Source organism: Gordonia sp. JH63 (assembly GCF_009856645.1).
Lineage (GTDB): Bacteria > Actinomycetota > Actinomycetes > Mycobacteriales > Mycobacteriaceae > Gordonia > Gordonia hongkongensis.
The window spans coordinates 4,429,927-4,660,612 of the sequence record NZ_CP047235.1; the positions used below are offsets into that span (position 1 = coordinate 4,429,927).

Below are 230,686 nucleotides of genomic sequence, written 5' to 3' on the forward strand. Positions count from 1 at the left end.
CTGACCGAGCTGTTCGCCGTCAAACGCTTTGCCGGCCTGTTCATCACCCACTCGGTCGCCGAGGCGGCGTTCCTGTCCACGCGTGTCCTGGTGATGTCGGGACGGCCGGGATCCATCGTCGACGAGATCGAGGTCCCCTTCGACTATCCCCGGTCGCCCGACCTGCGTTTCGAGCCGGAGTTCGGCGCGATCGCCGGCCGGATCTCCCGCGCACTCCGAGAGGCACATTCATGAGCGCCCCCGACACCGGCACCGAGACCGCCCCGGGCGTGCGAACCCCGAAAACCGGCAAGGCCGGTACACCCGACCCCGGCTCCACCACCGAACTCGCCGTGGCCGCACGCACGGGCCGACGCGGCCGCTCCCGATCGAAGATGGTCGGGATCGCCGCGCCGCTCGTCGTCCTGGGCCTGGTCATCGGCGCGTGGTACCTCGTCAGCTACGCGGTGCTCGATCCCGGCCGTCGATTCCTGATGCCGCCCCCGCACCAGGTCGTCACCGACGGACTGCTGGGCGACTCCGCCCAGGCGATGTGGGAGGCTCTGAGCCGCACGGCCACCGTCGCGTTGACCGGCCTGACGATCGCCGCGATCATCGGCATCACGTGGGCGGTGATCATGTCGCAGTCACGGCTGATGGAGAACGCCCTCTTCCCGTATGCCGTGGTGCTGCAGTGCGTCCCGATCCTGGCGCTCGTCCCCCTGGTCGGATTCTGGTTCGGATTCGGCTTCAGTGCACGGGTTTTCGTCTGTGTACTGATCTCACTGTTCCCGATCGTCTCCAACACCCTGTTCGGCCTTCGATCGGTCGACCGGCAGATGCGGGATCTCTTCGCCCTGCACCGTCCGAGCCGCGTCACCATCCTGCGCAAGCTGGAGTTCCCCGCCGCCATGCCGGCCATCTTCGCCGGTCTCCGCATCTCGGCGGGCCTGTCGGTGGTCGGCGCCATCGTGGGCGACTTCTTCTTCAAGCAGGGCAATCCCGGCATCGGCATCCTGATCGACAACTACCGGTCGCGACTGCAAGCCGAGGAACTGTTCGCCTCGATCGTGCTCGCCTCACTTCTCGGCGTGGCCGTCTTCTGGTTCTTCGGCTGGCTGGGCAACCGCATCGTCGGACGCTGGTACCAGCGCTGACCTGATCTTCTCTCGCCGGGTGGTTTCGACTCGGCTCCTCGCTTCGCTCGGTGCCGGCTCAACCAGCGGGGGTATCGGCTCCTCGCTTCGCTCGGTGCCGGCTCAACCAGCGGGGGTATCGGCTCCTCGCTGCGCTCGGTGCCGGCTCAACCAGCGAGTGGGTCTCCTGTCGTCGACACCCCTTGATCCTCCATTCAACTTCCGGAATCTCTCAGCCCGAAAAGGAACTCATCTCATGAACACACCCGTCTGGCGTCGCCTGTCCAAGACCACCGGTGTCGCCGTCGTCGCCGCCGCCCTCGCCTTCACCGCCGCGTGCAGTTCCGGGGAGAGCACCGAATCCTCCGGTTACACGGGGGCGGTCGGCCCTGTCGACCTGAGCGCCAACTGTCCCGACAAGGTCGTCATCCAGACCGACTGGAACCCTGAGGCCGAACACGGCCACCTCTACCAACTCCTCGGCCCCGACCCCACGATCAATGCCGGCAACAAGCGCGTCGTCGGTCCGCTCTTCGACCGCGGCGAATACACCGGCGTCGACATCGAGATCCGGGCCGGCGGACCCGCCATCGGCTTCCAGTCGGTGACCTCGCAGATGTACTCCGACCCGGAGATCCTCCTCGGCTACGTCGACACCGATCAGGCCATCCAGAACTCGAAGGACAACCCGACGACGGCGGTCATGGCACCGCTCGACATCAGTCCGCAGATGATCATGTGGGATCCCGCCACCTACCCGCAGGTCCAGGGGATCGCCGACCTCAAGGCGGCGAACGCACGCGTCCTGTACTTCGAGGGGGCCACCTACATGGACTACCTGACCGGGTCGGGCGTCCTCTCCCCCGCGCAGGTCGACGGCAGCTACGACGGGTCGCCGGCCAACTTCGTCTCCGACGGCGGCAAGACCGCCCAGCAGGGGTTCGCCAGCTCCGAGCCGCAGGTCTACCAGGAAGAGGTCGAGGGCTGGCAGAAGCCGGTGAAGTACCAGCTGATCCACGACGTCGGCTTCCCGTCCTACAAGTCGTCGGTGGCGGTTCGCTCGGACGCACTGGAGGACAACGCCGCCTGCCTCGAGCAGCTGGTGCCGGTGTTGCAGCGCGGTTCGGTCGATTATCTGGCGTCGCCACAGGCGGCCGACGCGGTCATCCTCGACGCCGTCGAGCAGTACGACACGGGGTGGGTGTACTCCCAGCGGAACGCCGACTACGCGCGGGAGACGATGGCCGACCTCAACCTGGTGAGCAACGGCACCGACACGACGATCGGCAACTTCGACACCGCGCGCGTCGCCCGGGTGATGGAGGTGACCGGGCCGATCTTCACCGAGCAGGGCACGCCCGCAGCCGACGGCCTGACGCCCGAGGCGATCGCGACCAACCGCTTCATCGACACCTCGGTGGGCCTGCCGTCATGACCGCTCCGGTGGTCGCGGTCGGTACCGACGAGGGACGCCCCGACTTCGGCCCCGAGGACGTCGATGCGCTGGCCGACGACCTGCTCGCGATCGTCGGCCCGCGTGGCATCAGCTCACTTCCCCGCGCGCTCGAACGCGCGGCCCGCGACGGCTCGGGGATGAGTCCGATCCTGTCGGCGCAGGATCTCGGCCGACCCGATCTCGTGTGCTACCCGCGCACGGCCGACGCGGTGCCCCACATCGTCCGCGCGGCGGTCGCCCGCGGCGTACCGATCACCACGCGCGGCAAGGGAACCGGGAACTACGGCCAGGTCATCCCGCGCTTCGGCGGACTCGTCCTCGACATGACGTCGCTGACCGCGATCGGGGACGTCACCGACCGTTCGGTCACCGCCCAGGCGGGCGCGCGGATGATCAACCTGGAACAGACCGCATGGTCGCACGGCAGCCAGCTGTGGATGTACCCGTCGACCGTCCAGTCGACGCTCGGCGGGTTCCTGGCGGGAGGTTCGGCTGGTACCGGCACGATCGTGCACGGCCGCAACCATCAGGGGTTCGTCGACGCACTGGATGTCGTCCATGCGACCGACGAGGCCGAGGTGGTCAATCTCGAGGGCGACGACGCAACCCCGTTCGTGCACACCTACGGGGTCGCCGGCATCATCGTCGGCGCCACCGTCCGGGTGGAACCGCTGCAGGAATGGCGCTGCGTGTACGCGAGTTTCGGCTCCACACGCGAGGCGTTCGACGCGGCGCTCCGACTGGCGGCGGTCGAACCGAAGCCGCGTCTGCTGTCCGCGGACGGCCCCGTCATCACGGGGGCGCTGCCCGACGACCCCGCGCTCGTCCGCGGTCGCGCCAGCGTGCGCGGGATCATCGACGCCCGGGCATTGGCGGAGACCACCGACCTGGTCGTCGCCGCCGGCGGCCGCGTCGAAGCGGTCCGCGAGGGCATCGCCGAGACGGTCAAGCTGTCGACGCTGTCCTACAACCACCCGACGTGGTGGTTACAGAAGTCGCAGCCGGACAGGTGGTTCCACATGGAGGTACGCGGGGACGCACTCGTCACCCGGCTCGAGGAGGTGGAGAAGGTGTACGAGGGCGGCATGCTGCATCTCGAGGTCGGCCACGAGATGATGTTCGGGATGCTCAACGGGATCTACCGCAGTCCGCAGCAGGTCATCGACGGCGTCGCCGCACTCGAGGATCTCGGGGTCGGCGTCCACTCCCCGCACCAGTGGTACGTCGATCTCGATGCCGAGCGCGTCCGCGCGCTGGCGCACCAGACCGACCCGAAGGGTCTGCTCAATCCCGGAAGGTGGATGTGAACACGGTGACCACCAGGACGACGCGCCCGGCCGCGCACCGGCGTTATGCCGAGCTGACCACCGAACAGATCGGCACCACCCTGTCGCGGGACTCGATTCTCGTACTACCCACGGGCGCAATCGAACCGCACGGCCCGCACCTGCCGTTGGCCACCGATCTCATCGTCGCGGAGTCGGTCGCCGAGGCCGTCGTGGACCGCGGTGCCGCCGCGGGGCACGATGTCTGGCTCCTGCCGGCGCTGGGTTACACCAAATCCGACGAGCACTCGCGGCTCCCGGGCACGATCTGGCTGCGGGCGAGCACCCTGTTCGAGACGATCGTCGACATCGGGGCGTCGCTCGCACAGACCCCGGCGCGTCGTGTGCTGTTCCTCAACGCGCACGGCGGCAACTCCGCACTGATCGAGGTCGCCGCGCGCGAACTCCGACGACGGTTCGACCTGCAGACCTTCTTCTCCTCCGGCCCGGGTCACCCCGGTCCCACCGAGCGCGGACTCGGTATCCACGCGGGCTGGGCGGAGACCTCGATGATGCTGCACCTCCGGCCGGATCTCGTGCACATGGACAAGGCGGTCGCGACGGTGGCGGACGCGGTCGCCGACGCCGGGCACGTCGGTTTCGCCGGCACCGTCCGATTCGGTTGGCTGTCCACCGATTTCGCCGAGTCTGGGGTGATCGGCGACCCCACTGGAGCCGACGCCTCGATCGGCGCGAAGCTTTTCGACGAGCGCGTCGAGGACCTCGTCGCCGCGCTGCCGGAGATCGCCACCTTCGACCCGGGCCGGGTGGGGCGTTGATCACCAGCGGTACCGGATTCGGAACCGATTGCGCGAGCGCGGATCAGCTCTCGGTCCACCCGATGACGCTGCTGCGGAACTGGCTTCCCCCGTCGGACGAGCCACGGCCGTTGATGGCACTGGCGACGTGCGGCCCCGACGGTTATCCCCGGGTCCGACACGTGCTGATCACCGAGGCCGACGACACCGCGGTCTACTTCCACACCGACAGCCGGTCGGCCAAGGTGGCCGAACTCGCCGACAACCCCCGGGCCTCGATCGCGATCGCCTGGCCCGCCGTCGGCCGGCAGGTCGTCGCGCACGGTGACGTCCGGCGAGCGTCGGACGACGAACTGTCCGAGGCCTACTCGCGCCGTTCCCGGTACCTGCAACTCCTGGCATGGTTGAACGACGACGACCTCGCCGCAATGCCACCCGAGGAGCGGCGTCGGCGATGGTCCGACTACGACTCGGCCCACCCGCGACTGACCGCACCGCCCACCTGGACCGGGTACGCCGTCGACTTGCGGGAGATTACCTTCTGGCGCGGCGACCCGGACGGGCCGTCGCAGCGAGTACGGTTCACCGACAACGGAAATCATTGGAATTCGGAGGTCCTACCGGGATGACCGGCACTTACCACAACGCCCTCGTACTGCCGGTCAGCGGCGATAGGCCCTGGTTCTGGGGATGGCTGTCGGTGGGCGAGGACGGCCGGATCTCCGGGATGGGCGAGGGCTCACCGCCGGCCGACGCACCGCTCCCCCGCCACGATCTCGACGGCGCCTTCCTCGCACCCGGTTTCGTCTCGGCACACAGTCACATCTACACCGGCGGGATGCGCGGGGTGGCGCCCAACAGCCCACTCTATGAATGGGTCACGCTGAACAGCACGATGCTGCTCGGCGCCGATGCGCAGGACCTGTACTGGATGACGCTGGCCGGCGGGCTCGATCACCTGTCCTCGGGAATCACCTCCGTGTACAACTTCACCCAGTCCCGCGTCCTGGCACTCTTCGACTACGAGGAGTCCGTCCTCAAGGCGGCTCGGGTGCATTCTCCGGAGTTCGTCACCGCCCAGGTGGACGGCTTGGCGGCCACCGGGATCCGATTCGTCACCAGTGTGCGACTCGACGACGAGCAACTCGGCGAGGACGCCGCGTTCGCCGGTTTCGACGAGGTGATGACCCACCTGACGACCGTCGACCGCGACCTCGATCTGGGTGGTTCGGTCTACGGCTCGGTGCAGTGGTCGTCGTCGCAGGCGACCGCCGAACGCGAACGGGCACTGATGGACCGGTACGGGATCACCAATCAGGCGCACTTCGTCGAGACTGCCGAGCAGATCGAGATCCAGCAGTCGAAATTCGACTGGTACGACGCCGCAGGCGTTCTGGGCCCCGGCTTCGCCTTCGGACACTTCGTGCACCCGACCGAGAACATGGTCGCGCGTGTGCGCGACACGGGGTCGGCGGTGGTGTGGCAGCCGATGTCGAACGGTCGGCTCGGTTCCGGCATCGCCGACATCCCCCGTCTGCTCCGGGATTCGGTGACCGTCGGCGTCGGTGTGGACGACCAGTCGTGCACCGACGTGTCGGACCCGTTCGAGAACATGCGCACCGGTATGTTCCTGCAGCGCGGAAAGCACAGCGACGCCGCGGTTCTCACCCCCGTCGACATGCTCACCCTGCACACGCTCGGGTCGGCATCGGCGATGGGCGTGGCCGACAAGGTCGGTTCGCTGGAGGTCGGGAAGTTCGCGGACCTGCTCGTCGTCGATCCCCGTTCCCCCCACCTCGGCCCGATCTGGGACCCCGTCGCCACCTACGTGCTCGGTTGCGGACTGCGCAACCTACGCGAGGTCGTGGTGGGTGGCCGCACGGTATGGGACCGCGACGTCGCCGATCCGCTGCGCGCACAGGCTGATTCCGAACTCACCGAGCGGATGATCGCGTCAGCGGCACGGTCGGGGATCCATGCGGTGCGCCCACCCGCCGCCGCGACACCATCATCACCGCCGTCGTGACCACCAGCGCCACGATCGTCGCGACCGCGACGCCGACGACCGCCGCCGTCTCGCCGAGGGCGGCGACGGTGATCCCGACGAACGCCCAGATCAGGGTCAGTGGGTATGCGACGAGCACCGACCCGACGGCGGCGGTCACGGCGAGGCCGAGCAGGGCGCATGCGAGCAGGATGGTCAGCTGCCATCCCAGGGACCGAGGGTCGGCGAGGTCGGCACCGATCGCCGCAGCCCAGTTCTGGAAGACCGCCGCGGTGGCCCAGGCCGCATAGACACCGACGAGGATGCGGGTCAGGACGATGAGCCACCGGGGCGCCGCGTCGTCGGCCGGTCTCGCGGCGATGCGGGCGGCGTCGAGCAGGACCACCGTCATGACCGTCAGCACGATCGGTGTCACCCACGTCCACTCCGCGGCCGACACCAGAATCCACAGCGCAGCGCCGGCGAACGCGACTTCGAGGTCGATGAGCAGACGCCGCGGGTCGTCGGTCCCGGTGGCACCTTTCCACACCACGGCAATGGCGAAGACGATCGACAGCAGGTAGATGAGACTCCAGATCGAGAACGTGTAGCCCGCCGGGGTGATCAACAGATCTGTGGTCGATTCGTTGGGCGAGGCGCCGAAGCCGGAGAACGGGACCACGGGCGCGACCACCTGCGCGACCGCCAGGAACACGGCAAGCCAGGTGATCGGACCGGAGACGCGTGTGGGTGTCATGTGATCCAAGGTAGGCACCAGTGTCCGGTTTGCGTCGCGAACTCTATTGAGGTTGCGAGCGAGACACCCCCGCCGCCTAGCGCCCGAAGCTTGCGGCGGGACGTCTCCCCGCTCCTGAGGAGCGCCCTGAGCTTGCGGAGGCCCGGGCCCACTGCTCCCATGGAGCGTCGGGTATACGCCATTGCTCGTTACAGCATCCCGTTGAGCAGAAGGAGGTTTCACACTGTGGAGTTGTCAAGGATCGTGTGGCGCCGGGGTCGACGCCGGAGGGTCTGTGGAGTGTTCGCGTGGACTGTCTAGACGAGGGCTTCGTCGAGTCGCATGGTGCGCCGGTTGTAGGCGGGTCGAGGTAGGCGTTTCGGGTCGATGTCGGCGGGCGGAATCAGCCAGGGGTGCCGGTCGGGACCCATCACCACCTGCCAGCCATGGTGATGGACCTGGGTGTGACAGCGCTGGCACAACAGGCACCCGTTGTCCAGATCGGTCGGACCGCCATCGGCCCAGTGGACGAGGTGGTGCACTTGGGTATGTGCTGCGGGGGCACCGCATTTCACGCAACACTGATCGCGCACGACGATCGCCTGCCGCAGATGGTGCGGGAACAGACGTTTCGTAGTGCCCATCCGCAACGGCACCCCTTCGTTGTCAAGGACGATCTCGGCCACCCCACCATCACACGACAGCCGCCGCGCCGTCGACTCTGACACCGCACCCATCCACGGCAGCCGAGCCGGACCAACCCCATCGGCAGGAATGGTCACCAGCAGTTGGGTGCGTGGTGCTCCGGCGGTGGTCATCGCCGCGCCGATCGCAGCTTGATCCAACAACAGTTCCAGTGCATCTGCACGGCGCTCGGCCACGCCTCGACGGTCGGCAGCGCCGTCGGGTTCGGGACGCGGACAGGACCGTTCGTCGATCATCGACACGAACTTCTCCCCGATCACCGCGGTCACATCTGCGGTGATCGCGACCCGACCCTCCTCGGTGATGTGGGTGTGCACGGTGTTCAGCGACGCATCATCGGCCGCCGGCAAGGCGGCGGGGTCGGTGTCGGCGACCCGAATGGCGATCCCGCGGGCGTGGTCGTCGATCTGGGCAGGGGTGGCACCGGAGAACGCCTGCGCGAGCAACTCGCTCTCGAACGTTGACCGGTCGTCGTCGGACAACGCTGACGCCGAACGCTTGTCCACCAGAGTGATCCCACGGATCACCGCGTCGACACACTCAGCAGACAGATAGCCCTCGGCAGCGCAGTCGGCAACCTTCGGCACCAACCCCAACCCGCCGGCGATACGCACATGACGGTGCGCGGCCGCGGGTGGCATGCCCATCTCGATCAACACGTTTCGCGTCGTCGACCCCGCCCGTACCGCGGCACCCGTGGCATCGAAAAGTGCTGTATGCACGGCGATCTGGTGATCGAGCACGTTGCGCAGCATCCGTAGTTCGTCGAGTCGTTCGTGCAGAGCACGGCCACTGCCGTCGTCGGGTGGTGACGGCAGTGAGATGAGGGTGTCGCGGAGTTCGATGATCGAGGGCATGACACGAAGCTACTCGCAATCACGTTCGACGACGAAGTTTCTCCACAGCCCTCATTGTCATCGAATCCTGTTGCACAGCAGTCGCTGTCACTCGTGCCCCAGCGGTGAACCGTGGTGGACTGTGGTGAACAGAAGCCCCATCAGTCCCACACGTTTGGTCAGAGCCGGTGCGCCCGAGTCACTCATGACCCGTTTCCCGAGGAGCGAGCTTGCGAGCGTCAATGCCTGCTCCCTGAGAAGCCGCCATCACACCTGCGGTACTGCGGACTTTCGGATCGGGGCGCGGAGAAGCTCGTCGAACGACCAGACCGATGGCGACGGCCGCGGCGTAGACGACGCCGGTGACGATGGCGCCACCGAGGGTCCCGACTGCCTGGCCGGCGACACCGTCGAGCACCACCATCACACCCGCACCGCTGTAGGCGAAGGCGGAGAACCGCGATGCCACACGGCCCTGCTCGACGGCGCCGAGACCGCGGGTGACAGCGGCGAGCGCCACTCGGTACCCCCCGGCCTGACCGATCCCGCCGACGACCGTACCCAGGACGATCACGTCGAGCCGGCCGAGGACGAGACCCACCACCGCCGTAGACCATCCGACGACCAGGAGCACCCCGACCGCCGGTAACGTCGTCACGAGCCGCACCCCCACGCCGGCGAGACTCGCGACCATCGAGACCAACAGACATGCGCCACCGACACATTGGGCCACGAGGAGCGAGTCGCTCGCTCCGGTGGTGAGGATCGCGGCGGGCATCGCGCCCACCGCGAGCGCACCGATCGCCCACGCCAGCGCGCCGATCAGATAGGCACCGGGATCTCGACGACGGGTGCCCGCAACGTCGAGGTCGCCTTCGTGGACGTCGAGGTCGCCGGTATGAGCGTGTGTCGACTGCGGCGCGAAGCCGTCGTCCATCGACGAATCATTGCCATACGCAAGCAAACCGGGAGCCAGACGCAGACCGACGAGCAAGACAATCAGGCATACGGCGGTCGCCGCGGCGTGGATCGCGTACACCGTGACCAGCTGCCAGGGCAGGAACACGGCTATCGCGATGGCCGCAACCAGCCCGCTTCCGGCGCCGATGAGCGAACCGGAGGCGATGAACGCACGACCCCGTTCGCCGCGGGCGGCCACCATGATCGCCGCGGCGGCGCCCGTGCTCAGGCCCACCGACGCCCCGGTGAGGAACCGTCCCGGGAACAGCAGCACGTCGACCGATGCGCCGACGATCTGCAGGAGGTCGCCGACGATCGCCGCGAGGAGAGCGAGCGGTAACACCGTGCGGCTGTGCCGGATGAGCGGGCCGCGAGCCGAGATCAACAGGATGATGATCAGGGCGATGAAGTAGGTGGCGAACAGCACCGACGCCGCGGCGGGCCCGAACTCATGGGTGTCCATGTATCCCGGAAGCAGTGGCGTCATCGCATTCGAGCCGCAGATGGCGAGAATGAACCCCACCCCGGAAGCGCCTGTGAGCACACGGATTCCACGGTCGGATCTCAGAGCGACTGCCATGGGGAGAACTCAAACCGACGTCTGTGACCATCGGGCAACCCCGTCGTGGCCGTCGTATTGCGCACCTCGTCGCCACGACGCCGAGGCGCTGACCTGCCACGTTCTGGCGGGTGACGACGATGGCGCCGGTCGCGCCGGAGACTCAGCCCACCGGGCGAAGGTCCGGAGTCGCCCCCGGGCGGGGTCCCCAGTACCTCTCGACCCAACTGCCCGACCCGGCCGGCTCATCGGTCTCGGTGATGTCCCAGTCCACGAACTCGTGTAGATCGCCCGCCATCTCGACGATGACGTCGCGCAGTTCGAGGGGCTCCAGCCAGCGCGGTGGGATGGCCTCGACCCCGTCGCGCGCACCCAGCAGGTTGCCTACGATCGCGCCGGTGGAGTCCGAGTCGCCGTCGTGATTGACCGCGATGATCACCGCGTCCTCGAGGTCGTCGGCCACCAGCGCGGAGTAGACGGCGATCGCGAGCGCCTCCTCTCCGACCCAGCCCTCGCCGAGGCGCGTGATCGCCGCCTCGTGGGACAGGCCCGAACCGGCAAGGCTTTCCGCGGCATCGAGGGCGGTGAGGGTCTCCTCGTGACCGGAACGATTCCGGAGGATGCCTTTCGCCGTCGCCAGCGCCTCCGGCAGGCCGGCCCCGACGATCAGCTCGCGAACCGCGACCGCGAGAACGCCGGCGGGAAGCGAACCGGAGGGATGGCCGTGGGTGAGCGCCGCGAGTGTGGTCGCGAGGTCGAAAGTGCCTGCGGCAGACCAGTCCGCGCGGGCCGCGAACAAACCGACCGGCGCCACCCGCATGACACCTCCGCAGCCCTTGCTGTCGTTGTCGGCCGGGACGCCCGGACGAGTGGTCACCCGGAGCGCCTCGAGACAGGTGGTGCCGGGTGCCCGTCGGCTGTGCAACTGCTGGTGCCCTGCCAGCCAGCTGGACCGTTCGGTCGTCGCCAGCACGCCGTGCCGCGGATGGCCGCCCTGCGTGATGAACCACCGCAGGTATGCGCGGGCCGTCGTGGCCGCGTAGCAGGAGATGCCTCCCGCGCAGTCGCGGGCCCAGGCGCGCAGCAGACCCTCCGCAGTGAACAGCGTCATCTGGGTGTCGTCGGTGATGGTGCCGAGGCCGCCGTACGCCTCGGAGTAGGAGGTGATGCCCGCGGGTCCGAACCTCTCCAGGATCGCGTCCCGAGTCGAGAACTCGACTGCCCCGCCCAGCGCGTCGCCGGCAGCACCGGCGAGCAGACATCCGGTGAACCGATCCATGTTCGCCCCCTGTGCTTTCCCCGGCGTTCATCCATGGTCACACGGTTGCGCCGACTCTGCTGGACAGCGGACCGCGAACGGGTACTTTCAGAGGACCTCGAGACGAAGGGGCTCCGATCGTGCTCTCCCTCATCCCCGGTTCACAGCGTCGCAGCCTGGACGAGATCGTCGAGCGCCTCGACTTCTCCGTCGGCGACCGCACCGCCAAACGCAGCGCCTTCTGGTTGATGCTCACGCTGTCCGGCATCATCGCGGTCTCGGGAGTCGTCGCCGACAGCACGGCGACCGTCATCGGGGCGATGATCGTCGCGCCGCTGTCGACACCGATCCTCGGCATCGGACTCGGGATCGCCACCGGCCGTGGTCGACTCGTGCTCGCGAGTGTCGGTTACGTGCTCGCCGGGGTCATCCTGGTGACGATCCTGGGCGTCGTGTTCGCCCAGTTGCTACCCAACCCGACGAACGTGCTCTCCAACTCACAGGTGCTGGGCCGGACGTCACCGACGCTCGTCGACCTCCTGGCCGCCCTCGCCACCGGCCTCGTCGGCGCGATCGCCATCACCCGTCGCGACGTCGGTGATGTGCTGCCCGGCGTGGCCATCGCCATCTCCCTGGTGCCGCCACTCGGGGTCGTCGGCGTCTGCCTCGGGTCGGGAGCCCCGTCGCTCGCACTGGGCGCCTTCGTGCTGTTCGCGTCGAACGTGGTCGCGATGATCATCACGAGCCTCGTCGTGTTGACGATCGCAGGCTATGGCCGAGAGGCCGCCGATCTCGCCGGTGCGGAACATCCGAGGGCCCCTCGACGCCGGGCCTACGCGGCACTGGCCGTAGCTCTCGTCGTCGTCACCGTCCCGATGGTCGCGAACTCGCTCTCGTCACTGTGGTCCCGGCAGATCGCGACCGCGGCGGAGTCGTGGCTCGGATCGGGCGGGAACGACTCGTCCGAGGTGACCGGCGTCAGCTGGACCGGCAGCACGGTCACCGTCGGTGTGCTGGCCCCGCAGGACCTGCCGCCGATCGACGAGCTCCAGACGACGGTCGACGAGTTGGTCCCCTGGGACCCCGAGGTCGTCGTCGTCCACACGGTCGGCGAGCGGTCGGGTGTCAACTGAGCGTGCCGAACCCCGGCGAGGCATCCGCGCTTCTGACAGAGTGGTACGTACGCATCGCTCACCGAGAACGTCACCGTACGCACTCAACCGAGAATCGACGAGGTCAAGCACATGGCTCTCTCGAGACGCATCCCCTGCTGTGGCACAGGCGAATTCGTCCGCCCACGATCACCTCCCGTTCCAGGACACCCGCGACCTGGACGCCGCCACGCGCGGACTCGTCGCCGAACTCGATCCCCCCGCCATCGCCGGCCAGGACGGGAAGCCGGTGTGGGATTGCGATGAATTCTCCTTCCTCGCCAAGGAGGCGCCTGCCACCGCCCATCCCAGCTTGTGGCGGCAGTCGGGTCTCGTTGCCCGACAAGGCCTCTTCGAGGTGACCGATCGGATCTACCAGATCCGCGGCCTGGACCTGTCGAACATGACCGTCGTCGAGGGCGACACCGGCGTCATCGTCATCGACCCACTGATCTCACAGGAAACCGCGGCCGCCGGCCTCCGCCTCTATCGGGAGCATCGTGGCGATCGTCCGGTCACCGCCGTCATCTACACGCACTCGCACATCGATCATTTCGGCGGCGTCAAAGGAGTCACCACCCAGGAGGCCGTCGACGCCGGCGAGTGCCAGATCATCGCGCCCGCAGGCATGGTCGAGCACGCGGTCGCCGAGAACGTCTACGCGGGAACGGCGATGGGCAGGCGCGCGGCGTACATGTACGGGGCCGCGCTGCCGAGGGGCCCGCGCGGTGCGATCGGCGCGGGCCTCGGCCAGTCCACGTCCACCGGCACGGCGACCCTGATCGCCCCGACCCTCGACATCACCACCACCGGACAGGTCGAGACCATCGACGGGGTCACCATCGAATTCCAGCTGACGCCCGGCACCGAGGCACCGGCCGAGATGAACTTCTACTTTCCGCAGATGCGCGCGCTCTGTATGGCCGAGAACGCCACCCACACCCTGCACAATCTGCTCACGTTGCGGGGTGCCCTGGTCCGTGATCCGCACGTGTGGTCGCGCTACCTGACCGAGGCGATCAACGATTTCGCGGCGCGCTCCGACGTGCTCTTCGCGTCGCATCACTGGCCGACATGGGGCACCGCGGAGCTCACGGAGTTCCTGTCCCTCCAGCGCGACCTCTACGGATACCTCCACGATCAGACCCTTCGGCAGCTCAACAAGGGCCGGACCGGTCTCGAGATCGCCGAGGACATCCGATTGCCCCCGGCACTCGAGAACGCCTGGCACACACATGGCTACTACGGCTCGGTGAGCCACAACGTCAAGGCCATCTACCAGCGTTACATGGGATGGTTCGACGGGAATCCGGCGCACCTCTGGGAACACCCGCCGGTGGAATCCGCGACGCGGCACGTCGAGTTCATGGGCGGCGCGGACGAGGTGGTACGGAAGGCCCGCCGGTCGTTCGAGGCGGGCGACTTCCGCTGGGTCGCACAGGTCCTGAACTACGTCGTCTTCGCCGACCCGGCGCACGAGGAGGCGCGGAGTCTCCAAGCGGACACGCTCGAACAGCTCGGCTATGGCTCGGAGAACGGCACGTGGCGCAACTTCTACCTCATGGGGGCGTACGAGTTGCGCCACGGACCCGTCGGGACGCCGACCACGACGGCGGCCACGGACATCGTCGCCGCCCTGTCGGTCGATCAGCTCTTCGACGCCGTCGCCCTGCGAGTCGACGGGCCGGCGGCCTGGGACGCCCACATCGTCCTCGACTGGCACATCACCGATGTCGACCGACGCCACCGATCGGAGCTGCGCAACGGCCTCCTGGTTCATTTCGACGTGGATCAGGCAAGCGCTGGCGACCCCGTCGCAGCCACGTTCACCCTGACGAAACAGACCCTGCTGACGCTGCTCCTCGGGCTCGTGGATCTCGGTACGGCCGTCGAAGCGGGCGACGTCGGCGTCGACGGTGATCCGAGTGCATTCGGCGAACTCGCCGGCTACCTGGACGACCCCGATCCCGATTTCGCGATCGTGACACCCTAGGAGCCTGCTGAATTAGGGTCCAGCCTGGGTTGAGGTTCCTGCTGCGGGGATGTGTCGGTTCCGGGGTGTGGTCGTGGTGATCGATCTAGGTGGGGCGGCGGTGCCGCGGTTCAGGCGGTGGCCAGTGTCCAGGTGCCGTTGGTGGTAGTCAGTCCGAGGGTGATCAGGCGGCGTAGGTTGATCGCGGCGGCGCGGTGGTGCAGCCAGTTGTTGTTGCGTTCGATTCCACGGTAGGGCACCCGCCGGTTACCGCGGGTGAGCCAGGCAATCGTCCGTTCGACCATGGGTCGATGCTGGCGGTAGGTGTCGGCAATAGTGTTGTCAGAGAAGTGTTGTCGGTGTTCGCGCTGGAGTTGGTGGTGTTCGCCGAAACTGATTTTGCGTCCACGAACCGCGGTGGTGCACCGTGCCCGAAGTGGGCAGTCTTGGCAGGCCGCACCGTAGGTGACGTGGCCTTTCGCGCTGACCGGTCGGGTCAGGTTGTTGGGGCAGGTCAATGTGTTCGAGTCGGCGTCGAAGGTGAAATCGTCGACGACGAAACCACCAGCAACCGCCGGCATGTGTGGCTTGGGTTTGATCACCGCGTTCCATCGTGTCCGCGCCAGCGTGGCCAGCATGTCACCGGAGGCATACGCTGAATCACCCAGCACCTCACGATCGTCGGCGTCGTCGGCGACGGTCGGATCGCTCAGCAACAACCGTGCCCCGACTGCTCCGTCGGAAGTGTCCGGACCAGCGGCTTTGGTCATCTCGATCGCGGTGACCAACCCGGTCTCCGGTTCATTGACGATGTGGCCCTTGAACCCGTCCTGCTGGCGTGCCCGGGTTTTGTGGGCGTGCCGGGTGTCGGTATCGACGGTGGAGATCACCCGGTCCGGGGCGGTCCGGGGCGCGATGCGCCAGCGTCCGTCGGTGCCATCAGAACCTGGTGCCGGTTCCACATCCTGGCCGGTCACCAATGCCAGCAATGCCACCGCCTGCGCCTGGGCCTGGTTACTCGGTTCCTTGTCGATGGCCTCGAGGTCCAGACCGTCGAGCACGGCCAACCCATCTTCGACAAGGGCGCTGATCAGGTCCTGTTGAGCACACTCATCATCCCAGGCGATCCGCGGCTTGCCGGGCCGGTCATAGCCGCCGCCGGTCAACGCGGCCAGACGAGTCGCGTGCTGCTCGACCACCACCGCACCACCGTCGACCTCTCGGGCGACCCGCCGGATCGCCGCGATCACCTGGGTGATGGCGTCCTGGCGGGCCACCGCGTCATCGAAGATCGTCGAATCCAGCGCTCGACGACTCTTACCCGCGAGCACCCCGGTGGTGGTGATGACCTCGCGTACCACCTCGAAAATGCGGTGCGGCCGATCGCTGGCTGCCAGTCGCCGACGCCAGTACGTCAGAGTCGACGGATGAAAACCTTTGTTACCCAACACGAATCCACACGCCGCTTTCCACCGCAGATCGAAAGTGACCGCATCAGCGGCTTCGCGATCGGACAAACCCTGCAGCGTTTGCAGCACGATCACCGACGCCATCGTGGCCGGCGGGATCGACGGACGGCCCCGGCCGCTGGGAAACAGGTCCGCGAACATCTCCGCAGGAAACAACTGCTCGCGATGAGCAGCCAAAAACGCGAACACACTGCCCTCGGCCAGCAAATGCCCGACGACCGAGTTCACATCCAGAAACTCACCCTGACGATCCGGCTCACCCTGCATACCCACCAGGATCCCAGCCCACCAGGCAAACCCGCTCACCCCACACCGAAACGACACCGACTATTTCAGCAGTCTCCTAGTTCCCGCCGGGCGGCCCGGCCGACCCGACCGAGGGTGACACCGCTCGAACACACGTGCGAAACTGACTGGGTGGGCATGAAGTGGATTGGCGGGGACAACGGCCAACCACACCGGCCCGCCTTCGTGCGGGTCGGCCACAAGGCGGTGCTCATCGACCTTGGCGCGCTGTACCCCAATGCGCCGCATTTCAGCGGCGAGTACCACCCCGACGGTTTGCAGATCCGGTCGGTGCACCTCGGCGTCCTCACCGAGTGGGGGCGCGACGAATGGGGTGCCTGGTACGGCAAGGTCACCTACACGATCACCTCGAAGGACCGACAGGAGAAGGTCACGCACTGGGTGCCGTCGTGGGCGTTGCGCCCGGCCGGTGACCGGCCGCCCGGGCGACGGTGACCGCCCCCGAGGAGCGAGCTTGCGAGCGTCACCCCCTGCTCCCTGAGGAGCGAGCTTGCGAGCGTCACCCCCTGCTCCCTGAGGAGCGAGCTTGCGAGCGTCACCCCCTGCTCCCTGAGGAGCGAGCTTGCGAGCGTCACGAAGGGTCCTGGTGAGGCGGGTTGCGAGACCCTTCGTGACGCGCCCTCCGCAAGCTCCGGGCGCTCCTCAGGGAGCAGAGGGGTGACCCTCCGCCGGGAGCAGAAGGTGGGCCCTGCGCAGGGAGCAGAGGGGTGGCCTCCGCAAGCTCTGGGCGCTCAGCGGATGAGCGGGTCGCGCGGCAAGCCGAGGATGCGTTCGGCGATCTGGTTGCGGGTGATCTCCGACGTCCCGCCGGCGATCGACATCCCGCGGGCCCCGAGGATCAGCAGGCCGGCCAGCTTGCCGGGACCGGACGAGAACGCGACGTCGGGTCCGAGCAATTCCGCGGCCAGATGCGCGCGGTCGCTGAGATGCTCGGCGAGAAGCAGTTTCGTCACATTTCCCTCGGGTCCGGGAGCGGCGCCGACGACCGATCGGGCGGCGCGACGCAGATTGAGGAGTCGCAGCGCATCTTCGACGGCGAGGAACTCACCGACCTTCGTCGCCGCCCCCTCGACCCGGTCCCCGTAGCCCTGGACGAGTGCCACCATCTGCTGGACCGCACCCTCGCTACCCGGCGCACCGCCGCCGATGCTGACCCGCTCGTTGCCGAGGGTCGCGCGGGCCACGGCCCAGCCGTCGTTCGGTGTGCCCACCACGTCTTCGTCAGGAACGAAGACGTCGGTGAAGAACACCTCGTTGAACTCGGACCCGCCGGTGATCTGCCGCAGCGGACGTACCTCGACACCGGGCGCCGACATGTCGATCAACACGGCGGTGATGCCCTTGTGTTTGGGGGCTTCCGGGTCGGTCCGCACCGTTGCCAGCCCTCGCCGGCACAGGTGGGCGCCGCTGGTCCAGACCTTCTGGCCGTTGATGCGCCAGCCGCCGTCGACGCGCGTGGCCCTCGTGCTGACCGCCGCCGCGTCCGACCCGGCGCCGGGCTCGGAGAACAGCTGACACCACACCTCGTCCCCGAGCAGCGCCGGCCGGACGAACCGGTCGATCTGGTCCTGCGTGCCCTGCTGGATGAGGGTGAGGATGACCCACCCGGTGATGCTGTACTCGGGCCGCTTCACACCCGCGGTCGCCATCTCCTCCTCGATGACGAGTTGTTCGACGGAATCCGCGGCGCGTCCCCACGGCCTGGGCCAATGCGGCATGACGTAACCGGTGTCGATGAGCTTCTCGCGCAGCGCGGACTCGTCGACGCCGGCGATCTCGGCGATGTCGGCTCGAACGCGCGCGCGCAGTTCCTCGGCCTCGGGTGGGAGGTCGAGGCTGTTGGCACGGGTGACGCCGCCTGCGGAGAACTCGTACACGTCACGAGCCGGCTGTTGTCCGCCGAACAGCGCCTGCAGCACGGTGGCGCGGCGCAGATGCAGGTGCGCGTCGTGTTCCCAGGTGAAGCCGATCCCACCGTGCACCTGGATGTTCAGCTCGGCGTTCGTCGTGTACGTGGGCAGTGCCAGCGCGGCCGCCGATGCCGCGACCAGCCCGAGCGCGTCGGCGTTCTCGTCGGCCGCTCGCGCCGCGTCCCACACCACCGCGGTGGCGGCCTCCGCGCCGACGAGCATGTTCGCGCAGTGGTGCTTGACGGCCTGGAACGCACCGATGGTCCGGCCGAACTGTTCGCGGACCTTCGCGTAGGCCACCGCGGCGTCCAGCGCGTCCCGCGCCCCGCCGACGGCTTCGGCCGCGACCAGCGTCCGGGTGAGCGCCAGCGCGGTGGCCGCCAGTCTCGGCAGACGGACGGCGGCAGCACTCGACAGCGACACCCTCGCCGACAATCGGGTCGGGTCCAGATCGGCGTGCGCGCCCACCTCAACACCGGAGTCCGACGACTCCACCACCAGCACATCGTCGTCGCCGATGAGTACCAGCAGATCCGCGAGCGGTGCGCCGAGTACCGCGTCGACCTGACCGGAGACCGCCCCACCGGCCTCGGTCAGTCCCGGCACCACCGCGACACCCGCGGTGACCGTGCCGTCGACGAGCGGCCGCAGCCAGCGGGCAGGCGTCTCGTCGTCGGCATGAGTCAGGATCGCCGAGGCGATCACGGTGGGCAGGAACGGACCCGGCGCCACCGCGCGGCCCAATTCCTCTGTCACGACGACCAACTCGGCGATCCCGAAACCGGAACCGCCGTACTCCTCGGCGACGTGCAGACCCAGCCAACCGAGTTCGGCGATCTCCGCCCAGAACGTGGGTCTGGCCTCCTCGGGCGCGTCGAGTCGGTCGCGCGCCTGCGCCCGCACCTTTCGGTCGACGGCGAATTCGCGCACCACCGAGGCGAGTTCGACGTGGTCATCGGTCAGGGCAATACTCATGGCGACTCCCGGGATCGTCGGTCACCCGATCACACCATCTACACCCGGCCCGGGGTGGACGCTTGAGACAAACTCATCGAATCCGTTCCCGACGCGCCCGGTGCACGACCGGGTCCGGGAACGGCACGGCATCGACGAGGTCCCTGGTGTACCGGTCCTCGGGCGGTGAGGACGGTGCGCGTTCCGGCCGATGTCCGTCGCGAGATCGACGACGCGGCGGAGGCCTCGGCGGACTGAAGCGTTCCGATCACCGTGAGCGTTTCCCTCGATCGCACCACCGTCGCGGTGGTCTGATGAATTCGATTGCCATCAAACGATATTCAGAAGAGGACGAGAGATGACCCTGGCGCACATCGAGGACCGGACCGAGCGCGAGCAGGCAGCTCAGTAGATCTACCGCGACGCGGGGATCACCGTCGACAAGCTCGGCGAGCACATCGGGGCACGCATCGGCCAGGTGCGGCTCGGCGGCGACCTCGCCCCGGAGCAGGTGGAGGCGATCCGCCTGGCGCTGGCGATCAACAAGACGATCGTCTTCGAGGGCCAGGACCAGCTCGACGACGACAGCCAGTACGCGTTCGCCGAACTCCTGGGCGATCCCACCGCACCTCATCCGACGGTGACCTCACGCGGCGAACAGCTGCTGACCATCGAAGGCGCCGCGAACAGCTGGCACTCCGATGTTACGTTCGTCGATCGCATCCCGAAGGCGTCCATCCTCCGGGCGGTGACGCTGCCGAGCTACGGCGGCGCGACGACCTAGGCGTCGACGGTGGCCGCCTACGAGCAGCTGCCGAAACCGCTGCGCGCGTTGACCGAAGAGCTGTGGGCCACCCACACCAATCTGTACGACTACGTCGGCCAGAAGGAGCCGTCCGGCGGTGTCGACGTCAGTCGCAAGGCCGAGCACTACAAGGAGTTCACCAGCTCCGAGTACCAGACGCTGCACCCCGTCGTCCGCGTCCATCCCGAGACCGGCGAACGCAGCCTGCTGCTCGGACACTTCGCCAAGGAGTTCCGCGGCCTCCTGAGTTCCGAGTTCGCCGACCTCTACCAGCTCCTCCAGGCGCGTATCACGAAGCTGGAGAACACCTTCCGGTGGAACTGGAAACTGGGCGACGTGGCGATCTGGGACAATCGCGCCACGCAGCACTACGGCATCGCCGACTTCGGCAACCAGCAGCGTGAACTGCACCGCATCACCCTCGCCGGCGATGTGCCCGTCGACGTCCACGGCCAGGCGAGCCAGGTTCTCCAGGGCGACGCGACGCACTACTCGGTCGTCGAAGAACCCGCGCGGCTGTCGGTGTTCGCGGCGTGACTTCTCAGGGCCGGTCGCCCTCGGCGACCGGCCGTTCCGGGTCCGACGACCACTGCGAGAACGAACCGGGGAACAGCGTGGCGTCGATCCCCGTGACGGCGAGCGCCGCGATCTGGTGCGCGGCATTGATCCCGGAACCGCAGTAGACGACGACATCGGAGCCGGCCCCGCCGTCGATACCGACATCTGCGAACCGGCGTCGTAGCTCCTCCGCCGGACGGAAGCGGCCGGAGGTGTCGACGTTGTCCGCCGTCGGGACACTGATCGCCCCGGGGATGTGGCCGGCGCGCGGATCGACCGGTTCGACGTCGCCGCGATAGCGTTCGGCGGCCCGGGCGTCGAGCAGGTGTGCCGGCCCGGCCGCGACGCTGTCCATGGTCGCGACCGGCAGGTGTCCGGGGCTCAGGGTCACGTTGCCCGCTCGCGGCCGACCGCCGTCGCCCGTCGTCGTGCGCAGGCCTTCGGCACGCCACGCCGCGAGGCCGCCGTCGAGAAGTCGCACGTCGGCGACACCCGCCCACCGCAGCAGCCACCAGGCGCGCGCGGCCGCGAGGTTGCCGGAGTCGTCGTAGACCACCACCGGGACGGCGTCGTCGATCCCCCATCGCCGGGCCGCCTCCTGGAGGTCGGCGACGTCGGGCAGCGGATGCCTGCCGCCGACCGGCCCGGAGGGCGGGGCCGCCAGTTCGGAGTCGAGGTCGACGTAGACCGCACCGGGGATGTGACCCTCGCGATAGGCGTGCCGACCATCGAAGTCGCCCAGCTGCCAGCGCACGTCCAGCAGGATCGGCGGAGTCGCCAGCAGCATCTCGGCCAGCTCGAGCGGGGTGATGAGGACCTCGGCCATGGCGGCGAGGGTACCAACGCGAACCGATGGCAGAATGGGGCAATCCGCCCATGACCGGGCACCTGGCCCTCCGTCGCCCTGCCGTCACCACCCTCAGGAGTCCATCCCGTGGCGTTGTTTCCTGCCGTCGTCTTCGGACTCATCACGTTCTGGCTGCATCGGCGCATCGTCCGCGCGACCGCGATGCCGCGCCCCTGGTCGATCATCGCCGACGTGGCGCTGGTCGTCCTGTGGGCGCTCGCCCTCATCGGCTTCGCCACCGGACGGGTGCTCGACCCGTCGTGGGCGCGGCCCATCGGCACGATCGGGCTGATCTGGCTCGCCGCCGTCTTCTACCTGTTCCTCGGCCTCGCGGTGGTGGGCCTCGTGTCGTTCGCCGCACACATCGTCCGCTGGATCCGGCGACGTCGATCCGGAGTGCAGGACAACCCCTCGCTCGCGGCCCGTCGGCTCAGCAAGCTCCGGGTCGCCACGGCCGCGGTCGTGGTGGTCGCGCTCGGGGTCACCGGCTACGGGGTGTGGGAAGCATCTCGCCCCCAGGTCGTCGACGTCGACGCCACGTTCGCGAGCCTGCCGCCGCAGTTCGACGGAACGCGCATCGCGGTGATCTCCGACCTGCACGTCGGCCCGGCCCGTGACGCGTCGTTCACCCAGCGCGTCGTCGACGACGTCAACGAGCAGGAGCCGGATCTCGTCGTCCTCGTCGGCGACCTCACCGACGGCACCATCCCGAACGTCCGCGACACCCTCGAACCCCTCGCGGATCTGGATGCGCCTCTCGGGGTCTTCGGTGTGAGCGGCAACCACGAGTACTACGCCGACGACGGTGGCCGGTGGCTCGACGTCTGGGAGGAATTCGGCGTGCGCACGCTGCGCAACGCACGAGCGCCCATCGAGGTCGACGGCGCGACCATCACACTCGCCGGCGTCCACGACGCCACCGCCCCCGAACCGTACGAGCCCGACCTCCCGGCGGCGTTGGCGGGAACGTCTCCCGACGACTTCACCCTGCTCCTCGCCCACCAGCCCAAGCAGGCCGTCGAGGCATCCGATCTGGGTGTCGACCTCCAGCTGTCCGGGCACACGCACGGCGGCCAGCTCTGGCCTATCCGCTACCTCGTCCGTGCCCAGCAGCCGACGATCACCGGGCTGGACCAGATCGGGAACACCACGATCTACACCACTCGCGGCGCCGGCGCCTGGGGCCCACCGGTCCGTGTCCTGACGCCGCCGGAGATCACGATGCTCACCCTGCGATCGGCGCCGCCCGCCTCCTGAGGCGCGAGGAGCGAAAGGAACACCCCCTGCCCCCTAATCCGAAGAGTTAGGTGAGGTGGCTGCTCAGGCCGCTCCGTGGGGTGTGATGGTGACGTCGTATCCGAGTTTGTGTAGGTCGTAAATGGCGCGGTTCTTGGTGCGTTCGGGGTGGCGTTGCTGGTGGTAGTCGGGGCCGGGTTCGTCGTAGACGACGTTGTCGGTGAGCATGATCCAGACCACGGTGAGCAGGGTGTGCTCGAGGGCGACGATCGCTTTGGGTTTGCCGCGAGAGCGGACCAGGCGCCGGTACTTGGCGTTGAGGAACGTGCCTTTGTGGCTGGCGATCGATAACGCTGTAGCCCCGAGAGCACCTTTGAGGTGACGGTTACCGGGGCGGGTTTTGACGTTTTTGACCCGTCCGGCGGATTGGTGCTGGCCGGGGCAGACTCCCGCCCACGAGGCCAAATGGCCTGGTGTGGGGAACTGGGCCATCTGGCCGCCGGTCTCGGCGATGATCACATCGGCGGTGGTGGTGGAGATACCCGGGATCGTGCAGATCAGGTCGCGTTTGGCTTGAAACGGCGCCATCACCTTCTCGATGCGCTCGGTCAACGCGTCGATCCGGGTGGTGTGTTCGGTGATGAAATCCAGATGCAACTCGACCAGGAACGCGTGGTGGTCGGTGAAGCGGCCCTGCAACGCCTGGGTCAACGCGGGGATTTTGCGGCGGAGTTGTTTCACCGACAACTCCGCCAACACGGCGGGATCGCGTTCACCCTTGACCAGCGCCTGCAACATGAATCGTGACGAGACCCCGTTGATATCGGAGACCACCACCGACAGTTTGATGCCGGCGTCTTCGAGGACTTTCTCCAACCGTTGAATCTCGCGGCCGCGTTCGCGGGTGATCGCGGTGCGGGTGCGGGTCAGATCGCGTAACCGTCGGATCGGTTCGGGCGGCACGAACGAGGCCCGCAACAGCCCGTGGGCGGCCAGCTGCGCCAGCCACGCCGCATCCGACACATCGGTTTTGCGGCCCGGGAGGTTCTTGGCGTCGTGGGCGTTGACCAGCATCACCTCGAACGGGGCGTCTTCGAGGAGGTAGTAGAACGGTTTCCAGTAGTCGCCGGTGGCTTCCATGACCACACACGTCACCTGCTCGGCGATCAGATAGTCCCGCAGCCGCAGAATGTCGCCGCTCATCGACGACCAGGTCGTGGTATCTTGCACGGTCTTTCGGCCCGGACTAGCCAGGCGGACACAGACTTTCACATCCTTTTTGGAGACATCCATCCCGGCGCATCGGGGATGCAGCACTTCCATCTCGGTTTCCTTTCGAGTCCTCGGAAGTGGGCTGCGGACGGGGCAAACAAATGCAGGAGTCTAATCCGCGTGCTCGTAGCAACAATCCACGATTCCCGTGGCAGGCCCCGCGCCTCACACTGAGGTACTGGCTCTTCGGCACAAGGGAGGAATTCAAGGTCACCGCATCCCACCCCTCCACTATCAACCCCCCACGCGCCGGTGACCAGCACGAACTCTTCGACCCCCACGACGGCCGCCAGGCCGCAGATACTGAGGTGCGAGGAGCGAAAGCAACACCCCCTGCCCCCTGAGGTGCGAGGAGCGAAAGCGACGAGCCTCGAAGGGCTGGTGAGTTGACTCGCCGGCCCTTCGAGGCTCGCTTCGCTCGCACCTCAGGGAGCAGGATGGGGCTCGCTCTCGAGGAGCAGCGGCTCAGCCGTTGATATCGGAAGGATGGGTCGCCAGTGGGGTGACCTTGATCCGCATGTACGGGAACAGCGGCAGACCTGACAGCAGGGTGTGCAGTTCGTCGTTCGACTCGACGTCGAAGATCGAGTAGTTGGAGTACTCCCCGACGATCCGCCAGATGTGCGGCCACTTGCCGGCGCGTTGTAGATCCTGCGAGTACGCCTTCTCCCGTGCGACCGTGTCGGCCCGCAGGTCGGGGTCGAGGTCGTCGGGAATGGAGACGTCCATCCGCACGTGGAACAGCATTACTTCGCCGGGTCCAGCACGAAGTCGTAGGAGACGGTGAAGCCGCCCTTGCCGTCGTCCTGCGGGTCGAGCACCAGTTCGGGTTTGACGGCGCTGGCGACGTCGTCGTCGTTGTGCGGGTCGCCCGGGAAGTACAGCTGTGCGGTGAGCTGCTCGTGGCCCGGCGCCGAGACCTTGAGGTGCAGGTGCGCGGGACGCCACGGATGCCAGCCCGCCGCGGAGATCATCTTCCCGCACGAGCCATCGGTCGGGATCATGTACGGCGCGGGCCGGATGGTGGTGATCTCGAAACGGCCCTCGTCATCGGCGGTGAAGGTGCCGCGCAGATTCCACTCCGGGATTCCCGGCGCGAACTGCGAGTAGAAGCCGTCGTCGTCGGCGTGCCAGAGTTCGACAGTGGCGCCGGCGAGGGCGGTGCCGTCGCACGACCGGACCTGACCGGTCCACACCAACGGATCGCCGGGCTCGTTGTCCCGCATGGGCAGAGTGCCCTTGGCGCCGAGTTCCGGAGCGTCCGGGACGTAGTACGGGCCTTCGATGCTGCCCTTGTTGCCCTGACGATGCGAGGTCGCGACGTCCTCGACGACGTGCTCCACCCAGACGTCGAGGAACAGCGGCCACTCGCCGTCCTCACCGACGTTGATGAGCCACGCCTTGAGCGCGTTGTACTCGTCGTAGGTCACCTTGTGCTTCCGGATCACCTCGTGCACGCCCGCGAGGACCTCGTTGATGAGGGTCGAGACACGTTCCGGCGCAGTGTCCTTCACTGCCTCCAACGGAGACTTGTCCGCGTGGAACCGCTCGGTGGCGGAGGCGCCGGACGCCGCGGCGGTGGCGACTTCCTGGGGATGCTCGGTGGTGGTCATGTTCTTCTCCTTGCTACTGGGTTCGCGGGGCTGCCACGAGACGTGTTGTGGGCGTGCGGGTCTAGTTGTCGGTGCGATAGCGGTCGAGCTTGACCGGATCGATCTCGAAACCGATGCCCGGCGCGGTCGAACGGTGCAGGTGGCCATCGCGGATTTGCAACGGCTCGGTCAGCAGGTCGTCGCTCATGTCCAGGAAGTTCGACAGCTCACCCGCGTAGCGCGAGGTCAGCTCGAAGGCGCTGCCGAAGGCGAGCGTGCACGCCGTCCCGATCTGTCCGTCGATCTGGTTGCCCATGACGACCGGGACGCCCAACCCCTCGGCGAGGTGATGCGTGCGGCGTGAGGTGGTGAAACCCGACCGCGCGGTCTTGATGCTGACGGCGGTCGCCGACCGGCCGAGGATCTCGCGGGTGACGTCGGCCGGCGTGGGCACCGATTCGTCGGCGATGAACGGCACCGGCAGCTGTTCGACCAGCCACCGGCGACCGAGCACATCGGCTGCGTCGCAGAGCTCTTCGGCGAACAGCAGATCGAGGTCGGCCATCTCCCGCATGGCTCGCGCCGACTCGGCTGCGGTCCAACCCCGATTGCCGTCGACGTAGAGTTCGACGTCGCCGCCGAACCGCTCGCGGAGCGCGCGGACGACCGCGGTGTCGAGGGATGCCGGGTGACGTCCGACCTTCACCTTGAAGGTGCGGATCCCGTAGGTGTCGACCATCTTCTCGGCTTCGGCGACCATCGCGGCCGGCTCGGCGAACCCGAGCATGTGACTGACGCGCATCCGGTCGGTGTAGCCGCCGAGCATGTCGCCGACCGGGAGTCCCAGCACCTTGCCCAACGCATCCCAGATCGCCATGTCCACAGCGGATTTCGCGGCCGGGTTGCCGACCGTGCGAGCCATCCGGGCGGCGACCACCTCACGCTCGAGCAAGGTCAGGCCGACGACCGCGGGCGCGAAGATGCCCTCGATCACGGCGATGATGCCGTCCTGGGTCTCGCCGTAGGTGAACGGGCGGGGCGGCGCCTCGGCGACGCCGACCACGCCGGCGTCGGTGTGCACCCGGACCAGCACGTGGGTCGCGGCGTGCACCTCGCCGGAGGCGAACCTCAGCGGCTTCACGTACGGGATGGCGAACGGAATCGCCTCCACAGCGGTGATTTTCACGGTTTCTCTCCAGATCGAGCACCCAGTCGGGTCCTCACGGAACGGTGGTCGGCAAGCTGGGTGTCGCGCGACTGTGCGGCGGCGGAATCGGCGATGACGTCGGCGACCGCGGTGACGACCGGGTCGTCGGAACCCGATCGCCAGGCGAGTGCCACCTCGACGGTGTCGGCATCGACGAGGTCGCGCACCACCAAACCGTCGAGCGGAAGTGACCGCACCGAGGCCGGGAGCAGGGCGACCCCCAGCCCGGCGGCGACCAGGGCCAGCAGCACCGCGGTACCCGGCGCCTGGTGCGCCCGGTGGGGAACGAAACCCGCTGCGCGACATGTCCGTATCGCGGCGTCGTTGACGGCCGAGTCCCGGCTGTCGTACAGCACGAACGGCTCGTGGCGGAGGTCGGCGACGGAGACCACGGGCTCGGCGGCCAGTCGGTGATCGACCGACACCGCGAGAACCATCGGCTCGACATCGATGACCGTCGTGTCGATGTGCTCCCCGATCGCCGGCGGGCGCAGGATCCCGAGGTCGAGGGTGCCGGCGCGCAGGGCGTCGCACTGGCCCGGCGTGAGCATGTCGGACTGGATACGAAGATCCACATCGGGCAACTCCCGCTTGACGACCCGCGCGATGCGCGGCAGATGGGAGAACGCGGCAATACCGGTGATACCGACCCGGACGAGGCCGCTGCGGCCGGCGGCGATCCGACGCACGCCGTCCACGGCTTCGTCCACGCCGGCGAGAATTCGCTCGGCCTGGGCCCTGAGGTACTGCCCGGCCGGGGTGAGCGACACCTGACGGGTGGTCCGCGTGAACAGGGTGACGTCGAGCTCGGCCTCGAGCTGGCGGATTGCGTACGACAGCGCGGGCTGTGCCACGTGCAACGACTCCGCTGCCTGCCCGAAATGACAGGTGTCGGCCACGGCGGCGAAGTACCGCAAGTGCCGTAGCTCCATGACCCGCCTCGTCTCGTACTGATCGACACCGCGGTTGTGACCGCGGACACGTCTCACGGTAGAGCGTCGATCCATACATGACAAAGACACAAATTGCGGCAATTGATTGACGCCATTGATCAATAGACTGCTTGGCCAGGACTGGCAATTACCCGGGTGTGATCGCCACCACGTGCTGCCACAGTGCAGAGAGCAGCCCACTTCCTGGAGGTTTACGACCATGACCGCGTCCGTATCGGAACACTTGAATCATGTGAACTCGGTCCTCGACGACGCGGTCGTCGACGACCGAGACGCCGGTGTCTACCGCGCCAACCGGCGGATCTTCACCGATGAGGACATCTTCGAGTTGGAGATGAAGCACATCTTCGAGGGCAACTGGATCTATCTCGCACACGAGAGCCAGGTCCCCGAACCTGGCGACTACTTCACCACCTACATCGGCCGGCAGCCCGTCGTCATCACCCGCGACAAGAACGGCGAGTTGCACTGCCTGATCAACGCCTGTGCGCACCGCGGCGCGATGATCTGCCGGCGCAAGACCGACAACCGGATGACCCTGACCTGCCCGTTCCACGGTTGGACGTTCCGCAACGACGGGACCCTTCTGAAGGTCAAGGATCCCGATGGGGCCGGTTACCCCGACACCTTCGACGTCGACGGCTCGCACAACCTGACCAAGGTCGCCCGCTTCGACAGTTACCGCGGCTTCCTGTTCGGCAGCCTCAACGAGGACGTCGCCTCGCTAGGGGAGCATCTCGGCGACACCCGACTGATCATCGACATGCTGGTCGACCAGTCGCCGGACGGCCTCGAGGTGCTCCGCGGCGCGTCGACCTACACCTACGACGGCAACTGGAAGGTGCAGGCGGAGAACGGCGCCGACGGTTACCACGTCACCGCCACCCACTGGAATTACGCGGCCACCACATCGCGACGCGGCACCGGCGAGTCGACGAACGACACCAAGGCGCTCGACGCCGGCGGGTGGGGCAAGTCCGGGGGCGGCTACTGGTCGTACCCGAACGGCCACCTGTGCCTGTGGACCTGGGCCGCCAACCCTCAGGACCGGCCGCTGTGGGACAAGATGGACGAGCTCAAGGAGATCCACGGCGACGCCAAGGGCGAGTTCATGGTGAAGGGGTCGCGCAACCTGTGTTTGTACCCGAATGTCTATCTGATGGACCAGTTCTCGACGCAGATCCGCCACTTCCGTCCGATCGCGCCGGACAAGACCGAGGTGACGATCTACTGCATCGCGCCCAAGGGTGAGAGCGACTCCGCGCGGGCTCACCGCATCCGCCAGTACGAGGACTTCTTCAATGCGTCCGGAATGGCGACTCCCGACGACCTCGAGGAGTTCCGGTCGTGCCAGCTCACGTTCCGGGCGCAAGCCGCGCCGTGGAACGACATGAGCCGCGGTGCCGAGCACTGGCTCACCGGTCCCGATCCCGTCGCCGAATCGCTGGGCATGACCGGGGTCATCTCGGCCGGCGTCAAGAACGAGGACGAGGGGCTCTACCCGGTCCAGCACGGTTACTGGCTCGAGCGGATGCGCGCAGCTGCCGCGAAGGAAGCGGCGGCTGCCAGACAAGCAGCGGCCCAACCCCAATAGACCGCCGCCCAGCCCACCGCCCTGAAGGAGAGCACCATGACTACCGCTGAGACCAATTCCGCCGCTGCCGATCCCGCCGGGTCGGGCATATCCACCGGCGGAAAGCTCATCACCCAGAACATGATCGAGCAGTTCCTGTACCGCGAGGCCCGCTACCTCGACGACCGCGAGTTCGAGAAGTGGCTCGACTGCTACGCCGACGACGTCGTGTATTGGATGCCGGCCTGGGACGACCGTGATCGTCTCACCGAGAACCCGCACCGCGAGATCTCGCTCATCTACTACGGCAACAAGGGCGGCCTCGAGGACCGGGTCTTCCGCATCCGCACCGAGCGGTCGTCGGCGACCTCACTGCCCGAACCCCGGACGAGCCACAACATCGGCAACGTCGAGGTCATCGAACGGCGCGGTGATCTCGTCGACGTCCGGTTCAACTGGCACACCATGTATTTCCGGTACAACACGGTCGACCCGTACTACAGGACCTCCTTCTGCACGATCGACTTCTCCGGCGAGCAGCCGCTGATCCGGCGCAAGACGATCGTGCTGAAGAACGACTACATCCACCACGTGGTGGACATCTACCACTTCTAGGACCCGTCCATGACTGTCACCACCGACAACGGCGTCGGCGCCGATCTGCGAGCCCCCGACGGCGAGGCCACCATCCATCAGGTGGCGCTGTCCTTCGAAGACGGTGTCACACGGTTCATCTCGTGCCGCGAGGATCAGACCGTCGCCGACGCCTCCTACCGTCAGCGGATCAACATCCCGCTGGACTGCCGCGACGGGGCCTGTGGAACGTGTAAGTCGTTCTGCGAGTCCGGCGATTTCGACGGAGGGGAATACATCGAGGACGCGCTCTCCGACGACGAGTCCGCCGCGGGCTATGCGCTCCCCTGTTGCATGAAGCCCAAGTCCGATCTCGTGCTGCAGATCCCGGCGACCTCCGATGTCGCCAAGACCCAGGCGTCCCGATTCACCGGCACAATCGTCGAACTCGATCGGCTCTCGGACTCGACCATGCGTCTCGAGGTTCGGATCGAGAACCGCGGGGAGCTGGCGTTCCTGCCCGGACAGTACGTCAACATCGAGATCCCCGGCAGCGACGACGGCGAGGGCACCCCGGTGACCCGGTCGTACTCGTTTGCCAACGGCCCGCACGAGGACCGTCTCATCTTCCTCATCAAGCTGAGTCCCGGCGGCGCGATGTCGACCTACCTGACCGACCGCGCCGCGCGCGGCGAGGAGATCGCGTTCACCGGTCCGCACGGATCGTTCTTCCTGCGCGAGGCCACCCGCCCCGTGCTGCTGCTCGCCGGCGGCACCGGCCTCGCGCCGATCTTGTCGATGTTGCGGAAGCTGCACGCCGACAACAGCCGTCGCAAGGTCCACCTCATCTACGGGGTGTCCACCGACATTGATCTGGTCGCCCTCGACGAGATCGAGTTCTTCGCCGAGCAGCTGCCCGGTCTGACGTGGGACCACTGTGTCTCGGACCCGGCCAGTTCCGCGGTCAACAAGGGCTACGTGATGAGCCTGATCGAGCCGGCCCACCTCTACGACGGGGATGTCGCGATCTACCTGTGCGGTCCGCCGCCGATGGTGGAGTCGGTCCGCAAGCACGTCGCCCAGGCCGGCATCGCGCCGACGGGCTTCTACTACGAGAAGTTCGCGCTCGCGGCGCGTCCGGAGGCCGGTGCCGAGACCGGCACGGTCCAGAAGACCGAGGCGCTCAGCGACGAAGCCGCCCCGGTGGCGACGCCGGAGGCGAGACCGGCGCCCGCGCCGGACGCCGACGACCCGATCATCGTGGCGTCCGACGCCCGGTCGATCGCCGGTCAGCAGACCCTCCCGGCCGCCGATCTCGCATCGTGGTCGGGCACCCGGCCGGTCGTAGCCGCCGACGACTCGCTGACCCGCATCGCGGGACAGCCGATGTGGCACAGCGAGTCCGATGACCGCGGACTGGACTCCGATGCGGGGTTGCTGCGACCGACGGCGTCGCATCCGGCGGGTCCGGCACGGTCGATCGCCGGGCAGGAGGTGTTCGCGCCGTCGAGCCTGGAACCGCTGCACGAAGCGGTTCCCGCGGTGGCGACCGAAACGCCCACCGTCGGGGACACCGTGGCGGGACCGGCAGTCGTCGGTTCGCAGGGCTACCAGATCGGCGAGGAGCATCCGGCGATCCACGAGTCGGACGCCCTGTTCGAGGCCCGGGCCGCCCTGGAACTGGGCGCCCTCGAGCTGACGTTCGGGCGCTTGTCCACGCAACAGCTGGCCGGTTACCGTCTGCTCGCCGACGCCACGGTGCCGTACGTGGACGGTGATCGCTTCGTCGATGCCGCGGAGTACACCGAGACCAACGCCGCGTTCCACGACTACCTCTTCGCCCAGACCGGTAACGATCACCTGCTCGAGGCCTACAAGGCGCTCGGCGTCAAGGGCCGCATGAGTGAGGTGCTACGGAACGCGACCTGGTGTCACCCGTTGTGCGCGCAGGACCACATCGATATCGTCTCGGCGTTCGAGGCCGGGGACCACGACGCGGCACGAGCACTGATCACCGCACATGCCGACCGGTCGAAGCAGACCATGCGCAGAGCGATGGCCGACGAATTGGTCTCGCGTCGACCGCGTTTCGTCACCCCGGGCCGGTTCGCCGGCAAGGTCGTCGTCATCACCGGTGCCGCGCAGGGGATCGGCGAGCAGACCGCCCGGCGAATCAGCGCCGAGGGCGGCAAGGTCGTCCTCGCCGACCGATCGGAACTGGTCGCCGAGGTGGCCCGCGATCTCGAAGCGAACGGTCCCGGCGCGGCAGCCGCCATCGCCGATCTGGAGGGTTTCGGCGGCGCCGAGTCGGTGATCCGGCAGGCGTTGTCCACGTACGGTCGGGTGGATGTGCTGATCAACAACGTGGGCGGCGCCATCAACTTCAAACCGTTCGTCGAGTTCACCGAGGAGCAGATCCGGGCCGAGATCGACCGGTCGCTGATGACGACGCTGTACGCGTGCCGGGCGGTTCTGCCGTCGATGACACGCGCCGGGGGCGGGGTGATCGTCAATGTCTCCTCGGCGGCGACGCGAGGCATTCACCGGATCCCGTACTCGGCGGCGAAGGGTGCGGTGAACGCGTTGACCGCGTCACTGGCGATGGAGTACGCCGACGACGGCATCCGAGTGGTCGCCACGGCGCCGGGAGGCACCGAGGCACCGCCGCGTCGGATCTCACGCGGTACACCGGAGCCGCGCAACGAGATCGAGTCACAGTGGTATCAGGCCCACATCGACCAGACGATCGCGTCGTCGTCGCTGCACCGGTACGGCACCCTCGACGAGCAGGCGGCCGCCATCTGCTTCCTCGCTTCCGACGAGGCGTCGTACATCACCGGGACCGTGCTGCCCGTCGCCGGCGGCGATCAGGGTTGAGCTGCTGACTAGTATGGACCGATGATGGTCACCGGCGGGTGCGTCGGCCGCGACCGCGAGATCGAATTGCTCTTCTCGCGGCTCGACGCCGTGTCGGAGTCGGGTTTTCTGGCCGTCACGGGAGATCCCGGAATCGGCAAGTCGACGCTGCTGAGGCACCTGGTCCGGCGGCGACTGTCCGCTCCGACAACCGGTTCCACGTTGTGGGCCGCGGTCTCACCGTGGCGAGCGCACACGCCCGGCGCACTCATCCGGCAGCTGGTACAGGACCGGCCCGACGCCACACCCGCGACCGCTGCCGACCCGACCCCGGACGACCTGCTCGACGCACTACTCGCAGCGGTCACCACTCCTGCAGAGTCATCGACCGAGGTGCCCGGCGACACCGCCGGACTCATCGCCGTCGACGACGCCGACCTCGCCGACGAGGAGTCACTGCAGGCGTTGGTCACTCTCACCCGCGAGCACCGGGATCGCCGAATCCTGGTCGTCGTCACCATGTCTCGGCCGGGCGCCCGGCTCGTCGGCAACGCACTCGACGAGCTACGACTCGACGAGCTACGACTCGACGGCCTGGACCCAACGGGTACTGCCGACCTCGCCGCGCAGCGCGGCATCGTGCTGCACCCGGCGATGCGGGAGGAACTGGCCCGGCACACCGGCGGGAATCCCCGCGACATCGTGGCCCTGCTCGACGAGGTCCCGCCAGGCACCTGGTCCCGCACCGGCGTGGGACTGCCTGCGCCGGCCCACGTCGTCGCGATGGTGCGGAAACGATTGCCGGACAACGGCACCTCGGCTCGCGCGCTCATCGAAGCGCTCGCGATCCTCGACCCCGCCGAGCCTCTCGCCACTGCAGTCGCACTCGCCGGGATCACCGACCCCCTGGCCGCGATCGACGACGCGCAGGCAACCGGTCTGGTGACGGACGACAGGGCGTTGACACCCGCGGAGGCGCAACCGCGTCTCGCCGGACCCCTGGTGCGGGCCGCCGTCCTCGAGGTCCTCGGCATGAAGACCGTGGGCGACGCCCACCGTCGGGCCGCGGACCTCGTCGACGACCCTGCCCGACAGCTCCATCACCGCGTCGCGGCCACCTCGACCGTCGACGCCGCCCTCGCCGACGCCCTCAACGATCTGGCACGCGCCCGCGGCGCCGACGGTGCGTGGGCCGAGGCCGCCGGGCTGTACCGGCAGGCGGGCCGCCTCACCCCCGATCCGTTGCAGCGCGACACACGGGTGACGCTCGCGGTCGATTCGCTTCTCGCCGCGGGCGACTGCACCGGTGCCGGCGCCCTCGTACCGACCGTGGAAAGCCTGCGCGAGACACCGCTGCGCAATGCGACCCTGGCGTACCTCGCCATCCTGCGGGGCCGGTCGGCGGAGGCACAGCTGCGTCTCGACCGGGCGTGGGCGATCGTCAACGTCGAGCGCGAGCCCGATGTCGCCGCCCTGATCGCGCAGCGTTTCGTCCTGCACAATCTGGTCCGATGCCAGGGCACCGAACTGGTCGACTGGGCCGATCGCGCGAACGCGATGGCCGACGCCGGGTCGGCTGCCCGGGTGGAGGCCGCCGTCATACGCGGGCTGGGACTGGCGTGGTCGGGACACCCGGATGCCGCACGCGCCGAGTACGAGACGGTGTCGGAACGGGTTCGATACGGCGCGCAGGCGCAACGCGCAATCATGGGCCGAGGTTGGCTCGAGCTCGGCCTCGACGAGATCGACGCTGCGCGTACCGATCTCGAGACCGCCGTGTCGATGGCGCAGCTCGGTGGCTCCACCCGGATCACGTTGTGGGCGCTGGCCTGGCTCGCCCGGGTCCAGTTCCTCACCGGCGACTGGGACGAAGCCCTGCGTGGCGTCGAGACCGGTCGCGCGCTCGCCCGCAACAGCGGCATCGCGCTCACCACGCCCCTGCTCAACTGGACTGCGAGCCAGATCTATTCGCTGCGCGGGAACTGGGAGGACGCGCATGGAAGTATCGCGCAGAGCAGCACCTCCATCGGCGACTACGAGATCATGCGGATACCCGACCTGCTGGCCCGGGCCCAGCTGGCGGAGGCCGCAGCCGACTACGGCAAGGTCCGGCGAATACTGACGCCGCTCGTCGCGATGGCCGAGTCCGTCCCGGCCCTGTCCGAGCCGGGCCTGTGGCCGTGGGTCGACGTCCTCGCCAACGCACTGGTCCTCGAGGGACGGCATGAGGCCGCCGACGATCTGCTGCGACGCTACGAGATCCGGTCCGCCGAACGGGGCCACCGGTCGTCGGCAGCCCGGATGAAGTACGCACGCGGCCGCCACCTCGGTGCGACCGGTGACATCCACGGAGCACGACGCACCTTCGAGGAGGGCATCGAACTCCTCGACGGTCTCGGCCTGCGCTACGACCAGGCGCGGGTGAACTTCGCCTACGGCCAGACGTTGCGACGTGCGGGCAAGCGCCGGGTCGCCGACGCCGTCATCGGGACTGCCCGCGACCTGTATCTGTCACTCGGCGCGACCACCTACGTCGAACGCTGTGAACGCGAACTGAAGGCGGGCGGTCTCGCGACGTCGCGTGGTGAGAACCACACCGCCACAAAGGGTACCGCCGAACTCACTCCGCAGGAGGAGGCAGTGACCGCCCTTGTCGCGCGCGGCCTGTCGAACCGGGAGGTGGCGGCCGAGCTCTACATCTCACCGAAGACGGTGCAGTACCACCTGACCCGGATCTACGCAAAGCTCGGTGTGCGGTCCCGCGCCGAACTCGCAGCCACCCGCCGGTGACGTCGACCGTGCGTCAGACTCCGTCGACCGTGCGTGTGTACCTGCAGGCGATCTATGCTCCGGCCGTCGCGTAGGCGGCGGTGCGGTCGGTGACCGGCGCACCGGTCCGGTCCTCGACCATCCCCAGGTCCACGCCCGGGGCGAACTCGACGACGTCGAATCCCGTTCCGGCGACGTCGAACACACCGAGGTCGGTGATCACGCGACTCACCACGCCGCGGCCGGTCAGCGGCAGCGCGCAGCCCTCGAGCAGCTTCGGGTCACCCTTCTTGGTGACGTGGTCCATCAGCACGATGACCCGGCCGGCGCCGTTGACGAGGTCCATGGCGCCACCGATGCCCTTGACGAGGGCACCCGGGACCATCCAGTTGGCCAGGTCGCCGTTCATCGCGACTTGCATGCCACCGAGGACCGCGACGTCGACGTGGCCGCCGCGGATCATCGCAAAGCTCGTGGCCGAATCGAAGTACGACGCCCCGGGCAGCACCGACACGGTCTGTTTGCCGGCGTTGATGAGGTCGGGGTCGACCTCGTCGTCGTAGGGAAACGGTCCGACGCCGAGGATGCCGTTCTCGGCGTGCAGGTGGACGCCGGAGTTGTCCGGCATGAGGTCGGGAATCATGGTGGGCAGACCGATTCCCAGGTTGACGTAGTCACCGGGGGCGAGTTCGCGGGCGGCGCGGGCGGCCATCTCGGTACGGGTCCAGGTCATGTCGACACTCCTAGGCTGACGGCGATGCGGTGGGACGTTCACGGACGGTGCGCTTCTCGATCCCCTTGCGCGCGACCTGCTCCGGGGCGAGTTCGACGATCCGCTGCACGAAGATGCCGGGCAGGTGGATCTCGTCGGGTCCGAGCTCGCCGACCTCGACCACCTTCTCCGCCTCGACGATGGTGATGCGCCCGGCCATCGCCGCCGGCGGATTGAAATTACGTGCGGCAGCGTGGAATCGGCAGTTGCCGTCAGTGTCGACGACCGCTGCCCGGATGAGTGCGTAGTCGGTGACGATCGACTCCTCGAGGACCATCTCCCGACCGTGGAAGGTCCGCACCTCCTTGGGCGGCGACGCCTCCGCGATGGTGCCGTCGGAATGGTAGCGCCAGGGCAGCCCGCCCTCGGCGACGAGCGTACCGACGCCGGTGGGGGTGAAGAACGCCCCGATCCCGCTTCCGCCGGCGCGCATGCGTTCGGCGAGGGTGCCCTGAGGCGTGAGTTCGACGGTGACCTCGCCGGACAGGAACTGGCGGCCGAACTCCTTGTTCTCGCCGATGTAGGACGCGACCACCCGGTCGATACGGCGGGCCTCCAGCAGCAGCCCCAGGCCGGCGCCGTCGGCCCCGCAGTTGTTGGAGACGATGGTCAGGTTCGCCGCGCCCTGCTCGAGGAGCGCGTCGATCAGGAAGCCCGGGATCCCGGCCAGCCCGAAGCCGCCGACCGCGATGCTCGCACCGTCGGGGATGTCGGCAACCGCATCGGCGGCCGACGCCGAGAGTTTGATCGGGCCGCCGGGCCGGTCGACGACCGTCTCCGTGGCGGCACTGTCGCGAGTGCTCATTGCTGCTCCAGATGTTCGATGAGTGCGGGAGTGATGGTGTCGGCTTGTTGCGCGTTGGCCAGGTGGGCCGAGTCCGGGACCACCAGCAGGCGGCCGTTCGGCACGGCATCGACGATGTCGCGCAACAGATCCGACGGGGTGGCCGGGTCGTCGGCACCGGCGATCGCCAGTGTGGGCGCGATGATCGACGACAGGTCGGATCGCTGATCCATGGCGGCGATCGCCTCGCAGCAGGCCGCGTATCCCTCCGCAGGAGTGGCGGCGACCATGGCCTCGAACTGTTGTCGGGCTTCGGTGTTCGCGGCGAGGTAGCCAGGAGTGAACCACCGCTGGACCACGGCCGCGGCGACCGCCGAGGTGCCGTCGGCGCGCACGAGTGCGGCACGGTCTGTCCAGCCCTGCGCCGGTGGCAGATACGCCGCCGTGCACAGCAGGGCCAGCCGATCCACTCGTTCGGGATTGCGTGCGGCGACGCGCATCATGGTCATCCCGCCGAGCGACAGCCCGACGAGGTGTGCTCGTTCGATGTCGAAGCGGTCCAGCAGCGCGATGACGTCGTCGGCCAGCTCATCGATCGAGTACGGCCCCGGCGGCACCGGCGAATCGCCGTGCCCCCGGGTGTCATAGCGCACCACGCGGAATCGCTCTTCGAGCGCGGCGACCTGCGAATCCCACATCCGATGCGTCGAACCCAGCGAGTTGGACAGTACGACCGCCGGTCCGTCGGGACGTCCGGTGACGACGGCGTGGACCTGCGCGCTCATCGGGTCGCCTCGAAGATCGCGGCGAGTCCCTGTCCGCCGCCGATGCACATCGTCTCCAGGACGAATCGCGCGTCGCGCCGGCGCGCCTCGTAGGCCGCGGTGGCGAGGATGCGGGCGCCGGTGGCTCCGATGGGATGACCCAGCGAGATCCCGGACCCGTTGGGGTTCAGTCGTTCATCGGTCGGGTCGACCTTCCACTCCGCCAGGCAGGCGAGCACCTGAGCGGCGAAGGCCTCGTTGAGTTCGATGAGGTCGATCTCGTCCAGAGTGAGCCCTGCGCGGTCCAGTGCGGCGGCGGTGGCACCGACGGGGCCGATTCCCATCACCTCGGGCTCGCAACCGGTGACGGCCCACGAACGCAGGGCGAGAAGGGGTTCGAGTCCGCGCCGCTCCGCCTCGGCGCGCGTGGTGACCACGGCCATGGCCGCACCGTCGTTCTGGCCCGAGGCGTTTCCGGCCGTGACCGTCGACTCGGCGTCGATCTTGAGCCTGATGGGACGCAGCGCTGCAAGCGATTCCGCAGTCGCGTCCGCTCGCGGGTGCTCATCGCGGTCGACGACGGTGTCCGTACGGCCGCGTCGGCCCGGGATGGTGACGGGCACCAACTCGCTGGTGAAGCGGCCGCTGTCGTGCGCCGCGATCGCCCGTTCGTGGGATCGGGCCGCGAACTCGTCCTGCTCGGTCCGCGAGATGCCGTACCGCGCACGAAGATTCTCGGCGGTCTCGATCATCCCGCCCGGAACCGGGTGTGACTCGCCGCCCGCGGTCAGACGCCCGCGGTCGAGGCGATCGCGGAGTTCCACGCCACCCTGCTTGATTCCCGACCGAAGACCCAGCGCGTAGTGCTCGACGGTCGACATCGACTCGGCGCCACCGGCGACGACGAGGCGCGCACCGCCGGTCGCGACCATCGACGCCCCGGTCAGGATCGCCTGTAACCCGGAACCGCAGCGACGGTCGATCTGCATTCCGGGTACGCCGACTCCGAGACCGGCGTCCAGAGCCGCGATGCGACCGAGCGCCGGCGACTCACCGTTGGTATAGCCCTGCCCGAGGATCACGTCGTCGACATCACCCTCCCCGAGTCCGGTGCGTCGGACGAGGTCGCGAAGGAGGTCGGTGGCCAGGCGGGTGACGGGCACGGTCGACAGCGCCCCGCCCATGCGCCCGACCGGGGTACGCAGGGGCGAACAGACGACGATGTCGGTACCCGCGTCCGTGATGAGAGAAGCCATGAGTCCACCCTAGGAACCCGCAGCGATATGCAGAAGTATCCGTATCTCGGCATTTGATATGGAGCAGATATCAACGCTCTAGACTGACTCCATGGAACTGCGACACCTGCGCTACTTTCGCGCCGTCGCCGAGGAGCTGCACTTCGGCCGGGCCGCCGAGCGGCTCCACATGGCCCAGCCACCGCTGTCTCAGCAGATCCGCCAGCTGGAGGACGAGCTCGGTGTCGCACTGCTGGTCCGGTCGACGCGTCGTGTCGAGCTGACCCCGGCAGGTGCGGATTACCTGCAGCGAGCCGTCGCGATCCTGGACTCGGTCGACGCCGCCGCCCGGCAGGCGCAACGGATCGCCGACGGGCGGCAGGGCAACCTCGCGATCGGGTGCGTGGGTTCGGCCACCTACTCGCTGTTGCCCGCGCTCGTGCGCGCACTGAGCGACGAACTGCCCGATGTGGACGTCCACGTTCGCGGCGAGATGCTGGCACCGGCCCAGATCGCCGCGCTCGAGTCCGGGGACATCGACCTTGCCCTACTGCGCATGCCCATCAACACCACCGGACTGCGGGTCGAGTCGATCCGCAGCGACCGCCTCATCGTGGCACTGCCCCACGATCATCCGCTCGCCCACGGCGCATCGGATACGCCCGTCGACCTCGCGCTGTTGGGCGGTGACGACTTCATCGTGCACGCGGGCAGCGGGAAGTCGGTCATGCACGGGGTCCTGTCGGCGGCCGCCGGACGCGCGGGATTCGTCCCGCGCATAAGGCACGAGGTCGAGGAGACGTCGACGCTGGTGACACTCGTCGCCGCGGGGGTGGGAGTCGCCCTGGTCCCCGAACCCACCTCGGCGCTCGGAATACCCGGCGTCATTTACCGCCCGCTCGACACCGACGACGAGGTCGAACTGGCCGTCGCGTTCCCCGACGGGCGCCAGTCCCCGCTCGTCGACCGGGTCCTGGCGGTGTTGCGCACCCTCTCCTGAACGCCGCAAACCCACCCCTTTTCGGTATATCCACCCACCACACAGGGGGTGGAAATGCCGAAAAACGGTGGGTTTGCGAATGTCTCGGATCAGCGGTGGGTGAAGTTCGGGTCCCGCTTCTCGACGAAGGCGGCCATGCCCTCGGTCTGGTCGTCGGTCGCGAACGTGGAGTAGAACAGCGCTCGCTCGGCGCGGACACCCTCGACGAGGCTCGACTCGAAGGCGCGATTGACCGCGTCCTTGGCGGCGGCGGAGGCGATCAGCGACTTGGAGGCGATGACCTCGGCGACCTCGATGGCGGCGGCGCGGCAGTCCTCCTTGGGAACGACGCGCGAGACGAGGCCGAGGCGTTCGGCCTCGTCGACCTTCATCTGGCGGCCGGTCAGCACCATGTCCATCGCCTTGGCCTTGCCCACGGCGCGGGTGAGACGCTGCGAGCCGCCGATCCCGGGGATGACGCCGAGGTTGATCTCGGGCTGACCGAAGACGGCGTTGTCACCGGCGATGATGGTGTCGCACAGCATCGCGAGCTCGCAGCCGCCGCCGAGGGCGTAACCGGTGACCGCCGCGATGATCGGCGTACGCGCCCGCGACAGCTCATCCCAGGCACCGAAGAACTGCTCGTTGACCACGTCCGCGTAGGACTTCGACGACATCTCTTTGATGTCGGCACCCGCGGCGAAAGCCTTCTCGGAGCCGGTGATCACGATGGCGCCGATACCCTGGTCGACGTCGAACTCCCGGACGGCACCGACCACTTCGTTCATCAGCTCGGTGTTGAGGGCGTTCAGCGCCTTGGGGCGGTTGAGGGTGATGATGCCCACCCGGCCGCTGGTCTCGACGATGATGGTCTGGTGTTCGGTCACGGTGAGTCCTCTTTCGGTTCGATGACGGGCGGGATGTTACGGGCTGACCCCCACCCGGGGAAGGTCTCGGTCAGGCGGTCGGAAACGTGAGGTCGTCGGGCAGCGGCGCGAAGAAGGCGTCGACGGCGTCCTCGGAGAACGTGGCCCACTTCGGATCGCGGTCCTTGTCGATGACCTGGGCGCGGATACCCTCGGCCATGTCGGGATGCAGCAGGCAACGCACCGACACGCGATACTCGCGCACCAGGGTGTCCTCCAGGGTCGCGTCGCCGGCTGCCTCGCGCAGCGAACGCAGGGTGACGGCCAGTGCAGTCGGGCTCTTCGCCTCGATCGCGTCGGCGGTCTTGTCCGCGAAGGGCGAGCCCACCGCGCGGCATCGTTCGATGATCTCCGAGACCGTATCGGCCGCAAACGCTTCCGCGATCCATCCGCGATGTTCGGCGAGTTCGGAGGCCGGCGCGTCGATGGCGTGCGCGGACAGTGCCGCCTCGATTCCCGACTCGCCGATGGCGGCGAGGAACGCCGGCAGCGACTCCGACGGGACGAAGTGATCGGCCAGACCCATCGCGATGGCGTCGGCCCCGCGCAGGTGACCGGCGGTGAGGCCGGCGTAGGTTCCGAGCCCGTCCGGAACGCGCGAAAGAAGATGCGTACCACCGACATCGGGCACGAAGCCGATACCCACCTCGGGCATCGCGAGTTTCGTACGGTCGGTGACGATGCGGATGTCGCCGTGCGCGGAGACCCCCACCCCGCCGCCCATCACGATGCCGTCCATGATCGCGACGTAGGGCTTGGGATAGCCCGAGATCAGCGCGTTCAGACGGTATTCGTCGAACCAGAACTTCGCCGACGGCGACTGCTCGACGTCACGATCGGTCGACTCGGGATCACCGCTCAACGCGGACGCGTCGCGATGGATGGCGACGATGTCGCCACCGGCGCAGAGGCCCCGCTCACCGGCGCCGGAGAGAACGACGGCCTCGACCGCGTCATCGGCGGCCCAGGCCGCGAGGTGCTCGGCCATCAAGCCGACCATCTCGTGATCGATCGCGTTGATGGACTTCGGACGGTTCAGGATCAGCGACCGCGCCGACCCGTTCTCCTCCGTCAAGACCGATGGTTCCGACACGGGCGAACTCCTCTCCACACCGACAGTTCTCCGATGGTTGCATATCCTAGTAACCGGGGTCCAGCCCGACTCAGGTTAGGGTTACCTCATGGGCTATTCCAGAGCACGCGTTGCCGACGTCGCCGACCTGACGCCCAATCTGCGTCGCATCGTCTTCGACGTGAACGATCTGCCAGGACTCGGCTTGCCCGGCGGAGCCGACGAAGCCGTGGGCATCTACTTCCCACACGACCCCGAGCGTGTCACACCGGACATGGAATGTCGCGACGGCACGTGGGCCTATTACGACACCGACCCGGCGCCCGACGGCCGGAACTACTCGATCCGGTCGGTCGACCACTCCGCCGGCACCATGGTCGTCGACTTCGTCATCCATGCCGCCGGCCCCGCGACACTGTGGGCCCAGCGCGCAGAAGCCGGGCACGACGTGGTGATGACACACGCGCGGTGCTGGTACGCACCACCCGCCGGCGTCGAACGCCTGATCCTCGCCGCCGATCTGGCCGGACTCCCCGCCCTGGCCCGAATCCTCGACGAACTGCCGTCGACCGACGGTGTCACCGCCGTGGTCGAGGTGCCCGCTCCGACCGAACTGGCCTATCTGCCCGAGCGCGACGTCGAGCTGATCACGCTCGTCGGCGGCAACTCCCGCACGCCGAGCCGTCTCGCGGACACGGTCTGCGGACTCACCCTGCCGACCTCGGGCGCGTACTGCTGGTTCGCCGGCGAGGCGGCGGAGTCGCGTGCGATCCGCAAGCACCTGCGCGGCAATCTTCGCTGGGACCGCCGGTCCTACGACGTCATCGGCTACTGGCGCGTCGACGCCGAGCGATGGACGCAGGCCTATGTGGAGCGGGGCGCGGAACTGTTCGCCGTCTACCGCCAGGCGCTCGACGACGGCAAGAGCGAGAAGCAGGCGTCGGAAGAGTTCGACGAGGCGCTCGAACGGGCCGGCCTCTAGTACTCGGCGACCATACCCTTGTCGGGGGCACGAAACATCGTCCACAGGAACCGGGGTATGACCCGCTTTGGCAGCGGCGACGGCCAGTCCCGTCCGCGCATCAAGGCGTCGGTTCCACCGTCGACGGTGACGACCGCGCCGGCCATGAAGTCCGCCGCCGGCGACAGCATCAGCATGACCCAGGCGGCGAGCTGGTCAGGAGTTCCGTACTCGCGCACCGGAACCGGAAACGACTTCACGTGCCCGGCCTGCGGACCGTCGAGTTGCGACTGCAACAGCGGCGTCATGACCGGCCCGGGAGCGAGGACGTTGACCCGGATGCCCTCACCGGCCCACTCGGTCTCCGTCCCGTGCAGGCGGCACCACTGCGTGACCGCGATCTTCGACGACGCATAAGCCACCGGGCCCGTGACGCCGCGCCGGCGTCGGATCACCCGGACGGCCCCCTCGGGGTCGCCACCCAGCAGGCGTCGGATGGCGGATTTCGGGACCAGCGGCGTGACCGTCGTCGAATTCGACCCGAACACAACCACTTTCGCCTTCTCCGCGGCGGCCAGGGCGGGCCGCCAAGCGGTCAGCAGCTCGGTCACCCCGAACACGTTGACCTCGACGATCATCCGCTCCCGCCCGGCCGCGGGGCCCATGCCCGCGGCCAGCACGGCCCCGTCGAGTTGCCCGCCGGATCGGGCGAGGACCTCGTCGGCCGCGCGGCGTCGGCCATCGGGTGTCGACAGATCGGCGACGACGTCGGCATCGCGCTGATCGACCCCGATCACGGTGTGACCGTCCGCGCGCAAGGCGGCGGCCACCGACGCACCCATCCCCGACGCCGAGCCCGTCACCACGTATGTGCCGGCCGAGGTCACGCCAATCCCCTTTTCCCGCGCTCGGATTCATCGGCCGCACCGTGCCGGTGCTGGGTCCGCTCGTAGGCGTCGTTGAAGGCACGCAGCTCGTGGAGCAGGGCCTGCGGCGAGCCCGGGGCCAGATCGGCGAAGACCTGCTCGAGCCGTTCGGCACGCAGCAGGCCGTCGCGCCGGAACGCCTCTCGCCCGGCCTCGGTCGGGCGGATCAACTTCGACAACGAGTCCTCGACCTCGAACCGCTCGACGTAGCCGTGTTTGATGGCGGCGTTGACCTGCCGGTTGACCGTCGACTGCTCGAGCTGGAGGTCGGCGGTCAGCTCCCGCAACGTCCGCGGCCGACCGTCGGAGAGAATCCAGAGGATCGCGAAGGCCGAGCGTTCCAGGCCGACCGCGGGGTGCACCAGGCTGCGACGCCGTGACATCCGCAGCAACTCCTGCGCCAGGTCACGATGCACCGGCGACTGCCAGGGCGCATGATCCTCCGACATCTCTCCTCCATCTGTCGACGTGGACAATCTACTGTCCGATTTGCATGTGTACATTACATATGTATGCTGCATACCTCGAAGGAGGTCTCCCCCATGAGCCAAGTACGAGGTTCCGCGCCCGAGCTGACCGACCACGCGTCCGACGCCGTCGAGAAGGCACCCGCCGGCGCGATCGGCAGCGTCGTGGTGCTGTGTTTCGGCGGCTTGGTCGCCTCGCTGATGCAGACGCTGATCATCCCGATCCAGCCCGACCTGCCCCGTCTTCTCGGGACATCGATCGGCAACGCATCGTGGATCATCACCGCGACCCTGCTCGCCGCCGCCGTGGCCATGCCGATCGCCGGACGCCTCGGCGACATGTTCGGCAAGCAGCGTGTCCTCTTGGTGAGCGCGGTGCTGCTCACCGTCGGTTCGCTGATCTGCGCGCTGGGCGATTCGCTCATCCCGCTGATCATCGGACGCGGCGTGCAGGGCCTGGCCATGGGATTCATCCCCGTCGGTATGAGCCTCATCCGAGAGATCACTCCGCCCCGGATCACCTCGATGGCCGTCGCTGCAATGAGTGCCACGCTCGGCGTCGGCGGTGCGATCGGCCTACCGCTGGCGGCCTGGATCGTGCAGACCTGGGATTGGCACGCCCTGTTCTACGTGGCAGCCGGTCTCGGCGTCCTCGTCACGGTCGCGGTCCTCGTCCTGGTCCCGCGCGTGAACGACGCCGCGGGCGGCCGCATCGACGTCCCCGGCGCGATCGGGTTGGCCGTGGGACTGTCCGCCTTCCTCATCGCCGTCTCGAAGGCGAACGACTGGGGTTGGACGTCCGGCGCCACACTCGGACTCGGTATCGGCGGAATCCTGGTGTTGATCGGATGGGGATTCTTCGAACTGCGACAGCGTGAGCCGCTCGTCGACCTGCGCACCACCGCACGGCCCGCCGTCCTGCTGACCAACATCGCCGCCGCGGCGATCGGCTTCGGCATGATGGCCCAGTCCATCGTGCTGCCGATGCTGCTGCGCCTCCCGGAGGCCACCGGTTATGGTCTAGGACAGTCGCTTCTGGCCGCGGGGCTGTGGATGGCGCCCGGCGGGCTGATGATGATGATCTTCGCGCCCATCTCGGGCATCCTCATCAACCGGATCGGCGCCAAGATCACCCTGGCCATCGGCGCGGCCATCCTGGGATGCGGTTACCTGCTCGCCTTCTTCCTCATGGACGCGGCCTGGAAGCTGATGCTGGCCTCGATCGTGTGTGCCATCGGTGTGGGTGTCGGCTACGCGGCGATGCCGACCCTGATCATGGGATCGGTGCCGGCCACCGAAGCCGGTGCCGCCGTGGGGCTCAACGGACTCATGCGTTCGCTGGGCACCACCGTCGCCTCCGCCGTGATGGCACTGATCCTGGCCAGTGCCACGATCTCGCTCGGCGGCACCGAGGTGCCCGACGAGTCGACGTTCACCTGGTGCTTCCTCGTCGCCGCGGCTGCCGCCTTCGTCGGCATGGCGATCACACTGACCATCCCCTCGCGTCGCGGATCGTCGAATGTGCCGGAGGAGCAACCGCTTCCGGCTCGGGGCTGACAGGGGTACCGCTTCGTTAGAGGGCGCGTGCCCACTGCTCCTCGAAGTGCGAGCGAAGCGAGCCACCAACTGCTCCCTGAGGTGCGAGCGAAGCGAGCCACCAACTGCTCCCTGAGGAGGCCGGAGCTTGCGCAGGCCGTCACGAAGGGTCCTGGTGAGATCCATCGCCAAGCCCTTCGTGGCTCGTCGCTTGCGCTCCTCGCACCTCAGGGAGCAATGGCTATGTCGTTCTTTCGGATAGGGAGCAGGGGGTCGCGCTCGCCAGGGAGCAGAGGGCGCCGGCTCACTCCGGCCGCGGGTCGGCGGTGCGACGGAGCGTCACCCGATACGTGTAGTGCTCGGGAAGGAAGTGGCTGACCGCGAGTTCGACTGCCCGGCCGCGTGAATCGGTGTACAACCGGTCCACCCGGAGCACCGTGTGCCCCACCGGGCATCCGAGCCGTGCGGCGGTCTCGGCATCGGCGATGGTGGCGGTGATCGACTGCGCACACTCCTCGATCGGGTGCAGGAGATGAGGTTCCAGCAGGCCGATCATCGTGTGATCACTCCGCGCTCCGGTCTCGACTTCCGGGGCGTCGATCACGAGGCGTGCGACCGACTCCGGCCACCACACGGTGGTCACCGCGAACGGGACACCGTCGTGGAATCGCTGGAAGACGATGCGGTACACCACGTCGGTGTCCAGTCTCAGGCGACCGGCCGCCTCGAGATCCACGCGGCGCGAGGGTGATTCGATCACCTGCATCTCGGTGTCCGTCGACAGGTTCATGAGGTCCTCGATCGAACCCAGCTGGCGCAGGTACTGACCCGCGGTCTCGGTCGCGAATGTTCCCCGGCCGGGCACGCGGTACACCGAGCCCTCGGTCACGAGTTCGAGGAACGCGCGGCGGACGGTCTGCCGGCTGAGCCCGTACTCCTGGGAGAGCTCGGATTCGGTCGGCAGCCGCGCACCGCCGGCGTATCTGCCCGCGACGATCCGCGCGCGCAGTTCCGCGGCCAGCGTCTTGTACGCAGGTGCGGACTGCTCGGACTCGCGCATGGAACCCACTCTCCCGCCGGGCGACGGCGTGCCGCTCAGATCCCGCCGCGCGACACGAGTTGCGCCGCAATGACATTGCGTTGGATCTCGTTGGTGCCCTCGCCGACGATCATCAGGGGCGCGTCCCGGAAGTATCGCTCGACGTCGAACTCGGTGGAGTACCCGTAACCACCGTGGATGCGGACGGCGTTCAGGGCGATTTCCATCGCCACCTCGGAGGCGTAGAGCTTGGCCATCCCCGCCTCCATGTCGCAGCGCTCACCCCGGTCGTACTGTTCGGCCGCGTGCCAGGTCAGCTGGCGCGCTGCGGTGAGCTTGGTCGCCATGTCGGCGAGATAGTTGCCGATCGACTGATGCTTCCAGATCGGCTGTCCGAAGGATTCCCGCTGCTGCGCGTAGGCGAGCGAGTCCTCGAGTGCCGCGGTCGCGACGCCCAGCGCTCGGCAGGCGACCTGGATTCGACCGGTCTCCAAGCCCTTCATCATCTGACCGAATCCCTTGCCGGGCACCTCGCCCAGGATCGCCGTCTGCGGGATGCGGTAACCGTCGAAGGACAGCTCGCAGCTCTCGACACCCTTGTAGCCGAGCTTGGGCAGGTCGCGTGACACGGTCAGCCCGGGTCCGTGTTCGACGAGCACGATCGAGATGCCCTTGTGGCGCGGCTGCGCGCCGGGATCGGTCTTGCACATCAGCGCGATCAGCCCGGAACGCCGGGCGTTGCTGATCCAGGTCTTCGCACCGTTGATGACCAGCTCGTCGCCATCGGTCTTCGCCACGGTCGACATCGCCTGCAGATCCGACCCGCCGCCCGGTTCGGTGAGCGCCATGGTGGCGCGCAGTTCACCGGTCGCCATCCGCGGCAGGTACTCGAGCTTCTGCTCGTCGGTGCCGAACAGCGTCAACAACTTCGCGACAACCGTGTGCCCACCCATCGCGCCGGCCAGACTCATCCAGCCGCGCGCGAGTTCCTGGGTGACCTGCGCATAGCACGGCATCGACACCGGCGAACCGCCGAACTCCTCGGGCACCGCCAGCCCGTAGATGCCGATCTGCTTCATCTGCTCGATCCACTTCTCGGGATATTCGTTGGCATGCTCGACCTCCTGGACCGACGGCTTCACCTCGCGGTCGACGAAGGACCGCACAGTGTCGACCAGGAATGCCTCTTCGGCGGAAAGTGAGCTCATGACGGTGCCCCTACGATCTACGGCGGATTTGTACGGCCATTTTGTCGATCCCCGTCGGACCTGTCAACACTTCCCAAAGCTCGGCGCGGTCTGATACAACCGGAACCGCATCACATATGGCCGCACATTTGATCTCGACCCCTGGAGCAACCGTGCAGAGAAGACGAGCCGTCCTGGTCGCGCCCGCCTCCGACGACCGCAAGGCCCGCAAGGCGCTGGCTTCGATCGCCGATGAGGTCGTGCTCGACCTCGAGGACGCGGTGACCCCGGCGAACAAGGACTCCGCACGCGCAGCGGCCGCCGACCTGGTCGCCGAGTTCGGCGCCGACCGCGCGATCTCGTTGCGCATCAACGCGATCGACACGCCTTGGGCCGGCGCCGATCTCGCCGCCTGCGCCCAGATGCCGAACCTGACGTCGGTGGTGCTGCCGAAGGCCGACTCGCCCGCCGACCTCCGGTCGGCCGACGAGCAGCTCGGCCGAGCGTCGGTCCGCCTGCAGGCGTTGCTCGAATCACCGCGCGGCATCCGTGACGCCGGCGCCATCTGCGCGGCCACAAACCGGCTCGATGCCGTCCTCATCGGTTACGCCGATCTCGCCGCATCATTGGGACGCAGCCCCGACCTGCCGATGCGGACGTGGCACGTCGTCCAGGACTCGGTGTTGCTCGCCGCGCGCGCGGCCGGCGTGGACGTCATCGACGGACCGCATCTGACGATCGCCGACGACGACACCTTCCGCGACGCCAAGCGCTGGGTCCGCGACCTCGGCTTCGACGGCACCTGGGTGATCCATCCGGCTCAACTGCAGTCCGCCATCGACATCTTCACCCCGGACGCCGCCGCCGTGGAGGACGCACGACGGGTGCTCGACGCACTCGAGCAGGCAGCCGCCGCGGGTGCCGGTGCGGCCGAGCTCGACGGCCGAATGCTCGACGAGGCGCTCGCCGTCTCCGCGCGGCGCGTCCTCGCCAAGGCTGCGTCCGAATGAGCGCGTCCGAGCCGGTCGCCGTGGGCGGCCCGTTCTTCGACGAACTGTCCCATGGACAGTTGTTCGACGACGCGCCGTCGCTCACGTTGACATCCGGTCTCGCCGCGACGCACCAAGCGATTCTCGGTGACCGCCTTCGACTCTCGCTCGACGCCCATCTCTCGGATCGCGTGGTGGGTGGCGTCCTCGCCCATCCCGGCCTGGTCACCGACGTCGCGATCGGTCAATCCACGCTGGCCACCCACCACGTGAAGGCGAACCTCTTCTACCGCGGCCTGCGGTTCCTGAGCCACCCCCGGATCGGCGACACGTTGACGACCGTCACCGAAGTGGTCGGGCTGCGCGAGAACACACCGAAGCCAGGACGTGCGCCGACCGGGCTCGCCGCGCTCCACATGGTCACCACCGATCAGACCGGCGTCACCGTCCTCGACTTCTACCGGTGCGCGATGCTGCCGTTGTCACCCGACGCCGATCCCGGGCGGACCGTGCACGCTGACGACCTGAGCACCATCGGACCGGGAGACGATGCGCAACCGTTCATCCCCGAATGGGACCTCGACACCTATCGCGAATCCGCACGCGGACAACATTTCTCATCCGAGTTTGCCGGACGCGCCTTCTCCTCCAGCGCCGACGTGGTGTCCAGCGCACCCGAACTCGCCCGGCTCTCGCTGAACATCGCAGCCACCCACCACGACGAGCGGGTGGCCGGTGCGGCCGCCGGCGGTCGGCTGGTCTACGGCGGGCACACCATCGGACTGGCCCTCGCGCAGGCGAACCGGGCGCTGCCGAACCTGGTGACGGTGACCGGCTGGGATTCGTGCGACCACACCGGACCGGTGCACGAGGGCGACACCCTCAGTTCGACGATCCTCGTCGAGGAGGCGACGCCGCTCGCCGCCGGCGGCGTCCTGCGCCTGCGCTCCACCGTCGTCGCACACGGCGACGACTCCGATCGCGAGGTCCTCGACTGGCGTTTCCGCGTCCTGATGGCCTGATCGTCTGCCGAATCCCCCATTCCACTCCAGGAGTTTCCGCGCATGAGCTCGCATCCCCGTCCGCTCGAAGGCCTCCGCGTCGTGGAGGTGTCGAGCTTCGTCGCCTCACCCCTGTGCGGCCTGACCCTGTCGCAGCTCGGCGCCGAGGTGATCCGGGTCGACCCAATCGGCGGGGCCGCCGACATCAACCGCTGGCCGGTCACCGATGACGGCAACTCGATCTACTGGACCGGGCTCAACCGCGGCAAGAAGTCCGTCACCGTCGACTTCCGTGACCCCCAGGGACAGCGAATGATCCAGGATCTTGTCATCGACAGCGGGCCGGGCGGCGGAATCCTGGTCACCAACGCGGGCGGACGGTCGTGGATGAGTCACGAGACGCTGTCGGCGCGGCGCTCCGACGTCATCACCCTGGAACTGCTCGGCCGGACCGACGGCACTCCCGGAGTCGACTACACAGTCAACGCGGCACTCGGATTCCCGTCGATCACCGGCCCCACCGACTACGCCGGCGTCGTCAATCACGTACTGCCGGCGTGGGATGTCGCGTGCGGCCTCTATGCCGCACTGGCGATCACGGCCGCCGTCCGGCGCCGCGACCAGAACGGGATGGGGGCGCAGATCACCCTGCCCCTGGAGGACACCGCTCTCGCCATCGCCGGGACGCTCGGCTATCTCACCGAACCGCAGCTGAGTGGCGACACCCGACCGGCCACCGGGAACGACGTATACGGCACCTACGGAACCGATTTCGTCACCGCGGATGACTCTCGCTTCATGCTCGTCGCCCTGACCCCGCGGCATTTCCGCGGGCTGGTCGAGATGACCGGGACCGGCGAGGCGGTCGCGGCCGTCGAACGGGCGCTGGGAGCGGACTTCGTCAGGGAGGACGACCGGTACATTCACCGCGGTGTCCTCACACCGCTGTTCGCGGCGTGGTTCGCGCGACACACGTCTGTCGAGGTCGAGGCCGCGCTGGCGCAGACCTCCGTGCTCTGGGAGCGTTACCGGACTTTTGACGAGGTCGTCGAATCAGGTGTTCTGCAGCGCAATCCGCTCTTCACCGAGCTGGAGCAGCCCGGCATCGGCACCTACCTGGCCGCCGGCCTGCCGGCCATTTTCGACGGTGAGCACTACTTCGCCGGGCCGGCCCCGGACCTGGGCTCGTCGACGGGGTTCTGAAGGTCGTTCACCTGTGACCCCTCCGCTCCCTGAGCTGAGGAGCGAGCTTGCGAGCGTCACGAAGGGTCTGGCGAGACACGTTACGGGACCCTTCGTGACGCGCCCTCCGCAAGCTCCGGGCGCTCCTCAGGGAGCAGGGGGCAGGTCGTTCTCTCGGGTTAAGGAGCAGGGCCGTGCCGCTCGCACCTCAGGGAGCAGGGGACGACGAACTCACCTGTGCGCCAGATGATCCGGGCGTGGCTCGGTCCCGCCGAACGGCGCCTGGAGGGCGTTCGATTTCGCGTTGAAGACGACGAACAGATTGCTGCGCGGGAAGGGCGTGATGTTCCTGCCGGACGCGTGCATGCAGTTCGAGTCGAAATACAGTGCGGACCCGGCGGGGCCGGTGATCGTGTCGATGCCCAGTTCGTCGGCGAGGCTCGCGACATCCTCCTCCTCCGGTGTCCCGAATGGCGGCCGATACGACGTCAGCGATTCCCGGTGGTAGTCATCAGGTGTCTCGCCCACGCAGCTGACGAACCGGCGGTGTGATCCCGGGATGATCATCAGCGGACCGTTGGTGGTGTGGTTCGGCGTCAAGGCCAGCGAGACGCTCAGCGCACGTGGGGCGGGCATGCCGTCCTCGGCGTGCCACGTCTCGAAGTCCGAGTGCCAGTAGAACGGACCGCCCGCGAACCCGGGTTTCAGGTTGATGCGGCTCTGGTGGATCGTGACGTCGTCGTCGAGGATCTGCCGGGCCACCCCGGCAATCGTTTCACGCGAACATATCTCGGCGATGACGTCACTGAGCTGATGCACCGCGAACAGCGATCGCACCTGCCCGCTCGATGATTCGCGGATCACCCGATCGTCGTCGCCGAGCCGCTCGGTGATGGACTCCACCTCGCGTAGGCAGTCGGCGATGTCGGCGTCCGAGAGAATGTTTGTCTCCGTGTGGTATCCGCGATCGGCATAGTGCCGGAGTTCGGGCGCGGACAGCGGGCCCGGGTTTCCCATGCTCCCCCACACGGTGTTGTGTGGGCGCGGTTCGATCTGGCTGCGCTGCGCGAGCCGGGTGCGGTAGACGTCGACGGGTGTGCTCGTCGACTGCGCGCCGGGCGAGACATCGGCGGCTTCTGGAGTTCTGGCTGCTGTGTGAGTTACCACGATCGCAACGATCCTTTCCCTCATCCGGCGGGCCGCTCGCGGAGCAGTTCTGCCCCGGCGGCAGGCAAGGTGATTGTGTTGTGCGCGACCGTCGCACGACGACGCGTCGCGAGGTACGGCGTCCGCGGCGCGGAGTTCTGCACGCCCTTCGGGAAACGGCCGTATATGTGCACCCTGCCAGGGACGACAAACCCCCGCAACCATGCTGGTATGCGCCGCGGAGAAAGTCCTCGACTCAACCGAGCCGGGCGAACTCCAGGATGATGTCGACGGCCCGCGCCGCGCTCTGACACGCGCCCTCCATCGTCGTGGTCCAGTCGGTGCGGGTCCAGTCACCGGCGAGGGCGAGGCCGTCGACCTCGGTGCGCTGGTCTGGGCGGAGGCCGGCGGTCCCGGGTCGTTGCGCGAAGGTCGATTTCGGCATCCGGACCACGTGGCTGTGGACCACCTGCGCGTTCGCCGCCTGCGGGAAGTAGCGGCGCAGCATGTCCATCTGGATCTCGGTGATCTCGGCGTTCGTCTTCGAGATCAGATCGTAGGACGCCGACACCGTCGTCGAGTAGAAGTAGTTGTCGCGTGGTTCGCGCCCGTGCATGCGCTGGCGGTCCCAGACCTGTTCGAGCACTCCCTCACCGCCGTAGAGGATCTCGCCCCAGTCGGTCATCCCGATCGAGCGGTCGAGATAGAGGTTCACACTGACGATGGGCACCGGGGTCAGGTTCTCGACGGCGCGATAGATCCGCTCGTGCCCGGGCACCTGGTCGAGCAGACCCTTCACGCTCCACACCGGTACCGCGCAGATGACGGCATCGGCTGCGATCTTCTCGCCGTCGGCCAGCGTCACCCCGCTCACCGTCCCGTCGGTGACGTCGATCGACGAGACCACCGCCCGGTGTCGGACCTCCACACCGGCGTCGGCGAAGCGCTTCTCGGCGCCGTCGATGAACAACGTGTCGAGATCGACGGTGGGATACCCGATCGAGATCGGCGTACGCGTCTCGCGCGCCCGGCGGGCTCCCGTGACGAGCAGATCGGCCGGGACCTTGGCCGAGGAGATGTCGGGCTTGTCGCCGGTGAGGCCGATGACGATGCCGTCCCACAACGCATCCCGGGCCGACTGCGGCAGTCCGATGCGACGGAACCACTCGTCGGCGGTGACCTCGTCGAGCCAGTCGGGTTGCCGAAATGCCTGCCGTATCAACCTCATCTGCGCACGCGCCGTGCGCAACCGGTCGAGGCCGGTCACCCCGGGCAGGTCGCCGAGCGCGGCCCGCAGTCCGGGCAGGCCGGTGAACGCCGATCGGCGCGTCGCCCCACCGGGCATTCGCACCGTCATGTGACCCGGGAAGGCCACGTGCTCCCGCGTACCGACGCTGTCCAGATAGCGCATAAGGTGCTCGTACCCGCTGGCGAAGACGTGCTGCCCGTTGTCGGGCACGTCGTCGACGGCGTGCAGCGGCATCGAGATGGTGCGTCCGCCGAGTGAACCCCGCCGTTCGAGCAGGGTGACGCGTTGCCCCGCCTCCGACAGCCAGACCGCCGACGCCAGTCCGGCCAGTCCCCCACCCACGACCACACAATGCATGGCGACAGATTAGCGGTCAGGGCTGACCGATACCGACTGTGCGACGAATTGTCCGGGTCCCGGCGCAGACCTCGTCAACCGGTCATCTTGACGTCCTTGGCGGCGCCGAGGACGGAGAGCGCCTGGGGCACCAGCACGAGACCGAGCACCGCCATGGCCAGAGTCCACGAGCCGGTGACGTCATGGATGGCGCCGATGATGATCGGGCCGGCCGCCGCCGCCAGGTAGCCGACGCACTGCGCCATCCCGGACACCTGGCCCGTCTGTTCGGATCCCGAGCTGCGCAGCACCATGAAGAGAAGGGCCAGACTGATCGACGAACCGGGCCCGACCATCACACAGGCCGCCCAGAATCCCGGCCAGACATCAGTGCTCAGCAGACCCACGAAGCCGACGGCGCAGACCGCGATCACCGACAGGGTCACCACCCGCTGACCGGCGAAGCGGCCGGCGACGATCGGCGCGACCAGCGACATGATCAGGGCGACCACCTGCGCCGACGCCAGGACCGCACCCGCCCGCAACGGCGACATGCCGGCGTCGACGAGGTACTGCGGCAGCCAGGCCACGAACGTGTAGAAGATCAGCGACTGCGTGCCCATGAAGACCGTGATCGCCCACGCGATCGGGTTCGTCAGCAACGACGATGTCGGCGCCGCCGAGGTCACCCGGTGAACCAGCGGCAGCTGCGGAATCCAGACGACCACGGCGACCAGCGCGAGCAGCGACCACGCGGCCAACGCCAGCCGCCAGTCCCCGCCGAGTGCGTCGTTGATCGGCACGCTCACCCCGGACGCGACCGCCGCCCCGCCGGAGAGAGTCATCGAATAGAGGCCGGTCATGAGCCCGGAGCGGTGCGCGAAGTCGCGTTTGATCAGCGCCGGGAGCACGACGTTGCAGGTGCCGATGGCGGCGCCGATGACCGCCGAACCCCCGAACAGGGCGGCCGGCGACGGGATGAGCCGGACGAGGATGCCGACGATCAAGACGAGCAGGGCCCCGAAGATGACCCGTTCGATGCCGAACCGGTTGGCCAGACGGGGAGCCACCGGCGCCGAGATCCCGAAGAACAGCACCGGCAGCGCGGTCAGCAGACCGGCGACGGCGCTGCTGAAGCCGGCGTCGTCGGAGATCACCCCGATGAGCGGTCCGACGGCCACCACGGCCGGTCGCAGGTTCGCGGCGACCAACATCACTCCGACCGCGGTGACGATGACCCCGACGGCGGACTTGTCGCGCGTGGACAGAGCCTGCGCACTCATCCCGACACCTCGGTGAAGTCGACGTAGGCATACACCGCCGCGCGCGCCGCGTCGGCGTCGCCGCGCTCGATCGCGTCGACGACATCTCGATGACCGCGCGGGTGCGACTGCTCGGCCAGCGGACGTCGCAAGACCGACGGATGAGTACGGGCGATCGCTTCGGCGATTCCGTCGTACATCGCGATGAGCAGCGCGTTGCGGGACGCGACGACGAGCTCGGCGTGGAATGCGATGTCCGCCTCGGTGTATCGATCCAGATCACCGTCGGCCATCGCGTCCTCGGTGCGCGCCAGCAACAGCCGGAGGCGTTCGACGTCGGCGGCGTCGCCCCGGGCGGCCGCACCGGCCGAGGCCTCGCTCTCCAGTGCACGTCGCACTTCGAGCAGATCGCGGAGCTCCGACGGCGCGGAGGTCCGCGCGATCGCACCGGCGAGTGGGCTCCGGCCGCGCACATACGTGCCGTCGCCCCGCCGGGGCTCGAGCATGCCCGCGTGTTCCAGTGCGCGCGCGGCCTCCCGGATCGTGTTGCGCCCGACGCCGAACTGCGCCACGAGCTCGGGCTCAGCAGGAATCCGCTCGCCCAGGGGCCAGGTACCGGCTGCGATCAACTCCTGCATGCGCTGCACCACGAGTTCGCTCGTTCGCTGGGGCGGGTTGATGGGTCCGGACACGCCAAACAACCTAACATCCCATGTTTGAGCGACCCGACCGGCAGCATGCCTTTCCCGGACGGGACGGCCCGTTCGATGCTTAGATGAGCCATGTCGTTCGGGGTGCGCACGAGTTGGCTGCGCGTGGGTGTCATCGGTGTGGTCGTCGGCGTGCTGCTCGGCGTGTTCGCGGGCACGCCCCCCGCCCAGGCCGCACCCGGGCCGGGCTCGCCACTGCCGTCGGCCGACCCGTTCTACCGTTACAACGCCTCACTGTCGGGCGTGGCTCCCGGAGCGGTGCTCCGCAGCCGTCCCATGCGGTTCCAGACACCCACGATGTCCACCCCGATCACTGGCTCGCAGGTGCTCTATCGCACCACCGACCAGTTCGGCGAGAGCGTGGTGACGGTCGCGACCGTGCTGCGACCGCTGATCCCGGGCCCGACGCGCCTGGTCTCGTACCACATGGCCTACGACGCGCTCGGGTCTCAGTGCGATCCGTCGTACACGCTCAGCGGGGGTTACACCAACGGCACCGCAACCGCCGAACAGGGCGTCATCGCAGGCTATCTCGCCGCCGGGTACACCGTCGTGGTGCCGGACTACGAGGGCGAGAAGCTGCAGTGGACCATCGGCCGGCAGTCGGGCTATGCCGCACTCGACGGCGTCCGCGCCGCACAGTCGTTCCTGGAGCTGCCGCGGTCGACCCCGGTCGGCCTCGTCGGATATTCCGGCGGGTCGATCCCCACGCAGTTCGGCGCCGAGGTCGCGCCGCGCTACGCGCCCGAACTGAACATCGTCGGCGCCGCCGCGGGCGGGCTGCCGGTGGATCTCGCGCACAACCTGCCCTACATCAACGGCAGTGCGAAGTGGGCGGGTGTCATCCCGGCGCTCGTGGTCGCCTACCAGCGGACCTACCGGCTCGACACCTCGACGTTCCTCTCGGCCCGCGGCCGGCAGGTCGCCCAGGACGTCAGCGACGAGTGCATCTCGGAGTTCGCGTCGAAGTATCCGGGACTCACCAGCGCGGACATGGTCAAGCCGCCGTACACCGGACTGCTCGACGTGCCGCAGGTCGTGCGGGCGATCAACGACAACATCATGGGACGGTCGGGCACCCCGTCGACGAAGATGCTTCTCGCGGTGGGCCACTACAACGCGATCGGGGACACCCTGATGATCACCGGTGACGTGATCGGCCTGGCGAACGAGTACTGCTCACGCGGGGTGGACATCACCTACCGGCAGCTCAACGGCCTGACCCATCAGGAGGCGTTCCTCCCGTTCGAACCGCTGGCACTGCAGTACCTCACCGAGCGGTTCGCGGGTGCCCCGACTCAGAGCAACTGCGGTTCGCTCCCGCGCGGGAACAGCCTGGCACCGCTTCCGGTGCCCTGACCCGACGGCCTACCCCGGCAGCGTCTCGCCACCGATCGGGGCCAGCACCTCGCCGGTGTAGTAGGACGAGAGCTGCTCGGCCGCGAAGAACACGTACGACGGCGCGATCTCGTCGGGCTGGGCCGCCCGTCCCATCGGCGCCTGGGTGCCGAAGTCCTTGACCGCCTCGGCCGGCATCGTCGCCGGGATCAGCGGCGTCCAGACCGGTCCCGGCGCCACGCAGTTCACGCGGATCTTCCGCTCCATCAGCGCCTGCGCCAAGGAGTAGGTCAGGGCCAGCACCGCGCCCTTGGTCGCCGAATAATCGATGAGGCTGTCGTTGCCGCGCAGACCGTTGATCGACGACGTGTTGATGATGACGCCGCCGCCGGTCAGGTGCGGCACCGCCGCTCGCGTGGTGTGGAAGAAGCTGTCGATGTTGACGTCGAAGGTGCGCCGCCACTGCTCCGGCGTCAGCTCCAGAAAGTCGTCCACGATCTCCTGGTAGGCGACGTTGTTCACCAGAATGTCCAATGCGCCGAGTTCGTCGACGGTCCGCTTCACGATGTCGGCGCAGTGCGCCGGGTCGGCGAGGTCGCCGCGGTACGCGCGGGCCTGCCGTCCTTCGGCCTCGATGAGCTCGACCGTGTGGCGGGCGTCGTTGTCTTCCTCCAGGTAGGCGATGGCGACATCGGCGCCCTCCTTGGCGAAGGCGACCGCGACCGCACGGCCGATACCCGAGTCGCCGCCCGTGATGAGGGCGGTCTTGCCGGCCAGCAGATCGCGGCCGCGATAGTCACGCATCTCGTCCCGGGGACGTTCGCCCATCTCGTCGGTCTCACCGGGGTAGGAGATCGTCTTCGGTTCGTGCTCGGGGTTCTGGTCGCTCATGATCGAGATGGTGCCCGCTGAGAAGCGTGCGGAAACATCGGCGCGGACCGAGGAGCGGACGTCGTCAGGGGTTCTGGTCGGGGATCTCCTGGTCGAGTTTCTCGTCGAGGGACTCCCCTTCCCGCTGTTCCCGGGCGGTCGTGCCGGTCCGATCACTGGCCGACCAGTCCTCGGGCGGGTCCATCCCCTCCTCGAGCGGGTCCTGACCGAGTCGGTCCTCGTCGAGATCCTCGAAACCGGCTGTCGACGTCAGATCGGGGTTGATGCCCTCAGATGCCGCTGTCGCACTGTCGCCCACGTTGTCGGTACTCATTCTCGTCCTCCTGGCCGTAGCCGAGATCGGTGTCGGTCGGGGTCGGGGTCTCACCGCCGGCCCGGGGTACCGCACATACCCGGCCGACACGCCACCGAAACGATCTCCGCGAGTCCGACTCCGGGGACACGCACCGGGTCGATTCCCGTCGGATGCGCCAGCCAGGTAAGCTCATCTTTCGCCCGAGACCGCTGGCATTCCTGTTGATTTGTGGTTTGTAGGGGTGAGGGTGACAGACGCCAACGATCACACCGCCGGCGAGTCCCGTATCAGTCACGTCGGCAGCTTCCGGTTCCTCTTCGACACCCAGGAATGGGAGTGGTCCGACGAGGTCGCCGAGATGCATGGTTACCGGCCCGGTGAGGTCACTCCGACGACCGAGCTGATCGCGGGGCACAAGCACCCGGACGACCGGCAGTCGTTCGAAGAGCTGCTCGCGACGATGCTCGACCGCCGGATCCCGTTCTCGAGCCGCCATCGCATCGTCGACACCAGAGGTGAGGTCCGCCACGTCGCGGTGGTGTCGCAGCAACTCACCGACGAATCCGGCGCCGTGATCGGCGCCGAGGGGTTCTATCTCGATCTGACGGCAATCGAGGAGAAGGCCGTCAAGGACCGCGTCGACGAGCACGTCGCGCGATTCCGCGAGCACCAGGGCGTCATCGAGCAGGCCAAGGGCATGATCTCGCTGGCCTACGGCGTGAGCGCCGATCGCGCGTTCGAGGTCATGCGCTGGCGTTCGCAGACGGCCAACGTCAAGGTGAACGAGCTCGCGCGGTCGATCGTCACCGGCGTCCACCGGTACGTGGTGCTACCGGACCCGGTCCGGCAGTCGTTCGACCATCTGCTGCTCAACGCACACCGCTCCGACAACGAGAACGCCTCGTCCTCGAAGTAGCACCGACGCACCACCGTTCATCGCCTCCACGGGCGGTTTCACCGCCGACGTTCCGGGGTATCCGCACCGGCACGAGATAGGTGCCGGAAACCGGCAGTCATCTGCGGCTCGCCGAAGCCGCGATCGTGCAGGCCCGGTTGAGAACACAGCCGTTGCGACCCTAGTGAACGGATGTGGCAGTGAGCAGTGCGCAGCCAGGCGGAACAGCAACCCTCGAGACAACGGGGTCGAACACGACACGAGGTCTGTCGACGATGTCGGCGGGCCTCGGTTCGCGGAGGGGCGGTGCGACCCGCGTGCGCGTCGCGTCGGTGCCGCACTCCCACGTGTACGTCCGCCACCTGTCGCCGCTGAACGGTACGGTCAGCGGGCTCGACACCGGCCCGGTCTCGGTCGTACGCCTGCCCGACCCGGTGCCGGCCGACGGCGCCAAGGTGCCGGGCGGCTGGTGGCCCCCGCTGATGCTCGATCCCGCGTGGATCGCCCGCAACCACAACGAGTTCGACGTCTTCCATCTCCACTTCGGGTTCGACGCCGTCGAGCCGGCCGTGATGTCGAAGGTGATCGATGAGCTGCGCACCCACGGCAAACCACTCGTGTACACGCTGCACGATCTGCGCAATCCGCATCACCCCGAACCGGGACGCCACGAGGAGGTCCTGGACATCCTCGTACCGGCGGCGGATGAGGTCATCACCCTGACCCCCGGCGTCTCCCGGGAGATCGCGCGCCGCTGGCAGCGCAAGGCGACCGTGCTGCCTCACCCGCATGTCGTGCCGCCCGGCCGATTCGGTCCGCGCGCGCCGCACGCCGACGACTTCGTGGTGGGGGTGCACGCCAAGAGCATTCGCGCCAACATGGATCCGCTGCCGGTGATCATGACCCTGCTCGAGGCGGCCGCGGACTACCCGGACATGACGGTTCAGATCAACCTCCACGACGAGGTGTTCGTCCCCGGGAAGCACGCGTACAACCCGGACTTCGGCACCACGGCGCTGGCACTCTCCCGGCATCCGTATGCGCGCGTACTCGTGCACGAGTACTTCTCCGACGATCAGCTGTGGGATTACTTGCGGAGCGTGGACGTGTCGGTACTGCCGTACCGATTCGGTACCCACTCCGGGTGGCTCGAGGCCTGCCACGATCTCGGAACCACCGTGATCGCGCCGAGCTGCGGCTTCTACCGCGAGCAGCAGGACTGCCTGTCCTTCGAGTTCACCGAGGACACCTTCGATCCGGACTCACTCGTTTCTGCTCTGGCACAGGCATATTCGGCTCGTCCCGCGGCGGCCTCGTGGCCCGACCGGCGCGCGCAGCGCGAGTCGCTCGCCGAGCAGCACGCCGCCCTCTACACCAGGGCTCTGGATGCGTGACACGTTGAGGATCGCCATCGTCGCGTCGAGCCGCTACCCGATCGCGCAGCCGTTCGCGGGCGGACTCGAGGCCCACGTCTGGCATCTCACTCGCGCCCTCACCCTCGCCGGTCACGAGGTCACGCTGTTCGCGGGCGCGGGCAGCGATCTACCGGTCGACTCGGATCGCCTGCGCGGCGAATTGTTCGAGCCCTCCGCGGCCGCACGCTCGGATGTGTCGATGCCCCAACTCGAAGCACTGCAGGATCATCACGCGTACCTGTCGCTCATGCTGTCGTTCACGAACAACCCCGGCGACTACGACGTGATCCACAATCACAGCCTGCACTACCTCCCGGTCGCCATGGGTCCGGCCGTCGAGACCCCGATGGTCACCACGCTGCACACCCCGCCGACGCCGTGGCTCGAGTCGGCCCTGACCCTTGCGCCCGATACGCGTTGTGTCGCCGTCAGTCGACACACGGCACAGTCCTGGTCGCATGTGCTCGGCGAGATCCCGGTGGTGCACAACGGGGTTCAGTTGGACCGCTGGCCCGCCGGCCCCGGCGGAGACGACCTGGTGTGGTTCGGCCGGTTCGTACCGGAGAAGGGCGCCCACCTCGCGATCGAGGCCGCCCAGCGCGCGGGCCGTCGACTCCGGTTGGCCGGACCCATCAGCGACACAAGGTATTTCGAGCAACAGATCGCCCCGTCGCTGGGCGGGCTCGTCCACTACGAGGGACACCTCCACCAGCACGACCTGGCGCGGCTGGTCGGCTCCTGCGGTGCCACCCTGGTGACCCCGGTGTGGGACGAGCCCTATGGTCTCGTCGTCGCCGAATCACTCGCCTGCGGCACCCCGGTGGCGTGCTTCGCCCGTGGCGGCATCCCCGAGATCGTCGGCGAGCACGCCGGAGTCCTCGTGCCGCCGGGCGACATCGACGCGCTGGCACTCGCGGTGGACGATGCGCTCACCCTCGACCGGGGCCTCGTGCGTCGGCGCGCGGAGGACCACTGCTCGGACATCGCGATGATCGATCGGTACCTCGACCTCTACGCCGATCTGGTCGCCGGGCGGCCGTTGGCCGACTCCTCGCTCCGCCCGGAGGTCGGGGTGTGATCGGTTACTACGTCCACCATCAGGGCCGCGGACACTGTTCCCGGGCCACCGCCGTCGCCGGCCACATCGGCACCGACGTCGTCGCGCTGACCAGCGCATCGCTGACCGCCCCGGTGTTCGGCGAGGTGATCACGCTCGAGCGCGACGACTCCGACCCGCAGCCGCGGGACGTCGACGCCGGCGGCCTGCTGCACTGGGCACCACGGCACGACGGCGGACTACGCACACGCATGGCGCAGCTGGCCGAGTTCGTCGAGACGCGCCGACCGGCCGCCGTCGTCGTCGACGTATCGGTGGAAGTCACCCTCTTTCTCCGGCTGATGGGCGTGCCGGTGATCGTGACGGCGCAGCCCGGCGTTCGCGACGATCTGCCGCATCAGCTCGCCTACCGGGCGGCCGATGCGATCATCGCGCCCTGGCCCGCCGAGCTGTATCAACCGGACTGGCTCCGGGAGCATCTGCCGAAAACAGTCTTCACCGGCGGTATCTCGCGGTTCGACGGACGACTCCCCGTGTCCCACCCCACCTTCGCCGCCGACATCCTCGTCGTCACCGGCGCGGGCGGGGTACCGGGTGCCCCGCATCCGGCGACCACACTCGGCGAGGAGCTCCCGGAGCACACCGTCGTCGGACTCGGACCCGCCTTCGGCACCTGGGTCGACGACCCGTGGCCCTTCCTGTGCAGTGCGCGGGTGACCGTCATCGGCGCGGGTCAGGGAAGCGTGGCCGACGCCGCCGCGGCCGGGCGCCCGGCGGTGGTCATCCCCGAGGACCGACCCTTCGCCGAACAACGGGCAACCGGCAACACCCTCGCACGCTCCGAACTCGCCCTCGTCACGTCGTCATGGCCGTCCACCGAACGCTGGCGCTCGATCCTCGACACCGCCGGGAGTTCGTCGCCGGAGTGGTCGCGGTGGCACACCGCCGGCGCCGCCGAACGTGCGGCGCGGGCGATCGAGGCGGTCGCGCACCGATGACCGGCGTCCCCGAGGTGGTCGCCGTCATCACGATCGTGTCGGGGCGGCACCGCCACCTTCGACGACAACTCGAGGCGTTCGCCCATTCGACCCGGCGGCCCGACCTGCATTTCGTGGTGGCCATGGACGACCCCGACATCACATCTGTCACCGACGGTCACCCGGTGGAGGTCATCCGGTTCGCCAACGACGACCCGGACACGCTGCAACTCGCCGATGCCCGGAACGCCGGCGCCACGGCCGCCATGACCGCGGGGGCCTCGCTCTTGGTGTTCCTCGACGTCGACTGCATCCCCGGCCCGGACATGCTCGAGCGCTACCTCCGCTCCTGCACGGCCACACCGGACCTCAAAGTCCTCTACTGCGGCCCGGTCACCTACCTCCCCTGCGACCAGCCGACCTTCGATGCGCGCGAGCTCGCCCGGTTCACCGATCCACACCCTGCGCGTCCGTCACCGGGAACCGGGCAGACACAACTCTCATCGGCGCTGATGCTCTTCTGGTCGCTGTCGTTCGCCGTCCGGGCCACCGACTGGCTCGCCCTCGGCGGCTTCCACCCCGGCTACCGCGGTTACGGCGGCGAGGACACGGACTTCGCGATGTCCGCGCGCGACAACGGGTTTCGCATCGCCTGGGTCGGCGGCGCGCACGCCTACCACCAGCACCATCCGGTCTCGAACCCGCCGGTCGAACACCTCGCGGACATCCTCCGCAACGCACGAGTGTTCCACCGGCGATGGGGCACCTGGCCCATGGAGGGGTGGCTGCGCGCGTTCGCCGACCGCGGCCTGGTCGCCTACGACACCGCAGGCGACGAGTGGCTCCGGGTCAGCGACGGAACTTCGAGAACCCGATGACGACGCCGCGGGAGGCGGCACCCGGGCGCGGTTCGTCGTAGGAGATCGTGTGGGTGTCGGTGACGGTCTGCACGATTCGCCATCCAAAGGTCGACTGCTTCAGGGTCACGTCCGGTACGAGTTCGCCCCGGATCTCGCCGATCACGCCCTGCGACGACATGTGCAGGGTGAGTTCGATCGACGAGTCGTCCGCGGCGGCGGAGATGATCTGCGAGCAGATCTCGTCCACGGCGACCTTGGCGTCGATGACGTCGTCGAGCGCCCAGTCGTCGATGTACAGCGCGGTCTCGACCAGAGCGCGCACCAGCGCGAGACGATCGGTGGCGGCCGGAACCCGCAGGACCGTCGGCGTACCGCCGTCGATCGATAGCTGGGACGTCGCGTCGGAATCGGTCATCAAATGAGTCTTCTTCGCCCGTTGATTGGTGGTGCCGATCTCGGCTGGTCTGGTCATGAGTGCCCCGTGATTCCGTGTTCCAAACCGCGGCCGGAGGACCTTGCCGCGCTGAACGTACCCCCCCGAGCACGTGTCGACACGTTAGCAGAGCGTTTACCCAGATCATGACTCGATGAGATTCACGTCTCCATCCGTCCCATGACCGACGCGGGCGCGGCGAGGCGACGTTTCATCGCCGGCCGCTCGCGGTAAACCCTCCGCACCGAGGCCGGTGTCGAGCACACCGGCCACCGAGCCACTACCAGACAGCGCAGGGAGTGAACCATGCCAGATCTGACACCCGAACGAGAAGTCGCGTCGCGTGAGGCCATCGCGCGGCGCCCGGCACGAAAGTCGCGAGGACTGAAGGCCGTCGGCCTGCTCGGCTTCGTCTGCCTCGGACTCATGTTGGTGCTCGCCGGACTCGCCATCGCCGCCGGTGCGAGTGACCGCGACGGCACGGTATGGCTGGCGGTGGGCGCCGTTGTCATGGGTCTGCTCGCGATCGGACTGCTGATCGGCAGCCGCGTCCTGTTGCGACGTCGCGCGGCCCGCGACGGTGATCGTGCCCATCAGGATCCGATCCAGCCCGAGACCACCGCCGAGGAAGCCGAACGCTACGAGGAGCGGTTCCACGACTTCCCGGTGGAACACGCCGGAAAGAGTGAACGAGGACGAGACGACCGCCTCGCGGAGATTCGCGAAGAACGTCGAGCCGACAACGGAAAGGCCTAGAGAATGCGTGCAGTGACCTGGCAGGGCAAGCGAAACGTCTCGGTCGAGACGGTGCCCGACCCGAAGATCATCGAACCGACCGACGCCATCATCAAGGTCACCTCGACCAACATCTGCGGGTCGGACCTCCACCTCTACGAGGTTCTCGGTCCGTTCATGCAGGCGGGCGACATCCTCGGGCACGAGCCGATGGGGATTGTCGAGGAGGTGGGCAGCGACACCGGCGACCTGCGGGTCGGCGACCGTGTGGTCATCCCCTTCCAGATCTCCTGCGGCTCTTGCCTTTTCTGCAACGAGGGCCTCATGACGCAGTGTGAGACGACCCGCGTCACCGAGCAAGGGATGGGCGCCGCGCTGTTCGGGTATTCCCAGCTCTACGGCTCCGTGCCCGGTGGGCAGGCCGAGTACCTCCGGGTGCCGCAGGCCCAGTTCACCCACATCAAGGTGCCGCTGGAGAAGCCCGACTCGCGGTACGTCTATCTCTCGGACGTGTTGCCGACGGCCTGGCAGGCCGTCGCCTACGCCGAGATCCCCCAGGGCGGAACCGTCACGGTGCTGGGCCTCGGCCCCATCGGCGACATGGCTGCCCGCATCGCCGCGCACCAGGGAGCGCGGGTCATCGGTGTCGACCGCGTGCCCGAGCGACTCGCCCGGGCGGAGGCCCGCGGCATCGAGACCGTGAACTTCGACGCGGTCGACAACGTCGGCGACGCCATCCGCGACCTGACCGGGGGACTGGGTACCGATTCGGTCATCGACGCTGTCGGGATGGAGGCCCACGGGTCGCCGGTCAACAAGGCGCTGCAGAGCGTCGTCGGCCTGCTGCCGGACGCCGTCGCCCGCAAGGCGATGTCGGAGGTGGGTACCGATCGGCTGGGCGCGCTCTACTCAGCGATCGACATCGTCAAACGCGGCGGCACGATCTCGCTCTCCGGGGTCTACGGCGGCGCGGCCGACCCGCTGCCGATGCTGACCATGTTCGACAAGCAGATCCGGCTGCACATGGGTCAGGCGAACGTGAAGCGCTGGGTCGACGACATCATGCCGCTGCTGACCGACGACGACCCCTTGGGCGTCGACACCTTCGCCACCCACGAACTACCGCTCAGCGAGGCACCGAAGGCCTACGAGACATTCCAGAAGAAGGACGACGGAATGGTCAAGGTGATTCTCAAGCCGTGAACCCGCGTGGAGTGCCGCGGCCCTTCGTCGCGGCACGCTCGCCGTCGGCCTGCGATCCAGCGCCGCCGTTCTCGTCCCCGGAGTCGTCCTCGTCGACGACGACCTCGGACCGCAGCGTCTCGAGGATCCGTGTGAGCAGGCGCGACACATGCATCTGGGAGATCCCGACCTGACGCGCGATCTCACTCTGCGACATCGATTTGAAGAACCGCAGGGTGAGGATCGTGCGTTCACGCTCGGTCAGCCGCTCGAGTGCCGGCTGCAGCGTGACGAACTCTTCGACGAGTTCCAGTCGCGAATCCTCGTCACCGAGAGTGTCGGCCAGCGTCCAACCGTCGGTCGAGGAACCGGCTTCGGCATCGATCGAGCTCGCGGTGTAGGCCGAGCGCGCGACCATGCCCTCGATCACCTCACTGACCGGTAGACCGAGGTGCTGCGCGATCTCACTCGGGCGCGGCGACCGTCCGAGGGTCTGCAGCAACTCCTCGCTGGCCTTCGCGATGCTGAGCGAGGCCTCCTGGGCTCGGCGTGGCACGCGGATGGACCAGGTGCTGTCACGGAAGTAGCGCTTCACCTCGCCCATCACGGTCGGAACTGCGAAGGCGAGGAAGTTGTTGCCGCGTTCGACGTCGAAACGGTCGACGGCATGCATGAGACCGATCCGCGCCACTTGACGCAGGTCGTCGATGGGTTCACCGCGCTCCGAGAAACGCCTGGCGACATGGTCTGCCAGGGGCAGGCACCTCGCGATGACGTCCTCCCGCAGCCTGGCACGACGATCGTCGTCCTTCTCCTCGTGCATCTCCCGAAGAGAAGGAAGGACGTCACTGTAATCGTCGTGATCGCCCCGGTCACCCGACGCCATTCTCACCACCAGACTTCGAAGACAGCTCGAGGATCGATGCGCAGACCTCGTGCCGCATCCAGAACAAGAAGCAGGACCGATGTGCGCACGGGTTCGACGCATATCCGAGTCCACCCAACCACGGTCGCCCGGCGGCGTCCAGCCACGGCGGCCCTCGGCTGGTCAGGGCGTCGCTTGGCAGGAACACACCGCATAGAAACCGCCGAAGTGGACACAACCTTGTAGGTCGCTCTTGTGCAACGTAGGGTAAGAGATGCGGTTCAGGTAGAAGCTGCGTTCTAGAGCGTTGGGCGCCCAGGGCCTTCTCGCTTTCCACCATCACGCTCAATCCCTCTGACCGGGTGATCGTGAACTTGGGGTACTGACGCCGATTCGGTGCAGCACCAAGGCTTCCGATCCAGAAGTGACGGTCGTGGCCAGACGCACTTGACTGAATTGAGAACATCATGGCTCTCACCTCTTCAACCATCTTTCGTTCGGCGTTCGATCCCACTGCGGAGTCCGCGCCGAAGGCCCATTCCCACCAGTTGGTCTCCCCGAAATCGTATTGCGTGCAAGGCTTCTCCGGCAGCGTCGACCGCGACTCGGCGGCCGACTTCGCCGCCGCTCTCGACCGCGTGATCAGCGGCCCCGTCGACGGCATCGTCCTCGACTTCTCGGGCCTGAACTTCTTCGGAACCGTCGGGTTGGTGCTACTGCGTTCGTTCATCGACGACGCCGGTCGCCGATTCGTCCCAGTGGTGGTCGTGGGTGGCCGCGCGGTGACCCGCCCCCTCGAACTCTGCGGAATGGCGCCGTATGTCAAGACTTTCGAGTCCATCGAGGACGCGGGACGCGCTCTGACCCAGGATCAGGTCGGGCCGAGCACGGTGGAGTTCACTGTCACCGAGTGAGCTCTGATCACCGTGCTGTCGTGATCTGCCGCGCGATGTCGACCAGCTTGGTGTTCGAGTCCTGCGACAGGCGCTTCAGCAGGTCGAAGGCGGCCACCGCGTCGATGTCGAACCGTTCCATCAGCATGCCCTTGGCCTGACCGATGACGTCCCGGTTGGCCAGGGCGCTGTGGAACTGCTTGTCCTTCTTCACCTTGTTCCACGCGAGGGCGGCATGCGTCGCGAAGACCACCCCGATGTCCTCGGCGTGAAGGTCGAAGGCGAACGGCTCGTCGGCGTAGAGGTTCAACGCCCCGATCGCCGTGGTGTCGGCGAAGAGCTGGAACGACAGGACGGAACGAATCGGCGTCTCGACGAGCGCGCGGCGGCGGTATTCGGGCCAGCGCTGCTCGTTCTCGAGGTCGTCGACTCGGACGATGCGATCGGCGAGCGCTGCCGAGATGCACGGTCCCTCACCGAGTTCCGCTTGAATACGGTCGTGTACGTCGGCAACGTCGTGCGTGGACCCGAACGACGCGATCGATTTTCGGTCGATTGCGACGGTGAGGCCGGCGTACGCGACTCCGGGGATGTCGACCAGCGCGTTCTCGACGATCGTCTTCGCAACCTGCTCGTCGGAGTCGTCGCCGTGGAGTTCACGCGCCAGATCCGCGATCTTGCGGTGAACGTCATCGTCAGCCGGATCGGTCATGGTCGAACCCCTTTCGACGCCCGACGTGAGCGAACGACCACGGACGCGCATTGTTCGGCGTGCTCGTCCAACGTAACCCACTGCGCCACGTTCCGTGGGCGCCGGTGGTTACCGCCAGGCGCCCGACTGCCTCAGCGAAACGCCGCCGACCCGGTGAGTGCGCGCCCGATCGTGAGCTGGTGGACCTCCGAGGTCCCCTCGTAGGTGAGCACCGACTCCAGGTTGTTGGCGTGCCGGATCACCGGATACTCCAGAGTGATGCCGTTCGCGCCCAGGATGGTTCGGCATTCGCGGGCGATCGCGATCGCCTCGCGGGTGCTGTTCAGCTTGCCGGTGCTGACCTGCTCGGGCGTGAGTTCGCCGCGGTCCTTCAGACGGCCGAGGTGGTAGGCCAGCAGGTGACCCTTGCCCACCTCGAGCGCCATGTCGGCGATCTTGGTCTGGGTGATCTGGTAGCCGGCCAGCGGCTTGTCGAACACCTGGCGGGACTGCGCGTACTCGATGGCCGCCTCGAGGCAGTCGCGGGCGGCACCCATCGCTCCGAAGATGATCCCGAAGCGGGCCTCGCCGAGAGCGGTCAGCGGTCCGCGCAGCCCCTCCGCCTTCGGCAGCATCGCCGAGGCGGGAAGGCGCACGTCGTCGAACACGAGCTCGGAGGTGACCGAGGCGCGCAGCGACATCTTCTTGGTGATTTCCGGCGCCGAGAACCCCGGTGTGTCGGTCGGGACGACGAACCCGCGGATGCCGCCGGGACTGTCGGCGAGGTCGGTCTGCGCCCACACCACCGCGACGTCGGCGATCGAACCGTTGGTGATCCACATCTTCGTCCCGTTGAGCACCCAGTCGTCGCCGTCCCGCTTGGCGTGGGTGCGCATCCCCGACGGGTTGGACCCGAAGTCGGGCTCGGTCAGACCGAAACAGCCGATCGCCTCGCCCGCCGCCATCCGCGGCAGCCACTCGTTCTTCTGCTCCTCCGAACCCCAGTGGTGGATGGAGAACATCGCCAGCGAGCCCTGCACCGAGACCAGGCTGCGGATGCCGGAGTCGACGGCCTCGAGTTCCAGGCACGTCAATCCGTAGGACATCGCGCTCATCCCGGGGCAGCCGTAGCCCTCGAGGTGCATGCCGAGCGCTCCGAGTCCGCCCAGCTCGCGGGCGATGTCGCGGGCCGGCAGCCGGGCTTCGTCGAACCAGTCGGCGATGTGCGGACGCAACTTCGAGGCCGCGAAGTCCCGCACGCTGTCACGGATCGCGATCTCGTCGGCGTCGAGCAACGAGTCCAGGGCGAAGAGCTGGGGCAACGTGCTGGTGCGGGACATGGCGGACCTCCGTCGAGAATGGGACTCGCGCGGACCGAGGGCCGTCGACGAGAACGTTTGCACGAACGTTTGCATCGCCTAAGGTAGGTGTTCGATGCCCATCGGGTCAATCAGGAAGAGAGAGGATCAGCGTGGTCAGTGGTCAGCGCGCCCCCACGCTGAAGGAGATCGCCCGGCGTGCCGGCGTACACGTGTCCACCGCCTCCCGGGTGCTGCGACAGTCCGAGCCCGCCGACGGGTGGTCGGCGTCGGCTCTGCGGGTGCGGGAGGTGGCCGACCAACTCGGTTACCAGCGCAATGTGTGGGCGGCCAGCCTGCGGACCCGCCGAACCACCACGATCGGGGTCGTGATGACCCGCCTCACCGACGGCGTCGTGGCCACGACCTACCAGGGCATCGAACAGGCCGCCACCCGGGCCGGGTACTCGGTCCTGCTGTCATCCCCGCCCGACGAGGAGGCCGCTCAGCGACGGGCCATCGAACTCCTCGTCGGCCGGCAGGTCGACGGTCTGCTGCTGAGCGGATTACACCTGCCGGGCCGGGACTTCGTGGAGTCCCTGCGGGTCGGCGACCTCCCGATGCTCACCCTCACCCGGCACGCCGAGGCCGGACTCCCCTTCGTCGGCGGCGACGACGTGCGCGGCGGACGCATCGCCGCCCGGCATCTCCTGGAGCGCGGTCACACCGACCTCGCCGTCATCGGCGGGCCCGGCCACGCCACGACGGCCACCGACCGGCTCCGCGGGTTCCGCGCCGAGCTGGCTGATGCCGGGATCACGCTGTCCGACGACCGCATCGTCGCTTCCGACTTCGAGGTTCACGGCGGGACGGCGGCCGGGCGTGCACTGCTCGATCGTCCGGACCGTCCCCGGGCGATCTTCGCGGTGTCGGACACCATCGCGATCGGAGTCCTCGGTGTCGCCCGCGACCTCGGACTCCGCATCCCCGATGACCTCGCCCTGATCGGCTACAACGACATCCCGGTGGCCGCCCAACTCCCCGTGCCGCTCACGACGGTCCGCTCCCCCGCTCGGGAGATCGGCGAGACCGCGGTGCGCGGCCTCCTCGACCTCGCCGCCGGGCGGGGCGTCGAATCCCGTCGCCTCCCGGTCGAACTGATGGTTCGCGGGAGCACATGACGCTCAGGGCGCAGCGGTACCCGAACGTTTTTGCGCCGCACGGAACATCGCGACGACCGCGGTGCGGACGTCGCCACGATCGCGGACCGGGCGATCCCAGGCGAGCCGCACCCCGACGACCCCCTCGGGAACCGTGGCGTCGAACGTCGCTGCCTCGTGGTCGAATCCGGTCATCCGCGTCGCGACCGCATCGGGCCGCCCGCCCAGCGCACGGCAGATCAGCAGCGAGTCGTCGGCATGATCGTCGTTCATGTGCGCGAGCACGGCTGCCACGACATCCGGGCTGAATTGGGCTGATTCCGAAGTGTTCTCGTCAGTCACGCCCGGCCTCCTCGGCCTCGGGACGCACGAACCCCGAGACCCAACCCCGGAAGTGGTCGACGTCGCCGCCGTGCTCCTCGAACCATCCCCACGCACCGCCGCGCGCACCGGTCACGTCCCCGACGACGAGTTCGATGGCCTCGCGCGGGGTGCGCAGGATCGGGGCGTCCAGCGTGGTGCCCGCCGGGATCCGCTTGCGGGACCGCAGACGCGCGAACACCCCGGCGATGCCGTCCTCGGTCCGGTGATAGTCGGTGACGACCGCTTCCTCGTCGACGCCCGCCAACAGCAGGGCGATCGCGATGATCACCCCGGTCCGGTCCTTGCCGGCAGCGCAGTGCACGAGCGTCGCGCCCTCGGAGTCGAACTCGTTCAGCGCGGCGGTGAGTCGATGCCCGCCCGTGCGCATCATCGCGGTGTAGATCTCGACGAGCGCGGTGTCGGCGAGGCGGTCGACGCGGGCACCCGAGGACACCGGACGGTGCACGACGCGAACGTTCGGCGGCCAGGTGACGGCCATCCGGCCCAGCTCGGTGGGGTCGCGCAGATCGACGACGGTCGCCGGCGGCCAGGGCAGGCCGACGGGGTCCTCGTCGTCGGGATACGGGGCATCGCTGCGGATCAGCACGTTGGCGGCGGTGACGCCGCCGCCGGCGACCCGCATACCGCCCAGGTCCCGGATGTTGGCGAAGGTCCGCAGGTCAGAGGCGGAGGAGAGGGTCACGGCGGTCCCGATCGTCAATGTGCGCGGTGGTCGGTCGCACCTCACCTTACGCAGGCGATGGAACGGGTGACGGCTGACGTACCGTGGCGATGGTGACGACCTACCACTCCTACGAGCCGTCGCAGGGCAACCGGCTCTCTCACGACCCGGTGAATGCCATCGTCGCGCCGCGGCCGATCGGCTGGATCTCGACGGTGTCCGACGACGGCGTCGGCAACCTGGCTCCCTACAGCTTCTTCAACCTCTTCAACTACACGCCGCCGATCGTCGGTTTCGCCAGCGTCGGATACAAGGACACCGCGGCGAACGCGATCGAATCCGGCGAATTCGTGTGGAACCTCGCCACCGACGATCTCGGCGAGCAGATGAACGCCACCTCGGCTGCGGTGCCCGCCGGCGAGGACGAGTTCGACGTCGCCGGCCTGACGCGCCTCGCCTCTGATCTCGTGGCCCCGCCACGGGTCGGCGAGAGTCCGGTGAGTTTCGAGTGCCGAACCACCCAGTCGTTCCAATTACGTACGGCCGCAGGCGACCTCGTCGACACCTGGATGGTGCTGGGCGAGGTGGTCAAGATCCACATCGCCACCCATCTGTTGCGCGACGACCAGACCTACGACACGGCCGGCGCCCGACCACTGCTGCGTGCGGGCGGGCAGGGCGACTACTTCCTGCCCAGCGACGACCACCACCGGTTCATGAAACGGCCGAAACCGGCCACCCGCTAGCGGCTCCCTCCCGGCCGGTTCCGCTCACATCGCGCGGCGGATCTCGTCGTCGCTCGGCATCCCGGTCCGGGCGCCGACCGCGGCGACGGACAGCGACGCCGCCGCGACACCACGTCTCGCCGCCTCGACTACCGTCGACCCGGCGGCGAGCGCGGCCGCGAACACGCCGTTGAAGGTGTCACCCGCACCGGTCGTGTCGACGACCCGCGCGACCCGTCCGGCGGGGAGCGAGATCACCTCGGACGCGGGGTCGGCGATCAGTACGCCATCGGCACCGAGGGTCACGAGAACCGGTGCGCCCGTTCGGGATGCGACCGCCGTCGCCTGTTCGGCCGCCGATATCTCCGGCGCGGCCACACCCTCGGAGACGAGTCCGTACAGGTCCCGCAGTTCAGAGGAGTTGGGCGTCAGTACCGGCGCCGACGCCATCAGGTCGACGGTCGACGGCAACACCGGGGCGGGGTTGACGACGCAGCGGATACCCCGGGCGGCGGCCGTCGTGACCGCCGCGGCGACGGCGTCGGCCGGGATCTCGGTGCTGACGAGGACACAGCCGGCCCAGCCCGCCGCACGGTCGACCGCGGCACGGACCTCGTCGGTGCCGAGGACGGCATTCGCGCCTGCCCCGACGGCGATCTGGTTCTCCCCGTGCGGATCGACGACGATCAGCGCCATCCCGGTGGCGACGCCGTCGAGCACGTCCACGTCCGTCACGTCGACACCGGAGTCCCGCAGTTCGGCGAGTGCGCTCGCGCCCATGTCGTCGGAACCCACAGCGCCGCAATATCGCACCCCGGCACCCGCACGCGCCGCGGCGACGGCGGCGTTCGCACCCTTGCCGCCGCCGTGACGTGTCACGGACGGACCGACGACCGTCTCACCGGGCCCCGGCAGACGGTCGGTCGCCACCACGAGATCGACGTTGACAGCGCCGACGACGAGAAGCCGGCCGGCTCGATCGAGGGAAGTCATCGTGCCTTCGTATCCGTCAGCGCACCCGGCGTCCAGTCCGGCCAGTCGGGTACGCCGGCGACCAGACCGTCGACGTACCGCGCGACGATGCGCGTGGTCGGTTGCTCGTTGGCGTACACGGTTGCCAGGTCACTCCGCGCGATGGCCGTCCGGACGAGCGGCCACAGGCGTCGGAACCGCTCGCGGATCTTGACCTCGGGGACCGCGTGCCCGCCACTGTCCACGCGCAATCGGACGCGATGGACCGCGAGAGCCTCGGGGATCATCACGACGTGCAGCGCGACTCGGTATCCGGCGGTATGCGCACGTTCGATGAGCTCCAGTTTCGAGGGGTGCGAGAAGACCGTCTCGGCGATGAACGAGGTGCCGCGCTCGATGAGAGTGTCGCGGGTCGCCGCCGCCAACCGGGCGGCGTCGTAGGAATGGGCTTCCGCGGAGTCGGGCCACCGCTGCCGGGCGATCAGGTCGGCGTTGACGAAGGGCACATGCAGCAGGGGCTGCAGATGACGCTCGACCAGCGTCGACTTACCCGCGCCGTTGCATCCGACGACCAGATCGAGCCGCGGAGTCACTGCTCGAGGATGACGCTCGTCCCGTCGGGGCGGTGTTCGACGAGCCGTCCGGCGTCATCGACGACCACCGAGGACAACCCTGCCGAGGCACGACGAACCACGTGGTCGTCGGTCGCGAGCCGCGCTTCGAGATGGGCGTCGACCTCGGCGTCGTAGACGACGGCTTCCTCTGCGGTCAGCACCTCTCCCGACAGATCGCCCGCCAGCGCGGCCTCGACCCGCTGACGCGACGCGGTGGTGCGCTGCGAGACGCTGCGCCCGAGACGCGCCCAGTGTTCGAGTTGCTGCCGCGCCGACCGCTGCTCTCGCGCGCCCTCCCGGGCCGCATCGGTCACCAATGCGGCAGACAGCCGGGTCACCTTGTCCGTACCGGTGCTCATCGCACACCTCCCGCGCGTGTGTAGCAGAGTGCTACATCGCCCCAGCATACGCCGACGAACCCGTCGACGGTCGTTGTCGCATGACCGTCGACGGGCGTCGGCACTGTCTGCCGGCCTCGCGCGTCACCGCGTGGACGCCGCGTCCCGCTTCGGCAGCACCCATCCCGGGCGCGGGAAGTGGCAGGTGTACCCGTTCGGGAAATTGAGCAGGTAGTCCTGATGTTCGGGCTCGGCCTGCCAGAACGGACCCAGCTCCTCGATCGTCGTGACCGCCTTGCCGGGCCACAGCCCCGACGCATCGACGTCGGCGATGGTGTCGCGGGCGACCTTCTCCTGTTCCGGTGTCACCGGGAAGATCGCCGAGCGGTAGCTCGTGCCGACGTCGTTCCCCTGCCGGTTGCGCGTGGTCGGGTCGTGGATCTGGAAGAAGAACGCCAGGATGTCGCGATACGACGTCTGGGTCGGGTCGAACACGATCTCGACGGCCTCCGCGTGACCGGGGTGGTTGCGATAGGTGGCGTGGTCGTTCTGTCCGCCGGTGTAGCCGACCCGGGTGTCCAGGACACCGGGCTGCTTGCGGATCAGGTCTTCCATCCCCCAGAAGCATCCGCCCGCGAGGACCGCGGTCTCGGTGCCGGGACGGACGGTGATCTGGCCGGGGTCGGTCGTCATGCGTTCTCCTCCTGGGTGTCGGAATCGGCGGCATCGGTGCCGCTGAACAGGTGTGCGTACTCGCCGTACCCCTCCGCCTCGAGCTCGCCTGCCGGGATGAACCGCAGCGACGCCGAGTTCATGCAGTAGCGCTGCCCGCCCGCGTCGCGCGGACCGTCGTCGAAGAGGTGCCCGAGGTGACTGTCGGCGCCGGACGACCGCACCTCGGTGCGTCGCATCCACAGCGTCCGGTCGGACTTGGTGGCCACCGCGTCGGGCTCGACGGGCCGGGTGAAGCTCGGCCAGCCGGTGCCGCTGTCGTACTTGTCGGTCGACGAGAACAACGGCTGCCCGGACACGACGTCGACGTAGAGACCGGGTTCGTGGTTGTCCCAGTACTCGTTGTCGAAGGCACGCTCGGTTCCGTCACCCTGGGTGACGCGGTACTGGATGTCGGTGAGGCGGTTCAACGCCTCGGGGGTCTTGCGGTAGGTGTTGGTCACGTTTCCTCCTGCTGACGCTCCCCCGCTCCGTCGATCGACGGCGCTCGGAAGGCGTCACCGTGCACAACACCACGATGCCCCGATTTGGTCCCGACACGCCAAGGGCCGCCGCCCACCGGGGGTGGGCGACGGCCCGAAGGGTCGTCAGCGCGCAGATCAGCCCACGATGTCGCGACCGAAAATCTGCCGTGCGAGTACCCAACGCTGCACCTCGCTGGCGCCCTCGTAGATCTCCCCGATCTTGCTGTCCCGGTACAACGCCTCGACCGGACCCGACGAGTCGTCGCCGAGTTCCTGGGTGAATCCGAATCCGCCGAACGCCTGTACCGCGTCGCGCGCCATCTGGACCGCGATCTCGGTCGCGCGGTCGGCCATGAGGAACTGCCAGTGCTGCCGGACCGCGAGCGGTGCGCCGAACGCCACCCGTGTGCTCAGGTGTGCCGCCGTGCGGTCGAAGGCGGCCTGCGCCATCCCGACGCCCGCAGCCGCGATCCCGATGCGCCCGTATGTCAGCGTCTGCAGGGCGACCTTCAGCCCGCCGCCCTCGGTCCCGAGCAGGGCCTCCGGTCCCAGCTCCACGTCGTCGAGGTGCACGTCCGCGGTGATCTGCCACTTGTTCCCGAGTTTGCGGTCGGGCGTGCCCACCCGGACGCCCGGGGTGTCGGTCGGGACGATGAACGTCGAGAGCCGGTCACCGGTGCGCGCGAGCACCACGACGAACGCGGCGACAACGGAGTTGGTGATCCAGCGCTTGCGTCCGTTCAGCACCCAGCCGTCGCCGCGGCGGTGCGCCACGGGCCGGACCGCCTCGGGTGAGAGATCACTCGACGCGGCCGGCTCGCTGGTGGCGAACGCGCCCACGATCTCGCCGGCGACGACCGGTGCCAGCCACCGGCGGCGCTGCTCCGGCGTGCCCCGGTTGACGGCGTTGCCCGCGAGGATGCAATGGACGTCGAAGATCGCGGCGACGCTGTTGGAGAAGTACGCCAGTTCTTCGACGGCGGTGGCCGTCGCGGTCGCCGGGTGGGCCAGTCCGTCGCCGCCGACGTCGGCCGCGAAAGGGATGCGGTAGATCCCCGCCGCGGCCAGCCGATCGAACACGTCGCGCGGGAAGCCGTCGAGCCGTTCGTCGCCCCGCGCGATCCGATCGGCCACCGGGGCGACGTCGCGGAGCGCGACTTCCCGAACCCGGCGGCGGACCACCGCGACCTCGCCGGGCGACACGAGGTCGTGGTACAGGGCGTCGGCGATCCGCGGTGGCTGGTCGGGCACGTTCGTCGGACGACGACACCGCGGCGATGTCGATGACAGTCAGGGAATCTCCCGATCAGACCGGTGCGTCGGCCACGGCACGCGACCTCTCGATCTCGTCGGGCACCAGTTCGACGACCGCCTCGACCTCCGGCGCGGGTGCACCCGGCCCGAAGTCGGCGAACGCCGTGATGTGCTCGTCGAGCGGAAGCGGATTGGGGGTGCCGTAGGTGAAGTAGGTCTCCCACGGCAGCTTCGCGCCGCCGACGGCCAGACCGGTGTCGATGTCGGACATCTGCCAGGTCTTCGTCTCGGCCGACGGATCGAGATGCAGATATCCGGACTCGCCGAACAACTCGATGCGGTTGCCACCCGGTTCGAACACGTAGAGGAACTGCCCCTGGGTGATCCCGTGCCGGTCCGGACCGGCTTCGATGCGGATGTCGTACTCGCGGAACATCTCCACGGCGTCGATGTTGTGCTGACCCGTGCCGTAGTAGAAGGCGAGGTGATGCAGTTTGCCGCGCCCGCCGGTCATGTCGCGCATGCAGGCGACCTCGTGGCCGAGGATGTTCGAGCTCATCCAGGCGCCGATCTCGACGTCACCGTCGACGACGCGCTCGGTGGTTCGGAACCCGAGGTGGCGTTCGAACTCGGTCTTGAGCGCGGTGACGTCCGAGGCCATCAGGTTGAGGTGGTCGATGCGCTTGACCGGAATCCCCTGCAACGGCTTCTTCGACGGCCGGGTGAGGATCTTGCTCTGCAGTTCCGGTGGCGCGACGTAGGTCTCGGCTTCCCACACCAGCGCGAAGTCGTGACCGTCGGCGGTCTTGTACGCGAGCGTCTTGCCGTAGCCGAACTCGTCCTCGTGCCACGAGGTCTCGATGTTCGCGCCCTGCAGCGAGGCGGCACGGCGTTCGAGCGCCTCGGGGGAGCTGGTCCGCATGCCGGCATGGCCCATCCCGGGTTCGGCGGACTCGGTGATCTTCAGACTCCACGGGTAGGGGTCCTCGTAGGCCCGGAGGTAGACGGACTGGCCTTCGCGCTGGGTGACATACATGCCCAGGAACCTGGTGAAGAAGTCGAGGGTCTCCTGGGGCTTGGGGCTCAACAGTTCGGCTCGCGCGAGGTGCGCGACATCGAAGCGTGCGGCGTTCTCGGTCATCGGTTCTCCTGTGGATCGTGCGACACCGGATCTCGGTGGCTGCTGGCTGATGGGCCTCAGCATGGCGACGAGTTGTGACTGCCGTCACCGCCATTCGGGATATCCGAACAACGGTGCCGCCGATGCGCTCCGCGTTCGGACTGCCCGTGCCTTGGCCCCGGAGACGGCAACCGCTCCTTAGGTTCGGTGTCGAGCACGCCGACGGCGACCGAGACCGAACGTGCGCACGAGCAGAGGAGACATGCGATGAGCCGGTTGACCGCCGCCATTGTGGGATCGGGCAACATCGGGACGGACCTGATGTACAAACTGCTGCGGTCCGAGTACGTAGAACCGGTCCACATGGTCGGGATCGATTCCGCCAGTGAGGGTTTGCGCCGGGCGCGCGAGGAAGGACTCGAGGCGTCGGCCGAGGGCGTGGACTGGTTGCTACGGCAGTCCTCGCCCCCCGACCTCGTCTTCGAGGCCACCTCCGCCAAGGTCCACGCCGCCGTCGCGCCCCGCTACGCCGACGCGGGGATCACCGCGATCGATCTGACGCCCGCCTCGGTCGGCCCTTACGTCGTCCCCGCGGTCAACCTCCGCGAACACGTGAACGCGCCCAACGTGAACATGGTGAGCTGCGCCGGGCAAGCCACCATCCCGATCCTCCACGCGATCAACCAGGCCGCCGACGCCGCCTACGGAGAGATCGTCGCGGCCATCGCGTCGGCGAGTGCGGGTCCGGGAACGCGGCAGAATCTGAGCGAGTTCAGCGAGAAGACGGGGCGCGCCCTGGCGCAGGTCGCGGGAGCGGACCGGGCCAAGGCGATCTCGGTGATCAACCCGGCCGAACCGCCGATGAACATGCGCGACACGGTGTATGCGAAAGTGCGCAACCCTGATCCCGTGGCCATCGAACGCGCCGTGGTCGACATGGTCGCCGAGGTCCAGCGCTACGTCCCCGGTTACACCCTCAAGCTCGTCGACACCGATGGCGATCTGGTGACCGTGATGCTCGAGGTCGTCGGCGCCGGCGACTTCTTACCCACGTACGCAGGCAATCTCGACATCATCACCGCGGCCGCCGTGCAGGTCGCCGAGGTGATGGCGCAGGAGAGGGCCGCGACAGCGACACTTCAGACAGGAGCACTGCGATGACCAGCCAGTCCCCGGCCCGCGGGCCACGATCGGTCACCCTCGTCGACACGACGCTGCGTGACGGGATGTCGAGTGTCTCGCACCGGTTCACCACACGCGACGTCGCCGCCATCGCGGCCGGCCTCGACCGGGCCGGCGTCCCGACAATCGAAGTGGCACACGGCATCGGTCTCGGTGCGTCGTCGGTCCAGTACGGCTTCGCCGCGGCCACCGACCCCGAGTACGTGCGCGCCGCCGTCGACGCGGTCGACAACGCCGACATCGCGGCCCTCTACGTACCGGGCATCGCGACGCTGAACGAACTGCAGGCGGCGGTGGACGCCGGCATCTCGACCGTCCGCGTCGCCGTCCACTGCACCGAAGCCGATTGCGGGCAGCAGCCTGTCGAATGGGCGAAGGAGAACGGTCTCACCGTGATGACCTTTCTCATGATGAGCCACAAACTCGAACCCGACGCACTCGCCGAGCAGGCGGCCAAGCTCGACTCCTACGGCGCCGACGTCGTGTACGTCGTCGACTCCGCAGGTGCGCTCGTCCCGCGGCAGGCCGGCGAGCGGGTCGCGGCACTGCGCGAGGCGATCTCCGCGGACATCGGTTTCCATGCCCACAACAACCTCGGTGTCGGGATCGCCAACGCGCTCACCGCCGCCGAGAACGGTGCCACCTACATCGACGGCTCGCTACGGGGGCTCGGCGCCAGTGCCGGCAATGCCCAGACCGAAGTCCTCGCCGCCGCATTCGAACGCGCGGGCTGGGACACCGGCGTCGAGCTGTTCCCGCTCATCGACACCGCCGAGAACGTCGTGGCCCCACTGATGACCGAGCCGCAGATCGTCGACGAGACCGCGCTCGTGCTCGGCTACGCGGGTGTGTATTCCACGTTCTTCCACCCCACCAAGCGCGCCGCGAAGAAGTTCGGCGTCCCCGCCCGGGACATCCTGCTCGAACTCGGCCGTCGCGGCGTCATCGGCGGCCAGGAAGACATGATCATCGATGTGGCCTCCGAATTGGCGGGCCGCACCCACGAGACGCCGGTCGCGGCGGAGGTGTGAGGAAATGACTCTTTCCAGCCATCTGAAAAACACCGATCAGAGCGGTACTGCCGAGGTTCGCCACCTCATCGGGAACGAGTGGCGGACGGCCTCGGACGGCGCGACGTTCGAGTCGCGCGACCCGCACGACGGCGCGCTGCTCGCCCGGGTGGCGCGCGGCACCGTCGACGACGGCGTCGCGGCGATCGACTCTGCCCGCACCGCTTTCGACGACGGGCCGTGGCCGCAGATGTCACCCAAGGAACGCGCGGCGATCCTGCATGCGGTCGCCGACGCCGTCGACGAGCACCGAGAGGAGCTGGCACAGCTCGAAACCCGTGACGGCGGCAAGACGATCACGCAGTCGCTGCACGCCGAGATCCCGCGGGTGGCCCACAACCTGCGCTTCTTCGCCGATTACGTCTCGATGGCCGCGAACGAGGCCTACCCGGACGGCGATCTGCTCTCCTACGTCCTCTACCCGCCCGCCGGGGTCGTGTCCGCGATCAGTCCGTGGAACGCGCCGCTGATGCTGGCGACATGGAAGATCGCGCCCGCACTTGCCTTCGGCAACACCGTGGTCCTCAAACCGGCACCGCAGACACCGTTGACCGCCAACCGTTTCGCGCAGATCGCGCTCGCGGCGGGTCTGCCGCCCGGGGTGCTCAACGTCGTCCACGGCTTCGGTGGTGAGGCCGTCGCCGGACCGCTGACCTCCGATCCGCGCGTCGACCGCATCACCTTCACCGGATCGAGTGCCACGGGCGTGAAGATCCTGCAGGCGGCCGCCGCGAACCACACGCCTGTCTCGGCCGAGATGGGTGGCAAGTCGGCCAACATCGTGTTCGCCGACGCCGATCTCGACGTCGCCGTACCCATGTCGCTGCGGGCCATCTTCGGCGGCAACGGACAGGTCTGCCTGTCGGGTTCGCGACTGCTGGTGCAGAACTCGATCCGGGAGGAATTCGTCGACCGCTTCGCCGAGGAAGCACAGAAGCTCGTGGTCGGCGACCCCAAGGACCCGACGACGTTCATGGGCCCGCTCATCGAGCAGCGACACCTCGACAAGGTGCACAGCTACGTCGAACTCGCGCAGGACGAAGGCGGCAAGATCATCACCGGCGGCGAACGCCTCACCGATCCGGATCGGGCAGGCGGCTTCTACTATCCGCCGACCGTCATCACCGGTCTGACCAACGACTCCCGCACGGCGCGAGAGGAGATCTTCGGTCCTGTCGAGACGGTTCTGGGTTTCGACACCGAAGAGGAGGCCCTGCGCATCACCAACGACTCCCCTTACGGCTTGGCGGGTATCCTCTTCACGCAGAATCTCGACCGGGCGCATCGGATGGCCGCGCGCTGGAAGGCCGGCACGGTCTGGATCAACACCTTCTTCGAACGCGATCTCCGGCTGCCCTTCGGCGGTGAGGGCATCAGCGGCCTGGGCCGTGAGGGTGGCCAGTACTCACGCGAGTTCTTCACCGAACCCCGTGCGGTGACCCTGCGCATCCGGAAGTAGGACCCGTGTCCACAACCGAGACATGTGTGGTCGTCGGCGCGACCGGCGCGATGGGGACCGTGTTCACACGACGCCTGGTGGCACGCGGGATGCGGGTTCTCGCGGTGGGGCGCCGTGCCGAGGAACTCGAACAGCTCGCGGCAACAGACGAGCTGATCATCCCGTGCGCGGCCGACATCGCCGAGGACTGGTCCGTGGACGCGATCCGATCCTGCCTCGACGGGCCCGTACGACTCGCGGTGTTCGCGGCCGGTCTCCCGGTGCGCGGCTCCGCGGACGCGATCGAGCCATCGCTGCTGGCCACCGCGGCCAACATCAAGGTGGCCGGCACCGTCCGGTTGCTGCGAGCAGTCCGCGACCATCTCGCCGACGGCTCGCGGTTCGTCGCGGTCGCGGGTTCACTCGGACTCGAACCGGGGCCCCTCGACGCGGGACCGGGTACCGCCAATGCCGCGTTGTTCAATCTGATGCGACAGATCTCGGCACTCTATGGACCCCGGGGTGTCACCGTGCACACCATCGCGCCCGGGCCCATCGACACCCCTCGGCTCCGCGCCTTCGTCGACACCGAATCGCGTGAGACCGGTGCCGCGCCGCAGGAGATCTGGGACAGGTACACGGCCAAGACCACGCTGGGTCGCCTGCCCACACTGGACGAGATCGCCTGGCTCGTCGAGATGTTGCTCGAGCCCCAGGCCGCCGTGCTGCACGGCAGCGTCCTCAACGCCGACGGCGGAACTCGCCACGGCATCCAGTAGCCCGGTCCGAAACGGACGCAGGCACTTCCCGAACGGAGCCAACATGCCGGTTGCACACTTCCACATCCCCGTCGGCAGCGCGTCCACCGAGCAGCGCGCCGCTCTGCTGACCGCCGCGAGTGCGGCCTACTCCCGCATCCTCGACTCACCGATCGAGCGGGTACGCGCCTTCGTCGTGCAGTACGACCCGACCGACCTCGCCGTCGGCGGACAGCTCGTCGCCGACGGCGGGTCGACAGCCCCCTATTTCACCGCCATCGTGCTCGCAGGCCGTCCGCCGCAGCAACGTTCGGAACTTCTGGCCGCGTTCACCGACCTCGTCGTCGAGCACCTGGACGTTGAACGCTCGGGCGTCCGTGGACAGATTGTCGAGGTGGCGCCGGAGAATTGGGGCATCGCCGGCGTGCCGGCGAGTGATGTCCGGGCGTCGGAGATCGCACTCCGCGCGGCTCGCTGAGCCCGACACATCTACACTGTGGAGTTGTCAAAGGTCGTGTGGCGCCGGAGTCGACGCCGGAGAGTCTGGGCGCGGTGGTTCTAGGGTTGGCGACTACACGAGGGCGTCGTCGAGTCGCATGGTGCGGCGGTTGTAGGCAGGCCGGGGTAACCGTCGGGGGTCGATGTCGGCCGGCGGGATCAGCCACGGATGCCGATCAGGACCCATCACCACCTCCCAGCCATGGTGATGGACCTGGGTATGGCAGCGCTGACACAGCAAGCACCCGTTGTCCAGATCAGTCGGACCACCATCAGCCCAATGGACGAGATGGTGGGCCTGCTTATGCGCGGCGGGGGCAACGCATTTCACACAGCACATATCGCGAACGATGATCGCTCGACGTGAGTGGTGTGGGAACAGCCGATTCGTGGTGCCCATCCGCAACGGCACGCCCTCGTGTCGAGCACGATCTCGGCCACCCCACCGTCGCAGGACAGTCGTCGTGCCGTCGACGCCGTGACCGCACCGACCCACGGCAACCGCGCCGGATCGGTGTTGTCGGCCGGGATGGTCACCAGCACCTGGGTGCGGGGCGCGCCAGCGGTGGTCATCGCCGCACCGACCGCCGCCTGATCCAGCAGCAACTCCAGGCCATCAGCACGGCGTTGCCCGGCGTCACGCCGATCCTGGGCACCGTCGGATTCCGGCCGCGGGCACGACCGTTCGTCGATCATCGACAGGAACTTCTCCCCGATCACCGCGGTCACATCCGCGGCGAACGCGACTCTGCCCTGCTCGGTCACCCGCGTGTGCACGGTGTTCAACGACGCGTCATCAGCCGCCGCAACCGTGTCGGAGTCGGCATCCGCGAGGCGGGCAGCGAGATCGCGGGCGTGAGAGTCGATCTCGGCCGGGGTGGCCCCGGAAAATGCCTGGGTGAGCAGTTCGGTCTCGAACACCTGCCGATCCTCATTCGACAGCGCAGCGGCAGAACCTTTCTCGGCCACACAGATTCCGCGCACCACCCCATCGACACACTCGGCAGACAGGTACCCCTCGGCCGCGCAGTCGGCGAGCTTCGGCAACGACGCCAGGCCGCCGGCGACCCGCACACCCGTACGCGACCGAAGGCGGCATCCCCATCTCGACCAGCGTGGCTCGCGTCGTCGAACCCGCCCGCGCAGCCGCGCCCGACGCGTCGAACAGTGCGATATGGACGGCGATCTGATGTTCCAGGACGTTGCGCAGCACACGCAGTTCGTCGAGTCGGTCGAACACCGCGCGGCCACTGCCGTCGTCGGGCGGTGACTGCAAGGCGATGAGAGTGTCGCGGAGCTCGGTGATCGAGGGCATGACACCAAGGTACTCGCCGACACGTTCGACGACGAGGTTCATCCACAAGCAATCTTCGATGAAGATACTTGTCGGGCAATGGATGTCACTCACACCCCAGCGGTGAACCGTGGTGGACTGTGGTGAACAAGAACCCCACCAGCCACACGGGTCAGCGTCTACAATCACCAATGAACGTCGTGGAGCTGGAACGAAGCACTTCCGCCAACCTGGCCAGTCGCTGCAACGCATCCAGGTCGCCAGACCCTTCGTGACGCGCCCTCCGCAAGCTCCGGGCGCTCCTCAGGGAGCAGGGCTGACGCGCCCTCCGCAAGCTCCGGCCGCTCCTCAGGGAGCGGAGCGGGACGCGCCCCTGCCCTCGCGGCTACGCGCCGCGTCACCAACAGACTTCAACTCGACTCCTAGACTTCGATCGAAGTCCATCGGTCGAGTTGAAGTCTGCCGGTCGCCGGCCGGACCGCAGGTGTAGCGGTCTTTTCGGATCAGGGAGCGGGGGTGTGGGCGCAAGATGGTCTCCCGCGCCTCACGATTCCGTGATCGCCGCCTGGCGTTCGGCGACGGTGATGTCACCCGCCGACCAGTGGGTGGTCGGGACCTCGCGGACGCACACTCGGATGTTCGCGATCGGCGCACCGATCGCACGGTGGGCGGCCGCCGTCAGTTCGCGCATCAGCGCGCGCACCTCGTCGGGTGAACGCCCCTGGGCGATGGTCACATCGATGAACGGCATCTCAACCTCCGGCGATCGTGATGGAGCCCAGCGTGGTGAAGTGCGCTGCGACCCGGCTGCCCGGTTCCACCGCGACGGCATCGGTCATCCCCCCGGTGAGGACGACCCAGCCCGCTTCCAGGGTGACGCCCCGCGCGCCGAAGGTGTTGGCGGCGAACGCCAATGCCTCGGCAGGATGACCGAGCACCGCTGAACCCGTCGCGGTGGCGACGATGTCACCGTCGACTTCCAACAGGCACGCCTCGAGCCCGAAGTCGACGTCCGCGATGTCGCGGATGACCGGGCCGGTCACGTAGACGCCGGAAGAGTTGTTGTCGGCGACCGCATCCTCGAGGGTGAACTTGAATCCGGAGTACCGGCTGTCGATGATCTCGATGGCGGCCATCGCATAGTCGACCGCGGCGAGTGCTGTGGCCGCGGTGACACCGGGACCGGTGAGGGGCCGCCCGAGCACAAAGGCGATCTCCGGCTCGGCGCGCGGATGGATGAGTCGCTCACGCGGAACCGGCAGACCGGCGGGCAGCATCATCGCGTCGGTGAGCCAGGCGACCGACGGTTCGTCGACGCCCATCTGTTTCTGCTTGGCCCGCGATGTCAGGCCCAGCTTGATCCCGGTCACGGTCTCTCCGCGCGAGCGCCGATCGGCGAGCGCGATGTCCTGAGCCGCATAGGCTACGTCGAGGGTCAGGCCCGGCCACTCGTGGTGGATCGAGGTCCGCGCCGTCCGCGAGCGTTCGGCGGCGAGCAGCGTGCCGGCGACGCGGGCCGCACTCCAATCGCCGATTGCGTTGTCTGTCACGTCTTCTCCTGATGGTCCGAGGACACGAGCACTCACGCGCCGGCCAGCACCGCGGTGACGCTGCCAAGTCCGGCGATGGTGGCGACCACGGTGTCCCCCGGTGCGACCGGCACGGCCGCGGTCATCGAACCGGGCAGGACCACGTGGCCTGGTTCGAGGGTGACACCCAGCGGCCCGACCGTGTTCGCCAGCCACACCAGCGCGTTGATCGGGGATCCCAGCACCGCACCACCGGCGCCGGTGTCGACGAGTTCGCCGTTCATATGCAGGTTGCAACCGGCCATCCGCAGGTCGACGTCGACGAGAGGCACCGGCCGTCCGCCCAGGATCACCCCGCCCGACGACGCATTGTCGGCGATGGTGTCGAAGATGCCGATCTGCCAGTCGCGGATGCGCGAGTCCACGATCTCCAGTGCGGGGAGCACGAAGTCGACGGCCGCGGCGGCCTCTGCGACCGTGACCCCCGGCCCGCGAAGCGGTTTGGCGAGGACGAAGGCGACCTCTGGCTCGATGCGCGGCTGGATGAAGGTGCCCGCCGGGATCGGGGCGTGCTCGAGATGGAACATGCTCGCGGTGAGGTGCCCGAAGTCCGGCTGGTCGACGCCCATCTGCCGTTGGATGGCGCGGGAGGCCAGTCCGACCTTGTGGCCCTTCACCGCATCGCCGTTCTTCTCCCAGTCCTGAACCTGCGCGAGCGCGATCTCGTACGCGGTCGACAGTGGGTGGCCTGCGAACCGCGAGGCCAGGGGTTCGATCGTGGTGTGGTGGCGGTAGGCGTCGAGGAGTGCCTCGGCGGCGGTGCGGACGAGGTCGGCGTCGTCGGCATGGTCGGTCATGAGCGGCATGGTCTTTCTGGGATGAGGGACAGCGACCGCGGGGTCATCCCGCCACCGCGTGCAGGACGGAGACCTCGCGCTCGGGCAGCCGGATGGGCGTGGACACGTCGCCGGACGAGGTGTTCAGCGCGCGTGACGCGTCGGCGGCGGCCGCGATCACCGCACGCCGGAGTTCGTGTTGGGCCGGGATGAATCTCGTCGCGGGCGCGGTGATCGACATCGCCGCCACGACCACCCCCATCTCGTCGCGGATCGGAGCCGCGACGCAATGCACGTCGGGAACGGCTTCGGCCAGGTCGAAGGCGCACCCCCGACGCAGCACACCCTTCAGTTCGGCCGCCAGTTCGTCCGGGTCCGTGACGGTCGACGACGTGTACCGCCGGAGCTGCTTGTCGGTCACGTTGCGGGCCAGCTGAGCCGGGTCGCAGTGCGCGAGGAGCACTTTGCCGACCGCGCTGCAGTGCGCGTCGAGCTGGGCGCCGATCCGGGCGCCGGACACGTTGATGACGTGATTGCCGAGCACCTTGTCGACGTAGATCACCCGGTAGCGTTCCATGACCGCGAGATGGGTTGTCTCGCCGAACTTCTCCGACAGCGCCTGCAAAGCCGGTGCGGCACAGGATTTGACGTCGACCGTGCCCTGCAACGCCTGGTTCAGCTCGACGACCCGCCAGCCGATGCGGTAGCGGCCGCGGGCGCGGCACTGGAGCAGGCCGATGTCGACCAGTGAGGCCAGCAGCGCGTGTGCGCTCGACCGGGGGACGCCGAGCTCACCCGCGACCTCCGACACACCCCACTCCGGACGTTCGACGGTGAACAGATCCAGGACCGGGCCGATCTTCTGGACGGTCTGCAACGCGGCCATCTCAGGGCCCCACCGTCGACTCGTCACTGAACAACATGGTGGCACCGCCGGTGGCGAAGTTCGCGACATCGCCGGCCGCGGTTTGCCCCTCGGGCGAGCCGAGTGCCTGCCCAAGAGACTCTTTCGAATCGAAGTACAGCTCGGCCACACTGTACGAGGCGGGTTCGGTGCCGTCGAGGGACTCGCATTTGCCTGCGGCGAACCGCCGCAGTCCGGGGATGCGGCGAACCAGCTCGGCATGCTCGTTCTCGTAGTGCCGGTCGAAGGCCGCCGGGTCGAGCGGATGTCCGTAGATCACGGTGAGTCGGTACATGGCTTGCCTTTCGGGTTCGAGCGGGATGTCACGACGCTGCAGTGGTCGCCACGGGTGCCGCCACGGTGAATTCCTCGCGGAAGATGAGACGGGGCGCCATCCGGCGACGTTTGAGCGCCCGGACTCCGGCCTCGATCATGGCCGGTGGGCCACACAGGTACGCGCTCAGCCCTTTACAGCTCCGGAAGTCCTCGACGACCGCGTCGGTGACCATCCCGGTCGACCCGTCCCATTGCTCCTCGCTCAGGACGGGCCGGTAGTGGAAGTTACCGCGCTCGGCCTCGAGGTCGCGGAAGAAGTCGACGTCGTAGAGGTCGTCGCGGCGTCGGCCACCGTGGTAGAGGTACAGCTCGGGGACCAGACCGTGATCGAGCACATGACGGGCGATCGACTTGAGCGGGGCGAGTCCGGTGCCCCCACCGATGAGGATGGCCGGTTCGCTCTGTTCGCGGACGAGGTGGAACTGGCCCAGCGGTCCACGGAGTTCCACCCGCTCCCCCACCGACAGCGCGCTGAAGATCCAACCGTCCGTTGCCCTTCCACCGACGGTGCGCTTGACGTGGAACTCCAGGCGCTTCGGTTCCGACGGCGGGTTGGCCATCGAATACTGACGTCCGAGACCGGTACCGGGGATCTGCAGTTCCGCGTACTGACCGGCGTTGAACGACATCGGTTCGTCCAGTTCGACGACGAGTCGCCGCGTGTCGGTGGCGATGTCGTCCAGGGCGACGACGGTGCCGTCGAAATCGCGCAGTGGATGCCGTGGTGCGCCATCGTCCGACGCGGTGCCCAGTGGTTCGACGACCAGGTCGGAGCACGGCGTGGCCAGACAGCCCAGCGCCAGGCCGGCACACCGTTCGGCCGGCGTCAGCGTGTACTCGGGCGAATCATTGTGCGCCACCTGGCCGTCGAGTACCCGCACCTTGCAGGTCCCGCAGGTTCCCTGCGTGCAGGAGTGCGGGAGCCACTCCCCGGCACGCAGGACCGCGTCGAGAACCGACTGGTCGTCGGCGACCTCGAACGGGGTGTCCGAGCCCTGGATACGGACCCGATGTGTGCTGGTCACGGCTCAGACCTCCCACTTCACGTGGAGCTCCTTGGGACCGCGGAAGCCCCAGCCCCAGAAGTTGACCTCGTGGTCGGTGTCTCGCTCGATGTTCGGGATCGTCTCCAGCAGTTCCTCGAGCGCGATCCGGATCACGTTGTTCGCGAAATAGGTTCCGGCACAGGCATGGACGCCGCCACCGAAGGTCATGTTCGGGATCACGGCCCGGTCGAGGTCGTAGGCGGTCGGGGCGTCGTAGGCGTTCTCGTCCTGATTCGCCGACCCGTAGGACAGCATCACCACGGAGTTCTGCGGGATCGTCACACCGCCGACGACGACCTCGTCGGTGGCGATCTTCGCGGCCGCCGACCAGATCGGCGCGACCCACCGCATACCCTCACCGACCGCCCTGGGGATGAGGCCGGGATCGTCGACGACCCGCTCCAGCTGTTCCGGCCGGCTGAACAGACCGGCGAGTGTGGTCGCCATCGCATGTCCCGGTTCCTGCATCGCCCCGAGAAGGAACACATACAGGTTGGGGTAGATGACGTCGCGGCTGCGCGTCTGGCCTTCCGGCATCCCGTCGTGGAGCCAGTGCGAGATCGCGCTGTGATCCGGGTTGACGATCCACTCGTCGATCTTGGGGTCGACGTGCGCGATGATCTCGGCCTTCGCCTCGTCCCCCGGGACGAAGCCGTCGGGATTGGCGAACTCGCCGTCGGGCGTCATCGCGGAGTTGGTGAACGAGCCGCTGAGCTTGTGGAACCACTCCCGCAGTTTGTCCGTGCTCACATCCCCGAGGCCCAGCAGGTCGCCGAGGGCACGGACACTGACCGGTTCGCAGTACTCGGCGACGATGTCGGCCGAACCGTTGTCCTCGATCCGCTCCAGCAGTTCGCGTGCGAACGGACGCACCAGATCGTCGATGTAGTCGTCGACAGCCGACGGTTGCAGATGCGGCTCGACCATGTCGCGCAGGTCGCGATGCTCGGGGCCGTTCGAGTTGAGCAGCGCACCGTGGCCGAACGTGCGTCCGCCGGCCGGGGAGATCACCGCAGGCCAGGTGTCCGAGTCCTTCGCGATCTGCATGCAGAGTTCGCGGGTCGAGACGATGTACATCCCGAGTGACGGCACGAACGCCACCGGCGCCTCCTTTCGGAGCCGCTCGTAGAAGGGGTACGGATCGGCCTCCAGCTCGGCCATCGTGATCTCTTCGACGAACTTCGGGGTGACCTCGTGGGAGGGCTGTACTGCGGTCATGTGACTCTCCGTTGTCGTTCCGGATATCTGTTGTCTGGGGCCGGCTCGTTCGGTCATGCCGCCGGCCACGTCGGCGATGTCTTGTGATCTGGAACACTATGGGTGGAGGTGGTGGGAGAGAATGACTGCGAACGCACCGATGGATGACTCCGCGCGCACCGCCGGATCCGTGGAACTGAGCACCCGCGAGCTTGCGAGTGCCGAGGGCCGGGTGCGGTGGGCCGAGGCCCTCGACGCCACCTTCTGCGAGATGGACATCGACTGGCCCCAGGACCGACGCCCGTTCACCGCACAGATCGTCGCCCGACCCGTCGGCGCCCTGTCGGTCAGCGTGGTCCGCGCCGATCCGCACACCGTCGTGCGCACGCCGGCGATGATCGAATCCGATCCGGCCGACGACTATCTGCTGTGCCTCATCACCCAGGGGGCCGCGACGATCTCACAGGGTGAGCGCACCGGATTGCTGGAACACGGCGCCTTCGGGATCATCGACGCCACTGCACCTTTCGTCGTCAGTGGCGCAACCGAGTTCGAGCAGATCGTCGTGCGCGCCCCGCGGGAACAGCTCATCGCGCGGGCAACCCACGACGTCGTCGACGACGCGACGGGCCGGGCCATCGCGGTCGACTCGGGCATCGGACGGCTGGTGTCGAACTTCCTGGTCGATGTCGCGGCCCAGGTCCAGGGCATCTCCGTGCCGTCGTCGAGCACGGTGGCGAGCGCGGTCCTCGACATGGTCGCCGGCGCGATGACCGAGCAGGTCTCACCTCGCACCGCGACCGACCGGATACACGCCGCCGACCTCCGCGCGGTCCAGAACGCGATGGCCGATCACCTCCACGATCCCGACCACACCATCGCACTGGTGGCCGCAGAGCTCGGGATGTCGGTGCGCTACGTCCACAAGCTGTTCAGCACGACCGGCACCACACCTCGGGCGTGGCTCTACGCCCGGCGGCTCGACCGGGCCCGTAACCTGCTCGTCCAGAGCGATCTGGGCGTCGCCGACATCTGCGCACAGGTCGGGTTCCGCGACCCGTCGCACTTCAGTCGTGCGTTCAGCCGGACCTTCGGGGTCAGCCCGTCCCGGTACCGGACCATCGCGCCCTGAGCGGCGCCCTCCCTAGGATGGTCGGTACGCGACCGCAGGAAGGGCCCATGACGACCAGCGACATCGACCGCAGTGCCCGATTCACCCACTCCGAGTCCATCGCCGTCGACGCCACGCCGCAGCAGGTCTGGGACGTGGTGACCGACATCGCTCGCACCGGCGAGTGGAGCCCGATCTGCAAGGCGTGCTGGTGGACGGAGCCCGCGACCGGACCGGAGGTGGGCGCGTGGTTCTTCGGCCGCAACGAGACACCCGAGCGGGTGTGGGAGACCCAGTCGCGGGTGGTCGCCGCACAGGAGCCCGTCGAGTTCGCCTGGATGGTCAACGGCGACGCCGTGCGGTGGTCGTACACGATCGAACCCGACGACGACGGGACGACGCTGACCGAATCGTGGGCCGTGCAGCCGGCCGGGTTCGAGCTGTTCGCGCAGCGGTTCGGGGACGACGCCGACGCCCAACTCGAGCAGCGCCGCGACGCCGCGTTGTCGGGGATCCCGGTCACCCTCGCGGCGATCAAGGAGATCGTCGAACGCGTCTCTGCTCCCTGATCCGGAAGAACGACCTGGCCCCGCTCCCTGAGGAGCGAGCTTGCGAGCGTCACGAAGGGTCCCGCAAGGCGTCTCACCAGGCCCTTCGAGGCTCGTCGCTTGCGCTCCTCGCACCTCAGGGAGCAGTAGTTGGGCTCGCTCCTAGCACAAACAGGCTCTTTCAGATCAAGGAGCGCAGGCTCTACGAGCTGGCCACCTGCGAGTCCTGCCGACCCCACGCCGGCGACTTCTCGATCGCGCCGATGATCTGGGGCCGGAGCTCGTCGGCCTGGATGACCGCGTCGACCGAACCGACCTCGACGGCGCGTCGGATGCTGTGCACCGCGTCGAACTCCGCGGCGATCTCGCTGATCTTCTCCGCTCGCACCGACTGACGCAGATCGGCCAGCTCGGCGTTGAGCCGTGAGCGGTCGGGGCCGGTGGCCTGTGCGGTCTCCGCCTCGAGTTCGCGCACCCGTGCGTCGGCACTGACCCGCTTGGCCACGTCGCCGGCGAAGACCACCGCCGCCGCGGGGGCACCGCCGAGCACCGACGCGAACGACCCGTCGATCGCGAGCACGGTCATGTTGGGGTTCAACGCCTTCGAGAACACCACGAATGCACCACCGTGGTAGCGCGAGATCACGCAGAACACGATGGGGCCCTCGAAGTTCACGATGGCCCGCCCGATCTCCGCGCCGTACTCCAGCTGGAGCTTGCGCAACGACTCCGGCGATCCGTCGAACCCGGACAGGTTGGCCAGCACCACGAGCGGTCGGTTTCCGCTGGCCACGTTGATCGCGCGCGCCGCCTTCTTCGACGACTGCGGGAACAGCGTGCCGGCCGTGTAGGTGTCGGGACCGTCCGTGGGGGTGTATCCCCGGCGCGGCACCTCCCTCGACTCGATACCCAACAGGCACACCGGGATTCCGCCCATGTGCAGATCGCACACCACCGCGGTCTCCGCGTCGGCCATCCCCGCCCAGCGCTCCAGCACCGGGTGGTCCTGGTCGGCGACGGCGCGGATCACCGTGCGGATGTCGAAGGGCTTCTTGCGGTCCGGGTTGGTGGCCGCCGAGAAGATCTGTCCGACCGTGGTGAAGTCGCTGCCCGCCAGGACGTGCGGGTAGTCGGAGATGTCGCGGTCCACCGGGTCGCTCGTGATCGCGCGACGCGGGGTCTGCTCGCCCGGCGCCACGTAGGTGTGTTCGTAGTGAGCCATCAGAAGATCGCGTGCCGCACCGAGATTCGGCGCCCAGTACTGCGCCTGGCCGTTGGGGCCCATGACGCGGTCGTAACCGCCGATGCCGAAGTTGTCCTCCGCCGACACACCGCCGGAGAAGTCCAGCGACTGCTTGCCGGTGAGCACCATGGCCGACTCCGGTGTCATCACGAGGATGCCCTTGGTGTGCATGAGCATCGTCGCCTCGGCGTTCCAGTACGGCTGCCCGCCCACGTTGATCCCGGCCACGACGATGTTGATCTCACCGCCGGCCTGCGTGAACTCGACGATGCGCTTCAGCGCCCGGGCGATCCAGTCCATGTTCTCCGTGCCTGAATCCATGGAGATCCGCGCGCCTGAGGAGAGTGCGTACCACTCGAGCGGGACCTGCATCTGCTCGGCGAGGTCGAGCGCCGCGACCAGCCGGCTGCACTCCGGTTCCGCCAGTGCGCCCAGCGATTTCGTCGGGTCGCCGAGCAGGACCACGCGGGTGACACCGCGCGGGTACTTCTCGGTCGGGGTGGTGACCACACCGGCGACGATCGCCGCGGAGTTGCGACCCTTGGCCCGGTCGACCGGCACCAGACGCTGCTCGGCGTCGAGGTCGTACTCGGTGAAATCGCCCAGGATGGCGGCCAATTCGTACGGATAGACGGTGTTGCGCTTCGCTGCCCGCAGCACCTTCTGGCGGTACTCGTCGACCGGTTCGATCGGCTCGTCGGTCGGGTCGACGACCCGGACGTCGAACCCGCCGGTCGGGTTGACCGAGAAATGGACCGAGACCTTGCTCAGCTCGCCGGTGTCGCGGTCGCGGCGACGCGCGATGAGCTGGACCTCTTCGAGCCCCACTCCCTGTGTCGTGCCGCGGATGTGGTCGGCGATCGCGTCGAGGACGTCGGCGTCGACGTCGATCGGCGGCCACACGTACATGATGATCCGGTTGGCGCTGGACAGGTTGGTGGAACCGCGCTGCGCGCGCCGGATCGAGTCGACGCACGACGCGAGCGCCGCCTCGGCGGTCGGCAGCGTCAGCAGGCGGCCGTCCTGGTCGCGCAGTGCGGTCAGGTCGCGGACCTGCGCGAAGGCGACGAGACGGCGATCCGACGCGTTCTCCCGTGCGACACAACGGAAGAGGTAGACCTCTTCGTCGTCCGACGACGGCAGTCGGGTGAGGTCGAACTTGCGGAGCCGTTCCATCTGCATGCGCTGCGCGATGTAGGGGTGCAGTCCGCGGATCAGGCGTTCCTCGGCCATACCGGTCGCCGACGGCCGGAAGGTCACGTGGTGATGCATCCGCGCATCGGCACTGCCGGCGACCGTGATGGTGACGCGGTGCACCTGCGGCGGAAGCGAACTGGTGGCGACGATGTCGTGCAGTGTCCCGGCGAGCACGTCGAAGTCGTCGGGTTGCTGCTCCCACGCCAGGTAGATGTCGGCATCGACCGCGGCGGTGTCGCGGGCGAGTTCGGCGAGTCCGCCGATCGTCGCCGGCAGGGCGTCGAAACCGACTGCGGCCGAAGCGATGTCACCGGCATCTCGCTGGGCGACCACGAACGTCGCCCCGCCGGCCTCCCGGATCCGGATGTCGGCGAGGCCGCGGTTGCCGTAGTAACGCCGGGTCAGCACCTCGAGCATCACCGTGTTGTCGGCGTGCCGCTCGATGCGCTGACCGAGAAGCCGGACGAGCGGTTCGGTGCTGCGCACCATGTCGTCGATGCGGCTCGTGCGGTCGGCGGCGTCGGGGTTCTCGTCGAGGTACTTGAGCTGCTTGCGCACATTGCTGTAGACACGGGCGCGGTCGCGCAGCAGCAGCGGCTGGCCGTACCAGGCGTAGATGACGCCGCGGGCGAGGTCGGCGACGGCCGGGAAGCGGACCTGGGTGGCGGCGACGAGGCGGTCGAGGGCGGTGCCCACCGCGTCACGCAGTTCGTCGCGCGGGGTCGGCTCGTCGAGCCATTCCAGGAGCAGCGAGCTGATCACCGCGGCCGAGTCGTTCGGGTTCTGCAGCGCGAGGAAGATCCGGAACACCGCGGCCTCGAGCTCCGGGGTGCGCTCGAGGTCGGTCACGCCGTAGTGGCTGAGCGCGCGGCTCAGCTGGTCGTGGAACGCCGCGGGCAGCCCGTCGCGTTCGACGTCGAGACTCTGCAGGTAAGTGTGGAAGTTCTCGCGTGCGCTGTGCACGTGCTCGACACCGACCTCGTGACTCGACGGCCGGTTCTGGCTCAGCTCGGCCAGGTCGGCGAACACCGTCACCAATTCGAGTTCGTCGGCCAGCGGACGACGGCCGCTGTCGAACGCGGCGCGCCGTACGGCGAGGTACTCGTCGAGCAGGCGCATCCGGTGGTTCGGGTCGACGTCGAAGCCGAGCAGCTGGCTGCGGAGGTCTTCCTGACTCCGGGTGGTGCGTTCGGTGGGATCGACCTCGAGCTCGGCAGGCAGCTCCAGGTCGACGGCGTCAGCGGCCACCTCCTCGACGGCGTCGTCCTCGTCGTCGGCGAGCGGTTCGAGGCGCATCAGGGTCGCGCCCGTCTCCACCTGGGTGCCGACCGACACCGCGCACTCCTTGACACGTGAGCGCACCGGCGCGCGCAGGACGGTCTCCATCTTCATGCTCTCCAGCACGAGGATGGGGGCGCCCGCGTCGACCTCGTCACCGGCCTGCAGCGGCGTCGCGACGACGAGCGCCGGCGCGGGCGAGCGCACCACACCGCCCTCGTCGCGGCTGACGCGGTGGGTGACGCCGTCCACGTCGACGAGGTGGATCGGTCCGTGGGTGTCGGTGAGCAGGCGGTAGCGCACCCGGTTGACCACGAGCTGCGCGGCGTGCTCGTCGAAGCGTTCGAGGTCGACATCGGCGGTCCGGATCTCGCCCGGCGCCTCGATGGTCACGCGGAAGCGATGCGCGCCGATGGCCCCGACCCGGACGCGATACGCGACGCCGCGCAGCTTCAGGTCGAGCGGACGTCCGCTGTCGTGCTGCACCTGCGGACGACCGCCGGAAGCCGTCGACATCAGCCGCTGCCGCTCGACGAGTTCCTCTTCCTCGTACGCGTCGATGGCGGCGGCGATCAGCGCGATCGCCGAGTGCCGGTTGGCGACGAGGCCGCCCTCGGCACGCACGCGGTCGATCCAGCCGGTGTCCGCGCTGCCGTCGATGACCTGCGGCTGCGCGAGCAGCTCCAGCACGAAGCTCTTGTTGGTCGCGCCGCCGGCGATGATCACGCGGGTCTCGCGCATGGCCCGGCGGAGGCGGCCGAGGGCCTCGTCGCGGTTCCGTCCGTAGGCGATGATCTTGGCGATCATCGAGTCGAAATCGGCGGGGATGGTGTCACCCTCGCTGACGCCGGTGTCGACGCGGATGCCGGGGCCGGCGGGCAGCTCGAGCAGGTCGATACGGCCGGGCGCGGGAGCGAAGTCGCGGTCGGGATCCTCGGCGTTGAGGCGGGCTTCGATGGCGTGCCCGCGTTCGACCGGGGGCTCACCCTCGAGGCGGCCGCCCGACGCCACGTGCAGCTGCGCACGGACCAGGTCGAAGCCGGTCGTCGCCTCGGTGATGGGGTGTTCCACCTGCAGGCGGGTGTTGACCTCGAGGAACGCGAGCAGGTTCTCGCCCGGGTGGTAGAGGAACTCGACGGTGGCCGCGCCGCGGTATCCCACGGCCACGGCGAGCCGCTCGGCCGACGCCTTGAGCTCGGCGACCCGGTCGGCGGGAAGTACCGGCGACGCGGATTCCTCGATGATCTTCTGGTTGCGTCGCTGAACCGAGCAGTCGCGGACGCCCAGCGCCCACGCGGTGCCCTGGCCGTCGGCGATGACCTGGACCTCGACGTGGCGCGCACCGGTGACGAGCCGTTCCAGGAACACCACGCCACTGCCGAAGGCGCGCTCGGCCTCCTCGCGGGTGCGGGTGTAGGCGTCACGGAGATCGGCATCGCTGGTGACCTTGCGGATGCCGCGGCCGCCACCGCCGGCGGTGGCCTTCAGCATCAGCGGGTAGCCGATCTGGGCGGCCGCGGCCACGGCCTCGTCGAGAGTGTCCACACCGCCGCGGCTCCACGCCGCCACCGGCACGCCCACTTCCTCGGCGATCAGTTTGGCGCCGATCTTGTCGCCCAGCTTGCGCATCGCCTCGGCCGACGGCCCGACGAAGGTGACGCCGATCCGGTCGCAGAGTTCGGCGAACAGCGGGTCCTCGGCCACAAAGCCCCAGCCGACCCATGCCGCGTCGGCACCGGTCTCCAGCAGGGCGTGCTCGAGCACCTTCATGTTCAGGTACGGACGCGACGCTGCGGGCCCGAGGTCGTAGGCGACGTCCGCCTCGCGTACGAACGTGGCATTGCGATCCACGTCGGTGTGCAGCGCGATGACCTCGATGGGTTGCCCGGTCTCCTCCGAGAGGCCCCGAACGGCGTGGATGAGCCGCATCGCGGCCTCACCTCGGTTCACGATGGCGATACGAGAAAACAACACCGGCTCCATTCACGTCGTCGTCGTGCGGTTGAAGGTCCGCAGGTACGGTACAGCGCAGCGGCCCAGCTCAGTGGCGATCCGGGACCTGCGGGGTGGTTCGACGCTGTGATTCTTACGAGTCAAATCGCTACGCGCGAGTACGGCGCGTCGCGAGGTGGGTGAAACCACGCGATCCGGACTTCAGGCGGCCCTTTCACGCAGCCGTCGGGCTCCTCGGAGCACGGGCACCTCGGCGACAGTCGCCGGGAGAACGGCATCGAACCGAGTCGGGGTCGACCCGGGCTGCGGTGGCATTACAGAGCGCGTGCTCTGTTAGAGTTTCGTCATGCCTCGTCCTCGCACGCACGACCTCGAGCAGTTGATGGATGCGGCCGAGGGCTTGGCGGTCCGGGCCGGCCCTGCGGCGGTGACGGTTCGTGCGCTGTCGGAACTCACCTCGATGTCCAACGGCGCGATCTATCACGCGTTCGGGTCGCGTGCCGGGCTGGTCGGCAGGGTGTGGTTGCGCGCGGCCGAGCAGTTTCTCGCCGCACAGCGCGACGCGGTCGACGCAGTCCTCACCGGCGGCGACGGCAGTTATGACTCCGCAGTCGAAGCCGTCGTCGTCGCCGCGGATGCGCCCGCACGGTTCTTGCTCGAAAGGCCTGTGCGGGGTGGCTTCCTACTCACTGTCGATCGCCGAGAACTGCTTGGGTCCGATGACCTTCCCGACGACCTCGCGAGAAATCTCCGCGGTCTCGACGGGTCGTTGACGTCATTGTTCATCGAGTTGTCCCAGGCGGTCTGGCAGCGCGCAGACCGTGACGCCGTGTCCGTCATCAGAGACTGCGTGGTCGAACTTCCGACTGCATTGCTCCTGCGCGGCAGGAGAACCCCCGATGCCGCAACCCGCGAACGCATCGCGACGGCGGTCCGCGCCGTACTGTCCCTCACCCCGACCAAACCATCGCATCAGGCCACTGCTTCGCGAAAGGACCCGTCATGACAGCTTCACTGGACTACCACGACGACATCGCCGTCCTGACCATCGGCGACGACGAGAACCGATTCTCCCCCGATTGGCTCGACGCCGTCGGTTCGCTCCTCGACGACGCCGAGGCGAACGCCAGAGGTCTGATCACCGTGGGCGACGGCAAGTTCTACTCCAACGGTCTGGACCTGGACTGGCTCATAGCCAACGGCGATCGAACCGACTGGTACGTCGAGCAAGTGCAGGCCCTGTTCGCCCGGACGCTGACGTTTCCGCTTCCCACAGTCGCAGCGGTCAACGGCCACGCCTTCGGCGCCGGAGCAATGCTCGCCATCGCGCACGACTTCCGGATCATGCGCGCCGACCGCGGTTACTACTGCTTCCCGGAGGTGGACATCAACATCCCCTTCACACCTGGGATGGCCGCGCTCATCCAGGCCAAGCTCTCCCCCCGATCTGCGCTCACCGCGATGAGCACCGGCCACCGGTACGGCGCCGCCGAAGCTCTGGACGCCGGCTTGATCGACGGCACTGCGGCCGAGGGGGAGATCGTCGGGGCAGCCCTGGAGACGCTGTCTCCGATTGTCGGCAAGGACCGGGCGACCCTCGGGGCCATCAAGTCGACGATGTTCGAGTCGGTGACGACGGCATTGCGGCATGGCCGAGCTCGATCATGACAGAACGATCCAGGCTGCTGACGTGTCAGGCAACCCCGAAGACCCCGGCCACCGTCGGGTTCGACTGATCAGATCCCGAGATCCGGCGCCTGCCCGTACTCCTCGTCGGTGACCGGTTGCAGCCACTGCACGACATCGTGGTCGTCGTCGCCCTCGTTGATCGCGAGATGGACCATCAGGCGCGTGGGGGCGGCTCCGTGCCAGTGCTCCTCGTCGGCTTCGAAGAGGACGCGATCGCCGGGGCGGATGACCTCGATGGGGCCACCGCGCCGCTGGCACAGGCCGATCCCCTCGGTGACGAAGACCGTCTGGCTGAGCGGGTGCCGGTGCCAGTGCGTCCGCGCCCCCGGCATGAAATGGACGAGGCTTGCCGACACCCGGGACGGCGGTGGCGAGGCGGCCGCGGCGTCGATGTAGACGTCGCCGGTGAACCAGTCGCCGGGACCTTTGACGGTGTCGATGGAACTGCGAGTGATCTTCATGCTGAACGCCTTTCGTTTGCCGTGAGGGTACCGACCGAGGTCAGACGGTGAGCAGCACCTTGGTCGCGCGGCGCTCGTCCATGGCGCGGTATCCCTCGGCGGCGTCGTCGAGCGGGAGGGTGAGGTCGAAGACCTTGCCGGGGTCGATCTCCCGCTTCCAGATCAGGTCGATCAGGTCGGGCAGGAAGCGTCGCACCGGGGCCGGTCCGCCGTGCAGGTGGACGCCGGAGAAGAACAGCTCGAGACCGGGCAGCTCGACGTCGTGCGAGACGCCGACGTAACCCACATGGCCGCCGGGTCGCGTCGACCGGATGGCCTGCATCATCGACTCCTGCGTCCCAACAGCTTCGATGACCGAATGCGCGCCGAGTCCGTCGGTGAGCTCCTTGATCCGTGCCACGCCGTCGTCGCCCCGTTCGGACACGATGTCGGTCGCCCCGAACTCGCGCGCAAGCGCCTGCCGGTCCGCGTGCCTGCTCATCGCGATGATGCGTTCGGCGCCCAGGTGTTTCGCGGCCAGCACACCGAGCAGTCCGACCGCGCCGTCGCCGACGACGGCCACGGTCTTACCCGGACCCACCTCAGCCGCCACGGCACCGAACCAACCGGTTCCCAGGACGTCGGACGCGGCCAGCAGCGACGGGATGAGGTCGGCATCCGGCTGGCCGGGAGTCGCGACGAGCGTGCCGTCGGCGTGCGGAATCCGGGCGTATTCGGCCTGCGTACCGAGGGCGCCCATCGGCTCGGCGTGCACACACCGGGACTGGTAGCCGGCACGGCAGATCTCGCACGTGTTGTCCGAGGCGAAGAACGAACCCACCACGAAGTCGCCCACCCTGATCGACGACACCTGGTCGCCGACCTCGGTGACGGTGCCGACGTACTCGTGGCCCATCGGCGCGTGATCGACGTCTTCGATGCCGCGGTACGGCCACAGATCCGACCCGCAGACGCAGGTCGCGGCGACCTTGATGATCGCGTCGGTCGGTTCCTGGATGGTCGGGTTCTCGCGATCGTCCACCCGGATGGTGCCGGGGGCATCCATGATCACTCCGCGCATGTGTTCTCCTCGTCAGTCGGTTCCGCCACCTGCTCGCCTCACGAGGCGAGCACGACGGCAGATGCGGTCACCCATCAAGGCAACCGCATATATCGCATACGCGACAGTTCCTACCGGGAGGTGTACTGACAGGGCACCCCTGGAGGCCGCCGCCCGTCCTACGCTGGGCGTATGGACAACCGTGCCGAGGTTCGCGAGTTCCTCATGTCGCGCCGCGCGAAGATCACGCCCGAGACCGCAGGGCTCCCGGCCGGCGGTAATCGCCGCGTGCCCGGTCTCCGACGCAGCGAGGTCGCGACCCTCGCCGGGGTGAGCGTCGAGTATTACTCCCGCCTGGAACGGGGCACGATCGCCGGCGCGTCGTCGTCGGTCCTCGAATCGCTCGCCAGGGCATTGCAACTCGACGACACCGAGCGCGCCCACCTTCTCGACCTCGCCCGGGCCGCCGACGGGATACCCGCCTCCGGACGCACGAGGCGTCGTTCGGGGAAGGCCACGGCCTCGCGCCACAGCCTGACCTGGGCACTCGACGCCATCACCGACGCCGTCGCCTTCGTGCGCGACTCACATCAGGACCTGCTGGCCACCAACGCCCTCGGTCGCGCCTTCTACTCGCCGGTCATCGGCGACGGCGGGCGCACGCCGAATCTGGCCCGTTTCCAGTTCCTCGACCCGGCCAGTCGTGACTTCTACCCGGACTGGGACCTGTTCGCCGAGATGTGCGTCGCCATCATGCGGGCCGAGGCGGGACGCGATCCGCACGACAAGGCGCTCCAGGATCTTGTGGGTGAATTGTCCACGCGCAGCGACACTTTCCGCACCCTCTGGGCCGCGCACAACGTCCGGACACACGGCACCGGGACGAAACGCTTCCACCACCCGGTGGTCGGCGAACTGACCCTGGCCTACGAGGAACTCGCCGTCACCGCCGATCCCGGGACGATCCTGATGATCTACGCCGCCGAGCCCGGCTCCCCCAGCGCGGAACGCCTTCGATTGCTCGCTTCCTACGCGGCCAGCGAGGTCGCCGGCCTCTGAGTCACGTCAGCCTGATCTGTGCCGGTCCGGCCATTCCGCTGTGCGAGGGCCTACGTCGTGCTAGATGTGACAGAGATACAAGAAATGTTTCATTGCTACATCGCACGATTCCGACGAGGTGCAGCCCCCCGTGTTGAACCCAGAGGTATTGCAGGACAGCCTTTCCCTGGTCATTGACGACGAACAGAAGTTGATGCGCGACTTCTACGACCGATTGTTCGCCGAACATCCGGAGGTCCGGCTGATGTTCGGCGCCGACCTCCGACCACAGGCCACGATGCTGCAGCAGGCCATAGCCGCGGTCCTCGACCACCTCGACGACGCCGAGTGGCTCGGCCGCACACTCGGCGCGCTGGGACGCCGGCACAACGACCTCGGCGTGACGCCCGAGATGTACGACTGGGTGGCCGGTGCGCTCATCGCGACGATGGCCGAGCGCGGCGGCGCGGAGTGGACCGACGAGATGACCGCCGCCTGGACCGACGCTCTCGGTGCGGTCGCCGGCCTGATGCTCGACGCGTATCCGGCCGTCGCCGACTGAACCGGGGCGGCCGGTCGCCGCCACCGAATGTCTACTTTTGCGGACTTATCTCGCTGTGTCCTGAGTCATAGCTTCTGATGTGTACCTCCCACGTCACACAGGAGTTCCGATGACCAGACTGAAGTTCGGCACGTTCCTCGCCCCGATCCACGAACCGGGACAGAACCCGACGCTGCTGCTGCAGCGGGATCTCGAATTCGTCCAGTACCTCGAGCAATTGGGATACGACGAGGCGTGGTTCGGCGAGCATCATTCCGCGGGCGCCGAGATCTACGCGTCGCCCGAGATCATGATCGCGGCCGCAGGAGAACGCACCAGCCGCATCAAACTCGGCACGGGCGTCACCTCGGTCTCGTACCACAACCCGCTTTGGGCGGCCGAGCGCATGATCATGCTCGATCACCTGACCCGCGGCCGCGCCCTGTTCGGCCTCGGGCCCGGATCGCTCCCGACCGACGCCGCGATGCTCGGCCTCTCCCAGATCGACACCCGGGAGTTGCTCGCGGAGAACACCGACATCATCATGCGCCTCCTCCGCGGCGAGACGGTGACGGCCAAGACCCGCACCCACGAACTGTTCGACGCGAAGATCCAGATGGCCCCCTATTCGGATCCGCTGTTCGACGTCGTGGTCGCCGCGATCGCGTCGCCGACCGGTGCGCGACTCGCCGGCAAGTACGGCATCGGCCTGCTGTCGATCGCGGCCACGCTGACCGCCGACGGTTTCAGTGCACTGCAACATCATTGGGGCCTGCTCGAGGAGTTCGCCGCCCAGTCAGGACGCAGCGACGAGGTGGACCGATCGACCTGGCGTCTGGTCGGGCCCTTCCACATCGCGGAGACCAAGGAGCAGGCCTACCAGGACGTCGAGCACGGCATCGAGTACTGGTTCAACTACCTCCAGCACGTGGCGGCCTTCCCGCAGATGGACGTCCGCGGCACCAACAAGCACGAGATGATCGACTTCATCAACACCTCCGGCATCGGCGTCATCGGCACCGCCGACGAGGCACGTGCACAGGTCCAGCGCCTGATCGACCAGTCCGGCGGTTTCGGCACGCTGCTGATCCAGGGTCACGACTGGGCGAACCCGCAGGCCACCCGACGTTCCTACGAATTGTTCGCCCAGGACGTCATGCCGTATTTCCAGGGGCAGGCGCAACCGATGATCGACGCCGCGGCGCGCGCCCAGGCGGTCCGCGAAGGACAAGCGGCCGAACACGTCAAGGCCGTCGAGCACATGACCAAGAAGTACGAAGCCGAACTGGGACGGGTGTGACATGGCGAGCATCGAAGTGACCAAGGACTTCCCGCTGTCCGCCGGGGACGTGTGGTCGTGGATCGGTGACACCGGCGGTGTGGCGGCGTGGATTCCGGCCATCGACGCATCACGGATGGACGGCGACGTCCGTCACGTGGTCTTCACCGACGGCGCACCGGCGCGCGAGCGCATCGTCGCCTTCGACGAGGAGGCGCGCACGTACTCCTACGAGTACATCGACGGCCCGCTCCCGCTCGAGCACTACCGCTCGACCATCTCGGTCACGGCAGTCGGCGACGACACCTGCTCGGTTCACTGGTCAGCGAAGTTCGGCGCCGAATCCGCAACGGTGGAAACCGAACTCGCCACCGCGATCGAAGGTATCTACGCGGCCGCCCTCGACGAGTTGGCCACCAAGGCCGTCCCGGCCTGATCCCGGTTGCCCGGCGGGTGCGTGCGTCCTTGACCCCGCACCCGCCGCGGCCGCATCGGAAGGACTTCCATGAACACCAGTCACATCGCCGACGACGTCGCGTCCGTGCACGCCGATGACCACGCGTCGGTCCGCGACCGATTTCGTGAAGTGCTCGCGCACTTCGGTTCCGGCGTCGTGGTCATCACGTCGGCCGGCCCGGACGGTTCGCCCGTGGGCATGACCGTCGGCTCCTTCACCTCGATCTCGATGGAGCCGCCGCTGGTCGGCTTCTTCGCCGGCATCACCTCGACGACGCTGCCGTCGGTCGTGGCGAACGGCTCCTTCTGCGCCAACGTGCTGTCCGAGGATCAGCATGTCCTGGCGCGCACCTTCGCCCGGAGCGGCGCCGACAAGTTCGCGGGCGTGGAATGGACCCCGTCCGGCAACGGCTCCCCCCGGCTGGCGGGTGCGCATGCGTGGATCGAGTGCACCATCGACGAGCACCGCCCGATCGGCGATCACGAGCTCGTCGTGGGACGGGTCGACGCCCTCGGCGTTCCCGCCGCCAGCGAACCGTTGATCTTCCATCGCTCGCTGTTCCACGGGTTGCGGGCACACCGATGAGCCACGAGGACCGGGTGCCCACGGACAGCACCGCCGCCGTCGAACGGTGTCTCGACCAGCTCCGCCTCGGGCGTCCGGTCATCGTCGTCGACGACGCCGACCGCGAGAACGAGGCCGATCTCGTGATGCCGGCACAATTCGCCGACGTCGACGACATCGCCTTCTTCCTCGAGTGCACCTCAAGCTTCCTGTGCGTCGCGATGACCGCGGATCGTGTTGCCGCATTGGAACTGCCCCCGATGGTCGACGACCCGACCGACCCCCTCGGCACCGCGTTCACCGTCAGCGTCGATGCCGCGGTCGGTGTCACGACCGGGATCAGCGCGGCCGACCGGGCCCGGACCATCCGCGCCCTTGCCGACCGCGAGGTCGGTCCGGCAGACCTCACCCGGCCGGGCCACGTGATGCCACTGCGTGCCAGGCCGGGCGGGGTCCTGGAGCGTCGCGGACACACCGAGGCAGCCGTGGACCTCTGCGCCGCAGCCGGTCTCGAACCTGCCGGTCTCATCTGCGAACTCGTCAGCCCCGACCGGCGCGCGATGCTCGGCGGGGCAGACGTCCGGGATTTCGCCGCGCGTCACGGACTCGAGGTGGTCTCCATCGCCGATCTGGTGGCCCACCGCCGCGCAGGCCGCTCGGTGGAACGGGGCGCGACCTGCGCGCTGCCGACCGATCACGGCGTCTTCGAGGCCACCGTGTACCGATCATCGAGTGGCGCGGAACATCTCGCACTCGTGTACGGCGATCCCGCGCAGGGCGAACCGCTCGTCCGGGTCCACAGCGAATGCCTCACCGGAGACACGCTCGGCTCGCGCCGATGCGACTGTGGCGCGCAGCTGCGAGCCGCACTCCAGCACGTCGCGGACGCTGGAGCCGGGGTCGTGGTGTACGTCGGCGGACACGAGGGACGCGGGATCGGTCTGGCGGCCAAGATCGCCGCCTACCGACTCCAGGACCTCGACGGCGTCGACACCGTCGACGCGAACCTGCGTCTCGGTCAACCCGTCGACAACCGGGACTACCGGGACGCGGCGGTGGTGCTGGCAGATCTCGGCATCCGACGAGTCCGGTTGCTGACCAATAACCCGGCCAAGGTCGACGGGCTGGCCTCCCACGGCATCGAGGTCGTCGAGACCGTCGGACTCGAGATCGAGGCCACCGCGGACAACGCCGGATACCTCGCCTCCAAGCGTGATCGGCTCGGCCACCGGTTGACGCCGTCCGTGGCAGCGACATCGACGGCGGTGGTCTGAATGTCCGACGACAAGAGCACGGAGAGAGCCGGATTCGGCTCACTGTTCGAGCGGGTGACGGTGATGCACGCGACCGACCGGTGGGCCGGCGTCGCCGGTGACGTCGAAGCCGTGCTGGGAGCACCCAGGTTCTCCGACGGGTCCGCCTGGGCGGCCTGGGATGCGCTGAGCGTCTCCGACGAGACGGACGGGCCGGTCTGGTCACTCCTCGCGCGGACCGCCGATCTGGCAGCCACGATCGACGTCGCGCGGTCGCTGGGCTGGCATGTCGGCGAGAAGTCGGTGGGAGGTCACGAGACGCGCGTGCCCCTGCGTTCACCGAACGGGCTGACCGTCATCGCGTACACCCCGACGCCTGCGTCGTGACCGCTCCGGGCCTCACCGCAGCGCCGGGCCGCTCAGCGAGCCCGCCGGCGCGAACGCAGCACCGCGGTCGCGAGCTCGGCCCGGTTGCGCAACCCAGCGGCGTCGAAGATGCGGCTCACGTACTTCTTCACAGACAGCTCCGACAGCGACAGGCGCTGGGCGATCTCGGCGTTGCTCAGGCCGTCGCTGACGAGTTCGGCGACCTCGAGCTGTCGCGGCGTGAGTGCTGCCAGCGGATCGACGGGCTCGTGCGCCGCGGACACCGTCGTGGATCGAGCCCGCAGCTGCCGCGCGAGGATGCGCATCGCGAGCAGGTCCGATTCGTCCCACTTCCGGACGCGGTCGAACATGCCGACGAGGGCCTCACCGTCGGAGAGCGGCAGGTGCAGGGCCGACGCGGTCTCCATGTCATTGGGGTGCAGATAGTCCACGACATAGGAGCGCTGCGGGACCGGCAGGCGCGACAGTTCTTCGAGGGTCGCGAATCCCTCGGCCGTGAGGACCCGCCGAGCGCGCGGCAGCGCGAAGATGTCCTTGTCGCGCCATCGTTCGCGGTAGTCCCGCAACAGCGGGGCCGCGGCGCCGGTCAGCAGCGGTGCCGGGTCGTCGAAGATCTCGCTGTAGGTGCGGCCGTGGAAGAACGTCACGTCACGAACCCCGAAGTACGTGGAGATGGCCTCGACCAGGCCCTCTTTGAAGTCCTGACCGCCGGCCGCGTGTTCGCACTGCTCGAGCACCGCCAGGACCCCGAGCATCTGCCGACGCGACAGCAGGTCCTGCCATCCCCCGCGAGGCGACACCGGATCGGCGCCGGGCCTGCGTCGGGCGCCCGGCTCAGAACTACCGCGCATAGCTACGAACAGTACCCATCGACCCGTGACCAGCGGTCCGGGTCGCCCAATCCCACCGGATCGAGAGGCACCCGCCCATGACGACGACTCCTCCCCTCGGCAACGACCTGATCGGCCCGGCGCGGTCGCACTCGCTCGGCGACATCCCGCGCAGGTCGGCCGCTCGGACGCCCGACAAGCCGGCCGTCATCCACCGTGACACCCGCCTGACCTTCCGGGAGTTCGACGACGCGGTCGACCGGGTCGCCGCCGCGTTGCACGCCGCCGGCCTGCGGCAGGGGCAGACCCTCGGCATCCTGTCGCACAACTGCTGGCAATTTCCCGTGGTCATCTTCGCCGCCGCGCGAATCGGGGTCATCTCGGTCCCGATCAACTTCATGCTCACCGCGGCGGAGATCGCGTACATCCTCGACGATTGCGGCGCGTCCGGCCTGGTCGTCGAAGACGCGCTCGTGCCCACCGCCGACGAGGCGATTGCCGCATCGACCGCACCGGTGACCGTGCGTCGGTCGATCCCGCTCGGTCCCGACAGTTTCGGTTCCCGATGGCCGTCCGTCGACGACTGGGTACGCGAACCGGCCGGGCCGCTGCCCGCTGTCCGCGTCGCCGACGACGACGTCATCCGCATCATGTACACCTCCGGCACCGAATCCCGACCGAAGGGCGCGATGCACACGAGCCGGACGCTCATGTGGCAGTACATGAGTTGCGTTGTCGCGGGCGGGATGAGCGACGACGACATCGAGGTGCACTCGCTTCCGCTCTACCACTGCGCGCAACTGGACAACTTCCTCATCACCGACATCATGCTGGGCGCGACCAGCATCATCCTCGATCGCCCGGACACCGCGACGCTTCTCCGCACTGTGGCGCAGGAGGGTGCGACCAAACTCTTCTGCCCGCCGACGGTGTGGATCTCGTTGCTGAGTTCCCCCGACTTCGACCCGGATGCGCTGTCGTCGCTGCGGAAGGGCTACTACGGGGCCTCCGCGCTCCCCGTCGAGGTGCTGGGCGAACTGACCGCAGCCCTCCCCGGCCTTCGTCTCCGGAACTTCTACGGCCAGACCGAGATGGGCTCGCTCGCCACGGTTCTGGCGCCCGACGATCAGGCCACGCGCGGCGGGTCCGCCGGCCGCCCCGCACTGAACGTCGAGACCCGGATCGTCGACTCCGACGGCCGGACCGTCCCTGCGGGCACCGTCGGCGAGATCGTGCATCGCAGCCCGCAGGTGACCGTCGGCTACCTCAACCTGCCCGAGAAGACGGCCGAGTCGTTCCGCGGGGGCTGGTTCCACAGCGGCGATCTCGGCTACTTCGACGGCGACGGATACCTGTGGGTGGTCGATCGGCAGAAGGACATGATCAAGACCGGCGGCGAGAACGTGTCGAGCCGCGAGGTCGAGGAAGTGTTGTTCGAACACCCTGCCGTGCAGGAAGCGGCGGTCATCGGCGTTCCGCATCCCTACTGGGTGGAAGCCGTTGCGGCGGTGGTGGTACCGGCCCCCGGGTACACGATCGACACGGGGTCGATCACACAGCATTGCCGAGACCGGCTCGCGCCGTACAAGATCCCGAAGATCGTGATCGCGAGCGAGTCCCTGCCCAAGAACCCCAGCGGCAAGATCCTCAAGCGCGACCTCCGTGACCACTACGCCGACATCGCCTCGGGTGAGGGCTGAACCCGCTGGTTCTCAACCGGTTCAGCTCGCCTCGAGTCGTTCGACGATCCCGCGATCTCCATCGACCCGCACGCGGTCTCCCGTCCGCAACACCTGGGTGCCCACCAGGGTGTTCACGACGCACGGCAGTCCGTACTCGCGGGCGACCACCGCGCCGTGCGAGACCGAACTGCCGATGTCGGTGACCAGCGCACCGATGACGGTGAAGTACGGCGTCCAGCCGACGTCGGTGACGGGTGCCACGAGGATCTCGCCGCGCTGGACATCACGCGCCTCCACGATCGACTTCGCCACGCGCACCACGCCTTCCACGGTTCCCCGGCCCGCCGGTCGACCCACGATCCGGCCATCACCGACATTCCGCTCGGGAGCCACGACGCGCGGGGACGGGCGTCCGACCGACACATCGTCGAACTCGAGCCGATCCTGATACGACAACGCTTCTCGACGCTTCGTCGCGCTCTCGACGAGGTCGGTGATGTCGCCGGCGCCGACGACCCGGTGCAGCTCCGCACGGTCGAAGAAGAAGACGAGATCGGCGTCGGGAAGCCGTCCGGTCTCGGCCAGCACCTCGCCGAGGTGCCGGTACCCTCGCTTGAGCCGATGGGCCATCAGCGCCATCCGCGACTTCGTCTCCTCGCGTCCTCGCGCACCCCCCTGCGCCAGTCGGGCCAGGACTCGGATCGACCGAGCGGGGTGCAGGTCGGCGGGCGCAGGGTCGGGTCGCGCGACGGTCCGGGTCCCGACCGACCGCAGCATCACCTGCATCATCGCCCCCAGACCACCGGGGTCGTCGGCCCAGGACGGGTCGCGCATACACAGTTCGCGGTACCCGCGGTGACCGTGCCGCTCGAGGAATCTCCGCAGGGCCGAGCCGGCACTTCCGTCGGACGACTGCAACGTCGTGACCGCATCGTCGGGCGGTGCATCGAGGAACGCGTCGGCGACCGCGGGGTCGGCGGCGATCGTCCGTACGACGGCGTCGAGTTCGGCGAGCATCAGTGCGCTCTCCACCTCCGAGGCGCCGGCCATGAGCCGGGCGGCCTCGGCCTTGCCGTCGTCCTCGGTGCGGCCGTCCTTCTCCGCGCGCCGGACCAGCACGCTCTCGAGCACATTCGCCGCGACGGCAGCGCGTGAGGACGACCGCACATGGATGAGGGTGACGTCGCAGTACTGGGCGACCCCGGCTTCCAGCTCCTGCCATACGATCCGGGGGTCGCGGCTCGTCGGCACCGCGAACCCGGCGTTCTCACCGGGCAGTCGACGGATGGCGGGACCGACCGACAGCGCATGCGAGGTCAGCCGGACGGTGTTCCCGAGCTTGCGCCGGAACGGTTGTGGCGGCTTGGGTTCGAGCTCGTCGATGACCCGCCCGCAGATCGAGGTCGAGAACTGTTCCAGCGAGTTCCCGAGGATGCCGGAACTCAGTGCCGTGCCCTCGGTCAGGTTCAGGAACATGTGCCCGTAGAAGTAACCCACCTGCAGCCAGGGTTTCTCGTATCTCTCCTGTGCCCGGGCGACCACCTGCACCATCTGCATCGCGTAGTCGATCGCGAACCCGGAGACCGATGCGGTCAGCGGGCAGAACGCGCCCGGCATCATCTCGCCGATGTTGCATCGTGTGTACACATGGTCGGCGCCGGCCACCGGCGAGTCCATCTCGTTCAGGTCACCGGGCAGCGTGGTGATCGGCCGAGCCTGCAACCACCAGAGCTCGCCAGACCTGTCGATCGCCCATTCGAGATCCATCGGCCGGCCCCACTCCTGCTCGGCCCGGCGGGCGCCGGACTGGATCGCCGCGATCTCGACCGGCGACAGAACCGGCGCCGCAACAGTTTCGTTGACCACCGCGGTTCCGTCGGCATCGAGCACGACGTGATCGGGAGCAGCCGTGCCGTCGACGAGCGATTCGCCGAGTCCGGAAACAACGTCGATCACCGTCAGGTCCCGTCGACCTGAGACCGGGTCCGCGGTGAACACCACTCCCGCGGCGCGCGCATCGACCATCCGCTGGACCACCACATTCATGGTGGCCGAGGTATTCCCGCTGTACGACGACGCGCGGCGCGAGTGCACCGAGTCGGCGCAGGCCCGGACCGCGGCGACGAAGCGGTCGACGGTGTCGACCCCCAGTACGGTGTCGTACTGACCGGCGAAGGACTGGTCGTCCCCGTCCTCCCCCACGGCCGAAGACCGGACCGCGACCGGCGTCAGTCCGGCGGCGGCCATCTCGTCGAATCGTGCTGTCGCAGCGTCGGAAACCCCCGACACGCCGGCGATGACATACCCGGGCGGCACCGGGAGACCCAGGCGCCGCAGACGTGCGAGCCCGGCCGCCTTGCCGCCGTAACGGCCGTCAGTGATCTCCTCGAATTCGACTGTTTCCGTGCTCATCTCGCGTCACCGGTCAGGGAATCGACGATCTCGGCCAGCGGTTCCACACCGATGGGTCCCGGTTGATAGAGGCAGATGCGGTCCGACACACCGTCGACGCGGTCGCGGATGTGTGCGGCGATCTCGGCCGGAGTGCCGCAGGCGGCGATGGTGTGGAGGATCTCGTCGTCGATGAGTCCGGCCATCTCCTGCCACCGTCCCTGTTTGGACATCGTGTTGAGTTCCGGCTGCAGGTCGCCCCATCCGTGCGCATCGAGCACGGGCCGGTATGCGGGAGTGGAACCGTAGAACGCCAACAGCATTCGCGTCGAGGCGTGGTCGGCGTCGCGGTCTTTCGCGACCGTCACATTCGGCCCGCTCGCGCCGCTTCCGGCGACCGAGACGATGATCTCGGGCACCACCTCGAAGTCGTCCTCGCTCCGACCGGCCGCCGCGAGACCGTCGCGGACCGCGGGCAGGGTCGTGCCGTGCAGGAACCGCTTCGACCCGAACGGCATCACCAGCAGACCGTCGGCGACCTCGGCGGTGGCACGGGTGAGCCGAGGGCCCAACGCGCCCAGGTAGATCGGCGGCGGCCCGTACGGATTCGGGCCGGGTACGAAGGTCGGCGTCATCAGGGTGTGCCGGTGATACTCGCCCCGGAAGTCCAGATGTTCACCGTCGTTCCACGTCGCGAAGATGGCCCGCAGGGCGCCGACCATCTCCTTCATCCGATCGACGGGACGGTCGAACTCGGCGCCGTACCGCTTCTCGATCTGGGCGCGCACCTGGGTACCCAGTCCGAGAATGAACCGTCCCTCGCTGAGCAGCTGCAGGTCGTTCGCCTGATGAGCCAGTTGAATCGGGTTGCGCGGGAGCGCGATCGCCACATTCGACATGATGTCGAGCCCGTCGACTGCGGTCGCGAGCGCGAGCGGCGTGAACACGTCGTGCGGACCTTCGAAGGTGAACACCCCCGACGCGCCGGCCTCCTGCAACGCCCGCGCGCGATCGACCGCTCCGACCGGATCGAACAACGCCGTCATGATCTTCATGTCGATGTCCTAGCCGATCACATCTGTCCAGTCGGAGAATCCCGACGGGCGATGAGGACCGATGACGCCGTGCTCGAACAGACCGGCACCATGCCGGACGGTGCCGTCCGGTTCGGTACAGACGGCCGACCCGACGTGGTCGATCAGACTGAAGGGCGCCCGCGCCATCACCTCCGGGTCGGTGAGGTCGAAGCTGACGCGTTCGGCGAACGGTCCGTCTTTCCATGTGCCGTGTCCCCACGACGAGTCGCCGCCGTACCCCGATCCGAACGCAATGGGAGCGAACAGTTTCGACTCAACATCGAGGACCACCCGGTCACCGGCACGGGTCAGGAACTCGACGTGCGCGCCCCGGGGGATCCGTGTGCCCGGCGTGTAGTCGATGGCGACGCGCACACCGTCGAGTTGCTCGACGCGGCCGTCCCGCCAGCGCCGCGTGCAGTCGTAGAGACTGCGATGACCGTCGGGATCCTCTTGCAGGATCAGGAACAACTGGAAGTCGTCGAAGGCCAACGGCAGCTACAGCCACCACATACCGCGGAAGGCGGTGTCGGGCCGGCCCGCGGGTTCGGACTCACCGACGGGGCGGATGCCCCACGACCGGTCACGACTCGCCACGCTGGTGTCGTGCTCGACCGTCAACCGCTCCCCGTCGACATCGATCCATCCCTGCCAGCTGCCCACTTGCGCAAACCGGCACGCCTGCAGGGTGACCCGCCGTTCGGTGAGCATGTCGTGCGGCTTCTCCAGCGCCGCGGGGAAGAGACCGCGCCAGGTCAGATCGGCGGAGATCCCCTCGGTCTCGGCCAGCGTCAGATGTAGTTCCTGCAACGGCTCCAGCACATCCAGGCGGTAGCCGTTGACGTTCTGCCGCAGGCGGTCGTCGTCGATGGCGTCGCTCAGGTGCACCGCGGTCTGGGTGTCGCCGCGCCGGACGACGAAGTAGGCGTCCTTGACCCCGAGCCGCGGGTAGTAGCCGATGCCGGTCAGCGCCATGAACCGGCCCTCGCGGTCGAGGACGTTGAAGTACGAACGGTCGTAGAAGTTCCGGTCGGAGGTCGCCGGCCGGGTGATCGGCGCCGGGGCCTGATGGATCGGATATTCGTCGAGTGGACTGAGTTCCACGGACCCTCCCATAAATACGATGCACACCGTATTGCAACTATGCTGGGACTCATGACAGCAGATGGCCGAAGGGAACACAAGAGGTCGAACCCTGCGTCGCCCGGACGGCCCCGCGACGGGCGGATCGATTCCGCGATCATCGCGGCCACCCGCGAACTCATCCTCGAGACGGGCTACCCGGCGCTGTCCCTCTCGGCGATCGCGGCCCGCGCGGGCACCACCACCGCGGCCATCTACCGGCGCTGGTCCGGCAAGGCCCAACTCGTCCACGAAGCGGTGCTGGCAGCCGAAACCCTGGAACCGCCAACGGGTTCAGGTGACGCCCGACAGGACATCCGGGCACTCGTGGAGATCGTGCGCACCATGTTCAACCGCCCCGAGGTACGCGTCGCACTCCCCGGCCTGATCGCCGACACCGTCGCATCACCCGAGGTGCACAGTCAGATGATCGCTCGGCTCGCCGGCGACCTCACCGCCTTCGAATCCCGCTTCGGCCAGGAACGCCGTGACGACGACCGGCTGCCGATGCTCGCGGAGGTCGTCGCGGGCACCGCGATCTTCCGCATCCTCATCCGCAGCGACGCCGCGCTCGACGATGCCTGGGTCGAGGAGATGGTCGAGCTGATCACCGAGCGGTGGCCGGCGGGCTGACCGTCCCCCGCCCCAGGTCGACGATGGCCTGGAACACCCGGGTCGGGTCTTCGGCGATGCGGTTGAGCACGTACAACCACCATTCCGAGCCGAAGATGCAGTATTCGCGCGTGGCCACCCCGTTCGCCGCCAACCGATCGAGGAGGTCGGTTCCGAGACCCATCAGCATCTCGACCTCGAGGGCGTCGGCGGCGCCGACCGAGTCGAGGACGCGCGTCAGCAGCACCTCGTCGTGGGTCGCGAGTGTGAGGGAGCCGCCGCCGTCGACGATGCGCCGCGCAAGCCGTCCGTAGCGCTCCGCCAATTCCGGGTCCTCTCGCGACAGCGCGGTCGAATCCGATTCGTAGAACGCGCCTTTGACGAGCCGGATGCGGCCACCGATCGCGAGGAGGCGTTCGACGTCGCCCTCCGAGCGATGGAGCCGTGCTTGAAGTGTGATGCCCACATTGTCGAATCGCTGTGACAGCCAGTCGTAGACCTCGAGAACCTGGTCGGCCCGGTCCGATCCCTCGGCCGAGATCATGAAAACCGAGTCCACCGCGGCACACGCTTGCGCCAGGCGGGAAGCGTTGTCGCGCACCAGTTCCTCCGAGACGAGGAGGCCGATGTGCGACAGATCGCCGGAGACCGTCGACGGCAGCCCGGTCCGGCCGATGTGTTCGGCGACGGACACGAACACGTCCGTGGCCGCGGCCGCTTCGGCGGCATCGCGAACGCTCTCGCCCGTGTACTCGATGCTCACCCGGTGCCCGCGTTCCACGGCGCGCGCGCCGGCGCGGATCGCGGACTCGACATCTTCTCCCGCGGTGTAGCGGTCGGCGACTCGCCGCGCACAGTCGGCGAGCGCGGGGTCGGCCATGACCCGGGACTTCAGCTCTTCGTCGAGCGCCCATCGCCGGAGAGTGTCGGCCGCAGTTGTCGTCTCCAAGTCATCCCACCTCTGATCACGCCCGTACTGACCAGCACACACTACGCGTGTGGCCCTCGAAAGTCGTTGTACCGTAATCCCATGGACCGACACGCCGCGGATCTGATGGGCCTGACGACGACCCTGCACGACGACTTCACCGGCGACGGTTTCGACCCCCGGACGTGGATCGCCGCGTATCTGCCGCACTGGTCGACACCCGAGAACTCCGCCGCCCGGTGGAGCACATCGGAGGGACGCTCACGGCTGTGCATCGACGACGACCAGCCCGCCTGGCGGCCGTCCGAGTCGGGGATGCGGGTCTCGAGCCTGCAGACCGGGCATCGCGCCGGTCCGATCGGCAGCCCGGTCGGTCAGCACGCCCACCGCGACGGATTGACCGTCACCACCGATCGCGCCTCGGAGATCCGCTTCGCCCAAGCCCACGGCCGGTTCGAGGTGACCATGCGCGCGATCCGCGATCCGGCGTCGATGGTGGCGTTCTGGCTTCTCGGCACCGAGGAGCGACCCGACGAGTCCGGCGAGATCTGCGTCGCCGAGATCTTCGGCCCGCGGCCCGGCGAGCCCTGGACGGTCGGGGTGGGCGTCCATCCGCACCGTGACCCTCGGATTGTCGACGATTTCTCGGTCATCGAGATCCCGCACGATCTCGCCGACCTGCACGAGTACGCCGTCGACTGGGAACCGGGACGGCTCGTGTTCAGCGTCGACGGGCACCCGGTCAAGACGGTCGACCAGTCGATCGACTACCCGGTGCAGTTGATGCTGAGCGTCTTCGACTTCCCGGACCGCGCCGTCCCCGACTCGACGATCGGGTACCCGCGGATCTTCGACGTGGCCGCGGTGCAGGTCAGCAGACGAGACGGCGCCTGAGGCCTGCGGCCGGAACCTCAGAGCGAGTTCTCGGCCGCGGCGAGTATCTGTCGCCGAAGGGTCGACGAGGTGTTGGGCAACCACATCGCGCGGACGGGTGCGAACGGCGGATCGGTGAACTCGACGATCCGGATGCGGTTGACGTAGATCCAGCCGGGTTCATTGGTGACGAATGCGCACGCGTCGGGGTGTGCGATCACCGCCGTGTGCGGGGGCGTCCCCAGCAGCGTCGACAGGATGATCTTCGGTTCGAACCCGGCACGCCGACACATGCCGACGAGGATGTCGGTGTACTCGTACTCGTGCTCGGGACCCCAGACGACGATCTCGTAGCCGGCGAGGTCGGCCATGTCGACCCGGTCGTGCGCGGCCAGCGGGTGATCGGCACGCACCGCCAGACGCAGTTCGTGTTGTGTCGCGATCGTGGTGGCCATGTCCGGCGGGGCCGCCACGCCTCGTCCGAGAGCCATGTCGATGGCTCCCGACAGCAACTCGTCGCGAATGAGTTCGGCGAAGACCGGCCGTACCGTGATCGGCACCGACGAATCGGCGAGCACCACCGGCTCGATGATCCGGAAGACCTCGGAGGAGGCGAGGTCCGGGGCGTGACCGATCACGAACGGCGCAGGCGAGCCGGCGTCCACCCGTCGTACCTGCGTCGCGAGCTGCTCGCCGCCGGCCAGCAACGGCACCGCACCACGGTAGAGCGCCTCACCGGCGGGCGTCGGCGTGAGGCTTCGGCGCGACCGCGAGAAGAGCTCCACCCCCAGGTGTCGCTCGAGTTCGCGGATCGCCGAGGAGAGCGCTTGCTGGCTGATGAACAGGTCATCCGCGGCGACACGAAGGCTGGGCGCCTCCATCACGACGACGAACATCCGCAGTCGTCGGAGGTCGATATCACGTAGTCCGGGCTCCCCGGGACCATTCATCAACCATCTCCTGTCAGTTATCCCGATTGATGTGATTGTAGGTTGACCATCGAGCCAATATGCTGAATTCCGCGAGGCCAGGTTCGCGCCGGCCACATCGCATTCGGACTACCTGCTGGGGTCCCTCCCGCGGAGGGGACGGGAGGACCCCAGCAGGAGGCGGCTGATCGGGCCCGATCGGCACGACCGTCTCAGCGCGCATCAGATCGACGGCAATTCTGCCGATTCTTCCATCTTTCGCTCCGTTGGGTCATATCGCGGATTTCGAGAAGAAACGATCTTTAATCGTCCTCTAAACTCCGTAACGTGTGTTCGACGATTCGTCGTCGCGACATGCATGCGCGTCACGCGCATCACGAGTGAAAGAGGATGCGGCCATCGAGCACCGACAACGCGGAGACCAGGATGAACGGCCCGCCGCTCGTTTCCGGGCTCTTCGCCACGGACCGGCCACCGGTGAGATATCCGGCCATCATCACCTTTTCTACGACAACGCCGATCACGTCCTCAAACAGGTCCGGATGCGCGAATGGCATGTCCGCGTCACCATCGCCGTACTGGTCGCGGTGTGCGGGGCGCTCGGCACGATCGCCCTCTTCACGCCGAGTGGCACACAGGGATCCGTCCCGCGCTCGATCGCCCTCGGCATCGTCGTCGCCACCACGATCCCGATGGCTCTCGTGGTCAGCCGGGTCCACCTCGGCGTGATCTGGTGGACCAAACAGTCGTCGATCAGGGGGTTCAACACCCTGTTCGTCCTGTGGGCCGACGCTGTGCTGACCGTCGCGATCCTGGCGATCTCCGACATCATCCTGGCCCAGTTCTGCGCCGTGATCTTCGCCGTCATCGGGTCATATGTGGCGCATTTCGTCCGGTCCCCGGTCGCGTACGCCCACATGATCTACTCGAGCATCGCGGTCTGCGCGATGGGCCTCGTGTCATGGGCAGATGGCACTCCGGTGTTGAACGTCCTGTTCACCACACTCGCATTGTTGGTCGTCACCAATGGCACCACGGCCCTTCATCGCAGTTACACATCTGATTTCCAGCGATCGCTGAAACATCAGCTCATCATGGCGAATACCGATTCGCTCACCGGATTGCTGAATCGTCGCGGCTTCATCTACGCGACGACGACAATGCTCCGTCGCAGCCCCGCCCACCCGTTCGCCTTGGTCACCGCGGATGTCGACCGGTTCAAGGCCATCAACGACGAACACGGTCACGCGATGGGTGATGACGTCCTGGAGCGGGTCGCGGCGATTCTGCAAGGGGCCACGGACGAGAAGGCCATCGCCGCGCGACTCGGCGGTGACGAGTTCGCGATCGCGACGCTCGCCGACGAGACCTCGGTGCGCGCGCTCGCCGAACGCATCCGCGCGCGGCCCATCACGATCCCCGGTGGTGCGACCGCGACGATGAGCCTGGGCATCGCCGTGGGTGTCACACCGGGCGGCCACATGTCCGCCGACGACGCCGACGCCTTCGTCCGGCACGAGTTCGACGTCGCCGACGACGCGCTTTTCGCCGCCAAGGCCGCAGGCCGCAACACCTACGTGGTGGCGGGGCGCATCGCCGCCCCCCGGCCCACCGGAGGACGCCCGGCTACAACAGCACGCCCGGGTTCAGCAGACCGTCGGGGTCGAGAGCCTGCTTGATCCGAGCCGTCAGTTCCATGACGTCGGGCCCCACCTGGTCGGGCAGCCAGCCCTTCTTCAGCCGTCCCACCCCGTGCTCGCCGGTGATGGTGCCGCCCAACTCGATCGCGAGGTCCATGATCTGACCGAAGGCGACCTGGGCGCGTTTCGCCTCGTCCACGTCGGCGGGGTCGAAGACGATCAGCGGGTGCGTGTTGCCGTCGCCGGCGTGGGCGATCACCGAGATCATCACCCGGTTCCCGGCCGCGATCTCGGCGACACCGTCGATGAGGTCGGGCAACGAGGGCAGCGGTACGCCGACGTCCTCGAGCAGCAACGATCCGAGCTTCTCCACCGCCGGGATCGCCGCGCGGCGGGCCGCGGTGAACGCCTCGCCCTCGACGGGGTCGTCGGTCGCGAAGACCTCGCCGGCGCCGTTCGTCTCGAACGCCTTCCGGATGAACTCGACCTCGGCCGCGCCGGCCGCACCCGGGGCGTCGGACTGGGCGACGAGGAGCGCCCCGGCCTCCCGGTCGAGGCCCATCCGCAACAGGTCCTCGACGGCGTTGATCGCGACCGAGTCCATGAACTCGAGCATCGCGGGACGCATGTCCCCGGTGACCGCCAGCACCGCCCGGCTGGCGTCGTGCACCGAACCGAACACACCGACGACGGTGCTCGCGGGGCCCTGGGGTGGCAACAGCCGCAGGGTGACCTCGGTGATGATCCCGAGCAGCCCCTCGCTGCCCACGAACAGCTTGGTCAGCGGCAGGCCCGCGGAGTCCTTGAGCTGTTTGCCGCCGACGCGTACCGCCCGGCCGTCGGCGAGCACGACCTCGAGGCCCAGGACGTAGTCCGTGGTGACGCCGTACTTGACGCAGCACAGTCCACCCGCGTTGGTGGCGACATTCCCGCCGATCGAGCAGATCTCGAACGACGACGGGTCCGGCGGATACCACAGCCCCGACGCGGCGGCCGCGGCCTTCACCTCCGAGTTGAACAGTCCGGGTTGGACGACGGCGGTGCGCGTCGCCGGGTCGACGTCGATGTCCCGCATCTTCTCGGTGGACAGCATGATCGCGCCGTCGACCGCCGTCGACCCGCCCGACAGACTGGTACCTGCACCCCGCGTGATGACCGGGACACCGTTGGCGGCACACCAGCGAACGGTGTCCTGCACTTCGGCGGTGGTGGTCGGCCGAACCAGTGCGAGCGGGGTGCCGGCCGTCGGATCGGCGGCACGGTCCTGCCGGTAGCCGGCCAGGATGTCGGCGTCGGTGACCACCATGCCGTCGGGGAGGGAAGCGGCCAGCGAACTCGGGTCGACACTCATCTGTTCAGAGTATTCGCAGACCGAACGACCACGGTTTCAGATTGATACATGGCCGGAAACGCCGGGCACCGCGACAATGAGCGACGTGAACGATTTCAACGCGACCGTCATCAACGAGTTCCGCTCCAACAACGGGCATGTGGACACCGCCGGCTTCGGCAAGAACCTCGTGCTCCTGCACACGCTGGGCGCCAAGTCCGGCGAGCCGCGGATCAGTCCCCTGTTCGCCCTGCCCGACGCCGACAGCTGGCTGGTCATCGGCTCGTACGCCGGTTCGCCGAAGGCCCCGGCGTGGGTGCACAACCTACGGGCCCATCCCGAATCGGTCGCCGTGGAGGCGCCGGCGGAGAACGGCGTCGAACGGCTCGACACCGCGGTGACCGAAGTCGAGGGTGACGACTGGGAACCCGCGTGGCAGAAGTTCATCTCGGCATCCGAGCAGTTCCTGAAGTACACCGAGACCGCGCAGGGCCGGCGGTTCCCGATCTTCCGGCTGACACCGGCTCGCTGACCCGGCGGTTACCGCCGTCGGCCCTCGAACGCCACTACCCTGGCAGGGTGTTCGAGGTTGGCGAGAGCGTGGCCGGCTTCACCATCGACGACTTCCTCGGTGGCGGGGCGAGCGCAGATGTGTTCCGGGTCCATCGCGCCGGCGATGACGGGGGCCCGTCGTGCGATGAGCCGCTGGCCCTGAAGGTCCTGCACCCGAACGCGTCCGACCACGCGCGGGTCCGGGAGCGCTTCGAGCGGGAATTCGGGATCGCGTCGCTGCTCGATCATCCGCACATCGTGCGCATGATCGAGCACGGCGAGATCGCCTCACCGCGCGGGTCGCTCGGGCCGCGGCACCTGCCGTCGATGTGGCTGACCATGCAGTACATCGGCGGCCCCGCGGCGACCGCACTCGTCCCCGAGCGCGGCGACGAGCCGGACATGGACACCATCCTGCGGGTGGCGATGCAGATCGCCGATGCGCTGGATCATGCGCATTCGCAGGACATCCTGCATCGCGACGTCAAACCCGCGAACATCCTCCTCTCCCGCACCCCGCGATCTGTGGGTACACCCCTCGACGCCTACCTCTCGGACTTCGGGATCGCCCAGTTCCTCGACGACACCCGTCCACTCGCGCGCAACGGTCGTGTGCAGGGTTCCATCGGCTACGCCTCGCCCGAACTACTGCAGGCCCAGAAGCTCACCCCCGCAACCGATTTCTACGCATTCGCGTGCACGCTCGTCGAACTCATCACGGGCACACCACCGTATCCGCGGAACACCGCTTTCGCGATCACCTATGCCCACCTCAACGACGACCCGCCGAAACTCACCCGACGCCGCCCCTGGCTGCCATCGGCGATGAACTCGATCTTCGCCAAGGCGCTGGCGAAGTCACCGGAGGACCGGTATCCCTCGTGCACCGCCCTCGTCGAGATCCTGACCAGGCTCATGCGGGACGTGCCCGTGCCGGAGTCGCCGCAACGTTCGACGTGGTGGCCCCGCGGCCGGTGAGCGGTCAACCCGCCGCGTCATCGATCGCATAGACACGAACAGCGGTGTCGCGGAAGATCTTCCGCAGAGCCTCCGAACCCCACTGGGACACACAGTCGACGAGCGCGCCGACCAGCACGTCGACCGCGGCGTTGGGCCGATCGATCGGATAGTTGGACCCGAACATGATGCGGTCCGACCCGAAATGGGTGACGATGTGCTCGACGAAGGGACCGATCATCTCGGCGAGCGTGGCCTGACCGCCGATGTTGCCCCACCGTTCGTGACCGTAACCCAGTATCGGCATCGCCAGACCCGACAGTTTGACGACGACGTTGCGGTGGTTCGCCAGGGTCGTCATCCGTTCTCGCCACAATCGCCAGATGTCCGCGCGCGCTGCGGCTGTCGCGCCGGTGCGGACACCGACGGGACCGAAGACCCCTGCCGGGATGCCGAAGTGGTCGAGGACGATCGTCGTGTCGGGGTACTCCCGGGCCAGCAGGATCACGTCGTAGAGCTGATGGGAGTACACCGACGCCTCGAAGACCAGATCGCGGCTCGCGAGTTCGGCGAACCCCTCGAGGAACGCCGTCGAGGACAGCAGGTTGTCGGTGTCCCCGCCATCGCGGACGCGCGGATCGGGATGTCGGGACGCGACGATGCGGATGCCGCGGAACCGCGGCGAGGCCGCGAACTGTTCGTCGAGCATGGTCGCGAACGTGCGGGTCCGCGGATCGCCGTGCGAGATGACGGCGCCGAGGCGGGGGGTACCGGCCTGGCCGAACGGCAGGCTCTCGAGATATCGGGTCTCCTCGACGGCGGTGCTGTCCACCGGTGGCTCCGCGGCGTCGGCGACCTCGCGGCGCCAATGCGACTCGACGTGCACCACCGTGTCGATCGGTACCCCCACCACGGTCGGCACCAGCGCCGCATCGGTGGCGTACTGACGCGGCTCGTAGGCCCGGGCCACGGTGCGCGGGGTCAGGATGTACTCGCGGTCGGCGCGCGAGACCACGAGCGGAAACACCCGGTCGCCCAAGGTGGGGACGAACCCGTACAGCCGCGACGCCCGCGTGGCCGCCCACGGGGTACGCCGCGGGTTCCAGTGCTGCACATGGGCATCAACGATGCCCGTGAGGACCCCTTCGAGGGACGTCATCCCCGTACCTTGCCATACCTCATCACTGTCCGACATGGGATGCCGGATCCTGAATTGTGACGTGTTGAAGGACTAGTGTGGGTCTCTTGAACCGGGTGGGGAGACGAGCCGCGACGGAGGTGTGATCTTTTCGAGATGGCGACACATACGCGCCACGCGCTGCATCAGCTGCGGACGGCTGTCAATCGACAGCCCGACCGGTTCGTCACCAACGTCTACACCCGGATGTTTGCGATCGATCCCGACCTGCGTGACCTGTTCGGGGTGTCGATGGCGGCCCAGCGAGTGGCCTTCCATCGGGTCATCGACCATGTGCTGGAAGCGATCCCGGCCGAGTCGGGTCACGCCGAACTCGTGGAGTTCCTCGCGCAGCTCGGACGCGACCATCGCAAGTTCGGAGTCGAGCCCGAGCATTACCACGTGATGTACGCCGCCCTGATGGGCGAGTTCGGCAGCCTCATGGCCGGTTACTGGGACGCCGAGACCGAACAGACCGTCTCGCAGGCGATGATGCTGGTCACCGGGGTCATGCGGGGCGCGGCCGAGAGCGCGACCCATCCTGCGCGCTGGACCGCCGAGGTCGTCGAGAAGTACCGGATCACCCGGGACCTCGCGGTCGTCCGGCTTCTCGCCCACTCGCCGCTGACGTTCAACACGGGCCAATACCTCGAGGTGCACACCCCGCAATGGCCCAAGCAGTGGCGCAATCTCTCCCCCGCCATCCCGCCCAACCCGGCCGGTGAACTGGAGTTCCACGTGCGTGCGATCCCCCGTGGAACGGTCAGCACCGCGATCGTGAGCGAGACCAGCATCGGCGATGTGTGGACCCTCGCCCAGGGGCACGGGACGCTGCACGTCGACCGCGACAGCAAGGTCCTCATGGTGGCGGGCGGGACCGGGCTCGCACCGCTGCGGGCGTTGTTGATCGAGATGTCCATGCGCGCGGATTCGCCGGAGACGCACATCTTCTACGGCATGCGCTACCCGGGCGAGCTGTACGACCTGACCGTCCTGCGCCGCATCGCGTCGACCAATCCCTGGCTGCGGGTCACCGCCGTGTCCCAGGAGGAGAGCGATCCGTGGTGGATCAACGCGGTGGCGACACCCGCCGAGCTCGGCATCGACCACGAGATCGGCACCCTCGCCGACGTCGTGGCCCGGTCCGGTGACTGGCAGGACCGCCAGGTGCTCATCGCCGGCTCACCGCAGATGATCGAGAACACCCGACGCACGCTGATCATCGCGGGCGTCCGGGCCAGCCGCATCCAGCACGACCCGGTGTTCTGACCCGGTACCGGAGTTGGCTCCCCCGAACCGGTTGCGCCTCAGGGGACTTCGAGGCTCGGCTCGCCGCCGGCCGGAGCCGTGACCGTTTCGGTCTCGGTCACGGTGTACGTCTCGGGAGCCGACTCGGTCACCGTCTCCGTTCGAGTGACGGGACGCGGGGTGCTGGTGACCGTCGTCGTGCGGACGGAGGTCTCCGTCTCGGTCTCGGTGACCGTCGCCTCCTGGGTCGAGGTGACCGCTGCCGGTGTCTCGGTCACGGTGACGGGCGCGGGTTCGGCGACCGTCGACTCGGCGGTGAGGATCAGCGTCATCCCGACGGCGGCCAGGAACACGGCCGCGCCGATGGCGGCGCCGACGAACCACCAGCGACGTCCCGTGGACGTCCGCGGGGCGACGGGGGGTGCTGCCGCGGCGACCACCGCGGCATCGGCCGCACCGAGGGCCGAGGCCAGCGCCGGGTTGTCCGCGACGGTGACCGGGCGTTGCGCCGCGTACTCGAAGGCCGGCGCGATGCCGGGGAGTTGCGCGCCGGGGCCGACCACGATGACCGACGTGATGTCACGCCCGCGCGGCAGGCGGGTGACCGCCGTCGCGAGCCGGGTCGCCGCGTCGGGGTCGGTGACCGAGGCGATGTCGCCCGGCGCGAAGTCGGTCGTGCCGAGGACGGCGCCGGAGGACGTGTCGACGGTGGCGAGGGTCGTGCCGGCGGCCGGCGCGGCATCGCGATCCAGGTCGACGACGGCCACCACCCCACCGCGCGTCGCATGCGTGCACGCGATCTCGGCGAGTGCGGCGGCATAGCCGGTGACGACGACCTTCTCCGTCCACGACGGCCCGGTGCCGGCGCCCGGCGCGAAGGCCCGAGCCAGGTGGTCGCGGACGTCTGCGCGGGACGCCGAGATCCCGATGCGGTCGACCTCCACGGGGACGGAATCGACGAGTTCGAGGATCGCGGCCTCGGCACCGGCCGCCGACGCGTCCGGAAGGTCGACGAGATTGCTCGCCAGGACGTGGCCGTCGGCGTCGCGGACCACCGAGCTGATCTGGTCGTCGACGACGGAGATACCCAGGACCACGAACCCTGGCATCGGACCGTTTGCCGGTACCTCGGACATGGTTCACCTCCCGTCGCCGACCTTGCTGTGGCGTTCTGACCCGCAAGCCTAGCGGCTCGCCTGCGGTCCTCGTACACCCGGCTGTGCAGGTACACCGACTCAGATGGGCTCCGCGGGATGCTGCGTGTAGGCGGCGTCGCGCACCGCCTCGTCGGTTTCCAGGCCGGCGCCCAGGGCACCGCCGACGGTCGCGAGGGAGCACGTCAGCCAGGCGACCTCCAGATAGTCGGTGAAACCGGCCGGGTGGCCGAGCGTCGCACCGAAGACCTGCGGCACCACCAGGCACAGTGCGCCGAGGGCGGACAATACGAACAGCGCCGCGTAGAAGGCGCCGACGCCGAGGACCACCGTGATCACGGTGACGATGTTGAACAGCGCCACCTGTTCGCGCGTCTGACGGGAGGTGCCACGTTCCCACAGGTCGGCGCCGATGATCAGCGTCGCGGTGATCGCGATGATCGAGCCGAGCGCCACCCCGGTCAGGCGAATCCCACCGAAAGTGTCTGCGAGAAGCCAGATGTCGGCGGTGACGAGTGCGAAGACCCCGGCCGCGATCGCCCCGGTGAGGGCGCGGGTGAGGCCGAGTGCCAGCCGCCACGGGCGGTTGGCGCGCACCATGCCGGTGAGCAGACGCAGGTTCCCGGTCAGGACACGCGCGGTGAACGCGGTGCCCGCCTCGTCGACGTCGGTCCCGAGTTGGCGCACGCGATGGCGCAGCGCCGACCGCGCCGGCGACTTCTGGTGACCGCGGAGGTCGTCGGCGTCGGCACCGAGGAGTTGACCGACGAGTCCGGTGATGATGCCGCGGGCCCGCTGCCGCACTCCGGTGGCGCCGAGCGCCGGCACCGAGAGGACCGCGACGCCGTGCACTGCGTTGGCATGCGCGACGACCGGACGTTTGCCGACGTGTAGCGGCAGGTCGGTCAGGCAGAGCACCAGATCCCACTCGTGTTCGAGCAGAAGATCTCTTGTGGCGTCGACGATCTCGGCGTCGCCGGCCGGCGGCTGTACGACGCCGGCCTCGAGGAGATCCAGCTGCCAGCGCGCGCCAGGGAAGGTCGTCTGGATGTGGTCGGTGAGGTCGGCTTCGATGAGCTTGCGGGCGAGGTCGATCGCCTGGCCCGGCGCGGCGACGATGCCGAGGACGACGACGGGTTCATCCGAGGTGCCGGGCTCGGGGAACGACTCGGGGGAAGAGGAGTCCATCAAGGGTAACGGTCCGGCTCAGGCGAACCGGGCCGCGAGGGCCCGCAGGGTGCCCTCGATCCCCTTGCCGTTCTTCTTGTCGTAGCCGATGAGTTCCATGATCTTCGGTACCCGGAGCGTCGAGTAGTCGAAGGTCTCGGTGACCGCGGTCGTGGTCGGTGACGTCGACTCGAGTTCCCACCGCCAGCGGTGCCCCATCGGGTGCTGCCATTCGACGACCCGACCGGGTTCGAAGTCGGTGACGGTCGAGGTGATCTTGTACGGCACGCCGTACTGCTTCATCCCGACGCTGAAACGCGCCCCACGGGTCAGCGTCTCGGGCCCGTCCACAGGGGTGTCGCGGACCGTGCCGGAACCGTCGAGCTCCGGATGCCGATGCGGATTCGACACGAGCGCGAACACATCGGCGGCCGGGGCGTTCACGACGACCCGGCGCGAGACCTTGTGCGGGCCGGAGTCGACGGTGGTGACGGGTTCAGAAGCCATACGCTCAACGTTACGCACGTCCGTGGGCTCGCGTCGAAACCAGGTCAGTCGGTGGTGCGTTTGCGTCGCGGCTGCCAGACGACCAGGGCGTTGGTGCGCGGCACCGGGACGAGTTCGCCGCCGCGGCGGGTCCGCGACGCTTGCACCTCGTCGGTCAGCTCGCGCACGCGGTGCTGGAGTGCCTCGACCTGATTGCTCAGGTCGATGATGCGTTTGATGCCCGCGAGGTTGACGCCTTCCTCCTGCGAGAGACGCTGGATCTCGCGCAGGAGTTCGACGTCGCGGGACGAGTAGCGGCGACCACCGCCACTCGTCCGTTGCGGGGTGACCAGGCCCAGGCGGTCATACGTCCGCAGGGTCTGGGCGTGCATGCCGGCGAGTTCGGCGGCCACCGAGATCAGGAAGGTCGCGCCGTCGCCGTCGAAGTTGCTCGCACCGGCCATGACTCATCGCCCCCAGTCCGCCCGCGGGTCGAAACCGCTTGCCCGCTCGGCCTGGTCGTAGGCGCGCATCGCCTCGACCGCGGCCTCGTCGAGCTTGTTCGGAACCGCGACCTTCACGGTGACGAGCAGGTCGCCCGCCCCGCCGGAGCGCTTGGGCACTCCACGACCGCGCACGCGCAGCGTGCGGCCGTCGGTGGTGTTCGGCGGGATCTTCACCCCGACCGAACCCTCCAGGGTCGGAACCGAGACCGTCGCTCCGAGAACGAGTTCGGAGATCCGCACCGGCAGCTGCACCCGAAGGTCGTTGCCGCTGCGGGTGAACTGCTTGTGCGGGGTCACGTGCACGACGACGTAGAGGTCACCCGACGGGGCGCCACGACGACCGGCCTCGCCCTGCCCGGCGAGCCGGATGCGTTGACCGTCCTCGACGCCGGCGGGGATCCGGACGTTGATGGTGCGCGCGCGGACCTTCACGCCGCTGCCGTCGCAATCGGTGCACGGGTCGTCGATCCGCGACCCGGTGCCCTGGCAGTCCTGGCAGGGCTCGCTGAATCCGAACGCGCCCTGGTTGCGGCTCACGAACCCGGAACCGTTGCAGTTCGCGCACACCCGCGGACTGGTCCCGGGCTTGGCGCCCGAGCCGTGGCAGGTGGTGCAGGGTGACGGACTCGTCACCCGCAGGGGGACGGTCGTGCCGAGCGCGGCGTCAGAGAACGAGAGCGTCGTCTCGGTCTCGAGGTCCTTGCCACGACGCGGCCGGCTCGCCGTCGAAGTACGTTGCGTTCCGCCGCCGCGGTTGAACAGGCCGTCGAAGATGTCGCCGAAACCGCCACCGCCGCCCCCGGTCTGCGCCCCGCCGAACAGATCGCCGAGGTCGAAGTCGCCACCGCCGCCGGTGGTGTAGGTGGTTCCGCCGCCGGGGAAGCCACCCGGGAAGCCGTTGCCGCCGCCGCGGAATCGTCCGCCGGCGAACATGGCGCGTGTCTCGTCGTATTCCTTGCGCTTTTCGGCATCGCCGAGGACGCTGTGGGCTTCGGACACCCGCTTGAAGCGCTCTTCGGCCGCGCTGTCACCCGGATTCGCATCAGGATGCAGCTCGCGCGCGAGCTTGCGGTAGGCCTTCTTGATCTCTTCAGCCGAAGCGTCAGAAGCAACGCCCAGGTCCTTGTAGAAGTCGTGTTCTAACCACTCACGTTGTGGTGCCACCAGACGTCACCTCCTTGAGTTCTGTTGTCTGGATTGAAGTTTCAGTTGGGGCCACCTGCTCCCTGAGGTGCGAGCAGACCACCTGCTCCCTGAGGTGCGAGCGAAGCGAGCCACGAAGGGTTCGTCGCCCTTCGTGGCTCGTCGCTTGCGCTCCTCGCACCTCAGGGATCAGTGGTGAGTTCGCCCACCCAGGATCGAGCGACGGTCGTTCTATTGTGCACCGGGCGCGTCGCCCGCGGGAGCGGGATCGGTGACCGTCACCATCGCGGTGCGGATCACCTTCTCGCCCAGGCGGTAGCCGCATCGGTACACCGATCCGATCACCGGATGTGCCCCGGTACCGTCGTGCTGCACGGCTTCGTGGAGTTCGGGATCGAACTCGTCACCCGCCGCACCGAAGGCCACGAGACCTTCGGCGGCCAGCACACCGGTCAGCTTGTCGGCGACCGCACGCAGCGGACCGCTGTCGAGGTCGCCGTGCTCGCGTGCACGGTCGAGGTCGTCGATGATCGGCAGCAGCTTGTCGATCAGGATCTGCTTGCCGTAGGCGACCGACCCCTGCTTCTCCTCGGCGGCACGCCGCCGGAAGTTGGCGAACTGGGCGCGTTCGCGCTGCAGGTCGGCCGTCAGCTCGGCGACGCGGGCATCCGGCTCGTCGGCTGCGGTGTCGGCCTGCGACTCGTCCGTCTGGGACTCGTCGACAACCGGTCCGGCGTCGGCCGGGCCGGGGCCGGCGGCCGGCTCGTCGCGCACCTCACCCGTCTCCGGGTCGATACGACGACGGTCGGTCACCGTCACCGGCTCCTCGCCGGACCCATTCGACGAATGGGCTCCTGCGGTCACTTGTTCTCCTTCGAGTCGGCATCGTCGACGACCTCGGCGTCGACGACGTCGGGATCGCTGTCGGCCGCGGCGGACTCACCGTTGGGGGCCTCGGCAGCGGCGTTGGCGTAGATCGCCTGGCCGAGGGCCTGCGACTCCTCCGACAGCTTCTCGATCGCGGACTTGATCGCCGCGGTGTCGTTGCCCTTGAGCGCTTCCTGCGCCCCGGCGACAGCCGCCTCGACCTTCTCCTTCAGCTCCGCCGGGACCTTGTCCTCGTTCTCCTTGAGGAACTTCTCGGTCTGGTGGACCAGCGACTCCGCCTGGTTGCGGGTCTCGGCCTCCTCGCGACGCTTGCGGTCCTCGTCGGCGTGCGCCTCGGCGTCCTTGATCATGCGGTCGATCTCGTCCTTGCTCAGGCCGGAACCGTCCTGGATGCGGATCGAGTTCTCCTTGCCGGTGCCCTTGTCCTTCGCGGTGACGTGCACGATGCCGTTGGCGTCGATGTCGAAGGTCACCTCGATCTGCGGGACACCCTGCGGCGCCGGGGCGATGCCGCCGAGCTCGAAGCTGCCGAGCAGCTTGTTGTGCGAGGCGATCTCGCGCTCACCCTGATAGACCTGGATCTGCACCGACGGCTGGTTGTCCTCGGCGGTCGTGTAGGTCTCCGACCGCTTGGTCGGGATGGTGGTGTTGCGCTCGATCAGCTTGTGCATCACACCGCCCTTGGTCTCGATACCGAGGGAGAGCGGGGTGACGTCGAGCAGCAGCACGTCCTTGACCTCACCGCGGAGCACACCGGCCTGCAGTGCGGCGCCGACGGCGACGACCTCGTCCGGGTTGACGCCCTTGTTGGGCTCGCGGCCACCGGTCAGTTCCTTCACCAGGTCGGTGACGGCCGGCATACGGGTCGAACCACCGACGAGCACGACGTGGTCGATGTCGCCGACAGAGATGCCCGCATCCTTGATGACGGCCTGGAACGGTGCGCGGGTGCGCTCCAGGAGATCAGAGGTGATCTTCTGGAACTCGCTGCGTGAGAGCTGCTCGTCGAGGAACAGCGGGTTCTTGTCGGCGTCGACGGTGATGTAGGGCAGGTTGATCGAGGTGCTCTGGGAGCTCGAGAGTTCGATCTTGGCCTTCTCGGCAGCCTCGCGGAGACGCTGCAGGGCCATCTTGTCCTTGGTCAGGTCGATGCCGTTCTGGCTCTTGAACTTCTCGACGAGCCAGTCGACGACGCGCTGATCCCAGTCGTCACCACCGAGGTGGTTGTCGCCGGAGGTCGCACGGACCTCGACCACGCCGTCGCCGATCTCGAGCAGCGAGACGTCGAAGGTGCCGCCACCGAGGTCGAAGACCAGGATGGTCTGTTCCTTCTCACCCTTGTCGAGTCCGTAGGCCAGGGCGGCCGCGGTCGGCTCGTTGACGATGCGGAGCACGTTGAGGCCGGCGATCTGGCCGGCTTCCTTGGTGGCCTGACGCTGCGCGTCGTTGAAGTAGGCCGGGACGGTGATGACCGCGTCGGTCACGTCCTCACCCAGGTACGACTCGGCGTCGCGCTTGAGCTTCATGAGCGTGCGCGCGCTGATCTCCTGCGGGGTGTACTTCTTGTCGTCGATCTCGACGGTCCAGTCGCCTTCGCCCATGTGGCGCTTGACGGAGCGGATGGTGCGGTCGACGTTGGTGACCGCCTGGTTCTTGGCGGGCTGACCGACCAGCACCTCGCCGTTACGCGCGAACGCGACCACCGACGGGGTGGTCCGTGCGCCTTCGGCGTTGGCGATGACGGCGGCTTCGCCGCCTTCGAGCACGGCCACCACCGAGTTGGTGGTACCGAGGTCGATTCCAACAGCACGAGACATGTTTGGCTTCCTCCTAGTTTGCGGGTGTGCACCCGAGTCCTTGTCCCGGGGTCTCGCGACCGCGGGGATGTCGTGGCGAAACTCTGCGGGACCGGACTTCAGTGCGTCCGACTCATGTCCTACTGAAAAAGTAGATCCGAGTCAAACCGACTTGAGTCTTCGTCGCTCAGGTTTCTCGAAGTGTGTAACGGGGGTGGCCGACGGATTGTTCCCGGATCGTCGAAGAAAGTTGAGCGGATGTCGCTCAATGTCCGCCGGGCCGAAAACGCGTATGACGTTGCGCCCGGTTTCCGGGCACAACGTCATACGAATCGCGAGGCCGTCGGCGGGGCTCAGCGTCGTCGGGTGAGCACCAGCCGAGCACCCGCATCGAGGAGGAAGCCGAGGATGCCGATCACCACGATCAGGGCGGCCACCTGGTCGTACGCCAGCTGATCGCGGGCGTTGAGAATCTGGTAGCCGAGACCGGAGCGCACGCCGAGCATCTCGGCAGGCACCAGGACCACCCAGGCGATGCCGAGCGCGACACGGATACCGGTCTGCACGTTCCCGCGGATCGCCGGGATCACCACAGACACGAGGACTTCGGTCCGGGTGGCGTGGAACGATCGCGCGACCTCGACGAAGCCGGGGTCGATCGACTTCACGCCGGCGGCCGTGTTGATGACGATCGGCCAGATCGCCGCGATCGCGATCAGGAAGATGACCGGTTCGTCGCCGATGCCGAACACCATCACCGCGACCGGAGCCCACGACAACGGGGAGATCATCCGCAGGAAGGCGACGATGGGATTCGCCGCGCGTTCCGCGGTGAGACTCAGGCCGATCAGCAGGCCCAGCGGGAACCCGAGCACGACGGCGATCAGAAGACCGATCAGCAACCGCCACAGACTCAGTCCGATGTCGGGCAGCAGCACGCCGCGATCGAGGAGTTCCAGCATCGCCGGGAACACCTGCTGCGGAGCGAACTGGCGGGCGAGGGAGTCCGCCGCGGGGACGACGGTGGTCGTCGCCCACCAGATCGCGACGAGCACCGCGATCGCGATCAGCGGCGGGACGATGGCGGAACCGGATCGCCGGCGCGGGTCCGTCGTGGTCTCGTCCTGGGTCAGCAGCGTCATGGCGTCACCTGTTCGGTTCTCGTGAGATCGGCGGGTAGTCCGAGAGCGGCTGCACCGCCGCGCATTCCGATGGCAGTACGGATGAATCGGTCGTCGACGAGGTCGGCATGGACGGTCGCCGGGTCCAGACGGCCGAGGAAGCGGCGATCACCGTCGACGAGGGTGTTGTCCATCTCGGTGACGAGCCGCTCGGTGAAACTCGCGAACGGGAAGGGTTGGTCTCCGAGTCGTTGCGGCTGCCAGTCGACGTTGCTCACGGCGAAGTCGGCCGGGTCGTAGGTGAGCGCCTTGGCGATGGCCGGTTTCGGTTGCGGGAGATAACCGCCGGCGAGTTCCGCGGCGGCTCGGGGACGATCGAGATCGATGTGGTGCTGAGCCGCGACCACGGAGTCGGCGAGGGATTGGACCGCGGCGGGTCGTTCGTCGATGGCCGACTGATGGACGAGGAGCGCGCAGCAGGCGTGCTGTCGCCACACGTCGCCGAGAAAGGTGTGGATGCGGCCGATCTTGCGCACCTGGGCCATCGCGTTGAACGGATCGGCGACGACGTAACCGCCGATCGACCCGTTCGCCAGCGCCGGCACCATGTCCGAGGGGCTCATCACGATCAGCTCGACGGTCTTGTCACCCCGGGACGCCCCGGTACGGATGACCGGTCGCAGTCCGTGGGTCCGCAACATCCGCTGCAGGATGATGTTGTGGATCGACCACCATGCCGGGATGGCCACCTGAGAGCCGGCGAGTTGCTCGAGGTCGACGATGTCGGGCGCCACGGTCAGCGCCGATCCGTTGGTGTGATTCCAGCCCAACACCTGCACGGGGCTGTGCATCGCGTACCGCAATGCCACCGCCATCGGCATCAGCAGATGGACGACGTCGACCTTGCGCGTCACGAAGGCCTCCGCGAGCGAGGACCAGATCCGGAACAGCACGGGTTTCGTCGAACTCACGGCCGCGGGGTCGTAGAGTCCGGCGGCGTGTGCGACGAGAAGCGGCGCCGCATCCGTGATGGGGAGGTAGCCGACCCGCAGTGCATCGGACGCACCCGGTGGCGCTGCCGTGGCCGCCCGGCCCAGACCGACGACGCCGCCGATGCCGCCCGCGACGGTGAGGCCACCGACCCCGGCCAGGAGGAGTCGGCGTGAGATGGGCGCGCTCACACCTGCTGCCCCACCTGGTGACCGAAGTGCGTCAGGATCTCCGCGCGCCGGTCGGGATCGTCTCGGCCGAGACCGGATTCGAGCCGCCAATCCCCACCGATGCGACCGGTCTCGGACAAGAGGACGATCCGGTCGGCGAGTTCGAGCGCCTCGTCGACGTCGTGCGTGACGAGGACGACGGTGATCCGGAGTTCGGCGGCCAATTCGGCCAGCCAGCCGCGCAATTCGCCGCGCACCGCCGGATCGAGCGCGCTGAACGGTTCGTCGAGCAAGAGCAACCTCGGCCGGATCGCCGCCGCACGGATGATCGCCACGCGTTGCGCCTGACCGCCCGACAGCTGATCGGGGTAGCGGTCGGCGAGACCGTCGAGCCCGAAGCGGCGCAACAGGCCGAGTGCGTAGTCGTTCTCGAACGACGCACGGTGCGCGGCGAATCGCCGTCCGAACCGGATGTTCTCTTCCACGGTCAGCCACGGCATCAGCAGCGCGCGCTGGAAGACAACCCCCGTGTGCGGTCGCTCACCGCCGGACTCCCGCCACTCCAGGCTGCCGGCGTCGAGGGTCTCGAGGCCGGCGAGCACACGCAACAGCATGGTCTTTCCGCTTCCGCTACGCCCGAGGACGGCCACGAACTCCCCGTCGTCGACGGCGAGGTCGATTCCCGACAGTACAGTGTTGCCGCGAAAGGCTTTGCGGCCACCAGTTATTCGAACTGCGCGAGTTCCCACCGCAGTTGTCCTTCCGAGGGTGATTGGATGGGGATGAAGGCTGTTTCCCGGAACCGCCGGTTGGTGGCGCTGGCGGTCGCATAACCCGCACCGCCGCGGACGGTCGCCTCGAGCCGGGAGGCCGCGACCGCGGTTCGCGCGGCGTCGAGGCGCAGCCGGATCAATTCGGCCGGCGACGGAGTCGTCGGGTCGGCGGCGAACGTCGCGAGCCGCGCACGGATCGACTCGAATTCGGCCGTCCGGTCGTCGAACTCGGGACGGAACACCTCGTTGACCCCCGCCAAGGACTCGACGGCACCGTCGAGTGCGGCACCGATGGCACCGCTGCAGAACGCGGACTGCAGCAGCAGGAACACCGGACGTATACCCCGGACGAACCCGGTGAGGTCGTCGGAGATCACGTTCTCGTCCTCGATCACCACGTCGGTGAGCGCGAGGGACGTCGAGGCGGTGGATCCCAAACCGATGAGGTCAGGCGCGGAACGGATCTCGACGCCGGGCGCGTCCGCGTCGACGACCGCGACGAGGGTCGTGTCGCCGGTGCGCACCGGGAGGACGATCAGCGACTCGGCGTAGACGTTCGACGCCCAGCGGATCGGTCCGGTCGCCACGACCCCCGCCCGGCTGCGACGCCCCGTGATGGGTACGTCGCCGAGCCCGGCCACCTGTTTCAGGCCCGCCGCCATGGCCGTGACACCGATCCGCCCACCACCGAGGAGCGGCGCGAGATGTCTCTCCCGCAACGCTTCCGGCGATCGGGCGACGTACTCGATCGTCATCCGCTGCGCCCACAGCGAGAATCCGGCCGACAGACTCACTGCCGACACACGTTCGAGGACGTCGATCATCGACGTCAGCGAACCGTCGACCACTCCCCGGCCCAGGAGGCCGGCCGCACCGGCCGCGGCGATGTCGACCCGGGTGTCGGTGTGCCCGGCGTCGAGTTCGCGGGCGCGGTCGGCCACGGATGCGACGACTACGCCGAGTTCATCGGTCAGCGTCGGCGCCATACCGGTCAGCCCTGTAGCCGGTGGAGGCGGTCCACCGGGGTCGAGACGACCTCACGAGCGTGACGGACGGCCGCCTCGTCCGGGGCGTCGTAGAAGCACAGGCACTTGTCGGTGTCCTCGCGGACGTAGGTCCGCAGGAAGCTGACCTCGGGGACGTCGGCGTACTTCGGCGAGTTCGCCTTCTTGCGGGCCAGGTAGGTCTCCATGTCGATGGCGTCGGGGATGTCCCATTCGACGAGGTAGCCGGCGGTCGGGCGCGCCTTCTTCAGCTCGTCCAGATCTGCACCGACGAGCCGGACCTCGTCCGGGCCGGCCGCGACGAGCCCCCGGAAGTCCTCGACCTCGTCCAATCCGGCTGCCCGGCACCCCTCAAACTCGGCGATCACGAACAGTCGCGCGGCGCCTTCGGTCACCTGCGTCTCGATCAATTCGCCGCCGGCGGTCCGCAGATGTGCGTCGAGTCCTTTGATGAGTTCTTCGATTCTGCCCGCGTCACTGTCGGCAGGTTCGAGTTCGTAGAGGAAGAGCGCCATGGGTGAGCCTTTCTGCGTCGGTGTGCCCGCTGGTGACCGCACCGACCCTGGCATAGACAGACCGGTCTGTCTATGGCGTCTCGTGGTCTACCCTTGGCGCTGTGAGCAACCCCGCACAGGCGAGCACCAGCCGCGCGACATCTGCTGCCGGGCCCGGCAGCCCGGCCGATCGACTGCTCGCCACCGCCACCGAACTGTTTGCCGCACAGGGCATACGGTCGGTCGGCATCGACCTGATCCTGCGGGAGTCCGGGGTCGCCAAGGCGAGTCTGTACAACGCCTACGGCTCGAAGGACGGGTTGGTCGTGGCCTACCTCGAGCGTTTGGATCAGGCTGATCAAAACCGGTGGTTCGAGGCGACGAAGGCCGTCTCCGATCCGCGCGAGCGGATCCTGGCCTTCTTCGACCTCGCCATCGCCGGGGCCCCGACCCGCAACTTCCGCGGCTGCCAGTACGCCAACGCCGCGACCGAGTTCCCCGACACCGACCTGCCTCCCATCACTGCGCACCGCGCGTGGCTCCTCGACACCCTCGGCGACAACCTGCGCACCCTCGGCGCCCCGGAGCCCGATGTGACCGCGCGACAGATCCAGGTGGTCTACGACGGTGCGCTCTCGGGGTCGAAGATGGCTCGCTCGACCGCCCCCATCGAGACGGGCCGATTGTTGGTCGAGGCACTCCTCGACCGTCACCCGCTGGTTGAGTAGCGCCAGCCCCGCTGGTTGAGCAGGCGACGAGCGCAGCCGCCGGGCCGAGCAAGCGACGAAGGAGCGCGTCGAGGTCGAGGAGCCGTGTCGAAGCCACCTCGCAACACGCCGCGCTGTTGGTTACCCACTCGTCCCGGTCGCACCCGGCTACCGTCAGTTCATCCCCTCGACGCGGAGGTGGCGATGAACGAGACCACACCGAGCGATCCGCGATGGGTGCCGTGGCGGGTCGCGCCGGCGTCGGGCTTCGAGGTCGACGACCCGACCGGGCGTGGCGAGGTCGAGATCGCGCAGATCGACGAACGACAGTTTTTCGTGCGCAACGCCTTTCGTTTCTCCGATCCCGCGGTCGAGGAGTACCTCGTAACACAACTGGTCGAGCGAGGACAGACGGAAGCCGATGCGCGGGGCGCCGTCGACGCGGCCCGCACGTTTGTGCCCGGCGACGACAACCCCACCGACCTCGCCTCGATCCCCCGGTTCCTGCGCTGGTTCGAGAACCCCTACGGCAGACACTCACTCGCGGCGCTCATCCACGACGAGCTCATCACGGGCACCGTCAACTCCGGCGCGCTCGGGAGTGACACCCTGTCCGACCGGTTCTTCCGCGAGATGATGCGGGCGTCCGGCGTCCCCTGGCTCAAGCGGTGGATCATGTGGTCGGCCGTGGCACTTCGCACGCGATGGGTCGCCGGCGGATGGCGACGTCTCAGTGTGGTCGGGTGGCTGGTGCTGAGCATCGTCGGCATCTGCGCGGCGGTCGGTTCGAGCGGGGCGCTGCTGTTCGATTGGTCGTGGCCGACATCATCGCCGGCGGTCTCGCTCCTGCTCTCACTGCTGATGATCTTCGTCGCCGCGCCGCTGTGGGGGCGCCAGTGGGCGGCGAGTCTCGTTGCGGCCGTGGCCGCCTTGTGGGTCCTGCCCGCCGCGATCGTGGCCTATTTCGCCTATGCGCTGTATCTGTTGTCGGAGAGGATCGCTCGCACCGTCGGGCTCACGTAGTGGCTCGGAGCCGAGCATTCTTGTCGGTGGTCGGGTCTACCTTGGACGTATCAGTTGATCCGGTCAACCAGGCCGGGTGGCAACGACTTCGGGGGAGTCACTGTGGGGGCATGGACGGATCTGCCGGGCGAGTTCCTCGCCGGGGTCGATCCTGCTTGTCCGGCCGATGCCGACACCGCCACCCATATGCAGCGCCTGGGGTCGATCCGCGCGGGCGAGTCGTATCTGGCGTGGTGCCGCTACCAGACGATCCTGGTGTTGTGCGATCGGCTGTTGACCACTGTCGGCAACAGTTACGTCTCCGACGGTTTCGGTGACATCGTCGCCCGGGTCTCGCGCGAGGCCGGGATCACCCGCTACCGGGCGGGGATGCTGGTCGACGAGGCGCTGTGTCTTCGTGACCGATTGCCGCGGGTGTTGGAGACGTTGCGCGACGGCATCATCGGGCCGCACCAGATCCGCGAGATCATCGGACGCACGCACTTGGTGTCCGATGATCACCTTCTCGACCCCGACGACCCCGCCAGCCGCCGGATCATCGAGGTGCTCGACGAATCGATCGCCGACCTGCTGCGCTCCCGGTCCGGGTCGTGGTCGACGTCAGGTTTGCGCGACATGATCGACCGCCTGGTCTTCGGCCACGACGCCGACGCCGTCCGCGAACGGCGCCGCGAAGCGCTCGACAAACGCGGGGTGTGGACCGAGAACCACGGTGACGGGACCGGTGAGATCACCGCGGTCATGGCCGCCGAGAACATCCGGGCCTGCGACGCCTCGGTACGTGAGTTGGCCGCTTCCGTGTGCGACCGGGATGGCCGCACCCTCGGGGAACGCAAGTCCGATGCCATGTGCGCGTTGCTCACCCGAACAGCGTTCACGTGTGCGTGCGGTCAGTCCGACTGCACCGCAACACCGCCCGATTCTGCCGGCGCCACCGCGGGTACCGAGATCGTGATTCACGTGGTGACCGATGCCGGCACCCTGGCCGGCGGGTCCGGACCCGGCTGGGTCGACGGGCATGGGGTGATCTGCGATGACCATGTGCGTGACCTCGCCGCCCGGCCCGACGCGACCATCAGACCGGTCACCCCCATCCGCACACCACCCACGCAGGTCGTCGCCGGCGAGGGCGGATACGACGACGAGCGCACGCGGACGGCGAACATCGCCGCGCCACAGCAGGCTACAGATGACGCCGACACCAACACCAACACCGACGCCGGCGGCGCGGGTGACGCGTCGGCACCCCCGACTTCGGCCACACCGTCGACGGAGCCGCCGTCGTCGGAGGTCGTGGTGGTCTACCCGGCTGCCCTGCCTGGTGACCCGTATCGTCCGACAAGTGCGTGCGCGGAGTTCGTGCGGGTGCGCGACGGCTACTGCACCGAGCCGGGTTGCACGCGTTCGGCATTCACCGCCGATGTCGATCACGTCGCCGAATACGACCACGCCCGACCGGCCCGCGGGGGTGCGACCTCGAGTGAGAACCTCAACGCCAAATGCCGTCCCGGTCATCTGCACAAGACCCACGGCGACTGGACCGATGTGCAGTACCGCGACGACGAGGGCCGCCTGGTCACCGAATACGTCACGCCCGAGGGCTTTGTGATCCCCGGCGAGGCCGAAACCCTCGAAGACCTCTTCCCCAACCTGCGGCGCATCCGGTTCGAACAAGCCGCGAAAGCCCCACCGACACCGCGGATCATCGTGCCCGAACGGCAAGGCAGACAACAACAAGGCCGACCACCGCGCACGATCACCGAACGCACCGCCGCGAAACACGCGAAGCGGCGAGAAGAACGTGCCCGCAACAAGGCACAACGCGAAGCAGATCGACTTGCCCGAGCCGAGGCAGCCAGCCATCAACCCGACACGCCCGACGACCCGCCACCCTTCTGACAGACGCCAGCACCCCGGCGGAACGTGATCGTCCACGTACCACCGGGGTGTTGGGCTGGGCCTGGGCTACAGCGCGCGGGATCAGGCCGCGGTCACCTGCGCGTCGACGGCGACTTCCAGCGCCTGCGCGACGATCTCGGCGACATCGGTCATCGGCCGCACGTCGAGGGCGTCGAGCACCTCGGCCGGCACGTCGTCGAGGTCGGGCTCGTTGCGCTGCGGGATGAAGATGGTCTTCAGCCCGTTGCGTTGTGCGGCAAGCAGTTTCTGCTTGACCCCACCGATCGGCAGGACCCGCCCGTTGAGCGTGACCTCGCCGGTCATCCCGACATCGCTGCGCACCTGACGTCCCGTCGCCATCGACACCAGCGCGGTGACCATGGTGACGCCGGCGCTCGGACCGTCCTTCGGCACGGCCCCGGCCGGAACGTGCACGTGGATGGTCTTGTCGAGCGCTTTCGGATCGACGCCGAGCTGCTCGGCGTGCGCCCGCACGTACGACAGTGCGATCTGCGCCGACTCCTTCATCACGTCGCCGAGCTGGCCGGTCAATTTCAGACCCGGCTCACCCTCGGTGGCGTTCACCTCGATGAACAGGACGTCGCCGCCCATGCCCGTGACCGCGAGACCGGTTGCGACACCGGGGACCGCCGTCCGCTCCGCCGATTCCGGCGTGAAGCGCGGACGCCCCAGGTAGTCGCGCAGATCGGGCTCGTCGATGATGACGGGCGCCGTCGCGGTTCCCCCGTCTCCCGATTCGACCGCGAGGTTGGTCGCGGCCTTGCGAAGCGCCTTCGCCAGCAGCCGTTCGAACTGCCGCACACCGGGTTCGCGGGTGTAGTTGGCCGCGATCTCCCGCAGCGCCGCATCGGTGACGGTCACCTCGTCGGGTGTCAGCGCCGCCCGCTCCGCCTGCCGGGGCAGCAGGTAATCGCGGGCGATGGCGACCTTGTCGTCCTCGGTGTACCCGTCGAGCGTGACCAGCTCCATACGGTCGAGCAGGGCCGACGGGATGTTCTCGATGACGTTGGCGGTCGCGAGGAACAGCACATCGGACAGGTCGAGATCGAGATCGAGGTAGTGATCGCGGAAGGTGTGGTTCTGCGCGGGGTCGAGGACCTCGAGCAGCGCGGCGGCCGGGTCGCCCCGGTAGTCCGAGCCCACCTTGTCGATCTCGTCCAGCAGCACAACGGGATTCATCGATCCCGCCTCACCGATCGCCCGTACGATCCGGCCGGGCAGCGCGCCGACGTAGGTACGCCGGTGGCCGCGGATCTCCGACTCGTCGCGCACACCGCCGAGGGCGACGCGCACGAACTTGCGGCCCAGCGCCCGGGCGACGCTCTCACCGAGCGATGTCTTGCCGACCCCGGGAGGACCGGCGAGCACCATCACGGCGCCCGACCCGCGTCCGCCGACGACCTGCAGGCCGCGTTCGGCGCGACGGGCACGCACCGCGAGGTACTCGACGATGCGGTCCTTCACGTCGTCGAGGCCGTGGTGGTCGGCGTCGAGGATTTCGCGCGCGCCCTTGACGTCGGTCGAGTCCTCGGTCCGGGTGTTCCACGGCAGGTCGAGGACGGTGTCGAGCCAGGTGCGGATCCATCCGGTCTCCGGCGACTGGTCGCTGGCACGCTCGAGCTTGCCCACCTCGCGGAGCGCGGCCTCGCGCACCTTCTCGGGCAGGTCGGCTTCCTCGACGCGGCCGCGGTAGTCGTCGGCGCCCTCGGGTTCGTCCTCGCCGAGCTCCTTGCGGATGGCGGCGAGCTGCTGGCGAAGCAGGAATTCCTTCTGCTGCTTGTCCATGCCCGCGCGGACGTCCTCGGCGATCTTCTCGGTCACCTCGGACTCGGCCAGATGATCGCCGGTCCACTCGATGAGCAGCCGCAACCGCGCCGCGGTCACCGGCGTCTCGAGCAGCTCACGCTTCTGTTCGTCGGACAGCCACGACGCATAGCCCGAGGTGTCGGCGAGATCCGCCGGATCGGACATCTTGTTGACGGCGTCGATGAGCTGCCATGCCTCGCGGCGCTGCAGCATCGCCAGCACGAGCTTCTTGTACTCGCCGGCGAGTTCACGTTCTTCGTCGGTGGCGTCAACGGCGTCGACCTCGGTCACCTCGACCCACAGCGCCGCACCGTGACCGGGTGTCCCGGTCCCGATCTGCGCGCGCCGCTCACCCTTGACGACGGCTGCCATCCCGCCGCCCGGGATGCGGCCGACCTGCACGATCGACGCGATGACACCGTAGGTGGGATACCGGTCGTCCAGACGTGGGGCGACCAGCAGTTTCCCGGTCTCGCTCGCCCGGGCGGCGTCGACCGTGGCCTGTGCGGCATCGTCGAGCGGGATGGGCACGACCATGCCGGGCAGGACGACGACGTCGGGAACGAAGAGAACCGGCAGTGAATATGTCTGCGACATGAAACCTCCAGAGTTAAGTCTGACCGACTCAACCCAGGTGGCAGGAATCTTGTTCCCGAGCGGTTTATGCCAGGAGCGAACGGGGTGCGGCCTCCCAGGTGAAGCCGTCCGGATCGGTCAGCTCGCCGGCGTCGCCGCCGATCATCAGCCGGTGGGAACCCGAACCGTCCGGGTGGACACCCGCATCCTTGGCCGCGGCCTTGCGGCCGTAGAGTGCCAGCTTGATCGAGTCCGGGTCACTCTCGAACTCGACATACTTGCGGCCGAAGCTCTTGGCCACGGTGAATCCGCGGCTCACATAGAACCCCTTGGTCGCCGCGACGTCGTCGACGCCGAGCAGCAGGACCAGATCGTCGACCTCCCGCTCCGGCGCGCCGGTCGGCTTCTTCGACGAACTGGCGACCTTCCAGATCGCGCCGTCGGGCGCCTGGACCACGCCGCCGTACCCCCAGAAGGACTTCTTGGCGGGTTTGAGCACGGTGGCGCCGGCCTCGATCGCCGGTTGCAGGAAGGAATCGGCAACCGTCGGATCGGCGACCACGAGCGAGACCACGAAACCGCGGAAACCCGAGGTCGGCGAGTCTCCCGCGCGGAACCGCAGTCGGTCGCCGAGTCCGAAGGCCTTGTCGTAGAACGCTTGTGCTGTAGCCATGTCAGGAACGTCGAGTGTGAGTGCGTTGATGTTCGTCATGCTTCGACGCTAAGACGCCGACCCGGCCGGCCGCTTCTCGATTCCTGACCGGTTGCGAACCTCAGGTGAGGTCGACAGCCGCGCGGGTGGCGAGGACGACGATCTGGGCGATCACCAGAACCGCGACCGCGACGAAGAACGCCGCGGTGGTCACGACGACACCGGCAGCCCCGCGCAGCGCACTCGGCACAGCCTGCAGCCAGGACACGGAGAGTCGGTGTGCGGGTGCGACATCGGGGGTCATGGGCGGTCCTCTGCATACAACGAGCGACCACACCGTTGTGGTCGCAGTCACAACACTCAATCACAAGTAAGTACTTCTGTGCCACAAATAGTCATCAAGACTCATCCCGACCCGAACCCTCCGGCGCTGACCGTCCGAAACCCCGCCCGCCACGAAGTGCGGTAGAACCGAACCGACACCCACCCGAGGAGCCCACATGTCGATCGTCACGCCGACCACCACTCGTCAGCCGCTGGGCCGGGCCATCGCCCGGATCGCCCTGGGAGCGGTGCTGGTGATCGCCGGCGTCGGCCACCTCACCGCCCAGCGCGAGGAGTTCCAGGCACAGGTCCCCGACTGGGTGCCGTTCAGCAAGGACTTCGTGGTGCTGGCCTCCGGCGGCGTCGAGATCGCCCTGGGCGCCGCGTTGATCGCGCTGCCCCGCCACCGCAAGGTGGTGTCGTGGATCGTGGCCGCGTTCTTCGTGGTCATCTTCCCCGGCAACATCAACCAGTACGTCGAGCACATCGACGCCTTCGGACTCGACACCGACGAGAAGCGCCTGACGCGACTGTTCTTCCAGCCCGTCCTGGTGCTCTGGGCCATCGCGGCCGGCACGGGCGAACGCCGGGCCTAACCTGCCCGGGTAGCCGCATCCTGGCAGGCGGTGTCCACACCCGCACGGACCTGCGGCCGCACATCCGTGCTCGAGCGGATCGTGCACGCCGCCACCAGCCCGCCGACCGCGCAGCACGCCGCGCAGATGTACATGGCCGTCCGGAAGCCGGCGCCGAGCGGATCGCCGGGGCCCGCATCGATCCCCGCCACGGCGGGCAGCACCGCCACCGCGAGCAACCCCGCGAGCCGCGCCACCGCGTTGTTCACGCCCGACGCGGTACCGGCGAGCGCGTCGTCGACGGCGGCGAGCGCCGCTGAGGTGAGCGGCGCGACCGTCACCGTCATGCCGAGGCCGAACAGCAGCACCCCGGGCAGCACGGAGTCGACGTAGCCCGAGCCCGGCTCGACCCGGGACATCAGCGCGAAACCACCGGCCGCGATGAGCGGGCCGACCGTCATCGGCAGCCGTGGCCCGGTCCGCTGCGCCAGCTTGCCGACCAAGGGCGACCCGAACAGCATGATGAACGTGCTCGGGAACATCGCCGCGCCGGCCTCGAACGCCGAGTAACCGAGGCTCTGCTGCAACTGCAGGGCCAGCAGGAACAGCGCACCGCCCAGCGCCGCATAGACCAGCAGCGTCGTCAGATTGGCGCCGGTGAACTGCGACGACCGGAACAACCCCAGCGGCAGCAGCGGCGCCGACACCCGCGACTCGATCACCACGAAACCCGCGAGCGACACCACACCGACGATCCCGGCGGCGACCGTCTCGCCGCTCCACCCGTTCGACGGCCCCTCGATGAGTGCGTAGATCACGCCCGCGAGCCCGACGGTCATCGCCAGCGCACCCGCCACGTCCAGACGGGCGTTCGACGGCGCGCCTCGCGATTCGGGGACATGCCGGATCGCGATCCACAAAGCGCCCAGCGCGAGCGGCACACTGAGCAGGAATGTCCACCGCCACGACGCCGCGTCGACGAGCCAGCCACCGAGGAACGGGCCCAGAGCCGTGGTCGCGCCGGACATCCCGGCCCACAGACCGACCGCCGCACCGCGGTCCGACGGACGGATCTCGGCGTTGATCAACGCCAGACTGCCCGGCACCACCGCGGCCGCGGCGATCCCCTGCACGATCCGTGCGGCGACGAGGAGTTCGACGGTCGGCGCCAGCCCGCACGCGACCGTCGCCACCGCGAACACAGCGAGACCTCCGGCGAAGACAAGCCGACGCCCATACCGGTCGCCGGCGACACCACCGAGCAACAACAACGCGCTCAGCGTGAGCAGATACCCGTCGAGTACCCACTGCTGACCGCGTAGACCGGTATCGAGGTCGCGCGCGATGGCCGGCAGTGCGACGTTGACGACGGTGCCGTCGATGAAGGCGACACCCGAACCGAGGACCGCGGCGACGATCAGCCACCGCCCCGCCGCCGACGCGGCCGGCACTCCTCGGGCGTCGGCGTCGACCGCGCTGTTCTCGCTCATCGGTTCTCGGCGGTGTTGAGCTCGGCGGCGAGGACGTCGGCGAGCCCGTCGAACTGGTGACCGCCCACCGGATGACGATGCACCGGCGCCGACGGAAGGAACGCCGCGTTCAGGTCCAGATGCTCGACGGGCACCACGTCGTCGTCGACGCAGTGGTGGACCGAGGGGAGCAGAGAGCCGGTACCGGGGAACACATACTGCGGAATATCCCAACCATCCGGTCCCCAGTTCGGCATCGCAAGCAGCACAGCACTTCTCGGGGCGAGGCGGGCCTCGGCGAAGACATGCATCAGCACCGTCGCCCCGAACGAGTGCGCGACGACGTGATCGTCGGCGTCCAGCCCCTCGAGACGCTCCCGGATCGGACGGGCCCACGCCTCGATCGACATGTCGTCGTCGGAGAACCGCGGCATGTCCAGCGTCGCGTCGAGTGCCGCGGCCAGCGCCTCGGCGAGCGGGCCGTCGTCGGCATATCCGCCCGCGCCGTGGATGAAGAACAGCCGACGCTGCGTCATGCGTACTCACTCCCTACCGACGATGCACCGGAGCCGATCAGCAGCAGACCGACCATCGCCCTGGCGTCGGCGTCGGTGTACCCGGGTCCGATGATGCACAGGTTGCCGATCGCCCGTAGGAAGGTCAGCGCGCAGATGTCCCGGCTGACCTCTCCCGTGGCCTGCGCCGGTTCGAGTAGCGAGGCGAACGCCGGCACGAGGGTGTCGAAGATGAGCGCGTGCAGATCGACGAGGCTCGGGTCGTCCGAGCTGAGCGCGTCACTCAAGCCGTGTTTGGTGACGAGGAAGTCGGTGAACGCCGACGTCCACCGGCACAGCGCGGCACGCGGCGGGACCTGTTCGGCCAGAAGCTGTTCCGCCAGTGCCGCACATTCGTCGACCTGGTGCCGGTACACCGCGGTGACCAGTTCCGCCCGGGTCGGGAAATGCCGGTACACCGTGCCGACGCCGACACCGGCACGCGTGGCGATGTCCCGCACCGGGGCCTGCACGCCCGCATCGACGAAGGCCGCGGCCGCCGCCTCGAGAAGTGCCGTACGGCTCCGTTCGGCCTGCATCTGACGTGCTGTTTTTCCTGCGGACACCCTCCACCCCTTGCTCGCGGAACACTGTTCCGCTAGTTTGGCGGAACATCGTTCCGTCCAGGTTATCGCGCACCGGCCCCGTCCCGAAGGGAACTCCCATGTCCACGGAAGTGCTCGCTCGTCAGATCGTCTCCGTCAAGCCCATCGTCGTCCCCACCTCGGACCGTCCGTTCCCGTTGATGGTGAGGGTCACCGCACCGGCCACCGGGGATCGGCTCCCGGTCCTCGTGTTCTCCCACGGCAACGCCTGGTCGATGGACGGTTACGCACCACTCGTCGATCGTTGGGCTGCATCAGGTTTCGCCGTCATACAGCCGACGCATCTCGATTCCCGGCGCCACGGGATCGGATTCGACGACCCGCGATTCTCGTCCATCTGGCGCACGCGGGTGCAGGACGCGCACGCGGTGATCGACCATCTCGACGAGATCCTGATCGCGGCCGGCGGGGACCTGCGCCCACGCGTCGACCTCGAGCTGCTCGCCGCGGCCGGCCACTCATGGGGAGGTCAGACCGTCGGCACCCTCCTCGGCGCGCGTGTGATCGGGCCGGACGGTGTCGTCGGCCCGGATCTCGCACACCCCGCCGTGCGAGCGGGCGCACTGATCGCGACGGCCGGGACCGGCGACAGCCTGAGCGAGTACGCGCGCGAACACCTGCCGTTCATGCGGCCGGACTTCTCGACGATGTCCACCCCGGCGCTCGTCGTCGCCGGCGGCAAGGACGACTCGGCCCTGTCGACGCGTGGCCCGGAATGGCTGACCGACGCCTTCCACCTCTCCCCCGGCGCGACGGACTTGCTGTGGATTCCGGACGGCGAACACACTCTCGGCGGTATCGCCGGTGAGGCGGTCCGGGAGACCACCGATGAGAACCCGGCCCGGGTCGCGCTGGTGGCCGACGCAGTCGCGGCCTTTCTACTCGACGCGCTCGGCGTCAGTTCGGCCGCGTGGGAAGCTCTGCGGCAGTCGGACTCCGTCGACTTCACGGTGCACCGGAAGTGACGCCGGCCGGTTCGACCCGGTTCGACACTAGGCCGGGCCGGCCGTCTCCAGCAGCGATTTCAGTTGTGCGAGATCCTTTTCCACCATCTGGGTGTCGCGGTCGAACTCGTCGTCGGACATGGCCAGCTGCCGGATCGTGAAGACGACTTCGGCACCTTCTGGATGTGCCAGCACCCGAAGCGGATTGAGCACGGTGTCCCCGGCGGGAAGCACCACCTCGTGGTCGACGACGCCGAGTCCGTTCCGCGGGACGAACCGGACGGTCACGGTGCCCATCGGCGACTCCACGAGCAACTCGTCACCCCGCCGGACCACCTCCGACTTCGCCAGCCCTGCGGCCCACCGCGGCAGGTTGTCGGGTTCGGCCGCGAAGTCGTAGACCCTCGCGGGTTCGGCGTTGATGACCACACTCACGTGCCGGCTGCGCATGTGGCCAACGTAGTCGTGACAGCATGCTGCCGCCTACCGATCCCGACGCCGATCTGCCCGGTCAGGAGAGCGACCCTGCGTCCCCCTCGGTGGGCTCGGCCAGTTCCCTCTCGATGAGCTGTTCGGCGACCTTGGCCAGCGGCGTGTTGGTGTCCTGGGACAGGCGTCGGAGCAGAGCGAAGGCGGCGACCGCATCGATGCGGAAGCGGTACATGATCATGCCCTTGGCCTGACCGATGATGTCCCGGCTGGCCAACGCACTGCGGAAGTGTTGTTGCTGCCGCGCGGCACGCAATGCCAGGGCGGCGTGGGTCGCGAACAACAGGCCGACTTCCAGGGACTCGTCGCCGAAGGCGTCGGGCGTATCGGCGAACATGTTGAGCGCGCCGATGGTCCCCTTGTCGGTGAACAGCTTGAACGACAGGCTGGACCGCAGCGGACTCTCGTCGAGGATGCGAGCGGAGAAGGCGGGGAATCGCTCGTCGCGGGCGATGTCGTTCACGAGCACGGTGTGGTGATCCCAGGCCGCTTGCAGGCACGGACCCTCACCCGTTTCCTTCTGGATTCGGTCGGCCAGGTTCATCAGCGGGTCGGTGGGCGCCAGCGTGTCGAAGTTGTTCTTCTGATCGACCACGAGAACGCCGGCGTACTGCGCACCGGGGACGTACTCGACGGCACCGGCGGTGACCGAGGGCAGCACCTCGGCCGACGTGTCCTCCGTGGACTCGGGAACGGCATGCATCTGCCGCGCCAGCTCGGCGATCTTGAAATGGACGTCTGTTGCCACCGGCACTCAACCTCGATTCGATGCGCCGGATCAGCCCGGCGAACCCCGTGATTCTACAAACCTCTCATACGTTCAACCCGGTTGTTCGTGCCGAACCGACTCTCGGATGGCCCTGGATCGGCTCAATCTTTGGGACGATCAGGCCCTTATCCCCGCGCGAGATGATCTCTACCATTGGCCTGGTGATCAAACGGTTCAGTGTCTCCGTCCTCTGTGTCATCGCGGCGATCACGGGGGCGGTGGCCGTCGGCACGCCCACGGCGCAGGCCGCACCATCGTGCTCCGACGTCGAGGTCGTGTTCGCACGCGGAACCGTGGAGACCTCTCCGCCGCTGGGCCTCACCGGGATCTCCTTCGTCGAGGCCGTTCGCTCGCAGCTGCCGGGCAAGTCCGTCAGCGCCTACGGCGTCAAGTACCCGGCCAGCGACCAGTTCAACAACCGGCTGAAGTTCGCGCGCACGGTGGCCGACGGCGTCCGCACCACCCAGAACCGCATCAAGTACCTGGCCGCGAAGTGCCCGGACACCAAGGTCGTCCTCGGCGGCTACTCCCAGGGCGCCGTCGTCGCCGGCTACGCCGTCCACGCCGGGCTGGACCTGCCCGCCCGGTACGCCGCCTACGACCGGTTCGTGCCGCCGCCGCTGCCGGCGAACATGGCGCGCAACGTCGCCGCGATCGTGCTCTACGGCGCACCGTCGGATCGCTTCATCGACGACATCGGCGCTCCCCCGGTCAAGGTGGCCGCACCGTACCGCAGCCGCACCGTTCGCTACTGCATCCCCGGCGACACCATCTGCGACGGCGCGCCGGTCGGCGGGCCGAATGCCCTGCACGTGCTCTACTCGGTCAACGGCATGACGCTCGAGGGCGCCCGGTACGCGGCCCGGCGGGTCTGAGCTCGGTTCAGAAGTCCGGCGCAGGCACGACTTTCGCGAAGGTCCGGCTGGCGTCGGACTTCTCCGCTTCGTAGACGAGAGCCAGTTCGGCGCGCTCGAAGTTCTGGAACCACTCGTCCCAGGTGATGTGCTCGAGGTCGCCGTCGACCGCACCGTCGAAGTCGATGCGGAGCATTCCTGTTCCGCCGACGCTCCGGATGTCGCGAACGCGGGCGGGCACACCCCGGTGGGTGGTCGCCCACTCTCGGATCTCGTCGTGATCGCGCGTCGTCCTGCAGTGAGACCCCATCGGTCGTCTCCTATCGTGCCGCACCGAAACCCACCATTGGGCATCGCGGTCCGTGGACCGCCCTGTCCTTGTCTCGGCGTCCGGGCGTCCGACGTCAACCGCTGATCGGTGCGCTGTTCATACCCAGGACAGGCTCTCGTCAACCCTGCATGACCCGGGATGTCAGGGCGCGGCTCGGAGCGAGACGGTGAGATCGAAATGGTCGAAGGCGCGTGGCATCTCGACGTCGCCGCCGCGCACACGTGGCGCGAGCACGTTGTCGTCGAGTTCGTGATCCCGGCAGATCGCCGCCAGCACCGCCGTGCTGAACATCAGGACCACGTTGCGTCCCGGGCATTCGCCCGGGCCATCGCTGAAGGGGACGACACCGGCGAGTCTCTGCGCTCGACCGTCGGTCCAGGCCTCGGGGGTGAAACGCTGGGCGAAGTCCATCGCGTCGTCGTCGCGCTGGAAGAACTCCGCGATCACGATCGTGGTCGCACCCTCGGAGACCGCGCCGCCGTCCCACGGGACATCCCTGCTCGCCTGGCGCAGGATGGCGAGGGTCGTCGGCCACAAGCGAAGCGATTCCAAAACGGTCGCACGGAGTGTCGGCAGCAGGCGCGCCTCGCCGGGATCCCCGTCGGCGATCTCGCTCCGCGCCGCCGCAGCGGTCGCGGGGTGGGCGGCCAACAGCGCGAGCGATCGGTGGACGGCCACCGCGACCGCGTCGAATGCGAACAGCCAGTGCGGGATCTGGCCGGTCGGGTCCAGCGAGCCCGGACTGTCCAGTGCGTCCCTCGTGACCCCGGCGAGCGAGTCGTCGGGCGCGGAGGCCACCAGGTGGTCGAGACGCCGCCGGAAGTTGTTGTAGGTGGTGGACCGGTACGGGAAGACCGGGCCCCAGTTGGCATCCCGACGCAGCGCAGTCAGCAGGTCGGTCACCTTCTCGTCGTCGCGGGCCGCGTCACCGAAGACGAAACGGCGCACCATGCGCCAGTGCGCGACGGCGTATGCATCCCAGGTCAGACGGCCGTCGGTGAGGGTGGGGAGCAGCTCCGCGATCTCGGATTCAACGATCTGTCCGCATCGTCGGTGCAGGGAGTGCACGTCGGAGGAGGTCTGCAGCGCCAGTTCGTTCAGTTCACGACGGGCCCGGCGATGCCGGTTGTCCGAGATCAACACGCCCGTCGGCTGGAAGCGCGACAGCGCCGCGACCTTCTCCTTGGACGCCGGGGTGAACGGGTCGGGCGTGCCGTCGAGGGTCGCGGTCACCGCCGGAGGTCGCAACGCGAGCACCATCGAACGCGGGAAGGTGAGTGCCAGCGCGTCGGCGTCGTCGTATCTGGACCGCAGACCGTTCAGCACCCGCGCCGCCCGACCGTGGGTGTCCCATCGCCCACCGAGACGGACCATCGACTTGCGCCGCGCCACAACACCTTCGGCGATCACCGGGGCGAGCACACCGGCCAGGATGCGGCCGGTGTCGAGGAGTCCTGCTCGCGCCAGCCGCGGCGTCGTGGTCGCCTGGCCTGCGCTTTCCTGCACGTCATCATCGGGTCCCCGTGACATCTACGACGGCTCTCCTCACCACAGCGGATTCACGCCGGGCGGACCGCGGCGTCGGCTGCCCCCGGTCTACCCGTCGACCGTGCTGACCAAACCGTCGTCTGTGCGTCCCGGACTCTCAGGACGAGCCGCGGTCGCCGGCGGTGTCGAGCGAGGCGTCGAGGCGATGGAAGCCGTCCCGGAGGTAGACCGTCCCGTCCTCGACGGTCTCCACGTCGTCCCATGGGATGAGCACGGTGCCGCGGTGCAACCACGCGAAGAACCGGTTCAGCGCCCATGGCCGCACGACCCCCTGGCGTTCGTACCCGAGGAAGGACACGCGATTCCGGCGGTTGACGAGCAACCCGACCAGCCTCAGTGCGTCGTCCTCCACCTCGAAGCGCAGGTCGATCACGTGGCCGACGTGATCGCCGTCCGATCCTCGGACGGTGCAGCTCAACAGGTCGCTGGCAATCATCGCTTCCCGCTCCCGGGGATGCGCGCGACGATGTGATCCCGGCACCATCGTTCCGGCCACGCGAGTTCGAGTTCCTCCTGCGCGTCGTCGATCGCGACGCGCACATCGATGTCGCGCACGCGGTCGAAGGGGATGCGGTCGAGTTCGCTGATGTGCGGCCCGCCGCCGATGAGTCGGTAGAAGAGCGCGCGGCCGGTGAGCAGGGCGGAGACCCGCGGCGGACCATCCTCCGGCATCTCGATCTCGACGTCGTCGACGACGCCGAGCGGCACCCCATCCCGATCATGGATCTGCCTGTCCAGCAGATGGAGTCGGAGATCGATCGTGGCCCGGCGCGACAACCCGCGGTCGTCGTCCCGCGCACTCACCGCCCCGCCCCCGTCACGATCAGCAGTGGTATCGCAGCCACCGAGGCGACCACGATGATGCCCAGGTAGATGGTTCCGAAGAAGTTCATCACTCGCCCGTTCACTCTGTCTCCCATGTATTCTCGATCATTCGCCACCACGAGGATCGGTAGATAGGTCAACGGCAGGGCGACCGCGGAGAACACGACCGAATACTCGGTGACCATGATCGGATCGACGCCGGTCAGCAGGATCAGCACTCCCCCGAGGAGGAACACGATGATCACGAGGTGGAACCGTGCCGCTTGGAACGGCTTCTTGGCTGCGCCCCAGGGCCATCCGGCGTACTGGGCGATGGAGTAGCCGGTCGACAGCGCCGTCTCGAGGGCCGCGCCGGTCGTCGCCGCGACCAGCCCGATGATCGCGAAGGCGAGCGCAAGCTGTCCGCCGGCCTGCGCCACGGGTAAGACGACCTGCGACAGCGAGTCCACCGAGATGTCGGCGGGCATCAGGTAGAGCGCTGCGGCGCCGGCTATCGCGATCGAACCAAGGCCGCCGAGGGGGAATCCGACCAGCACATTCCATCGCTCTCGGGCGAGATCCTTACGCCGCCAACCCTCCTCGATACCGCCCGAGGAGAAGAAGAAGACCTCGTACGGTGTCATCGCCGCACCGAACAGCGCGATGGCGTAGTACCAGTAGGTGGGTACCGACTCCTGTGACGGGATCGAGGGCGCCGTCATCTGACTCCACACCTCGCCCCAGGGCGGTTGCAACAGGAAGAAGACCACGCCGAACACGGCCAGGCACAGGCCGAGCAGGCCGGTCACGTTCTCCATGATCTTGAAGTTGGCCCGCCACAGGATTATCCACACACCGAACGCGGCGACCGGCACCCACAGCAGCGGCGCGACCCCGCTGGCCAGTTGCAGCGCCAGTGCGATTCCGCCGATCTCGGCGGTGAGGGTGAGTCCGGTGACGAACAGCGAGGCGACGAGGTTGGCCGCACCCATCCGCGGGCCGAGTCGTTCCCGGATGATCTCGAAGGTACTGCGTCCGCTCACCGCGGCGACCCGCCCGGACATCTCGGCGAAAAGACAGATGCCGATGACGCCGACCACGACGACCCACACCAGGCTGAAGCCGAATCGCGAGCCGACCACCGCGTTGGTGACGATGTCGCCGATGTCGAGGAAGCCGCCGATGGCGGTCAGGATGCCGAGCGCGACGCCGAAGATCGTCTTCACCGGTTCATCCCCTCCCGCCGGCTGCGGAACGGGGGTCGTCGACGATCCGCTGCAGCCGCTCGCCGACCTTGGTCAACGCGTCGAGCGACTCGGCGACCCGCGGGTCCTCGCGGTCGAGCAGCGTCACCGAGCGGGCGGAGACGAGAACCCGGGTGGCCTCGCCCATGGCGTCCTCGACGCCCGCCCGCATCGGTTCATCGGCCACGTTGTCGATGTCGAGGTTGACGACCGCCCCGTAGGCGGACAGTGACTGCTCGATGAGGTCGTCGAAGAGGACGCGCACATACTGTCGCGGTGCGCGGTCCTCGGTCCACAGGCGCAGCCCCTCCTCGCCGGAGGCGACCGAGCTCACCACGTCGCCGGACGAATGCGACAGTTCGGCCGTCACGCCGCCGGGTTGCCGGGCGCACCCGACGAGGAGGAGCAGACACAGTCCGCACGCGAGAACCGCGCGCAGCGTGGTCGATCCGGCCGTCAGCCCGGTCGGCAGCAGCATCACCGTCCCCTTCTGTCGCGTCCTGGCGTCGAGGCGGTCCGCGTCCGCCACAGGCCGCCTCGTGGAATAGCCCGCGGGACAGCGAGCGAAACCGGCACCGGTCATGCGCAATCCACTGGTCGGCGATGCCCCCGAGCGCGGATTTGGCCCGTCGGGGCGGTTCCTCAGCCCGCGAGCAGCGCGACGATGGCCCTCGCCAGGCCACGTCGGGCCAACTGCTGATCCTGGAAGGTGCCGAGCTGCTTCTCCGACACCAGGCCCCGCATGGCCCCGGGCAGGAACGCCGCGACCTCACGTACCCGCTCCGGATCGACGTCGAGGTCGGCGAAAGCGCGCTGGCACGAATCGATCCACGACGGCCCCCACGACGCGAACTCGGCGGCGGTCTTGGGAAACATCCGACGCAACTCGTCCGGATCGCGCGGCAGGGCCGCCCGCAGGGTCTCGATCGCACGGGATTCGGGCGCGGTCAGTCCGTCGTACATGAGGTCGACGATGGCCGCGACCCGCTCCGCCAGCGGCGCATCGGGTTTCACACTCATCGGGAGGTCGCCGCGGTGCTCCGCGGTCCGATGCAGCACCGCCGCCCACAGACCGTCGATGTCGTCGAATTGATACTTGACCGCGCCCCACGTCGCGCCTATGTCTTTGGCGATCCGATTGCCCGACACGGAGGCGGGGTCGCCGGTGGCCAACGAGGCGAGCGCGGCGTCGAGCATCGCCTCGCGCGTCGCCTGGCCGCGCCTGTTCACCCGCCGGGTGACGCTGCCCGTACCGCCGTCGGGGGATCCGTCGTCCACGCGGACGTCGGAGGTGCGGGATTCGCCGGGAACCATGGCTGCCGATCGTAGCCGCTGGCGACCGCGGTCATGGCGTAGCGGCAATGCGCTGACCGGCGCGATGTTTGGCGATCGTTCGCTCGGCTACCCGTCCGTCGGGTCGATCGCGACGAAGTGCGGACGACCATCGTCCGACGAGGCAGCCGGCCCGTTCGGACACAACCCGACATTTGGCACAAACCGTTACCCGAAGCGGTAGATACAGACAGCAAGAGTTTGTATCATTGTGCAGCCGATGTGACACAAGTCACCGGTGGTCCGAGGGGGACGACATGAATGCAGCGACCGGCATCGGAGCCGCCCGCCACGCCCTGTCCGGCCTGCTGCCGGCCGAGGCGCGTCGCCGACTCCGCAACCGCGTCTACAAGGACACGCTGTTCAACAGCCGCGAACCCGAACGGACCTCATGGGCGGTGACCGACGACGGCGCGCGGCTGCGCGTCGTCCATCACGGACCCGCGGACGCTCCCGTACTCGTTCTCGTGCATGGTTGGTCGTGTTGTGTCGAGTACTGGAATCCGCAGATCAATGCGATGGCCGAGCGCTACCACGTCATCGCCTACGACCAGCGCGGCCACGGCGAGAGCACCTGGGGCCGTCGCGCGTTCGACACCGACGTCTTGGCCGATGACCTGTCCACCGTGGTCTCCCAGACGCTCCCGGAAGCAGCCACAGCCGTGTTCGTCGGGCACAGCATGGGCGGCATCACCCTGCAGGCCTGGGCTCACCGGCATCACGGTCAGGCCGAGTCACGAGCCACCGCAATGGTTCTCGCCAACACCACCTGGGGCGGGGTCGCCACCGAGAGCCGGGTCCTGCCGCTCGTCAACGGCCCGATCAAGGCGCCGCTGTGGCTGCTGCAGATGGCGCTGTCCATACCGGTTCCGTTCCCGGGAGATCGGTTCACGCGGAGCGTCATCCGGCATCGCATCCTGAACGGCCGATCGGCGACCGTCGATCACGCCGCGTTCGTCCTCGCGATGACCCGCTCGTGCTCGCCCAGCTCCCGCGCGAAGTCCGCCGTGGCCCTTCTCCAGTTGGCGATGGGACCCGCCGGCGCCGACGCCATCACCGTGCCGACCACGGTCATCGGCGGGCGGCACGACCTCCTTCTCCCGCACGCGATGACCCAGCGCATCGCGCATGCCCTGTCGGTTCGCGGCTACCTCGATCGCCTGGTCGTCCTCGACACCGGTCACGCGTCGAACATCGAGGCCGCCGAGGACTTCACGGCCGAGATCCATCGGGTCATGCATTCCGCGTCACCGAGTCCGGAGCTCGCCGAAACCGCCAGCTGACCAGGCACGCCCTTTTTCATAGAGCCCTCTTGCATTCTCGTCGCGCGGGACCTACGGTTGCCGCATGGCGAGAACGCCGCTGTCGATGACACCCACCGGTTGGTTCCAGGTCGCCTGGTGCTCGGAGATCCCGGTCGGGGCGGTCCACACGATGAAGTACTTCGGGCGCGAGATGGTCGCCTGGCGGTCGCGGTCGGGCCAGGTGTCCGTATTCGACGCCTACTGCGAGCACCTCGGCGCCCATCTCGGTCACGGCGGCCACGTCGAGGGCGAGAACCTGGTGTGTCCGTTCCACGGCTGGGAGTGGAACCGCGAGGGCCGCAACGTGTGCATCCCGTACGAGAAACACCCGAACCGGGGACGCCGCATCCGCAGCTACCCCGTCCTCGAACGCAACGAGGCCGTCTGGATCTGGCACGACACCGACGGTCGCCCTCCATATTTCGATGTTCCCGACATCTTCGGTGACTTCGGCGACGACAGCACCGCGGCCGACTACTATCCGCCGGTCCCCGCGGCCACCCTGTTCCGGCCGGGACTCGAGATCCATCCGCAGTACATCATGGAGAACGGCGTCGACTTCGCCCACTTCAAGTTCGTCCACAAGACCCCGTTCATGCCGGAGTTCACCCGGCACGACTTCGACGGCCCGGTGTCCCACGTCGACTTCACGATCGCCTTCGACGAGGGCGCGACGCTCGAGAACGCCACCAGCGGAGTCGAATCCATCAACGCCGGGCTGGGTTGTTCGGTCACCAAGAGCTGGGGCATGGTCGACAACCGCACGATGCCGGCGGTCACCCCGGTCGACGAGCACACCTCCGACGTCCGGTTCACCGTGTGGATCGGCCGCAAGCCGGGCGAGGAAACCGGCGAGATCACCCGCTACGGGACCGTGATGGCCGACCTCGTCATCGAGCAGTTCGCCGCCGACATCGACATCTGGGCACACCAGCGCTACTCCGATCCACCCGCACTGTCCCGCAGAGAGTTCGAGGGCTTCACCGCACTTCGCAAGTGGGCGCGGCAGTTCTACCCCGACGGCGGACCCGACGATGCCGATCCGTCGTCGTCGAGTGGAGCGGTGCTGCCACAAGGCGATGACTTCGTCCGCATCCGCCGTTCCGAGCTCGAGGCGCTACGCGCCGCCACGCAGTCCTGACATACGTTCAGCCCGAGAGGATCTGTCATGACCACCACCGAACGAATCCGGGTCTTCCAGGTCGCCACCGGCAATCTGGGCACCGAGATGATCGGGCGCATCCAGTCGCATCCCGACCTCGAACTGGTTGGGCTGCATTGTTATACGCCCGACAAGATCGGTCGCGACGCCGGTGAGATCGTCGGCCTCGACCCGGTCGGGGTGACGGCCACCGGCACGGTCGAGGAGATCATCGCCGCCCGTCCGGATGTCCTCACCTTCCACGGCGTCTTCCCCGACGAGGACCTCTACGTCCAGGTTCTCGAGGCCGGGATCAACGTCGTGACCACGGCGGACTGGATCACCGGATTCCATCGCGACATCAATCACCCGCACCACTCCGGACGCAAGGTCAGCGAGGTGATCGCCGAGGCCTGCGAGCGCGGCGGCGCGACCTTCTACGGCACCGGCATGAACCCCGGTCTCGCGCAGATCCTCGGCATCGTGCACACCGCCGATGTGGCCGACATCGAGAACGTGACGGTCATCGAGTCCGTCGACGTCTCCTGCCACCACTCCGTGGACACCTGGAAGGCGGTGGGTTACGGCCTGCCCGTGGACGATCCGAGCATCCCCGACTCGCTGTACAAGTACACCGCGGTGTTCGCGGACTCCGTCTACCTGATGGCCGACGCCTTCGACCTCGAACTCGACGAGGTGGCGTTCTCCTACGAGCTGGGCGCCTGCACCAAGGACGTCGACCTCGGCTGGTATCAGCTCCCGGAGGGTTCGCTGGGCGGCAGCTACATCAAGTACCAGGGCATGGTCGACGGCGTCGCGCGCGTCGAATCCCACCTCGAATGGCAGATGACACCGCACACCGATCCGTCGTGGAACATCCAGGCCTGCTACATCACCCAGGTCACCGGCGACCCGAACATCTACTCCAAGCACATGATCTTCCCGCGCAAGGGCTTCGACCTCAGCAAGCCGGAGAACTTCGCATCCATCGGCATGACCGTCACCGGACTCCCGGCCCTCAACTCGATCCGGTCCGTCGTGGCGGCACCTCCGGGCATCGTGACGAGTGCCGACCTCCCGCTGCGATCATTCGCCGGGCGGTTCGCGATCTGACGGAACGGGGTTGTGACCCTAATGGGGGTGGATCGGCGTCCTGCAGGGGATGCTGGTTTGTGTGAGCCTTCCCGGCCGGTGACCACTCCGAGACCCTGAAACGGTGTCGGATTTCTACACGAAGACCGTGGCCCGGCCGGGTAAGGATCACCCGCTAGAACGCTTCTGGGATGTCGTGCCCCCTGAACCATGTGGGGTGAGCACTGATCCATTAGGCCGCGTCAAGGGTGATCACCCCAAGGTTCACACCGACGATCGATCGAGACGACCGAAGACGAGGTGAACGACCGACATGATCTGTGTGGGCAACGACTGGGCGTCGGATCATCACGACGTGAACGTGATGGATGAACACGGCACCACCCTGGCCACCCGCCGACTACCCGAGAACGCGGCCGGCGTGACGGCGATGCATGACCTGCTCGCCCGGTTCGCCCACGACCCCTCTGAGGTGGTGGTGGGGATCGAAACCGATCACGGCATGTGGGTCGCCGCCCTGGTCGCCGCGGGCTATCAGGTGTATGCGATCAACCCGTTGTCGGTGTCGCGGTACCGCGACCGCCACCATGTCGGGGGCACCAAATCCGATAAGGCTGACGCGAAAACGCTGGCTGATCTGGTGCGGACCGACCGGCACAATCATCGATTGGTCGCCGCCGACACCGTCGAGGTCAAGGCGATCACGGTGATGGCCCGTACGCATCAGAATCTGGTGTGGGCGCGCTCAGCACAACAGAACGTGTTGCGCGCTCAACTGGGCGCCTACTATCCGGCCGCGGTCGATGCCTTCGGCGGCGACCTCGCCCACAAAGACTGCCTGGCGGTGTTGCGTCGCGCTCCCACCCCACGACAGGGAGCGGCACTGACGGTCGCGGCGATCCGATCAGCTCTGAAAAAGGTTGGCCGCCAACGCAATACCGATACCCGTGCCCGCGAGATCCAGCAGGCCCTGCGTGGGGGCGGTCATCTGAGCGCACCGGAGGCACTTACCGCAGCGTATGCGGCGACCGTGACCGTGACGGTTAACATGCTGACGACGCTCAACACCCAAATTGATCAACTGGAAACCAGTATGGCCCAGTCTTTTAGAGCGCATCCGGACGCCGAGATCTACCTGTCCATGCCCGGAGTCGGTGACATCACCGGCGCCCGGATGCTTGGCGAGTTCGGGGACGACCCCGAACGCTATGCCACCGCCAAGTCTCGCAGAAACTATGCCGGCACCTCACCACGGACCATCGCCTCAGGCAAAGGGCACGTCGTGCTGGCCCGCCATATCCGCAACACCCGCCTCAACGCCGCCGCCATGGCGATGGCGCAAAGCGCGCTGACCGGCAGTCCCGGCGCCCGCGTCTACTACGACAGCCTGCGAGATCAGAAGAAGTCCCACCCCCAAGCCTTGCGTGCGCTCGCCAACCGGCTCATCGGCATCCTCCACGGCTGCCTCAAACACCGCACCCTCTACAACGAACACACCGCCTGGAACCACCGCGCCAACCTCGCCGCTTGACACCTTGCACCCCTGGGATGTCTTCGTGGCTCGTCGCTGATATGTAGTGCTGCTCTGTCAAGTCCCATGGCGAAATTGCCTCCTTCTCAGGGGCTGTTGTGGGGTTGGCCACCCGCCGCGGTGTGTGGTGGTCGTTACTCGCGACGGTGTTGTCGGACTGATATACGCGGGTTGGTTACCGCTCAACGGTGTTCGACAGGAGATGAAAACGCTGGCCGACGGGTCTATGTAAACGTGCGTACCGTGCACCCAAAAGTGCTGGCGCACATAGCGACGCCGTGGATTCGTTCCCTGTTCACCACAGCGGGAGTCCCGCGACGGGTGGCCAAGATTGTGTGTCAGTGCTGGTTAGTCGTCGAGCACCGCCAGCGACCAGCACCAGCCGGCGAGCTCACGAGCGATCGCGGTGTTGGCCACGCAGGGATGTTTGCTGCGGCGGTCGAATTGTTGCCAGCGCTTGTGTAGCCGACGATTGCCGGCATGGCCACGGGCGCGGGCAGCCGGTGTAGCAGCCTCCCACCGGCGGCGCATGGTCTGTCCGGGTGTGGCGTAGGGGCGTCGGTGTTGCCAGGCCGCCTCGACCAATAGCCGCCGCACGTGGGCGTTACCGGCCTTGGTGATCGATCCCTGACTGCGGGTCCCGCCGGTCGAGTATTCCGAGGGCACCAACCCGGCGTAGGAGCCGATCGTGGCGCCACTAAACCGTGACCAGTCGCCGATCTCGACCGCCAAAGCGAACGCGGTCAGCGTCGACACGCCCCGCAGACACGACAGCCGGGTGACCACCGCCCGCCACGGATCGGTGGCCGCGGTCTGCTCGATCAGCTCATCGAGGCGGTCACGGCGGGCGGTCACGCTCAACACCGCGTCCAGGTCGTTGTCGAAGGCGGCTTGCAGCAGCGGCAGCTCGAAACGTTGACGCTGCAGCCACCGCTGATGAACACCGGTCCAGGGTTTCCCGCCGGAGTAGACGATCCCCTGTCGCAGAAGCAGTTTGGACAATCGATGCCGAGCGCGCATCAAGTCGCTGCGGGCGTCCTCGCGGGCGCGGACCAGATCCCGTGCGGCTTCGGTGCCCACCTCAGGAACACTGACCGCCACCACTTCGCCCAGGCGCAGCAACTTCGCCAAGTGTGCAGCGTCTCGGGCATCGGTCTTGACGCGGTCCCCGGCTGGCCGCTGCAGCTTCGAGGGCGCGGCAACCACACACTCCATCCCGGCCGCCGTGATCGCCCGCGCCAATCCAAAGCCGGTCGGACCGGCCTCATAGGCCACCCGCACCGGCGGGGCCAGGCCTTGTAGCCAGCTGACGATGGTCGCCGCATCAGGGACCAAGGTCTCCCGAATCACCTGCCCGGTGTCTTCATCGATGGCGTGAGCGACCACCGAGCGTGCGTGAACATCCAATCCGACACTTGTACCCTGAACAATCACCGGAGGCCTCCTGATCTGCAATGTGGTGCTACCGCCGAGTGTGAACTCAGCAGCAGCAACCCACGATGTGTTTGCAGCTTGAGGCCTTCGGCCCCAAGGCCCTCATACCGTCTAGCGCTCCTCGCACCTCAGGGAGCAAGGAATAATGGTCGCTTCGCTCCTCGCACCTCAGGGAGCAATGGGGGTCGGTTCAAGCTCTGACAAGAAGTCAACCGAGGTCGATGGTCACCCCGGTGAGCTCGGCACCGATGTCCCACAGCCGTGCGGCGACGTCGCGGTCCTTGGCCTTCACCGACGGCTCGACCAGTACGGGCGGACCAACGAGCCCGAGACTGCCGACCGGACCGTAGTAGTCGCCGCCCTGAGCCTTCGGATCGGTGGCGGCACGAAGAACCGGCAGGGCACCGTCGGGCGGGTCCATGATGAACCGGTCGGTGAGCCAGCGCAGCGATGGCGCGTGGTAGGCCCACTGGAGGAACCGGCTCTGCTCACGCATCACCCCGGTCCGGGTGCCTCCGGGGTGGGCCGCCAGCGAGATCGCAGACACCTCAGCACTTCTCATCCGGCGGTCGAGTTCCATTGCGAACAGCATCTGGGCGAGCTTCGCACGCGAATACGCTGCGGCGGTACTGAAACTGCGGTCCATCGGCAGATCGGCGAAGTCGATCGAGCCCGCCCGGTGGACATGGCTGCCCACGGTGACCACGCGTGCCGAGTCCGCGGCGAGCAGGCGATCGGTCAGGAGCCCGGTGAGTGCGTAGTGACCGAGATAATTCGTGCCGAAGTCCATCTCGAAACCATCGGGGGTCAGTTCGCGCCGCGCCCGCATGACCCCGGCGTTGTTGACCAGCAGATCGAGCCGAGGATGACGCCGCCGGATCTCGGCGGCGGCGTCATGGACGGAATTGAGACTCGCAAGGTCGAGATCGACGAGCTCCAACTCTGCCCCGGGGACCTTGCCCACGATGTCGTCGCGAGCCTCGGCCGACGTCTGCGGGTTACGGCACGCCAGCACCACGCGCGCGCCCAGAGTCGCCAGCCCGAGCGCGATCTCGCGCCCGATCCCCGAGTTCGCCCCGGTCACCACCGCGACCCGTCCGGTTTGCGGAGGCGCGTCGGCCAACGTCCACCCCGACTTCACATCTGCCCCCTCCGGCACCGGCTCGAACGACGATGTTGTTCGTATCACATGGCGCCGGAGGGAGCGAGAGTCAGGCGCTCACGGCCTCCGGGGCGGCGCTGCTGAATTGTCCGGCCGGCGCGAAGCGGGCGAGGACCTCGTCGTGCGGCTCTCCGGCCACCGCGGCGATGAAGCCCTCCACGTCCTCGCGGGTCCGCAGACCGAGCAGCGGATTCGGTTCGGAGAGGAGACCGAACAGGGCCGACGCGATGGCGGGACTGACGGCGGCAGCCGGAAACGACAACTCCAGGTGGGTCGCGTAGTCGGGGTCGCCCAGGTAGAGCCGGGTGACCTCGACCGCGGCCCGTCCGCGTCGCTCCCAGTGCTTCTCGAACTCCGCCGACAGCCACTCGGCGGTGAACTCACCCTCGTGGTCCCGTGCGGCCTTGACGAGTTCGGCGACCTGGAACAGCGTGTTGGCTGCCCCCTGGCCCGCGACCGGGTCGACGGCGATCGCGGTGTCACCGATCGCCGCGACCGGATGTCCACCCGCGGTGGTCGCGACAGCCTGCCGGACAGTCGGGGTGACCGCGCCCTTGAGCCACGAGACCGGATCGGACTCGATGACCTCGAGCTGGTCGATGACCGGTGCGTCCTCCGGGAAGTACTCCGCGAAGATGCCGGAGATCGTCTGCCGGGCGGACACCGCGTCGTGGACGTCGTCGAGCCGGGCCGCCCACGCTCCGTCGGGCTTGGCGAAGACGATGAACGACCACGTCGGCCCGGCATCTTTGTGCAGGAACGGTCCGACGAAGATCTCCCCGTTCTGGGCATCGAGGTTGAACAGCGAGTGCTCGCCGCCCGCGCTGCTGCGGTAGGCGAAGGACTCCGGGCCGTGGTCGACGCCGGTCAGGGTGACCTGCAGCAGACGACGCTGCGGTTCCCGGTAATGCGTGCGTGACTCGTCGACCGGGAACAGCGTCGACAGTCCGCCCTTGCCGGTGGCGACGAGGGTGATGTCGGCGTCGGCGGCGATCGCGTCGAGACGGTCGAGGCCGATCTGCCCCACCTCGAATCGTCCACCGCGGTCCAGGAACCGGGCCAGGCGGTCGTCGGCACGCAGGCGCAGGTCGACAGCCTGTGCGACGTAGCCGTAGTCCGGGTTGAACTCGAGAACCGCGGCGCGCTCGTCGCCGCTGCCGGAGTACAACCGGGCGCTGATGCCGGTGGTGTTGCTGACCTCGTACAGGTCCTCGATGATCTCGGCATCCCACTCGCGGGACTTGCCGAACAGGACACCGACACCGGTCGGCGGCACCTTGTCGCGCAACGACTCGCGGTCCCGGTCGCTGTATAGCGTGACGTCGAACCCGGCGTCGAGGAAGCCGAGGGCGGCGCTGGTCCCGGCCAGCCCGGCCCCGATGATCGCGACCGATCGTCGTGCTGTCATGAATGGATCTCCCCTGGTTGTCGGCGTGGAATGACTGCTCGACAGCGTGCCGGGGCGATCGGTGTGGCTGAAGGGTTAGACGCACCGAGAACGAATCGGCGCGTCGGCGCCGGCTCGGGTGGGGACGCTACGCGTCGTCGCGAACCCGGCGGTACCGCTCGTAGATCACCTGTCCGCCGTAGGTCCGGGTCTCGGCGAGCGACAGCCGGATCGTGTCGGCGACCGGCGGCAGCAACGGGGTACCGCCACCGACGATGACCGGGTAGCGGAAGATGCGGAACTCGTCGACGAATCCGAGTTCGATTGCCTGCCGGGCCAAGTCGGCGCCGCCGATCTCCACGTCACCGTCGGTCGAGTCCAGCACCGCGGTGAGCTCGTCGGCCAGCGATCCCTGCGCCAACCGCGCGTTGCCCTCGACCGACGTGAGGGTGCGGCTGAAGACCACCTTGGGCAGCGCCGACCAGATGTCGGCGAACGCGGCATCCGCGTCGTTCTCACGCATCCGCGGGTCGGTCTCCCAGACCAGCATCGTCTCGTAGAGCCGTCGCCCGCACACGAAGGCACCGAGTTCGCCGACCCGTTCGGTGTGGAAGGCGAACAGATCGTCAGAGGGGACCGACCAGTTGAAGTTGCCGTCGCGGTCGGAGATGAAGCCGTCCACCGAGACGCCCATCGACAAGAGCAGCATGCGGGGATGTTACGACGCCTCGCCGACACAGTCGCGGACTCCGACGCAGCAGGTGAATCCACGAGTCTGCTGTGAGGTCCGACGACACCCCGCTCGTGCCAGGCTTCCCTCAGGTGCGGGCAAGTACCATCGCCCTCTGTGCGTACGCCCCTGACCGATGCGACACCCGTCGCAACCCCGAACGAGGACGCCGCGACCGGCAACACGTCCGGGTACCGGCTGGACCTCGACGGGCTGCGCGGCATCGCGATCGCGCTGGTCGCGATCTTCCATGTCTGGTTCGGCCGGGTGTCCGGCGGCGTCGACGTCTTCCTGACCCTGTCCGGTTACTTCTTCGTCGCGTCTCTGCTCAAGCACGTCCTGGCGACCCAGCCCACGACGAGTTCCTGGGGCGCGGCGATCAATCCGTGGCCGCGATTCTCCCGGCTCCTGCGCCGGTTGCTGCCCGCTCTGCTGCTGGTCCTCGCGGTCACCGCCGGACTGATCGCGCTGATCATGCCGACGACGCGTTGGGGACCGCTCGGGGCCGAACTGCAGGCCAGTGCCCTGTACTACCAGAACTGGCACCTCGCGTTCGAGTCGCAGGACTACGCGGCCGCCGACTCCGCGAACAGCCCGATGCAGCATCTCTGGTCCATGTCGATGCAGGGCCAGTTCTTCGTCCTCACCCTCGTCTGCGCGCTGGCACTGGGCGCGGTGCTGCGTGCCCTCGGCCGGCGATCCGCATTCTTCGCCGACCCCAAGGTGGTCCGTGGAGTCGTCGGGATCGCGCTCGGCGTCGTCGCACTGGGCTCCTTCGCGTGGGCCAACTACCGCCACGGGATCAACCAGCCCTTCACCTACTACGACACCGTGGCCCGTCTGTGGGAACCGCTCGTGGGCGGACTCCTCGCGGTGTGGATGCCGCGGATCGCGCTGTCGCAGCGGGTGCGTGACCTACTGGGACTCGTGGCCCTGGGCCTTATCGTGACGTGTGGCTGGTGGATCGCCGGCGTCCAGGAATACCCCGCGGCGTGGGCGCTCGTCCCCGTGGGAGCGACGCTGATCCTCATCTGGGTCGGCTCGTCCCAGACCGCCCCCATCGATCAGGCCCCCGTCGATCAGAAGACGGCGTCCGGCCAGACCTCGATCCGATCCGGGGTGAGCCGCGGTCTCGCCCATCCCCGGCTGGTGTGGCTGGGCTCGATCGCCTACGCGCTGTATCTGTGGCACTGGCCGCTGCTCATCTTCTACCTGGCGTGGCGCTATCAGGACGATGTCTCGTGGTTCGAGGGCACCGCCATCCTGGCCGTGTCCGTGCTGCTCGCCTGGCTGACCACGAAGTACGTCGAGGCGCCGCTGCGTGCCGGGTCGGCGAAGCGGAAGCAGTCCCCGGTGCCGCCCGATGCCGATGGCGTGGTCGCGCGGCCGCCGTTCGAGAAGACCAGAGGCTACCGGCGCGCCCTCGTCGCGGTACTGGTCGTCATCAGCGTCGCAGCCGGCGCCGCCGCGGTGACCTGGCAGCGCGACGCCGCCAACGCCACCCTCGACACCCAGAACCTCGACCCACGGCTGTACCCGGGTGCGCGGGCATTCCTCGACGGCGCTCCGGTACCGAACGTGACCGCACAACCGAGTCCCCAAGTCGTCGACATGGACTGGCCGATCACCTCCTACGACTCGATCATCAGCGGCTGGAAGGACCCGTCCATCAAGGTCGGGTACTACGGCAACGTGAACGCCACCCGAACCATCGCGCTGGTCGGCGGTTCGCATGCGGAACAGTGGATCACCGCGCTCGACGCCATCGGCAAGCGCCACGACTTCCGCGTGACCACCTACCTCAAGGTCGGGTGCGCCCTCACGACCGAGCACGTGTTCACGTGGTTCGGCCAGAAGTACTACCAGTGCAACGACTGGTCGCGTCGCGTCATGGAGCGGCTCGCCGTCGACAAGCCGGATGTCGTGTTCACCAACAGCACCCGGCCCGTCGAGTCGGGCGACGGCGACTACGTCCCCAAGGACTACGAAGAGATCTTCGCCGAGTTCCGCGACCGCGGGCAGCGGGTCGTCGCGGTCCGCGACAACCCCTGGGCGACCGGACAACTCAAGCCGCCGGAGTGTCTCGCCAGCGGACGCAAACCCGAGGTGTGCGGCGTGCCCCGAGCACAGGCGATGGCGCCGGCCGACCCCGCCGCCGCGCTCGCCGGCGAGTTCCCCAACATGAGCTTCCTCGACTACACCGACGCCATGTGCGACGACGAGTACTGCCCCGCGGTCGTCGGGAACATCCTGGTGTGGCACGACTTCCACCACTTGTCGGCGACCTTCGTCCGCAGCCTCATCCCTGCCGTCGAAGCCGATCTACAGCGGTCGCTGGGTTGGTGGTGAGCGGACGGCACGCCACCTCAGTGCCGCTCGCGAAAGTGCACCGGCCGTCGTTGCCGGTACTCGACGACGGTGCCGGCCGGACGATGCCATCCCGGCTCGGCCCGAACGGTCAACTCGACCGCGGGGCAGCCGGATTCGACCGGAGGCACCGATACTCGGACGTCCACGTGGTCACCGCGAGGTCGTACCGCGAGCACCTCTGCGCAACCGACATTCGCGACGCCGGATACGATCTCCAGGTCCCCGGGCCGCAGCATCACCACTCCTGCCCCGTGGCCCGGCCGGCGAATGCGTAACCGTCCTGCCGCGCACGAGACCTCGCCGTCGTCGGCTTCGCCCGGCAGATCCGTCATCTCCCCGAACATGCGCGCGACCTCCGCGTCGACGGGCTCGAGGTAGATCTCCTCGGGTGTCCCGACCTGGCGCACGCAACCCGCCATCAACACCACGACGTGGTCGGCCATCGCCATCGCCTCCTCACGGTCGTGAGTGACCAACAGCCCACTCGAACCCTCCGCCAGGATCGTGGCCCGGACATGCTCGCGCAGCTGCGTCCTCAGCTGGGCATCAAGTGCCGAAAACGGTTCGTCCAGCCCGATGACAGCTGGTCGGGGTGCGAGCGCGCGGGCCAGTGCCACCCGTTGGCGCTGACCGCCGGACAGCGAATCGGGCCGTCGATCGCCGAACTCCTCCAGCCCGACCACGTCGAGCAACTCAGCAATCCGGGCCGCCCGGCCGGGCATACGTCTCCACCAGGGACCGAGTCCGAACCCGACGTTGCCCGCGACGGTCAGATTGTCGAACAGCGCCCCCTCTTGTGGCACCAACCCGAACCTCCGACGTTCGGGTCGAACCCCCACCGGGCGGGTTCGGGCAGAGCCGGCCGAGGCGACCTCGACACCGTCGATCTCGATGCGACCCGCTCGGATCGGCTCGAGACCCGCGATCGCGCGCAACAGGGTCGTCTTACCGCAGCCCGATGGACCGATGACCGCCGTGATCGACCCGGCGGGAACGTGAAAGGACACGCCGTCGAGAACGGTCGTGCTGCCGTACACGACCGAGACGTCGTCTACACGAACCGCGTTCCTCATGCGTGGCGTGCCCTTCCGAACAGTGCGGACAGCGCCGCGGTGGGTAGCGACGAGACGACGATCAGAACCAACCCGAGGACGGCTGCGCGACCGTAACTCAAGTCGTTGTTCAGACTCCACATATCCGTTGCGAGAGTTCGTGTTCCGATCGGGGCAAGCATCAAGGTGGCGGGTAGTTCCTTGGCAACCGACAAGAACGCGAGAGCGGAGCCGGCCATGATCGCCGGCATCACCAACGGGAGTTGCACACGCACCGCGGTCGTCAGCGGTCCCGCACCGAGAGTGCGCGAGACCTCGGACACCGCACACGGGATGGAGTCGACACCGGATCGGATCGGACCCAGACAGACCGGCAGGAACAGGACCGCATAGGTGGCGATGAGCATCGTGGCGGTGAGGTAGAGGTCCGGGACGACGCGGGTGCCCAAGAAGACCATCGAGAGCGCAACGGTCACACCCGGCAACGTATAACCGAGGTAGGACACGGCCTCGACAGTGTCCCCGGTCCTGCTACGCGGACGAGATATGAAGAATGCCAACGGCAATGCGAGAAGGGCGATGACGATGGCCGCCTGTACCGAGAGCAACGTCGTGGTCCGGGCGTACGGACCCACCCAGGCCAGCAGTTCGCCGACGCTGTCGAATCCGAGCCGGCGGGACTCGCTGATCTCGCGTAACAGCCCGACGATCGGAAGGCAGACGCCCACCGCGACGGTGGCTGTGACGAGACCCCAGGCCACCGGCCGGTTCTTCGAGACCCTCGACCGCGACGGGGTGGCACTTGGATCGACGTGGCGTCGTGCTCGCCGTTCGACGACGGCGAGCGCCACCGCGACGAGTGCGAGAACCACACCGTAGAGTGCGGCGACCGAACGGTCCAGGGTTCCGTTGTAGGCGTTGTAGATCCCCACGGTGAACGGCTCGAAGCGGACGATCGCGGGTCCACCGAAATCGCTGATCGCGTACAGCGCAACCAGCAGTCCACCCGCAACGACCCCCGTGCGAACACGCGGGAGAGTCACGCGCACAAAGGCTTCGAGCGGACCACAGCCCAGAGTGCGGGCGGCATCCTCATCAGTGCGGCCGGTACCGGAAAGCAGCGCCACCGTCGGCAGCATGACCAGGGGATAACAGGCCAGGGTCAAGACGAGTGCAGCCGCCCCCAGGCCCTCGAATCCCGGGAACAGACGGGTCCACACAAAGCCCGATACGTACGAGGGGATCGCGAGCGGCGCCGCGAGTAACGCGATGACGAATGCGCGCCCGCGCCCCACCCCGCGGGACACACACCACGCCAGCACGACCCCGATGATGATCGACGCGCACGTGACGATCGCTGCGAGCTGAACCGTGCGCCAGAGAAGTTGACCGGTGCGCGGGCGGAACAGAAGCGCGGTCGCCTGATCGATCCCGATGTCGGCGACCCGAACGACGAGATAGACCGCGGGCGTGATCAACAACAGGGCGATGCAGACGCTGATCGTGCACAACAGCATTCGCCCCGGCCGGAGATGACGGCCGGGACGAATCCTGGTGTTGACCAACAGGTCAGACAGCGCCGACCTCGCGCAGCAACTCATCTGTGCCGACGACATCGGCCAGTTCGTCGAGGGCGATCTGCGGCGGTGACAGCTGCTCCAGCGTCGGCAGTCCCTCGACCGGGAGCGGCTCGTTCCCGACCACCGGGTACTCGCCCACCTCGGTGGCGAAGTAGGTCTGGGTCTCCGGCGTCAGCAACTGTCGGACGAATTCGAAGGCCTGCTCCTTGTCGGACGCGGTCTTGAGGACACCGATCGCACCCACGTTCACGAGCGCGCCCGGATCGCCGTCGGAGAAGAAGTGCAGTCGCCCGGGAACGTTCTCGATTCCCTTCTCCTGCACCTCCTGGACCCAGTAGTAGTGGTTGGTGAGTCCCGCTGCGAGTTGTCCGGTGTTCACGCCCTCCACGATGGGCCCGTTGCCCTCGAACGACTTGGGGTCGTTGGCAAGGAAGGCGGTGAGCCAAGCGCGAGCGCCATCGTCGCCGCGAGTGAGTCGGAGCGCAGTCACGAAGGACTTGAACGAGGCATTCGTGGGGGCGTAACCGACCTTGCCACGCATCTCGGGCGCGAGAAGTCCGTCGATGCCCGCCGGGAGGGTGGCCGGATCCACCTGCGCCGGATCGAAGATCAACACACGAGAGCGCGCCGACGTGGACACCCAGGTGCCGGTCTCAGACCGGTAGGCCTCGGGGACGTTCTCGGCGATGTCTGCGGGGAGGGGTTCGAGGAGTCCGGCCTCGGCAAGAGCGCCGAGCTCGCCGGCATCTTGCGCGAAGAAGAGGTCGGCCGGGCTACCGTCGCCCTCCTCCAGGATCTGCGCGGCCTTCTTGTCGTACGCCGCCGTCACCGGAACCGTCGCGTGGATTCGTTCCACCAGCGGACCCACCAGAGACTCCGAACGTCCCGAGTAGAGCACGAGCGCCTCGTCGTCGTTCGACGAATCGCTTCCTGTGCAGGCCGCGAGCAACCCGGCGGCCATGATCGCCGCCCCAGCGGTGGCGACCACTCGTCGAACCCATCGTCTTGTGTGCACTTGCCGATACTCCTCTGTTCTCGGGACACCAATGAACCTTCACCCCCGACCAAGCCAGGTAAGCCTAACCGATACTGGCGCAAGGTCGGACAAAACGGTCGTAGTCCGGTGACCGCCTGGGCGGCCGGCTTGCCCTCAGCCCACCGCGGTCAGCAGAGCACGCGGCCCGGCGAAGACCGTCTCGCGAATGTGGTTGCGGACGAGAGTCCAAGCGGGGCAGTCACATCGAGCAGCGACACCGCGCGCGTCGACGCCCTGGTCCCGGCACAACGCGATGGCCCGGCGCAGGTGGAAACCCTGCGTCACGATGACCACCTCGTCGACGCCGAACACCTCCCGGGCGCGCCGGCAGCTCGCCGCGGTGTCGAGGCCGGCCGGGTCGTCGGCGATCACCCGCGGGTTGACACCGCGTTCCTCGAGATAGCGTCGCATCACCGCTGGTTCGTTCCCAGCCTCGTCGGAACCGTTGCCCGAGTTGATGATCCGGGCGACTCCCCCGGTCCGGTACAGCTCCCGCGCCGTGTCGAGCCGCCCTCGCACGTAGTCGCCGGGCGACCCGTCGTCGTGGACGAGGGAACCCAGCACCAGCAGCGTGGACGGGCGAGCGGGTGCCGTCGCGTCGTCGATCCTGCCCACCGACGAGAAGTACATCCACGTGGCGGCCAGGGTGATCCACAGTTCGACCAGCACCAGCAGCACCGGTACGACGAGACGAGCACCTGACCTCACCCCTACAACGTAGGGGACCGACCACCAACATGCCCGTTCGAGCCCGGACCCGGCGGTCGCCCCGTGATACTGAGAGGACCTCGGTCGCGCTCAGCCTGTGCGCGCATCCATTTCGTGGTGTGAAAGTGATGGTGCGATGCCGTACATGCCGGTCACCTCGTCGATGTTCCTCCTCGCCGAGACGCGGGAGCAGCCCATGCACGTGGGCGGACTCCAACTGTTCGTACCGCGCGAGGGCCAGTCGTCGAGCGAACTCGCCGAAGAGATCATCGAAGCGTTCTGCGGCTGCACCGAAGTCCATCCGACCTTCCGCAAACGGCCGGCAGTACCGGTGACCCTGCTGGGCAACGTGGCGTGGTCCTTCGACGACGAGATCGACTTCGACTACCACGTCCGGCGGACCGTGCTCCCCCGCCCCGGCCGCGTCCGCGAGCTGCTGCGATACGTCTCCCTCAACCACGGGGCCCTGATGGACCGGTTCCGACCGATGTGGGAGATCCACGTCATCGAGGGTCTCGACGACGGCCGGGTGGCGCTCTACAGCAAGATCCACCACTCCGTCGTCGACGGCGTCTCCGCGTTGCGCCTGCTCCAGCGGACCTTGTCCGACGACCCCGACGACCGGTCGGGTACCGCACCGTGGGACCCGGCGCTGGTCGAGCGTCGACCCCCGCGCCCCTCGCCGAGTCTGCGCAGCCGGGTGTCCAGCCTGGCGAACGTGGCCGGCCAGGTCGCAGGCCTCGGGCCCGCGGCCGCGAAGGTCGCGGTGGCCGGCCTCCGCGACCCGGAGTTCGTCGCCCCACTGGGACGGGCCCCGCGCACGATTCTCGACGTCGCGATCGGGAGCGCCCGCCGATTCGCCTCGCAGCAGTGGGAGATCGACCGTCTTCGGGCAGTGGCCGATGCCCGGAACATCACCCTCAACGACGTGATCGTCGCGATGTGTTCAGGAGCCCTGCGGTCGTACCTCATCGACCAGGACGCCCTGCCCGACGCCCCGCTCATCGCGGCGGTGCCGGTGTCGATGCACACCGACGGCGATGACGACGGCAACGCGGTGACCGCCATCCTGGTGAGTCTCGCGACCGATGAGCCGGATCCCGAACGCCGCCTGGACAAACTCGTCGAGTCGGCGCGCCATAGCAAGTCGGTGGTCCGGGGCCTTCGTCCGCTGCAGGCCCTCGCGCTGGGCGCGGCGAATTTCGCGCCGCTCGCCTTCGCGACCGTGCCCGGCTTCGTCCAGTACGTCCCCCCTCAGTTCAACATCATCATCAGCAACGTCCCCGGGCCGTCGAAGCACCTGTACTGGAACGGCGCCCGCCTCGACGGCGTGTACCCGGTCTCCATCCCGACGCAGGGCCTCGCGCTCAACATCACCGTGACCAGCACTGCCGAGCACATCAACTTCGGGCTGATCGGCGCCCGGGCCCAGCTCCCGAGCCTGCAACGCCTGCTCACGCACCTCGACACGGCGCTGGAAGAACTCGAGAAGGTCGCACGAACCCGGTGACGTCTCCGGCACCCGTGGCCCGGACGTGGCCTCGGACACCCTGACTCGACAGTAAGTTACTCGCGAGTATCATCTGATATGAGGTAGACCAGCGTAATTAGGCCAGCCTTGGCAGCGCGCCGGTGGCGCAACGAATTACGGTTACCTGTAGTACACCGCCCCGTGGTACCCAGCCTCGCGTTCCGCGACCGGGGGCGGACGACCTAGACGAAAGGCCGGTACGCGCCCGTGACTACCACGACGATTGCCATCGGCACGACAGCCGCGGTGATCAGCCTCCTCTGCTGGTACCTGTTCCTCGGTGGCGTGGTGCGGATCTTCCGCACCATCAAGCTCGGGCACAAGGTCGACAGCTCCCGCTTCTGGCCCATCCTCCCGCGCTTCCTGACGATGATGAAGGAATTCATCGTCCACACGCGCATGGTGAAGTTCCGCACCGTCGGCTGGGCGCACTGGCTCGTGATGGTCGGCTTCCTCGGCGGGTTCCTGCTGTGGTTCGAGGCCTACGGACAGTCCATCAACCCGGAGTTCCACTGGCCCGTCTTCGGTGACACCTTCGCGTGGCACCTCTGGGACGAGCTCCTCGGCATCGCCACCGTCGTCGGCATCATCGTGCTGATCGTGATCCGCCAGCTCAACCACCCGCGCGTCCCCGAGCGGTTGTCGCGCTTCGGCGGTTCGCGCTTCGGACCGGCCTACTTCGTCGAGGTCATCGTGTTGCTCGAGGGCCTGGGCATGATCCTGGTCAAGGCGTCGAAGATCGCAACCTACGGCCACGCCAACGCCTACTCCGACTTCTTCACCATGCAGGTCGCGAAGATCCTCCCGGCCTCGCCGACGCTGGTGTCGATCTTCGCCGTGATCAAGCTGATGAGCGGCATGGTCTGGCTGGCGATGGTCGGCATGAACATCAGCTGGGGCGTTGCCTGGCACCGTTTCTCGGCCTTCTTCAACATCTACTTCAAGCGCGAGCAGGACGGCGGCGTCGCCCTCGGTGCCGCGAAGCCGATGATGAGCCAGGGCAAGGTCCTCGACATGGAGACCGCCGATCCCGATGTCGATGCGTTCGGCGCCGGCAAGATCGAGGACTTCTCCTGGAAGGGCTGGCTCGACTTCACCACGTGTACCGAGTGTGGTCGCTGCCAGTCGCAGTGTCCCGCGTGGAACACCGGCAAGCCGCTGAGCCCGAAGCTGCTCATCATGTCGCTGCGCGACCACGGCAACGCCAAGGCCCCGTACCTGCTCGCCGGTGGCCGCAAGGACATGGGCGGCGACGAGGTAGGCCTCGTCGACGCCGACGGCAACGTCCTCGAGGGCAAGCTCAACGCGATCCCGGAATCGGCGCGTGCCGAGGCGGCCCGCAAGCTCGTCGGCGAGTCCAAGGGCGATCTCGGCGGCGGTCAGGTCGTCGAAGCCGTGGAGGGTGAGTTCGATCCCGAGGCGCTCGGTGCCGTCATCGACACCGAGACCCTGTGGAGCTGCACCACCTGCGGTGCCTGCGTCGAGCAGTGCCCGGTCGACATCGAGCACGTCGACCACATCCTCGACATGCGCCGCTACCAGGTCCTGATCGAGTCGGACTTCCCGACCGAGCTGGCCGGCATGTTCAAGAACCTCGAGAACAAGGGCAACCCGTGGGGCCAGAACGCCTCCGCGCGCACCGCCTGGATCGACGAGATGGACATCGAGATCCCGGTCTTCGGCAAGGACGTCGAGTCGTTCGAGGGCTTCGAGTATCTGTTCTGGGTCGGCTGTGCCGGTGCCTACGAGGACCGCGCGAAGAAGACCACCAAAGCCGTCGCCGAGCTCCTCGACATGGCCGCGGTGAACTTCATGGTCCTCGGCGAGGGCGAGACCTGTACCGGTGACTCCGCACGACGTGCCGGCAACGAGTTCCTCTTCCAGATGCTCGCGCAGCAGAACATCGAGATGCTCGGCGAGGTCTTCGCGACCGCGCCCGAGCAGCGCAAGAAGGTCGTCGTCACCTGTGCGCACTGCTTCAACGCACTGGGCAACGAGTACCCGCAGCTGGGCGCGAAGTACGAGGTCGTCCACCACACGCAGCTGCTGAATCGTCTCGTGCGCGAGAAGCGACTCGTTCCGGTCGCACCGCTCGGCGAGGGTGTCACCTACCACGACCCGTGCTACCTGGGCCGCCACAACAAGGTCTACGACGCCCCGCGTGAGTTGATGGGTGCGGCCGGTTCGACGCTCACCGAGATGCCGCGCCACGGCGAACGGTCCATGTGCTGTGGTGCCGGCGGTGCCCGCATGTGGATGGAAGAGCAGATCGGCAAGCGGATCAACATCGACCGGGTCGACGAGGCGCTGGACACCCTCGGCGACACCACCGGCGATCAGGTCAAGAAGGTCGCGACCGGCTGTCCGTTCTGCCGCGTCATGCTCACCGACGGTGTGACCGCCCGGACGAGCGGTACCGAGTCCGAGGGCAAGGTCGAGGTCGTCGACGTCGCGCAGTTGTTGCTCGAGTCGGTGAAGCGCGACCGGACCGAGGTCAAGCTCGGCGGCCGGTTCCTCGGACCGCGTCCCACCCTCGCCGAGCCGGAGCCGGAACCCGAGCCCGAGAAGGTGCCCGCGGCGGCGACTGCGTCGGCCGCGACCACCGAGGCCGCGCCGAAGCCGAAGGTCGGCCTGGGCATGAAGGGCGGCAAGAAGCCGGGCGCGGCGGCCAAGACCGCGGCACCGGAAGCACCCGCCGAGAAGGCACCCGCCGAGAAGAAGCCGGCATCGAAGGGCTTCGGCATGAAGGGCGGCAAGAAGCCCGGTGCCGCAGCGGCGTCGGCCGCCCCGGACCCGGCAGCCGCCGAGACCGCAGCCGAGGCACCCGCCGAGAAGAAGCCGGCAGCCAAGGGCTTCGGCATGAAGGGCGGCGCCAAGCGTCCCGGTGCCGCGAGCAAGCCCGCCGGTGGTACCGCCGAGCCGGTGCCGGCCGAGACCGAGTCCTCCGAGGCGGTCAAGGAGGAGGTCGCCGAGGCCACCACCGAGACGCCGCAGGCCGAGAAGAAGCCCGCATCCAAGGGCTTCGGCATGGGCAAGGCCAAGCGCCCGGGTCAGAAGACCACCAACGCGGCGGCCCCCGCCGCCGGGGTGACCGCGCCCGCCGAGAGCAAGGTCGACGAGAGCGAATCGGCCCCGGACGCCGCCCCGACCGTGGACACGGAATCGGCCTCGGCGACAGCGGGAACGACGACAGCGGAGTCGGCTACCGCGGGATCGGCGACGGAATCACCCGTTGCTGCGGCAACGGAAGAGAAGCCCGGCAAGGCCAAGGGCTTCGGGATGTCCGCGGGCAAGAAGCGGCCCGGCGGTATCGGCAAGGCCGCGGCCAAGCCGGCCGCGGCACCTGCCGAGGCTGCGGACGCCCCCGCCCCCGCTCCCGAGACGGACGTCGCACCTGCCGAGACCGCCGAGGCACCCGCTGCCGAGGCTCCGGCTGCTGAGACTCCAGCCGCCGAGGCGCCGCAGGGCGGCTCGGCCGCCGTGCTGACCGAGGAGAAGCCGGCCAAGGCCAAGGGCTTCGGCATGGCCGCGGGCAAGAAGCGACCGGGCGGCGCGAGCAAGGCCGCACCGGCAGCTGCTCCGACTCCGGAATCGGCTGAGCCAGAACCCGAGGCCCCGCAGGCCGAGGAGGCACCAGCCGAGGCCGCAGCGACCGAAGCGGCTGTGAACGAGGCCCCGGCCGCCGAGGCTCCGGTAACAGAGGCCGACGACGCGGAGACGGCCGAGGTCGAGAGCCCGGGCGACGCAGACGACGCCGACACAGAGGCGGCGCCTGCGGCGTCGAGCAACGGTTCGTCCGCTGCTCGCACGGTCGCCGAGACCGGGGCGTCGAAGGCCAAGGGCTTCGGCATCGCGGCCGGCAAGAAGCGGCCCGGCCACAAGTAGAACTCTCAGCAAGGCAGACAGATGTCGTCTTTCGTGGCGCCCATCGCCACGAAAGACGACATCTCTCGTTTCGGGTGACCTCAGCTTCGGCACGCGCCAGAAACGCATTTGCCACCGGCTGCGACAATGTACCCGTGAGTAGGCCCCATGTTTCGCACCTCAACCAGAACCTCAAGCCGCTCGAGCAGTCGCTCAAGCTGCAGAACGTGTGCTACGAGATCCGCGGTCCCGTCCACGCGCACGCGCAGCGGCTCGAGGCGGAGGGCCATCGAATCCTCAAGCTGAACATCGGCAACCCGGCGCTGTTCGGTTTCGAGGCCCCCGACGTGATCATGCGCGACATGATCCACGCCCTCCCCTACGCGCAGGGCTACTCCGAGTCGGCCGGTGTCCTGTCCGCGCGTCGTGCCGTGGTGACCCGCTACGAGCTCATCCCCGACTTCCCGTACTTCGACGTCGACGACGTCATCCTGGGCAACGGCGTCTCCGAGCTCATCACGATGACGATGCAGGCCCTCCTGAACGACGGCGACGAGGTCCTGATCCCGGCGCCCGACTACCCGCTGTGGACCGCGATGACCTCGCTGTCCGGCGGGCAGCCCGTGCACTACCGCTGCGACGAGGAGAACGGGTGGAACCCCGACGTTGCCGACATCGCCGCGAAGATCACCGACCGCACCAAGGCGATCGTCATCATCAACCCGAACAATCCGACCGGCGCGGTCTACTCACGGGAGGTCCTCGAGCAGCTCGTCGAACTCGCCCGTGAGCATTCGCTGCTGATCCTCGCCGACGAGATCTACGACAAGATCATCTACGACGACGCCGAGCACGTGAACGTGGCATCGCTGGCGCCGGATCTGTTGTGCCTCACCTTCAACGGTCTGTCGAAGGCGTACCGCGTCTGCGGCTACCGAGCCGGATGGGTCGTGATGACCGGGCCGAAGGACCACGCGCGCGGGTTCATCGAGGGCATGGGCATCCTGGCGTCGACGCGCCTGTGCGCCAACGTGCCGGGCCAGCACGCGATCCAGGTGGCCCTCGGCGGTTACCAGTCCATCGAGGCCCTCGTCTCCCCCGGTGGCCGGTTGTACGAACAGCGGAACGTGACCTGGGAGAAGCTGAACGAGATCCCCGGGGTCAGCTGCGTCAAGCCCAAGGGCGCGCTGTACGCCTTCCCCCGCCTCGATCCCGAGATCTACGAGATCCACAACGACGAACTGTTCGTCCAGGACCTGCTGCTGCAGGAGAAGATCCTGGTGGTGCAGGGCACCGGGTTCAACCTCGACGACCACAACCACTTCCGCATCGTCACGCTGCCGTGGTCGCGCGATCTGAAAGAGGCTGTCGAGCGTATCGGAAACTTCCTGTCGTCGTATCGACAGTGATCCCGCGGAGTTCCGCGAGAAGTCCCTGGTGAGGGCCCGGTCATCCGACCGGGCCCTCACTGCTTTTCCGGGGTCTGGACATTTGTGTAACCGTTGGTAACGTGTACCTCCATCGGCGGGGCACACACAACGAGGTGACAGATGGCTCAACAGGCGATTCGACGACCCGAGTGGCGTCCGGGGACCGTCAGCAACAACGGGATCCGGCTGGCCACCTACGAGCTGGGCGATCCGTCGAAACCGACGGTGCTGCTGGTGCACGGCTGGCCGGACACCCACCACCTGTGGACCCACATCGCGCCGCGGCTGGCGGAGCAGTATCACGTGGTCGCCTATGACTGCCGCGGCTTCGGCGAGAGCGACCGCCCCCGGCAGGTCGCCGCCTACCGCCTCGACGAGCTCGCCGACGACCTGTACGCGGTCGCGGAGTCGGTGAGTCCCGACGACGCCGTACACGTGGTGGCACACGACTGGGGATCGGTGCAGACATGGGAGGCCGTCAGCCGCCCGCGCGCCAACGCCCGCATCGCCTCATTCGTCTCGGTGTCCGGCCCCAACCTCGACCACCTCGGTCAGTTCGTCCGCGATCAGGTCGCCAGCCCCACCCCTCGACACCTGCGCAATGTGCTCGCGCAGTCGATGTCGTCGGCTTACACAGGGCTGTTCCAGCTTCCGGTGCTCCCCAACGTGTTGTTGCGCGCGATGGGCAATCCGGCGGTGTGGAAACAGTTCCTGCGCGCGGTCGAGGGCACGCCACCGGAGAACGTCGACGTCGCCGACTCGTTGCGCCGCGACATGGTGAGCGGCCTCGCCCTGTACCGCGCGAACATCCGCGCCAAACTCCTGCGCCCCGATCCGCGGACCACCACGGTGCCGGTGCTCCAGGTGGTCAACGAACGCGACATCGCGCTGCGGCCGGCCATCTACGACATCACGCCGACGTACGTCGCGAAACTCTGGCGCCGCGACACCCCGACCGGACATTGGCTGCCCTACACCAACCCCGACTATCTGACCGATCTCGTCCTGGATTTCCTTGCGGTGCAGACCAACAGTGGGGCCCCGGCCCCGGTCATCGAGCGGGCCCGGCTTTTCACCGAACCGAAACCTCTGGCGGGCAAACTCGTCGTGATCACCGGTGCGGGCAGCGGCATCGGACGCGAGACGGCCCTGGCACTGGCCGAACGCGGGTGCGAGCTCGTCCTGGCCGACCTCGACCTCGCGTCCGCCGACGAGACCGCCCGCGCCTGCAAGGCCGCGGGGTCGGCCGCGCACGCCTACCTCCTCGATGTCTCGGACACCGCCGAGTTCGCCACCTTCGCCGCTCGCGTCCGAGAGGCCCACGGCATCCCCGACATCGTGGTCAACAACGCCGGAATCGGTTTGGCCGGCGGGGTGTTGGCGGCCACCGACGAGCAGGTCGACCGGCTCCTCGACGTCAACCTGCGCGGCGTCGTCACCGGCAGCCGGGAGTTCGGCCGGCAGATGGTCGAGCGCGGGGTCGGCGGGCACATCGTCAACATCGCGTCGGCCGCGGCGTTCACGCCGTCACGCAGCCTCGGTCTGTACTCGGCGTCGAAGGCGGGCGTACTCCTCTTCTCCGAGTCGCTCCGCGCCGAGCTCGCCGAACACCGCATCGGCGTCAGCGCGATCTGTCCCGGACTCGTCGACACCAACATCGTCTCCTCGACGCCGATCGCCGGCCTCGACGCCGAGGCCGAACAGGCCCGCCGCGATCGGCTCGACCGGTTCTACCAGCGCCGGGGATTCACCCCGGACCGGGTCGCCGGTGAGATCGTCGCTGCCATCGAGCACAACAAGGCGGTGGTGCCGGTGACCGTGGAGGCGAAGGTGGGATACCGGATCTACCGCTTCGCGCCGTGGCTGTCGCGCATCGGCGCCCGTCAGAACGTCACGGGGTGAACCACATGACGCACACCGAGGATCACGCACACGACGACGCTTCGGCCGATCCCGGCCCCGTCGAACTGCACGCCCGGAACGTGGCATTCGACTGGGATGACGTCCCGCTGCATTGGATTCCCGGCCATCCGGTCGCGTCGAACTTCATCAGTGTGCTCAATCTCCTCCTGCCCGAGGGCGAACGATGGTTCGTGCAGACCTACAACGAGGCCCTGCCGCTGGTCGACGACGAGGAACTCGCCTCTCGCATGCGAGGATTCATCGGCCAGGAGGCGATGCACGCCGAGGCCCACGATCACGTCCTGTGGGAGTTCCTCGATCACCACGGCATCGACCCGCGGCCCTACCAGCTGCAGATGGAGTGGATCTTCCGCAAGGTGCTCGGCCCGCTGGAGGGTGGCACCCAGGCGGCCCGCGACAAACACCTCGTCGAACGCCTCTGGCTCATCGCGGCTTTGGAGCACTACACCGCCATCCTCGGCGACTTCGCGTTGAACAACACCTGGACCCGGGTCGGGGCGCACCCCACGATGACCGACCTGTTCATGTGGCATGGCGCCGAGGAGGTGGAGCACCGCGCGGTGGCACACGATGTCGCCGCGTACTTCGGCGACGGATATCTGCGTCGCGGCCGGGCGATGTTCGTGGTGCTGCCGATCCTGTTGATCCTCATCCAGCGGGGTTACCGATTCATCATGGGCCAGGACAGGTCGTTGTCGTACAACTACTTCCAGAAGACCTGGCATTACCACCGCGGGGTGCGGGCCGGCGTGCTCCCGAAGATGCGGACGATCGTCTTCGCCACCTTCAGCTACTTCCGGCCCGGGTTCCGGCCGGAGGACATCGGCAGCACCGCACAGGCGGTCGCCTATCTCGCGAGCTCGCCGGCCGCGCGCAACGCGGCGTGAGTGCGGACGGGAGAGCAGGGTCATGAACCAACGCGCGCATCCGCATTCGACAACGCTCACGCAACCACCGCCCCACCTGCACGGCCGATGGCGGCATGACCCGCTGCTCACGTTCGGCACCATGGTGTTCCGGGCGTGGTGGCCGGTCTGGCGGCCGCTGTCACCGCTGCGCCGAGGTGCGGTGCGCGACGGGACCACCCGGGTCCGAATCGTCGGACGCGAGGTGGTCGCGCGCGACGAGAACGTCATCGCGCTCACCCTCGCCGCCGCGGACGATGGCGCGCTACCGAACTGGCACGCCGGGGCGCACATCGATCTGCTGTTGCCGTCGGGACGCATGCGGGAGTACTCGCTGTGCGGCGACACCGCGGATCGGGAGCACTACCGGATCGCGGTGCGCCGGATTCCCGACGGCGGTGGCGGTTCGGTCGAGGTCCACGACTCGTTGCGTGTCGGCGATGTCTTCTCGATCAAGGGTCCCCGCAACGCCTTTCCGTTCGCGGTCCCCGGCCACGGATCACCTGCGCGCCGAATCCGCTTCGTCGCGGCCGGCATCGGCATCACCCCGATCCTGCCGATGCTCGCCACGGCGGAGCGCTTCGGGCTGGACTGGTCGATGATCTACACCGGCCGCACCGCCGAGTCGATCCCGTTTGTCGACGAGGTGGCCGCGTTCGGCGACCGCGTCACCATCCGGACCGACGACGTCCACGGACTGCCGAGCATGGCCGAACTGGTCGGTCCCGTCGACGCCCCCGCCGACCTCGCCGTCTACTGTTGCGGCCCGGTTCCCATGCTGGAGGGGCTTCGCCGCCATCTCGCGACACGCGCCGACATCGAGCTGCACTACGAGCGGTTCAGCCCGCCACCGGTGGAGAACGGCTCCGAGTTCACGGTGACGCTGGCCTCGACCGGTCAGGAGATCCCGGTCGCCGCCGACGAATCCGCGCTCGCCGCGATCCGCCGGGTGGAGCCGTCGGTACCGTACTCGTGCCGGCAGGGATTCTGCGGCACCTGCAAGGTCAGGACGCTGTCCGGCGAGGTCGACCACCGCGACAACATCCTGACCGAGCCCGAGCGCGCGGCCGGGACCATGCTGACCTGCGTATCACGCAGTCCCGGCGGGAATCTCACCCTCGACCTCTGAGGCTTCCGCCCCCTGAGCTGAGGTGTGAGGAGCGCTGGCGACAACCCGTCCGCTCCCTGAGGTGCGAGGAGCGTTAGCGACGAGCCACGAAGGGTTCCCGCTCCCCCGCAACAAGAATGCCGCCGCGACGCCCGCGACCGCCGTGACGGCGACCGCGGCCCAGACCGCGTCGTGCAACCCGACCATGAAGGCGTCCTGCACCGCGATCCGGACCGCATCACCGATCGCGCCCGGCGCCTGGTCGGCCACCCCGACCCCGGCCATCACCGATTGCTTCGCCGCGTCGACCGCCTCGGCCGGCAACCCGCTGCCCGACAGCCGGTCTCCGACCCCGGCGACATACGCCGATGTCAGGATCGACCCGAGGACCGCGACACCGAGCGTCCCGCCGATCTCGCGTGTCGTGTCGTTGACCGCACTGCCCGCACCGGCCTGTTCCGGACGCAGCGCGTCCATGATGAGCTGGGTGCACGGACCGGAGATGAAGGCGAGACCCGCCGCCATCAGCGACATCGCCCAGATGACGAGTTCCCAGTACCCGGAGTCCCGCGCGGAGAGCTCGACGAGCGCGAACCCGCCGGACATCAGGAAGGCCCCGGTCACCGAGACCACCCGGGGCCCGAAACGGTGCGACAGTGCCATCGCAACCGGCGACAGCGCTGCCATCACGATCGCGAACGGGAGGGTACGGACACCGGCCGCCAGCGGACCGTATCCCTTCACCGCCTGGAAGAACTGCGTGATCAGGAAGATGAAGCCGAAGAGCGCGAAGAACGCCACGCTGATCATCCCGGCGGCGGTGGCGAAGCGCCGGTTGGCGAAGAGCCGGACGTCGAGGATGGGGTGCGCGATCCGCAGCTGTGTGGCCACGAACACCGCCAGGATGGTCACTGCGACAACGACACCCACTACCGTGCGCGCCGTGGCCCAACCGACGTGGGGCGCCTCGATCAGGGTGAAGGTCAGCAGGCCCAGGCCGGCGATCGAGAGCACGACCCCGAGCGCGTCGAACCGGGGCACCGACACCGGTCGCGTGCCGGGTACGACCGCCAGGATCATCGCGAGGGCCACCACACCGAACGGGACGTTGACCCAGAACACCGATGTCCACGAGAAGTGTTCGAGGAGCCAGCCGCCGAGAACCGGTCCGATGGCCACTGCCACTCCGGAGACCGCCGCCCAGATCCCGACAGCCATCGCGCGTTCCCGGGCATCGACGAAGATGGTCGTGATGATCGCGAGCGTGGCGGGAAAGACCAGCGCCGCGAAGACCCCGAGCCCCGCACGGCCGGCGACGAGCTGCCCGAGGTTCTGGGATGACGCCGCCAGCACCGACACCAGCATGAAACCTCCGATGCCGGTGAGGAGCACCCGACGGTGCCCGAACCGGTCACCGAGGTAGCCGCCGGTCAACAGCAGGCCGGCGAAGACGAGCGTGTAGGCGTCGACGATCCATTGCAGGCCCGAGATCCCGGCGCCGAGGTCGCGGGCGAGCGTCGGGAGGGCCACGTTGACGATCGTGTTGTCGATCATCACGAGTAGTTCGGCGAAGCTGAGGGCGCCCAGCGCCCACCAGCGAGCATGCGTGCGTTCGGTTGGCATCGATCTTCTCCTGGTCGGGTGGCGCAAGCGGTTTCGTCGATCCGTTAGAACAACGTTCCAGTATTGTAGAACAGTGTTCTATTCAAGAAGAACACCGTTCCAGTAGGTTGTCAACATGTCTCCCGCGAAGCCGCGCACGCGTACAGCAGGCGCCGACGTCCGATCCGCGCTGCTCCGGGCAGGTCGCACGATCCTCGAGCGCGATGGCACGGCCGGTCTGACGGTTCGGGCCGTGGCCGGTGAGGCGAAGGTCGCCCCGATGGGCGTCTACAACCACTTCGACGGCCGGGACGGCCTGCTGGACGCCCTGGTCACCGACGGTTACGCCGAATTCGGACGGGCGATTGCGACGAGGGATGACGATCCGGCGACTCGTCTGCGCAACGCCGGTGTGGCGTACCGGAAGTTCGCACTCGCCAATCCGGTGCTCTACGGGCTGATGTTCTCAGCGCAGTGCACGCCCGAGATCGACGTGGCCGCAAACGCATTCGAGGTCCTCGTCGACACCATCCGGTACGGCCAGGTGGCCGGGGTCATCTTGTCCGCCGACCCCGTCGAACAAGCCATGCAGACCTGGTCCGCCGTTCACGGCGCCGTGAGTCTCGAACTCGCCCATGCCTATCACCCCGACGTCGATGCATCGGCGAACTATGAGAACGTCCTCGACTTCGTGGCGCGCGCACTGGCGCCCCGGCCCGACGACTGAGACCCGGCTCGGGGACGGTCATCGGGTTCGTGCGTCAGGGCAGGACGATCGGCGGCAGACCGGGAAGCGGGATCGTCACGCCGCCTGGCGGACGCGGAGTCCGCGACCGGGGACGAGGCCGGGGCGCAGGCTCCTCCGCGGAGGGCGTCGTCGTCTCCGGCGGAGGAGGAGTCGTGTACCGGCGCGCCGGTTGCCGGGCCTCGGCATAGATTGCGGGATCGGCGAACTCGGGTTCCGGAGTGGCGGTGGTGCGTTGGGGAAGCGGCGCGGCGACGGTCGGCGACGCCTCATCGTGTCCGACGGCCAACGCCGTGGCCACCGCGACGACGGCCACCGCGCACAGCAGCGCCACCGCGGCGAGAACGCGCTTGCCTCCGCGCCGCCGTCGGCTCGCGCCGGCCGAATGCGGCCCTGCTACTGACACGTCGGAGTGCGGTGGAGCCCCGATGGCCGACCCTGTGTCCGCCGAATACCCGGCCATCGGATCGACGTTCACCTCCCCATCGCCGGACCGGACCGGCGGCGTGGGCGTGTGCGCCGGCGTCCACCGAGGCGCAGACTCACCCGACGGCGGCGGCCCGGCAACCGGATTCCTCGGCGTGCGCAGATCGTGACCGACCGGAGAGAGCTCGGAGAACTGCTGGTCGTCCCGAAGCGGCTGGGCGCGAGGGACATCCGGGGCAGCAACATACGGAGCGAGCGCCCCGAACGCCGTGGCCACCACCGGTGGCGACTGAGTGACGGACTCGAAGATGGGGGTGTCGTGCGTGTCGTGCGTATGGTCGTCGCCACTCGGAGCCATCTCGGCCATCTCGGTGGCGGCCGGGAAACCGTCATCCGACCGGGTCGGGACCGCATCCTGTTCGGCGGGCGGGGTCGCCACTTCCACGTCTGGTTCGATCACATCGCCGGACCCCGCGATCGGGTGCGGTACCTCCGGTTCCGCCGCGTGTCCGCCGTGCACCGGGGGCCGAGTGATGCTTCCCGACGGAGCGACGTCGACGACCGGCACGGGTACCGCTCGCGCGATCGCGTCCCGGAGGCCGGGCCATGCGCTCACGCGATCGGTGACCACGACCGCGGGGGCGGAGGCTCCGGACACCGCCGCGCGAGCGAGGTCCTCGGCGCGTGCGGTCAGCGGGGCTCCGGCTTCGGCGACGTCGCGGCGCGCCATGCGGAACAGCCGGATGTGGTCGCGGCCCATCAGGAAGGTGCCGTCGGACTCGCGGAGCCGCTCGCGGCCGCGGGTGACGAGGTCGAGGACCTCCTCGTGCCATTCGCGCGAGGTCGGTGCCGCCACCCGCCCGACCCGAACGAGATGGTCGGCGATCACCTCATCCAGGACGGCGAGGGTGAGACCGGAATCGGAGTAGGAGTCCGCGACGGTCCCTCGAGCCGGGTCCAGGCGTCCCACCGAGACGCCCGCCCGCGGATCGAGATCGAACAGCACGACCTCGGCATTCTGCGCGATCCCCCGCTCAGCGAGTTCGGCGCGCACGGCGTCGACGACGGCAGCACTGACCGTGACCTCTGCCTGCGCAGACGTCGGTGTCACGGCCGGATCGGCCACCGTGTCGGTCATCTGGTTGATTCCTGCACCTCACGTGCACCTCGCCTCATGTCCCCCACCGGCGAGTAGGTGCCCCCTGGACAGTCGCGAGCTCAACCTAGCACGACTCAGCGGACGGTGGCCCCCGGCGCATATCCGTTCACCTGCTCGGACGGGTGGTTTCGCGGCGCAGGGCGGGTGGGAGCGGGGCCGCCCAGGGCGCGGTAGTCCCAACCCGCGTCGCGCCACATCTGCGGGTCGAGGCAGCGCCGGCCGTCGACGATGCGTTTGGCGCGGACGACGCCCTCGAGTTCTTCGGGCGCCATGTGCACGAACTCGGCCCACTCGGTGGCGATGACGACGACGTCGGCCCGGTCGCACGCGTCGCGCGCCGAGGTGGCGTAGCCGAGGCTCGGGTGGACGCGTCGTGAGTTGTCCATGGCCTTCGGGTCGAAGACGGTCACGGACGCCCCTTCGAGCGCCAGCCTGCTGGCCACCGTCAGCGCGGGTGAGTCACGGACGTCGTCGCTCTCCGGTTTGAAGGCGGCGCCCAGGACGGCGACGTTGCGCCCGAGGACCTCGCCGCCGAGGGCCTCGAAGACCAGTTCCACCGCCGCACCCCGGCGACGCATGTTGATGGCGTCGACCTCCCGCAGGAAGCCGACGGCCCGCGGGGCGCCCATGTCGTCGGCGCGCGCGGTCAGGGCGCGGATGTCCTTGGGCAGGCAACCGCCGCCGAAACCGAGACCGGCGTTGAGGAATCGGCGTCCGATCCGCGGGTCGTGCCCGATCGCGTCGGCGAGGGTGTTGATGTCGGCGCCGGCGATCTCGCACAGTTCACTGATCGCGTTGATGAACGATATCTTGGTGGCCAGAAAGGCGTTCGCCGAGACCTTCACGAGTTCCGCGGTGGCCCAGTCGGTCTCGATCAACGGCACGCCGGTCTCGAGGATCTCGCGGTAGATCTCGCGGGTGACCTCCCCGGCCGACGACCCGGCGTCGGGGTCGTCGGCGGCCGTGTTGAGGCCGCTCGGGTCGAGCGAACCGGTACCGAGGACGAGCCGATCCGGCCGGAGCGTGTCCTCGACGGCGAATCCCTCGCGCAGGAACTCCGGACTCCACGACAGTTCGACATCCGCCCCGGCGTGCGACAGTACCGAGATCCGTTGTGCGAGTTCGGCGCAGGTGCCGACCGGTACGGTCGACTTGCCGATGATGAGGTGGGCGCCCCGCAGCGTCGGCACGAGCGCGTCGATTGCCGAGTACACGTGCGAGAGGTCGGCCCGGTGCCCGCGGGGTTCCTGCGGGGTCCCGACGCCGAGGAAGTGCACCGAGGCGTGGTCGGCGGCCGCGAGATGGTCGGTCGTGAAGCGGAGTCGTCCGGCGTCGATGTTGCGGCGCAGGATGTCGGCGAGCCCCGGCTCGAAGAACGGGACCTCGCCGGCCTGCAGGCGTTCGATCTTGTACGGATCGACGTCGATGCCGACGACGTCGTGCCCGAGTTCGGCCATGCAGGCCGCGTGAGTGGCACCGAGGTAGCCGCATCCGATCACCGTGAGCTTCATGAGGGCAACGGTTACCCAGGCGGAACCACCGGTAACCATCCTCGTCGTGGCGGGTTGTCATCGGCTGGGTGAACTTCCGGAGCCGCGCCCACCCGGTCCGTCCACCCGCCGGTTGAGCCGAGTCGAACCCCTCAGTCGTGCTTCTGGAAGTTCAGGTACGCCTTCGACGGGGTGGGGCCACGTTGTCCCTGATACTTCGATCCGACCGACGCGCTGCCGTACGGCTCCTCGGCCGGGCTGCTGAGGCGGATGAGGCACAGCTGCCCGATCTTCATGCCGGGCCAGAGGGTGATCGGCAGATTCGCGACGTTCGACAGCTCGAGGGTGATGTGGCCGGAGAAGCCGGGGTCGATGAAGCCCGCCGTCGAATGCGTGAGGAGGCCGAGCCGGCCGAGTGACGACTTGCCTTCGAGCCGGCCGGCGAGGTCGTCGGGCAGCGAGCACACCTCGAGGGTGGACCCCAGCACGAATTCGCCCGGGTGCAGCACGAAGGGCTCGCCGTCGGCGGGTTCGACCAGCGAGGTGAGTTCGTCTTGGCGTTGTGCGGGGTCGATGTGGGTGTAGCGGGTGTTGTTGAACACCCGGAACAGGCCGTCGAGCCGGACGTCGACGCTGGAGGGCTGGACGAGGGCGGGATCGAACGGATCGATGGCGAGGCGCCCGTCAGCGATCTCGGCGCGGATGTCGCGGTCGGAGAGCAGCACGGTGTCGAGGTTATCGAATGGTCAGGGAGGATCTGCGCCGGTGTCGGTCGGCGCCGACCCTCCGCTCTCCGGCACCGCTGTTCTGCGCCGCCGCCGGACATCAGCGCGCATTCGGTCGAGGATCGCGTCGGTGCGATGGGCATGGTTGATCCGCGGCGTCGGCGACGGGTGCGCGCGGGGCGGGTGCCAGACGGCGCGGCCGGCGTCGACCCCTTCGGTGGCGATGGTGGTGGCCCACTGATCCACCCCGGTGCCGACCACTCGGTTGTGTGGTGGGCAGGCGGTCGCGAGGGTGTCGAGGTCGGTGGATCCGTGGTGGGCGTCCCACTCGACGACGTGGTGGATCTCGCAGTCGAACGACGGCCGCGTGCATCCCGGGAAGGTGCAGCCGCCGTCGCGGGCGACCGCGGCGATTCGTTGTGCGCGCGAGGCCAATCGCCGGGACCGCCCGAGGTAGAGCACCTCACTGGAGTGGTCCCGGAACACCGCGAGATGATGCTGCGCGGCGGCGGCGAGGTCGATGGCGTCCTTGATGGGTAGGAGGGTTCCCGTCGCGGTCCGTGCCGGGTCGCCGGCCGCGTCGCGCAGCGCCGATTCGGTGATGGAGACGACGAGGTGTGGCGGCAGCCCGTGGTGCGAACCCCCGAGCGCGCCGGCGTCGAGCACGAAGCGCAGCATGGCGCGCAACGCGTCGTGGTTCCGCTTCTCCGCGGAGCGCTCGTCGCGTCCGGCAGCGGCGGCCAGCGCGTCGGGGTCCGCGGCGGCGGGGTTCCCGGTGGGCGACTCGGGATCGGCGGGATTGTTCATCCCAGGAGCGGCCCACACCGACAAGACGACGTCGAACATCGAGCGCGTCACGGGGTCGAGCGTTGCGGTCAGCCGGGACATCAGTTGGGCGTCTTGCGGCCCGAGTTTGAGGCCGCGGTTGCGGGCGCGGTCGCGGTCGTCGGTGATGGTTCCGTCGGGGTCGAGGTGGGCCAGGATGCGGGCGCCGAGGTCACGGAGTGACGACGGGTCGTACTCGCGTGCGTAGTGCGCGAGCGTCGCCTCGGCAGCTTCCCGGACGGCGGGGTCCACGTCGGCGGGAATCTTGCGCATCACCTCGATGACGACGTCGACATGGCGTCCCGAGATCTCGCCGTCGGCAACACCTTTGGCGGTCTCGGGGAAGCGCGGTTCGAGCGGCACCCCCTGCATGTCCGGGAACCTGCCCAAGGCCCAGACGCGATTCATCAGGCGGGTCGCCTCGCCGCGCCGGTTCAGACCATGGCAGAGGAGTTGGAGACGGTCTGGCACCCCATCTTCCGGTACGCCGACCGCTCGTCGATGTCGACGATGTGATCGGTGAACAGCGACAGCATCCGTCGTTCGGCACGCTCGTGCTCGATCGCGACCTGTAAGAGGTCAGTGTCGGAGCAATCCGTGGACTGCGTCTCGGCGATCTCGTCCATAAGTGCATGCAGGCGCTTGTACTGGTCGAGAAGAAGTGGTGGTGCTGCAGATGGCCCTGTAGAAGCCATGATTTCATCCCCCGTCATCATGGCTTTACTCGAAACTACGTTCGAGACTACCGGCCGATCGCCCGGCGTGCAACCCCTTCCGGCGAGTTGTTCTGCGTCGCAACCGAATCGCGTCGCCCCGCCGCGACCCGGTCTCGCCCAGATGTCGCAGTTCGTTGCGCCTGACGCCACGTTCTGCGACATCTGCGCGTGCCGGCGACCGGACCGGCCACGGGTTTGCTAGGCTGTCGTTCGCGAGTCCGGCACTCGCACGCCGATGTAGTTCAATGGCAGAACATCAGCTTCCCAAGCTGAATACGCGGGTTCGATTCCCGTCATCGGCTCCACCATCACCGCGGTCCGCAGGCCCTCCCCTGGTCCACTGTCGACTACCCGAAGAGGGCCACCGCGGTGCCGGAGATCAACGGAACGCTGAGCAGGACCAGGACGACTCCGTTGATCCATCGGTGGTCACGCAGAACCGCCAAGAACTCACGGACCTGGGCGTTGGGGACGAAGTATCGCGCGGTGTGGGCGCCGGTCGAGAATCCGTCGATCCCGGCAGACCGCATGAGCATCGCTCCGCGGAAGGCGTGATAGCCGCTCGTCACCACCGCGACCGGTTCGGTCACTCCACGCTCGTCGAGCACATGCCTCGAGTACCGGAGGTTCTCCGCGGTGTCGGTGGATCGGTCCTCGAGTGCGATGGCATCACGATCGACGCCCTTCGAGACGAGGTACTCGGCCATCGCCGCGGCCTCCGACAGCCGCTCGTCGCCACCTCTGCCTCCGGAGCAGATGATCAGCGGGTCCAGGCCGGAAGCCCGGGCCAGATCATAGATCTCGCGACCGCGGTCGAGTCGTGACGCCAGCAGTGGACCGACGCGGGACCCGTCGAGCAGACCGGCACCAAGGACGATGATCGCGCCGACCTTCACCCGTCGCGCCCGCCATCTGCTCCACCTGCCGTACAGCCACGACCAGAGCAGCAGCGAGGCGAAGACGAATCCCAAGTAGCCGGCCGGGATCCCCACCGCCAGGAGGAAGTTGAGCAGAGCGTTGCTCGTCGACACGTCGAACCATCCGACGATGATCCCGAGCAGGACAGCGAGCGCGTAACCGGACAGGAGTGCACCCAGGAGCGCCGACAGCAGGTTCGCGGGGCGGCGTCCCTCTCGGCGCAGAAGCGTCACGCCGTTGGCGATCAACGACACACCGAGGATGAGGATGGCAAGCAGCGCAACGAGTCCGAGGGCCACGATGGCCACCGCCGGCGCGAGAACCGAGCCGTCGTCGTCGATGCCCCTGTCCACGGCCGCGATCACCGCGGCGAACATCACGCCCGACAAGGCCGCGGTCAGCAGAATGCCGGGGCTCAGACGACGTGGTCCTGCATTGCAAGCACCGCGCTCGCGATGAGCAGCACTGCAGCAACTATCAGTACGCCCATCACGAGCCCGATGGTGCCACAGGTGTCGCGCAGGTCGGGAAATGAAGAACGAACCCCGTGGCTCTAACTCGATCTCGGCGCACACGACACGGTTCTCTCTACCCATTCCCAGACGCGACCGAAACCGCGCGGCCGGCGTGCAATCATCGAACGAGTTGGACCGACGCCACAGTCGGTCCTCGTCATCCCAGGACGCACACAATGCATCTGCCCGCGATGAGAACTCCGATTCTGGTGCTGAGCATCGGCCTGCTCCTGAGCTGGCTGCTGCCGCCGCCGCCCGCGCATGCGGCGCCCAACCGGGTCGATGCCACTCCGGCTGGGTTGACCCTTGATGGACGCCAGTGGTGGCCATCCGGATTCGACGCCTACCAATTGGCCACCGATTGGTCGGTGAATGCCGGTTGCGGAGCGATGGTTGATCTCGACGACTATTTCGCCGCCTTACCTCCGCATTCGCTCACTCGCTTCAATCTGTTCGCTCAACTGGCCGTGAACAAGTACACCCAGCAATTGGATTTCGGGCCGATGGATGCCGTCTTCGACGCCGCCGCGCGGCACGGTCAGATGGTCTTGCCTGTCCTCGCGGCCGCCGATGGCGCGTGCGAGAGCGGAGTTTTCAAGGAACGAGACTGGTACCGATCCGGCTGGCGAACCCTCGCCGGCGCGGGTGGACTCACGTTCGAGCAGTGGGTCAGGACTGCAGTGGGACGCTGGAAGAGCAGGTCGGCCCTGGCGGGATGGGAATTGGTGGGTGAACCCGAACCGTCAATCTGTGGCGATCAATCGTGTGGATGGCAGCAGCGGTCGTGCCCGGTCGACGCCTCGCGCGTACTGCGGTCGTTTTTCGGCAGCGCAGGTGCGATGGTCACCCGACTGCACGGCGGGGCGGTGATCTGGTCCGGCTTCACCGGCGGTGGCCAGTGCGGCACCGCCGGGCCCGACTACCAGTACGTCGCCGGCTCCCCGTACCTGGACGTCCTGGACTATCACGACTACGGTGCGGACGGCGTCGCGCTCCCCGGGGATCAGTGGAACGGACTGGCCGAACGTCTACGCCAGGCGCGCGCAGTCGGAAAGCCCCTCGCGGTGAACGAGATCGGCCAGCATGCCGGCTCATGCGGTTCGACGTCCGAGCGCGCCGACGACTTCCGGACCAAGGTCGCCGGTCAGCGGGCGGCCGGGACGGCAACCGCACTGTTCTGGGCATTCGTGCCGGACCCGAGGCACGACCAGTGCACCTACGACATCGGTCCCGGTGACCCGGTGCACGAACTGGTCTCCGAACTGACCAGCCTCGATTGAGGGTCAGCACTCGGGCAGCAGTGCAATACCCGGCCGACGGGCCGACCGGCCGTTAGACTCTGCCGATGTCCAGTCCCCTGGGGATCACCTCCGACGAGTCGCTGCGCAAGGGACTTCAGAGTCGTCATATCAGCATGCTCGCGCTCGGCGGTGCCATCGGCACCGGCTTGTTCGTCGCCTCGGGCGCCACCATCTCCGACGCGGGCCCGGGTGGCGCCATCCTGGCGTATCTGCTGATGGGCTGCATGGTCTTCTTCCTGATGCAGAGCCTCGGCGAGATGTCGGCATACATCCCGTGCAGCAACCCGTTCGAGGAGTACGGCAAACGCTTCGTGTCCAAGTCCTTCGGCTTCGCAGCCGGGTGGAACTACTGGCTCAACTGGTCGGTCACCCTGGCCGCCGAGTTGGTGGCCGCCGGGCTGATCATGAAGTACTGGGCACCCGACGTGCCGTCGTGGATCTGGTCGGTCGTGTTCCTGGCGGGTCTGCTGGCGCTGAACCTGTTCGCGGTCAAGGCGTTCGGCGAGGCCGAGTTCTGGTTCGCGGCGATCAAGGTCATCGCGGTGGTCGTGCTTCCTCATCGTCGGCGTGCTGCTGATTCTCGGTGTCGTCGGCGACCGTCCGTCGCCGGGCTTCAGCAACTGGACGATCGACGACGCCCCGTTCGTGGACTTCCCGCTCGGCATGCTGTCGGTCTTCCTCATCGCCGGTTTCGCATTCCAGGGCACCGAGATGATCGCGGTCGCCGCCGGCGAGGCGGTCGAACCGAAGACGGCGATTCCGCGCGCCGTGCGCACCGTCTTCGTGCGCATCCTGTTGTTCTACATCGGCACCCTCACCGTCATCGCGTTCCTGATCCCGTACACCGACCCCAATCTGCTGAATGCGTCCGAGGAGAACATCGCAATCGCCCCGTTCACCCTCGTGTTCTCCGACGCGGGGATCGCGGTGGCGGCATCGATGATGAACGCCGTGATCCTGATCGCGATCCTGTCGGCGGGCAATGCGAGCCTGTTCGCGGCAACCCGCGCGTTGTACGGCCTGTCGGTGCAGGGCAACGCCCCACGTGTGTTCGCCTGGGTCACGCGATCAGGAGTGCCACTCCTCGCCGTGGCCGCGACGACGGCCATCGGCGCCCTCTGCTTCCTGGCGAGTCGGGTGGGCGACGGTCGCGCGTATGTCTGGCTGGTCACCGCCTCGTCGGTGGCGGGCTTCATCACGTGGATGGGTATCGCGTGGGCCCACTATCGTTTTCGTCGGGCGTGGCAGGCGCAGGGTCTGGACCTCGACAGACTCCCCTACAAGGCCTGGCTCTACCCGGCCGGCCCGATCATCGCGTTGCTCATGTGTGTTGCCGTCATCGCGGGGCAGAATCTCCCGGCGATCCGCGACGGATCCGCGGGGAATCTCGAACTCTGGCTCACCGCCTACGGCGCACTGTTCGTGTTCCTCGCTCTGTGGTGGGGCCACAAGGTGATCACGCGCAGCCCGACCGTCGACCTGCTCACCGCCGATCTGTCACCCACATCAGCTGCGTCGGCGCATCGCGATCCGGATCCGGATCCGGACCTCGTCGGCTGACGATCAGCCGACAAGTTCGGCGATGTGGTTCAACGAGTTACGCAGATGGTCGTCGGCGAACGGCGGGAACTCGATGTACTCGCGGATGTGGGCGGGCACGGCCGACCAGTCGTAGGTCAGGGTGAGCTCGGTGGACGACTCCCCCACCGGCACCAGGTCGTACCGCCATGTCCAGCCGCCGAATTCGAGGTCCCCGGAGTCGTTGCGCTGCCCTGGTTGCCACGCTATCGCCGACCGCGGTTCGATCACCTCGACCCGGTTCTCCATCAGGTAGTCACCGTCCGGATGGTTCGAGTGGTACATGTTCATCCGGAAGACCTGGCCCACCTCCCGCAGCGGTGTCGTGTCGACTGCGTCCCGAACCCAGCCGGTGCCGTCGATGGCCTGGTGTGTGCGGGGGTCGGCGAGCGCCGCGAACACCTCGTCGGGCGTGGCGGAGATCGTGCGGCTGACGGCAACGTTCTCGTGCGTCATGGTGCTGGCCCTTTCGGGTCGGGTCCCCCGGATCGGGGATCGGACACAGAGGTGGACCCGAACCGGCGCCCGTACTCATCGGTGACCTTGTTTCCCACGAGTGCATGTCATCCTCGTGAGATGGACCTGCGCCTGAGTCGGGAACGTTTCGCCGCCGCGCGGTCGGTCACACTCGCCACCGTGTCACCCTCCACCAAGCCGCACCTGGTCCCCGTCGTGTGCGCACTCGACGACGACGTCATCTACACGTGCGTGGATCACAAGCCGAAACGAACCACCGCACTCCGTCGTCTCGCCAACATCGCGGACAACCCCGCGGTGTCGCTCCTGGCTGACATGTATTCCGACAACTGGGATGAACTGTGGTGGGTGCGAGTCGACGGCCGGGCACATGTCGTCGACGCCGGTGAATCCGTCGGCAGTCACGGCATCGACACGCTGGCCGCGAAGTATCCGCAGTATCGACTCCGACGGCCCGATGGACCGGTGATCGTCGTCGAGTCTCTGACGTGGCACAGCTGGTCGGCCACCTCATAGGCACGTCGGCGGGCGGCGGTTTCGGGCAATTTTGGCACGTTCCTCGATGAGCTGGCTGCCACGCAGGCATACCGAGGAGGTTCCCGATGGTGCAGCGCAGCGGCGAACGGCCACGCGACAACCGGTCCGGATCACCGGGCTCGGCCGGCCGAGGCTCCGGATCGCCTGACCCACAGCGGGACTTCGACGAGATCGACCACCAGTCGGCGGGTGAGCGCGCCGACGAGGTGGAACCGAAGATGCGACGTCGGCAGTGGATCGGACTCCTTGCCGGCGTGGCACTCGCGGCCCTGGTCTACGTGATCCTGCCCGCCGAAGTCGGGCAGGGAGCCCGGCTCACGGCGGCGACCGCAGTTCTCATGGGCCTCTGGTGGATGACCGAGGCGATACCCATCCCCGCAACCGCGTTGCTGCCGCTGGTGATCTTCCCCGTCTTCGGTTCAGACGAAGCGGGCGAGTCGATCTCGGTGAACGACGTCGGCGCGGCCTATGGAAACAACGTCATCTTCCTGTTCATGGGCGGCTTCATCATCGCCCTCGCGATGCAGCGGTGGAATCTGCACCGCCGCATAGCCCTGGTGACCGTCGCAGCGATGGGCACCAAGCCGCCGATGGTGATCGCGGGTTTCATGATCGCCACCGGATTCCTCTCGATGTGGGTGTCCAACACCGCAACCGCCGTGATGATGATTCCGATCGGCGTGTCGGTGCTGGCGCTGGTTCTCGACCTCGGTAAGGATTCGGGCACCGACGCGCCCGGGCCGAAGGCCACCGACACCGACGTACCGGTGGACGGTGAGACCCTCACCCAGGCCGTCATCAAGAGCAACTTCGGCACAGCACTGATGCTCGGCATCGCCTACGCCGCATCCATCGGATCGTTGGGCACGATCATCGGCACCCCGCCCAACACCCTCCTGGTCGGATACCTCGAGGGTGAAGGCATCGACATCGGGTTCCTGGAGTGGATGATCGCCGGCGTCCCGCTCGCCGTGATCTTCCTCGCCATCGCGTGGTTCCTGCTCACTCACGTCCTGTTCAAGCCGGAGATCGACGACATCCCCGGCGGCCGGCGCATCATCCGCGATCAGCTCGACGCCCTCGGCTCGATGTCGCAGGGCGAGATCCGGGTCGCCGTGATCTTCGGCCTCACCGCATTGGCGTGGATCGCGGTCCCGCTGATCTGGGACGAGAACCCGCCGATCTCCGACACCGGCATCGCGATGACCGCCGCCGTTCTCCTGTTCCTGTTGCCCAGCGGCTCCAAACCCGGTGTGCGCCTGCTCGACTGGGAGACCGCGATCAAACTGCCATGGGGCGTGCTGCTGCTGTTCGGCGGCGGCCTTGCCTTGTCCCAGCAGTTCGAGTCCAGCGGACTGACCGCCTGGATCGGCGACGTGGCCGCCGGGCTCGACACGATCCCGGTCATCGTGCTGGTGGTCATCGCGGCGACCGCGATCATCTTCCTCACCGAGATCACGAGCAACACCGCGACAGCGGCAACCTTTCTCCCGGTCGCCGGAGGCGTGGCCATGGGAATGGGTCTCGACCCTCTGGTGCTCACGATCCCCGTCGCCCTCGCCGCAACCTGCGCATTCATGCTCCCGGTGGCGACGCCACCGAACGCGGTGGCCTACGCCAGCGGGTACGTCACCATCGGTCAGATGATCCGCGGCGGGCTCTGGCTCAACCTCATCGGGATCGTGCTCATCACCCTCGCCGCCTACACCGTGTTCGCGTGGTCTCTCGGTATCGCGTACTGACCCCGCCGCGCCTGCCGACCGTCATCGAGGCGCTCGTCACGCATCCTTCGGCGCGGGAATGACGCGGCACATGCCCTCGTTGCGCGAATGGTCATCAACGTCCGACCAGAGGCAAGAGGTGCAGTTGTGAAGATCGGGATCATCGGAGCGGGATTCATCGGCGGGACGCTCACGCGTCGTCTGACATCGTTGGGACACGAGGTGCGGGTGGCGAACTCGCGCGACCCGGAGACGCTGGCCGAACTGGCCTCCGAGACCGGCGCCACCGCGGTATGGGCCGCCGACGCCGCGAAGGACGCCGACCTGGTGATCGTCAGCATCCCGCAGAAGAACACCCCCGACCTCGCGCCGGGCATCCTCGACGCCCGCAAGCCCGACGCCCCGGTGATCGAGACGAACAACTACTACCCCCAGCAGCGCGACGGCAAGATCGAGGCGATCGAAAACGGTACCCCCGAGAGCGTCTGGGTGTCGGACCTGCTCGGCGTCCCGGTGTACAAGGTGTTCAACGGGATCTACTGGAAGCACCTGCTGAACAAGGGCGTACCCGCGGGCACAGAGGGCCGTATCGCGCTGCCGATCGCCGGCGACGATACGGCGGGCAAGGAGATCGTGTTCCGCGTGGTCGACGAACTCGGGTTCGACCCGGTCGACGCCGGACCGCTCGCCGAGTCGTGGCGGCAACAGCCGGGAACGCCGGTGTACGGCAAGGATTTCGGCGTCGACGACACCCTCAAGGCGCTTGCCGATGCGTCGTCGGAACGCACTGCTGAGTGGCGCGCCTGACGCACTCACCGGAGGGGCGGCACGCCACCGCGGGAACTACCGGCGCTTCGAACGTCCGGGCCCGCGTCGCGCGCTCTTGCCGGGGATCTTCCCGGCCGCCTCGCGTGCCGCCCTCTTCGCCGCCGCCTTCTCCTTGGCCGACCGTTTGGGCGCCTCGTCGGTCCGCCCCCGCGACGATGTCGCCTTGCGGCCGCGCACGATGCCGATGAACTCATCGGCCAATTGAGTTGTGGGAGCAGGCCACAGGAGTCCGACGGACCCGGTCGGGGCGTCGGTGACCGGTCGATACACCAGATCCTTGCGGTGATGCAGGCGCGCCAGCGACTGCGGCACGAGCAGTACGCCGACGCCGGCCGCGACGAGTTCGACTGCGTCACCGGTGGTCTCGGGCCGATGATCCACCGCCGCACCCGGGCGTTCGGATACTGTCAACGGTTCGTCCAGCGGCCACAGCAACTGCTCGTCGGTCAGATCGGCCAGGGTCATCTCGTCGCCGGCGGTCAGGGCGTGGTCCTTCGGCACGACGACGACCGTCGTCTCCTCGTACAGGTCGATCGTGTGATGTTCCCGCGCATCGCCGGACCGCAGGGCATCGGGCAATCTGGTGATCGCCATGTCGACGCGCCGCTCCCCGACCGCCTCGGCACAGACCGCGACGTCGAGGGCGATGAGTTCCAGCGAGACGTCGGGACGCCGCTCGGCCCAGATCCTGACCCACTTGCTCGGCGTGACCCCCGGAACGTATGCCAGCCGGAAGACAGGGGCCTCGCCCGCTGCGTGAACGTCGGGTGTGGTCACGCCCAAAGGCTACCGCCCGATACCCTCGTCGAATGAGCTCGCAGTCGATGAAGCCGGCCACCGCCGCCAAAAAGCTGGACGTGTACCTGCCGGCCACTCCTGCGGAGTTCCAGCAGGGCCCGATCACCCGGGCCGAACTCGCCGCCCTCCAGACCGACCCGCCGGAATGGCTCCGCACGCTTCGCGCCGACGGCCCGCACCCGAAGAATCTGGTCGCGGCAAAACTCGGCATCTCGAACTCGGGCCTGGTTCGCGGCGGCATCACCGAGGCACTCACGACGGCGCAGATCGACGACCTCCTCGCCGAGATGCCGGATTGGCTGGCCGCCGAACGCGCCACCCAGATCGAGGTCCGTCGCGAGGAGCGGCGCGTCAGGTCGCTGCACGCCGACCGACGACGCGCCCGCGAAGAGGGTGACACGGACCCGGAGAGTTAGTCCTCCGACCGGTCCGCAGCCGCACAACAGTATCCACCCGACAGCGACTATCGCTTCACTGCAACGTCTCTCGGATCTCGACCGCCAGCCCTGTCAAATGCTCCCGGAGCACGCGCTGCGCGCGGGCCGGCGAATCCGTGTCGGCGAGGAGCAGGTGCATCGCCAGACCGTCGACGAGGGCGTGTACCGCGACCGCATGAGAGTCGAGATCGCGGCCGGCGCCGATCAGCCCGTGCTCGTCGAGGACGCCCAGCACCGTCCGACAGAGTAAGCGCAAACCGTCGTGGGCCTCGCGCGCAGCATCCGCGAGACCGGGATGTGCCACCGACTCGGTCACCATCGCGAGGTTGACGTGCATCTCGACGCGCCGCTCGTCGTCCAGCGGTAGGACCTCGGACAACACGGCTTCGGCCCAGCGGAGCGGATCGCGAATCCGGTCGTGCTCGCGGATGCGGAGCGCCACCCGTTCATAGATCAGGCGCATCGAGAACTCGAGCAGCTCTTCCTTGTCCGCGAACACGTGTCGAAGCGAGCCCACCGAGATGTTCGCCTCGGCCGCCACCTCGCGGACCGATACTCCGGATGCGCCTTCGCGCAACACGATCCGCCACAGGGCCTCGGCGATCTCGGCGCGTCGCCCGTCCCGGTCGATCAACTTGGGCATTGACCCATGCTAGTACACCCGTGCTATCTTGACTTCGAGTTTTGATAGCACGATTGTGTCAGCAAAAGAAGTGGCACAGAACGGAGACACGATGCCGACCCGACACGCGGCGCTGGACGTCCTGCGCGGCATCGCGATTCTGGGCACCCTCGCCACCAACATCTGGATCTTCACCAACCCGGAGGGGTTGATCGGCTACATCCAGGGCGCCTATCGGGCCACCGGCTCGTGGGCGGTGGCCGAGGACCTCCTGCAGCAGCTCGCCCAGGGCAAGTTCCTCGGTCTGCTCACGATCATGTTCGGAATCGGGCTGGCCATCCAGCAGCGGTCGGCTGTTCGACGGGGCCGGCCCTGGCCCGGTAGGTATTACTGGCGAGCCGCGCTGCTGTTCGTCGACGGCGTGATCAACTACTTCCTCTTCACCGAGTTCGACGTCCTCATGGGATACGCGGTCACCGGCCTCATCGTCGCGTATCTGCTGTCGATGCGACTTCGTCGCCAGTACGTCGCGATCGCGATCGCTGCGTCGACGCATCTGGCGCTGCTGGGCCTGGTGAGCTGGGCCCTTCTCGCCGCGCCCGCCGTATCGAGTCCGGGCGCCGCACTGTCCCCGAACCCCTACGCAGACGGCAGTTTCGTGGACCTCGTCGCTTTCCGCGCCGAGAACTTCCTGATGTTCCGCGCCGAGGTCCTCTTCATCCTGCCGATGTCGGTCGCGCTCTTCCTCATCGGCGCGGCCCTGCTGCGCGCCGGCGTCCTGGAACCGCGCGGCGCCCGGCTTCGGCGACGCCTGATGGCCGTCGGGCTGGGAGTCGCCCTACCTCTCGACTTTGCCGTCGGACTGGCCGGTGGCGATGCCGGACTCGTCGTGGGGCGGTACGGGTTCGCGCCGCTCGTCGCACTGGGGTTGCTCGCGTGGGTCGCCGGGTACTACGCCGACGGCCGCACACCCGGGCGGTGCGGCCGCGCGCTGACACCGGTCGGTCGAATGGCGTTGTCCTGCTATGTGTTACAGAACGCGATCGCGGGTGCCGTCTGTTACGGCTGGGGACTGGGGCTCGCGCAACATCTCGACGGCTCGACGCTGGTCCCCGCCACGGTGGCCCTGTACCTCGGCATCGCCGTGGTGCTTATGCTGTTCTCCCGCTTCTGGCTCAGCCGATTCGACCGGGGCCCTCTCGAATGGCTGTGGCACCGAAGCTACGACCGCATCACCGCTTCCGCCGACCGGCCGGCGTCGCCCCGACAGGTGGACGCGCCGCGGTGATTGCCGTTCGGCTGCAGCTCAGAGCACCATCCGGCGTGGGTTAGGCGTCCGCACCGCGGGGTACCCGACGCGCACCATCATCCGATCGAGGAGTGAGTCGTGGACACAGCCATCTGGATCATCATCGCCGTCGTCGTCGTGATCGTCATCCTTGCGCTCGTGTTGTTGCTGATGCGTCAGCGACAGGCACGCCGACGGGTTCAAGCGGAGGAGATCAGGCAGAACGCAGCGAAACAGGTCTCCACCGTCCGCCATCGCGAGGCCGTCGCCGAGGAGGCCGACGCCCGGGCACGAAAGGCGCAGGCCGAAGCCGATGCCAAGGCCGCGGAGGCCAAGCGGCTGCAGGAGCAGGCCCGCCACCACCAAGGTCACGCGGCGGAGTCCCGGCACGAGGTCGAAAGCGAGTTCGCCCGTGCGGACCGTCTCGACCCCGATATCCGACGGAACGCGGATGGACGGGACACCGAGGGACGGGGCGCCGACGGACGTGGTGCGGACGGGCGGAACGACCCGATCGATCCACGTCACCGCCCGGACGCCGATCCCCGCGGACACCAGACGCCGCCGAACGCCCGCTGACGCGACCCTCTCGCAAGGCGACGCAGGCCACATCGGTGCCGCGGTGTGACGGAGCAACCTGTGGAAAGTGGTACTCAGTCCCGAGTGTTAGTGGGTACCATTTCTCTCGTCAACTGCGCCGGGACCTTCGGGGGCCGGTCTTCCGCAGCACCAGAGGGGTCCACGCATGGCGTCGTTTCTGTTCAAGCTCGGAAGCTTCTGCTTTCGCCACAAATGGTCGGTGATCGCGGCCTGGCTGGCCGCGCTCATCGCAGTCGCCGGACTGGTCGGCGCACTCCAGCCCAAGTTCGCGCAGGACTTCAGCCTTCCCGGCACCGACTCGGGGGTTGCCACCGAACAGGTCGAGCAATACTTCCCACAGGTGATGGCCCAGCAGGAACAGGCGTCCACGAGCATCCTCGTCGCTGCCGAGGACGGGCTGCAGAACCACACCGCGCAGCTGAACGAACTCGCCGCGGCCCTCCGCGGACTCCCCGACGTGATCGAGCCGCAGACCGTCGTGAACCCGCTGACGGTTGCGGCCGCTGAACCAGCACTCGCTGCGCAGGTCGTCGGCGACAACGGTCGGGTCGGCCTCATCCAGGTTCGCCAGGACATCCCGATCCTCGACCTCACCGTCGAGAACAAGGAAGAACTCGTCTCGATCCTGGACGAATTCTCCGTCGACGGCCTGCAGGTGGAGGCAACCGGGTCGCTGATGCAGGTGATGGAAGCCGGCGGCACGGCCGAACTGCTCGGTTTCGCAGTCGCCTTCGTCGTGATGATCGTGGCGTTCGGAGCTCTCATCGCTGCCTTCATTCCTCTCGTCACCGCGATCGTCAGTGTCGGCATCACCATCCTGCTGCTCACGCTGTCGGCCGAGGCTCTGTCGATCAACGAGTCCGCCACCGCCATCGTCACGATGCTCGGCATCGCCGTCTCCATCGACTACGCGCTGTTCATCGTGTCCCGGTACCGCGCGGAACTACTCCGCGGCGGCGCGCCATCAGACGCCATCGGCCGAGCCGTCGGCACAGCCGGGTCGGCGGTGGTTTTCGCCGGCCTCACCGTGATCGTGGCGGTGGTGGCCCTCATGGTGATCGGCATCCCGATCATCACTCAGATGGGCGCGGGTGCCGGCGTCGCCGTGTTCATCGCGGTGCTGGCTGCTCTGACCCTCATCCCCGCCATTCTCGGCGCGTTCGGGCGATTCGCCTTCCTACCTCGAATCCCCTGGATCAAGCACGCCGTGGAATCCGAGGACGACACTATGGGCGTCAAGGTCGGGCGCACCGTCGTCAAGTGGCCCATCCCGTTCATCGTGATCGGCCTGCTGGCGCTCGCGGCCGCGGCCATCCCGGCAACCAAGCTGGAACTCGGTCTGTCGCTGTCCAGCGAAGCCGAAGCACCCGCGCAGGAACTGCTGAGCCGCGGTTTCGGTGAGGGCATCAACGGCCCATTGCTCGTCGTCGTACACGACGAGGACGGCGCGATCAACGCCCCGGCCGAGGAGACCGTGCGGCACATCGCAACCCTGAGTGATGTCGCCAACCCCGAGGGGCTCACCTGGACGGGCAACCGAGCAGGCGACACCGCGCTCATCATGGTCACCCCGGAGAGCGCGCCGTCGTCAGCCGCCACACACGACCTCATGGAGCAGATCCGCGCCTTTGCACCAACGGTCGAGAACCGTGGCGCGGAACTCCACGTCGGCGGTCAGACAGCCATCATGTCCGATCTCTCCCAGAAACTCGACGATGCACTCATCCCCTACCTGGTCGTGGTCGTCGGTCTCGCATTCCTGATCATGATCGGCGTCTTCCGGTCGCTCTGGGTCCCGCTCATCGGCACCCTCGGATTCGTCTTCTCGGTCCTGGCGACCTTCGGCGTCACCGTGGCGATCTTCCAGGAGGGCTGGCTGGGATTGATCACCCACACGCAGCCGATCATCTCCTTCCTGCCGATCTTCCTCATCGGCGTGGTGTTCGGGCTCGCGATGGACTACCAGGTGTTCCTGGTGACCCGAATGCGCGAGGAGTTCATGCACGGCTTGTCGGCCAAGGAGGCGATCGTCGCCGGTTACCGGCACGGAGCCCGGGTGGTCACGTCGGCGGCGATCATCATGATCAGCGTCTTCGCGGCGTTCATGCTCTCCCCGGAGACGACCGCCAAGATGATGGGTTTCGCGCTGGCCGCGGCAGTGTTCTTCGACGCCTTCGTGATCCGCATGCTGGTCGTACCCGCGGCGATCGCGTTGCTCGGCGACCGGGCCTGGGGCCTCCCGCGCTGGCTCGACCGCTTCGTGATCAACTTCGACATCGAGGGCGAAGCAGTCCGCCATCGTGGGCTCGAGGAACCGGACGACACCAGGTCCCCGGTCCCGGCGAGTTGATAAGCCGCACAATCCTTCTGACAAGAAGTGAGCACGTATGGGCAACTGCCTGACTGTGCACGCCGGCTCCGACGCCCCGGAACCCGCACCGGGGCGTCGGATGGGCCTGCGTGAACAGAACAAACTGCGCACCCGCAACGCCATCCGGCAGGCGGCGATCACCCTGATCGCCGAGCAGGGGTACGCCAAGACCACCGTCGAGCAGATCGCCGAGGCCGCCGGCGTCTCACACACGACGTTCTTCCGCTGCTTCCCGTCGAAGGAACAGGTGGTCGTCGGAGACGAGCACCTGCATGCCGAGGCGCACGCGATCGTCGAGTCCATGCCGCCCGGCCTCAGCCACTTCGATCTCATCCGGCGCCTGATGACCGAGCTGCACCGCCTGACGGTCGACGACCCCTGGGTCGGCAATCCGCTCCGCATGCAACTGATCCGCACCGAGCCGTTGCTGCAGAAGCCCTTTCAGGTCGAGTCCGAGCGCATGATCTCGGACATGACCCAGCTCATCGCCGACTACCTACGGATCGCGCCCGACGACTTCCGGCTCAAGGTGTTCCTCGACGCGGTGGCCGGGGTGACCTTCCATCTGGCCACCGAGTTCGACGACAACCGGGAGATGCCCCAGCTCGAGACGACCCTGCGCGCGATCGATCTGCTCGAGCAGGGGTTGCCGGTCGGATGAACAGTAGTTGTCCGGCCATTCGCCCCGCGAACATTCCCTCTAGGATTCAGAGCGTGATCTCGGACAACGCTGCCCGACCGCGACCGATGCCGGGCCTTCGACACGGCTCCTCGCTGCGCTCGTCGCCGGCTCAGGCAGCAGGGGGCACTGGCCGCTGGTCAGTGATTGCCATTGCGGTGGTCGCGGCCATCGCGGCCACCGTCTCGCTCGCGGCATCGGCCCAGGCCGCGCCGGCCAAGCCGACCCCGGCACCGTTCCCGGTGACCGACATCGCGCGGCTCTACGCCTCGGACGTCTCGTCGTATCCGGGCGGCGTGTACCTGCAACCGGTGGAGACGTTCACCGCCCTGCGCCGCGATCACCCCGAGGTGATGGCCCGCAATCTCGAGACGGCCGTCGCGATCAACCAGTCGGCGGCCGGCAACCCGGGACTGCAGCGCCGAGCGCTCGCCGACGCACACGACGATCCGCTCTGGACGATGTCCGATGCCTTCGGCGACCGGCTCGGACGGGATTTCCGGAACGCCCTCGCCGCCAATCGCCTCCCGAAGACCACGGCCCTCTTCAGCGACTACCTCGCCCGCGCCGGTGGGCTCGCGAACGCGACGCTCGTCGAGAAGTACGTGTTCGGGTACGAGCGGCCGTTCATCGTCGCACCCGAGCGGATCCGCAAGTACATGCGCGCCGGAGCCAGCGAGTACGACGCGCTGGGCAGCAACCCGTCGTTCCCGTCCGGCCACACCAGCCTGTTCTTCTGGCGGGGCACCCTGTTCGCGTCGATGCTCCCGGAACTCGCGCCGCAGTTCCTCGCCCGTGCCTCGGAGGGTGGATATCACCGCATCGTGCTGGGCGTGCACTACCCGCTCGACGTGATCGGTGGAGCGATCGTCGGGCAGGCCGCCGCCGCCGATCGCTGGAACGACCCGCAGTTCCGCCGGCTCCTCGCCGCGTCTGCCACCGAGATCCGCAAGGAACTCGAATGGCGTTGCGGCGCAGCCCTCTCGGTGTGCATCGCGCGTGACACGCCCTACGCCACCGATGCCGCGGCCCAGACGATCTACGCCCAGGGCATGACCTACGGATTCGGACGCGTCTCGTCGCCGACACATCCGATGGTGGTGCCCCGACAGGCCGTCGAACTGATCGCCGGGGCGTACCCGCGACTGACCGACGAGCAGCGGCGTCAGGTCCTGGAACAGACCGCGTCGCCCGCGGGATATCCGCTCGACGACCAGCGGCCCGGCCGCGCCTCCTGGCAGCGCCTGGACCTCGTCCGTGCTTACACCGCCGACGTCATGGTCGGCCGCGACGGTCGGGTGACCGTCCACTGAGGACCGCCCTGACCTGCTGGTAACTGAATCGTTTGTCCCACTGCCCGTTGCGAACTCGTTCGTGACGGGCAGTGTCGTGCCATGTGGTCCACTGTGTGTCCAGTTTCGCCGAACAGCTTGACACCGGCGTAAGGGTATGGCTACTTTTCGAGTGGCCCACATCACATCCGACGTGGACTCACCGCCGTGACCAGGGCGGACGGTGCCGGAATCGCGGACCCAGATACAGCGCTGGGTCGATGAACTCATTCCTGATGTCGGGCACGGTCACCGCCCTGGGCGATCCGATCGACCGCCGGATCGAACGCAACGCCCGACGCGGGGTCACTGTGGCAGCGACCGTCGGCTCTATGCCGCGCTCGAACCCCGGATCGCCGCACGCCCGGCGTCGACGAGGCCTGCGACCTCGCGATCACCGCGACCCTCGCCGTCCTCCGCGACGTGCGCCCGGAACAGCTGCGGGCGCTCGACGAGTCACTCGGCGGGCGCTGACGACCGGGTCGATCACCCCAGCCAGCGTCCCGCCCGGCGGCTGTGCGCCGCCTTCGTGCCCGACGGCAGCCGATCGTAGGCCCGCGCGAGGAAGTTGGAGCGCGCGTTGGCCTCGAAGACGTCCCGGTGGTCGCGCACGAACGTCCAGTAGAGCCCGTCCCAGTCCTCGGTCCAGTCCCCGGCCGGGATGTCCGACATCTTCTTCAGGTAGTTGCTACCCGAGACGTAGGGCTTGGTGGTGATCGCCTCGCCCGCCGCGAACTGACTCATCGCGTACACGTTCGGGACCATCACCCAGTCGTAGGCGTCGACGAACATCTCCATGAACCACTCGTAGATCTCCTCGGGATCGATACGGAGCAGGCACATCGCATTGCCGAGGACCATCAATCTCTCGATGTGATGGGCATACCCGTGTTCGAGGACCCGCCGGATCACGAGATCCACCGGTTCGAGGCCGGTCTCCGCGGTCCACCACCCGTCCGGCAGCCGGCGATCGTGACCGAGGTGGTTCCGGCTGCGGAGGCCACGTCCGCGGATCTCATACGAGGCCCGCATGTACTCCCGCCAGCCGATCAGCTGCCGCACGAAACCCTCGAGGCCGGCCAGCGGGACGCGGTTGCGAGCGCCGACCTCCAGCGCCCTGGTCAGCACCGTGCGCGGACTCAACAGCCCGATGTTGAGGCCGGGCGTCAGCAGCGAATGGAAGACGAAGGGGTGCTCGGCGCTGATCGCATCCTCGTACGGACCGAACTCCGCGAACCGGTCGGCGAGGAACTGTTCGAGCATCGCCCGCGCCTCGTCGTGAGCCGTCGGCCACCCGAAGGCGTCCGCGTCGCCCGGGTTGTCGGGGAACGCATCCGACACCCAGGCGATCGCGGCGTCGACCTCCGGATGTCGCGCAGGCGGTGTCGGTTGCGGAACCTCGTGGCCCCTCGGCAGCTTCTTCCGGTTCTCGGAGTCGTAGCTCCACCGGCCGCCCTCCGGCTTGCCGTCGTCGTCGACGAGGATGCCGAGCCGCCGGCGCTGCCAGGTGTAGAACTGCTGCATCCGCGGCCGGCTGCCGCCGAAGAACTCCCGGAGCTGGCGACGGGTGGTCAGGAAGTTCGGGCTCTCGGCGATGTCGTCGGCCGCGAGCGGGCACCCGGCATGGTCGAAGGCCGCCAGCAGATCCCCGGACAGCCAGTCGTCGACGACGTCATAGAGGTGGATGGACGACGGCTTCCGACGCGACAGGTGGGCGACGAGTTTGTCGTGACTGGACTGCTGGGCGTCGGTCTCCAGGATGTCGACGTCGAAGCCCCGGTCCCGCAACCGATCGGCGAACCTGCGCATACTCGCCCGGTGCAGGACGAGCTTCTGCACGTGGAACCGGTACTGCCGGAACATGAGATCGTGTTCGACGAGAACGAAGCGGGTGCCGGGCTCCGCGTCGAGGTGTGTTTCGAACAACTGATGCGGGAGCACCACCCGGACCACACCGCCGGACGGAACGGACATCGGCTCTCCTCTCTGCCTCCGCTGGTTGAGCGCCCCCCGCTGGTTGAGCGCCCCCCGCTGGTTGAGCTCGTCGAAACCACTCCGACGCACCCTCCACTCCCGACTTGGACGCGCCCCTCAAGGACCGGACAAGTCGACCCCAAGTTCGCACCAAGCGCCTGGCGACATCCTGTTGTCCATCACCCGATCACCACGATGAGCAGCCGAGACCGGGCACCCGCCCACTCCAGACGATAGGAACCACGATGTCGCGCAGCACCGCCAGCTATTCGCACCCCTCCGACGATCGGATTGCCGAGTCCGGCGGCGACGTGCCGTCCGTGGACAGGCCTCTCCGGCAGCTGGGCCGGCGTGCCACGGTCATCGCGGCCTGCGTGGGCTTCGCCGCCCTCGCGGCCTGCAGCGTCAGAGTCGGCACGCAGTCGATCGAAGAGGCCTCCGACATCGACGTGGGCGAGTGCCTGCAGATCGGCTCCGAAGCCGGCGAAGGCAAGGTCGAGGCGACCAAGGCCGAATGCGAAGGGACCGAGGGGCTCACCTTCTACGCGGCCGACAAGGTCAACACGTCGGCGGAGTGCGGCACCCCCAACACCTCCGCGCTCACCTTCGGCGAAGGCGACCAGAAGCTCTGCCTCACACCCAACTTCGCCGTCGACACCTGCTACCAGATCCCGATCGGCGGCGGCAAACTCGCCGACTACCGCGAGGTCGAGTGCAACGCCTCCCCCGCGGACAGCACCATCCTCGCCAAGACCGTCAGCCGCGGCGCAGATTCCCTCACCTGCACCGAGGACGAGACGAAATGGGCCTTCACACAGCCTCTGTCGGTCAGTTACTGCTTGACCGAGGACGTCGCGGCCGCGAGCCGCTTCGACGGCTGAGCGGCGGCCTGCGGGCCCGGCGCCGCGTCGACGAGGTCGTGGGTGACGCGGTAGTCCTCCCGCATCCGCGCCATGGCGACATCCCGTGCGCGGTAGGATTTCTCGACGCGTGCTCGTGCCCGCCGGGCGCCACCGACCCGCTGCGCCGAATCCGCCACCGCGAGAACCGGTCCGACCCGTCTCAGCAGATGTTTGAAGCGGCCGTCGGGGATTCCGAGCGCGTCGGCGTCGGCGTCACCGATGAACACCCGCTGCAGTCCGTGCATGGTCTTCGTGGCCAGCCGGCGTCGCAGGGCCTGCGGCCCCGGGAACACCGCGGCCAGTTCGGGCACCAGATAGTCGTCGGTCAACGCGACCACGAAATCCCGGTCGTCGGGACCCGGCCCCGGCGAGGTCAGCCGATAGAGCTCTTCGATCCGGACGTGGTCGGCCTCGCAGACCGGGTTGAGCTCAGGGCTCATCCCGACCACATGCCCCACGTACCGCCACAGGTGGTAGATGTCGTCGAGTTCGCGGTCGGTGAACCGCACCCCCAGCTTGTGCATGGCGTCGATCGCGATGTGCCCGAACTCGGCGATGGTGAAGGCCATGTACGGCTGCGGGATCGGCACGCCCCACGCGGTCTCATCCCAGTCTCCGCGCGCGAGCAGCATGGAACGGACATGCGCGTGGATCGTCCGGACCCGCACCGTGTACGCGAAACCGTCACCGCCGCGGCGCATCCCGCCGGGCGTCAGCACCTGCCCCAGCCATTCACCGACCTCCACCGACCGCACCGCCGGCTGGGACAAGTAACGCCCGGTGACCGCGAGTGGCTTGCCCGCGATCGTGTTTCCCGCCCCGCGGACCAGCGATGCCGCGCCGAGCACGATGCCCAGCGGTGCGGTGTTGACGACCAGCGCGTCGGCCGCGCGACTGATCCGATCATGATCGACCCAGTCGGGCTCGTCATCGAGGAACTCGAAGAGCGCGCGCAACGAGTCGGTCGCGTCGTCGACCGAGTCGATGCCGTTCTTCAGCGCCGCCCGCAGCACTGTCGTGGTCGGGCCACCGGGTTGCCGGTCGGCGGCCACGGCGTCGGCGAGCGGGTCGGCGATCCACATCTGATCGAGCCAGTCACGGCCGGCCGTCCCGAACCGTTGCACGGCCAGGTCGGTGTTCACGAGGTCGGCGGGTGCGCTCCGTTCCATGGATCCATGAGAACACGAGCAATCCTCACTTACTATTCACTTTTGATGGCATCGTCGACGACTCCCAAATCCACCGCATCGCAACGGCGCAAGGCACCCAAGCAGCAGCGCAGTCGTGAGATGAGGCAACGCCTCCTCACGTCGGCGCTCACACTCCTGGAGCGTCGTCCCGGCCGACGGCCCACCACCGCCGAACTCGCCGACCACGCGCACGTCAGCATCGGGACGGTGTACCGCTACTTCGCCGACATGGACGCGATCGTCGAAGAACTGCGCCTCGCCGCCGTTCACGACATCACCGCCACCCTCGCGAGCGGGATCGGCCGGGCGATGGATCAGCAACCGGACACCGCGATGGTCACGGTGGTCGAGACCCTCGTGTCGTCATTCGAGTCACATGCGCCGGTCCTGCGTGCCTCGCTCGAGATCGGGGAACACGGCTTCGGCGACGCCTGGGCCGAGGTCGAGGGACCGCTCCTCCCGCTGGCGCGGATCCTGCCGTCGCGGATGAGGCCCGACCTCGACGATCGGGCGATCGACGAACTGGTGTTCCTCACCATGGGTGCGACCGCGAGTCTGTGCCTGCGCGTCGCCCTGCAACGACCCCGCGACGCCGACCGGACATCGCTCATCGCGATGGCGGCACGAATGTTGTTGGCGGCGTTCGACTCACCGCCGTCGGGCAGTGCTGGTCGAGTAAGTGCCGGCTGAGTCGGCGACTCAGAGGCTGCGCTGTTCCGCGTACTCCGCCATCGCCGTTCGCTCCGCCTCGTGTCTGGGGTAGAAGAAGAACACCACCGCCGCACCCACCACCACGATGGCGGCCGCCGCGCCGTAGGCGTTCCTGTCGCCCTGTACGAACGCGTCGCGGGCCGCGGCGATGATCTGATCGGCGTACTGCGGATAGCGTTCGGCCAGGACCTCGGCACTCGAGAACGACTTCGTCAGCGCGGCTTCGGTCTGTTCGGTGACCTGATCGGCCTGCGGCGAACCGGAGATGGTGTCCTGCAACTGCTTCGCGTAACCCGCGGTGAGGATCGCGCCGAGGGTGGACTGCAGGATCGCGCCACCGAGGTCGCGTTGCAGATCGGACATGCTCGACGCCATGCCCGCGCGCTGCACCGGCACCGAACCGGTCAGCGACTGCGACGCCGGGGTACCGGCGAGACCGACGCCCACCCCGACGAGGACGTAGACGAGGCCGACATGCCAGAAGTGGGCGTCCTCATCCCAGGTGAGCATCGCGAGCACCAGGCCGACGACGATGAAGGCGTAACCGGACAGCAGCGTGAACCGCGAACCCATGCTCTGCACGAGTTTGGCCGAGCGCGGGGCCACGACGATCATGGCGGCCGCGGCCGGGAGGATCGTGGCGCCGGCCGCCAGCGTCGAGTAGCCGAGAACGTTCTGCATGTACTGCTGGCCGATGAACATCGCGCCCATGAGCGTGCCGAACACGATCAGCCCGCCCACCGCCGCGACCCAGAAGGTGCGTCGGGCCGCGATCCGCAGGTCGAAGAGCGGCACCCGCACACGCAGCTGCCGCCAGACGAAACCCGCCCCTGCCAGCAGCGCGATCGCGGCCAGGATGTAGACCTGCAGTCGATGATCGGAGTTCGGGGCGAAGTTGATCGCCAGCACCAGCGAGCCCACCATCACGATGGACACGACGCCACCCAGGTTGTCGACGACTGCCGCCTGGTCGCCGTTGTCGTCGGGCACCAACCGCCACGCCGCGACCAACGCGACAACGGCGAGCGGCAGGGTCACCAGGAACACCGAGTGCCAGGCCAGGATCTCGAGGAGCGCCCCGGACAGGACCGGTCCCAGCGCCGAGATCGCACCGCCGAACGCCGACCACGCGGCGATCGCCCGGACCCGTTTCGGCCCCGACCACAGGGCTGTGATCACCGCGAGGGTGGTCGGGAAGGCCAGGCCCGCGGCGATGCCGCCCACCAGACGAGCACCGAACAGGACCTCGACGTTGGGCGCGAATCCGGCGACGAGCGACGCGGGGATCGACAGGCACATGCCGATGACCAGCATCCGCTTGCGGCCGTGCCGATCTCCCAGCGCGCCGAAGTAGAGCACCGACGCCGCCAGGCCCAGCGAGTAACCGACCGCGACCAGGTTCAACTGCGTCGAACTCGCGTCGAGCGCCTTGCCGATGTCGGGTAGCGCGACATTCGCCACCGCGAGATTGATGTTGGCCACCCCGGCGACCAGGATCAGCGCGACCAGGATCGCCTTCGCCCGCTTCGGAGCCGTCCCCGCCTCGACCTCGGCCGTTGTCGACGTCATCGGGGAATCGTACGTGCGCGAGCGCCATCGGGCCGGGGATCGGGACGCTCCGGCACGAAATGGTCACGCCGGCGTCGACTTCTGGTGGGGTACGAGGAATCCGTATGACGTCGTGCCCGGTTTCCGGGCACAGCGTCATACAGCTCGGATCAGATCAGAGGCAGACGCTGATGGTCACCGGCCCGATGGGGATGCCGAAGCAGATCGCCACCGAACCGACGGCCTGTACCGGTTGCACCGGCTGCACCGGCGCCGGCGCGGCGGAAGCGGCCGGCGCGGTGGCCAGACCGATCGCGCAGGCGGCACCGACAGCGGCCACCCCGACAGACGTGCGACGCATGATCCCGGACATGTTCATGAGCAGCTCCCCTCGAGCTCGAGTCCCCCCGGACAACCCTGCGGATGGGGTCAACACGCAGGTGATGGTGACTGAGGATTCTACGCCCCGGCGTCGGCGTCGTCCCCATCCCGAAGGGTCGAATCCGCGACGGGGTGTCACAGGCTGATGCGGAGACCGTCCCACTCGTGATCGTGCATGAAACCCTTCGCGAGCCCGACCCGGTACTTGAGGCAGCTGCGCAGGATCCCGGCATAGGCGAACGGGAGCATCAGCGCGGGCATCTGGTCGCCCGGACTGCTGACGACATCGGACGCGCCGCGGAAGTCGCGGACGAAGTCGCGCAGGGTCCGGTCCTTGCGCGACGACGGACGCCACCCGTAGAGCAGCATGCCCAGCCCGATCATCTTGTCCACGCCCGACCCGGGCGTGATCGGTCCGTCGTCGGGATCCCAGGTCCCGAGGAACGCGCGATCGACGCCGTCCTCGGGCGTGAACATCATGATCCCGCTCGTGGCGCGCGGGTTGCACTCGATGCAGAACAGGTCGCCGCCACCGTTCCGGTCCTCGATGAAGTCGAACCCGATCTGGCCCGTGAAGTTCACCCGGCGAACGAAATCGCTGACCCACCCGGCGATCCGCGGATGGTCCACGGACCGGAAGTTGAGGCACGAACTGCCGTCGATGGCGTAGTCGACCGGATAGGTGGCGTGGGCGTAGACGCGCCCCTCGTGGCAGACCGAATACGTGCAGAAGTTGTTCCCCGACGCCCACTCCTGTGCGATCCACGGGTTCTGCTCATCGTGCTCGAGCCAGGTGAGCGGATCGCCGGGAGTCACCTTGTGAACCTTCTGCGAGCCCCGCGAATAGCAGTGTTTGAGCGCGAACGGCTTGGTGAAATCGAGCGATCCGACGTCCTCGGGTCCGGACACCCGCGCGAACTTGCGCGTCGGGATTCCGAGTTCGACGAGCAGTTCCTGGAAGTCGTACTTGTTGTGCAGGCGGTTCTCGGTGGTGAAATCGGAGAGGAACAGCCGACATTCAGGCGGGAACACCTCGGCGAGCATCGCGATGATGTCGGTCTCCTCATGCACCGGGATCACCATGTCGACGTCGTTGTCGGCCACGATCCGGGCGAGGGCGAGGCAATATGCGAGCGGCTCGAACTTCGGCGGGGGCACGCGGTGAAAGTCGCTCACCGCGTTGGAGAATCGGCCGATCCCGACCGGGATGGAGTCGACGATGCTCACCCGGTGACCCGCCGCGGCCATCAGCCGCGCGAGTTCCAGGGTGAGGAACGATCTACCGAATGTGATCAGTACATGGGTTTGTCCGGCGCTGTTCACCCGGGCGAGTGTAGTGCCGACGGGCCCTGAGCACGGAAGCCGGACGGCCTGCGAAAAATCCGGTCAGGTCGGGAATATTCAGTACCGTCCTGTCGGTTCACCCTGTTAGTTTTTTGCACGATCGGCCGGTCCGGGTGCTTCGCTTCCGGTTGCGGAACAGCAGTTGCGGAGCAGCGCTGGTGCGGCCCGGGCCGATCGCGTGCGTACGCAGTCGGGGTGGTCGTCGGTCCGAGCCTGTCGAGGCTCATCCGGGCCGAGTTGGAGGAGGCATGCAGCTGTTCGTCATCGGCGTCATCGCCGCGTGCCTCGCCGCAGTCGCCTATGGGATGTCCACGGTCCTGCGCGCGCTCGGCGCCCGCCGCGTGGCCGAAGCCGCTGCCGACGAGGGTGAGGGCATCACCACCGAGAACGGCGCACCGACCCTCTCGTCGACGATGTCGACACTGGTCGATCCGGCCTTCATCCTCGGCACGACGCTGGTCGTCCTCGGCTTCGCGGGTGGCGCCCTCGCTGCTCGGTTCCTACCGCTGTTCCTCTCGCAGACCATCGTGTCGGCCAACCTGGTCATCACCGCCCTGCTCGGCACGATCATCCTCAACATCGCCCTGCACACGCGAGAATGGGTCGCCACCTGGCTGGTCGTGATGTCGCTCTGCCTGCTCGGCGTGGCGTCGTCCCATCACACCGGCGGCGGAGAAGAGGTCGGATTCCACTGGGGCCTGTTCGTCGCGACGCTCGCCCTCTGCGCCCTCGCTCTGGTGGGCGTCTACAACCTCGGTCCGGCGGGCGCCATCGTCGGCGGCGCATCGGCGGGTCTGCTGTTCGGCATCATCGCCATCGCCGTGCGCATCCTCGACGGAATCCAGCCGTTCGATCCCGTGGCGCTGCTGACCGATCCGGCCGCCTGGACCATCGCCGCCGCGGGTGCGGTGGGCTTCTACGTCCAGACCGTCGCCCTGCAGCTCGGCGCGGTGAACGGGGTGACCGCGGTGCTCGTGGTCGGCGAGACGGCCGGTCCGAGCCTGGTCGGGGTCGTCTTCCTCGATGACACGGCCAAACCCGGACTCGGCTGGCTGGCCATCCTCGGTTTCGTCGGCGCGGTCGTCGGTGCCGTGCTGGTCGCCTGGTACGGCTCGGTCGACCCGGATCACCTCGGCGAGGCGCCGCCGATGAAGGGCGGGTGGCGCCGTGGCCGCGAGGAACCCGCGTCCGACGAGGAGCACGAAGCGCCCGCGGCAGACGCCGATCCCGACCTCGCGGATACCGATCTGTGGACGACCGACGACCCCGCCCTCGACACCCGGGACTCCCGGCGCACCTGACGCTCCCGCTCTCGTCGTCGCAGGTGGTTGACACCCGCCCCGCGGATGGAGAGGGTGGGTTGATGACATCGACCAGCACGGGCTCCGCTGCCCGGCTCGCCTACGAAACCCTCGAACCCTTCCACATCCTGGCCTACTTCAACCCGGGACTGAAAGGCGCGCAGGCAGACACCGGGCTCGATCCCTACGCCTTCTACGTCGGTGCGCGGGGCGCGCCGTTCGGTCCGTGCGCGGCCTCGGTCGTCGCCTCCGCCTTCTACAACTTCAACCACGAACTCATCGCGAAGGGCTGGGCGGCCGCCGTCGACGCCGGGCTCGACCGGGTCCACGAACGACGCAATCAGATGCTCGACGACTCGCTGCGAGAGATCCTGGGCGAGTCCATCGACGACACCGGCCTCGACGAACTCGCCTCCGCCTATTACGATCTGGCCGCCCGACTACCCCTCGGCGGCCGCCCGCTCGCTGCCGCGTGGTCGACGGCCCCGCGACCGGACACCGCGCGCCTACGTCTGTGGCACGCCATCGCGATTCTCCGAGAGTGGCGCGGCGACAACCACATCGCGGCGCTCGCGCTCAACGGCCTGAACGGCTTCGACGCGGCCGTCTTCCACGAGTCGCAGCTTCCCGACCCCACGGTTCGTCGTCGTACCCTGGGCAAGCGCATCGTGCTGATGACCCGCGGCTGGTCCGAACAGGAGTGGGAGGAAAGCGTAGGCCGTCTCGTCGATGCCGGACTGGCCGAGCGCGTTGAGGACGGGCACCGGCTCACGCCCGCCGGTGCGGCGACGTACGACGACATCGAGGCCACCACCGATGCTGTCGGAGAAGCCATCTGGGCCGGCACCGACGACCTCCTCACCCGGACGAGACCGGTCGTGAAAGCCGTCATCGATGCCGGAATCCTGCCGGGGACGAGGACGAAGTGAGCGCGCCCGCCGGCGGCTTCGAGGACCTGCGGGCGATCGAGAGCCTCAAGTATCGCTACCTGCGATCCCTCGACACCAAGGACTGGGCGACGTTCGAGTCGACGCTCACCGAGGACGTCACCGGTAACTACGGTGAGAGCCTGGCCTTCTCGAATCGGAACGAGCTGGTCGGATACATGCGCGAGAACGTCGGTCCCGCAGTCATCACCGAACATCGTGTCGCACACCCGGAGATCGAGATCGACGGGGACACCGCACGCGGACGCTGGTACCTGCAGGACCGGGTCATCGTCGCCGAGTTCTCCTTCATGCTCATCGGGGCGGCGTTCTACGACGACACCTACCGCCGCACCGCAGACGGCTGGCTGATCAGCAGCACCGGTTATGACCGCACGTACGAGGCCACAGTCGGGCTCGCCGACGTGCCGAGCTTTGCACTGAAGGTCGGTCCCGCAGTCCAGGTCTGAGCCTGCCCATGCGCGCCCACATCTTCGCCGACCGCCGCGAGGCGGGTCGGTTGCTGGGTGCGCGGGTCGTCGAAGTCCGGTACGGCGCCGGCATTCCGGAGGCCGGTACAACAGAACCTGTTGTCCTGGGACTCGCGCGCGGCGGGGTTCCGGTCGGCCGCGAGGTCGCCGACGCCATCGCGGCGACGACAGGCAGGTGCGCGATGGACGTGCTGGTGGTGCGCAAGATCGGGGCGCCCGGCCACGAGGAGTTCGCCATGGGCGCGCTCACCGCGCACCACCTGGTGGTCAACGACGACATACCGCGTCGACTCGGGGTGTCCCGCAGCGAGTTCGACGAGGCCGCCGATCGACAGCGGCGCATCCTCGACGACCGCGAACGACGTTACCGCGGCGGACGTCCCGGCACCGAGCTCGGCGGCCGGACGGTCATCCTGGTCGACGACGGTCTCGCCACCGGGTCGAGCATGGCCGTCGCGGTCGACTCCGTCCGGGCCGCCGGCGCCGCCCGGGTGGTGGTGGCGGTACCCACGGCACCGTCGGATTCGCTTCAGCGACTGCGGGATCGGGGCGCCGACGACGTGGTCGTCCTCGTGACGCCGACGCCGTTCCGGGCCGTCGGCCTGTCCTACGAGGACTTCACCCAGGTGGACGACGACGAGGTGATCGCGGCCCTCAGCCGGCCGGGTGACTGATCCGTCGAAGACCCACTGAGAACCACCCGTCCGAGCGGCACCGGCGAGCTGTCGTCGACTGTCCGTTTCCTGCGGGTGGTTTTCAGCCGGGCTTTCGCTGGTCTTTGAGGAGTAGCTCAGCAAGCTCGGCACGGTCACCCACATCCAGCTTGGTGTAGGCGCGGAACAGATGACCTTCGACGGTGCGGACCGAGACGGTGAGTCGCTGCGCGATGTCCTTGTTGGACAGGCCCGCCACAGCGAGGTTGGCGATCTCCCGCTCGCGCGAGGTCAACGGCAACGGTTGCGCGGCCGAGATCAGCGCCGGCGTCCGCAGGCCACCGCACTGCGACGCGAGTCGGTTCGCCACCGCGGCCGACGCCACGGTCGCGGACCGTCTGCCCGCCGCGTCGTGCAGGACACTGGCCTGCGCGGCCGCGTCCGCGGCGGACAGGCACACCCCGGAGTCCTCGAACGCCGTCGAGCACAGATCGAGTTCGACCGCATCGCCGTCGCGGAGCGCCGCGGCGTGGCGCGCGTACAGATCCGAGAGCGGACCGTCGACGCGCTCGGCCAGTTCGGTGAGCCGGTCGGCGACGCCGCCGTCCCCGAACCGGGCGGCGGTGTGCAGGGCCTCGGCCTCCACCGCGAACTGACCGGCGGCACGGGCGGATGCGGCCGCGGAGTGCGCGAGTTCGACGGCGGGCGTGACGGTTCCGGCGGCCGCCGACTGCCAGGCCGCCGCGATGGCGAGCATGGGCCCGAAGACGGCCACATGCTTGCCGGAACGTTTCCGCGCCTTGGCCAGCGCGGCCGCGGCACGATCGGCCTGTCCCAGCGCACTCAGGGCCTGCACCAGGAAGATGTGGGCCGGGAAGTTCCACGACTCGGAGAACCGGCCACTGTCGAGGATGGCGAGGGTCTGCTCCATCCGCCGGGTCACCGAGGCGCACGATCCGCGGGCGAGTTCGACTGCGGCGACGAGTATTCCGGACATCGCCCAGCCCAGGTACTGCGCGGTCTGCGCGGCGGACACGAAACGCCCCGCGGCACCGTCCGCGTCGTCGAGTCGGCCGGTGAGGGTCAGCGCGAGGGTCTCGCCGAAACCGGTGGGGAACCGGAGCAATCCGTCCACCTCGACCTCGCGCGAGTGTTCGGCCAGCGCCCCGACCTCCGCTCCCCGACCGGCGACCGCACGGGCGAGGCTGCCACCGAAGACCGCCCACTCCACCGCCCACGGCAGCGCCCTGGATTCGGCGAGGACGGTGTCGGACAGCGTGATCGCCTCGTCGATCCGGTTCTCGAAGAGGGCGCACGCCGAGGCGATTCCGGTGACGATCGGCGTGAGTGCCGGGTGGGTGACCCGCTCGGTCAGCAACCGCAGGATCTCGTCGGCCCGATCAGCGTCGCCCAGAGCCCAGAACGTGTTGCCGATGATCGAATTGCCCCACAGCACGAGTCGACCCTCGTCGAGATCGTCGGGCGAGAAGCGGGACAGGATGTCCCACGCCTCGTCCGGATGCCCCTGCCACATGACCGCCCGCGCGAGCAGTTCGGCCTCCTCGAGTCCACCGCCCTCGTCGAGCGCCGCCCGCGCGAATCGTTCGCCGAGCGGCGTCTGCGCGAGGTTCAGGGCATCGCGTGCGGCGGTCCGTACCAGCGCGAGGTCGATCTCCACGTCGCTCTCGATCGCGAGATCGGCGAGCCGAATCCGCTCGGCCGGGGTGTTCGTGGGCCGTGACTGCAACGCCTCGACGAGCCGGCCGCGCAGCCGCCGCGACGACACGAGACCCAGGCGGCGCCGGATCACCTCACCGAACAGCGGATGGTGGAAGGCGACGTCGAGACGCCGCCCGTCGCGGGTGATGCGCACCAGCCCGGCGATCTCCGCCTCTTCGACGGCTTCTTCGCCGGCGAGCTCGGCGAGGACGTCGATGTCGAGGGGTTCGCACAGACTGAGGTATTTGAGGGCCCCGAGAACCGGCGCGTCGAGTTGCTCTATCCGCCCCTCGAGCAGCGATGCCAGCTCCGAGGTGATGGCGGCGCGGCCGCGTAGCTGCCACACGCCGTTGACCTGCCGCAGCGTGTCGGCCTGCCGCGCACCGTCGACGAGATGCCGTAGGAACAGGGCGTTCCCACCGGAGGCCTCCCACATGAGATCGGCCGAATGCTCCTCGAGCTGCCCGCCGAGCACCGACTCGATGAGGTCGACGCTCTGCTCTTTGGTGAACAGCGACAACGTGATCCGCGTGAGGTGATTGTCCTTCCACAGCGAGGTCACCGCATCCGGGACGGTCTCGCCGCTGCGGACCGTCGCGACGATGTGCACCGCACGGTCGATCGCGAGCTGATGCAGCAGCGTCGCCGACAGTTCGTCGAGCAGGTGGGCGTCGTCGACCCCGGTCACGACATCGCCGTCGGCGAGGAGCGATTCACGGGCCGCCGCAAGGTAGGTGACCGGATCGCTCGACGTCGCCGGACCGACGAGATGCGCGAACACACCGAGCGGGATCGAGCGCGCGGACTCGGTGCCCGCCACCCAGCGCACCCCGGTCGGCAACTCGGCGGTGACGTGCCGGGCGAGGGTCGTCTTGCCCACGCCGGAGTCACCGGTCAGGACCACCCCACAGCCGGTCGTCTCACCCCTGAGGGCCGCCTGGATCGTGCGGAACTCCCGATCGCGCTCGACGAGCGGCCAATTCGTGGACATAACCGCGAATTTTAGTCTGCTGGGCCCTACAATGGGCCGCCCGGAAGCACCAATGTGGTCCGACCGGATGGCCCTGTCGACACGCGGCTAATCCCGGATTTGACATCGGCGGAAGAAAATCCGCGAACTACACATCCCGGGCATTGGTCACGGCCACTGCCGCCGCCAGCAACACGATCGTGAAGCCCGCGAAGTAGGCCAACGAACCGTAGGCGTTCCAGTGGAACGTGTCGCTCCCGCCGGCGAGGAAGTTCCACCCGTTCAGGAACGGCAGGAACGACACGATGTGCTCGCCCACCCGCGGGAGCACCGACACGATGCGCTCGAGGGCCAGCATCCAGACGAGCACGATCGCCACCGCACCGGCCGAATGCCGCACCAACGCACCCACCGCGAGGCCGATCAGCGCGCACAGCATCGCGAAAACCGGCGTCCCCCAGAGATGCCGGACGGTCTCGGGTCCGGTCAGCGAGACTCCGACGCCGGCGAGCACCTGCGCCGCCACGACCGCGACGACGGACACGATGGCCACCACCGCGAACGAGAGTCCGCCGAACACGACCGCTTTCGCGAGGAGTACCTGTGGCCGACGCGGAATCGCCGCGAACGTCGGTCGGATCGTGCCGAAGCGGTACTCGGTGGTCACGCCCAGGATCGACATGATCGCGAGCACCGCGACCCCGAACTGGTTGACGCCGAGCAGGAAGTCGTCGGTCAGGGTGTCGGTCTCACCGGGACTGCCGTAGGAACCGCCGGCGATGGCGCCGAGCAGCACCGCGAAGCCCAGGCCCAGCACCACGACGACGCCGAGGCACCAGTACGGCGACCGGGTGCTGGCGAGTTTGATCCGTTCGGCGTTGATCGCGGCGATCACCGGTTCACTCCCCCGTGGTTCCCGACGGCCCGGTTGTGGACGTCGGGGTCGTGGACGGCGCGGTTGTCGACAGCGGTGTAGTCGACGGCGTGCGCCGTCATCGACATGAAGACCTCTTCCAGTGACGCCGACTCGGCGGCGAGTTCGTGCAGGGTGATGCCCGCGGCGGCGGCGAGGTCGCCGACCCGATCGGTCGTGGTGTCCGGCACGCGTATCACCGGGCGCCCGTGGGCATCCGGGTCACCCGGCGCGGGATTCAGCCCCGCCGCCGCGAGCGCGGCGTGCAACTGTTCGAGCTGCGGGCCGCGCACCCGCACCGACTGCCGGGCCCGCCCGGTGAACTCCGCCACCGAACAGTCGGCGATCAGCCGGCCCCGCCCGATGACGACGAGATGGTCTGCGGTGAGCGACATCTCGGTGAGCAGATGGCTCGACACCAACACCGTCCGCCCCTCCGCGGCGAGCTTGCGCATGAACCCGCGGATCCACACGATGCCCTCCGGGTCGAGGCCGTTGACCGGCTCGTCGAACAGCAGTGTGTGCGGGTCGCCGATCAGGGCACCCGCCAGCCCGAGCCGCTGCGACATACCGAGCGAGAAGCCGCCGGCGCGCTTCTTGGCCACCGAGGTGAGCCCGACCGTCTCGAGCACCTCGTCGACTCGCGCGGCCGGGATCCGGTTGCTCGCCGCGAGCCACCGCAGGTGGGACCGCGCACTGCGATTGGGGTGCACCCACCGGGCGTCGAGCAGCGCACCGACCTGCCGCAGCGGATGCTCGAGGTCCCGGTAGCGCTGCCCGTTGATCGTCGCCGTGCCCGATGTCGGGCGGTCGAGTCCGAGCATCATCCGCATGGTCGTCGACTTGCCCGCACCGTTGGGCCCCAGGAAACCGGTGACCCGTCCCGGCCCCACCTCGAAGCTGAGGTCGTCGACCGCGCGTTGACCGCCGAAGTCCTTCGTCAGATTCGCTACCTGCAACACGCCTCGACCATAGCCGCCGAATCCGGAGCGGCCCGGTCTGTCGTTCGGATGGCCTGTCGCGGGTCCGCGCGTCAGTCCCGGTCGCGCCCGGGCGAGGACGCGTGCGCCCAGAAGCGCTTGGGGATCCGGCCGGCGCGCGCGGCCAGTCGGCCCCCGGCCACCGCGTGCCGCATCGCCGTCGCCATCAGTTCGGGGTTCTCCGCCCGGGTCACCGCCGTGGCCAGAAGCACGCCGTCGCAACCGAGTTCCATCGCCAGGGCCGCGTCGCTCGCCGTCCCGATGCCCGCGTCGAGAATCACCGGCAACGGGTCGTCGAAGCGGGTGTGGCAGTCGTCGACGATCATCTCGATGTTGTGCGGGTTGAGGATTCCGAGTCCGGTCCCGATGGGCGATCCGAGGGGCATCACCGCCGCCACCCCGAGATCGGCGAGTCGCGCGGCCAGGACCGGATCGTCGTTCGTGTAGGCCAGCACGACGAAACCGTCGGCCACCAGTGCGGCCGCGGCGTCGACGAGCTCGATGGCGTCGGGCATCAGGGTGCGTTCGTCGGCGACCACCTCGAGCTTGACCCAGTCGGTCTCGAACGCCTCGCGCGCCAGTTGGGCGGTCAGGACCGCCTCGGCGGTGGTGTGACAGCCCGCGGTGTTGGGCAGGACGGCGATGTCGAGCCGGCGCAGCAGATCGAAGACGCCGGTGCCCGAGGCCGCGTCGACGCGCCGAACCGCGACGGTGGTCAGCTCGGTCCCCGACGCGACCAGCGCGCGTTCCAGGGTCGCGAGACTCGACGCGCCGCCGGTACCGGTGATGAGTCGCGACGAGAAGTCGCGACCGGCGATGCGCAGATGGTCCGCATCCGGGATCATCTCGTCGCCGGACCTCTGCTCGGTCCGCGAGGCGTCGGGCTTCAGATCGGCGAGGTCAGCCACCCTGCACCGCCGTGACGATCTCGACGACGGCGCCTTCGGTCATCGTGTGCCGGTCCCAGCGGCCGCGCGGGACGACCGCACCGTCCACCGCGACCGCGATCCCCCGGTCCGGCAACCCCAGACCGGTGACGACGTCGCGCACCGACGTGTCGGCGCCGACGTCGACGCTCTTGCCGTTGACGGTGATGCTGGCGGTGATACTCATTCCTCTGCTCCTTCCAGAATCGACAACACGCGGGCGGCGGTGCCCGGGGCGAGGACGATCCCGTTGCGCCCGTGCCCGGTCGCCACGACCGTTCGTGTGTCCACACGGGTGACGATCGGCAATCCGTCCGCGGTGCACGGCCGCAGACCCGCCCCTGCTTCGGTCAGTTCGTAGGTCCGCAGCCCGGGGAAGACCTCGATCGCGTCGGCGAGCAGATCCGCGACCCCGCCGGCCTGCGGCGCGCGGTCGGCAATCCCCTCGGCCTCGTACTGGGTGGCGCCGACGACGACTCCGTCCTCGCGCGGCACCAGGTACACGGCCCGCCCGTGGAGGCGTGCCCGGACGACGTGGCCGGGCGGCGGCACCGACCAGCGCGTACGGCGAAGGCGGAGGATCTCCCCCTTCGCCGCATGCAGGTCCACACCCGGCCAGAGGGCCGCGGTGCCGAGTCCGGCGGCGAGCAGGATCTGGGTGTCGGAACCGAGGTCGTCGAGGTCGCCCAGGGATTCGACGCGCGCGGACACCAACTCGGCACCCGCCGACGTCGCGGCGGCGCGCAACGCCTCGAGCAACCGCCGGTTGTCGACAGACCACTCGCCGACCGCGCGGTAGCCACCGACCAGTCGAGAACTCAGCGACGGTTCCAGGGTCCGGATGTCGCGGCCGGTCACCGACTGCAGCGCGGCATCGGTGGCGGGCTGCCCGGCCCAGACGAAATCGGCGAGATGCCGCAGGTACTCGATGTCGGTCGCCGAGGCCGCGACGAACAGCGAGTCGGTGGCGGTGACGACGCCCGGGTCGTCGAGCCGCTTCACGAGCGCCGGCCACAGCCGGACCGATTCGACCGAGAGGGCCAGGGACGCGTCCTCGCCGGGATGACCCTCGCCGAGTGAACCGAGCATGCCGCCGGCGACCCAGGACGCGCGCTCGTCGGTGCCGGCGTCGAGGACGCGAACCCGCCATCCGGCGTCGGCCGCGGTGAGCGCACAGGTCAGCCCGATGACACCGCCCCCGACGATCGTCAGGGCGCGGTGGGCAGGGCGCTGCGGTGGGGAATCCACGCTGGGAATCACCTTCCTTCGCCGGAATGACCCGGATCAGGTTCGACGGTCAGCGGAATCTGTCCGCACTCTCAGCCCGGCCGATCCGGACTCCCGTGTGTTCGTGCGATCCACCCTACGCCGGGGCGTCGGGGGTCCGGTTAGCCTGGTCGGCGTGACGACCCCGAACCGCACCAGCTCCGCGTCGACGGACCCCGGCTCCGCGACGGACCGTCGCCGGCGGCTCTCCACGGCCCGCCTGTACCTGTGCACCGACGCCCGGCGCGAACGCGGTGACCTGCTCGACTTCGTCGACGCGGCGCTCGCGGGCGGCGTCGACATCGTGCAGCTGCGCGACAAGAACTCGCCGGGCGAGCGCGAATTCGGGACCCTGGAGGCGGGCGAGGAACTCGAGATCCTCGCGGGCATGCGGACGGTCGCCGACGCGCACGGTGCCCTGCTGGCGGTCAACGACCGCGCCGACATCGCGGCGCTTTCCGGGGCCGATGTCCTGCACGTCGGACAGGGCGACCTGTCGCCGTCGGCGGCCCGCCGGATCGTCGGACCGGACGTCGTCATCGGCGCCTCGACCCACGACCCCGAGCAGGCTGCCGCCGCGATCGCCGACGACGACGTCGACTACTTCTGCGTCGGTCCGTGCTGGACCACCCCCACCAAACCGGGCCGCGCCGCCGCCGGCCTCGACCTCGTGTCCTCAACGGCCGCAACACAATCAGCCAAGCCGTGGTTCGCCATCGGCGGAATCGACGCCGGCCGCGTCGGGGAGGTCACCGCGCTCGGGGCGCGGCGCATCGTCGTCGTGCGGGCCATCACCGCGGCCGCCGACCCGGCCGCCGCAGCCACCGACCTCGCCGGCATGCTCTAGCGGTTCCCCTGGCGGAAACACGTTTGCCCGGTCGGTGTCGCGGGTCTATGGTGGACCGATCATGTTGTGCATCACGAGCGTTCTCGTAACCCGCCGCAGCGGGGTCTGAATCTGACCGACCCCCCGCTGCGGGTCGGTTGCGCTCTCCAGTCGGTCATCCGTTCTTCGACCGAAATCGGTTTTCGAGATGCACCCTCTTCATCTACCTCGTCGATCCTGTTCGTGCACCGAGCGCGACGACCGGCACGACGGCGACCACTTCGCCGCACGTTTCGGCCGCCCGCTTCCCCCCGGGATGCACGAGGAGGCCGCCGGGATGACCTGGCAGGAATTCACCGACGAGTACTCCCGTGGCGGCACGATCCGGCTGGGCTCCTTCTCCGCCGTCCCGTGCTCGGGCGACCTGGTCGAGTGCCGCGCGACGCTCGCGATCGCCGACCGCATCATGTCTCGCAGCGCCGTCGCCGCCGGCCCCGTCGGTGCGATGACCTCGATCCTCTACGACGTCGGCGCCCCGGTTCAGATCGTCCGGCTGCACCAGCGGGTCGTCGACGGCATGGTCACGACGTTCCTGCTGTGCGAGCACGACGGCCGGCAGGCCTGGGCCGTCGGTGAGGGCGCGAGCAGCGACGAGGCGAACGTCCACGCGCTGGTCGCCGGGGCGAACCGACTGCTGGAGTCCGACCGCGCCGGGGTGTGAGGGCTCAGCTCTGGGGATCCAACATCGCGATCCGCTCGCGGAGAACGGGCCACGCGAGTCCGAACGCGGGATGCAGCGGGAGTTGATCGACGCGCTTCTCGTCGACCCATCGCAGTTCCGTGGATTCGAAGTTGGCGACCGTGCGGACCGGCGAGTCCGTCTCGGCGATGACCGTCGTGTAGGTCCATCCGCCGGGCGCCTCGAGGGTGACGACCGCTGCGACGACGCGCAGATCGTCGGCGGTGATCCCGGCTTCTTCCTCGGCCTCGCGGATCGCGGTGTCGATGGCACCCTCGTGCGAGTCGCGGGCCCCGCCGGGCAGCGCCCACGTGCCGCCCTGATGCGACCACGCGGCGCGGTGTTGGAGAAGCACCCCGGTCGATCCGTCCGGCAGCGGTGCCCGCAGCAGCAGACCTGCCGCACCGTGGATACCCCAATATCGAGAACCATCGGGATCGATCACCCAGCCGTCGCCGTCGCCGCGCACCACGCCTCCTCGCAACCCGGTCGCCCCGACCGGGTGCCTCCACCGTAAGTGAGATGCGCAACACCTGCCAGGGAGACCGCGAAGCCCTCTCATCGCGGCTCGGAACCACGAGGTGCCGTCGGCGAGCACCCGGCACGCGCGAACCGCCGAGGTCGGCGGCGCGGCGCCGGTCGACTCGGGAGGAACCCGGCACGATGACATAGGGTGAAACACGCACGACCCGGTGAACGATGACCCAGATGACACAACCCCTGACGTTGATCGCCCGGTCACGCGAATCCGGAACGGGGAACCGGTGACCGTAGGACCGCACCGGAGACGATCCAGCGTTCGAGAAGGGATCAGGTAGGTGACCGGCGACGCGTCCTCCGTGCGGACGGCGCTGACGCGTGGCGGTCGCACGATCCGTCCGGCACAGGCCTCACCCCCGATTCGCCAGGTGCTCGCCGACCGACGCGAACTCGTCGCCACCGCCCGGGAACGCGCCCAGTCCCCGTTCCAGACCCTGCGCCACTTCGCGGTCACGACCCCCGGCAAGCTGATCATCATCTGCGGAATCCTGGCGCTCGGCTGTCTGAGCACCGGCCTGTACGCCTCGACGGTCCTGGAAGACCGCACCCAGACCCTGCAGCGCCTCATCGATCGGACCGAACCGCTCGCCGAGGCCGCGCAGGTTCTCTACAGCTCGCTGTCGATCGCCGATGCGTCGGCGAACGCGGCGTTCATCTCCGGCGGACTGGAGACCCCCGATCTGCGGCAGCGCTACTCCGACGCGCTGGCGACGGCGTCGTCGTCGCTGATCCTGGCCACCGGCACCTCCAGCGAACCCGGTTCCGGCATGGTGTCGGACCGGGCCGAGCAGGCGGTCAGCGCCGATCTCGAGACCCTGTCCACCTCGATCCCGGTCTACAGCGGACTCATCGAGACGGCGCGGACGAACAACCGGCTCGGCAACCCGGTGGGGTCGGCGTATCTCGGCCAGGCGTCGTCGATGATGCAGGACCAGATCCTTCCGGCCGCCCAGCGCCTCTACGAACGGCGATCGATGGCCATCGCCGACCCCCAGCAAACCCTCACCCGTCCACCCTGGACCGTGTACGCGCCGCTGCTATTCCTGCTCGCCGCGCTTGTCCTGACGTCGCGCTACCTGGCGCGGCGGACCCGGCGGCGGTTCAACATCGGCATCGTGGCGGCCATCTTCGCCCTCAGCGTCGGGACCCTGTGGTTGCTCGCCTCCGGTCTGATGTCGGTGGCCGCCACCAGCGACGCCCGCACCGAGGGCGCCGACCCGCTCCGCGACCTGACCGCCGCCCGGATCCTCACCCAGCAGGCGCGGTCGGCCGAGACGCTCTCGCTCATCCGCCGCGGTGATCAGGGCGGTCTCGAGCGCAGCTTCTCCGCGGCGACCAGCGAGATCGGCAACATCGTCGACGACGTCCGCGAGGGCACCGAAGACGGCGACAGCGCGGTCACCGGCGAACAACTGGACACGGTCACGGCGGCGCTGACCGAGTGGCGCCGCACCGACGCCGCGGTCCGCCGCTACATCCAGACCGGCAACTTCGGTCTCGCGCGCCTGCACACCGTCGGCGACGGACCGGACAGTTCGGCGCGCGCCTACACCGCGGTCGACACCGCGCTGGTCGATGCGATCACGACTGCGCGGAACTCCTTCCGGGACGACATCAACACCGCGCAACGGGTCCTCGGGTTCACCGGCACCGGCATCCTGCTGCTCACCGTCTTCGCCGGCGTCGCGGTCGTGGGCGGTCTCATCCCGCGCATCCGGGAGTACCGATGACGACCGTTCCCTCGCCTCGCCGCCTGCTGACCGTCGTGGTCCTGCTCGCGCTCACCGGCCTCGTCGCCACCGGGTGCGTGCGTTTCCCCGCACCCGAATCACCCCCACCGACGGCGACCGCCGGGCAACCGATGCTGCCCGGCGTCCAGGTCGACGTGCCCGTCGAACCGCCGCCGAGTTCCGAGGCCTGCAACGCGACCCTGACCCTGCGGCCGCCCGCCCAGATGCCGCCCCCTGCTCAGATGCCGATCAATTCGACGATGGCCGGCATCCTCGAGCGGGGTCGGCTGATCGTCGGGCTCGACATCGGGTCCAACCTGTTCAGCTTCCGCGACCCGATCACCGGCGACATCCAGGGCTTCGACGTGGACATCGCGCACGAGATCGCCGGCGCCATCTTCGGAGACGACCGCCGCGTCGAGTTCCAGGTGCTGAGTTCCGCCCAGCGGATCGACGCCCTGCGGGACATGACGGTCGATCTGGTGATCAAGACGATGAGCATCACCTGCGACCGGTTGCGCGACATCAGTTTCTCGGCCCCCTATTACGTCGCGTCCCAGCGCATCCTGTCGTTCCGGAACTCCAACGTGACCGGTCCGGCGCAGCTCGCCGACAAGCGGGTCTGCGCCGCGCGCGGGACCACCTCGATCGGTCGTATCCAGGCCATCCAGCCCCGAGCCAAGATCGTCAGCACGACGACCTGGGCCGATTGCCTGGTCCTGATGCAGCAGGGTCAGATCGACGCGGCGACCACCGACGACGCGATCCTCGCCGGTCTCGCCGCACAGGATCCGTGGTTGCGGGTCGTCGGTCCCAGCCTCGGCGAGGAGTTCTACGGCGTCGGGATTCCCAAGGGCCAGGACGATATGATCCGGTTCGTCAACGGCGTGCTCGAGCGCATCCGGGTGACCGGCCGATGGCAGGAGATCCGGGACCGGTGGCTGTCCATCCTCGACAGTGGGTACGGCGCTCCCCAGCCGTATTACCGGGACTGATGCCCATGGACGACGCGGCCCGGAACGGGCACGACACAGACGACGTCACCCACGGCGACCGGGGCGACGACCTCGGCACCCAGCGGGTCTCGCTCGACGCCCTGCTCGGCGACGACGACGCCGACCTCGACGGTCCCGGCCCGGGCGGTGGCCGTCCCGGTGGTGAGGACGCCGAGACGACCGCGAAGGTGGTCGACGTCGGCACCCAGCGGGCCGACCTGGCGGCGCTGACCGAGGGCCCCGACGACATGGCCGACACCACCGACCCCCGGCCCGGCCGACGCACCGACCCGGATGTCGGAACCCAGGCCGTCGCACCGGTGTTCACCGTCGGGGTCGACCCCGACGACCGGACCGACCGCGTCGAACGGCAGCGTCCCGCCGTGCCCCACCCGGAACCCGACTCCGGTCCGCTCGGCCGGCGTCTGGTTCCGCGGCGTCGGCCGCCGGTGCACGAGCGACGGCTCGGCAGCGGCCTGGTCGAGATGCCGAAGATCACCGACATCGAACCCGAGGACGCCGTCATCGACGACCCGGTGATCGCCGACAGCAAGCGGTTCTGCTGGCGCTGCGGCAAACCCGTCGGTCGAGCCGAGGGCGAGGGCGCCGGTCCCCCGACCGGCGACTGCGGCAACTGCGGCGCCCGGTACTCCTTCGTCCCGGGACTGGCTCCCGGAACATTGGTCGCCGACCAGTACGAGATCGCCGGCGCCATCGCCCACGGCGGCCTCGGTTGGATCTACCTGGCCATCGACCGCAACGTGAGCGACCGGCCCGTCGTCCTCAAAGGCCTGCTGAATTCCTCGGATTCGGAGGCGCAGCGCGTCGCGGTCGCGGAACGGCAGTTCCTGGCCTCGGTCAACCATCCCGGGATCGTCAAGATCTACAACTTCGTCGAGCACGTCGACGACGATGACCGCTTCGGCTACATCGTGATGGAGTACATCGGCGGCCAGACGCTCAAACAGATCACCGCGGGCGATCCGGACAACTCCCTGCTGTCGGTGGAGCAGGGCCTGGCCTACATCCTGGAAGTGCTTCTCGCCGTGGGCTATCTGCACTCGGTCGGCCTGGTCTACAACGACGTCAAACCCGAGAACATCATGGTCGGCAGTGACGAGGTGAAGCTGATCGACCTCGGCGCCGTCTCGCCTATCAACGGCTACGGGCACCTGTACGGCACGCCCGGGTTCCAGGCACCGGAGATCGTCAAGACCGGACCGCAGATCGCGACCGACATCTACAGCATCGGGCGCACTCTAGCGGTCTTGACCGTGCCGATGGAGATGCGGAACGGACGCTACGTCGACGGCCTGCCCGCCGCGTCGAAGACGCCTGTCTTCCGGAACAATCCGTCGTACTACCGCCTCCTGCAACGCGCCACCGCCCCCGACCCCGCCGATCGGTTCGTCTCCGCGGAGGAGATGAGCACCCAGGTGCTGAACGTGTTACGCGAGACGGTCGCCGTGCACACGGGGGTCCCGCGGCCCGCGCTGTCCACGGTCTTCACGCCGCAGCGCTCGACGTTCGGCACCGACCTGATGCTCGCGCCGGTCGACGGCTTCTTCGACCCCGATCAGGCGGCGTTCTACGATCCGGTGGATATCGCCAACGCCCTGCCCGTTCCGCTGGTCAACCCACTCGACCCGGCGGCGAGTCTGCTCACCTCGGCGGCGCTGTCGGACCCGCGACAGACCCTGGATTCCATCAACACCGCCCGGGCAGAGGGTTTCGCCTCGCTCTTCGGCGGCCGGCCGGTCAAGAACGCCCACCCGTCGCGGGAGATCGATCTCGCCGAGGCCCGCGCGCATCTGCAGCTCGACGACGTCGACACCGCGCTCGCCCTTCTGCAGGAAGTCCGCGCCCACCACGGTGATTCGTGGCGGGTCGAGTGGTACATGGGCATCTGCGCGTTGATGAACGACGAACCCGAACTGGCCTACGAGCGCTTCGACGAGGTCCTCGGTGCGATGCCGGGCGAGGTCGCGCCCAAGCTCGCCGTCGCCGGCACCGCCGAACTCATCGGCCGTTGGCTGGCCGACGAGAAGGGCCCGGCGAAGTCTGCCGAGAAGATCGCCAAGCTGTATGACGTTGCGCAGCACCATTATCACGATCTGTGGCTGACCGATCACAGCATCGTGACCGCCGCGTTCGGTCTGGCCCGGCTCGCCGTGGCGGCCGGTGACATCGACGCCGCGATCCAGCCGCTCGATGAGGTCCCGGCCACCAGCCGCCACTTCAACACCGCGCGCGCGACGGCGATCATCGCGCTCGTGCACGGGCGCCCCACCTCGCAGGTGACCCGCGAGCAGATCATCGAGGCCGCAATGCGTCTCGAGCAGATCCCGGACACCGAACCGCGCAAGGCCCGGATGCTGCTCATCGTGCTGGGCACCGCGCTGGGCTGGATCCACGACAATCCCGACGACGCCAAGCAGGACAACGAACCCTCGACGCTGCTCGGCTTCCCGTTCACCGAGTACGGCATTCGCACCGGCACCGAACGTTCGCTGCGCCAACTGGCCC

The 230,686-nt window shown here is 68.1% G+C and carries 209 protein-coding genes, 1 tRNA gene, 6 pseudogenes and 1 riboswitch (2 of these 217 running past the window's edge); of the genes and pseudogenes, 98 read left to right on the top strand and 118 right to left on the bottom strand.

The window, feature by feature from the left end; genetic code table 11:
- The 7 genes from GR168_RS19605 to GR168_RS19635 form a co-directional block, all read left to right on the top strand.
- Positions 1 to 234 carry the final stretch of an ABC transporter ATP-binding protein gene (locus tag GR168_RS19605; RefSeq protein WP_058249775.1) on the top strand. The gene continues 537 nt to the left of window position 1, outside the view, so only the last 234 of its 771 coding nucleotides appear in the window; its start codon lies off the left edge, out of view; its stop codon occupies positions 232 to 234.
- Positions 231 to 1,136 carry an ABC transporter permease gene (locus tag GR168_RS19610; RefSeq protein WP_078112714.1) on the top strand — a complete coding sequence of 302 codons (906 nt, stop codon included), beginning with the start codon at positions 231 to 233 and terminating at the stop codon, positions 1,134 to 1,136. The genes GR168_RS19605 and GR168_RS19610 overlap by 4 nt, the downstream gene beginning before the upstream one ends.
- 235 nt (positions 1,137 to 1,371) lie before the next feature.
- A complete protein-coding gene (locus GR168_RS19615; protein ID WP_159371487.1) occupies positions 1,372 to 2,550 on the top strand; it encodes an ABC transporter substrate-binding protein in 1,179 nt (392 codons plus the stop codon).
- Entirely contained in the window at positions 2,547 to 3,878 is a 1,332-nt protein-coding gene (locus GR168_RS19620) for an FAD-binding oxidoreductase (RefSeq protein WP_159371488.1), read from the top strand. Before GR168_RS19615 ends, GR168_RS19620 begins: the two co-directional genes overlap by 4 nt.
- A gap of 5 nt (positions 3,879 to 3,883) precedes the next feature.
- Positions 3,884 to 4,675: a creatininase family protein gene (locus tag GR168_RS19625; RefSeq protein ID WP_226514084.1), complete on the top strand. Its 792-nt coding sequence runs from the start codon at positions 3,884 to 3,886 to the stop codon at positions 4,673 to 4,675.
- On the top strand, positions 4,672 to 5,283 hold the full coding sequence (locus tag GR168_RS19630; RefSeq protein WP_159371489.1) for a pyridoxamine 5'-phosphate oxidase family protein: 612 nt from the start codon (positions 4,672 to 4,674) through the stop codon (positions 5,281 to 5,283). Before GR168_RS19625 ends, GR168_RS19630 begins: the two co-directional genes overlap by 4 nt.
- Positions 5,280 to 6,680 carry an amidohydrolase family protein gene (locus GR168_RS19635; protein ID WP_159371490.1) on the top strand — a complete coding sequence of 467 codons (1,401 nt, stop codon included), beginning with the start codon at positions 5,280 to 5,282 and terminating at the stop codon, positions 6,678 to 6,680. Before GR168_RS19630 ends, GR168_RS19635 begins: the two co-directional genes overlap by 4 nt.
- Here the strand turns inward: GR168_RS19635 and GR168_RS19640 are convergent.
- The 4 genes from GR168_RS19640 to GR168_RS19655 form a co-directional block, all read right to left on the bottom strand.
- On the bottom strand, positions 6,589 to 7,395 hold the full coding sequence (locus tag GR168_RS19640) for a hypothetical protein (protein ID WP_058249768.1): 807 nt from the start codon (positions 7,393 to 7,395) through the stop codon (positions 6,589 to 6,591). The genes GR168_RS19635 and GR168_RS19640 overlap by 92 nt on opposite strands.
- Before the next feature lie 296 nt (positions 7,396 to 7,691).
- Entirely contained in the window at positions 7,692 to 8,936 is a 1,245-nt protein-coding gene (locus GR168_RS19645) for an HNH endonuclease signature motif containing protein (RefSeq protein WP_058249767.1), read from the bottom strand.
- A 178-nt stretch (positions 8,937 to 9,114) separates the two neighbouring features.
- Entirely contained in the window at positions 9,115 to 10,419 is a 1,305-nt protein-coding gene (locus GR168_RS19650) for an MFS transporter (protein WP_231742197.1), read from the bottom strand.
- A 178-nt stretch (positions 10,420 to 10,597) separates the two neighbouring features.
- Positions 10,598 to 11,713 (bottom strand): ADP-ribosylglycohydrolase family protein, encoded by a 1,116-nt coding sequence (locus GR168_RS19655; protein ID WP_058249766.1) that lies wholly within the window; start codon positions 11,711 to 11,713, stop codon positions 10,598 to 10,600.
- A 119-nt stretch (positions 11,714 to 11,832) separates the two neighbouring features.
- Between GR168_RS19655 and GR168_RS19660 the strand changes: the two genes are divergently transcribed.
- Entirely contained in the window at positions 11,833 to 12,825 is a 993-nt protein-coding gene (locus tag GR168_RS19660; RefSeq protein WP_078112726.1) for a TIGR00341 family protein, read from the top strand.
- 139 nt (positions 12,826 to 12,964) lie between these two features.
- On the top strand, positions 12,965 to 14,836 hold the full coding sequence (locus GR168_RS19665) for an alkyl sulfatase dimerization domain-containing protein (protein ID WP_058249765.1): 1,872 nt from the start codon (positions 12,965 to 12,967) through the stop codon (positions 14,834 to 14,836).
- A gap of 110 nt (positions 14,837 to 14,946) precedes the next feature.
- On the opposite strand, the gene GR168_RS19670 is transcribed toward GR168_RS19665, so the two are convergent.
- Positions 14,947 to 16,551 carry an IS1182 family transposase gene (locus GR168_RS19670; RefSeq protein ID WP_159371900.1) on the bottom strand — a complete coding sequence of 535 codons (1,605 nt, stop codon included), beginning with the start codon at positions 16,549 to 16,551 and terminating at the stop codon, positions 14,947 to 14,949.
- A 156-nt stretch (positions 16,552 to 16,707) separates the two neighbouring features.
- On the opposite strand from GR168_RS19670, the gene GR168_RS19675 reads away from it, so the two are divergent.
- A complete protein-coding gene (locus GR168_RS19675) occupies positions 16,708 to 17,025 on the top strand; it encodes a hypothetical protein (RefSeq protein WP_010842754.1) in 318 nt (105 codons plus the stop codon).
- A gap of 296 nt (positions 17,026 to 17,321) precedes the next feature.
- On the opposite strand, the gene GR168_RS19680 is transcribed toward GR168_RS19675, so the two are convergent.
- Entirely contained in the window at positions 17,322 to 19,475 is a 2,154-nt protein-coding gene (locus tag GR168_RS19680) for an acyl-CoA dehydrogenase (protein WP_159371491.1), read from the bottom strand.
- A gap of 391 nt (positions 19,476 to 19,866) precedes the next feature.
- Between GR168_RS19680 and GR168_RS19685 the strand changes: the two are divergent.
- Positions 19,867 to 20,796: pseudogene (locus GR168_RS19685) on the top strand (TauD/TfdA family dioxygenase).
- 4 nt (positions 20,797 to 20,800) lie between these two features.
- Here GR168_RS19685 and GR168_RS19690 read toward each other — a convergent pair.
- Positions 20,801 to 21,643: a sulfurtransferase gene (locus GR168_RS19690; RefSeq protein WP_058249763.1), complete on the bottom strand. Its 843-nt coding sequence runs from the start codon at positions 21,641 to 21,643 to the stop codon at positions 20,801 to 20,803.
- Positions 21,644 to 21,751: 108 nt separating this feature from the next.
- On the opposite strand from GR168_RS19690, the gene GR168_RS19695 reads away from it, so the two are divergent.
- Complete coding sequence (locus GR168_RS19695; RefSeq protein ID WP_159371492.1) at positions 21,752 to 22,921, top strand: metallophosphoesterase; 1,170 nt, start codon at positions 21,752 to 21,754, stop codon at positions 22,919 to 22,921.
- Between the two features lie 63 nt (positions 22,922 to 22,984).
- Here the strand turns inward: GR168_RS19695 and GR168_RS19700 are convergent, their stop codons facing one another.
- The 5 genes from GR168_RS19700 to GR168_RS19720 all read right to left on the bottom strand — a co-directional run bounded on the left by GR168_RS19700 (position 22,985) and on the right by GR168_RS19720 (position 27,903).
- Positions 22,985 to 24,223 (bottom strand): IS110 family transposase, encoded by a 1,239-nt coding sequence (locus GR168_RS19700; protein WP_137808541.1) that lies wholly within the window; start codon positions 24,221 to 24,223, stop codon positions 22,985 to 22,987.
- Between the two features lie 414 nt (positions 24,224 to 24,637).
- Entirely contained in the window at positions 24,638 to 24,919 is a 282-nt protein-coding gene (catC, locus tag GR168_RS19705) for a muconolactone Delta-isomerase (protein ID WP_058249761.1), read from the bottom strand.
- Positions 24,919 to 25,785: a catechol 1,2-dioxygenase gene (catA, locus tag GR168_RS19710; RefSeq protein WP_159371493.1), complete on the bottom strand. Its 867-nt coding sequence runs from the start codon at positions 25,783 to 25,785 to the stop codon at positions 24,919 to 24,921. Before catA ends, catC begins: the two co-directional genes overlap by 1 nt.
- A 61-nt stretch (positions 25,786 to 25,846) precedes the next feature.
- The gene (locus GR168_RS19715) at positions 25,847 to 26,950 is read right to left on the bottom strand and encodes an enolase C-terminal domain-like protein (RefSeq protein WP_159371494.1); all 1,104 of its coding nucleotides are present in this window, start codon (positions 26,948 to 26,950) and stop codon (positions 25,847 to 25,849) included.
- Entirely contained in the window at positions 26,947 to 27,903 is a 957-nt protein-coding gene (locus GR168_RS19720) for a LysR family transcriptional regulator (RefSeq protein ID WP_159371495.1), read from the bottom strand. Before GR168_RS19720 ends, GR168_RS19715 begins: the two co-directional genes overlap by 4 nt.
- A gap of 220 nt (positions 27,904 to 28,123) precedes the next feature.
- On the opposite strand from GR168_RS19720, the gene benA reads away from it, so the two are divergent.
- The 4 genes from benA to GR168_RS19740 are packed head-to-tail and all read left to right on the top strand — an operon-like array spanning position 28,124 to position 35,716.
- Positions 28,124 to 29,518 carry a benzoate 1,2-dioxygenase large subunit gene (gene benA / locus GR168_RS19725; RefSeq protein WP_159371496.1) on the top strand — a complete coding sequence of 465 codons (1,395 nt, stop codon included), beginning with the start codon at positions 28,124 to 28,126 and terminating at the stop codon, positions 29,516 to 29,518.
- Positions 29,519 to 29,554: 36 nt separating this feature from the next.
- A complete protein-coding gene (gene benB, locus GR168_RS19730) occupies positions 29,555 to 30,112 on the top strand; it encodes a benzoate 1,2-dioxygenase small subunit (protein ID WP_159371497.1) in 558 nt (185 codons plus the stop codon).
- Positions 30,113 to 30,121: 9 nt separating this feature from the next.
- Positions 30,122 to 32,947, top strand: coding sequence for a benzoate 1,2-dioxygenase electron transfer component BenC (benC, locus tag GR168_RS19735; protein WP_159371498.1), 2,826 nt, complete (start codon positions 30,122 to 30,124; stop codon positions 32,945 to 32,947).
- A 21-nt stretch (positions 32,948 to 32,968) separates the two neighbouring features.
- Positions 32,969 to 35,716: a LuxR family transcriptional regulator gene (locus tag GR168_RS19740; RefSeq protein WP_159371499.1), complete on the top strand. Its 2,748-nt coding sequence runs from the start codon at positions 32,969 to 32,971 to the stop codon at positions 35,714 to 35,716.
- A gap of 52 nt (positions 35,717 to 35,768) precedes the next feature.
- On the opposite strand, the gene GR168_RS19745 is transcribed toward GR168_RS19740, so the two are convergent.
- The 4 genes from GR168_RS19745 to GR168_RS19760 are packed head-to-tail and all read right to left on the bottom strand — an operon-like array spanning position 35,769 to position 39,271.
- Positions 35,769 to 36,428, bottom strand: a complete 660-nt coding sequence (locus tag GR168_RS19745; RefSeq protein ID WP_159371500.1) for a 3-oxoacid CoA-transferase subunit B — start codon at positions 36,426 to 36,428, stop codon at positions 35,769 to 35,771.
- Positions 36,429 to 36,438: 10 nt separating this feature from the next.
- Positions 36,439 to 37,272: a CoA transferase subunit A gene (locus GR168_RS19750; RefSeq protein ID WP_058249753.1), complete on the bottom strand. Its 834-nt coding sequence runs from the start codon at positions 37,270 to 37,272 to the stop codon at positions 36,439 to 36,441.
- Entirely contained in the window at positions 37,269 to 38,036 is a 768-nt protein-coding gene (pcaD, locus tag GR168_RS19755; protein WP_058249752.1) for a 3-oxoadipate enol-lactonase, read from the bottom strand. The genes GR168_RS19750 and pcaD overlap by 4 nt, the downstream gene beginning before the upstream one ends.
- On the bottom strand, positions 38,033 to 39,271 hold the full coding sequence (locus GR168_RS19760; RefSeq protein WP_159371501.1) for an acetyl-CoA C-acetyltransferase: 1,239 nt from the start codon (positions 39,269 to 39,271) through the stop codon (positions 38,033 to 38,035). The genes pcaD and GR168_RS19760 overlap by 4 nt, the downstream gene beginning before the upstream one ends.
- A 91-nt stretch (positions 39,272 to 39,362) precedes the next feature.
- Between GR168_RS19760 and GR168_RS19765 the strand changes: the two genes are divergently transcribed.
- Positions 39,363 to 40,250, top strand: a complete 888-nt coding sequence (locus GR168_RS19765) for a LysR substrate-binding domain-containing protein (RefSeq protein WP_159371502.1) — start codon at positions 39,363 to 39,365, stop codon at positions 40,248 to 40,250.
- Between the two features lie 89 nt (positions 40,251 to 40,339).
- Here the strand turns inward: GR168_RS19765 and GR168_RS19770 are convergent, their stop codons facing one another.
- A complete protein-coding gene (locus GR168_RS19770) occupies positions 40,340 to 41,116 on the bottom strand; it encodes an enoyl-CoA hydratase (RefSeq protein ID WP_058249749.1) in 777 nt (258 codons plus the stop codon).
- A 70-nt stretch (positions 41,117 to 41,186) separates the two neighbouring features.
- Positions 41,187 to 42,248 (bottom strand): enoyl-CoA hydratase/isomerase family protein, encoded by a 1,062-nt coding sequence (locus tag GR168_RS19775; protein WP_159371503.1) that lies wholly within the window; start codon positions 42,246 to 42,248, stop codon positions 41,187 to 41,189.
- Positions 42,249 to 42,336: 88 nt separating this feature from the next.
- On the opposite strand from GR168_RS19775, the gene GR168_RS19780 reads away from it, so the two are divergent.
- Positions 42,337 to 43,209 (top strand): siderophore-interacting protein, encoded by an 873-nt coding sequence (locus GR168_RS19780; RefSeq protein WP_058249747.1) that lies wholly within the window; start codon positions 42,337 to 42,339, stop codon positions 43,207 to 43,209.
- Here GR168_RS19780 and GR168_RS19785 read toward each other — a convergent pair.
- A complete protein-coding gene (locus GR168_RS19785) occupies positions 43,206 to 44,075 on the bottom strand; it encodes an SDR family oxidoreductase (protein WP_159371504.1) in 870 nt (289 codons plus the stop codon). The two genes, GR168_RS19780 and GR168_RS19785, sit on opposite strands and share 4 nt — an antisense overlap.
- On the bottom strand, positions 44,072 to 44,563 hold the full coding sequence (locus tag GR168_RS19790; protein ID WP_159371505.1) for a MarR family transcriptional regulator: 492 nt from the start codon (positions 44,561 to 44,563) through the stop codon (positions 44,072 to 44,074). The genes GR168_RS19785 and GR168_RS19790 overlap by 4 nt, the downstream gene beginning before the upstream one ends.
- A gap of 93 nt (positions 44,564 to 44,656) precedes the next feature.
- Between GR168_RS19790 and GR168_RS19795 the strand changes: the two genes are divergently transcribed.
- Positions 44,657 to 46,138, top strand: a complete 1,482-nt coding sequence (locus GR168_RS19795) for an MFS transporter (protein WP_159371506.1) — start codon at positions 44,657 to 44,659, stop codon at positions 46,136 to 46,138.
- A 283-nt stretch (positions 46,139 to 46,421) separates the two neighbouring features.
- Here GR168_RS19795 and GR168_RS19800 read toward each other — a convergent pair whose 3' ends face one another.
- Complete coding sequence (locus GR168_RS19800; RefSeq protein ID WP_159371507.1) at positions 46,422 to 47,177, bottom strand: GntR family transcriptional regulator; 756 nt, start codon at positions 47,175 to 47,177, stop codon at positions 46,422 to 46,424.
- A 35-nt stretch (positions 47,178 to 47,212) separates the two neighbouring features.
- Entirely contained in the window at positions 47,213 to 48,364 is a 1,152-nt protein-coding gene (locus tag GR168_RS19805) for an acyl-CoA dehydrogenase family protein (RefSeq protein ID WP_065632513.1), read from the bottom strand.
- A gap of 116 nt (positions 48,365 to 48,480) precedes the next feature.
- Here GR168_RS19805 and GR168_RS19810 point away from each other — a divergent pair, with 116 nt between their 5' ends.
- Genes GR168_RS19810 through GR168_RS19820 form a run of 3 tightly spaced genes read left to right on the top strand, consistent with a single transcriptional unit; the run spans position 48,481 to position 51,536 of the window.
- Positions 48,481 to 49,353: a CoA ester lyase gene (locus GR168_RS19810; protein ID WP_065632512.1), complete on the top strand. Its 873-nt coding sequence runs from the start codon at positions 48,481 to 48,483 to the stop codon at positions 49,351 to 49,353.
- A complete protein-coding gene (locus GR168_RS19815) occupies positions 49,350 to 50,354 on the top strand; it encodes a MaoC family dehydratase (protein WP_065632511.1) in 1,005 nt (334 codons plus the stop codon). The genes GR168_RS19810 and GR168_RS19815 overlap by 4 nt, the downstream gene beginning before the upstream one ends.
- Before the next feature lie 42 nt (positions 50,355 to 50,396).
- Complete coding sequence (locus GR168_RS19820) at positions 50,397 to 51,536, top strand: CoA transferase (protein ID WP_065632510.1); 1,140 nt, start codon at positions 50,397 to 50,399, stop codon at positions 51,534 to 51,536.
- Positions 51,537 to 51,746: 210 nt separating this feature from the next.
- Here GR168_RS19820 and thpD read toward each other — a convergent pair whose 3' ends face one another.
- The 4 genes from thpD to GR168_RS19840 form a co-directional block, all read right to left on the bottom strand.
- The gene (gene thpD, locus GR168_RS19825; protein WP_159371508.1) at positions 51,747 to 52,682 is read right to left on the bottom strand and encodes an ectoine hydroxylase; all 936 of its coding nucleotides are present in this window, start codon (positions 52,680 to 52,682) and stop codon (positions 51,747 to 51,749) included.
- 235 nt (positions 52,683 to 52,917) lie between these two features.
- The gene (gene hpnE, locus GR168_RS19830; protein ID WP_065632508.1) at positions 52,918 to 54,267 is read right to left on the bottom strand and encodes a hydroxysqualene dehydroxylase HpnE; all 1,350 of its coding nucleotides are present in this window, start codon (positions 54,265 to 54,267) and stop codon (positions 52,918 to 52,920) included.
- A gap of 74 nt (positions 54,268 to 54,341) precedes the next feature.
- A complete protein-coding gene (locus GR168_RS19835) occupies positions 54,342 to 55,529 on the bottom strand; it encodes an MFS transporter (RefSeq protein WP_159371509.1) in 1,188 nt (395 codons plus the stop codon).
- On the bottom strand, positions 55,526 to 56,200 hold the full coding sequence (locus GR168_RS19840) for an FCD domain-containing protein (RefSeq protein ID WP_159371510.1): 675 nt from the start codon (positions 56,198 to 56,200) through the stop codon (positions 55,526 to 55,528). Before GR168_RS19840 ends, GR168_RS19835 begins: the two co-directional genes overlap by 4 nt.
- A gap of 90 nt (positions 56,201 to 56,290) precedes the next feature.
- On the opposite strand from GR168_RS19840, the gene GR168_RS19845 reads away from it, so the two are divergent.
- A complete protein-coding gene (locus tag GR168_RS19845) occupies positions 56,291 to 57,577 on the top strand; it encodes a lipase family protein (protein WP_159371511.1) in 1,287 nt (428 codons plus the stop codon).
- Positions 57,578 to 57,586: 9 nt separating this feature from the next.
- On the opposite strand, the gene GR168_RS19850 is transcribed toward GR168_RS19845, so the two are convergent.
- Together GR168_RS19850 and GR168_RS19855 are read right to left on the bottom strand one after the other, a co-directional pair.
- Positions 57,587 to 58,447, bottom strand: coding sequence for an SDR family oxidoreductase (locus tag GR168_RS19850; RefSeq protein ID WP_137809460.1), 861 nt, complete (start codon positions 58,445 to 58,447; stop codon positions 57,587 to 57,589).
- Positions 58,448 to 58,511: 64 nt separating this feature from the next.
- Complete coding sequence (locus GR168_RS19855) at positions 58,512 to 58,760, bottom strand: hypothetical protein (protein WP_065632504.1); 249 nt, start codon at positions 58,758 to 58,760, stop codon at positions 58,512 to 58,514.
- Between the two features lie 229 nt (positions 58,761 to 58,989).
- Between GR168_RS19855 and GR168_RS19860 the strand changes: the two genes are divergently transcribed.
- From GR168_RS19860 to GR168_RS19880, 5 genes are all read left to right on the top strand, one after another.
- Positions 58,990 to 59,658, top strand: coding sequence for a PAS and ANTAR domain-containing protein (locus GR168_RS19860; RefSeq protein ID WP_159371512.1), 669 nt, complete (start codon positions 58,990 to 58,992; stop codon positions 59,656 to 59,658).
- Between the two features lie 254 nt (positions 59,659 to 59,912).
- Entirely contained in the window at positions 59,913 to 61,031 is a 1,119-nt protein-coding gene (locus GR168_RS19865) for a glycosyltransferase (RefSeq protein WP_068970833.1), read from the top strand.
- Positions 61,024 to 62,130 carry a glycosyltransferase family 4 protein gene (locus tag GR168_RS19870; protein WP_159371513.1) on the top strand — a complete coding sequence of 369 codons (1,107 nt, stop codon included), beginning with the start codon at positions 61,024 to 61,026 and terminating at the stop codon, positions 62,128 to 62,130. Before GR168_RS19865 ends, GR168_RS19870 begins: the two co-directional genes overlap by 8 nt.
- On the top strand, positions 62,127 to 63,107 hold the full coding sequence (locus GR168_RS19875) for a hypothetical protein (protein WP_065632500.1): 981 nt from the start codon (positions 62,127 to 62,129) through the stop codon (positions 63,105 to 63,107). Before GR168_RS19870 ends, GR168_RS19875 begins: the two co-directional genes overlap by 4 nt.
- Positions 63,104 to 63,964: a galactosyltransferase-related protein gene (locus GR168_RS19880; RefSeq protein WP_159371514.1), complete on the top strand. Its 861-nt coding sequence runs from the start codon at positions 63,104 to 63,106 to the stop codon at positions 63,962 to 63,964. Before GR168_RS19875 ends, GR168_RS19880 begins: the two co-directional genes overlap by 4 nt.
- Here the strand turns inward: GR168_RS19880 and GR168_RS19885 are convergent.
- Positions 63,936 to 64,361 (bottom strand): anti-sigma factor, encoded by a 426-nt coding sequence (locus tag GR168_RS19885; RefSeq protein ID WP_065632598.1) that lies wholly within the window; start codon positions 64,359 to 64,361, stop codon positions 63,936 to 63,938. The genes GR168_RS19880 and GR168_RS19885 overlap by 29 nt on opposite strands.
- Positions 64,362 to 64,685: 324 nt before the next feature.
- On the opposite strand from GR168_RS19885, the gene GR168_RS19890 reads away from it, so the two are divergent.
- Complete coding sequence (locus tag GR168_RS19890) at positions 64,686 to 65,135, top strand: hypothetical protein (RefSeq protein WP_065632499.1); 450 nt, start codon at positions 64,686 to 64,688, stop codon at positions 65,133 to 65,135.
- Positions 65,136 to 65,138: 3 nt separating this feature from the next.
- Positions 65,139 to 66,317, top strand: coding sequence for a zinc-dependent alcohol dehydrogenase (locus GR168_RS19895; protein WP_159371515.1), 1,179 nt, complete (start codon positions 65,139 to 65,141; stop codon positions 66,315 to 66,317).
- On the opposite strand, the gene GR168_RS19900 is transcribed toward GR168_RS19895, so the two are convergent.
- A complete protein-coding gene (locus GR168_RS19900) occupies positions 66,307 to 67,182 on the bottom strand; it encodes an RNA polymerase sigma factor SigF (protein WP_159371516.1) in 876 nt (291 codons plus the stop codon). The genes GR168_RS19895 and GR168_RS19900 overlap by 11 nt on opposite strands.
- A gap of 446 nt (positions 67,183 to 67,628) precedes the next feature.
- Between GR168_RS19900 and GR168_RS19905 the strand changes: the two genes are divergently transcribed.
- Positions 67,629 to 68,075, top strand: coding sequence for an STAS domain-containing protein (locus GR168_RS19905; protein WP_137809467.1), 447 nt, complete (start codon positions 67,629 to 67,631; stop codon positions 68,073 to 68,075).
- 7 nt (positions 68,076 to 68,082) lie between these two features.
- On the opposite strand, the gene GR168_RS19910 is transcribed toward GR168_RS19905, so the two are convergent.
- Together GR168_RS19910 and GR168_RS19915 are read right to left on the bottom strand one after the other, a co-directional pair.
- A complete protein-coding gene (locus tag GR168_RS19910; protein WP_159371517.1) occupies positions 68,083 to 68,766 on the bottom strand; it encodes a GAF and ANTAR domain-containing protein in 684 nt (227 codons plus the stop codon).
- A gap of 131 nt (positions 68,767 to 68,897) precedes the next feature.
- A complete protein-coding gene (locus tag GR168_RS19915; RefSeq protein ID WP_068970826.1) occupies positions 68,898 to 70,085 on the bottom strand; it encodes an acyl-CoA dehydrogenase family protein in 1,188 nt (395 codons plus the stop codon).
- A gap of 131 nt (positions 70,086 to 70,216) precedes the next feature.
- On the opposite strand from GR168_RS19915, the gene GR168_RS19920 reads away from it, so the two are divergent.
- Positions 70,217 to 71,224, top strand: a complete 1,008-nt coding sequence (locus tag GR168_RS19920; protein ID WP_159371518.1) for a LacI family DNA-binding transcriptional regulator — start codon at positions 70,217 to 70,219, stop codon at positions 71,222 to 71,224.
- A gap of 3 nt (positions 71,225 to 71,227) precedes the next feature.
- Here GR168_RS19920 and GR168_RS19925 read toward each other — a convergent pair whose 3' ends face one another.
- Together GR168_RS19925 and GR168_RS19930 are read right to left on the bottom strand one after the other, a co-directional pair.
- Complete coding sequence (locus GR168_RS19925) at positions 71,228 to 71,545, bottom strand: DUF2470 domain-containing protein (protein ID WP_159371519.1); 318 nt, start codon at positions 71,543 to 71,545, stop codon at positions 71,228 to 71,230.
- Complete coding sequence (locus GR168_RS19930) at positions 71,538 to 72,269, bottom strand: tyrosine-protein phosphatase (protein WP_159371520.1); 732 nt, start codon at positions 72,267 to 72,269, stop codon at positions 71,538 to 71,540. Before GR168_RS19930 ends, GR168_RS19925 begins: the two co-directional genes overlap by 8 nt.
- A gap of 92 nt (positions 72,270 to 72,361) precedes the next feature.
- Here GR168_RS19930 and GR168_RS19935 point away from each other — a divergent pair, with 92 nt between their 5' ends.
- On the top strand, positions 72,362 to 72,994 hold the full coding sequence (locus GR168_RS19935) for a flavin reductase family protein (protein ID WP_159371521.1): 633 nt from the start codon (positions 72,362 to 72,364) through the stop codon (positions 72,992 to 72,994).
- A gap of 24 nt (positions 72,995 to 73,018) precedes the next feature.
- On the opposite strand, the gene GR168_RS19940 is transcribed toward GR168_RS19935, so the two are convergent.
- The 7 genes from GR168_RS19940 to GR168_RS19970 form a co-directional block, all read right to left on the bottom strand.
- Positions 73,019 to 73,966, bottom strand: coding sequence for a PfkB family carbohydrate kinase (locus GR168_RS19940; protein ID WP_159371522.1), 948 nt, complete (start codon positions 73,964 to 73,966; stop codon positions 73,019 to 73,021).
- On the bottom strand, positions 73,963 to 74,538 hold the full coding sequence (locus GR168_RS19945; RefSeq protein WP_078113767.1) for a zeta toxin family protein: 576 nt from the start codon (positions 74,536 to 74,538) through the stop codon (positions 73,963 to 73,965). Before GR168_RS19945 ends, GR168_RS19940 begins: the two co-directional genes overlap by 4 nt.
- On the bottom strand, positions 74,535 to 74,918 hold the full coding sequence (locus tag GR168_RS19950; protein WP_078113766.1) for a hypothetical protein: 384 nt from the start codon (positions 74,916 to 74,918) through the stop codon (positions 74,535 to 74,537). The genes GR168_RS19945 and GR168_RS19950 overlap by 4 nt, the downstream gene beginning before the upstream one ends.
- Positions 74,919 to 75,041: 123 nt before the next feature.
- Positions 75,042 to 75,590: a peptide-methionine (S)-S-oxide reductase MsrA gene (gene msrA / locus GR168_RS19955; RefSeq protein WP_078113765.1), complete on the bottom strand. Its 549-nt coding sequence runs from the start codon at positions 75,588 to 75,590 to the stop codon at positions 75,042 to 75,044.
- A complete protein-coding gene (msrB, locus tag GR168_RS19960; protein ID WP_159371523.1) occupies positions 75,587 to 76,072 on the bottom strand; it encodes a peptide-methionine (R)-S-oxide reductase MsrB in 486 nt (161 codons plus the stop codon). Before msrB ends, msrA begins: the two co-directional genes overlap by 4 nt.
- A gap of 156 nt (positions 76,073 to 76,228) precedes the next feature.
- The gene (locus GR168_RS19965; protein WP_238994948.1) at positions 76,229 to 77,344 is read right to left on the bottom strand and encodes an acyl-CoA dehydrogenase family protein; all 1,116 of its coding nucleotides are present in this window, start codon (positions 77,342 to 77,344) and stop codon (positions 76,229 to 76,231) included.
- A gap of 55 nt (positions 77,345 to 77,399) precedes the next feature.
- The gene (locus tag GR168_RS19970; protein ID WP_078113762.1) at positions 77,400 to 78,488 is read right to left on the bottom strand and encodes a VOC family protein; all 1,089 of its coding nucleotides are present in this window, start codon (positions 78,486 to 78,488) and stop codon (positions 77,400 to 77,402) included.
- A 246-nt stretch (positions 78,489 to 78,734) separates the two neighbouring features.
- Here GR168_RS19970 and GR168_RS19975 point away from each other — a divergent pair, with 246 nt between their 5' ends.
- Genes GR168_RS19975 through GR168_RS19995 form a run of 5 tightly spaced genes read left to right on the top strand, consistent with a single transcriptional unit; the run spans position 78,735 to position 83,393 of the window.
- Positions 78,735 to 79,628 carry an acetaldehyde dehydrogenase (acetylating) gene (locus tag GR168_RS19975; RefSeq protein ID WP_078113761.1) on the top strand — a complete coding sequence of 298 codons (894 nt, stop codon included), beginning with the start codon at positions 78,735 to 78,737 and terminating at the stop codon, positions 79,626 to 79,628.
- Positions 79,625 to 80,680 (top strand): 4-hydroxy-2-oxovalerate aldolase, encoded by a 1,056-nt coding sequence (gene dmpG, locus GR168_RS19980; RefSeq protein ID WP_159371524.1) that lies wholly within the window; start codon positions 79,625 to 79,627, stop codon positions 80,678 to 80,680. The genes GR168_RS19975 and dmpG overlap by 4 nt, the downstream gene beginning before the upstream one ends.
- A gap of 4 nt (positions 80,681 to 80,684) precedes the next feature.
- A complete protein-coding gene (locus GR168_RS19985; RefSeq protein ID WP_078113760.1) occupies positions 80,685 to 82,178 on the top strand; it encodes an aldehyde dehydrogenase in 1,494 nt (497 codons plus the stop codon).
- A gap of 5 nt (positions 82,179 to 82,183) precedes the next feature.
- A complete protein-coding gene (locus GR168_RS19990) occupies positions 82,184 to 82,936 on the top strand; it encodes an SDR family oxidoreductase (protein WP_078113759.1) in 753 nt (250 codons plus the stop codon).
- Positions 82,937 to 82,979: 43 nt separating this feature from the next.
- Positions 82,980 to 83,393: a tautomerase family protein gene (locus tag GR168_RS19995; RefSeq protein WP_078113758.1), complete on the top strand. Its 414-nt coding sequence runs from the start codon at positions 82,980 to 82,982 to the stop codon at positions 83,391 to 83,393.
- Between the two features lie 93 nt (positions 83,394 to 83,486).
- Here the strand turns inward: GR168_RS19995 and GR168_RS24010 are convergent.
- The 8 genes and pseudogenes from GR168_RS24010 to GR168_RS20035 form a co-directional block, all read right to left on the bottom strand.
- Positions 83,487 to 84,728: pseudogene (locus GR168_RS24010) on the bottom strand (DUF222 domain-containing protein).
- Positions 84,729 to 85,251: 523 nt separating this feature from the next.
- Positions 85,252 to 85,458, bottom strand: a complete 207-nt coding sequence (locus GR168_RS20005; RefSeq protein ID WP_159371525.1) for a tautomerase family protein — start codon at positions 85,456 to 85,458, stop codon at positions 85,252 to 85,254.
- Position 85,459: 1 nt separating this feature from the next.
- Complete coding sequence (locus GR168_RS20010; RefSeq protein ID WP_159371526.1) at positions 85,460 to 86,257, bottom strand: fumarylacetoacetate hydrolase family protein; 798 nt, start codon at positions 86,255 to 86,257, stop codon at positions 85,460 to 85,462.
- 32 nt (positions 86,258 to 86,289) lie between these two features.
- On the bottom strand, positions 86,290 to 87,093 hold the full coding sequence (locus GR168_RS20015) for a fumarylacetoacetate hydrolase family protein (RefSeq protein WP_238994949.1): 804 nt from the start codon (positions 87,091 to 87,093) through the stop codon (positions 86,290 to 86,292).
- A gap of 43 nt (positions 87,094 to 87,136) precedes the next feature.
- The gene (locus tag GR168_RS20020) at positions 87,137 to 87,958 is read right to left on the bottom strand and encodes an IclR family transcriptional regulator (protein WP_065632481.1); all 822 of its coding nucleotides are present in this window, start codon (positions 87,956 to 87,958) and stop codon (positions 87,137 to 87,139) included.
- 1 nt (position 87,959) lies between these two features.
- Complete coding sequence (locus tag GR168_RS20025; RefSeq protein WP_078113755.1) at positions 87,960 to 88,271, bottom strand: EthD family reductase; 312 nt, start codon at positions 88,269 to 88,271, stop codon at positions 87,960 to 87,962.
- 28 nt (positions 88,272 to 88,299) lie between these two features.
- Positions 88,300 to 89,313: a 2Fe-2S iron-sulfur cluster-binding protein gene (locus tag GR168_RS20030; protein WP_159371982.1), complete on the bottom strand. Its 1,014-nt coding sequence runs from the start codon at positions 89,311 to 89,313 to the stop codon at positions 88,300 to 88,302.
- A 27-nt stretch (positions 89,314 to 89,340) separates the two neighbouring features.
- On the bottom strand, positions 89,341 to 90,576 hold the full coding sequence (locus GR168_RS20035) for a cytochrome P450 (RefSeq protein ID WP_065632478.1): 1,236 nt from the start codon (positions 90,574 to 90,576) through the stop codon (positions 89,341 to 89,343).
- A 121-nt stretch (positions 90,577 to 90,697) separates the two neighbouring features.
- Between GR168_RS20035 and GR168_RS20040 the strand changes: the two genes are divergently transcribed.
- Both GR168_RS20040 and GR168_RS20045 read left to right on the top strand, forming a co-directional pair.
- On the top strand, positions 90,698 to 91,687 hold the full coding sequence (locus tag GR168_RS20040) for an AraC family transcriptional regulator (RefSeq protein WP_159371528.1): 990 nt from the start codon (positions 90,698 to 90,700) through the stop codon (positions 91,685 to 91,687).
- 47 nt (positions 91,688 to 91,734) lie between these two features.
- Positions 91,735 to 92,235 (top strand): SRPBCC family protein, encoded by a 501-nt coding sequence (locus tag GR168_RS20045; RefSeq protein WP_159371529.1) that lies wholly within the window; start codon positions 91,735 to 91,737, stop codon positions 92,233 to 92,235.
- 181 nt (positions 92,236 to 92,416) lie between these two features.
- Here GR168_RS20045 and GR168_RS20050 read toward each other — a convergent pair whose 3' ends face one another.
- Positions 92,417 to 97,915 (bottom strand): carboxyl transferase domain-containing protein, encoded by a 5,499-nt coding sequence (locus GR168_RS20050; protein WP_159371530.1) that lies wholly within the window; start codon positions 97,913 to 97,915, stop codon positions 92,417 to 92,419.
- 316 nt (positions 97,916 to 98,231) lie between these two features.
- Here GR168_RS20050 and GR168_RS20055 point away from each other — a divergent pair, with 316 nt between their 5' ends.
- Together GR168_RS20055 and GR168_RS20060 are read left to right on the top strand one after the other, a co-directional pair.
- Complete coding sequence (locus GR168_RS20055; RefSeq protein WP_159371531.1) at positions 98,232 to 98,891, top strand: helix-turn-helix domain-containing protein; 660 nt, start codon at positions 98,232 to 98,234, stop codon at positions 98,889 to 98,891.
- Complete coding sequence (locus GR168_RS20060) at positions 98,888 to 99,553, top strand: enoyl-CoA hydratase/isomerase family protein (RefSeq protein ID WP_159371532.1); 666 nt, start codon at positions 98,888 to 98,890, stop codon at positions 99,551 to 99,553. Before GR168_RS20055 ends, GR168_RS20060 begins: the two co-directional genes overlap by 4 nt.
- Positions 99,554 to 99,621: 68 nt before the next feature.
- Here GR168_RS20060 and GR168_RS20065 read toward each other — a convergent pair whose 3' ends face one another.
- Together GR168_RS20065 and GR168_RS20070 are read right to left on the bottom strand one after the other, a co-directional pair.
- Complete coding sequence (locus tag GR168_RS20065; RefSeq protein ID WP_065632591.1) at positions 99,622 to 100,035, bottom strand: cupin domain-containing protein; 414 nt, start codon at positions 100,033 to 100,035, stop codon at positions 99,622 to 99,624.
- Positions 100,036 to 100,075: 40 nt separating this feature from the next.
- Positions 100,076 to 101,095: a zinc-dependent alcohol dehydrogenase family protein gene (locus GR168_RS20070; RefSeq protein WP_159371533.1), complete on the bottom strand. Its 1,020-nt coding sequence runs from the start codon at positions 101,093 to 101,095 to the stop codon at positions 100,076 to 100,078.
- 171 nt (positions 101,096 to 101,266) lie between these two features.
- Here GR168_RS20070 and GR168_RS20075 point away from each other — a divergent pair, with 171 nt between their 5' ends.
- The 7 genes from GR168_RS20075 (at position 101,267) to GR168_RS20105 (ending at position 106,593) form a co-directional block, all read left to right on the top strand.
- Positions 101,267 to 102,133: a helix-turn-helix transcriptional regulator gene (locus GR168_RS20075; protein ID WP_159371534.1), complete on the top strand. Its 867-nt coding sequence runs from the start codon at positions 101,267 to 101,269 to the stop codon at positions 102,131 to 102,133.
- Between the two features lie 133 nt (positions 102,134 to 102,266).
- Complete coding sequence (locus GR168_RS20080; protein WP_068970844.1) at positions 102,267 to 102,674, top strand: globin domain-containing protein; 408 nt, start codon at positions 102,267 to 102,269, stop codon at positions 102,672 to 102,674.
- A gap of 109 nt (positions 102,675 to 102,783) precedes the next feature.
- A complete protein-coding gene (locus GR168_RS20085; RefSeq protein WP_068970802.1) occupies positions 102,784 to 103,953 on the top strand; it encodes an LLM class flavin-dependent oxidoreductase in 1,170 nt (389 codons plus the stop codon).
- A gap of 1 nt (position 103,954) precedes the next feature.
- Entirely contained in the window at positions 103,955 to 104,368 is a 414-nt protein-coding gene (locus tag GR168_RS20090; protein WP_058249682.1) for an SRPBCC family protein, read from the top strand.
- A gap of 69 nt (positions 104,369 to 104,437) precedes the next feature.
- Positions 104,438 to 104,974 carry a flavin reductase family protein gene (locus GR168_RS20095; protein WP_083229367.1) on the top strand — a complete coding sequence of 179 codons (537 nt, stop codon included), beginning with the start codon at positions 104,438 to 104,440 and terminating at the stop codon, positions 104,972 to 104,974.
- Complete coding sequence (gene ribB / locus GR168_RS20100) at positions 104,971 to 106,227, top strand: 3,4-dihydroxy-2-butanone-4-phosphate synthase (RefSeq protein WP_068970801.1); 1,257 nt, start codon at positions 104,971 to 104,973, stop codon at positions 106,225 to 106,227. Before GR168_RS20095 ends, ribB begins: the two co-directional genes overlap by 4 nt.
- Complete coding sequence (locus tag GR168_RS20105; protein ID WP_068970800.1) at positions 106,228 to 106,593, top strand: hypothetical protein; 366 nt, start codon at positions 106,228 to 106,230, stop codon at positions 106,591 to 106,593.
- 32 nt (positions 106,594 to 106,625) lie between these two features.
- Here the strand turns inward: GR168_RS20105 and GR168_RS20110 are convergent, their stop codons facing one another.
- Positions 106,626 to 107,444, bottom strand: a complete 819-nt coding sequence (locus tag GR168_RS20110) for a LuxR C-terminal-related transcriptional regulator (RefSeq protein ID WP_223258898.1) — start codon at positions 107,442 to 107,444, stop codon at positions 106,626 to 106,628.
- 77 nt (positions 107,445 to 107,521) lie between these two features.
- Between GR168_RS20110 and GR168_RS20115 the strand changes: the two genes are divergently transcribed.
- Complete coding sequence (locus GR168_RS20115; protein WP_068970799.1) at positions 107,522 to 109,123, top strand: fatty acyl-CoA synthetase; 1,602 nt, start codon at positions 107,522 to 107,524, stop codon at positions 109,121 to 109,123.
- A gap of 21 nt (positions 109,124 to 109,144) precedes the next feature.
- Here GR168_RS20115 and GR168_RS20120 read toward each other — a convergent pair whose 3' ends face one another.
- The 3 genes and pseudogenes from GR168_RS20120 to GR168_RS20130 all read right to left on the bottom strand — a co-directional run bounded on the left by GR168_RS20120 (position 109,145) and on the right by GR168_RS20130 (position 113,688).
- Positions 109,145 to 111,517, bottom strand: a complete 2,373-nt coding sequence (locus GR168_RS20120) for a PEP/pyruvate-binding domain-containing protein (protein WP_068970798.1) — start codon at positions 111,515 to 111,517, stop codon at positions 109,145 to 109,147.
- Positions 111,514 to 112,551: a TIGR03617 family F420-dependent LLM class oxidoreductase gene (locus GR168_RS20125; protein WP_068970797.1), complete on the bottom strand. Its 1,038-nt coding sequence runs from the start codon at positions 112,549 to 112,551 to the stop codon at positions 111,514 to 111,516. Before GR168_RS20125 ends, GR168_RS20120 begins: the two co-directional genes overlap by 4 nt.
- Positions 112,552 to 112,560: 9 nt before the next feature.
- Positions 112,561 to 113,688, bottom strand: a pseudogene (locus GR168_RS20130) (hypothetical protein).
- A 39-nt stretch (positions 113,689 to 113,727) separates the two neighbouring features.
- On the opposite strand from GR168_RS20130, the gene GR168_RS20135 reads away from it, so the two are divergent.
- Entirely contained in the window at positions 113,728 to 114,327 is a 600-nt protein-coding gene (locus tag GR168_RS20135; protein WP_065632588.1) for a TetR-like C-terminal domain-containing protein, read from the top strand.
- On the opposite strand, the gene GR168_RS20140 is transcribed toward GR168_RS20135, so the two are convergent.
- The gene (locus GR168_RS20140; protein ID WP_083229366.1) at positions 114,302 to 115,255 is read right to left on the bottom strand and encodes a proline dehydrogenase family protein; all 954 of its coding nucleotides are present in this window, start codon (positions 115,253 to 115,255) and stop codon (positions 114,302 to 114,304) included. The two genes, GR168_RS20135 and GR168_RS20140, sit on opposite strands and share 26 nt — an antisense overlap.
- A gap of 81 nt (positions 115,256 to 115,336) precedes the next feature.
- On the opposite strand from GR168_RS20140, the gene GR168_RS20145 reads away from it, so the two are divergent.
- A complete protein-coding gene (locus GR168_RS20145) occupies positions 115,337 to 116,128 on the top strand; it encodes a glycoside hydrolase family 16 protein (protein WP_223258897.1) in 792 nt (263 codons plus the stop codon).
- Positions 116,129 to 116,145: 17 nt separating this feature from the next.
- Here the strand turns inward: GR168_RS20145 and GR168_RS20150 are convergent, their stop codons facing one another.
- Both GR168_RS20150 and GR168_RS24015 read right to left on the bottom strand, forming a co-directional pair.
- Complete coding sequence (locus GR168_RS20150) at positions 116,146 to 117,057, bottom strand: LysR family transcriptional regulator (RefSeq protein ID WP_065632460.1); 912 nt, start codon at positions 117,055 to 117,057, stop codon at positions 116,146 to 116,148.
- A 353-nt stretch (positions 117,058 to 117,410) separates the two neighbouring features.
- A complete protein-coding gene (locus tag GR168_RS24015) occupies positions 117,411 to 117,593 on the bottom strand; it encodes a hypothetical protein (protein WP_223258896.1) in 183 nt (60 codons plus the stop codon).
- On the opposite strand from GR168_RS24015, the gene GR168_RS20155 reads away from it, so the two are divergent.
- Positions 117,579 to 118,715 carry a GGDEF domain-containing protein gene (locus tag GR168_RS20155; RefSeq protein ID WP_223258895.1) on the top strand — a complete coding sequence of 379 codons (1,137 nt, stop codon included), beginning with the start codon at positions 117,579 to 117,581 and terminating at the stop codon, positions 118,713 to 118,715. The genes GR168_RS24015 and GR168_RS20155 overlap by 15 nt on opposite strands.
- Here the strand turns inward: GR168_RS20155 and GR168_RS20160 are convergent.
- Positions 118,663 to 120,027: an FAD-linked oxidase C-terminal domain-containing protein gene (locus tag GR168_RS20160; protein ID WP_068970794.1), complete on the bottom strand. Its 1,365-nt coding sequence runs from the start codon at positions 120,025 to 120,027 to the stop codon at positions 118,663 to 118,665. The two genes, GR168_RS20155 and GR168_RS20160, sit on opposite strands and share 53 nt — an antisense overlap.
- An 85-nt stretch (positions 120,028 to 120,112) precedes the next feature.
- Here GR168_RS20160 and GR168_RS20165 point away from each other — a divergent pair, with 85 nt between their 5' ends.
- Positions 120,113 to 120,538, top strand: coding sequence for a nitroreductase/quinone reductase family protein (locus tag GR168_RS20165; protein WP_068970840.1), 426 nt, complete (start codon positions 120,113 to 120,115; stop codon positions 120,536 to 120,538).
- Between the two features lie 47 nt (positions 120,539 to 120,585).
- Entirely contained in the window at positions 120,586 to 121,536 is a 951-nt protein-coding gene (locus tag GR168_RS20170) for a serine/threonine-protein kinase (protein WP_068970793.1), read from the top strand.
- A gap of 4 nt (positions 121,537 to 121,540) precedes the next feature.
- Here the strand turns inward: GR168_RS20170 and GR168_RS20175 are convergent, their stop codons facing one another.
- The gene (locus GR168_RS20175) at positions 121,541 to 122,674 is read right to left on the bottom strand and encodes an amidohydrolase family protein (protein ID WP_068970792.1); all 1,134 of its coding nucleotides are present in this window, start codon (positions 122,672 to 122,674) and stop codon (positions 121,541 to 121,543) included.
- Positions 122,675 to 122,797: 123 nt separating this feature from the next.
- Here GR168_RS20175 and GR168_RS20180 point away from each other — a divergent pair.
- Positions 122,798 to 123,961: pseudogene (locus tag GR168_RS20180) on the top strand (FAD-binding oxidoreductase); the annotation flags it as partial.
- Between the two features lie 38 nt (positions 123,962 to 123,999).
- On the opposite strand, the gene GR168_RS20185 reads toward GR168_RS20180, so the two are convergent.
- The 12 genes from GR168_RS20185 to GR168_RS20240 form a co-directional block, all read right to left on the bottom strand.
- Positions 124,000 to 125,076 (bottom strand): hypothetical protein, encoded by a 1,077-nt coding sequence (locus GR168_RS20185; protein WP_068970791.1) that lies wholly within the window; start codon positions 125,074 to 125,076, stop codon positions 124,000 to 124,002.
- 99 nt (positions 125,077 to 125,175) lie between these two features.
- On the bottom strand, positions 125,176 to 126,282 hold the full coding sequence (locus GR168_RS20190; RefSeq protein WP_159371535.1) for a hypothetical protein: 1,107 nt from the start codon (positions 126,280 to 126,282) through the stop codon (positions 125,176 to 125,178).
- 18 nt (positions 126,283 to 126,300) lie between these two features.
- Entirely contained in the window at positions 126,301 to 126,768 is a 468-nt protein-coding gene (locus tag GR168_RS20195; protein ID WP_058249667.1) for an SRPBCC family protein, read from the bottom strand.
- A gap of 44 nt (positions 126,769 to 126,812) precedes the next feature.
- Complete coding sequence (locus GR168_RS20200) at positions 126,813 to 127,211, bottom strand: helix-turn-helix transcriptional regulator (protein WP_058249934.1); 399 nt, start codon at positions 127,209 to 127,211, stop codon at positions 126,813 to 126,815.
- A gap of 3 nt (positions 127,212 to 127,214) precedes the next feature.
- Positions 127,215 to 128,417: a molecular chaperone DnaJ gene (dnaJ, locus tag GR168_RS20205; protein WP_058249666.1), complete on the bottom strand. Its 1,203-nt coding sequence runs from the start codon at positions 128,415 to 128,417 to the stop codon at positions 127,215 to 127,217.
- Positions 128,418 to 128,627: 210 nt separating this feature from the next.
- A complete protein-coding gene (gene grpE / locus GR168_RS20210; RefSeq protein WP_137809514.1) occupies positions 128,628 to 129,260 on the bottom strand; it encodes a nucleotide exchange factor GrpE in 633 nt (210 codons plus the stop codon).
- A complete protein-coding gene (gene dnaK / locus GR168_RS20215) occupies positions 129,257 to 131,101 on the bottom strand; it encodes a molecular chaperone DnaK (protein ID WP_137809515.1) in 1,845 nt (614 codons plus the stop codon). The genes grpE and dnaK overlap by 4 nt, the downstream gene beginning before the upstream one ends.
- A 332-nt stretch (positions 131,102 to 131,433) precedes the next feature.
- Positions 131,434 to 132,222 carry an ABC transporter permease gene (locus GR168_RS20220; protein WP_068970967.1) on the bottom strand — a complete coding sequence of 263 codons (789 nt, stop codon included), beginning with the start codon at positions 132,220 to 132,222 and terminating at the stop codon, positions 131,434 to 131,436.
- Positions 132,219 to 133,382 (bottom strand): ABC transporter substrate-binding protein, encoded by a 1,164-nt coding sequence (locus tag GR168_RS20225; protein WP_159371536.1) that lies wholly within the window; start codon positions 133,380 to 133,382, stop codon positions 132,219 to 132,221. The genes GR168_RS20220 and GR168_RS20225 overlap by 4 nt, the downstream gene beginning before the upstream one ends.
- The gene (locus GR168_RS20230; protein WP_223258913.1) at positions 133,379 to 134,089 is read right to left on the bottom strand and encodes an ABC transporter ATP-binding protein; all 711 of its coding nucleotides are present in this window, start codon (positions 134,087 to 134,089) and stop codon (positions 133,379 to 133,381) included. Before GR168_RS20230 ends, GR168_RS20225 begins: the two co-directional genes overlap by 4 nt.
- Entirely contained in the window at positions 134,086 to 135,120 is a 1,035-nt protein-coding gene (locus tag GR168_RS20235; protein ID WP_068970970.1) for an acyl-CoA dehydrogenase family protein, read from the bottom strand. The genes GR168_RS20230 and GR168_RS20235 overlap by 4 nt, the downstream gene beginning before the upstream one ends.
- A 5-nt stretch (positions 135,121 to 135,125) precedes the next feature.
- Positions 135,126 to 135,653, bottom strand: coding sequence for a DUF4242 domain-containing protein (locus tag GR168_RS20240; protein WP_068970971.1), 528 nt, complete (start codon positions 135,651 to 135,653; stop codon positions 135,126 to 135,128).
- Between the two features lie 101 nt (positions 135,654 to 135,754).
- Between GR168_RS20240 and GR168_RS20245 the strand changes: the two genes are divergently transcribed.
- From GR168_RS20245 to GR168_RS20255, 3 genes are all read left to right on the top strand, one after another.
- On the top strand, positions 135,755 to 136,360 hold the full coding sequence (locus GR168_RS20245) for a TetR/AcrR family transcriptional regulator (RefSeq protein WP_068970972.1): 606 nt from the start codon (positions 135,755 to 135,757) through the stop codon (positions 136,358 to 136,360).
- 183 nt (positions 136,361 to 136,543) lie between these two features.
- Positions 136,544 to 137,362, top strand: coding sequence for a DUF1353 domain-containing protein (locus tag GR168_RS20250; protein ID WP_068970973.1), 819 nt, complete (start codon positions 136,544 to 136,546; stop codon positions 137,360 to 137,362).
- A 102-nt stretch (positions 137,363 to 137,464) separates the two neighbouring features.
- The gene (locus GR168_RS20255; RefSeq protein WP_159371537.1) at positions 137,465 to 139,261 is read left to right on the top strand and encodes a DUF222 domain-containing protein; all 1,797 of its coding nucleotides are present in this window, start codon (positions 137,465 to 137,467) and stop codon (positions 139,259 to 139,261) included.
- Between the two features lie 81 nt (positions 139,262 to 139,342).
- Here GR168_RS20255 and lon read toward each other — a convergent pair whose 3' ends face one another.
- The 3 genes from lon to GR168_RS20270 all read right to left on the bottom strand — a co-directional run bounded on the left by lon (position 139,343) and on the right by GR168_RS20270 (position 142,620).
- Positions 139,343 to 141,685 carry an endopeptidase La gene (gene lon, locus GR168_RS20260; RefSeq protein WP_068971023.1) on the bottom strand — a complete coding sequence of 781 codons (2,343 nt, stop codon included), beginning with the start codon at positions 141,683 to 141,685 and terminating at the stop codon, positions 139,343 to 139,345.
- Between the two features lie 64 nt (positions 141,686 to 141,749).
- Entirely contained in the window at positions 141,750 to 142,376 is a 627-nt protein-coding gene (locus GR168_RS20265; protein WP_068971024.1) for a glyoxalase, read from the bottom strand.
- A 61-nt stretch (positions 142,377 to 142,437) separates the two neighbouring features.
- A complete protein-coding gene (locus GR168_RS20270) occupies positions 142,438 to 142,620 on the bottom strand; it encodes a hypothetical protein (protein WP_065632450.1) in 183 nt (60 codons plus the stop codon).
- A 196-nt stretch (positions 142,621 to 142,816) separates the two neighbouring features.
- Here GR168_RS20270 and GR168_RS20275 point away from each other — a divergent pair, with 196 nt between their 5' ends.
- The gene (locus GR168_RS20275) at positions 142,817 to 143,236 is read left to right on the top strand and encodes a MauE/DoxX family redox-associated membrane protein (protein ID WP_058249658.1); all 420 of its coding nucleotides are present in this window, start codon (positions 142,817 to 142,819) and stop codon (positions 143,234 to 143,236) included.
- On the opposite strand, the gene GR168_RS20280 is transcribed toward GR168_RS20275, so the two are convergent.
- The 3 genes from GR168_RS20280 to GR168_RS20290 are packed head-to-tail and all read right to left on the bottom strand — an operon-like array spanning position 143,233 to position 145,804.
- A complete protein-coding gene (locus GR168_RS20280; RefSeq protein WP_068971025.1) occupies positions 143,233 to 144,705 on the bottom strand; it encodes a DHA2 family efflux MFS transporter permease subunit in 1,473 nt (490 codons plus the stop codon). The two genes, GR168_RS20275 and GR168_RS20280, sit on opposite strands and share 4 nt — an antisense overlap.
- A complete protein-coding gene (locus GR168_RS20285) occupies positions 144,702 to 145,220 on the bottom strand; it encodes an alpha/beta hydrolase (protein ID WP_068971026.1) in 519 nt (172 codons plus the stop codon). The genes GR168_RS20280 and GR168_RS20285 overlap by 4 nt, the downstream gene beginning before the upstream one ends.
- Entirely contained in the window at positions 145,217 to 145,804 is a 588-nt protein-coding gene (locus GR168_RS20290) for a TetR/AcrR family transcriptional regulator (RefSeq protein ID WP_238994950.1), read from the bottom strand. The genes GR168_RS20285 and GR168_RS20290 overlap by 4 nt, the downstream gene beginning before the upstream one ends.
- A gap of 98 nt (positions 145,805 to 145,902) precedes the next feature.
- On the opposite strand from GR168_RS20290, the gene GR168_RS20295 reads away from it, so the two are divergent.
- Positions 145,903 to 146,808 carry a chlorophyllase gene (locus GR168_RS20295; protein ID WP_159371538.1) on the top strand — a complete coding sequence of 302 codons (906 nt, stop codon included), beginning with the start codon at positions 145,903 to 145,905 and terminating at the stop codon, positions 146,806 to 146,808.
- Between the two features lie 27 nt (positions 146,809 to 146,835).
- Here the strand turns inward: GR168_RS20295 and GR168_RS20300 are convergent, their stop codons facing one another.
- Entirely contained in the window at positions 146,836 to 147,237 is a 402-nt protein-coding gene (locus GR168_RS20300; RefSeq protein ID WP_159371539.1) for an SRPBCC family protein, read from the bottom strand.
- A 61-nt stretch (positions 147,238 to 147,298) separates the two neighbouring features.
- Positions 147,299 to 148,024: a GAF and ANTAR domain-containing protein gene (locus tag GR168_RS20305; RefSeq protein WP_159371540.1), complete on the bottom strand. Its 726-nt coding sequence runs from the start codon at positions 148,022 to 148,024 to the stop codon at positions 147,299 to 147,301.
- A 161-nt stretch (positions 148,025 to 148,185) separates the two neighbouring features.
- Between GR168_RS20305 and GR168_RS20310 the strand changes: the two genes are divergently transcribed.
- Complete coding sequence (locus GR168_RS20310) at positions 148,186 to 148,920, top strand: cutinase family protein (RefSeq protein ID WP_238994951.1); 735 nt, start codon at positions 148,186 to 148,188, stop codon at positions 148,918 to 148,920.
- 7 nt (positions 148,921 to 148,927) lie between these two features.
- Here GR168_RS20310 and GR168_RS20315 read toward each other — a convergent pair whose 3' ends face one another.
- From GR168_RS20315 to GR168_RS20345, 7 genes are all read right to left on the bottom strand, one after another.
- Positions 148,928 to 149,209, bottom strand: a complete 282-nt coding sequence (locus GR168_RS20315; protein WP_065632445.1) for a hypothetical protein — start codon at positions 149,207 to 149,209, stop codon at positions 148,928 to 148,930.
- Positions 149,210 to 149,371: 162 nt separating this feature from the next.
- The gene (locus tag GR168_RS20320; protein WP_159371541.1) at positions 149,372 to 150,760 is read right to left on the bottom strand and encodes a cytochrome P450; all 1,389 of its coding nucleotides are present in this window, start codon (positions 150,758 to 150,760) and stop codon (positions 149,372 to 149,374) included.
- 115 nt (positions 150,761 to 150,875) lie between these two features.
- Complete coding sequence (locus GR168_RS20325; RefSeq protein WP_065632444.1) at positions 150,876 to 151,214, bottom strand: PRC-barrel domain-containing protein; 339 nt, start codon at positions 151,212 to 151,214, stop codon at positions 150,876 to 150,878.
- Entirely contained in the window at positions 151,211 to 151,582 is a 372-nt protein-coding gene (locus GR168_RS20330) for a hypothetical protein (protein ID WP_065632443.1), read from the bottom strand. The genes GR168_RS20325 and GR168_RS20330 overlap by 4 nt, the downstream gene beginning before the upstream one ends.
- Positions 151,579 to 152,808: an Nramp family divalent metal transporter gene (locus GR168_RS20335; protein WP_137809530.1), complete on the bottom strand. Its 1,230-nt coding sequence runs from the start codon at positions 152,806 to 152,808 to the stop codon at positions 151,579 to 151,581. The genes GR168_RS20330 and GR168_RS20335 overlap by 4 nt, the downstream gene beginning before the upstream one ends.
- A gap of 4 nt (positions 152,809 to 152,812) precedes the next feature.
- Positions 152,813 to 153,355: a hypothetical protein gene (locus tag GR168_RS20340; RefSeq protein WP_159371542.1), complete on the bottom strand. Its 543-nt coding sequence runs from the start codon at positions 153,353 to 153,355 to the stop codon at positions 152,813 to 152,815.
- A gap of 113 nt (positions 153,356 to 153,468) precedes the next feature.
- Positions 153,469 to 154,023 (bottom strand): TetR/AcrR family transcriptional regulator, encoded by a 555-nt coding sequence (locus GR168_RS20345; RefSeq protein WP_223258919.1) that lies wholly within the window; start codon positions 154,021 to 154,023, stop codon positions 153,469 to 153,471.
- 392 nt (positions 154,024 to 154,415) lie between these two features.
- On the opposite strand from GR168_RS20345, the gene GR168_RS20350 reads away from it, so the two are divergent.
- From GR168_RS20350 to GR168_RS20365, 4 genes are all read left to right on the top strand, one after another.
- The gene (locus GR168_RS20350) at positions 154,416 to 155,441 is read left to right on the top strand and encodes an alpha/beta hydrolase (protein WP_068971029.1); all 1,026 of its coding nucleotides are present in this window, start codon (positions 154,416 to 154,418) and stop codon (positions 155,439 to 155,441) included.
- Positions 155,442 to 155,505: 64 nt separating this feature from the next.
- Entirely contained in the window at positions 155,506 to 156,603 is a 1,098-nt protein-coding gene (locus tag GR168_RS20355) for a Rieske 2Fe-2S domain-containing protein (protein ID WP_068971030.1), read from the top strand.
- A gap of 27 nt (positions 156,604 to 156,630) precedes the next feature.
- Complete coding sequence (locus tag GR168_RS20360) at positions 156,631 to 157,716, top strand: dihydrodipicolinate reductase (protein ID WP_068971031.1); 1,086 nt, start codon at positions 156,631 to 156,633, stop codon at positions 157,714 to 157,716.
- A gap of 292 nt (positions 157,717 to 158,008) precedes the next feature.
- Positions 158,009 to 159,226, top strand: a complete 1,218-nt coding sequence (locus GR168_RS20365; RefSeq protein ID WP_159371543.1) for an IS110 family transposase — start codon at positions 158,009 to 158,011, stop codon at positions 159,224 to 159,226.
- 348 nt (positions 159,227 to 159,574) lie between these two features.
- Here GR168_RS20365 and GR168_RS20370 read toward each other — a convergent pair whose 3' ends face one another.
- The 4 genes from GR168_RS20370 to GR168_RS20385 all read right to left on the bottom strand — a co-directional run bounded on the left by GR168_RS20370 (position 159,575) and on the right by GR168_RS20385 (position 163,918).
- On the bottom strand, positions 159,575 to 160,660 hold the full coding sequence (locus tag GR168_RS20370; protein ID WP_137808695.1) for an IS110 family transposase: 1,086 nt from the start codon (positions 160,658 to 160,660) through the stop codon (positions 159,575 to 159,577).
- A 208-nt stretch (positions 160,661 to 160,868) separates the two neighbouring features.
- Entirely contained in the window at positions 160,869 to 161,801 is a 933-nt protein-coding gene (locus tag GR168_RS20375; protein WP_065632436.1) for an oxidoreductase, read from the bottom strand.
- A 70-nt stretch (positions 161,802 to 161,871) separates the two neighbouring features.
- The gene (locus tag GR168_RS20380) at positions 161,872 to 163,230 is read right to left on the bottom strand and encodes a styrene monooxygenase/indole monooxygenase family protein (protein WP_159371544.1); all 1,359 of its coding nucleotides are present in this window, start codon (positions 163,228 to 163,230) and stop codon (positions 161,872 to 161,874) included.
- A gap of 127 nt (positions 163,231 to 163,357) precedes the next feature.
- Positions 163,358 to 163,918 carry a dihydrofolate reductase family protein gene (locus GR168_RS20385; RefSeq protein WP_078114005.1) on the bottom strand — a complete coding sequence of 187 codons (561 nt, stop codon included), beginning with the start codon at positions 163,916 to 163,918 and terminating at the stop codon, positions 163,358 to 163,360.
- A 138-nt stretch (positions 163,919 to 164,056) separates the two neighbouring features.
- Here GR168_RS20385 and GR168_RS20390 point away from each other — a divergent pair, with 138 nt between their 5' ends.
- Positions 164,057 to 166,288, top strand: a complete 2,232-nt coding sequence (locus tag GR168_RS20390) for an acyltransferase family protein (protein WP_159371545.1) — start codon at positions 164,057 to 164,059, stop codon at positions 166,286 to 166,288.
- Between the two features lie 17 nt (positions 166,289 to 166,305).
- On the opposite strand, the gene GR168_RS20395 is transcribed toward GR168_RS20390, so the two are convergent.
- The 4 genes from GR168_RS20395 to GR168_RS20410 all read right to left on the bottom strand — a co-directional run bounded on the left by GR168_RS20395 (position 166,306) and on the right by GR168_RS20410 (position 170,607).
- Entirely contained in the window at positions 166,306 to 167,382 is a 1,077-nt protein-coding gene (locus GR168_RS20395; protein ID WP_159371546.1) for an ABC transporter ATP-binding protein, read from the bottom strand.
- Positions 167,379 to 168,977, bottom strand: a complete 1,599-nt coding sequence (locus tag GR168_RS20400) for an iron ABC transporter permease (protein WP_226514175.1) — start codon at positions 168,975 to 168,977, stop codon at positions 167,379 to 167,381. The genes GR168_RS20395 and GR168_RS20400 overlap by 4 nt, the downstream gene beginning before the upstream one ends.
- Positions 168,931 to 169,902, bottom strand: coding sequence for an extracellular solute-binding protein (locus GR168_RS20405; protein ID WP_058249930.1), 972 nt, complete (start codon positions 169,900 to 169,902; stop codon positions 168,931 to 168,933). Before GR168_RS20405 ends, GR168_RS20400 begins: the two co-directional genes overlap by 47 nt.
- A gap of 189 nt (positions 169,903 to 170,091) precedes the next feature.
- A complete protein-coding gene (locus GR168_RS20410) occupies positions 170,092 to 170,607 on the bottom strand; it encodes a YdcF family protein (protein WP_058249929.1) in 516 nt (171 codons plus the stop codon).
- Positions 170,608 to 170,821: 214 nt separating this feature from the next.
- Between GR168_RS20410 and GR168_RS20415 the strand changes: the two genes are divergently transcribed.
- The 6 genes from GR168_RS20415 (at position 170,822) to GR168_RS20440 (ending at position 181,467) form a co-directional block, all read left to right on the top strand.
- Positions 170,822 to 172,195 (top strand): wax ester/triacylglycerol synthase family O-acyltransferase, encoded by a 1,374-nt coding sequence (locus tag GR168_RS20415; RefSeq protein ID WP_159371547.1) that lies wholly within the window; start codon positions 170,822 to 170,824, stop codon positions 172,193 to 172,195.
- A gap of 228 nt (positions 172,196 to 172,423) precedes the next feature.
- Positions 172,424 to 176,101, top strand: a complete 3,678-nt coding sequence (locus tag GR168_RS20420; RefSeq protein WP_159371548.1) for a (Fe-S)-binding protein — start codon at positions 172,424 to 172,426, stop codon at positions 176,099 to 176,101.
- Positions 176,102 to 176,235: 134 nt separating this feature from the next.
- On the top strand, positions 176,236 to 177,489 hold the full coding sequence (locus GR168_RS20425) for a pyridoxal phosphate-dependent aminotransferase (RefSeq protein ID WP_058249640.1): 1,254 nt from the start codon (positions 176,236 to 176,238) through the stop codon (positions 177,487 to 177,489).
- Between the two features lie 141 nt (positions 177,490 to 177,630).
- A complete protein-coding gene (locus GR168_RS20430; RefSeq protein WP_058249639.1) occupies positions 177,631 to 179,412 on the top strand; it encodes an SDR family oxidoreductase in 1,782 nt (593 codons plus the stop codon).
- A gap of 5 nt (positions 179,413 to 179,417) precedes the next feature.
- Positions 179,418 to 180,320 (top strand): metal-dependent hydrolase, encoded by a 903-nt coding sequence (locus GR168_RS20435; RefSeq protein WP_058249928.1) that lies wholly within the window; start codon positions 179,418 to 179,420, stop codon positions 180,318 to 180,320.
- Between the two features lie 22 nt (positions 180,321 to 180,342).
- Positions 180,343 to 181,467 (top strand): PDR/VanB family oxidoreductase, encoded by a 1,125-nt coding sequence (locus tag GR168_RS20440; protein ID WP_159371549.1) that lies wholly within the window; start codon positions 180,343 to 180,345, stop codon positions 181,465 to 181,467.
- On the opposite strand, the gene GR168_RS20445 is transcribed toward GR168_RS20440, so the two are convergent.
- Positions 181,429 to 183,069, bottom strand: a complete 1,641-nt coding sequence (locus tag GR168_RS20445) for a DHA2 family efflux MFS transporter permease subunit (protein ID WP_159371550.1) — start codon at positions 183,067 to 183,069, stop codon at positions 181,429 to 181,431. The genes GR168_RS20440 and GR168_RS20445 overlap by 39 nt on opposite strands.
- Before the next feature lie 115 nt (positions 183,070 to 183,184).
- On the opposite strand from GR168_RS20445, the gene GR168_RS20450 reads away from it, so the two are divergent.
- A complete protein-coding gene (locus GR168_RS20450; RefSeq protein WP_159371551.1) occupies positions 183,185 to 183,775 on the top strand; it encodes a TetR/AcrR family transcriptional regulator in 591 nt (196 codons plus the stop codon).
- 34 nt (positions 183,776 to 183,809) lie between these two features.
- Here GR168_RS20450 and GR168_RS20455 read toward each other — a convergent pair whose 3' ends face one another.
- From GR168_RS20455 to GR168_RS24020, 5 genes are all read right to left on the bottom strand, one after another.
- Complete coding sequence (locus GR168_RS20455; RefSeq protein WP_159371552.1) at positions 183,810 to 185,357, bottom strand: hypothetical protein; 1,548 nt, start codon at positions 185,355 to 185,357, stop codon at positions 183,810 to 183,812.
- 95 nt (positions 185,358 to 185,452) lie between these two features.
- Entirely contained in the window at positions 185,453 to 186,889 is a 1,437-nt protein-coding gene (locus GR168_RS20460) for a UDP-glucose/GDP-mannose dehydrogenase family protein (protein ID WP_065631630.1), read from the bottom strand.
- A 131-nt stretch (positions 186,890 to 187,020) separates the two neighbouring features.
- Positions 187,021 to 187,593, bottom strand: a complete 573-nt coding sequence (dcd, locus tag GR168_RS20465; protein WP_058249633.1) for a dCTP deaminase — start codon at positions 187,591 to 187,593, stop codon at positions 187,021 to 187,023.
- A 21-nt stretch (positions 187,594 to 187,614) separates the two neighbouring features.
- The gene (locus GR168_RS20470; RefSeq protein ID WP_238994952.1) at positions 187,615 to 188,790 is read right to left on the bottom strand and encodes an HNH endonuclease signature motif containing protein; all 1,176 of its coding nucleotides are present in this window, start codon (positions 188,788 to 188,790) and stop codon (positions 187,615 to 187,617) included.
- Between the two features lie 62 nt (positions 188,791 to 188,852).
- The gene (locus GR168_RS24020) at positions 188,853 to 189,113 is read right to left on the bottom strand and encodes a hypothetical protein (protein ID WP_238994953.1); all 261 of its coding nucleotides are present in this window, start codon (positions 189,111 to 189,113) and stop codon (positions 188,853 to 188,855) included.
- A gap of 252 nt (positions 189,114 to 189,365) precedes the next feature.
- On the opposite strand from GR168_RS24020, the gene GR168_RS20475 reads away from it, so the two are divergent.
- Positions 189,366 to 189,439 (top strand) — tRNA-Gly (locus GR168_RS20475).
- 42 nt (positions 189,440 to 189,481) lie between these two features.
- Here the strand turns inward: GR168_RS20475 and GR168_RS20480 are convergent.
- Positions 189,482 to 190,432 (bottom strand): YdcF family protein, encoded by a 951-nt coding sequence (locus GR168_RS20480; protein WP_238995106.1) that lies wholly within the window; start codon positions 190,430 to 190,432, stop codon positions 189,482 to 189,484.
- A gap of 311 nt (positions 190,433 to 190,743) precedes the next feature.
- On the opposite strand from GR168_RS20480, the gene GR168_RS20485 reads away from it, so the two are divergent.
- Both GR168_RS20485 and GR168_RS20490 read left to right on the top strand, forming a co-directional pair.
- Complete coding sequence (locus tag GR168_RS20485) at positions 190,744 to 191,847, top strand: beta-mannosidase (protein WP_159371554.1); 1,104 nt, start codon at positions 190,744 to 190,746, stop codon at positions 191,845 to 191,847.
- A 65-nt stretch (positions 191,848 to 191,912) separates the two neighbouring features.
- Positions 191,913 to 193,428: pseudogene (locus GR168_RS20490) on the top strand (amino acid permease).
- Between the two features lie 3 nt (positions 193,429 to 193,431).
- Here the strand turns inward: GR168_RS20490 and GR168_RS20495 are convergent.
- Positions 193,432 to 193,902 carry an SRPBCC domain-containing protein gene (locus tag GR168_RS20495; protein WP_159371555.1) on the bottom strand — a complete coding sequence of 157 codons (471 nt, stop codon included), beginning with the start codon at positions 193,900 to 193,902 and terminating at the stop codon, positions 193,432 to 193,434.
- A 120-nt stretch (positions 193,903 to 194,022) separates the two neighbouring features.
- Here GR168_RS20495 and GR168_RS20500 point away from each other — a divergent pair, with 120 nt between their 5' ends.
- From GR168_RS20500 to GR168_RS20510, 3 genes are all read left to right on the top strand, one after another.
- Positions 194,023 to 194,439, top strand: a complete 417-nt coding sequence (locus tag GR168_RS20500; RefSeq protein ID WP_078114144.1) for a TIGR03668 family PPOX class F420-dependent oxidoreductase — start codon at positions 194,023 to 194,025, stop codon at positions 194,437 to 194,439.
- 86 nt (positions 194,440 to 194,525) lie between these two features.
- Positions 194,526 to 196,202, top strand: a complete 1,677-nt coding sequence (locus tag GR168_RS20505) for a DASS family sodium-coupled anion symporter (RefSeq protein WP_159371556.1) — start codon at positions 194,526 to 194,528, stop codon at positions 196,200 to 196,202.
- An 87-nt stretch (positions 196,203 to 196,289) separates the two neighbouring features.
- Positions 196,290 to 196,988, top strand: a complete 699-nt coding sequence (locus GR168_RS20510; protein WP_159371557.1) for an NAD(P)-binding domain-containing protein — start codon at positions 196,290 to 196,292, stop codon at positions 196,986 to 196,988.
- A 36-nt stretch (positions 196,989 to 197,024) separates the two neighbouring features.
- Here the strand turns inward: GR168_RS20510 and GR168_RS20515 are convergent, their stop codons facing one another.
- A complete protein-coding gene (locus GR168_RS20515) occupies positions 197,025 to 197,786 on the bottom strand; it encodes a LysR family transcriptional regulator substrate-binding protein (protein WP_159371558.1) in 762 nt (253 codons plus the stop codon).
- A gap of 47 nt (positions 197,787 to 197,833) precedes the next feature.
- Between GR168_RS20515 and GR168_RS20520 the strand changes: the two genes are divergently transcribed.
- Complete coding sequence (locus GR168_RS20520) at positions 197,834 to 198,223, top strand: DUF5997 family protein (protein ID WP_137809700.1); 390 nt, start codon at positions 197,834 to 197,836, stop codon at positions 198,221 to 198,223.
- A gap of 55 nt (positions 198,224 to 198,278) precedes the next feature.
- Here GR168_RS20520 and GR168_RS20525 read toward each other — a convergent pair whose 3' ends face one another.
- The gene (locus GR168_RS20525) at positions 198,279 to 198,887 is read right to left on the bottom strand and encodes a TetR family transcriptional regulator C-terminal domain-containing protein (protein ID WP_159371559.1); all 609 of its coding nucleotides are present in this window, start codon (positions 198,885 to 198,887) and stop codon (positions 198,279 to 198,281) included.
- A 91-nt stretch (positions 198,888 to 198,978) separates the two neighbouring features.
- Here GR168_RS20525 and GR168_RS20530 point away from each other — a divergent pair, with 91 nt between their 5' ends.
- The 6 genes and pseudogenes from GR168_RS20530 to GR168_RS24025 form a co-directional block, all read left to right on the top strand.
- Positions 198,979 to 200,154, top strand: coding sequence for a DUF418 domain-containing protein (locus tag GR168_RS20530; RefSeq protein WP_159371560.1), 1,176 nt, complete (start codon positions 198,979 to 198,981; stop codon positions 200,152 to 200,154).
- 99 nt (positions 200,155 to 200,253) lie between these two features.
- The gene (locus GR168_RS20535; protein ID WP_159371561.1) at positions 200,254 to 200,733 is read left to right on the top strand and encodes a hypothetical protein; all 480 of its coding nucleotides are present in this window, start codon (positions 200,254 to 200,256) and stop codon (positions 200,731 to 200,733) included.
- Between the two features lie 166 nt (positions 200,734 to 200,899).
- Positions 200,900 to 203,104: an MMPL family transporter gene (locus tag GR168_RS20540; protein ID WP_159371562.1), complete on the top strand. Its 2,205-nt coding sequence runs from the start codon at positions 200,900 to 200,902 to the stop codon at positions 203,102 to 203,104.
- A 37-nt stretch (positions 203,105 to 203,141) separates the two neighbouring features.
- Positions 203,142 to 203,786: a TetR/AcrR family transcriptional regulator gene (locus GR168_RS20545; protein ID WP_159371563.1), complete on the top strand. Its 645-nt coding sequence runs from the start codon at positions 203,142 to 203,144 to the stop codon at positions 203,784 to 203,786.
- Positions 203,787 to 203,947: 161 nt separating this feature from the next.
- Positions 203,948 to 205,117, top strand: coding sequence for a phosphatase PAP2 family protein (locus tag GR168_RS20550; RefSeq protein WP_238994955.1), 1,170 nt, complete (start codon positions 203,948 to 203,950; stop codon positions 205,115 to 205,117).
- A gap of 331 nt (positions 205,118 to 205,448) precedes the next feature.
- Positions 205,449 to 205,609: pseudogene (locus GR168_RS24025) on the top strand (TetR/AcrR family transcriptional regulator); the annotation flags it as partial.
- Between the two features lie 12 nt (positions 205,610 to 205,621).
- Here GR168_RS24025 and GR168_RS20560 read toward each other — a convergent pair.
- Positions 205,622 to 207,109, bottom strand: coding sequence for a cryptochrome/photolyase family protein (locus GR168_RS20560; protein WP_159371564.1), 1,488 nt, complete (start codon positions 207,107 to 207,109; stop codon positions 205,622 to 205,624).
- Positions 207,110 to 207,354: 245 nt separating this feature from the next.
- Here GR168_RS20560 and GR168_RS20565 point away from each other — a divergent pair, with 245 nt between their 5' ends.
- A complete protein-coding gene (locus GR168_RS20565; RefSeq protein WP_159371565.1) occupies positions 207,355 to 207,990 on the top strand; it encodes a pyridine nucleotide-disulfide oxidoreductase in 636 nt (211 codons plus the stop codon).
- On the opposite strand, the gene GR168_RS20570 is transcribed toward GR168_RS20565, so the two are convergent.
- Positions 207,942 to 209,180 (bottom strand): oxygenase MpaB family protein, encoded by a 1,239-nt coding sequence (locus tag GR168_RS20570; RefSeq protein ID WP_159371566.1) that lies wholly within the window; start codon positions 209,178 to 209,180, stop codon positions 207,942 to 207,944. The two genes, GR168_RS20565 and GR168_RS20570, sit on opposite strands and share 49 nt — an antisense overlap.
- Positions 209,181 to 209,300: 120 nt before the next feature.
- On the opposite strand from GR168_RS20570, the gene GR168_RS20575 reads away from it, so the two are divergent.
- Positions 209,301 to 209,891: a TetR/AcrR family transcriptional regulator gene (locus GR168_RS20575; protein WP_159371985.1), complete on the top strand. Its 591-nt coding sequence runs from the start codon at positions 209,301 to 209,303 to the stop codon at positions 209,889 to 209,891.
- A gap of 9 nt (positions 209,892 to 209,900) precedes the next feature.
- On the opposite strand, the gene GR168_RS20580 is transcribed toward GR168_RS20575, so the two are convergent.
- The 3 genes from GR168_RS20580 to GR168_RS20590 form a co-directional block, all read right to left on the bottom strand.
- The gene (locus tag GR168_RS20580; RefSeq protein ID WP_159371567.1) at positions 209,901 to 211,481 is read right to left on the bottom strand and encodes an MFS transporter; all 1,581 of its coding nucleotides are present in this window, start codon (positions 211,479 to 211,481) and stop codon (positions 209,901 to 209,903) included.
- 154 nt (positions 211,482 to 211,635) lie between these two features.
- Positions 211,636 to 211,839 (bottom strand): hypothetical protein, encoded by a 204-nt coding sequence (locus tag GR168_RS20585; protein ID WP_065630380.1) that lies wholly within the window; start codon positions 211,837 to 211,839, stop codon positions 211,636 to 211,638.
- Positions 211,840 to 211,976: 137 nt separating this feature from the next.
- On the bottom strand, positions 211,977 to 213,164 hold the full coding sequence (locus tag GR168_RS20590; RefSeq protein ID WP_159371568.1) for a carboxylate--amine ligase: 1,188 nt from the start codon (positions 213,162 to 213,164) through the stop codon (positions 211,977 to 211,979).
- 269 nt (positions 213,165 to 213,433) lie between these two features.
- On the opposite strand from GR168_RS20590, the gene GR168_RS20595 reads away from it, so the two are divergent.
- The 4 genes from GR168_RS20595 (at position 213,434) to GR168_RS20610 (ending at position 216,577) form a co-directional block, all read left to right on the top strand.
- Complete coding sequence (locus GR168_RS20595; protein ID WP_159371569.1) at positions 213,434 to 214,486, top strand: EamA/RhaT family transporter; 1,053 nt, start codon at positions 213,434 to 213,436, stop codon at positions 214,484 to 214,486.
- 62 nt (positions 214,487 to 214,548) lie between these two features.
- The gene (locus tag GR168_RS20600; protein ID WP_159371570.1) at positions 214,549 to 215,415 is read left to right on the top strand and encodes a hypothetical protein; all 867 of its coding nucleotides are present in this window, start codon (positions 214,549 to 214,551) and stop codon (positions 215,413 to 215,415) included.
- Complete coding sequence (locus GR168_RS20605) at positions 215,412 to 215,882, top strand: nuclear transport factor 2 family protein (RefSeq protein WP_159371571.1); 471 nt, start codon at positions 215,412 to 215,414, stop codon at positions 215,880 to 215,882. The genes GR168_RS20600 and GR168_RS20605 overlap by 4 nt, the downstream gene beginning before the upstream one ends.
- An 8-nt stretch (positions 215,883 to 215,890) precedes the next feature.
- Complete coding sequence (locus GR168_RS20610) at positions 215,891 to 216,577, top strand: phosphoribosyltransferase family protein (RefSeq protein ID WP_159371572.1); 687 nt, start codon at positions 215,891 to 215,893, stop codon at positions 216,575 to 216,577.
- A gap of 82 nt (positions 216,578 to 216,659) precedes the next feature.
- Here GR168_RS20610 and GR168_RS20615 read toward each other — a convergent pair whose 3' ends face one another.
- From GR168_RS20615 to thiO, 6 genes are all read right to left on the bottom strand, one after another.
- Positions 216,660 to 219,266, bottom strand: coding sequence for a LuxR family transcriptional regulator (locus tag GR168_RS20615; RefSeq protein ID WP_159371573.1), 2,607 nt, complete (start codon positions 219,264 to 219,266; stop codon positions 216,660 to 216,662).
- A 127-nt stretch (positions 219,267 to 219,393) separates the two neighbouring features.
- Positions 219,394 to 220,140, bottom strand: a complete 747-nt coding sequence (locus tag GR168_RS20620) for an ABC transporter permease (RefSeq protein WP_159371574.1) — start codon at positions 220,138 to 220,140, stop codon at positions 219,394 to 219,396.
- Positions 220,137 to 221,120, bottom strand: coding sequence for an ABC transporter ATP-binding protein (locus GR168_RS20625; RefSeq protein ID WP_238994956.1), 984 nt, complete (start codon positions 221,118 to 221,120; stop codon positions 220,137 to 220,139). Before GR168_RS20625 ends, GR168_RS20620 begins: the two co-directional genes overlap by 4 nt.
- Before the next feature lie 71 nt (positions 221,121 to 221,191).
- Positions 221,192 to 221,983, bottom strand: a complete 792-nt coding sequence (locus GR168_RS20630) for a thiazole synthase (protein ID WP_159371986.1) — start codon at positions 221,981 to 221,983, stop codon at positions 221,192 to 221,194.
- A gap of 55 nt (positions 221,984 to 222,038) precedes the next feature.
- Complete coding sequence (gene thiS, locus GR168_RS20635; protein ID WP_159371575.1) at positions 222,039 to 222,251, bottom strand: sulfur carrier protein ThiS; 213 nt, start codon at positions 222,249 to 222,251, stop codon at positions 222,039 to 222,041.
- Positions 222,248 to 223,312: a glycine oxidase ThiO gene (gene thiO / locus GR168_RS20640; RefSeq protein WP_159371576.1), complete on the bottom strand. Its 1,065-nt coding sequence runs from the start codon at positions 223,310 to 223,312 to the stop codon at positions 222,248 to 222,250. The genes thiS and thiO overlap by 4 nt, the downstream gene beginning before the upstream one ends.
- Positions 223,308 to 223,419, bottom strand: a riboswitch (TPP riboswitch). (Overlaps the previous gene by 5 nt.)
- Positions 223,420 to 223,466: 47 nt before the next feature.
- Here thiO and thiE point away from each other — a divergent pair.
- Positions 223,467 to 224,177, top strand: coding sequence for a thiamine phosphate synthase (gene thiE / locus GR168_RS20645; RefSeq protein WP_159371577.1), 711 nt, complete (start codon positions 223,467 to 223,469; stop codon positions 224,175 to 224,177).
- Between the two features lie 316 nt (positions 224,178 to 224,493).
- A complete protein-coding gene (locus GR168_RS20650; protein ID WP_065630456.1) occupies positions 224,494 to 224,877 on the top strand; it encodes a hypothetical protein in 384 nt (127 codons plus the stop codon).
- A gap of 4 nt (positions 224,878 to 224,881) precedes the next feature.
- On the opposite strand, the gene GR168_RS20655 is transcribed toward GR168_RS20650, so the two are convergent.
- On the bottom strand, positions 224,882 to 225,364 hold the full coding sequence (locus GR168_RS20655; RefSeq protein ID WP_058249916.1) for an NUDIX hydrolase: 483 nt from the start codon (positions 225,362 to 225,364) through the stop codon (positions 224,882 to 224,884).
- Positions 225,365 to 225,713: 349 nt separating this feature from the next.
- Here GR168_RS20655 and GR168_RS20660 point away from each other — a divergent pair, with 349 nt between their 5' ends.
- The 3 genes in view from GR168_RS20660 to GR168_RS20670 are tightly spaced (at most 5 nt apart) and all read left to right on the top strand, a layout consistent with a single transcriptional unit that may run on beyond the window.
- Positions 225,714 to 227,165 (top strand): hypothetical protein, encoded by a 1,452-nt coding sequence (locus tag GR168_RS20660; RefSeq protein WP_058249606.1) that lies wholly within the window; start codon positions 225,714 to 225,716, stop codon positions 227,163 to 227,165.
- Positions 227,162 to 228,160, top strand: coding sequence for a glutamate ABC transporter substrate-binding protein (locus tag GR168_RS20665; RefSeq protein WP_065630374.1), 999 nt, complete (start codon positions 227,162 to 227,164; stop codon positions 228,158 to 228,160). Before GR168_RS20660 ends, GR168_RS20665 begins: the two co-directional genes overlap by 4 nt.
- Before the next feature lie 5 nt (positions 228,161 to 228,165).
- Positions 228,166 to 230,686 carry the 5' portion of a serine/threonine-protein kinase gene (locus GR168_RS20670; RefSeq protein ID WP_159371987.1) on the top strand. The gene runs 80 nt beyond the window's last position, so 2,521 of the gene's 2,601 nt are visible here — the first part of the coding sequence; the start codon lies at positions 228,166 to 228,168; the stop codon falls past the right edge of the window.

Coding starts and splice junctions, on each gene's coding strand:
- thiS (WP_159371575.1), bottom strand. CDS start 222,251: ATGAGTATCACCGCCAGCATCACCGTCAACGGCAAGAGCGTCGACGTC.
- GR168_RS20470 (WP_238994952.1), bottom strand. CDS start 188,790: ATGCAGGGGGTGCCGCTCGAACCGCGCTTCCCCGAGACCGCCAAAGGT.
- ribB (WP_068970801.1), top strand. CDS start 104,971: ATGAGCCACGAGGACCGGGTGCCCACGGACAGCACCGCCGCCGTCGAA.
- lon (WP_068971023.1), bottom strand. CDS start 141,685: ATGTCGCAGACATATTCACTGCCGGTTCTCTTCGTTCCCGACGTCGTC.
- GR168_RS20285 (WP_068971026.1), bottom strand. CDS start 145,220: ATGACGCAGCGTCGGCTGTTCTTCATCCACGGCGCGGGCGGATATGCC.
- GR168_RS19765 (WP_159371502.1), top strand. CDS start 39,363: ATGGAACTGCGACACCTGCGCTACTTTCGCGCCGTCGCCGAGGAGCTG.
- GR168_RS19610 (WP_078112714.1), top strand. CDS start 231: ATGAGCGCCCCCGACACCGGCACCGAGACCGCCCCGGGCGTGCGAACC.
- GR168_RS20460 (WP_065631630.1), bottom strand. CDS start 186,889: ATGAAGCTCACGGTGATCGGATGCGGCTACCTCGGTGCCACTCACGCG.
- GR168_RS20510 (WP_159371557.1), top strand. CDS start 196,290: ATGGTCATCAACGTCCGACCAGAGGCAAGAGGTGCAGTTGTGAAGATC.
- GR168_RS20280 (WP_068971025.1), bottom strand. CDS start 144,705: ATGAGCGAGAACAGCGCGGTCGACGCCGACGCCCGAGGAGTGCCGGCC.
- GR168_RS20055 (WP_159371531.1), top strand. CDS start 98,232: ATGCCTCGTCCTCGCACGCACGACCTCGAGCAGTTGATGGATGCGGCC.
- dnaK (WP_137809515.1), bottom strand. CDS start 131,101: ATGTCTCGTGCTGTTGGAATCGACCTCGGTACCACCAACTCGGTGGTG.
- GR168_RS19815 (WP_065632511.1), top strand. CDS start 49,350: ATGAGCGCGTCCGAGCCGGTCGCCGTGGGCGGCCCGTTCTTCGACGAA.
- GR168_RS20445 (WP_159371550.1), bottom strand. CDS start 183,069: ATGCCAACCGAACGCACGCATGCTCGCTGGTGGGCGCTGGGCGCCCTC.
- GR168_RS19700 (WP_137808541.1), bottom strand. CDS start 24,223: ATGGAAGTGCTGCATCCCCGATGCGCCGGGATGGATGTCTCCAAAAAG.
- GR168_RS20045 (WP_159371529.1), top strand. CDS start 91,735: ATGACGACCAGCGACATCGACCGCAGTGCCCGATTCACCCACTCCGAG.
- GR168_RS20065 (WP_065632591.1), bottom strand. CDS start 100,035: ATGAAGATCACTCGCAGTTCCATCGACACCGTCAAAGGTCCCGGCGAC.
- GR168_RS19865 (WP_068970833.1), top strand. CDS start 59,913: ATGTCGGCGGGCCTCGGTTCGCGGAGGGGCGGTGCGACCCGCGTGCGC.
- GR168_RS20200 (WP_058249934.1), bottom strand. CDS start 127,211: ATGGCCGGTGCGAGCAACTTCGACGGCGACGGCGCGACCTTCCTGATC.
- msrA (WP_078113765.1), bottom strand. CDS start 75,590: ATGACGACCGACCCCGGCCAGATCACCGTCCGTCCCGGCACCGAGACC.
- GR168_RS19890 (WP_065632499.1), top strand. CDS start 64,686: ATGCCAGATCTGACACCCGAACGAGAAGTCGCGTCGCGTGAGGCCATC.
- GR168_RS19750 (WP_058249753.1), bottom strand. CDS start 37,272: ATGAGCACTCGCGACAGTGCCGCCACGGAGACGGTCGTCGACCGGCCC.
- GR168_RS20195 (WP_058249667.1), bottom strand. CDS start 126,768: ATGGCTTCTGAACCCGTCACCACCGTCGACTCCGGCCCGCACAAGGTC.
- GR168_RS20155 (WP_223258895.1), top strand. CDS start 117,579: ATGCGCGAATGGCATGTCCGCGTCACCATCGCCGTACTGGTCGCGGTG.
- GR168_RS20115 (WP_068970799.1), top strand. CDS start 107,522: ATGACGACGACTCCTCCCCTCGGCAACGACCTGATCGGCCCGGCGCGG.
- GR168_RS19670 (WP_159371900.1), bottom strand. CDS start 16,551: ATGCAGGGTGAGCCGGATCGTCAGGGTGAGTTTCTGGATGTGAACTCG.
- GR168_RS19870 (WP_159371513.1), top strand. CDS start 61,024: ATGCGTGACACGTTGAGGATCGCCATCGTCGCGTCGAGCCGCTACCCG.
- GR168_RS19985 (WP_078113760.1), top strand. CDS start 80,685: ATGACTCTTTCCAGCCATCTGAAAAACACCGATCAGAGCGGTACTGCC.
- GR168_RS20295 (WP_159371538.1), top strand. CDS start 145,903: ATGTCCACGGAAGTGCTCGCTCGTCAGATCGTCTCCGTCAAGCCCATC.
- GR168_RS19690 (WP_058249763.1), bottom strand. CDS start 21,643: ATGGCCGAGGTCCTCATCACCCCGCTCGAGCTGGCCGAGATGCTGCTG.
- GR168_RS19885 (WP_065632598.1), bottom strand. CDS start 64,361: ATGACCGATTCCGACGCGACGTCCCAGCTATCGATCGACGGCGGTACG.
- GR168_RS19900 (WP_159371516.1), bottom strand. CDS start 67,182: ATGGCGTCGGGTGACCGGGGCGATCACGACGATTACAGTGACGTCCTT.
- GR168_RS20190 (WP_159371535.1), bottom strand. CDS start 126,282: ATGGACTCCTCTTCCCCCGAGTCGTTCCCCGAGCCCGGCACCTCGGAT.
- GR168_RS20025 (WP_078113755.1), bottom strand. CDS start 88,271: ATGTACCGACTCACCGTGATCTACGGACATCCGCTCGACCCGGCGGCC.
- GR168_RS19680 (WP_159371491.1), bottom strand. CDS start 19,475: ATGAGTATTGCCCTGACCGATGACCACGTCGAACTCGCCTCGGTGGTG.
- GR168_RS19940 (WP_159371522.1), bottom strand. CDS start 73,966: ATGACTTCCCTCGATCGAGCCGGCCGGCTTCTCGTCGTCGGCGCTGTC.
- GR168_RS20410 (WP_058249929.1), bottom strand. CDS start 170,607: ATGTACTTCTCGTCGGTGGGCAGGATCGACGACGCGACGGCACCCGCT.
- GR168_RS19720 (WP_159371495.1), bottom strand. CDS start 27,903: ATGGAGCTACGGCACTTGCGGTACTTCGCCGCCGTGGCCGACACCTGT.
- GR168_RS20595 (WP_159371569.1), top strand. CDS start 213,434: ATGCAGCTGTTCGTCATCGGCGTCATCGCCGCGTGCCTCGCCGCAGTC.
- GR168_RS19635 (WP_159371490.1), top strand. CDS start 5,280: ATGACCGGCACTTACCACAACGCCCTCGTACTGCCGGTCAGCGGCGAT.
- GR168_RS19845 (WP_159371511.1), top strand. CDS start 56,291: ATGTCGTTCGGGGTGCGCACGAGTTGGCTGCGCGTGGGTGTCATCGGT.
- GR168_RS20350 (WP_068971029.1), top strand. CDS start 154,416: ATGAATGCAGCGACCGGCATCGGAGCCGCCCGCCACGCCCTGTCCGGC.
- GR168_RS19655 (WP_058249766.1), bottom strand. CDS start 11,713: ATGGATCGGTTCACCGGATGTCTGCTCGCCGGTGCTGCCGGCGACGCG.
- GR168_RS20495 (WP_159371555.1), bottom strand. CDS start 193,902: ATGACGCACGAGAACGTTGCCGTCAGCCGCACGATCTCCGCCACGCCC.
- GR168_RS20015 (WP_238994949.1), bottom strand. CDS start 87,093: ATGACCGACCATGCCGACGACGCCGACCTCGTCCGCACCGCCGCCGAG.
- GR168_RS19880 (WP_159371514.1), top strand. CDS start 63,104: ATGACCGGCGTCCCCGAGGTGGTCGCCGTCATCACGATCGTGTCGGGG.
- GR168_RS20435 (WP_058249928.1), top strand. CDS start 179,418: ATGACGCACACCGAGGATCACGCACACGACGACGCTTCGGCCGATCCC.
- GR168_RS20345 (WP_223258919.1), bottom strand. CDS start 154,023: ATGCTCGACGCCGCGCTCGCCTCGTTGGCCACCGGCGACCCCGCCTCC.
- GR168_RS20560 (WP_159371564.1), bottom strand. CDS start 207,109: ATGTCCGTTCCGTCCGGCGGTGTGGTCCGGGTGGTGCTCCCGCATCAG.
- GR168_RS20150 (WP_065632460.1), bottom strand. CDS start 117,057: ATGAATGGTCCCGGGGAGCCCGGACTACGTGATATCGACCTCCGACGA.
- GR168_RS19820 (WP_065632510.1), top strand. CDS start 50,397: ATGAGCTCGCATCCCCGTCCGCTCGAAGGCCTCCGCGTCGTGGAGGTG.
- GR168_RS19810 (WP_065632512.1), top strand. CDS start 48,481: ATGGCCGCACATTTGATCTCGACCCCTGGAGCAACCGTGCAGAGAAGA.
- GR168_RS20455 (WP_159371552.1), bottom strand. CDS start 185,357: ATGACCGACACGGTGGCCGATCCGGCCGTGACACCGACGTCTGCGCAG.
- GR168_RS20135 (WP_065632588.1), top strand. CDS start 113,728: ATGACAGCAGATGGCCGAAGGGAACACAAGAGGTCGAACCCTGCGTCG.
- GR168_RS19850 (WP_137809460.1), bottom strand. CDS start 58,447: ATGAGCGACCAGAACCCCGAGCACGAACCGAAGACGATCTCCTACCCC.
- GR168_RS20110 (WP_223258898.1), bottom strand. CDS start 107,444: ATGCGCGGTAGTTCTGAGCCGGGCGCCCGACGCAGGCCCGGCGCCGAT.
- GR168_RS20630 (WP_159371986.1), bottom strand. CDS start 221,983: ATGATCCCGGATGCGGACCATCTGCGCATCGCCGGTCGCGACTTCTCG.
- GR168_RS20600 (WP_159371570.1), top strand. CDS start 214,549: ATGACATCGACCAGCACGGGCTCCGCTGCCCGGCTCGCCTACGAAACC.
- hpnE (WP_065632508.1), bottom strand. CDS start 54,267: ATGCATTGTGTGGTCGTGGGTGGGGGACTGGCCGGACTGGCGTCGGCG.
- GR168_RS20615 (WP_159371573.1), bottom strand. CDS start 219,266: ATGTCCACGAATTGGCCGCTCGTCGAGCGCGATCGGGAGTTCCGCACG.
- GR168_RS20385 (WP_078114005.1), bottom strand. CDS start 163,918: ATGCTGCTCTTGTCGATGGGCGTCTCGGTGGACGGCTTCATCTCCGAC.
- GR168_RS20395 (WP_159371546.1), bottom strand. CDS start 167,382: ATGAGGAACGCGGTTCGTGTAGACGACGTCTCGGTCGTGTACGGCAGC.
- GR168_RS19620 (WP_159371488.1), top strand. CDS start 2,547: ATGACCGCTCCGGTGGTCGCGGTCGGTACCGACGAGGGACGCCCCGAC.
- GR168_RS20220 (WP_068970967.1), bottom strand. CDS start 132,222: ATGACGCTGCTGACCCAGGACGAGACCACGACGGACCCGCGCCGGCGA.
- GR168_RS20430 (WP_058249639.1), top strand. CDS start 177,631: ATGGCTCAACAGGCGATTCGACGACCCGAGTGGCGTCCGGGGACCGTC.
- GR168_RS20650 (WP_065630456.1), top strand. CDS start 224,494: ATGACCTGGCAGGAATTCACCGACGAGTACTCCCGTGGCGGCACGATC.
- GR168_RS24015 (WP_223258896.1), bottom strand. CDS start 117,593: ATGCCATTCGCGCATCCGGACCTGTTTGAGGACGTGATCGGCGTTGTC.
- GR168_RS19835 (WP_159371509.1), bottom strand. CDS start 55,529: ATGAGTGCGCAGGCTCTGTCCACGCGCGACAAGTCCGCCGTCGGGGTC.
- benC (WP_159371498.1), top strand. CDS start 30,122: ATGACTGTCACCACCGACAACGGCGTCGGCGCCGATCTGCGAGCCCCC.
- pcaD (WP_058249752.1), bottom strand. CDS start 38,036: ATGAGCGCGCAGGTCCACGCCGTCGTCACCGGACGTCCCGACGGACCG.
- GR168_RS19975 (WP_078113761.1), top strand. CDS start 78,735: ATGAGCCGGTTGACCGCCGCCATTGTGGGATCGGGCAACATCGGGACG.
- GR168_RS20125 (WP_068970797.1), bottom strand. CDS start 112,551: ATGAAGATCATGACGGCGTTGTTCGATCCGGTCGGAGCGGTCGATCGC.
- GR168_RS20450 (WP_159371551.1), top strand. CDS start 183,185: ATGTCTCCCGCGAAGCCGCGCACGCGTACAGCAGGCGCCGACGTCCGA.
- GR168_RS19615 (WP_159371487.1), top strand. CDS start 1,372: ATGAACACACCCGTCTGGCGTCGCCTGTCCAAGACCACCGGTGTCGCC.
- GR168_RS20665 (WP_065630374.1), top strand. CDS start 227,162: ATGACGACCGTTCCCTCGCCTCGCCGCCTGCTGACCGTCGTGGTCCTG.
- GR168_RS19915 (WP_068970826.1), bottom strand. CDS start 70,085: ATGTCCCGCACCAGCACGTTGCCCCAGCTCTTCGCCCTGGACTCGTTG.
- GR168_RS20355 (WP_068971030.1), top strand. CDS start 155,506: ATGGCGAGAACGCCGCTGTCGATGACACCCACCGGTTGGTTCCAGGTC.
- GR168_RS20440 (WP_159371549.1), top strand. CDS start 180,343: ATGAACCAACGCGCGCATCCGCATTCGACAACGCTCACGCAACCACCG.
- GR168_RS19760 (WP_159371501.1), bottom strand. CDS start 39,271: ATGGCTTCTCTCATCACGGACGCGGGTACCGACATCGTCGTCTGTTCG.
- GR168_RS20570 (WP_159371566.1), bottom strand. CDS start 209,180: ATGGAACGGAGCGCACCCGCCGACCTCGTGAACACCGACCTGGCCGTG.
- GR168_RS20240 (WP_068970971.1), bottom strand. CDS start 135,653: ATGGCGCTCTTCCTCTACGAACTCGAACCTGCCGACAGTGACGCGGGC.
- GR168_RS20485 (WP_159371554.1), top strand. CDS start 190,744: ATGCATCTGCCCGCGATGAGAACTCCGATTCTGGTGCTGAGCATCGGC.
- GR168_RS20325 (WP_065632444.1), bottom strand. CDS start 151,214: ATGATTGCCAGCGACCTGTTGAGCTGCACCGTCCGAGGATCGGACGGC.
- GR168_RS20520 (WP_137809700.1), top strand. CDS start 197,834: ATGAAGCCGGCCACCGCCGCCAAAAAGCTGGACGTGTACCTGCCGGCC.
- GR168_RS19995 (WP_078113758.1), top strand. CDS start 82,980: ATGCCGGTTGCACACTTCCACATCCCCGTCGGCAGCGCGTCCACCGAG.
- GR168_RS20175 (WP_068970792.1), bottom strand. CDS start 122,674: ATGACGTCCCTCGAAGGGGTCCTCACGGGCATCGTTGATGCCCATGTG.
- benA (WP_159371496.1), top strand. CDS start 28,124: ATGACCGCGTCCGTATCGGAACACTTGAATCATGTGAACTCGGTCCTC.
- GR168_RS20145 (WP_223258897.1), top strand. CDS start 115,337: ATGGACCGACACGCCGCGGATCTGATGGGCCTGACGACGACCCTGCAC.
- GR168_RS19780 (WP_058249747.1), top strand. CDS start 42,337: ATGGGCTATTCCAGAGCACGCGTTGCCGACGTCGCCGACCTGACGCCC.
- GR168_RS20530 (WP_159371560.1), top strand. CDS start 198,979: ATGCCGACCCGACACGCGGCGCTGGACGTCCTGCGCGGCATCGCGATT.
- GR168_RS19970 (WP_078113762.1), bottom strand. CDS start 78,488: ATGACCGAGAACGCCGCACGCTTCGATGTCGCGCACCTCGCGCGAGCC.
- GR168_RS20575 (WP_159371985.1), top strand. CDS start 209,301: ATGAGGCAACGCCTCCTCACGTCGGCGCTCACACTCCTGGAGCGTCGT.
- GR168_RS20005 (WP_159371525.1), bottom strand. CDS start 85,458: ATGCCGTTCATCGATGTGACCATCGCCCAGGGGCGTTCACCCGACGAG.
- GR168_RS19950 (WP_078113766.1), bottom strand. CDS start 74,918: ATGAGCACCGGTACGGACAAGGTGACCCGGCTGTCTGCCGCATTGGTG.
- GR168_RS20400 (WP_226514175.1), bottom strand. CDS start 168,977: ATGTCGTCGGCACAGATGAGTTGCTGCGCGAGGTCGGCGCTGTCTGAC.
- GR168_RS19910 (WP_159371517.1), bottom strand. CDS start 68,766: ATGACCGATCCGGCTGACGATGACGTTCACCGCAAGATCGCGGATCTG.
- GR168_RS24020 (WP_238994953.1), bottom strand. CDS start 189,113: ATGGCTTCTACAGGGCCATCTGCAGCACCACCACTTCTTCTCGACCAG.
- GR168_RS20500 (WP_078114144.1), top strand. CDS start 194,023: ATGGACCTGCGCCTGAGTCGGGAACGTTTCGCCGCCGCGCGGTCGGTC.
- GR168_RS20075 (WP_159371534.1), top strand. CDS start 101,267: ATGGACAACCGTGCCGAGGTTCGCGAGTTCCTCATGTCGCGCCGCGCG.
- GR168_RS20120 (WP_068970798.1), bottom strand. CDS start 111,517: ATGAGCACGGAAACAGTCGAATTCGAGGAGATCACTGACGGCCGTTAC.
- GR168_RS20185 (WP_068970791.1), bottom strand. CDS start 125,076: ATGTCCGAGGTACCGGCAAACGGTCCGATGCCAGGGTTCGTGGTCCTG.
- GR168_RS20235 (WP_068970970.1), bottom strand. CDS start 135,120: ATGGCGCCGACGCTGACCGATGAACTCGGCGTAGTCGTCGCATCCGTG.
- GR168_RS20565 (WP_159371565.1), top strand. CDS start 207,355: ATGTCGCGCAGCACCGCCAGCTATTCGCACCCCTCCGACGATCGGATT.
- GR168_RS20545 (WP_159371563.1), top strand. CDS start 203,142: ATGGGCAACTGCCTGACTGTGCACGCCGGCTCCGACGCCCCGGAACCC.
- GR168_RS20360 (WP_068971031.1), top strand. CDS start 156,631: ATGACCACCACCGAACGAATCCGGGTCTTCCAGGTCGCCACCGGCAAT.
- GR168_RS20035 (WP_065632478.1), bottom strand. CDS start 90,576: ATGACCGCAGTACAGCCCTCCCACGAGGTCACCCCGAAGTTCGTCGAA.
- GR168_RS19805 (WP_065632513.1), bottom strand. CDS start 48,364: ATGAGCTCACTTTCCGCCGAAGAGGCATTCCTGGTCGACACTGTGCGG.
- GR168_RS20070 (WP_159371533.1), bottom strand. CDS start 101,095: ATGCGCGGAGTGATCATGGATGCCCCCGGCACCATCCGGGTGGACGAT.
- GR168_RS20050 (WP_159371530.1), bottom strand. CDS start 97,915: ATGGAGCCGGTGTTGTTTTCTCGTATCGCCATCGTGAACCGAGGTGAG.
- GR168_RS20095 (WP_083229367.1), top strand. CDS start 104,438: ATGAACACCAGTCACATCGCCGACGACGTCGCGTCCGTGCACGCCGAT.
- GR168_RS20265 (WP_068971024.1), bottom strand. CDS start 142,376: ATGACGAACATCAACGCACTCACACTCGACGTTCCTGACATGGCTACA.
- GR168_RS19895 (WP_159371515.1), top strand. CDS start 65,139: ATGCGTGCAGTGACCTGGCAGGGCAAGCGAAACGTCTCGGTCGAGACG.
- benB (WP_159371497.1), top strand. CDS start 29,555: ATGACTACCGCTGAGACCAATTCCGCCGCTGCCGATCCCGCCGGGTCG.
- GR168_RS20580 (WP_159371567.1), bottom strand. CDS start 211,481: ATGACGTCGACAACGGCCGAGGTCGAGGCGGGGACGGCTCCGAAGCGG.
- GR168_RS20315 (WP_065632445.1), bottom strand. CDS start 149,209: ATGGGGTCTCACTGCAGGACGACGCGCGATCACGACGAGATCCGAGAG.
- GR168_RS20160 (WP_068970794.1), bottom strand. CDS start 120,027: ATGAGTGTCGACCCGAGTTCGCTGGCCGCTTCCCTCCCCGACGGCATG.
- GR168_RS20270 (WP_065632450.1), bottom strand. CDS start 142,620: ATGACCCCCGATGTCGCACCCGCACACCGACTCTCCGTGTCCTGGCTG.
- GR168_RS20060 (WP_159371532.1), top strand. CDS start 98,888: ATGACAGCTTCACTGGACTACCACGACGACATCGCCGTCCTGACCATC.
- dmpG (WP_159371524.1), top strand. CDS start 79,625: ATGACCAGCCAGTCCCCGGCCCGCGGGCCACGATCGGTCACCCTCGTC.
- GR168_RS19740 (WP_159371499.1), top strand. CDS start 32,969: ATGATGGTCACCGGCGGGTGCGTCGGCCGCGACCGCGAGATCGAATTG.
- GR168_RS20610 (WP_159371572.1), top strand. CDS start 215,891: ATGCGCGCCCACATCTTCGCCGACCGCCGCGAGGCGGGTCGGTTGCTG.
- GR168_RS19855 (WP_065632504.1), bottom strand. CDS start 58,760: ATGAGTACCGACAACGTGGGCGACAGTGCGACAGCGGCATCTGAGGGC.
- GR168_RS20505 (WP_159371556.1), top strand. CDS start 194,526: ATGGTGCAGCGCAGCGGCGAACGGCCACGCGACAACCGGTCCGGATCA.
- GR168_RS20275 (WP_058249658.1), top strand. CDS start 142,817: ATGTCGATCGTCACGCCGACCACCACTCGTCAGCCGCTGGGCCGGGCC.
- GR168_RS20540 (WP_159371562.1), top strand. CDS start 200,900: ATGGCGTCGTTTCTGTTCAAGCTCGGAAGCTTCTGCTTTCGCCACAAA.
- GR168_RS20405 (WP_058249930.1), bottom strand. CDS start 169,902: ATGGCCGCCGGGTTGCTCGCGGCCTGCACAGGAAGCGATTCGTCGAAC.
- catC (WP_058249761.1), bottom strand. CDS start 24,919: ATGCTGTTCCACGTGCGGATGGACGTCTCCATTCCCGACGACCTCGAC.
- GR168_RS20415 (WP_159371547.1), top strand. CDS start 170,822: ATGCCGTACATGCCGGTCACCTCGTCGATGTTCCTCCTCGCCGAGACG.
- GR168_RS19800 (WP_159371507.1), bottom strand. CDS start 47,177: ATGCGCGAGTCCGAGCAGTCCGCACCTGCGTACAAGACGCTGGCCGCG.
- GR168_RS20105 (WP_068970800.1), top strand. CDS start 106,228: ATGTCCGACGACAAGAGCACGGAGAGAGCCGGATTCGGCTCACTGTTC.
- GR168_RS20365 (WP_159371543.1), top strand. CDS start 158,009: ATGATCTGTGTGGGCAACGACTGGGCGTCGGATCATCACGACGTGAAC.
- GR168_RS20250 (WP_068970973.1), top strand. CDS start 136,544: ATGAACGAGACCACACCGAGCGATCCGCGATGGGTGCCGTGGCGGGTC.
- GR168_RS20380 (WP_159371544.1), bottom strand. CDS start 163,230: ATGACAGCACGACGATCGGTCGCGATCATCGGGGCCGGGCTGGCCGGG.
- GR168_RS20040 (WP_159371528.1), top strand. CDS start 90,698: ATGACTGCGAACGCACCGATGGATGACTCCGCGCGCACCGCCGGATCC.
- GR168_RS20310 (WP_238994951.1), top strand. CDS start 148,186: ATGATCTCTACCATTGGCCTGGTGATCAAACGGTTCAGTGTCTCCGTC.
- GR168_RS20525 (WP_159371559.1), bottom strand. CDS start 198,887: ATGCCCAAGTTGATCGACCGGGACGGGCGACGCGCCGAGATCGCCGAG.
- GR168_RS20090 (WP_058249682.1), top strand. CDS start 103,955: ATGGCGAGCATCGAAGTGACCAAGGACTTCCCGCTGTCCGCCGGGGAC.
- GR168_RS19790 (WP_159371505.1), bottom strand. CDS start 44,563: ATGTCGGAGGATCATGCGCCCTGGCAGTCGCCGGTGCATCGTGACCTG.
- GR168_RS20320 (WP_159371541.1), bottom strand. CDS start 150,760: ATGTCACGGGGACCCGATGATGACGTGCAGGAAAGCGCAGGCCAGGCG.
- GR168_RS19795 (WP_159371506.1), top strand. CDS start 44,657: ATGAGCCAAGTACGAGGTTCCGCGCCCGAGCTGACCGACCACGCGTCC.
- GR168_RS20020 (WP_065632481.1), bottom strand. CDS start 87,958: ATGGCCGCGTTGCAGACCGTCCAGAAGATCGGCCCGGTCCTGGATCTG.
- GR168_RS20585 (WP_065630380.1), bottom strand. CDS start 211,839: ATGAACATGTCCGGGATCATGCGTCGCACGTCTGTCGGGGTGGCCGCT.
- GR168_RS19640 (WP_058249768.1), bottom strand. CDS start 7,395: ATGACACCCACACGCGTCTCCGGTCCGATCACCTGGCTTGCCGTGTTC.
- GR168_RS19745 (WP_159371500.1), bottom strand. CDS start 36,428: ATGACCTGGACCCGTACCGAGATGGCCGCCCGCGCCGCCCGCGAACTC.
- GR168_RS20085 (WP_068970802.1), top strand. CDS start 102,784: ATGACCAGACTGAAGTTCGGCACGTTCCTCGCCCCGATCCACGAACCG.
- GR168_RS20300 (WP_159371539.1), bottom strand. CDS start 147,237: ATGCGCAGCCGGCACGTGAGTGTGGTCATCAACGCCGAACCCGCGAGG.
- GR168_RS19675 (WP_010842754.1), top strand. CDS start 16,708: ATGAAGTGGATTGGCGGGGACAACGGCCAACCACACCGGCCCGCCTTC.
- GR168_RS19645 (WP_058249767.1), bottom strand. CDS start 8,936: ATGCCCTCGATCATCGAACTCCGCGACACCCTCATCTCACTGCCGTCA.
- GR168_RS19905 (WP_137809467.1), top strand. CDS start 67,629: ATGGCTCTCACCTCTTCAACCATCTTTCGTTCGGCGTTCGATCCCACT.
- catA (WP_159371493.1), bottom strand. CDS start 25,785: ATGACCACCACCGAGCATCCCCAGGAAGTCGCCACCGCCGCGGCGTCC.